Annotated in this window: 141 protein-coding genes, 3 tRNA genes, 1 other RNA gene and 2 pseudogenes (1 of these 147 only partly in view); 51 read left to right on the forward strand and 96 right to left on the reverse strand. The window is 62.1% G+C overall.

All coding sequences use genetic code 11. The annotated features are described in order from the left end of the window. The 16 genes from JMV54_RS01590 to prmC all read right to left on the reverse strand — a co-directional run. Nucleotides 1-1,259, reverse strand: partial view of an FtsK/SpoIIIE domain-containing protein gene (locus tag JMV54_RS01590; RefSeq protein ID WP_201517114.1) — the 5' end (the start) only. It extends 1,690 nt beyond the left edge of the window; the window shows 1,259 of its 2,949 coding nt (coding positions 1-1,259); it begins with the start codon at nt 1,257-1,259; its stop codon lies beyond the left edge, outside the window. After that, nucleotides 1,256-2,458 carry a DUF4192 family protein gene (locus JMV54_RS01595; RefSeq protein ID WP_201517115.1) on the reverse strand — a complete coding sequence of 401 codons (1,203 nt, stop codon included), beginning with the start codon at nt 2,456-2,458 and terminating at the stop codon, nt 1,256-1,258. The genes JMV54_RS01590 and JMV54_RS01595 overlap by 4 nt, the downstream gene beginning before the upstream one ends. A 142-nt stretch (nt 2,459-2,600) precedes the next feature. Continuing rightward, entirely contained in the window at nt 2,601-3,314 is a 714-nt protein-coding gene (locus JMV54_RS01600) for a DUF5684 domain-containing protein (RefSeq protein WP_201517116.1), read from the reverse strand. 157 nt (nt 3,315-3,471) lie between these two features. Continuing rightward, on the reverse strand, nt 3,472-4,239 hold the full coding sequence (locus JMV54_RS01605) for a YaaA family protein (RefSeq protein ID WP_201517117.1): 768 nt from the start codon (nt 4,237-4,239) through the stop codon (nt 3,472-3,474). After that, nucleotides 4,236-4,511, reverse strand: a complete 276-nt coding sequence (locus JMV54_RS01610; protein ID WP_201517118.1) for a F0F1 ATP synthase subunit epsilon — start codon at nt 4,509-4,511, stop codon at nt 4,236-4,238. The genes JMV54_RS01605 and JMV54_RS01610 overlap by 4 nt, the downstream gene beginning before the upstream one ends. Before the next feature lie 3 nt (nt 4,512-4,514). Continuing rightward, on the reverse strand, nt 4,515-5,981 hold the full coding sequence (atpD, locus tag JMV54_RS01615) for a F0F1 ATP synthase subunit beta (RefSeq protein WP_201517119.1): 1,467 nt from the start codon (nt 5,979-5,981) through the stop codon (nt 4,515-4,517). 32 nt (nt 5,982-6,013) lie between these two features. Beyond that, nucleotides 6,014-6,910, reverse strand: coding sequence for a F0F1 ATP synthase subunit gamma (locus JMV54_RS01620; protein WP_201517120.1), 897 nt, complete (start codon nt 6,908-6,910; stop codon nt 6,014-6,016). Nucleotides 6,911-6,944: 34 nt separating this feature from the next. After that, nucleotides 6,945-8,588, reverse strand: coding sequence for a F0F1 ATP synthase subunit alpha (gene atpA, locus JMV54_RS01625; RefSeq protein WP_201517121.1), 1,644 nt, complete (start codon nt 8,586-8,588; stop codon nt 6,945-6,947). A gap of 80 nt (nt 8,589-8,668) precedes the next feature. After that, nucleotides 8,669-9,457, reverse strand: coding sequence for an ATP synthase F1 subunit delta (atpH, locus tag JMV54_RS01630; RefSeq protein ID WP_201517122.1), 789 nt, complete (start codon nt 9,455-9,457; stop codon nt 8,669-8,671). Further along, the gene (locus JMV54_RS01635) at nt 9,457-10,020 is read right to left on the reverse strand and encodes a F0F1 ATP synthase subunit B (RefSeq protein ID WP_201517279.1); all 564 of its coding nucleotides are present in this window, start codon (nt 10,018-10,020) and stop codon (nt 9,457-9,459) included. The genes atpH and JMV54_RS01635 overlap by 1 nt, the downstream gene beginning before the upstream one ends. Before the next feature lie 21 nt (nt 10,021-10,041). Further along, nucleotides 10,042-10,275: an ATP synthase F0 subunit C gene (gene atpE / locus JMV54_RS01640; RefSeq protein ID WP_201517123.1), complete on the reverse strand. Its 234-nt coding sequence runs from the start codon at nt 10,273-10,275 to the stop codon at nt 10,042-10,044. Between the two features lie 93 nt (nt 10,276-10,368). Next, the gene (atpB, locus tag JMV54_RS01645; protein ID WP_332106859.1) at nt 10,369-11,202 is read right to left on the reverse strand and encodes a F0F1 ATP synthase subunit A; all 834 of its coding nucleotides are present in this window, start codon (nt 11,200-11,202) and stop codon (nt 10,369-10,371) included. Nucleotides 11,203-11,377: 175 nt separating this feature from the next. Then, nucleotides 11,378-11,812, reverse strand: coding sequence for a Cg1360 family ATP-synthase-associated protein (locus tag JMV54_RS01650; protein ID WP_201517124.1), 435 nt, complete (start codon nt 11,810-11,812; stop codon nt 11,378-11,380). Further along, nucleotides 11,809-13,185, reverse strand: coding sequence for an MraY family glycosyltransferase (locus JMV54_RS01655; RefSeq protein WP_201517125.1), 1,377 nt, complete (start codon nt 13,183-13,185; stop codon nt 11,809-11,811). Before JMV54_RS01655 ends, JMV54_RS01650 begins: the two co-directional genes overlap by 4 nt. Nucleotides 13,186-13,197: 12 nt before the next feature. Next, complete coding sequence (locus tag JMV54_RS01660; RefSeq protein WP_201517126.1) at nt 13,198-13,944, reverse strand: L-threonylcarbamoyladenylate synthase; 747 nt, start codon at nt 13,942-13,944, stop codon at nt 13,198-13,200. A 7-nt stretch (nt 13,945-13,951) separates the two neighbouring features. Then, nucleotides 13,952-14,827 carry a peptide chain release factor N(5)-glutamine methyltransferase gene (gene prmC, locus JMV54_RS01665; protein WP_201517127.1) on the reverse strand — a complete coding sequence of 292 codons (876 nt, stop codon included), beginning with the start codon at nt 14,825-14,827 and terminating at the stop codon, nt 13,952-13,954. Between the two features lie 121 nt (nt 14,828-14,948). On the opposite strand from prmC, the gene cysK reads away from it, so the two are divergent. Further along, entirely contained in the window at nt 14,949-15,893 is a 945-nt protein-coding gene (gene cysK, locus JMV54_RS01670; RefSeq protein WP_201517128.1) for a cysteine synthase A, read from the forward strand. Nucleotides 15,894-15,895: 2 nt separating this feature from the next. Continuing rightward, on the forward strand, nt 15,896-16,525 hold the full coding sequence (epsC, locus tag JMV54_RS01675; protein WP_420842072.1) for a serine O-acetyltransferase EpsC: 630 nt from the start codon (nt 15,896-15,898) through the stop codon (nt 16,523-16,525). An 86-nt stretch (nt 16,526-16,611) separates the two neighbouring features. Here epsC and prfA read toward each other — a convergent pair whose 3' ends face one another. The 8 genes from prfA to argS form a co-directional block, all read right to left on the reverse strand. Then, nucleotides 16,612-17,715 (reverse strand): peptide chain release factor 1, encoded by a 1,104-nt coding sequence (gene prfA, locus JMV54_RS01680; RefSeq protein WP_201517129.1) that lies wholly within the window; start codon nt 17,713-17,715, stop codon nt 16,612-16,614. Next, complete coding sequence (rho, locus tag JMV54_RS01685) at nt 17,712-19,628, reverse strand: transcription termination factor Rho (RefSeq protein ID WP_201517130.1); 1,917 nt, start codon at nt 19,626-19,628, stop codon at nt 17,712-17,714. Before rho ends, prfA begins: the two co-directional genes overlap by 4 nt. A gap of 154 nt (nt 19,629-19,782) precedes the next feature. Then, the gene (gene thrB / locus JMV54_RS01690; protein WP_201517131.1) at nt 19,783-20,739 is read right to left on the reverse strand and encodes a homoserine kinase; all 957 of its coding nucleotides are present in this window, start codon (nt 20,737-20,739) and stop codon (nt 19,783-19,785) included. Next, nucleotides 20,736-21,809 (reverse strand): threonine synthase, encoded by a 1,074-nt coding sequence (gene thrC / locus JMV54_RS01695; RefSeq protein ID WP_201517132.1) that lies wholly within the window; start codon nt 21,807-21,809, stop codon nt 20,736-20,738. Before thrC ends, thrB begins: the two co-directional genes overlap by 4 nt. A 70-nt stretch (nt 21,810-21,879) precedes the next feature. Next, nucleotides 21,880-23,187: a homoserine dehydrogenase gene (locus tag JMV54_RS01700; protein ID WP_201517133.1), complete on the reverse strand. Its 1,308-nt coding sequence runs from the start codon at nt 23,185-23,187 to the stop codon at nt 21,880-21,882. Continuing rightward, a complete protein-coding gene (lysA, locus tag JMV54_RS01705) occupies nt 23,184-24,611 on the reverse strand; it encodes a diaminopimelate decarboxylase (protein WP_230972757.1) in 1,428 nt (475 codons plus the stop codon). Before lysA ends, JMV54_RS01700 begins: the two co-directional genes overlap by 4 nt. A gap of 162 nt (nt 24,612-24,773) precedes the next feature. Further along, nucleotides 24,774-25,541 (reverse strand): LmeA family phospholipid-binding protein, encoded by a 768-nt coding sequence (locus JMV54_RS01710; protein WP_201517134.1) that lies wholly within the window; start codon nt 25,539-25,541, stop codon nt 24,774-24,776. Nucleotide 25,542: 1 nt separating this feature from the next. Further along, nucleotides 25,543-27,210, reverse strand: a complete 1,668-nt coding sequence (argS, locus tag JMV54_RS01715; protein WP_201517135.1) for an arginine--tRNA ligase — start codon at nt 27,208-27,210, stop codon at nt 25,543-25,545. Between the two features lie 56 nt (nt 27,211-27,266). On the opposite strand from argS, the gene JMV54_RS01720 reads away from it, so the two are divergent. Further along, nucleotides 27,267-27,342 (forward strand) — tRNA-Arg (locus JMV54_RS01720). Between the two features lie 72 nt (nt 27,343-27,414). Here JMV54_RS01720 and JMV54_RS01725 read toward each other — a convergent pair. Both JMV54_RS01725 and JMV54_RS01730 read right to left on the reverse strand, forming a co-directional pair. Continuing rightward, the gene (locus JMV54_RS01725; protein ID WP_201517136.1) at nt 27,415-28,137 is read right to left on the reverse strand and encodes a gamma-glutamyl-gamma-aminobutyrate hydrolase family protein; all 723 of its coding nucleotides are present in this window, start codon (nt 28,135-28,137) and stop codon (nt 27,415-27,417) included. Between the two features lie 148 nt (nt 28,138-28,285). Continuing rightward, nucleotides 28,286-28,570, reverse strand: a complete 285-nt coding sequence (locus tag JMV54_RS01730) for a DivIVA domain-containing protein (protein WP_201517283.1) — start codon at nt 28,568-28,570, stop codon at nt 28,286-28,288. Nucleotides 28,571-28,710: 140 nt separating this feature from the next. Here JMV54_RS01730 and JMV54_RS01735 point away from each other — a divergent pair, with 140 nt between their 5' ends. Continuing rightward, nucleotides 28,711-29,097, forward strand: coding sequence for a Fe-S oxidoreductase (locus JMV54_RS01735; RefSeq protein WP_201517137.1), 387 nt, complete (start codon nt 28,711-28,713; stop codon nt 29,095-29,097). 22 nt (nt 29,098-29,119) lie between these two features. Here JMV54_RS01735 and JMV54_RS01740 read toward each other — a convergent pair whose 3' ends face one another. From JMV54_RS01740 to JMV54_RS01750, 3 genes are all read right to left on the reverse strand, one after another. Beyond that, nucleotides 29,120-30,619: an amidase gene (locus tag JMV54_RS01740; protein ID WP_201517138.1), complete on the reverse strand. Its 1,500-nt coding sequence runs from the start codon at nt 30,617-30,619 to the stop codon at nt 29,120-29,122. Nucleotides 30,620-30,993: 374 nt separating this feature from the next. Further along, nucleotides 30,994-31,719 carry a uracil-DNA glycosylase gene (locus tag JMV54_RS01745; protein WP_201517139.1) on the reverse strand — a complete coding sequence of 242 codons (726 nt, stop codon included), beginning with the start codon at nt 31,717-31,719 and terminating at the stop codon, nt 30,994-30,996. Further along, a complete protein-coding gene (locus JMV54_RS01750; RefSeq protein ID WP_201517140.1) occupies nt 31,716-32,408 on the reverse strand; it encodes a type 1 glutamine amidotransferase family protein in 693 nt (230 codons plus the stop codon). Before JMV54_RS01750 ends, JMV54_RS01745 begins: the two co-directional genes overlap by 4 nt. Nucleotides 32,409-32,667: 259 nt before the next feature. On the opposite strand from JMV54_RS01750, the gene JMV54_RS01755 reads away from it, so the two are divergent. Both JMV54_RS01755 and metX read left to right on the forward strand, forming a co-directional pair. Beyond that, the gene (locus JMV54_RS01755; RefSeq protein WP_201517141.1) at nt 32,668-33,960 is read left to right on the forward strand and encodes a bifunctional o-acetylhomoserine/o-acetylserine sulfhydrylase; all 1,293 of its coding nucleotides are present in this window, start codon (nt 32,668-32,670) and stop codon (nt 33,958-33,960) included. Between the two features lie 81 nt (nt 33,961-34,041). Next, the gene (gene metX, locus JMV54_RS01760) at nt 34,042-35,241 is read left to right on the forward strand and encodes a homoserine O-acetyltransferase MetX (protein ID WP_201517142.1); all 1,200 of its coding nucleotides are present in this window, start codon (nt 34,042-34,044) and stop codon (nt 35,239-35,241) included. A gap of 77 nt (nt 35,242-35,318) precedes the next feature. Here metX and JMV54_RS01765 read toward each other — a convergent pair whose 3' ends face one another. The 5 genes from JMV54_RS01765 to guaB1 all read right to left on the reverse strand — a co-directional run bounded on the left by JMV54_RS01765 (nt 35,319) and on the right by guaB1 (nt 41,573). Further along, complete coding sequence (locus JMV54_RS01765; RefSeq protein ID WP_201517143.1) at nt 35,319-36,617, reverse strand: DUF2029 domain-containing protein; 1,299 nt, start codon at nt 36,615-36,617, stop codon at nt 35,319-35,321. Beyond that, nucleotides 36,614-37,627 (reverse strand): ADP-dependent NAD(P)H-hydrate dehydratase, encoded by a 1,014-nt coding sequence (locus JMV54_RS01770; RefSeq protein ID WP_230972649.1) that lies wholly within the window; start codon nt 37,625-37,627, stop codon nt 36,614-36,616. The genes JMV54_RS01765 and JMV54_RS01770 overlap by 4 nt, the downstream gene beginning before the upstream one ends. 61 nt (nt 37,628-37,688) lie before the next feature. Next, nucleotides 37,689-38,732: a hemolysin family protein gene (locus tag JMV54_RS01775; RefSeq protein WP_201517144.1), complete on the reverse strand. Its 1,044-nt coding sequence runs from the start codon at nt 38,730-38,732 to the stop codon at nt 37,689-37,691. Beyond that, nucleotides 38,729-40,087: a hemolysin family protein gene (locus tag JMV54_RS01780; protein ID WP_201517145.1), complete on the reverse strand. Its 1,359-nt coding sequence runs from the start codon at nt 40,085-40,087 to the stop codon at nt 38,729-38,731. The genes JMV54_RS01775 and JMV54_RS01780 overlap by 4 nt, the downstream gene beginning before the upstream one ends. Before the next feature lie 49 nt (nt 40,088-40,136). Then, on the reverse strand, nt 40,137-41,573 hold the full coding sequence (gene guaB1 / locus JMV54_RS01785; protein WP_201517146.1) for a GMP reductase: 1,437 nt from the start codon (nt 41,571-41,573) through the stop codon (nt 40,137-40,139). A gap of 230 nt (nt 41,574-41,803) precedes the next feature. Here guaB1 and JMV54_RS01790 point away from each other — a divergent pair, with 230 nt between their 5' ends. Next, nucleotides 41,804-45,457 (forward strand): multifunctional oxoglutarate decarboxylase/oxoglutarate dehydrogenase thiamine pyrophosphate-binding subunit/dihydrolipoyllysine-residue succinyltransferase subunit, encoded by a 3,654-nt coding sequence (locus JMV54_RS01790; protein WP_201517147.1) that lies wholly within the window; start codon nt 41,804-41,806, stop codon nt 45,455-45,457. Between the two features lie 237 nt (nt 45,458-45,694). On the opposite strand, the gene JMV54_RS01795 is transcribed toward JMV54_RS01790, so the two are convergent. The 3 genes from JMV54_RS01795 to JMV54_RS01805 form a co-directional block, all read right to left on the reverse strand. After that, the gene (locus JMV54_RS01795; protein ID WP_201517148.1) at nt 45,695-50,623 is read right to left on the reverse strand and encodes a G5 domain-containing protein; all 4,929 of its coding nucleotides are present in this window, start codon (nt 50,621-50,623) and stop codon (nt 45,695-45,697) included. A gap of 150 nt (nt 50,624-50,773) precedes the next feature. Continuing rightward, the gene (locus JMV54_RS01800; protein WP_230972758.1) at nt 50,774-50,971 is read right to left on the reverse strand and encodes an alpha-ketoglutarate decarboxylase; all 198 of its coding nucleotides are present in this window, start codon (nt 50,969-50,971) and stop codon (nt 50,774-50,776) included. Nucleotides 50,972-51,009: 38 nt separating this feature from the next. Beyond that, entirely contained in the window at nt 51,010-51,684 is a 675-nt protein-coding gene (locus JMV54_RS01805) for a sigma-70 family RNA polymerase sigma factor (protein ID WP_201517150.1), read from the reverse strand. An 80-nt stretch (nt 51,685-51,764) separates the two neighbouring features. On the opposite strand from JMV54_RS01805, the gene aroA reads away from it, so the two are divergent. From aroA to JMV54_RS01825, 4 genes are all read left to right on the forward strand, one after another. After that, nucleotides 51,765-53,192 (forward strand): 3-phosphoshikimate 1-carboxyvinyltransferase, encoded by a 1,428-nt coding sequence (aroA, locus tag JMV54_RS01810; RefSeq protein ID WP_201517151.1) that lies wholly within the window; start codon nt 51,765-51,767, stop codon nt 53,190-53,192. 17 nt (nt 53,193-53,209) lie between these two features. Further along, complete coding sequence (gene rsgA / locus JMV54_RS01815) at nt 53,210-54,244, forward strand: ribosome small subunit-dependent GTPase A (RefSeq protein ID WP_201517152.1); 1,035 nt, start codon at nt 53,210-53,212, stop codon at nt 54,242-54,244. Between the two features lie 139 nt (nt 54,245-54,383). Further along, nucleotides 54,384-55,199 (forward strand): inositol monophosphatase family protein, encoded by an 816-nt coding sequence (locus tag JMV54_RS01820; protein ID WP_201517153.1) that lies wholly within the window; start codon nt 54,384-54,386, stop codon nt 55,197-55,199. Between the two features lie 2 nt (nt 55,200-55,201). Further along, a complete protein-coding gene (locus JMV54_RS01825) occupies nt 55,202-56,245 on the forward strand; it encodes a hypothetical protein (protein WP_201517154.1) in 1,044 nt (347 codons plus the stop codon). A 377-nt stretch (nt 56,246-56,622) separates the two neighbouring features. On the opposite strand, the gene JMV54_RS01830 is transcribed toward JMV54_RS01825, so the two are convergent. The 8 genes from JMV54_RS01830 to JMV54_RS01865 all read right to left on the reverse strand — a co-directional run bounded on the left by JMV54_RS01830 (nt 56,623) and on the right by JMV54_RS01865 (nt 68,184). Then, nucleotides 56,623-57,627 carry a zeta toxin family protein gene (locus JMV54_RS01830; protein ID WP_201517155.1) on the reverse strand — a complete coding sequence of 335 codons (1,005 nt, stop codon included), beginning with the start codon at nt 57,625-57,627 and terminating at the stop codon, nt 56,623-56,625. Beyond that, nucleotides 57,624-57,890 carry a hypothetical protein gene (locus JMV54_RS01835; RefSeq protein ID WP_201517156.1) on the reverse strand — a complete coding sequence of 89 codons (267 nt, stop codon included), beginning with the start codon at nt 57,888-57,890 and terminating at the stop codon, nt 57,624-57,626. The genes JMV54_RS01830 and JMV54_RS01835 overlap by 4 nt, the downstream gene beginning before the upstream one ends. 270 nt (nt 57,891-58,160) lie before the next feature. After that, the gene (locus tag JMV54_RS01840) at nt 58,161-58,457 is read right to left on the reverse strand and encodes a PH domain-containing protein (RefSeq protein ID WP_201517157.1); all 297 of its coding nucleotides are present in this window, start codon (nt 58,455-58,457) and stop codon (nt 58,161-58,163) included. Nucleotides 58,458-58,536: 79 nt separating this feature from the next. Then, nucleotides 58,537-60,642 (reverse strand): bifunctional metallophosphatase/5'-nucleotidase, encoded by a 2,106-nt coding sequence (locus JMV54_RS01845; protein WP_201517158.1) that lies wholly within the window; start codon nt 60,640-60,642, stop codon nt 58,537-58,539. 202 nt (nt 60,643-60,844) lie between these two features. Beyond that, nucleotides 60,845-63,457 carry a choice-of-anchor M domain-containing protein gene (locus tag JMV54_RS01850; protein WP_201517159.1) on the reverse strand — a complete coding sequence of 871 codons (2,613 nt, stop codon included), beginning with the start codon at nt 63,455-63,457 and terminating at the stop codon, nt 60,845-60,847. Nucleotides 63,458-63,726: 269 nt separating this feature from the next. After that, nucleotides 63,727-65,229 (reverse strand): MFS transporter, encoded by a 1,503-nt coding sequence (locus JMV54_RS01855; protein WP_201517160.1) that lies wholly within the window; start codon nt 65,227-65,229, stop codon nt 63,727-63,729. An 88-nt stretch (nt 65,230-65,317) separates the two neighbouring features. Further along, entirely contained in the window at nt 65,318-65,779 is a 462-nt protein-coding gene (aroQ, locus tag JMV54_RS01860; protein ID WP_201517161.1) for a type II 3-dehydroquinate dehydratase, read from the reverse strand. Between the two features lie 92 nt (nt 65,780-65,871). Further along, the gene (locus tag JMV54_RS01865) at nt 65,872-68,184 is read right to left on the reverse strand and encodes a hypothetical protein (RefSeq protein ID WP_201517162.1); all 2,313 of its coding nucleotides are present in this window, start codon (nt 68,182-68,184) and stop codon (nt 65,872-65,874) included. A 190-nt stretch (nt 68,185-68,374) separates the two neighbouring features. On the opposite strand from JMV54_RS01865, the gene ssrA reads away from it, so the two are divergent. Both ssrA and JMV54_RS01875 read left to right on the forward strand, forming a co-directional pair. Further along, nucleotides 68,375-68,745, forward strand: a transfer-messenger RNA (tmRNA) gene (gene ssrA / locus JMV54_RS01870). Nucleotides 68,746-69,323: 578 nt separating this feature from the next. Further along, on the forward strand, nt 69,324-70,127 hold the full coding sequence (locus JMV54_RS01875) for an SDR family NAD(P)-dependent oxidoreductase (protein WP_201517163.1): 804 nt from the start codon (nt 69,324-69,326) through the stop codon (nt 70,125-70,127). A gap of 127 nt (nt 70,128-70,254) precedes the next feature. Here the strand turns inward: JMV54_RS01875 and JMV54_RS01880 are convergent, their stop codons facing one another. From JMV54_RS01880 to JMV54_RS01945, 14 genes are all read right to left on the reverse strand, one after another. Continuing rightward, entirely contained in the window at nt 70,255-70,650 is a 396-nt protein-coding gene (locus JMV54_RS01880; protein WP_201517164.1) for a thiol-disulfide oxidoreductase DCC family protein, read from the reverse strand. A gap of 9 nt (nt 70,651-70,659) precedes the next feature. Then, nucleotides 70,660-71,145 carry an SsrA-binding protein SmpB gene (gene smpB, locus JMV54_RS01885; protein WP_201517165.1) on the reverse strand — a complete coding sequence of 162 codons (486 nt, stop codon included), beginning with the start codon at nt 71,143-71,145 and terminating at the stop codon, nt 70,660-70,662. Nucleotides 71,146-71,155: 10 nt separating this feature from the next. Then, on the reverse strand, nt 71,156-72,073 hold the full coding sequence (gene ftsX, locus JMV54_RS01890; protein WP_201517285.1) for a permease-like cell division protein FtsX: 918 nt from the start codon (nt 72,071-72,073) through the stop codon (nt 71,156-71,158). Continuing rightward, the gene (gene ftsE / locus JMV54_RS01895) at nt 72,070-72,981 is read right to left on the reverse strand and encodes a cell division ATP-binding protein FtsE (RefSeq protein WP_201517166.1); all 912 of its coding nucleotides are present in this window, start codon (nt 72,979-72,981) and stop codon (nt 72,070-72,072) included. Before ftsE ends, ftsX begins: the two co-directional genes overlap by 4 nt. A 130-nt stretch (nt 72,982-73,111) precedes the next feature. Next, nucleotides 73,112-73,222, reverse strand: coding sequence for a methionine/alanine import family NSS transporter small subunit (locus JMV54_RS01900; protein ID WP_201517167.1), 111 nt, complete (start codon nt 73,220-73,222; stop codon nt 73,112-73,114). Nucleotides 73,223-73,235: 13 nt separating this feature from the next. Continuing rightward, nucleotides 73,236-74,939 (reverse strand): sodium-dependent transporter, encoded by a 1,704-nt coding sequence (locus tag JMV54_RS01905; protein ID WP_201517168.1) that lies wholly within the window; start codon nt 74,937-74,939, stop codon nt 73,236-73,238. Nucleotides 74,940-75,113: 174 nt separating this feature from the next. Further along, nucleotides 75,114-76,235 (reverse strand): peptide chain release factor 2, encoded by a 1,122-nt coding sequence (gene prfB, locus JMV54_RS01910; protein ID WP_201517169.1) that lies wholly within the window; start codon nt 76,233-76,235, stop codon nt 75,114-75,116. 70 nt (nt 76,236-76,305) lie between these two features. Continuing rightward, entirely contained in the window at nt 76,306-76,752 is a 447-nt protein-coding gene (locus tag JMV54_RS01915) for a hypothetical protein (RefSeq protein WP_201517170.1), read from the reverse strand. Continuing rightward, entirely contained in the window at nt 76,752-77,255 is a 504-nt protein-coding gene (locus tag JMV54_RS01920) for a pilus assembly protein (RefSeq protein ID WP_201517171.1), read from the reverse strand. The genes JMV54_RS01915 and JMV54_RS01920 overlap by 1 nt, the downstream gene beginning before the upstream one ends. A gap of 13 nt (nt 77,256-77,268) precedes the next feature. Continuing rightward, entirely contained in the window at nt 77,269-77,676 is a 408-nt protein-coding gene (locus tag JMV54_RS01925) for a TadE/TadG family type IV pilus assembly protein (protein ID WP_230972759.1), read from the reverse strand. A 76-nt stretch (nt 77,677-77,752) separates the two neighbouring features. Further along, nucleotides 77,753-77,995 (reverse strand): hypothetical protein, encoded by a 243-nt coding sequence (locus JMV54_RS01930; protein ID WP_201517294.1) that lies wholly within the window; start codon nt 77,993-77,995, stop codon nt 77,753-77,755. A gap of 27 nt (nt 77,996-78,022) precedes the next feature. After that, nucleotides 78,023-78,970: a type II secretion system F family protein gene (locus tag JMV54_RS01935; protein WP_201517173.1), complete on the reverse strand. Its 948-nt coding sequence runs from the start codon at nt 78,968-78,970 to the stop codon at nt 78,023-78,025. Then, a complete protein-coding gene (locus JMV54_RS01940) occupies nt 78,958-79,824 on the reverse strand; it encodes a type II secretion system F family protein (protein ID WP_201517174.1) in 867 nt (288 codons plus the stop codon). Before JMV54_RS01940 ends, JMV54_RS01935 begins: the two co-directional genes overlap by 13 nt. After that, nucleotides 79,821-81,131, reverse strand: a complete 1,311-nt coding sequence (locus JMV54_RS01945; RefSeq protein WP_201517175.1) for a TadA family conjugal transfer-associated ATPase — start codon at nt 81,129-81,131, stop codon at nt 79,821-79,823. The genes JMV54_RS01940 and JMV54_RS01945 overlap by 4 nt, the downstream gene beginning before the upstream one ends. Before the next feature lie 183 nt (nt 81,132-81,314). On the opposite strand from JMV54_RS01945, the gene JMV54_RS01950 reads away from it, so the two are divergent. Next, entirely contained in the window at nt 81,315-82,055 is a 741-nt protein-coding gene (locus tag JMV54_RS01950; protein WP_201517176.1) for a VIT1/CCC1 transporter family protein, read from the forward strand. Between the two features lie 244 nt (nt 82,056-82,299). Beyond that, a tRNA-Leu gene (locus JMV54_RS01955) sits at nt 82,300-82,380 on the forward strand. Between the two features lie 42 nt (nt 82,381-82,422). On the opposite strand, the gene rdgB is transcribed toward JMV54_RS01955, so the two are convergent. Genes rdgB through murI form a run of 3 tightly spaced genes read right to left on the reverse strand, consistent with a single transcriptional unit; the run spans nt 82,423 to nt 84,652 of the window. Beyond that, the gene (gene rdgB / locus JMV54_RS01960; RefSeq protein ID WP_201517177.1) at nt 82,423-83,043 is read right to left on the reverse strand and encodes an RdgB/HAM1 family non-canonical purine NTP pyrophosphatase; all 621 of its coding nucleotides are present in this window, start codon (nt 83,041-83,043) and stop codon (nt 82,423-82,425) included. After that, entirely contained in the window at nt 83,040-83,771 is a 732-nt protein-coding gene (gene rph / locus JMV54_RS01965; protein ID WP_201517178.1) for a ribonuclease PH, read from the reverse strand. The genes rdgB and rph overlap by 4 nt, the downstream gene beginning before the upstream one ends. Continuing rightward, nucleotides 83,768-84,652 (reverse strand): glutamate racemase, encoded by an 885-nt coding sequence (gene murI / locus JMV54_RS01970; protein ID WP_201517179.1) that lies wholly within the window; start codon nt 84,650-84,652, stop codon nt 83,768-83,770. Before murI ends, rph begins: the two co-directional genes overlap by 4 nt. Nucleotides 84,653-84,823: 171 nt before the next feature. Here murI and JMV54_RS01975 point away from each other — a divergent pair, with 171 nt between their 5' ends. After that, complete coding sequence (locus JMV54_RS01975) at nt 84,824-86,107, forward strand: nicotinate phosphoribosyltransferase (RefSeq protein ID WP_420842074.1); 1,284 nt, start codon at nt 84,824-84,826, stop codon at nt 86,105-86,107. 71 nt (nt 86,108-86,178) lie between these two features. On the opposite strand, the gene JMV54_RS01980 is transcribed toward JMV54_RS01975, so the two are convergent. From JMV54_RS01980 to JMV54_RS01995, 4 genes are all read right to left on the reverse strand, one after another. Next, entirely contained in the window at nt 86,179-86,454 is a 276-nt protein-coding gene (locus JMV54_RS01980) for a DUF3039 domain-containing protein (RefSeq protein ID WP_201517181.1), read from the reverse strand. A gap of 53 nt (nt 86,455-86,507) precedes the next feature. Further along, nucleotides 86,508-88,052 carry a hypothetical protein gene (locus JMV54_RS01985; RefSeq protein ID WP_201517182.1) on the reverse strand — a complete coding sequence of 515 codons (1,545 nt, stop codon included), beginning with the start codon at nt 88,050-88,052 and terminating at the stop codon, nt 86,508-86,510. After that, complete coding sequence (locus JMV54_RS01990; RefSeq protein WP_230972760.1) at nt 88,052-89,242, reverse strand: ABC transporter ATP-binding protein; 1,191 nt, start codon at nt 89,240-89,242, stop codon at nt 88,052-88,054. The genes JMV54_RS01985 and JMV54_RS01990 overlap by 1 nt, the downstream gene beginning before the upstream one ends. Before the next feature lie 111 nt (nt 89,243-89,353). Then, nucleotides 89,354-90,172 (reverse strand): carbon-nitrogen hydrolase family protein, encoded by an 819-nt coding sequence (locus JMV54_RS01995; protein ID WP_201517183.1) that lies wholly within the window; start codon nt 90,170-90,172, stop codon nt 89,354-89,356. Nucleotides 90,173-90,307: 135 nt separating this feature from the next. Between JMV54_RS01995 and JMV54_RS02000 the strand changes: the two genes are divergently transcribed. After that, nucleotides 90,308-90,649: a hypothetical protein gene (locus tag JMV54_RS02000; protein WP_201517184.1), complete on the forward strand. Its 342-nt coding sequence runs from the start codon at nt 90,308-90,310 to the stop codon at nt 90,647-90,649. Between the two features lie 166 nt (nt 90,650-90,815). Here JMV54_RS02000 and JMV54_RS02005 read toward each other — a convergent pair whose 3' ends face one another. The 3 genes from JMV54_RS02005 to JMV54_RS02015 all read right to left on the reverse strand — a co-directional run bounded on the left by JMV54_RS02005 (nt 90,816) and on the right by JMV54_RS02015 (nt 93,659). Further along, nucleotides 90,816-91,607, reverse strand: a complete 792-nt coding sequence (locus JMV54_RS02005) for an ABC transporter ATP-binding protein (protein WP_201517185.1) — start codon at nt 91,605-91,607, stop codon at nt 90,816-90,818. Nucleotides 91,608-91,610: 3 nt separating this feature from the next. Beyond that, entirely contained in the window at nt 91,611-92,564 is a 954-nt protein-coding gene (locus JMV54_RS02010) for an ABC transporter permease (protein WP_201517186.1), read from the reverse strand. Between the two features lie 87 nt (nt 92,565-92,651). Continuing rightward, nucleotides 92,652-93,659, reverse strand: a complete 1,008-nt coding sequence (locus JMV54_RS02015; protein WP_201517187.1) for an ABC transporter substrate-binding protein — start codon at nt 93,657-93,659, stop codon at nt 92,652-92,654. A gap of 167 nt (nt 93,660-93,826) precedes the next feature. On the opposite strand from JMV54_RS02015, the gene JMV54_RS02020 reads away from it, so the two are divergent. Next, a complete protein-coding gene (locus JMV54_RS02020; protein ID WP_201517188.1) occupies nt 93,827-94,330 on the forward strand; it encodes an Lrp/AsnC family transcriptional regulator in 504 nt (167 codons plus the stop codon). A gap of 40 nt (nt 94,331-94,370) precedes the next feature. Continuing rightward, nucleotides 94,371-94,892 (forward strand): MarR family winged helix-turn-helix transcriptional regulator, encoded by a 522-nt coding sequence (locus JMV54_RS02025; RefSeq protein ID WP_201517189.1) that lies wholly within the window; start codon nt 94,371-94,373, stop codon nt 94,890-94,892. Between the two features lie 20 nt (nt 94,893-94,912). Here the strand turns inward: JMV54_RS02025 and JMV54_RS02030 are convergent, their stop codons facing one another. Beyond that, entirely contained in the window at nt 94,913-95,182 is a 270-nt protein-coding gene (locus tag JMV54_RS02030; RefSeq protein WP_201517190.1) for a metal-sensitive transcriptional regulator, read from the reverse strand. Between the two features lie 491 nt (nt 95,183-95,673). Here JMV54_RS02030 and JMV54_RS02035 point away from each other — a divergent pair, with 491 nt between their 5' ends. From JMV54_RS02035 to JMV54_RS02055, 5 genes are all read left to right on the forward strand, one after another. Next, the gene (locus tag JMV54_RS02035) at nt 95,674-97,362 is read left to right on the forward strand and encodes a thiamine pyrophosphate-dependent enzyme (RefSeq protein ID WP_201517287.1); all 1,689 of its coding nucleotides are present in this window, start codon (nt 95,674-95,676) and stop codon (nt 97,360-97,362) included. 243 nt (nt 97,363-97,605) lie between these two features. Continuing rightward, a complete protein-coding gene (locus JMV54_RS02040) occupies nt 97,606-98,820 on the forward strand; it encodes a hypothetical protein (RefSeq protein ID WP_201517191.1) in 1,215 nt (404 codons plus the stop codon). Then, nucleotides 98,817-100,430 carry a vWA domain-containing protein gene (locus JMV54_RS02045; RefSeq protein WP_201517192.1) on the forward strand — a complete coding sequence of 538 codons (1,614 nt, stop codon included), beginning with the start codon at nt 98,817-98,819 and terminating at the stop codon, nt 100,428-100,430. The genes JMV54_RS02040 and JMV54_RS02045 overlap by 4 nt, the downstream gene beginning before the upstream one ends. A 15-nt stretch (nt 100,431-100,445) precedes the next feature. Further along, the gene (locus tag JMV54_RS02050) at nt 100,446-101,162 is read left to right on the forward strand and encodes a hypothetical protein (RefSeq protein WP_201517193.1); all 717 of its coding nucleotides are present in this window, start codon (nt 100,446-100,448) and stop codon (nt 101,160-101,162) included. 32 nt (nt 101,163-101,194) lie between these two features. Beyond that, nucleotides 101,195-102,442 carry a toxic anion resistance protein gene (locus JMV54_RS02055; RefSeq protein ID WP_230972762.1) on the forward strand — a complete coding sequence of 416 codons (1,248 nt, stop codon included), beginning with the start codon at nt 101,195-101,197 and terminating at the stop codon, nt 102,440-102,442. Between the two features lie 74 nt (nt 102,443-102,516). On the opposite strand, the gene JMV54_RS02060 is transcribed toward JMV54_RS02055, so the two are convergent. Next, nucleotides 102,517-103,125: an MBL fold metallo-hydrolase gene (locus JMV54_RS02060; RefSeq protein ID WP_201517194.1), complete on the reverse strand. Its 609-nt coding sequence runs from the start codon at nt 103,123-103,125 to the stop codon at nt 102,517-102,519. 83 nt (nt 103,126-103,208) lie between these two features. Continuing rightward, nucleotides 103,209-103,649 (reverse strand): hypothetical protein, encoded by a 441-nt coding sequence (locus JMV54_RS02065; protein WP_201517195.1) that lies wholly within the window; start codon nt 103,647-103,649, stop codon nt 103,209-103,211. Between the two features lie 225 nt (nt 103,650-103,874). Between JMV54_RS02065 and JMV54_RS02070 the strand changes: the two genes are divergently transcribed. Continuing rightward, the gene (locus tag JMV54_RS02070) at nt 103,875-104,348 is read left to right on the forward strand and encodes a DUF4234 domain-containing protein (RefSeq protein ID WP_201517196.1); all 474 of its coding nucleotides are present in this window, start codon (nt 103,875-103,877) and stop codon (nt 104,346-104,348) included. A gap of 117 nt (nt 104,349-104,465) precedes the next feature. On the opposite strand, the gene JMV54_RS02075 is transcribed toward JMV54_RS02070, so the two are convergent. Further along, nucleotides 104,466-104,657, reverse strand: a complete 192-nt coding sequence (locus tag JMV54_RS02075) for a CsbD family protein (RefSeq protein WP_201517197.1) — start codon at nt 104,655-104,657, stop codon at nt 104,466-104,468. A 314-nt stretch (nt 104,658-104,971) separates the two neighbouring features. On the opposite strand from JMV54_RS02075, the gene JMV54_RS02080 reads away from it, so the two are divergent. Beyond that, the gene (locus JMV54_RS02080; RefSeq protein WP_201517198.1) at nt 104,972-105,988 is read left to right on the forward strand and encodes a hypothetical protein; all 1,017 of its coding nucleotides are present in this window, start codon (nt 104,972-104,974) and stop codon (nt 105,986-105,988) included. A 587-nt stretch (nt 105,989-106,575) separates the two neighbouring features. Here the strand turns inward: JMV54_RS02080 and JMV54_RS02085 are convergent. Beyond that, nucleotides 106,576-106,977: a hypothetical protein gene (locus tag JMV54_RS02085; protein ID WP_201517199.1), complete on the reverse strand. Its 402-nt coding sequence runs from the start codon at nt 106,975-106,977 to the stop codon at nt 106,576-106,578. 287 nt (nt 106,978-107,264) lie between these two features. Between JMV54_RS02085 and JMV54_RS10810 the strand changes: the two are divergent. The 4 genes and pseudogenes from JMV54_RS10810 to JMV54_RS02100 all read left to right on the forward strand — a co-directional run. After that, nucleotides 107,265-107,609, forward strand: a pseudogene (locus JMV54_RS10810) (M23 family metallopeptidase); the annotation flags it as partial. Between the two features lie 66 nt (nt 107,610-107,675). Continuing rightward, nucleotides 107,676-109,568, forward strand: coding sequence for a GH25 family lysozyme (locus JMV54_RS02090; protein WP_230972763.1), 1,893 nt, complete (start codon nt 107,676-107,678; stop codon nt 109,566-109,568). Nucleotides 109,569-109,807: 239 nt separating this feature from the next. Continuing rightward, the gene (locus JMV54_RS02095) at nt 109,808-110,497 is read left to right on the forward strand and encodes a Fic family protein (RefSeq protein WP_201517201.1); all 690 of its coding nucleotides are present in this window, start codon (nt 109,808-109,810) and stop codon (nt 110,495-110,497) included. Nucleotides 110,498-110,674: 177 nt separating this feature from the next. Beyond that, complete coding sequence (locus tag JMV54_RS02100; RefSeq protein WP_201517202.1) at nt 110,675-110,986, forward strand: hypothetical protein; 312 nt, start codon at nt 110,675-110,677, stop codon at nt 110,984-110,986. Between the two features lie 252 nt (nt 110,987-111,238). Here the strand turns inward: JMV54_RS02100 and JMV54_RS02105 are convergent, their stop codons facing one another. Beyond that, nucleotides 111,239-111,508, reverse strand: a complete 270-nt coding sequence (locus tag JMV54_RS02105) for a hypothetical protein (protein WP_201517203.1) — start codon at nt 111,506-111,508, stop codon at nt 111,239-111,241. 309 nt (nt 111,509-111,817) lie between these two features. On the opposite strand from JMV54_RS02105, the gene JMV54_RS02110 reads away from it, so the two are divergent. The 3 genes from JMV54_RS02110 (at nt 111,818) to JMV54_RS02120 (ending at nt 114,770) form a co-directional block, all read left to right on the forward strand. Continuing rightward, the gene (locus JMV54_RS02110) at nt 111,818-112,189 is read left to right on the forward strand and encodes a transcriptional regulator (protein WP_201517204.1); all 372 of its coding nucleotides are present in this window, start codon (nt 111,818-111,820) and stop codon (nt 112,187-112,189) included. Nucleotides 112,190-112,618: 429 nt separating this feature from the next. Beyond that, a complete protein-coding gene (locus tag JMV54_RS02115) occupies nt 112,619-113,020 on the forward strand; it encodes a hypothetical protein (RefSeq protein ID WP_201517205.1) in 402 nt (133 codons plus the stop codon). Between the two features lie 544 nt (nt 113,021-113,564). Beyond that, the gene (locus tag JMV54_RS02120) at nt 113,565-114,770 is read left to right on the forward strand and encodes a Fic family protein (protein ID WP_201517206.1); all 1,206 of its coding nucleotides are present in this window, start codon (nt 113,565-113,567) and stop codon (nt 114,768-114,770) included. A gap of 284 nt (nt 114,771-115,054) precedes the next feature. On the opposite strand, the gene JMV54_RS02125 is transcribed toward JMV54_RS02120, so the two are convergent. The 4 genes from JMV54_RS02125 to JMV54_RS02140 form a co-directional block, all read right to left on the reverse strand. Next, a tRNA-Met gene (locus JMV54_RS02125) sits at nt 115,055-115,131 on the reverse strand. A gap of 88 nt (nt 115,132-115,219) precedes the next feature. Further along, nucleotides 115,220-116,506, reverse strand: coding sequence for an MFS transporter (locus JMV54_RS02130; protein ID WP_201517207.1), 1,287 nt, complete (start codon nt 116,504-116,506; stop codon nt 115,220-115,222). Between the two features lie 101 nt (nt 116,507-116,607). Beyond that, complete coding sequence (locus JMV54_RS02135; protein WP_230972764.1) at nt 116,608-119,595, reverse strand: UPF0182 family membrane protein; 2,988 nt, start codon at nt 119,593-119,595, stop codon at nt 116,608-116,610. A gap of 47 nt (nt 119,596-119,642) precedes the next feature. Beyond that, a complete protein-coding gene (locus JMV54_RS02140) occupies nt 119,643-120,800 on the reverse strand; it encodes a YlbL family protein (protein WP_230972765.1) in 1,158 nt (385 codons plus the stop codon). Nucleotides 120,801-120,882: 82 nt separating this feature from the next. Here JMV54_RS02140 and JMV54_RS02145 point away from each other — a divergent pair, with 82 nt between their 5' ends. Next, the gene (locus tag JMV54_RS02145; RefSeq protein ID WP_201517209.1) at nt 120,883-122,271 is read left to right on the forward strand and encodes a zinc-dependent metalloprotease; all 1,389 of its coding nucleotides are present in this window, start codon (nt 120,883-120,885) and stop codon (nt 122,269-122,271) included. An 835-nt stretch (nt 122,272-123,106) separates the two neighbouring features. On the opposite strand, the gene JMV54_RS02150 is transcribed toward JMV54_RS02145, so the two are convergent. Continuing rightward, nucleotides 123,107-124,891: an ATP-dependent helicase gene (locus JMV54_RS02150; protein WP_230972766.1), complete on the reverse strand. Its 1,785-nt coding sequence runs from the start codon at nt 124,889-124,891 to the stop codon at nt 123,107-123,109. Beyond that, nucleotides 124,872-125,849: an NAD(+) diphosphatase gene (gene nudC / locus JMV54_RS02155; protein WP_201517210.1), complete on the reverse strand. Its 978-nt coding sequence runs from the start codon at nt 125,847-125,849 to the stop codon at nt 124,872-124,874. Before nudC ends, JMV54_RS02150 begins: the two co-directional genes overlap by 20 nt. Nucleotides 125,850-125,938: 89 nt before the next feature. On the opposite strand from nudC, the gene JMV54_RS02160 reads away from it, so the two are divergent. Next, entirely contained in the window at nt 125,939-127,054 is a 1,116-nt protein-coding gene (locus JMV54_RS02160) for a phosphotransferase (protein ID WP_201517211.1), read from the forward strand. A gap of 42 nt (nt 127,055-127,096) precedes the next feature. Here the strand turns inward: JMV54_RS02160 and JMV54_RS02165 are convergent, their stop codons facing one another. Together JMV54_RS02165 and JMV54_RS02170 are read right to left on the reverse strand one after the other, a co-directional pair. Next, entirely contained in the window at nt 127,097-130,552 is a 3,456-nt protein-coding gene (locus tag JMV54_RS02165) for an ATP-dependent helicase (protein ID WP_201517212.1), read from the reverse strand. Continuing rightward, on the reverse strand, nt 130,549-133,953 hold the full coding sequence (locus tag JMV54_RS02170) for a UrvD/REP family ATP-dependent DNA helicase (RefSeq protein WP_201517213.1): 3,405 nt from the start codon (nt 133,951-133,953) through the stop codon (nt 130,549-130,551). Before JMV54_RS02170 ends, JMV54_RS02165 begins: the two co-directional genes overlap by 4 nt. 88 nt (nt 133,954-134,041) lie before the next feature. Between JMV54_RS02170 and JMV54_RS02175 the strand changes: the two genes are divergently transcribed. Together JMV54_RS02175 and JMV54_RS02180 are read left to right on the forward strand one after the other, a co-directional pair. Further along, nucleotides 134,042-134,254 (forward strand): DUF3107 domain-containing protein, encoded by a 213-nt coding sequence (locus JMV54_RS02175; protein ID WP_201517214.1) that lies wholly within the window; start codon nt 134,042-134,044, stop codon nt 134,252-134,254. Then, the gene (locus JMV54_RS02180; protein ID WP_201517215.1) at nt 134,254-134,616 is read left to right on the forward strand and encodes a hypothetical protein; all 363 of its coding nucleotides are present in this window, start codon (nt 134,254-134,256) and stop codon (nt 134,614-134,616) included. Before JMV54_RS02175 ends, JMV54_RS02180 begins: the two co-directional genes overlap by 1 nt. Nucleotides 134,617-134,683: 67 nt before the next feature. Here the strand turns inward: JMV54_RS02180 and JMV54_RS02185 are convergent, their stop codons facing one another. Next, nucleotides 134,684-135,946, reverse strand: coding sequence for a glutamyl-tRNA reductase (locus JMV54_RS02185; RefSeq protein WP_201517216.1), 1,263 nt, complete (start codon nt 135,944-135,946; stop codon nt 134,684-134,686). Between the two features lie 92 nt (nt 135,947-136,038). On the opposite strand from JMV54_RS02185, the gene hemE reads away from it, so the two are divergent. From hemE to hemL, 6 genes and pseudogenes are all read left to right on the forward strand, one after another. Continuing rightward, nucleotides 136,039-137,046 carry a uroporphyrinogen decarboxylase gene (gene hemE / locus JMV54_RS10665; RefSeq protein ID WP_230972767.1) on the forward strand — a complete coding sequence of 336 codons (1,008 nt, stop codon included), beginning with the start codon at nt 136,039-136,041 and terminating at the stop codon, nt 137,044-137,046. After that, a complete protein-coding gene (locus JMV54_RS02190; RefSeq protein ID WP_276529517.1) occupies nt 137,043-138,380 on the forward strand; it encodes a protoporphyrinogen/coproporphyrinogen oxidase in 1,338 nt (445 codons plus the stop codon). Before hemE ends, JMV54_RS02190 begins: the two co-directional genes overlap by 4 nt. Beyond that, nucleotides 138,377-139,249: pseudogene (gene hemC, locus JMV54_RS10670) on the forward strand (hydroxymethylbilane synthase); the annotation flags it as partial. The gene JMV54_RS02190 and the pseudogene hemC, both read left to right, overlap by 4 nt. 69 nt (nt 139,250-139,318) lie before the next feature. Further along, complete coding sequence (locus tag JMV54_RS10675) at nt 139,319-140,017, forward strand: uroporphyrinogen-III synthase (protein ID WP_230972779.1); 699 nt, start codon at nt 139,319-139,321, stop codon at nt 140,015-140,017. Then, entirely contained in the window at nt 140,014-140,979 is a 966-nt protein-coding gene (hemB, locus tag JMV54_RS02200) for a porphobilinogen synthase (RefSeq protein ID WP_201517219.1), read from the forward strand. Before JMV54_RS10675 ends, hemB begins: the two co-directional genes overlap by 4 nt. After that, nucleotides 140,967-142,250: a glutamate-1-semialdehyde 2,1-aminomutase gene (gene hemL / locus JMV54_RS02205; RefSeq protein WP_201517220.1), complete on the forward strand. Its 1,284-nt coding sequence runs from the start codon at nt 140,967-140,969 to the stop codon at nt 142,248-142,250. Before hemB ends, hemL begins: the two co-directional genes overlap by 13 nt. A 63-nt stretch (nt 142,251-142,313) precedes the next feature. Here the strand turns inward: hemL and JMV54_RS02210 are convergent, their stop codons facing one another. Next, nucleotides 142,314-142,952: a hypothetical protein gene (locus JMV54_RS02210; protein ID WP_201517221.1), complete on the reverse strand. Its 639-nt coding sequence runs from the start codon at nt 142,950-142,952 to the stop codon at nt 142,314-142,316. Between the two features lie 208 nt (nt 142,953-143,160). Between JMV54_RS02210 and JMV54_RS02215 the strand changes: the two genes are divergently transcribed. Continuing rightward, the gene (locus JMV54_RS02215) at nt 143,161-144,576 is read left to right on the forward strand and encodes a DEAD/DEAH box helicase (RefSeq protein ID WP_201517222.1); all 1,416 of its coding nucleotides are present in this window, start codon (nt 143,161-143,163) and stop codon (nt 144,574-144,576) included. Here the strand turns inward: JMV54_RS02215 and JMV54_RS02220 are convergent. Then, entirely contained in the window at nt 144,540-145,436 is an 897-nt protein-coding gene (locus tag JMV54_RS02220; protein WP_201517223.1) for a PHP domain-containing protein, read from the reverse strand. The genes JMV54_RS02215 and JMV54_RS02220 overlap by 37 nt on opposite strands. Before the next feature lie 76 nt (nt 145,437-145,512). Here JMV54_RS02220 and JMV54_RS02225 point away from each other — a divergent pair, with 76 nt between their 5' ends. Further along, nucleotides 145,513-146,571 carry an endonuclease/exonuclease/phosphatase family protein gene (locus JMV54_RS02225; protein ID WP_201517224.1) on the forward strand — a complete coding sequence of 353 codons (1,059 nt, stop codon included), beginning with the start codon at nt 145,513-145,515 and terminating at the stop codon, nt 146,569-146,571. Between the two features lie 49 nt (nt 146,572-146,620). Continuing rightward, nucleotides 146,621-148,057, forward strand: coding sequence for an aminopeptidase P family protein (locus JMV54_RS02230; RefSeq protein ID WP_201517225.1), 1,437 nt, complete (start codon nt 146,621-146,623; stop codon nt 148,055-148,057). Nucleotides 148,058-148,177: 120 nt separating this feature from the next. Here the strand turns inward: JMV54_RS02230 and JMV54_RS02235 are convergent, their stop codons facing one another. The 3 genes from JMV54_RS02235 to JMV54_RS02245 all read right to left on the reverse strand — a co-directional run bounded on the left by JMV54_RS02235 (nt 148,178) and on the right by JMV54_RS02245 (nt 150,716). Beyond that, nucleotides 148,178-149,197, reverse strand: coding sequence for a permease prefix domain 1-containing protein (locus JMV54_RS02235; protein WP_201517226.1), 1,020 nt, complete (start codon nt 149,195-149,197; stop codon nt 148,178-148,180). Continuing rightward, nucleotides 149,197-149,529, reverse strand: a complete 333-nt coding sequence (locus JMV54_RS02240; RefSeq protein ID WP_201517227.1) for a PadR family transcriptional regulator — start codon at nt 149,527-149,529, stop codon at nt 149,197-149,199. Before JMV54_RS02240 ends, JMV54_RS02235 begins: the two co-directional genes overlap by 1 nt. Nucleotides 149,530-149,807: 278 nt before the next feature. Next, a complete protein-coding gene (locus tag JMV54_RS02245) occupies nt 149,808-150,716 on the reverse strand; it encodes a YflT domain-containing protein (protein ID WP_201517228.1) in 909 nt (302 codons plus the stop codon). Between the two features lie 118 nt (nt 150,717-150,834). On the opposite strand from JMV54_RS02245, the gene JMV54_RS02250 reads away from it, so the two are divergent. From JMV54_RS02250 to JMV54_RS02260, 3 genes are read left to right on the forward strand one after another with little or no spacing between them, the layout of a single operon-like run. Continuing rightward, nucleotides 150,835-152,160 (forward strand): magnesium transporter MgtE N-terminal domain-containing protein, encoded by a 1,326-nt coding sequence (locus tag JMV54_RS02250; protein WP_201517229.1) that lies wholly within the window; start codon nt 150,835-150,837, stop codon nt 152,158-152,160. A 5-nt stretch (nt 152,161-152,165) separates the two neighbouring features. After that, entirely contained in the window at nt 152,166-152,720 is a 555-nt protein-coding gene (locus tag JMV54_RS02255; protein ID WP_201517230.1) for a DUF1003 domain-containing protein, read from the forward strand. A gap of 3 nt (nt 152,721-152,723) precedes the next feature. After that, complete coding sequence (locus tag JMV54_RS02260; protein WP_201517231.1) at nt 152,724-153,821, forward strand: Mrp/NBP35 family ATP-binding protein; 1,098 nt, start codon at nt 152,724-152,726, stop codon at nt 153,819-153,821. A gap of 23 nt (nt 153,822-153,844) precedes the next feature. Here the strand turns inward: JMV54_RS02260 and JMV54_RS02265 are convergent, their stop codons facing one another. Then, nucleotides 153,845-154,279, reverse strand: coding sequence for a twin-arginine translocase TatA/TatE family subunit (locus JMV54_RS02265; RefSeq protein ID WP_230972768.1), 435 nt, complete (start codon nt 154,277-154,279; stop codon nt 153,845-153,847). A 36-nt stretch (nt 154,280-154,315) separates the two neighbouring features. On the opposite strand from JMV54_RS02265, the gene JMV54_RS02270 reads away from it, so the two are divergent. Further along, complete coding sequence (locus tag JMV54_RS02270) at nt 154,316-154,948, forward strand: O-methyltransferase (RefSeq protein WP_201517232.1); 633 nt, start codon at nt 154,316-154,318, stop codon at nt 154,946-154,948. 132 nt (nt 154,949-155,080) lie between these two features. Here the strand turns inward: JMV54_RS02270 and JMV54_RS02275 are convergent, their stop codons facing one another. Next, the gene (locus JMV54_RS02275) at nt 155,081-155,251 is read right to left on the reverse strand and encodes a DUF3117 domain-containing protein (RefSeq protein ID WP_201517233.1); all 171 of its coding nucleotides are present in this window, start codon (nt 155,249-155,251) and stop codon (nt 155,081-155,083) included. Nucleotides 155,252-155,558: 307 nt separating this feature from the next. On the opposite strand from JMV54_RS02275, the gene JMV54_RS02280 reads away from it, so the two are divergent. Continuing rightward, entirely contained in the window at nt 155,559-156,158 is a 600-nt protein-coding gene (locus tag JMV54_RS02280) for a superoxide dismutase (RefSeq protein ID WP_201517234.1), read from the forward strand. Nucleotides 156,159-156,325: 167 nt separating this feature from the next. Here JMV54_RS02280 and JMV54_RS02285 read toward each other — a convergent pair whose 3' ends face one another. From JMV54_RS02285 to typA, 5 genes are all read right to left on the reverse strand, one after another. Beyond that, on the reverse strand, nt 156,326-157,618 hold the full coding sequence (locus JMV54_RS02285; RefSeq protein WP_201517235.1) for a hypothetical protein: 1,293 nt from the start codon (nt 157,616-157,618) through the stop codon (nt 156,326-156,328). Between the two features lie 72 nt (nt 157,619-157,690). Continuing rightward, on the reverse strand, nt 157,691-159,019 hold the full coding sequence (locus tag JMV54_RS02290; RefSeq protein WP_414146388.1) for a citrate synthase: 1,329 nt from the start codon (nt 159,017-159,019) through the stop codon (nt 157,691-157,693). Nucleotides 159,020-159,265: 246 nt separating this feature from the next. Further along, a complete protein-coding gene (gene fdxA / locus JMV54_RS02295) occupies nt 159,266-159,589 on the reverse strand; it encodes a ferredoxin (RefSeq protein ID WP_201517236.1) in 324 nt (107 codons plus the stop codon). Then, nucleotides 159,586-160,032, reverse strand: coding sequence for a hypothetical protein (locus tag JMV54_RS02300; RefSeq protein ID WP_201517237.1), 447 nt, complete (start codon nt 160,030-160,032; stop codon nt 159,586-159,588). Before JMV54_RS02300 ends, fdxA begins: the two co-directional genes overlap by 4 nt. Nucleotides 160,033-160,070: 38 nt before the next feature. After that, nucleotides 160,071-161,984 carry a translational GTPase TypA gene (gene typA / locus JMV54_RS02305; RefSeq protein ID WP_201517238.1) on the reverse strand — a complete coding sequence of 638 codons (1,914 nt, stop codon included), beginning with the start codon at nt 161,982-161,984 and terminating at the stop codon, nt 160,071-160,073. Nucleotides 161,985-162,191 lie beyond the last annotated feature (207 nt).

Raw genomic sequence — 162,191 nt, forward strand, 5'->3', positions numbered from 1 at the left:
CAAAGAAACTGGCAGGATTCGGCGCTGTAGCGATCGGCAAGCGCGGTGACCCAGGCCACCAGCAGCTCGCTTTTCCCCGAACCGGTGGTACCGCCGATAACCGCGTGGGGTCCGTCACGCACCAGGTCAATTACCAGCGGCCCGGATGCTGCTATCGCAAATTGCGCCGCGAGTTCAGTGGCGCTCGATCCCGCTCCGCTGCCACACAGCATCGGGTTTAGTTCGCAGCTGTCGGGGATCGCTGCCTGACGTTCATCCGCCTGGCGCTGCGCCGGCACCACAACCCGCTGCAGCCACTGGCGAAGTTCGAGCACCCCGATTGTTTCGGCGCGAGCAGCCACCCGTTTGCCGTCGGGCCACTGCACCACGGCGCTGCCATCGGTGCGCACCATCAGGCTCACCGCATCCGGTAACGGGCCGCTGGCGGCAATCAAAAACGGTTCGGATGCATCCGGTCGATAGTGCCGCTGCCACTTCACCCGCACTCCCCAGCTGCGCAATTGCCGCGCCAGTGGATCGAACGCCTCACCCGCGAGGTTGATCGTTTTTCCAGGGGCGTGATGAGCCCGCTGCACGATAAGTGCATATGCGGCGCCGTACATGACCGATTCGGCACCGGTCACCGCAATGGCGGCTGCGGTCACCGCGAGTGGTGCCCCCGTAAGTTGCTGAGCTGCGCGCCGCACCCGTTCGCAATCGGGGTCGTCCTGACCGCTACCTTCGATTCGCAGCTCGCTCGGCACGGTCGTGGTTCCCACAACCACAGCGCCTTCGGTGTTCGGCAGCAGCTCGCAGGTCAGTAGATCGCGGGCAAGTGGATGCGCAGCACGGGCTCGGGCGCGAAGCCGTTGGTGTGCAGCAACCACTTCTGTCTCGACACGCTCAAGCTCGGCTTCGAACTCGGCGCGTTTGCGCCGCATCCGGCGCCGACCACCGATTTTTCGGTCAAATGTCTGGGCCAGCATTAGCACCGGCCCGAAAAGCATGAACATGAGCAAATACGGGCTGCCGATGACGAAAAATAGCGTGAGCCCAAGCACCATCGGCGCGATCATCGCGATTGCGGGAAGCTGCTGCGGTTCAGGAGGTACCGGTGCACTCGGAAGCCGGATGGGTGGTTCCACCGCGGCCGCCGGTGTTTCGGCAACCATACCTTCGGCTGGCTGCTCGTGGTGGTGACGCAGCACCAGTTCGCTCGTGGACTGTTCGAACTCGGCTGTGGCCGGATGCACTCGGGTAGCTGCTGCGGGCACGGTCACGTCAGCGGGTCGTTGGCGATCAGATCGTGCAGGTCAGCATCGCGCACTCCGCCGGCGCATCCGGTGCTGCCGATCCAACCCGGCAGCACCGCCCGCGCACACAGGTCATCAATTTCGATGGCGAGCGGGTGCGTCTGATCGCTGCGCAGCACCTGCTGTGCGTAATAGTCGGCGGCGGTGAGGTTTCCGCTTGCCCAGTGTGTCCAGGCGAGCACTGACAGCACATCAGCGCGTCGGTCATTTTCGAGATGCGCGGCCAGCTGTCGCAAAAGTCGCGTTGCCCGTTCACAGCGGTCGAGATCAACCGCTTCAATAGCCACCCGGTCGATGGCTGCCTGCAAAAAGTCGCTGGCGGCTGACCACTCCGAGGCTTCGTCGGTGTGTGGCGCATCCTCTTCGCGGCCGCACTGGAACCCCTGTGTCCACCACCCCTCGAGCGCTGCGTCTCCGGGCTGGCCCCGCTGTGCCCTCGAGTGCAGCAGGTAGACCGCGAGCAGCTCGTTCACCGCCTCTGCGCCGTATCCGATGTGGTGCAAGAGCAGACCGGTGAGCGCGACCGAGCGCAGCCCGCTGACGACCACCGCCAATCGCAGCACATATTCGTCGAGTTCTTCAACCGCCGCGGCCAGCTCGAGTTCATCCCAGGTTTCGAGCAGCTCAAACGGATGCAGGCGCGGCATCACCTCGTCAACCATGTGCAGCAGTTGAGCAAGTTCGTCACGTGCTTCGACAGCCGCGGGTTGAATTTGCAGTCGCGCTGTTGGCGATTGTGCCAGCAAATCGTGGTCGTGTTGCAGGCTTTCGATCGTGCCGCTTCGCGAGCCACCATATTCACACCAGCCATCGGATGCGTGCACCAATACGGTTGCCACTTCGATAGCCGTCACATCACAGACCGCGATCAGCGCCGCAATCAGCTTTTCGTAGGGTGTTTCATCGAGCCCGAGCGGGCGGTGCGTATAAATCGCGATTGCGACCTGGGTAATGTCGTGGAAGCGGGTGAGATTTGCGGCGACCGCGGCCGCATACATTTCAAATTCGTGTTCGAATGCGGGCAGGTCGATACGCATCACGGCACCACCGTATTTTTCGCTAAACGGCAGTACGACGAGCGATTCGACGGGCATGAACCCGCACAGTTCGGGGATTGTGGTCAGGACTTCAACGGGGTTGCGGAGGGTTCGCGTGTTGCTGTTCATGGCAGCAAAGCTAGGTGCCCGCACAGATGCGTGCCCGCGAAAAAGAGGTCTCTGGGGATAGTTGCGTGCGCAGCCACCTGTGGAAACTCAGTAGCGGGACCGGCCGAAACCGATCCCGCTACTGCGCATCAATCACTGCGAGCTAGTTGCTCGGCTGGTCGCCCTGCTGCGCACCGGGCTGCTGTCCCGGAGCTTGCGGCGATTGACCGTAGGGGGTTGAGGATGCCTGCTGGCCCGGCGCCTGGGTAGGCTGACCGCCATACTGCGGTTGGCCGGGCTGCTGCCCGTATGCCTGAGCCCCATAGGACTGGCTGCCGTAAGGCTGCTGGGGCTGAGCGCCCGGTTGCTGGCCGTAACCGCCAGCTTGGCCGTAACCGGGTTGGCCGGCATATGCATAAGCGCCGGCCTGCATCCCGCGGTTCGCCGCAGCCGCGCTGGGGCCGCTCATGAGGCCACCGGGCAGGCCGCGCCACTGGCTGCTGTCGAACGCAATGATGGCGTACCAGACAATTGGCAAGAAGATGAACAGCACGATCCAGGCGCCATCTTTTCCGAATCCCTCACCGATGCGGTAGGCCGCCATGACGATGAACACAACCGCGACGATGTTTGCAAACGGTACAAAGGTCAGCAGTGACAGCCAGCCCGGATATGCACCCGCTTCAAGGAATACCCACATGTTGTAGATGGGCACCCAGGCTTTCCAGCCCTCGATCCCCATTTTCGCGTAGATTTTCATCAGCAGCAGCGATGAAATCACATAGACGATAACGCCGAAAATGAGGATGAACGCGAACATCGAGGCGATGAGCGCGAAAAACCCACCTCCATACATGGCATCCAGATCAGTTCTCATTACGATTCTCCTTGCTCAGTCGAAGCAGTCGTTCAAAAGCTTAGAGATCGAGACTCCATCCCGGGTTAACTCGGAAGATTTTTTGCGAATATCCATCGCTCGGACTATGTCGATGCTTCCGGTCATCGACCAACCAGCCGACACACGAGGGCCGCGCTCAGTTCGGACGCACCACCACACGCACTTGCTGTTGGCCGATGTGTTCCACAACAAACTCGGGCTCGAGCGCTTCACGCAGCTCTTCGAGACTGGTGATGCGGTCATGGCGCTCAGCGAGTTTACGCACGAGCAAACCCTTCGCGCGCTTATTGAAGTGGTTGAGCGACCGGAACTCGCCGTTCGGCAGCGCCTCAACAACATCGGCCCAGACGGCATCGTCTCGGTCTGTGGGTAGCGGGCCGAGCGTCACGTACCCTTTTGACCGCAGATCGAGAATCGGGCCCTGATGTTCGGACAGATAGGCCGTTACGGCTTCGGACCAGCGTTCTCGCAGGGATGCGCCGGGCAGTTTGGAGTTATACGACAGCCGGTATGCCGCAATTGCTGATCCGGCGGAGACGGGCCCGTATAGCGCCGATTGAATCAGCACGTGACTGTCGAGCCACTGCCTGGCAGCGTCATCCAGCGAACCGGCATCAAGCGCGTCATAGAGCACTCCCGTGTACCGCTGCGCGGCCGGTTTCACTTCAGCGTTGAGAAGTTGGCGGTTTCTCGCGAGCTCTTTTTCGGCTTGACGAGCAGAAATTTTCAACGCTTTTGCGGCAAGCTCGGCATCACCCGAGCTCAATTCGATGAGATCGTCGCGCACCTTCTCACCGATGGCGCGCAGCTGAGGGTCGTCGGGCTGAATGTTTGTGGAAACGCGGCTACCGCCGTCCGATTTTGTTTCGGACGGCGGTAGCAGCAGGAGCAGTTGCGAGGTCACTCTGAAACGAGCGCCTCACCGGCGATGACCGTGACCTGGTCGCCAGCAACCGACAGGAACCCGTCGTCTGCCTGCGCCGTAATCTCGGTGCCGTCAACTGCTTTCACCCGCACCTCACCCTTCGCGAGGGCGGCGAGCACGGGGCTGTGACCGGGAAGAATACCGATCGACCCCTCGGTGGTGAAGGCCGAAACCATGGTGGCTTCGCCTTCCCACACCTGCTCGGTGGCGTTGGTGACGTTGACGTGCAGCGTGTTCGGTGCGGTCGCCATAAACTAGCCCAGTTCTTTCTGCAGTTCGGCGTACTTTTCGAGCACGTCCTCGATCGGCCCCACGTTGTAGAAGCACTGTTCGGGGATGTGGTCGAAGTCGCCGCGGCAGATCGCGTCGAATGCCTCGATCGTGTCCTTGACAGGCACGGTCGAACCCTCAACACCGGTGAACTGAATCGCGGTGTAGGTGTTCTGCGACAGGTACTGCTGGATACGGCGTGCGCGGGCCACAGTAATCTTGTCTTCTTCCGAGAGCTCGTCAACACCGAGGATGGCGATGATCTCCTGAAGCTCCTTGTTCTTCTGGAGGATCTTCTTCACCGTCGTGGCGACGCGGTAGTGCTCTTCACCCACGTACTGCGGGTCGAGGATGCGGCTGGTCGAGGCCAGCGGGTCGACCGCGGGGTACAGACCACGCGAAGCAATCGCACGCGAGAGCTCGGTGGTGGCGTCGAGGTGGGCGAAGGTGGTTGCCGGAGCCGGGTCGGTGTAGTCGTCGGCGGGCACGTAAATGGCCTGCATCGAGGTGATGGCGTGACCGCGCGTCGAGGTGATGCGCTCCTGGAGAATACCCATCTCGTCGGCCAGGTTGGGCTGGTAACCCACAGCCGAAGGCATACGGCCCAGCAGGGTCGACACCTCCGAACCTGCCTGGGTGAAACGGAAGATGTTGTCGATGAACAGCAGCACGTCCTGCTGCTGAACGTCACGGAAGTATTCCGCCATGGTCAGACCGGTCAGCGCGATGCGCAGACGCGTCCCCGGCGGCTCATCCATCTGGCCGAACACCAGGGCGGTCTTGTCGAGCACCCCGGCTTCTTCCATCTCGAAAATCAGGTCGTTACCCTCACGGGTACGCTCACCAACACCGGCGAACACCGACACACCACCGTGGTCGCGTGCCACACGGGTGATCATTTCCTGGATCAGAACGGTCTTACCGACACCGGCACCACCGAACAGACCGATCTTTCCACCCTGCACGTAGGGGGTGAGCAGGTCGATGACCTTAATACCGGTCTCGAACATTTCGGTCTTCGACTCAAGCTGGTCGAATGCCGGCGGGTCGCGGTGGATGGGCCAACGCTCGGTGATCTCGTAGGGCTCGGTGATCATCGAGTCGTTGAGCACGTCACCGGTAACGTTGAACACCTTGCCCTTGGTGACGTCACCAACGGGCACCGAGATGGGTGCGCCGGTGTCAACAACTTCCTGACCGCGAACGAGGCCGTCAGTCGGCTTCATCGCGATGGCACGAACCATGTCGTCGCCGAGGTGCTGTGCCACCTCGAGTGTGAGCTTGAAGGATTCCTCCCCCATGCTCACCTCGGTGGTGAGGGCGTTGTAGATGCCGGGCATCGCGTCGTGCGGGAACTCGATGTCGACCACCGGGCCCGTAACGCGAGCGATGCGGCCGACGCCGGCAGGCTTGGTACCTGCCTGCTGCTCGTACGTCGCATTCGTCGTCATGTGCATTCCTTTTTCTTCGTGGTTGGCGCGGGTTACGAAGCGAGCGCGTCCGCGCCGCTCACGATCTCAGTAATCTGCTGCGTAATTTCGGCCTGGCGCGCGTTGTTTGCCAGACGCGTGTAGTCACGCACCAGTTCTTTAGCGTTGTCCGATGCCGACTTCATTGCCCGCTGACGTGCGGCCTGCTCTGAGGCGGCCGAGTGCAGCATGGCATTGAACAGTCGCGCTTGGATGTAGACGGGCAGCAGCGCATCCAGCACTGCCTCCGGCGTGGGTTCGAACTCGTAAAGCGGGTAGAGCTCATCGTTCTGAGGCTCCTCGCCACCCTCTACAACCTCGAGGGGCAGCAGACGAACCACGGTGGGTTCCTGGCGCACCATGTTGATGAAGCGGTTGTAGATGAAGTGAATCTCCTCTACGCCGCCATCTTCATACGAGGTTGTAAACCGGTCCACCAGCTCTTCGCCGATTTCTTTGGCGGTGGTGAACTCTGGCTTTTCGGTCGAGCCGGTCCAGTCACGGTCGAAGCTGCGCTCACGGAAGGTGAAATATCCGACAGCCTTGCGGCCGACGAGATAGTAGACAACTTCCTTGCCCTGCTCGCGGAGCAGGGTCGTGAGCTCTTCGGCTTCCTTCAGCACGTTGTGCGAGAAGGCGCCGTTGAGGCCGCGATCGCTGGTGAAGAGCACGATCGCCGCACGGCGAACCTGCTCGGGCTCGGTGAGCAGCACGTGGTCGATGTCGTCGGCGTAGGTAGCCGCCGCCGACACTGCCTGCGTAACTGCACGGGTGTACGGGTTCGAAGCTTCCATGCGGGCGCGCGCCTTGTTGATGCGCGAGGTCGCGATGAGCTCCATAGCGCTCGTGACCTTTTGCATCGTCTGGGCGGATTTAATCTTCGCCCGATATTCGCGAAGCTGTGCTCCCATGGTTCTCCTGGTCTCTCAGTAACCCGGGTGGCGCCTAGCGGCGCTTCCCGGTAACGATCTGCTCCTGATTGACGTCTTCCTCGTCGGTTGCGTCAAATTCTTCGGTTCCGACCGAGAACAGCGGCTTACCGTCCGACTTCTGGAAGGTCTTCGAGAACTCGTCGATGGCTGATTCCATCGCCGACTTGGTTTCGTCCTCGAGCTTGCCGCTGTTGCGCAGGTCGTCGAGCACCGAGGTGTTGCGCTTGAGGTAGTCGAGCATCTCGGCTTCAAAACGCAGCACGTCCTCTACCGGCACTTCATCGAGCTTGCCGTTGGTACCGGCCCAGATCGAAACGACCTGTTCTTCGATGGGGTACGGCGAGTACTGCGGCTGGCGCAGCAGCTCGGTGAGGCGGGCACCGCGCTCAAGCTGACGTTTGGTTGCAGCGTCGAGGTCGGATGCGAACATCGAGAAGGCCGCGAGGTCGCGGTACTGGGCCAGCTCGAGCTTGAGCGTACCCGAGACCTTCTTGATGTGCTTGCGCTGTGCGGCACCACCAACACGCGACACCGAAATACCCACGTCAACAGCCGGGCGCTGGTTGGCAAGGAAGAGGTCAGACTGCAGGAAGATCTGACCGTCGGTGATCGAAATCACGTTGGTGGGGATGTATGCCGAAACGTCGTTTGCCTTGGTCTCGATGATCGGCAGACCGGTCATCGAACCCGCGCCGCGCTCATCCGAGAGCTTCGCGCAACGCTCGAGCAGACGCGAGTGGAGGTAGAACACGTCACCGGGGTAGGCTTCACGGCCCGGCGGACGACGCAGCAGCAGCGAAACTGCACGGTAGGCTTCAGCCTGCTTCGACAGGTCGTCAAACACGATGAGCACGTGCTTGCCGTTGTACATCCAGTGCTGACCGATTGCCGAACCGGTGTAGGCCGAAAGGTACTTGAAGCCGGCGGGGTCGGATGCGGGCGAAGCCACGATGGTGGTGTACTCGAGGGCGCCTGCCTCTTCGAGCGCACCGCGCACGGCGGCGATGGTCGAGCCCTTCTGACCGATGGCGACGTAGATGCAGCGAACCTGCTTGGTCGGGTCGCCCGACTCCCAGTTCGCCTTCTGGTTGATGATCGCGTCGATGGCGATAGCGGTCTTACCGGTCTGGCGGTCACCGATGATCAGCTGACGCTGACCGCGCCCAACGGGGATCATCGCGTCGATGGCCTTGATACCGGTCTCGAGCGGCTCGTGCACCGACTTGCGGTCCATAACGCCGGGGGCCTGGAGCTCGAGGGCACGGCGGCCTTCGATACCGGTGATTTCACCGAGGCCGTCGATCGGCTGGCCCAGCGGGTCGACCACGCGGCCGAGGTACCCCTCGCCCACCGGCACCGAGAGCACCTCGCCGGTGCGGGTAACTTCCATACCTTCGACGATGCCGCCGAAGGGGCCGAGCACGATGGCGCCGATTACGTCTTCTTCGAGGTTCTGCGCGAGACCGAGCGTACCGTCGGCGAAGCGAATGAGCTCGTTCGCCATTACCGAGGGCAGGCCCTCGATACGCGCGATACCGTCAGCAGCGCTGATCACCGTGCCGACTTCGGTCGCCGTCGCACCCTGCGGACGGTACGAGTTCGCGAATTCGCTGAGCGCGACGCGGATCTCGTCCGGATTGATCGTAAGTTCTGACATTTTCTTCCCTTGTCGTCGGGGCTAAGCCCCTAGGTTCTTCCCATGTTGTGGGGGCCGAGCCCCTCGGTCGTAACCGTTCGCTACGCGAGCTGAAGGCGGAGGTCGTGGATTCGCGCTGCGGCGGTGTCGTCGATGACCTCGTCACCGAGTTCCACACGCACCCCACCGATTACCGAGGGGTCGATGACCTGGTTGATAGCAACCGTGCGACCGAAGCGGGCAGACAGACCAGCTTCAAGGCGCTCAAGCTGCGACGCTCCAAGCGGGCGAGCAGTGGTCACCGTTGCTACCTGGCGGTTTGCCTGGTCAGCAACAGCGGCAATTGCTCGCTGCACAAAACGACGCGGACGGTGACCGCCGGGGTTACGCACGAGCGAACGCAGGATGCGTAGCGAGTCTTCGCCGAGTCGGCTGCCGAACAGTCGCTCAACCAGCTGAACTTTGGCTTCGGAGCTACCCAGGCGTGACCCGATTGTGAGTTCGAGTTCACCGTTGGAGGTGACCGTGTCGCTGAAGCTGTTCAGTTCGCTGACGAGCTGGGCGTGGTTCGAAGTGGCCTGCGCAACGGCGCGGATCGCGGCCTCTTGCACCGCTGCGGTGAATTCATCAGCACTTTCCCAGCGCTGCGCAACCGCGGTGTCGAGCACACGCTTGGCGCCTGCCTCAAGACCGGGGAACGCACGCTGAACGAGCGCCGACTTGTTTGCCGCATCCACGCCTCGAGCTGCGAGGTCGCCGGCCAGCTCACGGATGTTCGCGAGCGAATCGGCCACGTCGAACAGCTGCCGAGAGGCAGCTACATCACCGGGGCCAAAGCCGTCGACCTCGCGCTTGATGGCGACGAGGGCCTGATTGCTGGTCGTAGCCATTAGTTGGTCGTTCCCGCCTTCTGGTCGAGGTCGCTGAGGAACCGGTCGACGTAGGCGCTCGAACGCTGGTCGTCGGAGAGGTTCTCGCCAACCACGCCCGAAGCGAGGTCGAGGGCGAGCGCGCCGACTTCCTGACGCAGCGAGACCACTGCGGCCTGACGTTCGGCCTCAATCTGGTCCTTTGCCGATTTCGTCATGCGGTCGAGCTCAACCTGGGTCTCCTGCTTCTTCTCGGCCTTAATGGCCTCGCCCTCGGCACGTGCCTTTTCGCGGATTTCAGCCGCTTCGGTACGCGCTTCGGCCAGGAGCTGTTCGTACTCATCCTTGCGAGCATCGGCTTCGGCCTGCACGGCCGCTGCCTTTTCGATACCGCCTTCGATCTTGGCGGCACGCTCGTCGAGAGCCGAGTTCAGCTTGGGAAGGACGAACTTCCAGAAGAAAAGCAGGAGCACCACGAGCACGACAAGCGACCAGAAGATGTCGTATGCCGCCGGGATCAGCAGGTCCGGCTGCCAGCCGAACTTCTCGCCGTTCTCGGCTGCGAGAATGATGTCGTAGTTCATGATGCTCACTCCGGAATCGTCTTACGCGCCGAAGATGAAGGGGGTGGCGATACCGATGAATGCGAGCACCTCGGCGAATGCAATACCGAGGAACATCGTGGTCTGCAGGCGGCCGGCCATCTCGGGCTGACGAGCCATCGCCTCAACGGTCTTACCAGCGATGATGCCGATACCGACGCCGGGGCCGATGGTTGCGAGGCCGTAGCCGACGGTAGCGATGTTGCCGTTGATCTCGGCGAGAGTGGTGGTGTCCACTAGGGGTTTCCTTCCGGTTGGGCGAGGAGGCCGGTTGGCCTCGACGTCTTACTGGTGATTAGGGGATCAGGGGTTTTTATTCGTTCGCGAACGCTAGTGCGATTTCGCGACCGAAAGCTGGATGTAGCTGGTGGTCAGCAGCGCGAACACATAGGCCTGCAGTACCGAGACCAGCAGCTCCATGAGGGTCATGATGAACGAGCCGGCGAGGGTGAACACACCCATCACGCTCCACATGTTCATCAGACCGACAAAGAACGCGGTGGCTGAGAAGGTGATGACCAGCAGCAGGTGACCAACCATCAGGTTGAGCATGAGTCGCAGGGCGAGCGATACCGGGCGCACCAGGAAGGTGTTCACCAGCTCAATCGGGGTGAGCAGGATGTAGAGCGGCCAGGGCACACCTGCCGGGAACAGCGCGTTGCGCAGGAAGGTCAGACCGCCAGCCTCGCGGAAGCCTGCGTAGATAAAGACCACATAGGTGGTGAGCGCCAGTACGAGCGGCATACCGAACAGACCGTTACCCGAAATATTGAGGAACGGAATCGCGGTGGTCAGGTTCATGAAGAGGATGCCGAAGAACAGCGTGAGGATGTACGGCAGGTACTTTTTACCGATGCGTTCGCCGAGCATGTCGTAAACGATCTCGTCGCGAACGTAACCGACAGCTAGCTCAATGATCGATTGGCCGCGCGAGGGAACCACCTTCGGTTTCCGCAGCGCGAGCCAGAACAGGAGCATGAGCACGACAACGGCAATCAGCCGCACCATAATGACGCGGTTGATTTCGAAGATCGTGCCGTCAAACAGCAGTGCCGGTGGGAAGAATTCTTCCTGAACGGTCGGTGCACAGTACTCGCCTTCGGGGCAGTTTGCTGATGCAGCGAAGATGCCGGTCAGATTCAGGGCAGTCGGGAACAGCGCGATCTCCTGTCACTGGGCGCGAACCGATCGGGCTCGCGAAGTCTGGCAAGGCGGTGTCGAATTTTGCGCTTGGCGCGATTCACACCGACTGTCCAACTCTATCAGGAAATACTCCGGTTCGAAGTGCAGTGGTGTGTCCGTGTTGGTGAACGATTGGCGAAACATTTGCCGGTTTTAACTACTCACCGGGCAGTTTGATATCGCTCATTGCACCGAGACGGCTGCTTGCAACCACGAGCAGGTCAATAGTCAGGTGGCCGATGATGGCGACAACCATGCACGACCACAGCATCCAGTCGTGGGTGAAATCGAGCTGCTTGACGATTGCGAGCACGCCGAGGAACACCAGCAGCTTCAAAATCCAGGCGCCGAGGATGATGCCCATAAACATCACCGCATCAAACCGAGCCGCGAGGATCACCGAGACCACCGTCACACCGGTGAACAGCATCGCCAGGAGCGCGGCGACGACTGCCGACCACACCCCGGCCCATCCGGCGACAAACCAACCGACAATGCCGCCCACCACCGCGATTGCCGCGGTGAGCACCAGCGACCAGCGCAGCACGCGCTTCATCACCGGCACGCTGGCGGGTTGATTCGTTGAGGTCATGAGTCATTCTCCTTGGTTTCTGCGGCAGTGACAATTTCGGTGACAGCTGAGCCGTCGGATTCGACATCACCGGGTTCAGGTTCGGCGACCGGTTTGTTTGTCGGTGCCGAAACATCCGATTTAGATTCTTCGTCGAGCAGCTTTCGAATTCGATTTCGCAGCGCAAGCGGCGCGGCTTGCGCGCGGCGAACACGGTCTGATTCCGACTCACCCAGCGCATCCAGTGGATCAAATTCGTCATCATCATCGCCATACGGTGATAGCTGGGCCATTTTTTCGAGCCGTTTGCGACGGCTGGCAATTGGCGAGACTGTCACCGCGACGCACAGCGTCAACCCCACGACGAGGAACGTTCCCCAGGCCCAAACACTTGGTGCGACGAACGCGATCAGCGCGGTCACTGCGATCACACTTGCCCAGGCATAAAACACCAGCACCGCCCGGCGCTGGGTGTGCCCCATGTCGAGCAGTCGGTGGTGCAGGTGTTTGCGATCGGCGCTGAACGGTGATTTACCAGCGGCGAGTCGACGGATGACCGCCATCGTGAAATCGACAATGGGCACAATCAGCACAGCGAAGGGGAAGATCAGCGGCATGAAGGCCGGGAAAAGCTCGTTACGGTTGATCGCCACGGGGTCGACCTCGCCGGTGACCGCAATAGTTGAGGACGCCATCAGCAGACCCACCAGAAGTGCTCCGCCATCCCCCATAAACATTTTGGAGGGGTTCCAGTTCCACGGCAAAAATCCCAAACACGCACCCACCAAAATTGCCGAGAGCAGCGCCCCCAAACCGAAGCGGCTGGTTTGCAGCTCTTCAGTGAGCAGATAGGCATAGATCAAAAACACACCGTTCGCGATGATCGTAACCCCGGCTACTAGCCCGTCGAGCCCGTCAATGAAGTTCACCGCGTTCATCACCAGCACGACCGCCAGCACCGACACCAGCACCGACAGCCACTGCGAGGGCACGAGCACTCCCCCGACCGGCAGGGTGGTGATCGCCACACCCGAGAAGGCCAGCACCACACCACCGATCATCTGCACGCCGAGTTTCAGCATCCAGTCGAGATCAACAAAGTCGTCGATCACGCCCATCACCACGATGATGGTGGCGGCACCGATGATGCCCCACATCCGATCGGGTGCAGCGTAGACAATGTCGAACCAGCTGATTTGCGAGGCAATCGCGAGTGATACCAGAACGGCAATGAACATGCCGATACCACCCAGCCGGGGTTTTGGTTTGCTATGCACATCGCGTGACCGCACCGGTGGATACCAGCGGTGCCGCATCGCGAGTCGATATACCCCGCCACAGGCGAGAAACGACACCGCGGCGGTAATGACGATGATCAGTGCATAAAAACGCACGCTGGCTGGGCCCTATGCTTCGATGGCCGGAGACACTGTTTCCGACGGTTCGGTGGCTGACGGTGACGCGGCCCTATCGGCCGCTTCGGCGGTGGTCTCGTCGGGCGCCAGCAGATCGCCGAGCTGTTCGGCGAGTAGTTCCCGCGATAGCGCTCCCTGGCGCACGATGCGCGCGGGCCGAGGTGGTGTTTCGCACAGCGCGGTGGCGTCGAGAATGGTCGAGGCGACTCCCCCAACCTCACCTGCATCGAGAAAAATATTCACCGCGTCCGAAAGCTGCTCCACCGCAGCTTCCGCGGTGGCGGGTGCGGGCTTACCGTGCTTATTGGCGCTCGACACCGCCAACGGACCGGTTTCGCGCAGCAGTTCGAGTGCCAGCGGATGGTTTGGGATGCGCAGCGCGACCGTGCCGCGAGTGTCGCCTAGATCCCATTGCAAGCTCGATTGGGCCGGCAAAATCACCGTGAGCGGCCCCGGCGCGAACTGATCAAACAGTTCAATCACCGGCTGCGGGATCTGCTCGGCAAGTGCTTGCAGGGTGGCCACTGAGGCTGCCAGCACCGGCGGTGGCGCTTGCCGGGTGCGTTCTTTTGCCGCCAAAAGCGCCGCTACCGCATCGGGGTTGAATGCATCGGCGGCGATGCCGTACACCGTATCGGTGGGCAGGACAATCACTTCGCCGCGACCAAGCGCCATGCGGGCCTCGCGCATCCCCGAAAGCAGTTGTTCGGGCTGCGACAGGTCAAATACTTGCGACATGATGACGCTAGTCTAACCGTGACTTTGCCGAGGTGATGCGCTCTCGACCCGTTAGGTCGGGGTAAGTTTGTGCCTGCTGCAGGCCGGCCGCGACAAATAGCTCGCGGATGAGCTCCCCCTGCTGCTCGGTGTGTTCCACAAGAATGCTGCCACCCAGCCGCAGCAGGCGGGCCGCGTCCGCAGCCAATTGACGAATATCATCAAGCCCATCGCTGCCGGAATACAGCGCGGTTTCGGGGTCAAACAGGCGCACCTCGGGATCCCGCGGAATTTCACGATCGGGCACATAGGGCGGGTTCGATACCAGGACATCGACCGAGCGACTCGGCAGCCCGGCGAGCAACCGGTGCCAATCACCAAAGTGTGCGCGCACCTGCGGCGCGATCCGCTTCAGGTTTTGTCGCAGCCAGGGCCAGGCGTACGGTGACGATTCGACCGCGGTGACTCGCGCTTCCGGTAGCTCGACCGCAATCGAGGCGGCAATCGCACCCGTTCCCGATCCGAGATCGTAAATCACGGGTGCATCCCCGCAGTCACGTGCCGATTTAATCGCGAGCGTCACGAGCGTCTCGGTTTCTGGACGCGGAATAAACACTCCCGACCCCACCTCAAATTCGTGCCCGTAAAACCCGGCCGTGCCGGTGAGATATTGCAGCGGGATGCGGCGAGCACGCTGCGCGGTAAAGCTGCGGATGCGCTGCACCTGCACCGGTGTGGGCCGGCGGCCGAGCAGTCGGGCTAGTTCGAGATCGCCACGGCTGCGTTCGAGGGCTGCGGCGATGGTGATTTCGGCTTCATTGGGTGCGAGCCCGGCGGGCACCAGTATTTGCCGCGCCTCAGCGACGAGTTCGTCAAGTGTCGGGACGGGATCGGATACAGGCATGGCCATATTTTCGCAGGCCGAATCGCTGCACCGTTCGGCAACGTGACTCTGCGTGACATTTCGAACGCAAAAAACAGTTCTGTTTGCAACTATATGGGGACACAAAAGAAAGGTGACCCCCATGGCAGCGCTTTATCGCGACATTACCGAGACCATCGGCGATACTCCGCTGGTACGACTCAACCGCGTCAACGAGACCGACGCCAATATTCTGGCCAAGCTCGAGTTTTTTAATCCCGCTTCGAGTGTGAAAGACCGTCTCGCCTGGGGCATCATCCGGGCCGCGGAGCGCTCGGGGCAGCTTCAGCCCGGCGGCACCATCATTGAGGGCACCTCGGGTAATACCGGTATCGCCCTGGCCGCGATTGGCGCGGCCCGCGGCTACCGCGTAATTATTGCCATGCCCGAGACCATGTCGGTCGAGCGTCGCCAGATTATGCGCGCGCTCGGTGCTGAACTCGTGCTCACTCCCGGCAGTGAGGGGATGCGCGGCGCGGTCGCGAAGGCACAGCAGCTGCGCGACGAGATCGAGGGGTCGATCCTCGCCAACCAGTTTGAAAACGAGGCCAACACCGAAATCCACCGCGAAACCACCGCCGAGGAAATCTGGAATGACACCGACGGTGAGGTTGATGTGGTGGTCGCCGGTGTGGGTACCGGTGGCACCATCACCGGTGTGGCGCAGGTGTTGAAACAGCGCAACCCCGAGGTGCGCATCGTCGCGGTCGAGCCGGTCGATTCGCCGCTTTTGAGCGAGGGTAAGGCGGGCCCGCACAAAATCCAGGGCATCGGCGCGAACTTCGTGCCCGAGGTGCTCGAGCGCGACCTGATTGACGAGGTCATCCCCGCATCACTGGATGACTCGGTGCGTGTCTCTCGTGATGTGGCCGCTCGCGAGGGTATTTTTGCGGGTATTTCTGCCGGTGCAAACCTTTGGGCTGCGCTGCAGGTGGCAGCTCGCCCCGAGTATGCTGGCAAAAACATTGTGGTGATCGTGCCCGACACCGGCGAGCGCTACCTGTCGAGTGTGTTGTTCGACGATCTTCGCGCCTCGAACGAAAGCTAAGTATGCTTGCTTCTCCCCGCCGCCCGCACTCCGCGATGCCCCGCCGTTCGCGCGCTGATGAGTTTTTTCGACGCGTGCGCGAGGACATTTTTGCGGTGCAGCGGGGAGATCCCGCAGCGCGCAGCAAGCTGTCGATTGTGATTAATTATTCGGGCTTGCACGCGCTGTGGCTGCATCGGGCCGCCCACGCACTGTGGCAGCGCCCCGGTGGCAAGCTACCGGCACGAATGCTCTCGCAGTTTTCGCGCTTTTTGACCGGGATTGAAATTCATCCGGCCGCCCGCATCGGCCGCCGGTTGTTCATCGATCACGGGATGGGCGTGGTGATTGGTGAAACCGCGGAGATTGGTGACGATTGCGTCATCTATCACGGCGTCACCCTCGGGGGCGTATCGACCAAGCAGGTAAAACGCCACCCGACCATCGGCGACCGGGTATTGATCGGCGCCGGTGCGAAATTGCTCGGCCCGATCACGATCGGTGACGATTGCCGAGTGGGCGCCAATGCGGTGGTGAATAAGGATGCACCGGCAAACTCGCTCGTGGTGGGCATCCCTGCAAAACCGCGCCCTCTCAGGCCTCGCGCGCACAGCGAACACCGTCCGATCGTTCCCGATTCGTGGGTCATCTAGCGACCAGCAACCCAACCGACAGCAAAGTGGCCACGGTTCCGAATGGTTCCGTGGCCACTTTTGTGTTGCGCTTGGCGGATGCGCGACTAGGCGTCTTCCTGCCCCGAAAGGGCCGCCAGGCGGGCTTCTTCATCGGCCTGCACAGCCGAGTCAATTACCGGCCCGAGCGCCCCGTCCATCACCTGGTCAAGGTTGTAGGCCTTGTATCCGGTGCGGTGATCGGCGATGCGGTTTTCGGGGAAATTATAGGTGCGGATGCGCTCCGAACGGTCCATCGAACGAATCTGTGAGGCACGCATCCCCGCTTCGGCTTCGGCGAGCTCCTCTTGCTGTTTGGCAAGCAGTCGCGCCTGCAGAACGCGCATGGCGGCGGCCCGGTTTTGGATCTGCGATTTTTCGTTCTGCATCGAAACCACAATACCGGTGGGCAGGTGCGTAATGCGCACGGCCGAGTCGGTGGTGTTCACCGACTGACCACCGGGACCCGACGACCGATAAACGTCAATTTTGAGGTCGTTCGGGTCGATGTTGATTTCCTCGGGCTCATCAACTTCGGGGAACACCAGCACACCGGTGGTGGAGGTGTGAATGCGGCCCTGTGATTCGGTTGCCGGAACGCGCTGCACGCGGTGCACGCCACCCTCATATTTGAGTGAGGCCCACACGCCATCAGCCGGTTCGTTTGAAGTCGACTTAATGGCCACCTGCACCGATTTGTAACCGCCGAGGTCTGACTCGGCCTTGTCGAGCAGTTCGACCTTCCAGCCGCGGCTTTCGGCATAGTGCGTGTACATGCGCAGCAGGTCGGCAGCGAACAGCGCCGACTCTTCGCCACCTTCGCCGCCCTTGATTTCCATGATCACGTCGCGGCCGTCATCCGGGTCGCGCGGGATGAGCAGACGGCGTAGTTTTTCGTGCTGTTCTTCAAGTTTTTGCTCGATCGCCTCGGCCTCGTCCGCGAACATTTCGTCTTCGCGGGCGAGTTCATTGGCGGCTTCGAGGTCGTCCTGCAGCGCGGAGAGTTTGTCGTCGGCCGCGAGAATCTGCGACAGCTCGGCGTAGCGCCGGTTTACTTTTTTGGCGCGGGCCGGGTTGGTGTGCAGTTCTGGGTCGGCAAGCTGTTCTTGCAGCTCGGCATGTTCTTCGCGCAGCAGGCCTACCGACTCGGCAAATTCGTTCGGTGTGCTCATGCGCGCACCGCCAGATTTGCTTCGCGGCTCACCGCGGCGACGAATTCTTCGTTCGTGGCGGTGGACGAGAGCCGTTCGAGCACCGATTCGAGCGACACCTGGGTGTCATCGCCGAGCGCGCGGCGAATCTTCCAGGTGGCAGCGAGTTCGGTTTCGCTCAGCAGGTCTTCTTCGTGCAGCGTTGACGACTGCTGAATGTCAACGGCCGGGAAGATTCGCTTATCAGCCATCGCGCGTGAGAGTCGCAGCTCCATATTGGCGGTGCCAGCGAACTCCTCGAGAATAACCTCGTCGGTGCGCGAACCGGTTTCGACCATCGCGGTGGCGAGGATCGTCAGCGAACCGCCGTTTTCAATATTGCGTGCGGCACCGAAGAAGGTTTTCGGCAGGTGCAGCGCCGAAGCATCCACGCCACCGTCGATGATGCGGCCCGAGCCGGGCGCCGCGATGTTGTAGGCGCGGCAAAGCTGGGTCAGCGAGTCGAGCAGCACCACCACATCGAGACCGAGCTCGACCAGTCGCTTGGCACGCTCGATAGCGAGCTCAGCGATGGTGGTGTGGTTTTCGGCCGGCATATCGAAAGTTGACGACACGACCTCACCGTTAATCATGCGCTGCAGACGGGTGACCTCTTCGGGCCGCTCCCCCACGAGCACGAGCATCAGGTGCGCATCCGGTTCGTTCTGGGTTACCGCGCTGGCAACCCGCTCGAGCATGATCGATTTGCCCGACTTCGGCGGGGCCACCACAATGCCGCGGGTGCCCTTACCGATCGGAGCAAAAAGATCAACCATCCGCTGTGCGGCGTGGCCACCTGCGGTTTCGAGTCGCAGCCGGTCGACCGGGTACAGCGGAGTGAGCGAGTCGAACTCGGGGCGCTTGGCGATCTGTTCGGGAGTCTGACCGTTAATGGTGTCGATCTTGGCGAGTGCGTTGTACTTCTGGCGACCACCCTGGTGCTCGCCCTCGCGCGGCTGACGAATCGCGCCAACGATTGCGTCGCCCTTGCGCAGCCCGTACTTTTTCACCTGACCGAGGGAGACGTACACGTCGTTTGCTCCGGGGAGGTATCCAGAGGTGCGCACGAACGCGTAGTTGTCAAGCACGTCGAGGATGCCCGCAATCGGCAGCAGCACATCGTCGGGCGCGATCTCGGGGTCGGCATCATCGCGCCGGTTGCGACCACGCTGACGCTGCTGGTTCTGGTTCGAGTCGTCGTTGCGATTGCGGCTGCGGCTGCGGCTGCGTTTGCGACCGTTACCCGAGTGCTCCTGCTGCTTATCGTCGTCGGCGTCTTCCGCTTCACCGCTCGAGTCGTCGTCACGGGCCGGCGGCAAAACAATGTCATCGAGCGTCTTCGGGCTCGACGACTCGTTGCCCTTGGCTGCGTCATCATCGCTGTTGTCGTTCTGTTTGCGCTTTTTTGACTTGTTTGACTTCGACTTCTTGCGCGGCTGATCGCCGCCGTCAGCGCTCTTGGCACCGCTATCGGTCGGTTTGCCTGAGTCTTTTTCAGTCGACTTCGCGTCAGCGGCGGGCTGCTCAGCTTTGCCGGGCTCGTTCTGTTTACCGCGGCGGCGGTCAGCGTCGTCACTGTCAGGTTTTTCGGATGCAGCCTCGGGAGCAACAGTCACGCGGCGGCGCGGCTGCCGAGCCGAGGTCGGTTTGTTATCAGACGCTGATTGTTCGGCTCCGCGCTGCTCGGTGTTTTTGTCATCGGCAGCGGCCTTGTTCTCAGCGGCCGCAGCTGCCTTCGAGCTGCCTTCACCGCGGGCCTGCTCGATGACTTCGATCAGCTGGCTCTTGCGCAGTCGCGCGCTGCCCTTAATACCCATTTCGGCGGCAAGCGCCTGCAAATCAGCAACTCGCATTGAGTTGAGCGGGCGTGCCTGAGTTTCGTTTTGTTCAGTCATGTGTTGGTGTTCTCGTCCTGTTATGAGGAAATGCGAGTCGGTACTCGAATGGAACGCGTCAACGCGCCACCGGACAGATCGTCCGCAAGAACTGCGGTATCCGCCTCGCGATCAGATGTTTCGATATTCGTAACCGGTGCCGCAAGCGGCGAGGTCACGCATCCATCGACGATGTCGACAGTTCCGAAACTACCTCCACTGTAGCACCCAGTGTGTCTACGGCGGTCATAATTGCCTGCCAACGAGTGTCGGTGCGCTCGCTAGCAATACGCTCCGCAACCAGCCGGTCGGCCGGGTCGCTGCACATCACCAGCACGCTCGGGCCCGCGCCCGAAACCACCGCTGGCAGCTTCGCGGCCCGCAGTTCATCAATCAAAAGCTTCGTTTTTGGCATCGCTGACGCGCGGTAGCTCTGGTGCAGGCGATCTTCGGTGGCGTCGAACAACACCTCGGGGCTCTGGGTGAGCGCCGCCACCAGCAGCGCCGACCGCGACAGGTTAAAAATGGCGTCGGCGTGCGGCACCTGGTCGGGCTGCAGCGAACGCGCGACGGCGGTTGACATGGTCTCTTCGGGGACCAGCACCACCAGCGAAACCCCGCGGTCGACCGCAAGCTGTTTCGACCGCGGCTCGCCCTCGGCATCCATCCACGCGATCGTGAGACCACCGAATAGGCAGGGAGCAACATTATCGGGATGCCCCTCCAGCTCGGTCGCAATATTGAGCAGCTGGTTCTCGGTAACGGCCACCTGGTCGGATACGAGGCCTGCCGCGGCACACACTCCGGCAACAATTGCTGCGCCGGATGATCCCAGCCCTCGGCCGTGCGGGATCGTGTTGTGTGCCCGCAAGCGCAGACCGGGGCTGGCAAAGCCAAGGCGGTCGAGCGCCGTGTAGATCGAACGCACCACCAGGTGTCGTTCATCCAGTGGCACCTCGCCCTCACCGACACCGGCAACCTGAATGTCAATTTCGCCGGCGGGCAGTGCCTGCACCTCAATTTCGTCGTAGCGAGCCAGCGCCAGGCCGAGCGTGTCAAAACCGGGGCCAAGATTCGCACTGGTGGCTGGCACGCGCACCGCTACTGTGCGCCCCTGCGTAACCTGGTTCATGCGCGCATACCGAGCACTTCGGCAACCACGCTGGTGTCGGCGTCAACAACCGTGGGAGTTACGTCGTTGCCGTTTTCGTCGCGCAGCGCCCACTGCGGGTCTTTCAAACCGTGACCGGTGACGGTGAGCACACAACGCGAGCCCACGGGGATATTCCCCTTGTCGGCTTCCGAGAGCAGACCAGCCACCGAGATCGCCGAAGCCGGTTCGACAAACACACCGGTTTCAGCGGCGAGGATGCGCTGGGCTGCGAGAATTTCGATGTCATCAAACATGCCGAAAAAGCCGTCGGTTTCGTCGCGCGCCTCGAGCGCCAGGCGCCACGAGGCGGGGTTACCGATGCGGATAGCCGAGGCGATCGTCTCGGGAGCGGTGACAACCTCACCGCGCACGATCGGCGCGGCACCCGAGGCCTGGAAACCAAACATCCGCGGCAGTTTGGTCGATTTACCGGCTTCACGGTATTCGCGGTAGCCGCGCGTGTAGGCGGTGTAGTTACCGGCATTACCAACCGGGATGAAGTGGAAGTCGGGGGCGTCGCCGAGCACGTCGATGATTTCGAACGAGGCGGTCTTCTGCCCCTCGATACGGTCATTGTTGACCGAGTTCACCAAGTGTACCGGGTAGTTTTCGTCCAGCTCGCGAGCGATGCGCAGGCAGTCGTCAAAGTTGCCGCGCACCTGCAGCAGCTCGGCGCCGTGGATGATTGCCTGCGAAAGCTTGCCCATTGCGATCTTGCCCTCGGGCACCAGCACTGCCGATTTAATACCGGCATATCCCGCATAGGCTGCGGCCGAGGCGGAAGTGTTACCGGTGGATGCACACACGACCACCTTCGCGCCGTGCTCGACGGCCTTCGAAACCGCCATAGTCATCCCGCGGTCTTTGAACGAACCGGTGGGGTTCATCCCCTCAAATTTCACGTACACATCCGCGCCGGTACGACGCGACAGCGACGGCGACGGGATGAGCGGGGTGCCGCCCTCTCCGAGCGTGATGATCGGCGTGGCTTCGGTCACGTCGAGGTACTCGGCGTATTCGCGGATAACTCCCTGCCATTGCTTGGCCATGTCTTTTCCTCACCGCGCTATTCAGTAGCGCTCATCTGAACTTGCAGTTCACTGCGATTGGGCGGGGCTGTTAGTCGCCCTCAACCCGAAGTACGCCGGATACCCGGTCGACGGTCGGCATTTGCTCGAGCGATTCGACCAGTGCGCCCAGAGCGCCTTCGGGCGCACGGTGCGTACCGATTACCAGGGTAGCGCTCGCATCGTCATCCTCGCCCGGCTGCTGGGTGAGCGTCGCCACCGACACACCGTGTTCGCTGAAGCACTGGGCGATTTCGGCGAGCACACCCCGCTCGTCATTCACCTGTAGTGAGATCTGGTACGAGGTTTCGATCGCGCTGATGTCGATCACCGGCAGGTTGGCGGCCATCGACTCGCCGAGCCCGGGGCCACCCATCAGATGACGGCGCGCCGCCGAAATCAGGTCGCCGAGCACCGCCGATGCGGTCTCCACTCCCCCGGCTCCGGCGCCGTAGAACATCAGCGGGCCGGCTGCGGCAGCCTCAACAAAAATCGCGTTATTACCGCCGTGCACGCTTGCCAGGGGATGCTGTTTTGGAACGAGTGCGGGATACACGCGGGCTGAAACACGCTCGGTTTCGCCGTCGACGATCCGCTCACAGATCGCCAGCAGCTTCACCACATAGCCGGCAGCGTCGGCGTCAGCAATCTGCTTTGCGGTGACCTCGGTGATGCCCTCGCGATAAACCTCATCAACCGGAACCTGCGTGTGGAAACCGATGGATGCGAGAATCGCGGCCTTCTGCTGCGCGTCGTAACCGCCAATATCGGCGGTGGGGTCGGCCTCAGCATAACCGAGCTCAGTGGCGATTTCGAGCGACCGCTCAAAGCTGTCGCCGCTGGTGTGCATCCGGTCGAGGATGAAGTTGGTGGTGCCATTAACGATGCCGAGAATACGGTCAATCCGGTCACCGGCGAGGTTTTCGCGCAGCGGACGGATGATCGGAATCGCGCCACCGACAGCGGCCTCATAGTAGAGCTGCGCGCCAACTCGCTCAGCGAGGGCGAACAGTTCGTTACCGTGGTGCGCGAGCAGTGCCTTGTTGGCGGTGATGACATCAGCACCCGATTCGAGCGCCAGCTTGATGAGTTCACGGGCGGGTTCGATACCGCCCATGAGCTCCACCACAATTTCGGATTGCAGGATGAGCTCACGCGGGTTGTCGGTGAAAAGTTCTTTTGGCAGATCGGTATCGCGCGGTGCATCCACATTGCGAACCGCGATACCCACCAATTCGAGCTGCGCGCCACCGGTGCGCTGGGCAAATTCTTCGCGCTGTTCGAGCAGCAGGCGTGCCACCTGGCTACCTACCGAGCCGGCGCCGAGCAGGGCAACTTTGACGGTGCGGTTGCTAATCATGGGTGTTCCTCCGGGGTCGATGCGGTGTCGGCCGTGAGCAGGTCTTGGATGGTGATGCGACGCACCAGGGTGCGTGATTGGCCATCCCGTACCGCCACCATGGCGGGGCGATCAAAGTAGTTGTAGTGACTTGCCATAGCAAAGCAGTAGGCGCCGGTGGCGGGCACGGCGAGAATATCGCCATAGTTCACGTCATCGGGCAAATAGTCGGCATAAACGACGATATCTCCCGACTCGCAGTGGCTGCCAACCACTCGCACAAGCTGCAGCGGCGCATCCGATTCACGATTCGCAAGCCGCACGCAATAGTCGGCCCGGTACATGGCCGGGCGAGCGTTATCGCTCATACCGCCGTCCACCGATACATAGCGGCGCACGGCCGGGGTGCCGTGCTCGTCGCTGACCGTCACATCCTTGGTGACGCCCACGCGATAGAGGGTCACACCGGCCGGCCCCGCAATTGAGCGGCCCGGTTCGAAGGTGACAAGCGGTAGGTCGGTGCCGGTTTCTGCGCAGGCCCGCGCAACTTCCGCGGCGATTCCACGGGCAAGTTCGTCGAGCGGCAGCGGCCGATCGCTTGGCAGATAGGCAATCCCAAAGCCACCGCCGAGATTTACCTCGGGCACGGGGCCGCCCTTCAGCAGCTCGGCGCGCAAGCGCATGAGCCGGTCGGCCGCGGCACCGAACCCATCAGCCGAGTAGATCGAAGAGCCAATATGCGAGTGCAGGCCCCGGAACTCAAGCGCTTCGTAACCGCGAATTTTGGCGACCGCCTCGGCGGCACTTGCCAACGTGATGCCGAACTTCTGGTCTTCGTGGCTGGTGGCGAGATACGAATGGGTGTCGGCGTGAATACCCGAGTTGATGCGCAGTAGCACCGGCTGCCGTTTACCGAGCTCGGCTGCCACTGCGGCGAGCCGGTCGATCTCGGTGAGCGAGTCGATAATCACCGTGCCGACACCCACCTCGGCCGCGCGGGCGAGCAGCGCATCCGATTTGTTATTGCCGTGCAGCCCAATAGTTTCGGGGTCGATTCCGGCAGCCAGTGCCACCTCAAGCTCACCCGCCGACGCGACATCCAGCCCCACGCCGGCCTGCTGCATCCAGCGGGCAATATCGATGCTCAGCAGCGCTTTCGAGGCGTAATGCAGCTGCACCTGCGCGCCGATAGCATTGAAGGCCTCGGTGAATGCGGCCAGCGCCGATGCTGCCCGTTCGCGCATATCGTGCTCGTCAATGACGTAGAGGGGTGAACCATACCGTTCGAGCAGCTCAGTGGCACGCACGCCACCAATGGTGAGCTCACCTGCTGCATCGCGGATTGCCGTCGTCGGCCACACACCCGAGTTGAGCTGGCGAGCGTCCGCCGGGTTTAGCCACTGTGGAGCGAGTGGGTTTACCGCGTTTGACTCTGAAAAAATCACGCCACAATCCTATCCAGAGCCGAGCGCGACCTCGCCCGCTGTGACCGATTAAGTAATCTGACCGCGGGCGATAGTGAGTACGGCGGAACATTTCACGTTCAGGATGCGCCACGAGACACTCTGTGCGCCGATTCTTCCGCTGAACTCACTGGCGTTGGGAACCTAGCGGCGGCAGCTACCAAGCTCGGTGAAAGATTCCTCAGCCGCCGTAAAACTGTGCCGGGTTCGCACACCGACCGTGAGCCCCGCATCCGAAACATCCACATTCGTGATTTGCAGCAGTTCGGGAATGTACTCGGCAACGCAGGCATCAAAGCTCACCAGCCGTTCCTGAGTGTCGATCTGGCTGCTGAAATCGCCTGCTTTAAAGCGCAGGTCGGTTGCCTCGATGCGAATATAGCCACCGGCACGAATCCGCACCCGCGCATCCACCAGCACCGCAATCTGCCGCCCGAACACGTCAATCTCGGTGCCGTAGCTCAGCGTGCCGTTCGAAAATTTCAGGTCGTTGATCGTGATTCCCGCAGCTTGCGCCGCATCCTGTAACAACCGGTTGACCTCGGCGGCACTCAGTCGAATCTCGCCTTCGAGCGAATCGATCTGCACCGGGTCACCGAGCTGAATACCGGCGGCGTCCGCGTTCACCTCGCCACGCACATCCCCCACCGTGAGATCGGAAGTTGACAGGTGCAGTTTCGAAAGCCGCAGGGTCGCAAGCTCGCACAGCACGCAGGCGCCCTTGGGTGCCGCGTTAATGTGCGCGCTCACGCCCTGCGGCAGAGCTTCGGCAATCTTGTCGGCGGCGATGCGTCCAACGAGCACGCGAGCTACCAGCTCAGCGATAATCAGCAGCACCGCCAGGGATGCTGCCACGATCACCAGCGCACGGCGCCGGCGCTTAGCCCGTTTAACGGTGATGGATGCGGTCACGCTACATCCGCTCGGGAGCAGTCACTCCCAGCATCTCGAGACCGTTCGCCAGCACCTGTCGCGCTGCCAGGTTGAGCATCAGACGGCTGGCATGCACCGGTTCAACCGGTGCATCACCCTGCGGAATCACGCGGCAGTTGTCATACCAGCGGTTATAGGCGGCAGCGAGATCTTCCAGGTAGCGGCTGACGCGGTGCGGTTCGCGCTCGGCCGCGGCGAAAGCCACCAGGCGCGGGAACTCACGCAGCTGACCGAGCAGCTCGTTTTCGGTGGCGTGGCTGAGCGCTGCCGGATCGAATGCTGCCGTGGTAATTCCCGCATCTGCGGCGTTACGGGCCACCGCGCAGGTGCGCGCGTGGGCGTATTGCACGTAATACACCGGGTTGTCGTTCGAACGCGACACCAGCAGGTCGAGATCGATATCAATCGATGAATTGGTGGATGAACGCACCAGCGAGTAACGCGCCGCGTCAACACCCACCGCATCCACCAGGTCGTCGAGGGTGACGATCGTGCCGGCGCGCTTCGACATCCGCACCGGTTCGCCGTCACGCACCAGGTTCACCATCTGGCCGATGAGAATCTGCATGTTGACATTGGGGGTGTCGCCAAATGCCTGGGCCATGGCCATCATGCGGCCGACATAGCCGTGGTGGTCGGCTCCGAGCATGTAGATACATTCGTCAAAGCCGCGATCGCGCTTGTTGAGGTAGTAGCCAATATCACCGGCAAAATAGGTAGGTTCGCCGTTGGAGCGCACCACCACGCGGTCTTTATCGTCACCAAAATCGGTGGAGCGCAGCCACACCGCGCCCTCCTGCTCGAAGATGTTGCCGAGCTCGCGCAGTTTGGCGACGGCACGGTCGACCGAGCCGTCTTCGTGCACCGAGTCTTCGTGGAAAAACACGTCGAATTCGACTCGGAACTCGTGCAGCTTCTGTTTGATTTCGTCAAACATGAGCGCCACGCCGTGCTCGCGGAAAACTTCCTGTTCGGCGTCGCGGTCGGCAGCTGCTGCCAGCTCGTCGGCGTGTTCAGCTGCAACCTGCGCGGCGATTTCAGCAATGTAGGCGCCGCCGTAACCGTCTTCGGGGGTCGGCTCGCCGTGGTGTGCGGCCAGCAGCGACTTGGCAAAGCGGTCGATCTGGGCACCGTGGTCGTTGAAATAGTATTCGCGGGTCACATCCGCACCGGCCGCGATCATCACGCGAGCCAGCGAGTCGCCCACTGCTGCCCAGCGGGCACCACCGAGGTGGATGGGGCCGGTTGGGTTGGCTGAGACAAACTCGAGGTTGATCTTGTGCCCGGCAAGGCCGCTGCTGGTGCCATAGCCCGCACCGGCCTCGACAATTTGCGCCGCAAGCGCACCGGCGGCAGCCTCATCAAGGGTGATGTTAATAAAACCGGGGCCGGCCACAGCCACTGATTTCACTGCCGGATTTGATTCGAGCGCCGCGGCGATTTCTTGCGCAAATTCGCGCGGATTCGATCCGACTCGCTTCGCGAACCGCATGGCGATGTTCGAGGCCCAGTCACCGTGTTCACGGTTGCGGGGGCGTTCAAGTTTGAGGTCGTCAGCGGTGAGTTCGAGTTCGCGGCCGGCTTCGCGGCGGTCGAGCGCGGTGCGCGCGGCTGCGGCGAGGGCTTCGCTCAGGGTCAGATCGGTCATGGTTATCTATCGTAGGCCCGACTCGTGACACTTGCTGGTATGCTTACCCCTTGTCCGCCTCCGTAGCTCAGTGGATAGAGCGCCGGTTTCCGGTACCGTAGGTCGCAGGTTCGACTCCTGTCGGGGGCACCAACAGTTTGGGCTCGAGTCATCACTCCGATGACCCGAGCCCACGCTTTTTGTACAGCCGCTTTGCGCAACCGCTTACGCGCGCAGTGCCACGAGTGCCCGCAGCAGTTTCGGTAGTTCATCCGCATCCGAATTTGGTGCCTCGGGATGCCATTGCACGCCGAATTGCGGCAGCGTTTCGTGCTCGATCGCCTCGACCACACCGTCGTCGGCACGGCCAACCACCCGCAGCCCCTCACCTGGCTCGGCAACGGCCTGGTGGTGTGACGACTCGATGGCCGCAACCCGCGTGCCGAGTGCGCGCCCGGCCACTGAATCAGCATCGAGATCAACCGGATGCGGCAAAAACTCATCCCAGCGCGGGCCCGGCGGAAAACGGTGGTCGCCCGAGTTGTCGAGGTGCTGGATGAGGGTGCCGCCATGCGCCACATTGAGCAGCTGTAGCCCCCGGCAAATACCAAAAACCGGTTTTGTGTCGTTCGCAGCCCGACCGATCAACGCAACCGTGCGTTCATCCGCCAGTGTCACGTGGTGACCGCACTCGGGATAATCAGCGGCGCCCCCATAGAGCGCAGGGTCAACATCATCACCGCCCATGATCACAATCACGTCAGCCGCGCGATATGCCGCGTCAATTGCTTCCTCGCTGACATCGGCAATTGGCAGCCGCTGCGGCTCGTATCCCATTTCGGATGCGCTCACCACCACTTGCTGGGTGAGCGTTTCGAGTGCCGCTGTGAACTTTTTATCGGGGCGGAGCATCGTCGCTTCCACCACCAAAACGTGAACCGGTTGCATGAGCACGGTTCTATCATGCCGCGTTCGGCGCCGCCAATCCGGCGTTTCAGCGGTGTCAGAAACGGCCGTGCGCCCCGGTAATTGGCCGGGGCGCACAGTTTTTAAGGTTGTAATGCGAACGGTTCAAGCAACCGACGCGGGCGAATCATCATTGATTCGCGTGATCCCGCTCGTACTGCGCAAATGCGGCAGCCAGTCGGTCCAAAAACTCATCGACTTCACGCAGGTCATAGCCCGCTTTGAATCGGGTTGATTCAAATTTCACATCCTCAACCTGTGATGCGGTTAGCGAGTGCGCCGCAGCTTCACCGGTCTCGTAGCGGTAAAGCGCTTCTGCGGCGCGGTCAAGGAAGTTGTCGACCTCGAACTGGTCGTAGCCGAAAACGTATTTGGTTGCACGGAACTGTTCGTTGATCACATCTTCACTTCGCATGAGGTTGCTCCTGCTCTGAAATTGTGGACGAGAAATTCCGCCGACATCGTATCGAACATTTGGCTGGATGCCCGGATTTTGTTCCATGTCGGGGCCGGTAGGATGCCAGCGCCACCCCGCATCCGATCCGAGGACCCGCCATGCTGCGCCTGATTGCCCGAGCGCTCGAGCCCGTGTTCATCCACTCACCGCTCTCGCGTTTGGGCTGTGCCTTCGCAACGGTGGTCGGGCTACTGTGGGCCGCTCCCCTCTCAACCGGCGCGATCATCCGACACGGCGATCTCATCGTGTGCCAGGGACTGCCGAAGTGGGCGTTTCGCCGCGGTGGCGTCTGCGTCGGGCGCGTGTATATCACTCGCAACACGGTCTCGCCGGCGGTGCTTCGACACGAACTCGTGCACGTCGAGCAGTGGCGCAAATACGGGCTGCTCTTCCCGCTGCTCTACGCGCTTGCCGGGAGCGATCCGCTGCGCAATCGTTTTGAGATCGAAGCCGGGCTCGCTGACGGCGGCTATCTGCGCCGGTAGCCGGCGTTACTGCGCGGTTTCGTTACAACATCGCGGCCGGTGGCACCCGCAGCTGCCACTGCAATTCGTTCTCGAGCTGCTGACCAAATTGCAGCAGCGTGCGTTCATCCCCCGGCCGGCCGATCGCCTGCACACCGAACGGCAGCTCGACCGCATCCCCGCCGCTGAGCACCGACGCGCTCGCGGCCGCGCGACTGCTGTGCACCGGCAGGCTGATCGCCGGCAGCCCGCAGGCGTTGAGATATGACGTGAATGGCGTGTACTGGCACTGCTGCTCGAAGTTGCGTTCGCCGTCGCTCTGGTCGTACCAGCCCAGCGGCCGCGGTGCCATCGCCATCGCCGGGGTGAGCACGAGATCGTAGGGCGCATAGTCGGCAATGATTTGCTGTTCAAACCGAGCCAGTGCATCCAGTGCCCACACCAATTGCGCGGCGCTCACCTCTTGGCTGCGTTCATACAGCCAGCGGGTGAGCGGTTCGACCTGGCCGCTTTCGATGACTGCAGCTGGCACCTGGGATGCACCGGCCTGCCAGATCGTGCGGAACGCCGCGAAATACTCGGGGAATGGCCGCGGTTCAACCGGTTCGACGCGGTGTCCGAGCCGTTCGGCGAGCCGGATTGTTTGTTCGAGCGCGATCGCGGCTTCATCTTCGACTTCGATGCGGTAGTCGGTTGCCCACGGCGACCAGCTGTTAAACCCGATGCGCAGCGGTTTGATTGGCGCATCCAAGATGTCGAGGTAGGCGGCTTCGCCGCGTGGCGCGACGGTGGTGAACGGATGCGGTGCGTGCCCGCGCATCCCGTCAAAAAGAAGCGCCGCATCCGCAACCGAACGCGCTATCGGCCCCGAAACGACCAGCCCGGCGAGCGACTCTTGACCGGCACCGGCCGGAACGCGTCCGCGCGATGGTTTCAGCCCCACAAGCCCGCAGGCTGCGGCCGGGATGCGCACCGAGCCGCCGCCGTCGCTGCCGGGAGCAAACGGCAGCATCCGGGCCGCAACCGCTACTGCCGCGCCGCCGCTGGAGCCGCCGGGGCCGAGGTCGGTTTGCCAGGGGTTGCGGGCCACCTTGGATGCATCCGATTCGTCGTCAACGAACAGCTGGTTTTCGGTGTACGAGGGGAAACCGAATTCGGGGGTGTTGGTTTTTCCGAGTGACACTCCTCCGGCTGCATCCATAGTTTCGACGAGTGGATGCGATGCGGTGGCAACATTTTGGCGGAGCGCTTGCGAGCCGAAGGTGGTGACCACTCCGGCGCGGTCGACCAGGTCTTTATCGGCATAGGGCAGGCCCCATAGCGGCAGTTCGTGGCTGCGGGTGGCGCCACGGTTTTGGTCGTCGTCGAGCGCTGCGGCGCGTTCGCGTGCGGTGTCGGCAGTGACTGTTGTGAACGCGCGGAGTTTCGGGTTGAGCGCTTCGATGCGCGCGAGGTAGTGATCGGTGAGTTCAAGGCAGCTGAGTTCGCCGCGAGCAATCAGCTGGCGCTGCTCGGTTGCGGCGAGTTCGTGAAGTTCGCTCATGCCGCCACCCTATAAGCGCCGGATGCAAGCATCCTGCCCCCGCCGCATCCTGCCCTGCGCATCCAGCCCCTGCCGAGCCCGCCGCCACCGCCGCATCCTGCCCCTGCGGATTTTTGTTTCCTGACTGCATCCCCGAACAGAGATTTGTTTCCTGGCTGCATCCTGTTTCGGAGATTTGTTTCCTGGCTGCAAAAAGCGTGGTTTCCGGGCAAATGGCACCGAAAACTGCCGATTTGCAGCCAGGAAACAAAAAGCAGGAAACAAAAATCTGAGGCCAGGAAACAAAAATCTGCAGGGGCGCGAGCTGGGCAGGCAGGGGCCGGCAAAAAGCAGAGGCAGGCAGAGAAGGCGCAGGCAGGGCAAAAAGCGGGCGGCTAGGCGCGGGATGCGGGCGGCAGGGGCTGCGACGCGTCGACGCGCCAGTCGATGGGCAGCGCTCCTTGCTGAACCAGCAGCTCGTTGGCGCGCGAAAACGGCCGCGATCCGAAAAAGCCACGGGATGCAGACAGCGGGGATGGATGCACCGACTCGATCGCGGGCACATCCGGCATGAATTGCCGGCAGCGTCGCGCATCATTGCCCCACAGAATCGCCACCAGCGGGCCGCCGCGCTCAGCAAGCGCCCGGATCGCGCACTCGGTCACCGCTTCCCAGCCTCGTCCCCGATGCGAAGCCGGCTTCCCCGGCTGCACCGTCAGCGAGCGGTTGAGCAGCATCACCCCCTGCTGCGCCCAGCGCGACAGATCCCCGTGTTCGCACGCGGGTATGCCGAGATCATCCTCAAGCTCGCGATAAATGTTTTGCAGCGAACGTGGCAGCGGCCGCACCTCGCGATCGACCGCAAAACTCAACCCGATCGCATGCCCCGGCGTGGGATACGGGTCTTGCCCCACGATGAGCACGCGAACACTCGCAAGCGGTTGCTGAAACGCCCGCAACACCCGATCGCCCGCTGGAAAATATCCCCGATTTGCAGCATTTTCGGCGCGCAAAAAGTCGCCCATTGCGGCAATATTTTGCGCCACTGGGGCTAGCGCCGCCACCCAATCGGATGCAATCAGGCCGCGCTCAGCGAGTTCATCCAGCCGCATCCCGCTCATGCAGATTCCGAAGCTCGCAGCGAGGTGAGCGTCACCCGTTCATCGATGACTTCGAACTGCCACACCGACCCGCTGCCGTATAGCGAAAGCTCCCCCGGTTTTGCCACGAGGGCCGTACCCGCGTCGATCGCCACCGCGCGATCGACGATGCCAGCTTCAACGGCTGCCGCAGCAAGCCCCACGCGGCCGGCACCAACCGCATCCGGGATCACCGTAATGTCGATCAGCCCGATCCCCTCGGCAAAATCAAGCTCCGCCGTTTCGAGGGCGGGAGCAACCGGCACCCCGCCGATTGCGTTTCCGCCAGCCCAGGCGATATCGCTCGCAATCGCCGCACCGGCATCGATACCGAAATAGGCCGCACCCTCGTGCGCCAGGCGACGCAAATCCACGACGCGGTGTTCCAGTGCCGTCAGCAGCACGGCCGGGTTATCGCCCGACACCACGATCGTGTCGCAGGTGAGCAGTTCGCCGCCGTCAACGGGTTCCGCCGAGTTTGTCGCGTCGAGCGCGAGTTCGCAGCCGAGCGTGAACCGCGACTGCAGCCGCTCACGCAACTCGGCGTGAGGAATACCGCCGGCGGTGATGAGCGCGAGTCGACTGTGACCGCCATCGGCCTCCCGCGTGAAGCGATCAATCAGGGGGTCAATTTCAGCGAGCGTGCCGCCGCCACAAACAAAAATTGTCACTCCACCACCCTAGTTTGCTGACTCCGACGGCAACAGGATGCGCGGCAAAACAACAGGATGCGCGGCAAAACAGACAAAACAACTACAGGACCCGCAGCCAACCAATTCATTAACCGCCACTTTTCGACACTTTGTGACACACAACTCGCAAACGCGCATCCGCTCATCAACACTGGTGGCAACCCATCAGCTCCCCAGCAATGAATCGCTCGCGAGCCACTCAGCCCCCGCGGCAGCCAACTTGAAAGCGAGAAGGCCAATGACTCAACGTTTTGAAACTCTGCAGATCCACGCCGGCACCCAGGTGGATCCGACAACCAACTCGGTGGTGACGCCGATCTATCAGACCACTGCCTACCAGTTCAATGACGCCGACCACGCTGCCGGGGTGTTCGCGCTCACCGAACCGGGGAACATCTACACCCGCATCACGAACCCCACCACCGCTGTGCTTGAAGAGCGGGTTGCCGCACTCGAGGGCGGTACCGGTGCGCTTGCTGTCGCTTCGGGGCAGGCTGCCGAGCTGTTCGCCATCCTGAACATTGCTCGCGCCGGTGACCATATCGTGTCGTCCACCACCATCTACGGCGGCACCTACAACCTGTTTAAGTACACGCTCGCCAAGCAGGGCATCGAGGTGACCTTCGTGCTCGACCAAAACAATCCTGACGAGTGGCGCGCGGCAACTCGCCCGAACACCAAGGCCTACTACGCCGAATCGATCGGCAACCCCTCGGTGAACTATCTCGACATTGAACTCATTGCGAGCACGGCGCACGAGCAAGGGCTGCCACTGATCGTCGACAACACTGTGGCCACGCCCTACCTGATCCGCCCGTTTGAGCACGGTGCCGATATCGTGCTGCACTCGGCGACCAAGTACCTTGGCGGGCACGGCTCGGTGCTCGGCGGTGTACTCGTTGATGGCGGCAGCTTTAAGTGGTCGGAAAACGCCGAGCGTTTCCCCGAACTCACCGAGCCCGACCCGTCGTACCACGGCATTAGCTACACAGGTGCAGTGGGTGATGAGCTCGCCTACATCACCAAGGCTCGCACCCAGCTGCTGCGCGATATCGGTGCCTCCATCGCACCCGCGTCGGCATGGCAGATCATCCAGGGCATTGAAACGCTTTCGCTGCGCGTGGAACGTCACACGCAGAACGCGCAGGCGGTCGCCGAGTGGCTGAACGAGCACCCGCAGGTAATTGGCGTGAACTACGCAGGCCTGCCTGACAGCCCGTGGCACGAGCTCGCACTGAAATATGCGCCGCTGGGCGCCGGGGCGCTGCTCTCGTTTGAGCTCGCCGGTGGCCGCGACGCTGGCCGTCGCCTGGTCGAGTCGACCAAGCTGTTCAAGCACGTGGTGAACATCGGGGATGTGCGTTCGATCATCACTCACCCGGCTTCGACCACGCACAGCCAGCTCACTCCCGAGCAGCAGCTCGAAAGCGGCATCGCGCCGGGACTCGTGCGCCTGTCGATCGGTATCGAGCACGTGGACGACCTGATTGCCGACCTCGATCAGGCCATCAACATCGCCACTCAGGCGTAAGCGCAACACCCGTGCGTTACCGGGGTGCCGGCCCGCAACGGGTCGGCACCCTTTGGTATTTGAGGGGCTAGGCTGACTTAAGTGCAGTGGAATGACGTGGATGTGCAGCCGATTCGCCAGGGTGCGAATCGGCCCGATGTGATTCGTCCACCGGCTACTGGCGCGTGGCGCGAGGGTGATCATCCCGGTGAGCGGAAGTTTGCACCGCTGGGCACCTTTGATTTTGAGCACGGCGGCAGCGTGCAATTGCGCATGGCCTACGAGACCTGGGGCGAGCTCAACGAGGCCCGCGATAACGCGATCTTGGTGCTGCATGCGCTCACCGGCGACTCGCACATCGACGGTGCCCGCGGCCCCGGACATGCCACTGCGGGATGGTGGCCGGGCCTGGTCGGTGAGGGCGCCACGATCGACACTGATCGCTGGTTTGTGCTCGCCCCGAATATGCTCGGCAGCTGTCAGGGCACCACGGGTCCGGCCGCTATTGGCCCCGACGGCCGTGAGTATGCGGCTCGCTTCCCGATGACGACGGTGCGTGACCAGGTTCGGGCGGCGGGGATGCTGGCCGATCACCTTGGTATTGAGCGTTTCGCTGCCGTTATTGGCGGCTCAATGGGCGGGATGCAGGCAATCGAATGGGGTGTCAGCTTTCCTGAGCGGGTGGCTCGGTTGGCGGTGCTTTCGGCGCCGGCTGCCATCGATGCCACGGCAATTGCGCTCAACCGGTTGCAAATTGATTCGATTCAGCTTGATCCTGCCTGGCGGGGAGGCGACTATTACGATGCTGAACCGGGCGAGGGCGCCTGGCGCGGCCTGGCGTTGGCGCGCCGGCTCGCGATGCTGAGCTATCGATCGGCGAACGAGCTCGATGACCGGTTCGGGCGTTCGTGGCAGTCTTCACTTTCGCCGACCGATGATGGCGGTCGCTATTCGGTCGAGTCGTATCTCGATTTTCACGGCAACCGGTTTACGCGCCGATTTGATGCCAATAGTTACATCACGCTCGCGAATGCGATGAATTCGCACGATATTGGCCGTGGCCGCGGCGGTGTCGAGGCGGCACTGCAGCGGGCCACGATGCCGACGCTCGTGGTGGCAATTTCAACCGACGCGCTCTTTGTGCCGGCCACTCAGCATCGGATTGCTGCCGGGCTACCGAACTCAATTACCGGCAGCCGGGCGCTGGAAATCGATTCGCCCTACGGGCACGACGGTTTTTTGCTTGAAATTAATGCCGTAGGCCGCGCGCTGCGCGAACTCATCAACACGCCCGCCAGCTAGGCACCAACACCCGCCACGCTCGTGGCCGCGCTGGCGCCCTTGCACGCAGCGCCGCCCTGGCACCTGCGTCGCTGACCCTACCGGCTGCGTTTCGAGAATGCCCCGCGTGCCAGATGCACGAGCGACCACACCATCAATCCGGCGACCAGCAGGTTTCGCGCCAGCAGCGTGAACGCGCCCGCCTTCATCCCGTCAACGATTTGCCAGTAGTACCAGGGGTACACAAGCTGCGTGAGTAGCGAAATCGATAGCGCCACGATCGCCAGCGGCAGGAAGCGGCGGCCGTCCCACACGAGCCCGAAAATGATTACCGGTGCCAGCCAGGTGATGAACTGTGGCGAGCCCACCTTGTTGACCACGATGAATGTGGCGACCGCACCCAGGGTGAGTGCGGGCAGCCGGGTGGCGATACCCATCCCCTGTTTTTTGGCGAGCACCGCGAGCCCCATCAGCACCAGCATCATCACGAACATCAAGGGGGTCAGCAGGTCACCGACGAGCTGGGTTCCCGGACCCTCGATTTCTTGGGTGAGGATCTCCTGCGAAAACTCGTTCTTGTAGTACACCAGGCCCAGCGCGTGCAGCATCAAAAAGAAGCTCGCCGCGGTCGATTCCACCTGCAGCCCGCGGTCTCCCTGACCGCTCACGAAGCTCAGCGCGTGCGGGATCGCGTCGAATCCGCCGATTGCGACGACGCCCACCATTACGCTGACGCACACCACAATCGCGCCGAGCACGAGCATCCAGCGGCGCCGAATGGCCACGAAAGCCGAAGCAAAAAGCGCTGCCGGCCACACTTTGGTCCAGGCCCCCAGGGTCATGAGCGCGCCCGCAACCGCAGGCCGAGTCATGACCAGACTCAGGGCAATAATTGCAATCGGCACGGTGATCGCGTCAATTCGGCCGAACGCAATTGTGCCCAGTAGCAGCAGGAAGATCGTCCACCACCAGGCGGCGAGACGTCGCGGCCCGGCGAGCGCCCCGTGCGGGTTGCGGGTGAGCCACCACAGAGCGAGCGAGTCGAGCGCGATAACGATGCCCATCCACGCGTACATATAGCCGCCGCGGCCGCCGAATACATCGGCCAGCCACATGGGGATGAGCGACACGACCGGATAAACATAGTCGCTGTGGATTCCGGGAATGTCTCCGGCAACGGCCTGGTCGATCCAGCCGCGGTAGACGATGGTGACGTCGTTGAAGGGGCCGGATGGATGCCAGGTCGCCTGCCACGCGTAGAACACATGGGTGGCGAGAAATACGACCCACATGACGCTGAGTTCGACGCGTCGCGTCCACCAGCGCGGCCGGGGAAATCTCCGCAGCCCGTTCGAATAGCGCTTGTGTTTGGGCTTGGATGCGATGACGGTGTTCACTTGGCCAGCACCGCCGCCACCACGTTGGGAATCGCGCCAGCCACATCCGAGGCGAGAATCGGGCCGCCGAGCGGGCCATGGTCGAGCATAAGTGCGGGTGCGTGCACGCTCGCGGGTGGGGTTTCGAGCCCGGCCGCGCGTTGGGATGCGAGCCAGCCAGCACGGGCATGCAGCCAGGCTGCGGCTGCAACCACCTGGGGATGCTTGGGGGCGAGCCGGTGCGCGTGGCGGGTTGCCAGCAGTGTGCCGATCACACCGGCGAGCACGTCGCCGGTGCCGGCGGTTGCCAGCCACGAGTTCGGGGTGCGCACCCGCAGGCGCTCGTCACCGCTAACGATATAGGTGTGCCGGCCCTTGAGCAGCACGGTGCAGCCGAGCAGTTCGGATGCGAGCACGGCGGCTTCGCCCTCAGATTCGGCGATTTCATCGGCACTCATTTTGGCCAGGTCGAGTCGTTTGAGCAGCTCTGACAGTTCGCGGGCGTGCGGGGTGACCACCAGGTTTTTGTGTCCGGGCTCTACCAGGGTGAGCGCACCCGCATCAACGACGATGGGCGTGCCTGCGGCCAGCGCCGATCGGTAGAGCGCAGCGCGTTCGTCTTCGCGCGCATCCGGGATGCCCGACCCGATTACCAGCGCACCGAAATTGCCGAGGCCGTGCACCACTTCGGGGCGCACCGCGAGCACCGCGGCAGCCACTGAGGCCGGTCCCGAGTAGCGCACCAGGCCCGCGCCGGTGCGGCAGGCGGCCTGCGCGCTGAGCACAGCCGCGCCGGGATATGTGACCGACCCGGTTGCCAGCAGCACCACGCCACGCGAATATTTGTTGTCTTGTTCGGTGGGTTCGTGCAGGCAGGCGCGCACTTCACCGGCAGTTACCGAGTGCCAGCGTTCGGGTTCGCTATCTGCGTGTTCGGTCATGGCTTGGCCAACACTCTTGCCAGTGTCGGTGTCGAGCGCCGGATGGTCGCCTGATGCACCGGCAGAGAAGTCGTTGAAGTCATGATTCACGCGCGCAAGTTTACCTGTTCATCCACGTGTTTCTGCGTGACTTCCCGCCTGCCGGTGTGGGTTAGGGGTGCCGAGCGGTGGCATCACGCACTTCACCAACGAGTTCTTCGATGATGTCTTCGAGGAAGAGCACGCCCGTGATGGTGCCGTCTTTTTCAACAACACGCACGAGGTGTTTACCGGTGCGACGCATTGAGGCCAGGGCATCTTCGAGCTCGGTGCCGGTGTACACCGACACCAGGGGACGCAGCACTTTTTCGGGGGTGGGTTGTTCGTAGGCGGCGTCGGTGGCGAGTTCGAGCACGTCTTTCAGGTGCACGTAGGCAACCGGGCGGCCTTTTGCGTCGGCGACAACATAGCGCGAATAGCCGTATTCGGCCACCGCCTGCTGCAATTGGTGCGGGGTGAAGCCCGGCGGCAAAAGCACCATTTTGTCGAGCGGCACAGCCACCTCACCAACCTGTTTGGTGGTGAATTCGAACATGTTTGCCAGTGTGCCGGCGTCGTCGAGCAGCACGCCCTCGCGGGTTGATTGCTCAACGATTCCGGCCACCTGGTCGAAGGTGAACGCGCTGGTGGCCTCGGCCTTGGGGGTGACTCCGAACATTCGCAGCACGAGGTTGGCGATCTCGTTGAGCAACCAGATCACGGGTTTGAACATTCGCGCGAAAAACACCAGCGGCGGTGCCAATATGAGCACGGCCCGGTCGGGAATCGAAAACGAGAGGTTTTTCGGCACCATCTCGCCGAACACGACGTGCAGGTAGGTCACCAGCAGCAGCACGATCACGAAGGCCACGGTGTTGACCACTTCGGGTGACATACCGGTGGCGGCCATCGGCACCGCGAGCATGTGGTGCAGTGCCGGTTCTGACACGTTCAAAATCAGCAGCGAACACACGGTGATACCCAGCTGCGAGGTGGCGAGCATGAGGGTTGCGTGTTCCATCGCCCACAGCGCGGTCTGGGCTGCTTTCGAGCCCTGTTCGGCGCGCGGCTCGATCTGCGAGCGCCGCGCGGTAATGACCGCGAATTCGGCGCCGACAAAAAACGCGTTGCACACCAGCAGCACAACCAGCCAGACAATACCCATGAAGTCGCTCATCGCTTTTCACCGCCCTCGTGGTCTGCCGAGCGTTCGCGGCGTAGCCGGTCTTCGTTTGATTCGTAGCTGTCATTGGGCACGAACCGCACCCGGTCGACGCGCCGGCCCTCGAGCTGTTCAACGATCAGTGTGCCCACCGGTATTTCTACCCGGTCACCGATTTCGGGGATGCGGCCGAGTGCCGACATGATGAACCCGCCGACAGTCTCGTAGGGCCCATCTTCGTCGATTTCAATATTGAGCCGGTCACGCAGCTCGTCGGGTCGCAGCAGACCGTCGAAGAGGATGCGGTCGCGGCGGCGGATGATATCGGCGCGTCGAACATCGTGTTCGTCAACGAGGTCGCCAACGATTTCTTCGACCAGGTCTTCGAGCGTGGCGATGCCGGCCGTGCCGCCGTATTCATCCAGCACGATTCCCATCTGATAGCCGTCGGTGCGCAGTTCCGAAAGCAGCTGGTCAAGCGAAATCGATTCTGGCACCATTGGCACGTCAACCTTGATCGCCCCGACCGGCACCGATTCACGTCGCTCGCGAGGCACGGCCATCGCATATTTCACGTGTGCCACCCCGACAACATCGTCGATATCTTCGCCGATGACCGGGAAGCGCGAGTGCCCGGTTTCGATGGCGAGCGCGATGAGTTCCGACACCGGTGCATCCGCACCGATCACAGTGAGTCGCGGGCGCGGAGTCATGACATCGGATGCGGTGTGCTCGCTGAAGCGCAGGGTGCGATTGAGCAGCGTCGCCTTGTCGGTGTCGAGCACGCCCACGAGGGCACTGCGGCGCACAAGGCTCGAAAGCTCTTCGGCGGTGCGGGCGCCCGAGAGCTCTTCTTTTGGTTCCACACCAAACGAACGAATGATTGCGTTCGCCGAGTTGTTAAGCAGCGCCACAAACGGCCGAAACACGGTGGTGAACGCCAGTTGCAGCGGCACGACGATTTTTGCCAGCTGCAGCGGCAGTGCCAGCGCAAAGTTTTTTGGTACCAGCTCACCGATCACCATCGATAGCACGGTGGCGACGACCATGGCGATGATGGTGCCGACACTGCTCACCCATTCAGGAGAGAGCCCGAGCCCTAGCAGCCCGTCAGCCAGCAGCGAGCTGATGGCCGGTTCCATCGTGTAGCCGGTGAGTAGCGTGGTGAGCGTGATCCCCAGCTGGGCGCTCGAAAGGTGAGTTGAGGTTTCTCGGAGCGCCGAAATAATCGGCTGCAATCGCCGTTCGCCAGCCGCCTGCCGGTTTTCGAGTTCGTGCCGGTCGAGATTTACCAGCGTAAATTCGGTGGCAACAAAAACACCGGTACCCGTACAGAGCAGCAGGCCAACGGCCAGCAATAACCATTCCATTTGGCGAAAAGTTTACCCGGCTCAGCTGAGGATCGAACGCTGCGCGCGCCTACCAGCTCACCGGCAGGGCTTTGCCTTCTTCGTAGCCGGCGGCCGATTGGATGCCCACCTTGGCTCGTTCATGAAACTCCGGCAGGGTGCGGGCGCCGGCATAGGTACAGCTTGAGCGCACTCCGGTGGTGATCATGTCAACGAGATCATCGATGCTGGAGCGCTCAGGGTCGATGAGGATTTTTGAGTGCGAAATCCCCTCGGCAAACAACCGCTTTCGGGCGCGCTCATAGGAAGGAAGGTCGGCGAAGCGGCCGTCGACCGCGCGGGTTGAGGCCATCCCGAACGATTCTTTGTAGCGCGCACCGTTCGCATCCGTGAGCACTTTGCCCGGCGCTTCGATGGTGCCGGCAAACCATGAGCCGATCATTACCGCGCTCGCACCGGCAGCGAGGGCGAGCGCCACATCGCGCGGGTAACGCACTCCCCCGTCGGCCCACACGTGTGCGCCGTGCTGTGCCGCCACCTCGGCGCATTCGAGCACCGCCGAAAACTGAGGGCGTCCGACCGCGGTCATCATTCGGGTGGTGCACATGGCCCCCGGCCCCACCCCGACCTTCACGCTATTGGCGCCGGCGCGCACAAGATCGCGGGCGCCGGCACCCGAGACGACGTTTCCAGCCACCAGTGGCACCCCAATTTCGGCTTCGCGCACCTTTTCGAGCGCCTGCAACATGCTGCCCTGGTGCCCGTGTGCGGTGTCGAGCACGAGCACATCGGCGCCGGCTTCGCGCAGCGTCCGGGCACGACCGACCACGTCTCCGCGCAACCCCAGGGCTGCCGCAACCCGCAACCGGCCGGTGTCGTCAACCGCCGGCGGGTAGATCGTGGTGCGCAGCGCATCCGTTTGCGAGAGTCCACCGACCAGTTCGCCGTCGCGACGCACCGCCACGAAGTCGTGCCCGGCGCGTTCGAAAAGTTCAAATCCTTCACGGGGGTCGGCGAGCTCGGCCGCATCTACTTCGGGAGCGGCGAGATGTTCGAGATCGCCCACGCGCGCATCCTCGGGCATGGGTGCAAATGCCGCAGCATCGACAATCGCGACAATTTCACCGCCGCGCATAATCCCCACCGGTGTGCCCGCAACCGGCGGCACGGTTGACAGCAGTTCGGCAACGGTTGCATCCGCTGCAATTTCAAATGGCGCCGCCCAACCGGTGGGCTGCCGCTTCACCCAGCGCAATTGTTCGGCTACGGCGTCTTCGGCGAGGTCCTGCGGCAGCACCGCGAGTCCCCCGCGCCTGGCGAGTGCCGCGGCGAGCCGCTTGCCGGTGACCGCGTTCATATTGCTTGCCACCAGCGGGATGCGCATCCCGGTGCCGTCAACCGTGCTGAGATCCACCCCCAGTCGCGACCCGACATCGCTACGCGAGGGGACCAAGAACACATCCGAATAGGTCAGGTCGTATTGGGGTTGAGCGCCATAGAACTGCATGTCTCCAATGGTATGAGCGAAGTCTTTAGTGATAGTCAAAGCAACCACGGCCAACGATTCGATTCACCTGCAAGGAAGCTGTACTTCGACGTCAAGAAGACCCGTTAGGCTTGCCCAATGAACAGGGGCCGACGGCGGCTTACCGACGTTGGCGCTTCACCATCCACGAGTGCAGAAAAGGCGGCGATTTTCGCGTGTCGACTCCCACCTCTGGCTCCGCAGGCCAGCCCATGAACAACTTCGGTGTCAACGACTGGCTCGTTGCTGAGATGTACGCCAAGTTCAAGGACAACCGAAATAGTGTGGATGAGGCCTGGTGGCCCACGCTCGAACGCTACGCCCAGTCGTTGCAGGGGCAGCAGGCTGCGCCGGCAAAACCTGCCAAACCGGCCGCCAAGGTTGAAACTGCCGATAAGCCGGCGCCAGCTGCTGTCGCAAAGTCGCCCAGCAGCAAGTCGGGCGCGAAGACCACCGGCCGCCCGGCGCAGAGCCGCAAGGTGCCAGCCGACGCGCCCAAGGGTGTTAAAGATGCTGAGCCCGAGCGCGAGCCGACCGTTGAGCCGCTGAAGGGCATGTCAAAGGCGATCGCCAAGAACATGGACGTGTCGCTCGAGATTCCCACCGCTACGAGCTACCGCGAAATTCCCGCGAAGCTGATGATCGACAACCGCATCGTCATCAACAACCACCTGCGCCGCACCCGCGGTGGCAAGGTGTCATTCACGCATCTGCTTGGTTTTGCACTCGTGCAGGCGCTCAAAAAATTCCCGTCGCAGAACGTTTACTACGACATCGTTGACGGTAAGCCATCAGTGGTTACACCGGCGCACATCAATCTCGGTATTGCTATTGACGTTGAAAACCGTGACGGCAGCCGTGGCCTGGTGGTGCCGAGCATCAAGCAGGCCGAGCGGATGAACTTCCGCGAGTTCCTTGAGGCTTACGAGATGCTCATCAAGCGCGGCCGTGAGGGGAAGCTCACCGCCGCCGATCACGCCGGCGCCACCATTTCGCTCACGAACCCCGGTGGTATCGGTACGGTGCAGTCGTCGCCACGACTCACCAAGGGGCAGGGATGCATCATTGGTGCCGGCGCGCTCGACTATCCCGCCGCGTTCCAGGGCATGGCGCAGGAGACACTCAACGACCTGGCCATTTCCAAGCGCATCACGGTTTCGTCGACGTACGATCACCGGGTCATCCAGGGCGCCGGTTCGGGTGAGTTTTTGAAGATCGTTGCCGAGCATCTCACCGGCGGCCACAACTTCTATGAGGATGTGTTTTCGGCGCTGCGCATCCCCTACCGACCGATTCAGTGGTCGAAGGATGTGCACGTCGATCTGGCTGCAAACATCAACAAGACGGCCCGCGTGCAGCAGGTCATCAATATGTACCGGGTGCGCGGTCACCTCATGGCCGAAATCGACCCGCTCGAGTACGTGCAGCGTTCGCACCCCGATCTCGAGATCGAGTCGCACGGCCTGACGTTCTGGGACCTCGAGCGCGAGTTCGTGACCGCCGGGTTTGGTTCGAAGCGCACGATGAAACTGCGCGATATTCTCGGCATCCTGCGCGACACCTACTGCCGCACCACGGGCATCGAGTACATGCACATCGATGACCCCGAACAGCGACAGTGGTTCCAAGACAAACTCGAGCACCCCTATATTCCGCCCACGCACGACGAGCAGCTGCGCATCCTCACGAAGCTCAATCAGGCTGAGGCGTTCGAAACGTTTTTGCAGACGAAGTACGTGGGTCAAAAGCGGTTCTCGCTCGAGGGCTCCGAGTCGGTGATTGCGCTGCTTGACCAGATTGCATCCGATTCGATCGACGACGATATTCGCGAGCTTGCGATCGGTATGGCCCACCGTGGCCGCCTCAACGTGCTCACGAATATTGCCGGTAAAACCTACGACCAGATGTTCCGCGAGTTTGAGGGCTCGGTTCCGGGGAAGGTTGCCGGTACTGGTGATGTGAAGTATCACCTCGGCATCGAGGGCACCTACACCTCCCCCGAGGGTAAAGAACTGCCGGTGTATCTTGCCGCCAACCCGTCTCACCTCGAGGCCGTGAACGGTGTGCTCGAGGGTATTGTGCGCGGTAAACAAGACCGCGATCCGGACGGTGTTTATCCGGTGCTGCCGGTGCTCATTCACGGTGATGCGGCCATGTCTGGTCAGGGCATTGTGTATGAGACCCTGCAGATGTCGAAGCTGCGGGCATACCGCACCGGCGGCACGGTGCACATCATCATCAACAACCAGGTTGGTTTCACCACTACCGCGCAGGATGGCCGCAGTTCGCGGTATGCATCCGATGTTGCCAAGTCGATTGATGCTCCGGTGCTGCACGTTAACGGTGACGACCCCGAGGCTGTGGTGCGGGTGGCGCAGCTGGCGTTCCAGTACCGTCAAAAGTTCAACAGCGATGTGGTGATCGACCTGGTGTCGTACCGTCGCCGTGGTCACAACGAGGGTGATGACCCGTCGATGACGCAGCCGCTGATGTACGACCTGATTGAGAAGAAGCGTTCGGTGCGAAAAATTTACGCCGACAATCTCATGGGTCGTGGTGATATCACGCAGGAAGAGTACGATCACGCCCAGGCCGAGTTCCACGCCGAACTCGAGCGTGCCTTTGCTGAAACGCACAATGTGCACACCGAGGCGATTACGGCCAGCGAACTCGCCACGGTTGGTTCGCGTGAGGAGCGTCAGCATTCGGTGCCGGTGAGCACTGCAATTCCGGGCGACGTGATTGCCAGCATCGGTGACGCTCACCAGAATGTGCCTGAAGGGTTCACGGTGCACCGCAAGCTGCAGCGGGTGCTTGATAGTCGCTACAAGATGTCGCGTGAGGGTGGCATCGACTGGGCGTTTGGTGAGCTGTTGGCGCTTGGTTCGCTGCTGATGGAGGGTACTCCGGTGCGGATGAGCGGCCAGGATTCACGCCGCGGCACGTTTGCGCAGCGGCACGCGCTGCTGCACGACCGGGTAACCGACCGCAACTGGATGCCGCTGCAAAACCTCGGTGATGATCAGGCCCGATTCTCGGTGTACGACTCGCTGCTTTCGGAATATGCGGTGATGGGCTTCGAATATGGCTATTCGGTGGAACGGCCCGATTCGCTCGTGCTGTGGGAGGGCCAGTTTGGTGATTTTGCCAATGGTGCCCAGACTGTGATTGACGAGTTCATTGCTGCCGGTGAGCAGAAGTGGGAGCAGCGTTCGAGCGTTGTGCTGCTGCTGCCGCATGGCTATGAGGGCCAGGGGCCGGACCACTCGTCGGGTCGTATCGAGCGCTTTTTGACGCTGTGTGCCCAGGACAATATGACGGTGGCGCAGCCTTCGACTCCGGCGAACTACGCTCATCTGCTGCGCCTGCAGGCGTATCAGCGTCCGCGTAAGCCATTGATTGTGTTTACGCCGAAGTCGATGCTGCGGCTGCGCGGTGCCACGTCGTCGCTTGAGGAGTTCACGAAGGGGCACTTTAAGCCGGTGCTCGACGACTCGCGTCAGCTGGATGGTGCGGCGGTGAAGCGCATTGTGCTGCACTCGGGCAAGCTGCATTATGAGCTTGAGCAGCAGTTGACCAAGCGTGAGGATGATTCAATCGCGCTGGTGCGGCTAGAGCGCTACTACCCGCTGCCGTTTGAGGAGCTGCAGGAGGTTATCGCGAAGTACCCGAATGCTGAGCTCGTGTGGGCGCAGGATGAACCGGCGAACCAGGGTGCGTGGCCGTTCTTGCAGCGGGTGCTGTTCCCGAAGCTCGATCGTGAGGTGCGCCTGGTTTCGCGGCCGCCGGCGTCGGCTCCTTCGGTGGGCACGATGAAGCTGCACACTGAGCAGCAGGCCGAGTTGCTGTCGCAGGCGCTCGACTAGTTACTCTGGCTCTGTTTTAGTCGGGGCCGGGTCGTTCAGCAGCTGCTGGATCGACCCGGCCCCGACTTTTTGGTTGTGCGTGCAGTGGTTTGTTGTCGTTTGTGTCGCTGGTTGCTGGGGTTGTTTGAGCCAGCTGGATGAGCTGGGCGGTACGCAAGATGGCGGAGCCACATTTGTGGCTCCGCCATTTTTAGGCCGAGTTAGCGACGCAGCTCAGCGGCGTTGTCGCTGCTCGGTTTAGCGTTCCGAGTAGCGCCTGCGGATGGTGAGCAGGACTGCACCTGCCAGCATCAGCAGTGTGGCGGTTGCGAACGCGGTGGTTGCGCCGCTGGCACCGGTGCTGGCCAGGCCACCACCCGAGTTGTGGGCACCGTCAGTTCCTGCCGGCTTGCCGGTGTCGCCCGGAGTGCCCGGCTTGCCAGGCTGGCTCGGGGTTTCGCCCGGGGTGTTGTCTGCAGTCTCGGTCGGAGTGTCCGTTGGGTCGGTCGGGTCAGTCGGATCGGTCGGCTCAGTCGGGTCCGTCGGCTCGGTCGGCTCGGTCGGATCGGTCGGCTCAGTCGGATCGGTCGGCTCAGTCGGATCGGTCGGATCGGTCGGATCGGTCGGGTCAGTCGGATCGGTCGGATCGGTCGGCTCAGTCGGGTCCGTGGTCGGCTCATCGGTCGGTTCGTCAGTCGGGTCCGGTGCCGGGGTCTCGCAGTTGCACTTGGTACCGACCTTGATGATGTGATCGACCGGTTCGACGCGAACTTCGGTCGTGCCGTCGGTCTTGTGGACGCGCTCACCAGGCTTACCCTGCTGAACGGTCTCGACCTTACCGGCCTCGAGCTCAGGATCCTCGACAACCTTGACGTCGAACGCGATCTCTTCGGTCCACTCGACACCCTCGGCTGGCTTGGTGCCAACACGGACGATCCTCTCAACAGGCTCCTTGATGGTCTTCACTTCTGGCTGACCATCCTTGACGGTTACCTCAAGGATGCCGTTTTCGCCTTCCTGATCCACGACCTCCTGGCCTGGTTCGAGGTTCTTGTCGTAGACGATCTTGGTGGTGTACGGCAGCTCAACCTGCTTCGGCTCCACAGACGGTGCCGGGTCGTAGGTGCCCACGCGGATGATGCGCTTGGTTGGTTCCTTGGTGCGCTCAGTTGTCACGATCGGATCGCCATCCAGCTTGCCGTCCTTGATCTTCTGAGTCGAGGTCACAACCTCGGTACCAAGCTCACCTTCCTGGTCAACAACCTGCTTGCCCTTTTCCAGGGTGTCGTCGAAGACGATCTCAGTCTCGAACGGAACAGGCTTCTCAACCTTGGTCACCACTTCGGTGTCCTCAGCGGCCGGACCGTACTCGATGATCTCGTCGACCGGGTCCTTGGTCTGCTTCTCTTCAGGGGTGACCGTTGCCTGGTCGCCCTTGGCAGTAAAGTCAGCGGTGTAGGTCTTCTCGCCAGGAACGCCCTTCTGGACGACCTTGATCTCACCCGGCTTCAGCTCCGGGTTCGGGCGGGTAATAACCTCGAACGGAACCTGGGCGGTCCAGGTGACCGTCGAAGAAGCCTCGGACGGTTTGGTGCCGACCTTGATGACCTGGTCAACCGGCTGCTTGGTGATTTCCTCGGTGATCTGAGGGTCGCCAGGCTTGGAGTTGACGATGTCGCGTGTGATCGTCACCGTCTTCTCACCAGGAACACCCTCGGTCACAACCTCAGACGTACCGGCAGGCATGTTCGGATCGAATTCGATCTTCACACCGAACGGAACCTCAGACTTAACCGTCTCAGTGGTGGTGCCGGTGGTCTTGGTGCCGACGCGGATGATCTGCTCGGTTGGTTCCTTGGTGCGCTCAGAGGTTACGACCGGGTCGCCCGAAGGCTTGCCGTCCACGAGCTTCTGAGTCGAGGTCTCAACCTCGGTACCGACTTCACCCTTCTGGTCAACAACCTGCTTGCCGGCTTCGAGGGTGTCGTCGAAGACAACCTTGGTGTCGAACGGAATCGGCTTCTCGGTCTTGGTCACGAGTTCGCTCGGAGCAATGCCAGGGCCGTACTCGACGATGCGTTTGACAGGCTCCTTGGTGGTTTCTTCCTCGACGACCTCAGCCTGATCGCCCGAAGCAGTGAACTTAGCGGTGTAGGTCTTCTCACCGTTCTCACCTTCCTGAACAACCCGGGTTTCACCCGGCTTCAGGTCCGGGTTCTCGCGAACCTCGGTCGGGTACGGGATCGGAACCGTCCATGTGACTTCCTTGGCGCTCTTGGCAGGCTTGGTGCCGATGACGACGACCTCGTTGACAGGCTCCTTGGTGCGTTCCCACGTGCCGTCCTTCTTCATCTTTTCCGCGCCCGGCTCACCTTTGGTTTCAGTGCGGTACTCGCCGGCAGGGATGGAGTCGTCGTACTTGTACTCGACCTCGAACGGAACCTCGCGCGTCGGAACGTCAATAACGTTCACAACAGCGTAAGCGGTATCCGTAGAGCCGTCCTCGTAAGTCACGCTAACCGGAATCTTGACCTGGTCACCTGGCTTCGCATCCGCAGGTGCGGTTGCGGTGACCTGGCCATTGTCGTCAATGCTGACAGTCCAGCCGGCAGGAACATCACCCAACTTGTATGGGTTTTCCTTAGCGACATTGACGTTGTCCGGCTTCTCGAGAGCGACCGGCAGCGTAGCGGTCTCGCCCGGGTAGACCGTTTCTACCGGGTAGGACGGCTCGGCTTCCCAGCTGTTGGTCAGCTTCACCACGGTGGTGACAGGCACCAGCGGGGTGGAGCCGTCCGTAGTCGTCACAGTGACGTTGATGGTCTTACTGTCACCCGGCTTGGCGTCAGCCGGCGGGGTGGAAGACACGACACCGGTGTTCGGGTCAACCGTGTACTTCCAACCGTCAACTTCCTGCTCAGTGATCGGCGCGTCGTTCTCATCCTTGCCGAAGGAGAACTTCGAACCCTTAGGGGCGTCCTGGACGTTGTGGTTCACAGCCTGGTTCGGGCCAGTGGTCTCCACGGAGTAGGTCGGAGAGATGTCGCTCTTGAGAACAACGACGGTGCCCTTGACCTCTTGCGGCTTGTCAGCGTTGTCGTAGTGGGCAAGAACTGGGACATCCAGGATGTAGCCCTCAGGTGCGGTCTTCGGAATGGTCGTGGTGATTTCACCAGTGTTCTCGTCGATCTTGACGGTCCACGTGCCGCTGTCATCCGTGACGGTCATCTCGGTCGAGCCGTCCTTGAAGGTGTAGCGCTTCGGAGCCTCGTCGGTCGTGTTGCCGCTCAGGCCGCGCTCCGGAATCTCAGGCTTGAGGGTGACCTTGGCAGTCGGCTTATTGGTCACCGTGTCGTAGTTCGGGATCTTGATGTCGACGATCGCCTGGAACTGGGTCTCGATCTCGTCCGTGGTCTGGTCCGGGTAGGTCGCCTTCACCTTCGGGGTGATGATGGTGCCCGGCGCCACGGTGTCGTCCGCCTTTGCAGTGACCTTGCCGGTTTCATCGACGGTGACGGTCCAACCTTCAGGCACAGTGGACGGGTCGATCTCAAACTTAGCCGGGTGGACCGGCTTGTGGCCCTTCATGATTGACTTTGTACCCACCTGGGCGGTGAGGTCGTCACCGATGTTGCCCTTAGTCAGGCCCGGGCGCACGAGGTCGGTGACCTGGGTGTTGTTCGGGTCGACAACCACGAGCAGCTCGAGCTTGTCTGTGGAGCCGTTGGAGTATTCCACTGTTACAACAGGGCGAGCGAAGGTGCCCGGCTTCGGGTTTTCCGGGGCGGTGACGGTGACGTTGTAGTCCTCGTCCATCTCGACGGTCCAGCCCTCGTAGACGTACTTCTCGTCGAGGGTGACCTTAGCTTCAAAGCCGCCGTCGCCCTTCTTCTTCGCCAATTCCTTGATCAGGTCTGGGGTCTGGGTGAAGGTGACCTTCTGAGGCTCGGTAGCGATCGGACCGGTAGCACTATCGACGCCCGAAATAATCGAAGCGTCTGTCTTGTCGTACTTCGGGTCGTGGTACTCGGTGTCGTCCAGCGAGAACGCCTTGGAGTCGATGACGTTCGCCGTGTTGTAACGCGTCAGCGAGTTGGAGCTGTCGAAGGCCTTGCCTTCTTCGCCGATGTTGTTTTCAGCGGCAGCCTGGAGCTGGTCAACGGTACGTGGCTTCGCCAGAACGGAGAAGTTGACGTTCTTGTCGGTCGCCAGATCGGTACCACGGTATTCAGGCCAGGTGAAGTAGATGTCGCCAGTCTTTTCGTCGATACGCAGGAGCTGCTCACCACCGGAGACAGATGGGTCAGTGGTGCCGATGAACTTGCCGTTGCCGTCGTAAGCTTCCACGACCATGCGGGACATCGAGTCGTCCGTACCGCCGTTCTGCACAGCAGGAACGTTGATCGTGCCGACCTTGGTTTCATCACCTGCGACGATCACGTGCTTCTCGAAAGACTCCCACGAGACCGTGATCGGGTTACATTCGATGTTCTCGCTGGGCCACGGGTTTACAGTAGCGCCAAACGACGCGCTGTTCCCCCGGGTGGCATACGGGGCGGCAGTTTTCTCTTGCTTGTAGTTGCCCTGCCAGGCGTAGCGCACGGGATTGTCGGCAGTGGCCGAAGCGAACTGCTTAACCTCCTCATCAGTGAGTTCTGCGTAGAGATTCAAGTTTCGTTGAACGCGAAAACCATCAATGACGATGCTTTCGTCCGCCTTGTGGGTGACGTTTTTATCAATAAAGGTCTGGCCGGCCTCCATGGAAGGCACCTCGCCGGTATCCAAGACTGCGCCAAGATTACCCGTATTGCTGAAGTACCAATCGGCGAATGTGCGGTCCTTCGAGTTATCAAAGGAGACGCTCAGACCCCACAGGGTTTTCGAGGGGCTGGTCGCACTCGGCTCCAGGGTGTTCCAGCTGAAACCAGCCTGGCTGTGGTTAGGGGTGTCGAACTCTTCGACAACACACGAACCGGCAGGGAGGTCCGAGGCCATCTGCGCATCCTTCTCGACCGCGCCCGACTTGTCGCGGATGCCGCCGGAGAATTCAGCCGCGACTGCCGACTCAACCGTGGCGAAGTTCGAGACGGCAACAAGCGCGCCGCCCGTCAAAGCCAAAACTGATAGTGCAGCAATACCCGAGCGCGATATGCGCCTCAAAGCTGCCTCATTGCGTGAAATATGCATCCTCATTCCCTAAATGGAGTGTTGCAGTGTCTTATTGCCCCATGCCAATTGTACGGTCACCAACAGATCCGCACTAGTACTGAAAAGTAGCATTCAACCAGGCTTCCTTCGGAGAATGCTTTGCCACGCTGCCCGCACGGGCACCCGGCACTAGCCGCGCTCGAGTGCCGACTGGATACGCTCGCGCAGCTGCTCAGGCGCGATCTGCTCACAGCAGGCCCGGCGCACCACCTCGGTAATCGTCAACTGAACCTGCGCCTCGTCCGAGCAGTCGACACAGTGACACAGGTGTTCGCGAATCGCCGCGGCATCGCACTCGTTGAACTCGCGGCGAAGAAACTCTTCCATCGACTCGCGCGCCTTCTCACAGCCACAATCGCCCACTGTTACTCCCCCTCCTCAAGTCCAATTCCGTATTCGGCGGCATACTCGCGCAGCCGTTCCCGCAGCATCCGCCGTCCCCGATGCAACCGGCTCATGACCGTGCCCACGGGCGTATCCATCACCTCGGCGATTTCGCGATACGTAAATCCCTCCACATCGGCCAGCAGCACCACGCTGCGGTAGTTGTCGGGAAGGTCTGCCAGCGCATCCGTCACCGCGCTCGCCGGCAAATTGTCGAGCGCTTCGGCCTCAGCCGAACGCGAAGACTGCTGCGGAGCCGTATACGACTCGGCACCCGAAAGCTGCCAGTCTTCGAGCTCTTCAAGCGGATTCGCATACGGCGTGCGCTTCGCCTGCCGGTACTGATTGATGTACAGATTCGTTTGGATGCGGTACAGCCAGGCGCGAATATTCGACCCCGGCTTAAACGTGTCGAACGCGGCGTAGGCCTTCGTGAACGTTTCTTGCACGAGGTCTTGCGCATCGGCAGGATTGCGGGTCATCCGCATGGCGTGACCGTACAGCTGATCAAGCAGCGGCAGCGCCTCGGCTTGAAAGCGCGCGTGCAGCTCGGCATCGCGGCCACTCGTGCTCGACACGTCAGCGCCCGCGGGCTCGGCAGCGGGCCTAACCTGTTCGGCCGGCTGGGTCGACTCATTGGGGGCAGGGTGTGTCATCACCCCCGAGTCTACGAGCACCCGCGAATCCACGCGCCCTCCCCCACTTTTTGAACACTTGTCGGTACTCTCAATAACTGATGGAGATCTTCAAATATTCCGGACCCACCTTTGACCTGTACGGCGAAGAATGGAGCGACTCGCTCATCCTCGACGATGGGCCGTGGCCCGCGCCCACCGCATCCGGCCCACTCGACGCGAGCGTGACCGTGCCCGGTTCAAAATCGATCACGAACCGAGAACTCGTGCTGGCGGCGCTCGCCGACGAGCCATCACTGCTGCGCCGGCCACTGCACGCACGCGACACCTCACTCATGGTGGATGCGCTGCGGGCGCTCGGCACCGACATCGAAGAAGTACCGCACCCCGAAAACCAGTTCGGCCCCGATCTGCACATCACCCCCGCCGAAGAGCTCGAGGGCGGCGTATCGATCGAGTGTGGCCTCGCCGGCACCGTAATGCGTTTTGTGCCGCCGGTCGCGGCGCTGGCGCTCGGTCCGGTGAACTTTGACGGCGACGAAGCCGCACATAAACGCCCCATGTCGGGCGTGATTGAGGGGCTCGAAAAACTCGGTGTTGAAGTGCGCGATGATGGCAAGCGTCGCCTGCCATTTTCGATCTATGGTGCCGGCAAGGTCAGCGGTGGCGATCTCGACATCGATGCCAGCGCATCCAGCCAGTTTGTTTCGGGGCTGCTGCTCGCGGCGCCTCGGTTCACGAACGGCCTCACCCTGCGCCACACCGGCGAACAGGTGCCGTCACTCCCCCACATTGAAATGACCCTCGACGCGCTGCGGGCGCGCGGGGTGGATGCATCCAGCCCCGAACCGAATGTGTGGCGCGTGGCCCCCGGCCCGATTGCCGGTCGCGAGCTGACCATCGAACCCGATCTGTCGAACGCGGCGCCGTTTTTGCTCGCAACGATTGTCACCGGCGGCGCGGTGTGCGTGCCCGATTGGCCCGACACATCGACACAGCTTGGCGATCTGCTGATTGCGGTGCTGCGCCAGCTCGGAGCCGAGGTAGAACTGCGCGACGGCACCCTGTATTGCAGCGCCGAAGTGTCGCGCCGGCCCGAGTCGTTTGAATTTGATTTTTCGGATGCTGGCGGCGAGCTGGCACCGAACATTGCGGCGATCTGTGCGCTGCTACCGGGCACCTCGCGGCTGCGCAGCATCGGGCATCTGCGCGGGCACGAAACCGACCGAGTGGCAGCACTGGCCGCCGAGCTGCAGCGGGTGGGTGCGACCGTGGTCGAACACGATGACCGGTTGGAGATCACCGGCGGTGAACTGCACGGCGCCACCTGGGGCTGCTATGAAGATCACCGCATGGCCACCACCGGTGCGCTGATCGGGCTTGTTACCGAGGGAATCGAGCTTGATGATGTGCGGTGCACCTCAAAAACCCTGCCGCAATTTGTGGCGATGTGGAACGCGATGCTCGCCGGAACCACACCGGGGCCCGAAGAAGAGCCGCCGACATCGTTCATCTCGCTGTCGCTGTAGCCGAGGAGTAGCACGCAATGGCAGGTTGGCAGCGTACCGACGCCTACGACAAATACGGCCGCTATAGCGAAGAGGATGTGCGCATCCGCGCCGACCGTCGCGGTGCCCGGCCGCGCACCAAACAGCGCCCCGCGCATGAAGATGCCGTAGAGGGGTTCGTATTTGCGGTGGATCGCGGGCGGTACAGCTGCCTAGTAGACGCCGGCCAGCGCGGCGAACGCGAAGTGATTGCAGCGCGGGCGCGTGAGCTTGGCCGCAAAGCCATCGTCGTTGGCGACCGGGTGGCACTCGTGGGTGATGTGTCGGGTGATGCCGGCACGCTGGCGCGGATTGTGCGAGTCAATGAGCGTTCGACGCTGCTGCGGCGCTCGGCGGATGACAGTGACGAGGTTGAACGCGTGATCGTCGCGAACGCCGACCAAATGTGCATCGTGGTGGCAGCGGCGCAGCCCGAACCGCGCCCGCGGCTGATCGACCGCTATCTCGTGGCCGCTTATGACGCGGGGGTTTCGCCGCTGCTGGTGATCACCAAAACGGACCTTGCCCCGGCGGATGAGTTGCGTGCACTCGTTGAGCCGCTTGAGGTGCCGGTGTTTGAATCGCGGCCCGGCGATGAGACAGTGCTCGAGCAGCTTGAAGCAGCGTTCGACGGGCACACGACGGTGCTCGTTGGACATTCGGGGGTTGGGAAGTCGACGCTCGTGAACGCGCTCGTGCCGCACGCAAACCGCGCCACCGGACACGTGAATGCGGTGACCGGACGGGGACGGCACACATCGTCGTCGTCAGTGGCGATGCGCATCGGTGGCGGCTGGGTGATTGATACGCCGGGTGTGCGTTCGTTTGGGCTGGGGCATGTGCGCGATGACGCGGTGTTTCGTGCGTTTCCGCGGCTGGCCGACGTTGTGGCCGAGTGTCCGCGCGGCTGCACGCATCTGGATGATGCGCCCGATTGTGAGCTCGATGCGGCGATGGCCGATGGCCGGTTGGATGCTGTGGGTTGCCGCCGGGTGGCGTCGCTGCGGCGGCTGCTGGTGTCGATGTCGGCGTAGGGCTGGCGGCCCGCGCGTGAGTTCAGCGGAAGATTTTGCGCCCAGGATGCTTCCTGACGCATCGTAGGCCGGGATTATTCCGTTGAACTCACGGCCTACGCTGGCGGCCTACCTGCGGAGCGTGGGCGATACTGGTGCTATGGCCTACGAATTGCTCCACCCGATCACTGCCGATCTGCGTCTTGCCCGCCAGTTGGCGGATTTCGCCGACGAGGTTTCGATGCGGTTTTTCAACTCGCGCGATTTGGGCGTGTATTTGAAAGAAGACCGCACGCATGTCACCGATGGTGACCGCGAGGTGGAGCGCGTGATTCGTGAGAAGCTCGCGGATGCGCGGCCCTCGGATGCGTTCTATGGCGAAGAGAGCGGCCGCGATGGTAATTCGCGGCGCCAGTGGGTGATTGACCCGATTGATGGCACCGCGAACTTCATGCGCGGGGTGCCGATTTGGGCGACGCTGATTGCGCTGGTGGTGGATGGGCACCCGCAGGTTGGTGTGGTGTCGGCGCCGGCGCTGAACCGCCGCTGGTGGGGTGCGACCGGGCTCGGCGCGTATTTGGATGATGACCTGAGTGATTCGGATACCGCGACCGATCGGCGCATCGAGGTGTCGGGCATCACAAAACTTTCGGAGGGTCAGATTAACTATGGCTCGCTGAAGTACTGGCAGGAGATTAATCGGGTTGAGCCGATTTTGCACCTGAACGAGCGGGCCTGGCGCTCGCGCACGATCGGTGATTTTTGGCCGTACATGCTGGTGGCTGAGGGCGCGTTTGAGGCGTCGTGCGAGGTGGATCTCGCGCCATACGATATGGCGGCGCTGATCCCGATCATCGAAGAAGCCGGCGGCACCTTCACCTCGGTTGATGGCGAGCCGGGATGCTGGGGCAGCTCGGCGGTTGCCACCAACGGCCTCGTGCATGACGAGGTGCTGCGGGTGCTGCAGGGGCGGTAGTTGTGGGTTCGCGGCTCGGTGTGTTCGTCCGTTCGGGCAGCAGATGGGACATCTATTACGACCATTGGAGCGCTTATCGCATCGGTATGGATATTGCCGTCGATGGTTTTGAAAAGACGATGCGTCGCTTCCGTTGGTTGAAGCCGTGGGATGTGTCGGGGCCGGAAGACTGGGACACTGCGACGTGGCTTGAGGGTTCTCTCGTCATCGATACGGTCGCACGAGTCGTGGTGTGGGCTGGGGAGGCTCAGGGACTGTATCTACCGAGACTGATCAATTACCTCACTGAATATTCATGGCCGGGATGGACCGCGATTTGGTCACCGGAAGATATTTACGGCACGCTTCGTGCTGTCGGGGTAAACCCGACAGCTATGCTCGAGCCGAGTGACGAGGATCGCGAGCCGTGGGGAATCGATGATTCTCTATATCCATCGGCATACGAGCGCCGGTATGAGGTGCTCACTGTACGGTTAGCCTCGGGCGAATTAATTTCGTGGCCATCTGATTTTGAACTTGAACGAATCGCTCACTATGGGCCGCTTGTAATTGAGAAAGTTGCTCAGGACGTGTTTCGATGTTTTACCGAGGGCAGGCTCTCAAACCAAGAAATGGAACTACCTACGGAGCCTGAGTCGGGGGTGGTCGTCGACTACACGACGAAACATCTGCGCTGGTGGTCGCTGTATAACGACCGGTTTCAAGTCATTCCATTCGATTTACATTGGCCCGGCTGGAAGGTCGAAACGCGCGGTGATGACTTTGCGTGGCAAGAGCAGCTGGTCGGCTCCCCTCTGCGTAACTGGCAAAGTGATCTCGCGAATCTTCGCCGAGAAATTGACAAGACCTTTGAGGAGGCGAATCGAGCCGATCCCGATCCGCTCGGGGACCTCCGCGCCAGCGACCGGCAGATCGCCGATTCGATGCCGACGCGCGACCTATCCCGGGCGGCATTCCACCGTCTGATTGATCGCATCGAGGATACCCCGGTACCGGCTGCGCGGTTCATCGACCGGTTCGGGGTCATCCGGACACCGTCCGAGTGAACGATCACTCTGGATCAGGATTTCGAAACACGGCCGACAGTTCCTTGTGATTCGAGGAGATTGAGTAGATCTTCGAGCGGCGTCGCTGGTTTCAGAGTTATCGGCAAGCTCCCTGCTTTATCACCCAAAAGAGATCCAGCCCACTCGCGACAGAAGTCGCGGCAGGCTGAACCATTCGTCACAGAATAGCACGTGTAGCGTTGTGCAGCTAACTATGTCGTGTCTAAGGACTTTTTGGACAGGATGTCTAATGGCTTTTGGACGTCGGCGGCGGTGGAATATCCGGATGGCTATTCCATTGCACAAGCACAGTAAAGTCGCAGATTCGGTCCCGTTCGTAACGGTGTTCGCGCTTCACACAGGGCAAGCGGGCGAGTCTATTCCCGGCATGGTCGCGCATCGAAACGATCGCCTAGAGTGACCTTCGCGGCCTCCGAAAGGTCGGCCAGCGCCTTGTTCTGGGCTGCCTTGTCGCCGGGGAAGGCCAGCGGCACAACGGCACGAGCGTCCACTGCCGCGAGGCGCTTGGACACCTTCACAAGATCGACATCGTTGTGTCCGCGCCGGGCGTGCTCGCTCAACGTCTGATCGTTGCCGATCCGGTAGCGTTCATGCAGCGCGTCGGCCGTCGTCACAATCCAGCTCTGTGCTTGCGCCGGACTAAGGTTACGCACGTCGCGCGCCTCGTCCACCGCCTGCAGGGCCGCCGCCGCGCGCTCGACTCCCGCGGCCCCGCGAGAGTCGTAGAACACGCGGCCATCACGGTTCTGCACCGCAACGCGATCCACGGCATCGGATGCTGCCAGCTCCCGAACCGTCTCACGAACGTTCGCGGCCGCCTCATCATGCGCCCTGCTCGGCGTCCAACGCCCCTCACCGAAGTCCCTGACCTGTTCGACGTACCGCGAAACAGTGGCCGCCCGCGAAACCTCCAGCGGCACAGCGACAACACGTAGCTCCGTCTCATACCCGGCCGCCTTGAACGCCTCGAACTCGCGGCGCAACATCCCCGCGTCGCGCAACGTTGTCTCAACGACGGCGCTACTCCCCTGTTCGCGCAGATACTCGTTTGCTTTGCCGACCCACTGCCCCGACGCCTGACTCGTGACATTGGGCATGAGCAACGGGTCTTCCCTCATCAGCACTTCATAGTCTGGATGAAACTGGCGCAGTTCGTCACCGTTAATGACAACCGCGCCGGGAATCTGCCGCTGGATATCAGCCACCACGCCACCCTTGCCCGCTCCCGGCTGTCCACCGACCGAGACGAAACGTGGCGGTGCCGAGACTCCGGCACCGCCACGTTGGGGTTCGATGTAGTCGGGAACGACCCGCTGCTCAAACCGGGCCTTCAACTCGTGCGGGCTGAGCCGTTCGCTCATGCAGCGAGCTCGGGAGCGTGAACCGGCATAGTCGCCCACAGCTCGCGCAGCTCCGCGCGCTTCGCCTCCACAGCGCTCTGACTGTGGGAGTCCACCGCGCGCACCTGACGGCGCAGCTCGATCCCGGCATTGCGCCAGTGCGCAGCACTAGCCGACTGGCCCGCCTCATCCGCCCAAGCGTTGTACCGGCCCCCGATCCTCGTCGCTAGCTCAAGCATGGCGTCGTAACTCATGGGATTGAAAACCTGTTCGGTAAGAGTCATCTTGCGCCTCCGATCCTGTACAGCCGGTGCGGCCACCGCGACCATCCTACCGCGGCGGCCAAAACGGTAAAGAGCAAGTTTTGGCCGCCGCGAGGTTTCGGCCCGAGTTATGATCGGTCGAGCGTCGGTGTGTCTCGCTCGCACGGTCGCTTCAACAGCTCGGAGACCTCCGCGCACCGTCCGAGTGAACAATCACCCTGGATGAGGATTCCGAAACACGGTCGACAGTTCCTCGATCAGCGCCTTCGTGTTCGGCGCGACCGCACGAATCTAACCGCCCAGCACGCAGTGCGCAATGAGGTGGTCGAGGCGACGCACATCGGTGCCCTTGCCCAGTTTGATCTTGATGTGGCCGGCGCGCGTCCACAGCTCAACCTCCGAATTAAAGTCAAGCCGGCCAGCGTTTTCGGTCGACCACATATTGATCGCCGTATAGGGAAGCGAATAGATTTCGACCTTCTTCCCGGTCATCCCCTGCGCATCTCGCACGATCAGCCGCTTATTGGTAAAAATCGCCGAGTCACGCATGGTTGCGTAGGCGGCGTACGGCTGCTCGCCTTCGACCATCAACGCACCAAACAACGCACAGAGCCCGCCTCAACTCAGCAGTCGAGACGGGCTCTGCCCGGTCAATCAGCGCGCGGCGCTACTGCATTTCGCGGCGCTTCGCGGCAACCAGCGCAGCGCCGGCAGCCAGCAACAGCACGGCCATCATCGCCACGAGGCTCTGGTCAGCGGCACCGGTGGTGGCGAGCTGGCCGCCAGCAGCATCCTTGCCCTTGCCCTGCCCATCGGCAGTCGGTGCGGGGCTACCGGGTGCGGCAGGCGCATCGGTGCCCGGCTCCGCAGTTGGGCCCGGCTCTTCAGTCTCGCCCGCATCCGAACCAACAACCTCAATCGTCAGCGGATACTCGGTCTCCCCCGCCTTGATCACAAACACATGCTCGCCAGGCGCCAGGTCGGTCGGCACCGTGAAGGTCACGGCGGCCCGACCGGTCTCGGGCAGCTGCGGCACAATCGTGTTGTCGACATCCGCGGTGCCGAGCACTGTGCCATCCGCAAGCGAAATCGAAGCGGTCGCAGGCTTTTCTTCATCCGCGGTCATCGACAGCGACGACAGGTTGATTGTCACCTCGGCGCCCTGCTTGAACTCGGGCAGCGCGCCCACGCCAATCGAACGCTGCGAGTTGCTCACCTTCCATCCCGGCTTAGCCTTCAAAAACTCGACCGTCGCGGCCAGGTCTTTGTACCCAAGGTTTTTGAAATTCGCGCCCTCGGCAAGCGCGGTGAACCCGTCGCCACCGGCCAGCAGGAACGTACCCGCAATCACCCGGTAGGTGCGGCTCTCGTCATTTCGGTCGAGCAGCTCACCGTGGATGCGCACGCTCGTCACCTTCGAGCCAATCGGCGCCTCGGGGTCATAGGTATACGCGATTGTGTCAGACAATCCCAGCTGCAGCACCGGACGCGAGGCTTCCTCGCCCTTCCACTGCTGCTCGAGCAGCTCATACACCTGCTTGGCGGTCAAATCCACCGTGCCCATATCGCCATCGAACGGCTGCGTCGACTGCGCCTCGCCGCGGGTAATCACGCCATCACCATCAGCATCCAGATCGGCACGCACACCGCCCGAGTTGATCAACCCAAAATCGGCGCCAAAGCCGTTCAGCTGCGAAAACTCGTAGAAGCTCTGCGCGATCAGGTTGCCCGCCGACGACTCGGTTCCGCGGTTTTCATTACCCTGCTCGTTCGAGTCAAAACCGAAGTTCGTGGCGCGACGTGCCTTGCCCTCGATCGAACCCACCGGTTCCTTACCAAGCTCATCCGCCTGCGCCTGGTACTCCTCATACATGCTCTTGAACGGCTCAGCCGCACAATCAGCATCCGCAACCTTCTTCACCGAAAGCATCGAAGTCGCAGCCGAAACCACCTTGCCATCAGCATCAATATCGAGATCAATCTGACCGATCAGATTGCCAAAATAACCCGGCTGCACCACCGGAGCACCCGACGCCGTTTCGCCGCTGTACTCGACGTGCGAGTGCCCGGCCACAACCACATCCACATCAGCGCCAACCCCGGCGGCGATCTTGTAGTCGTCGTGGATCAGCGCCACCACCACATCGGCCTCACCATTGGCATCGTCGCCGTCTTTGAGCTCGGCGGCAACCTTGTCGACCGCGGCAACCGGGTCGGTGATGCTCAGCCCCGCAATCCCGTTGGGGTCAACGAGGGTGGGAAGGTCTTCGGGCGCGGCACCAACAAACGCCACATCCACACCGTTATCGGTGCGCTTGATCACATACGGCGGCACGATCGCCGGGTCGAGGCCCTCAATATTGGCCGCCACATACGGGAAATCTGATTTGTCTTGCAACCGGCCGGTGAGATCTGCCGTACCGCGATCGAGTTCGTGGTTACCGACGCTCGTCACGTCAAGCTGCATGGCGTTGAGCATCTCGAGCGTCGGCAGGTCGTCATTCACGGCCGAAATATAGGCGCTACCGCCCACATTGTCGCCATTGGATGCGAGCAGCACGTTGCCGGGGTTCGCATCCCGGATGCTGTTCACCTGACACATCATGTTCGGCACCTGCCCCAGGTAGCCGTGGAAGTCGGTCATGGTGAGCACCGTCACCTTCGACTGCGGAGCGTCCGCGTTTTCTTGTGCGATCGCCGGGGATGCAATCCCGGCAAAAGCGAGCGAAACGCCGACGATCGCGGTGATCGGGCGCGCGATGAAACCCTTCATGAGGCACAGAACCTTTCAGGCAATAGCCATGCAAAACCGAGCGGGAACAGCACGCAAGCTACCGCCCCGAAGTTACCGGCCAGCAAATAGCGGGTTGCCCACTACCCCGGCGCTTCGCTCGCGGCAAGCCGATCTATAACGCGCCGTTCGAAAACTCCCTGGCCACGCAAGAACCGGAACGGCGAAACCGCCTCCGGACGCCTCAGGCTCGGCGGCGGCGACTCACCATCAACAACCCCATACCCGCCACAACAGTCACGGCCGCAAGCGCGGCGGTGGGCACAACCTCTGCACCCGTGCGCGCCAGTGCTCCCCCAGCGTCCGATGGGGTGCTTGCGTTATCGGTGCCGCCGGCGTTGTCGGTGCCGTCCGGTTGCGTCGGGTCGACTGGCGCGTCCGTTGGATGTTCCGGTGCTGCTTCGTCGGTCGGCTGGCCGGTTGGCGAGTCGCTCGGCTGTTCGGTTGGCTCGGCCGGATCCTCGGTTGGGCGCTCGGTCGGATCCTCCGGAGTTGGTTCTTCCGTCGGTTCCTCGCTCGGTTCCTCCACTGGAGGTTCTGTGTCGCCTGGCTCTTCGGTGGCCGACTTCTTCTCGACCACAAACGTCAGCCGCTGAGTCTCAGCGGTAGCCTCCCCGCCATCGTGATTCGAGCCGGCGCTGCGGGCGCCCTGCTCGCCGCCACTGGACTGCTTGGCGCGGGCCGTCACATCGATCGTGTAGGTGCCCGGCTTAGTGAACGCCCACGCGGTGTGCATGTGCGTGCCCGGAGGAAGCGGCACGTCGGAAGCCTTCTCGCTCGAAGCATACATCCGGTCGATAGCGCCCAGGTTCTCGGTGTACGCGAACCACTTACCGCCCTCAGGGGCGCTCACCGGGGTGAGCGTCATGGTTGCACCCTCGGGGTACTTGACACGGTCCAGAGCCTCGCTCGAGAAGCCCGGCCACACACGCCCAGGCTGCTGACCCTGCGGCAAAACATACAGCTCGCTGCCCTTCGGGCCGAGCACGTCATAGCTCTCATCGGCCAGCACGTTGCCCTCACGCTTGACCTTCGCGAGCTTGGTGACTTCCAGCGTCGTCGAGTTGATGGTTCGGAGTACCGACTCCTTGGCGTGCTGACGCGAATCATCACCCAACGCCACCGAGAACTTCCCGTCCACCTCCATGGCGCGCAAATCTACGTGGCCGTTGTTGATCGTCACAGGCGTGTCCAGGATCGCGCCGTCGGAGCCTTCGTTCCCGTCGTCGCCCGGCGCTGGCTCACCCGGCGCCGGCGCGTTGCTTTCGCCGACGCCGGAGAACTGCGTCTCAACCGTCTTACCGGCGCCGCTCACCTGGCCGAGGTCGATCACGTCCGTGTTGCCGATCGCAGCGCGCGGTTGCGGCTCCAACGTGAGGCGCAGCGAATAGCCATCGCCTTTGCAGTATTCGCGGTCCGCCACGATGGCGCGGCGGCCTGGGCCGCTCACGCCTTCAACGGAGCAGGTCGGCTCGTCGTAGCCTTCCTCATAGAAGCCACCCGTGACGTTATAGATCAGCGAATCATCCGCAGGCTTGGTGTCGATGGTGATGAGGTCGCTCTTGTCTTGCGGCCGCGCGGTGACGGACACATCGCGCGAACCGACCGTGACCTCACCCTCCGAGAACTCGCCGGCCGGCACATCGGGGGTTTCATCCGGGAACTCGCCCGCATCCTGAGTGGATACGGCTTTCTGCCCCGTGGCGGCGCTCAGCGGCGCGCTAATCCAGCGGGCGGCACCCTTGGCAGGCACGAACACGGCCTGGAAATTCGAGGTCTGCGAGCCGATCATCTCGCTCCACGTCGCAGTGCCGTTCTTCACCGGAACCTCGGCGAGGTGGTAGCCATCGATGTAGAACACCACCGTGCCCTCAGCCGCTTCAGTACCGGCGTTGAAAGTGAGGTCGGTGAGGTTCTTGTCGCCGTCGCGTTCGCTTCCTGTGTGTGGGGCGATCGTGAACGTCGACTTGGAAGCAGCGGTGCCTTCCGCCGCGCTACCGTCCACCGCATCGGCCGCTTCGTTGTACGCGGCGCGCACGTCGCCGAGCTTCTCATCAGTAGGGTTGGTGCCTCCTACCCGCCACACCAGCGTCGTGGGCTTGGAAGAGATGAAGCTGCCGTCGGTTGTGCGAGCGGTGGCGTCAAACGTGACTTCGTAGCGGCCTGGCTTGGTGAATGTTGTGATGTTGTGGGTGTGCGTTCCGGGGTCCAGCCAGACGGTGCGGGACACCTTGTCATGCGAAGAGAACAGGCGCGTCACCGGCAGGTTCCCGTACGTCGAGTGGTTGAACATCTCCATCCGGCCGGGGCCGTTGAAGCCGACCATTTCCAGCGCGAAGTTGCCGTCTTGGAACTGTTCGATGGGCACCGCGGTGTCCGCTCCGAAGCCCGACCAGATGGGGCTGTTGCCCGGCCCCGGAACTTGCGGCGCCATGTAGAGCAGCTGACCGTCCTCGCCAAGGAAGTCCAGGCGCGGGTCCGAGGTGATGGGGAACGTGTAGTTCTGGCTGCCGTCGTCGTTGTAGCCGCGGCCCACCCAGTTGGCGGTGGTTTCGAGTGGAACGGTTTTCCCGTTGGCCTGCGAGTTAATCGCGAACGTGCCAGCTTGTTTGTTCCAGAAAACCTTAGGGGCGTCGATGTGGGCTTTCGTCTCCACACTGCGGTCGTTGTCTGGCCCGGCGTAGGCAGGGGCCGCGCCGAGCGTCAGTGTTGCGGTGATGCTCAATGCGGTGGCGACAGTGGTTGCCGCGATGGCCGCTGCGGCGAGGGAGGCACGGGTTGCCCGGAGGACGCGCATGAACCGCTCCTTAGCTGGTGAAGACTCTGTTGCGAATGATGCGATTGCTGATGATTTTCGTATTGCTAATCATTCTCATTTGCAATCGTTGGTGGGACAACATTAGCGGATGCGTGGACCCTGCGCCACATGAGCAGCCGCTCATGCGCGGCTGGCATACCCGTCGCCCAGCCCGAGTGCCCGGTTTCGCTACCGACCCGCAATGGCTGCCCGACGGCTGGGGCACCCTCGGTCTGCGGGGTGCCGGCCAGCAAATAGCAGGTTGCCCACTACCCCAGCGCCTCGCCAGCGGCACGCTCGCGCGCATCCACCCGATAGTCAAACCACGAAAACACCAGCGCCACCACGCTCAGCGCCACCAGCACCACCATGCCCCACACATAGGCGTGCCGGTACGCATCCTCACCCCCGGCGGCAGCGTCGACAGGGCCATCTGGCGTCATCCCCGCGGCCGCCAACACCGCATAAAACACCGATGTTGCCACCGCGATGCCCATCGCGTTACCAAGCCGCTGCCCCACCTGCATGAACGAACCGCCCACACCGGCCGCAGCCGGCGGCACATGTTTCATAGTGCGCATCTGGTTCGCCGACATCACCAAGCCCGGCCCAACACCGCCCACCGCGAGCATCGCGGTAAACAGCCACGGCGTGTACGCCACCGGAGCGAACGCCCCGACCAACAACATCCCCAGCAACATCGCCACATAGATCAGCACGCCATAGAACACCATCCGCGCCGCCCAGGTAAACGTGTAGCGGCCAGCCCAGGCCGCAACCACTGCCGAAATCAACGCGTACGGAATCGAAAACGCACCCACGTTCACGGCCGCAAAGCCCAGCCCCTGCTGCGCATACAGCGTCATCAGCAAAAACATCGGCGGCATCACCGCAAACCACAGCGTCGAAATGATCACACCATTGCGATACGACGCCCACCGAAACAGCCCAAAGTCAATTACCGGATTGCGGCCAAGCGCCAAATATCGGCGCTCCCACCACACAAAACCGGCGCCAACGACTGCCGCCGCCAGCAACAACCACCAGCGCTGCGGTGAATCAGCATCGGTACCGGTGGTCAACACGAACGGCAACATCACCAGCAGCACCGTCGCCGCCATCAGTAGCACCCCGACCAGGTCGAGATCGCGGCTGGCTGCACCCTTCGGATGCGCCTGCCGGCCCGGCAGCAACCACACCGCAAACGGCAAAATAATCAGCGCGATCGGCACGTTCATCCCAAACGTCCAACGCCAGCCGAGCTCCTCACCCAGCATGCCAATGAACAGCCCACCGATAGTGGGGCCAAATGCGGTACCGAGCCCAATCGAGGCACCAAAAATACCGAACGCCTTACCGCGCTCGCGCCCCTGAAAAAGGTTCTGGATCAGGCCGATCACCTGCGGCATGAGCATCCCGGCTGCAACACCCTGCACGAGGCGCGCCACCACCAGCGCGGTCGCATCCCACGCCAAAGCACACAGCAGGCTCGCGACCGTGAACGTCCCCAGCCCGATCACAAACATCGCCTTGCGATTCCACAGGTCACCGAGCCGGCCCGAAGGCACCAGCAAAATACCGAACGCGAGCACATATCCGGCCACAATCAGCTGCGCCTGCGAGCTAGTCGCCCCGAGGGTGTGCTCAATCGGGGTCAGTGTGACGTTGACCTTCACCAGGTCGAGAATGATCGCGATAGCTACCGCGACGCACACCGCAAACGCGGGCCAATTATTCGCGGCGGCAGGGGTATCAGTAGGTTTGGGATGCACTGCGCCAGCCTACTCCCTCGCGCAGTAGTGGGGCGCCGGCGTTTGTTTCAGTGTTACCGGCCCACCGACCTACACCTCACGCCCGACGCTAAACCTCGCGCGCGACGCGGCCGCAGCGATCAGCAACCCACTCGAGCGCGAGCTCATAGCCGAGCGTGCCAGCGCCGGCAATCACCGCATCCGCAACCCCCGACACAAACGAGTGGTGCCGAAATTCCTCGCGCCGATGAATGTTTGAAATATGCACCTCGACCGTGGGCAGTTCAGCAAATTCGAGCGCATCCCGAATCGCCACCGAAGTGTGCGTATAGGCCGCCGGATTAATCACAATCGCAGCCATCGACTCGCGCGCCTGCTGAATCGCCTCAACTAGCTCGCCCTCGTGGTTCGACTGCGCAAACGTCAGTTGCAGCCCCAGCAGCTCGGCGCGGCGACGGCAACGGGCTTCAACATCCGCCAGCGTTTCGGCGCCATAGATCTCGGGCTGCCGTTTACCGAGCGTATTGAGATTTGGTCCGTTCAGCACCAGCACACGCGCGTTGTCAGTCATGCTTCGATGCTAGTCGCCGCTGCCCCGGTGTTGCGGTAACCGGGGCAGCGGCGACTGAATTATGAATGCTGGCGCTTATGGATGCTGGCTGGCTACTTACCGTCGCCCACCGCGGCGGCAAGCTCACGTACCTTTTCTTGTTTCGCCTGGTAGTAAGCCTCAATCGATGCCGGGGTGTCACCCATCGAAGCCGGCGGGTTGTCGCCATCCTTCGCACGCCACGCGTTCACGAGCGCTTCCTCGGCTGCATACTGCGCACCGGATGCTTCCTTGAGCAGTTTTTCTTCATCCGGATACATCGGCTTACCAACCTCGGCAACCGGCTCGGTTTTGCGCAGATAGTCGGTGTAGGCCTTCGACTTTTTCGCAGCCTCGCGGAACGGCTCCACAGATTCGCTACACACCTGCGCAAAATCATCCGCGAAGCACTGCTTTTCAAACAGATCCGCGAGCGTGCTGTAGTAGTCGGTGTACATCGAGTCGATCACATCCGCGTACTTGGTGCGGGTGTCCTTGTGGTAGAGGTCGCGGCAGCCCTCAGGCGCGGTGCACTTCCACTCAACCTTGCCGTCATCCGACACGATCGTGCCACCGTTTTCTACCGTGATGGTCTTCGGCAGATCCTTATCGCCGATATCGCGCAGCTTCTGGTTGGCGTCGAGGTAGGGGCCGAGGTTGCCACACAGCGACTCCATCGAGCTGAGCAAATTGTCGCTCTCGTCGAGGAACTCGGTGGCCTTCGCGCGCTCCTTGCCGCTGAGATCAGCCGACTTCTTTTCGGCCTTCTTATACGCCTCGGATGCACGCGCACCCTCGTCCTTCGGCAGCTCGGGGGCCTTGGTGTCAGCGAGCTTCTGGCGCGCATCCTTCGAGGCCTGCACATCAGCGCACATGGATTCAAACTGCTTCTTCTGGTCGGCGCTCATGACAAAAATCGAATCGCGCTTGCCGCCGGCCACCTTCGCAAAATCTTCTGGGCCGGATGCAGCCGCCAGCGCATCCTCGCCCCACGACTGCTCGTAGGCTTTGACCTTTTCGTTGAACGCCTGTGCGAGTTCATCGCCACGCTGCTGGTTTTGCAGGTGCAGGTAAAGCGGCACGAGCACCGCCGCAGCGATGGCGAGCACCGCGATAATCGCGATCGTGACGATCAGCCCCGTGCGGCGCTTCTTCTTGCCGCCGGCCGCTGCCGTTGCGGCGTCAGCCTGATGCGATTTTGATTTGCGGCGACGGCGCTTTTTGTCGCCCGGTTCGCTGTGGTGCGGTTCTTGTTCGTCACCAGAATGCATCGGCACCGGCCCGGCGTTCTGGAACGGCGCCGGGGCGCCGCCCGCGAGATACGGAGCCTGCTGGTAGTCACTCTGCTGGCCGTATTGCTGGTTGTAGGGCTGCTGCTCTTGAGGTGCCTCGCCGTAGGGCTGCTGTGTGAACGCGGCCTGGGTGAACTCGGGCCCGTCTTGGTTTTCGGGCTGCGAGCTGTAGGGCTGGCTGTACTGGTCTGTGCCGCCGTAAGTTTGGGCACCGTATGACTGCGCGCCATAAGTTTGGTTGCCGTCCGGGTGGATGCCGTCTGCTTGGGCGTCATTCGGGTGAGGACCTACCACCTGTTCGCTACCGAACTCATCACGCTGGAAGACCTCGGTGGGCTGGTCATTGGCGGATTTGTCTGCATTCTGCTGCTCGGATGCTGATGCAAACGCGTCGCTTTGGAACGCCTGCGTGTCATAGGCACGGGTAGCGTTTTCGTCGGATTCGCTGCCGAATTTCACGACCGGATCCGCTGCCGCCTCGGGCTCGTCGGGAGTGTTGTGCTGCTCGTGTGTTTCCGGCTGAGCTGCTGCATCCTGCTGCTGCGCCTGTGCTGGAACGTCGCCGAACTGGAAGTTCGGTTCTGGCTGGTCGCTTTGCTCGGCCTGCTGGCCTTCCTCAGGCTGAAGTGGCTGCTCGCCTTGCTGCTGCTCTGGCTGCTCAGGATGCACGACTTCTTGGTCCCGCAGCTCTGGTTGTTCGGGCTGCTGGCTTTCCTCTGCGAGCTCTTGCTGGTTTTCCTGCTCCGGCTGGTGACCTTCCTCAGGCAGCTCTTGTTGCTCGAGCTGGTCTTGCTGCTCCGGCTGGTGGGACGGCTCAACCGAGGCGTTTTTTTCGCCCGCAGCTGCCGCATCCTCGCGACCTGCCGCCGCAAAGCCGGCACCAAAAGCACCCAGATCAGGTAGCGACGGCATCTGGCCAGATGCTGCGTCGTTGCCATTCGCAGCGAAATCGGGCCCCGGGTTGCCAGCGGGCGAGCCAGTCGCAGCCTGGTCATCCTGCCACTGAACCGCACCCCAGGTCGAGCCGAGCTGCTCGGGTTGCTGCGGGTCATCGGGGCGACCACCGCCGCCATTAAAGCCATCGTTCGCACTCATGCTCTCAAGAGTAGTAGTTGTGCCGCTCTCGGCCATGTTCAGCGCAAAATCTCACTCGCCAAGATGACCCGCTGCACGCATCCAGGTTGACCATGATCTGTCGACACCGCACGCAAATCGCGCTACAATTGGGCAGTTCAGAGCAATCTGAACCACAACTCAATAGCGTTGATGCTGTCAGCGCAGCCGCGGGGATGATCGGTTTCGACATTGCTTGCGAAACTGCGTGAAGCGGGTCGAGGACGCGGGGTTATCTCGTTAACGCCCCTCGCAACCAATAAGTGCCAATAACAAGCGCACTGACTTCGCCCTCGCTGCCTAGAGCGCGAGCCCGAGTCCGTCAGCCTAGACTTTGCGTTCGGTCTAGTTCCTGGCGTCGTTGAGAACGCTTGCCGCGAAGCTGCGTCGCAGGGTTTCGTGGGACTTTAACTGTGACTGGGTTTGTCAGCCAGGCCGTTCGTCGCTAGGGCTGGAACCGAGTAACACGTCAGGCGAACTGCACCCGGAGAAGCCGCAGGCTCACAGCGATGGACGGGGGTTCAATTCCCCCCATCTCCACGAACGGCCCCCTGGGTTGCCGACTTCCGCTTGTTTATGCGGTTTTCGGTTTCCCAGGGGGCCGCTTTATGTATCAACCAATGTATTACTTTTTCCCGGTGTTTTTAGCTGCCCGGCAGGCGTCGCATCCCAATCTGAGAACTGGCACGCGCCACTCACTCATGCCTCCAGTGTCGTGGAACGCACCATCTCACCCCACCTCCACACCAAGTGACCCTGTCCCTCACCCCACCTCCACACCAAGTGACCCTGTTATCGGCGAAGTCATCGGGAAATGACCCTGTTACCGGCAAATGACCCTGCAGTAGGAGGGTCATTTCGCAGTTAGAGGGTCATTTGCCGAAAGGTGTGCAACCAGCGGCCGCGTTTTGACAAGGCTCGGGCCACTGTCTACACGGCCGCGGCACCCGGCCGCTGTTCCGCATCCCCGTGCGCCAGCCGCACGCATCCAAGCAGCAAACTCCCCCGCACAAACGACGCGAATTCGCCCGAAAAATCCAGTGTCGGCACGGGAAAATATAGGTGGCGGCTGAACACCACAAATGCGACCGCCACCATCCAAAGGAAGAAGGGCAGATCACATGTCACGCACCTACGTCATCACCGGTTCGGCCTCGGGCATTGGCGCCGCAACCGCACAGATCCTCCGCGACCGCGGCAACAAGGTCATCGGAGTCGACCTCCAGAACGCTGATATCAACGCTGACCTTTCAACCGTCAAGGGTCGTCACGATGCCGCTGCACAAGCCACCGAACTCGCCGGCGGCACTATCGACGCTGTCATCGCTTGCGCCGGCATCTCGGCACCGATCCCCAAGACCGTATCGGTCAACTACTTCGGGGTCGTCGAATTCGTCGAGGCACTGCTGCCCGCGCTCAAGACCTCGGCCGCACCGCGCGTCGCCGTCGTCTCGTCGATGGCCTCGCTGCAGCAGAACGACCCCGACATGGTCGAAGCGATGCTCGCCGGCGACGAAGCCAAGGCTCTCGAAATCGCCGCAAGCCACGTCACCGACGACCCGATGACCGGTTACGTGTCGTACCCGTCATCGAAGCGTGCGCTCTCTCGCTGGGTGCGTCGAGTGTCGATCAGCGACGAGTGGGCCGGCGCCGGTATCCCCGTCAACGCGGTCGCACCCGGCACCGTGCTCACCCCGATGACCGAGCAGCTGCTGTCAACCCCCGAGCAGACCGCCTTCGTTGACAGCCAGGTACCCATGCCGCTCAACTACCACCAGCCGCCTGAGTCGGTTGCCAACGCCCTCATCTGGATGACCAGCGTCGAAAACACCCACATGGCTGGCCAGGTCGTCTACGTCGACGGGGGTGCTGAAGCGACGCTGCGTGGCGAAGATGTCTGGGCCTGGAACGACGCCAACCTCTAACCACCAGCTACATCGCAACCGCGCAAACACGCAGCAATTGCACCGCAAAACCACGGTGGGGTGTGTGTCCGCAACGGGCACGCACCCCACCGGTGTTTTCCTAAGCCGGCAGCCAAACGCCTACCGGCTACTCAACAACCCGGCAATTATCACCACAATCAGAGCTACCAAATAAACCACCGGCCCGCAGCCGCATCCGGTTCGCCGCCACCCACGCATAGCCGCGATCAGCCAGCCCACGCGCCGGCGCCCACGAATACAGTCGCGACCCCCACCGCCAGCCGCACACCGCATCCAGCGCACACAGCACCGCGCCAGCACCACCGACGAGCACGCCCGAAGGATGCCGCAGCCACACGCGAGCCTGCGCCTGCGCAGCCGTCAGACCGCACGCATCCAGCACACCCGGTGTCTCGCTCGAAACACAGCGCACCCAGCCGCGTCTGTCAATCCGCCGCAACCGGCGCACCATCGCCACACAAAACGGGCACCGGCCATCGTAAATGAGCTCCGGCCCGACCATCAGCGCCGCCTACTCGCCAATGTAGCGGCGCGCCGACATGGCCCGCTGCGCCTCACGCTTATCTTGTTTTTCGCGCAGCGCCTGCCGCTTGTCGTACTCGCGCTTACCCTTCGCAACACCGATCTCGACCTTTGCGCGACCGGCCTCATTGAAGTAGAGCTGCAGCGGCACAACCGTGTAACCGCCCTCTCGGGTCTTCGCCGCAATCTTGGTGATCTCGTGCGCGTTCAGCAGCAGCTTCCGCCGCCTGCGGGTGGCATGGTTGTTCCACGAGCCCTGAAAATACTCGGGAATGTGCACGTTTTCGAGCCACACCTCACCGCGGTCGACCATTGCGAATCCGTCGACGAGCGACGCACGCCCCTGCCGCAGGGCTTTCACTTCGGTGCCGTGCAGCACCATGCCTGCCTCGTAGGTGTCTTCAATCGTGTAGTCGTGGCGGGCCTTCCGGTTTGTGGCCACTACCAGGCGACCGTCCTTCTTTGCCTTCGCCATTCAACCAACTTTACACGCGCAGATAGCGTCGAATCGAGATGCTCGATGCCAGCGCGGCCAACCCAACGCCCAGCACGATCAGCACGCCGCACACGATCACCGCATCCGGCCACACGGTCACCAGCTGCAGCGCCGGCATCCGCGGTGACAGGTAGCCCTGAACAAAATAATGCGTACCGGCCAGCACCGCACCCGAAGCCAGCAGCGATCCGATCAGCCCAGAGAACACGCCCTCGAGAATGAACGGCGTTTGAATAAACCCATTGGATGCACCAACCAGGCGCATAATCCGCAGCTCGCGACGGCGCGAAAACGCCGACAGTCGAATCGTTGTCGACACCAGCAGCACGGCCGCCACCAGCATCACAATTGCTACCGAGAGCGCGGTAAACGAGGCCGCATTCAACACCGCAAAAATCGAGTCGAGGAATTGCCGCTGGTCGGTGACCGACTCAACACCGGGCATCCCCGTGATGGTCTGGATGATCACATCCGAATCTTGCGGGTCGACCAGGTTCACCCAATAGGCCTCGTTGAGCTGCTCGGGACGCACGAACGACACCATCGGGTCATCAGCAAACTGCTCAACGAACCGGTCGTAGGCCTCCTGCTGCGACTCAAAATAGTACTGCTGCACATAGGGGGCTAGCGCTCCCCCGCTCAGTTCGGCGGCCACCGCATCGATCTGCTCGGTGGTGGCTTTACCGGCCGCACAGTCGGGCGATGCCGACACCTCGGTACAAAAATCGATCGCCACCTGGGCGCGGTCGTACCAGTAGGTTTTCATCGACTGGATCTGCATCTGGATGAGCCCTGCCGCACCCACGAAGGTGAGCGACACGAACGTCACGAGCACCACCGAGATCACCATTGAGGTGTTGCGACGCAGCCCCTGCCACATCTCATTCATGACAAAGCCGAACATCAGCGCGCCTCCTTTTCGTCGGCGGCTGCCCAGTCGTCAGCCTCTTCTTCGTGTTCGGGCAGTCGCGTTGTGGGCGAGTCGATATCGCCGGGGCGCGCGTCGTTCGGTTTGGCACGCGCGGCGCTGTCTGTGCCGGCAACTCGCTCGGCCATGACCTCGGCGATGGTCGGACGTGCCGGTGCGGCTTCGACCACCTCGGGTGATTCGGGCTCTTCGTAGAGCACAATCTCGGGGGTGTACACGCCGCCGGTTTCGTCACGCACCAGGCGACCTTCGAGCAGTTCAAGCACGCGCTGTTTGGCCTCATCCACGATCGAAACATCGTGTGTGGCCATGATGACGGCGGTGCCATTGCGGTTGATGCGGCGCAGCACGCGCATAATTTCGCGCGAGGTAGCCGGGTCGAGGTTACCGGTGGGCTCGTCGGCAAGCAGAATGGCGGGCTTGTTCACCACGGCGCGGGCGATGGCAACACGCTGCTGCTCACCACCCGACAGCTCGTGCGGGAAGCGGTTTTCTTTGCCGTCGAGGCCGACAGTTTCGAGCACTTCGTTAACGGCCTGCCGAATATGACCGCGACGCTTGCCGATCACTTTTTGGGCGTAGGCAACGTTTTCGTACACGGTTTTGTTGGCCAGCAGCCGAAAGTCTTGGAACACCATGCCGACATTGCGGCGATAGAACGGCACCTTTCGCGACGAAATTTTGCGCAGGTCCTGTCCGAGCACGTGCACGGCTCCCTCGGTAGGAAGATCTTCGAGCAGGATGTGGCGGAGCACGGTTGATTTACCCGAACCTGATGGACCGACGAGAAACACAAACTCGCCGCGGAGGATCTCGAAAGTAACGTCATCGAGTGCCGGGGCGCTCGAGCCCCGGTAGACCTTGGATACCTGGTCGAATCTGATCATGACCTTCCCCAACTTACGCCGGTCTAGTCACGCACACCGCGTGACTCGCGCAAGATTACGGGATGCATAAAAGAATCCGGCAGCGGCCCGCCGGAGTTGCGGAACCGCTGCCGGATTCAATAACGATGATTTAGTGTTCGCGGTCGGAGCTGCGCAGGCGCAGGTTGACGATCGCCGCGACTAGCCCGCCCCACACGGTGAGGATGGCGACCGACATCATGATGATGGCTTCTGCGGTCATGATTCAGAACCTCCTAGTTCGTTTCAGTGTCGGTGGATGCGGGCTGGCCGGCGGCGTGCTTGCCCGGCACGTGACCAGGCGGCACCTTGGTGTCATCAAAGCCGTCGCCGTCCACATCGTCGAGATCGAATTTGCCGGCGAATGCGTCGTCGAAGTCGCGGGTGAGTTCATCCTCGGCGACCTTGATGGCAACGTTGCGGTTCCAAGGCAGCATCGCCAGCACAATGGCGAGCACCACCAGTGCGCCAGCCATACCCCAGCCAAGCACGGCGACCAGCTCAGGCGGGTAGCCGCCATAGACCTCACCCATCTTGACGATGAAGTCGTCAATGAGCACATAGGTGAGGATGAGCGGAACGATCGCGGCGACTGCAACGATCCACCAGGCTCCCGCGCGCACCGACGAGACGCGGGTGAGGTGGGCACTGAGCGTACGCGATTTGCGCGCCACCCACACGACACCAATTACCGACACCAGCGCAGCGGCGAGGATGCCGTACTTGTTGACAAATTCATCCATGATGTCGAGCGCATAGAGACCCGTGGTGGTTGGGAACAGCAGCACCGACATGATCGCCAGCGGCACCACCACGACGATGGTTGACACCGGGCGCGAAAGGTTAAGTTTGTCGCGCACGGCAGCCACGACCACCTCGACAATCGAGATGAGTGATGTGAGCCCGGCAAATAGGAGTGAGCCGAAGAACAGCACACCGATCAGCTGCCCCGCTGGGGCTTCGGAGATGATTGTCGGGAACGCGACGAAGGCGAGCCCGATACCGGCCTGTGCCACCTCATCCACCGCAATGTTCTGCGCGTGCGCCATGAATCCGAGCGCCGAGAACACACCGATACCGGCGAGCAGCTCAAAGCCCGAGTTCGAGAAGGCGACGACCATACCCGAGCCGCTGAGGTCGCTGCGGTGCTTGAGGTAGGAGGCGTAGGTGATCATGATGCCGAAGCCCACCGAAAGCGAGAAGAAGATCTGGCCCACGGCTGCGGCCCACACCTGCGGGCGACCAAGCGCACTCCAGTCGGGGGTGAACAGCGTGTTGAGGCCGTCGGTGGCCCCCGGCAGCAGCAGCGCCTGCACTACCAGCGCGAGGAACATCAGCAGCAGCAGCGGCATGAAGATCAGGTTGGCGCCAGCAATACCGCGTTTGACACCCAGGATGATGATGACCAACACCGCCGCCCACACCAGCAGGTGCGGAACGAGCACGCTGGGTACGAAGTCGAGCCCGATTCCCGGTGCGTCGGCGAGCTGCAGGAAGGTGTCCTCGAAGAAGCCGCCGGCACCGTCGGGGTTTTGTTCCCATGCCTTGGTTGCCGAAAAAATCATGTACATGGCGGCCCAGGCGACAATTACCGCGTAGTAGATGGCGATGATGACGCACACCAGCACCTGCCACCAGCCGATGGTTTCAAGCCACCGCTGGATGCGCGCGAACGACAGCGGCGCCGAGCCGCGGTAGCGGTGGCCGATGGCGTAGTCGAACAGCAGCAGTGGAATACCGGTGACCAGTAGCGCCACGAGATAGGGAATGATGAACGCGCCGCCGCCGTTGTCATAGGCGGTGTACGGGAAGCGCCAAATGTTTCCCAGCCCCACCGCCGAGCCGATGGCCGCGAGAATGAAAAAATTCCGCGATGCGAAAAACTCAGTGCGCCCACCGGAACCGGTGCGCGGACGAGCTGCCTGCTGCTGTGCAGTCATGTTGACTCCTGTGTCGTGCGTAAGCCACGAGTTCACGGGGATGTTCTCGCTCACGGGCCTGCCGCTACACGCGACCGACCCTGGTTCGTGGTAGGCACAGCGTAGCACTTCCTGAGCGTTTGCTGAACGTTTCTTAACGCTCGCGGTGCTGCCTGCGGAGCCCGCTAGCGGCTGCTATTCGGCGGCGGTGTCCTGCTGGCTCGTTTTGCGCCAGCGAATGCCCGCGTTGATGAAGCCGTCAATGTCGCCGTCAAACACCCGATCGGGGTTGGAAGTTTCGAATCCGGAGCGCAGATCTTTCACCATTTTGTAGGGCGCGAGCACGTAGCTGCGCATCTGATCGCCCCAGGACGCGGTGATATTGCCCGCAAGTTCTTTTTTCTTGGCTTCTTCTTCTTCGCGTCGCTGCAGCAGCAGGCGCGATTGCAGCACGCGCATCGCCGCGGCTCGGTTCTGGATCTGTGATTTTTCGTTCTGGCAGCTCACGACGATGCCGGTGGGAAGGTGCGTGATGCGCACCGCCGAGTCGGTGGTGTTCACCGACTGGCCACCGGGCCCGGATGAGCGGTATACATCCACACGGATGTCGTTGTCGGGAATTTCGATGTGCTCGGTCTGTTCGATCAGTGGCACCACTTCAACCGCAGCGAAGCTCGTCTCACGGCTGCCGGCCGAGTTGAACGGGCTCATGCGCACGAGTCGGTGCGTGCCAGCCTCGATCGACAGCGTGCCAAAGGCGTACGGGTGGTCGACCTCGATAGTTGCCGATTTCACTCCGGCCTGTTCGGCGTAGCTCGTGTCGAGCACATTGACGCGGTAGTCGTGCTGCTCGGCCCAGCGGGTATACATGCGCAAGAGCATCTCGGCGAAATCGGCAGCATCCACACCACCAGCGCCCGCGCGGATCGTCATTACGGCCGGGCGCTCATCGAATTCGCCGTCGAGCAGAGTTTGCACTTCGAGGTCACCAATGAGTTTGGTGATGTTTTTCAGTTCGCGTTCTGCCTCGGCTGCAGTTTCGGCATCATTGGCTTCGTTCGCGAGTTCGACCAGCACTTCGAGATCGTCGAGGCGCTGCTCGGTTTGTTCCAGTCGTTTGAGATCGGCCTGGGCGTGCGAGAGCTTGCTTGTGACAAGCTGCGCGTTTTCGGGGTCGTCCCACAGGTCGGGTGCGGCCGCCTGCTGTTCGAGCTCGGCTATCTGGCGTTCGAGCTCGGCGGGATCGAGCACATCGCGAATCTGCCCGAATGTGGTGCGCAGCTGACCGAGTTCGGCCGAAAAATCCAGGTTGATCATGATCGCTCCAGCCTACCGGTATCCGCTTTGGTGGCACCGGTATGCGCGTTCAGTGCCACGCTCTACACCATTAGCCGCCGTCAACCCGGTCGAGCACGGCCCGCGAGGTCACCGTCACCTGCAGCTGCTGTTTCGGGGTTACGAACTGCCCGGTGAAAGGGTTCGTCCACTCGGTGCGGACAGTAACTGTCACCCGATCGCCGTCGACGCGCAGATCAACGAGCTGGTATGCATCCCCGAAATGAGTGAGTTGCGTCTGCGCCGCCTGCCTCGCTGGATGCTGCGCAATGGTGAGCTGTGGGGTCGCGACTGCGGCGGCTGGCGGTGCCACTTCGGCGGTGCCGCTGGCCGCGAGCGCGGCCGCATCCGCCACCGAGTAGAGCCGTTTGTTGGCGAGGTACAGGTCGGCGGCGCTTGCGACGATGAGGGTGGCGACGAGTGCGATCAGAACGTACACCGCGGTGAGGGCGCTGATCGAGCCGCGTTCGGCGGCGAGTTTGTGGGCGTCCGGATGCATTAGGGGCCTTCCGGTGCCGGCGTCTCGGATGCCTGCGGTGCGGTGGCGGCCGGTGCCGTTTGTCCCGTTGCTCCTACCGGCTGTGGCCCGGTGCCTGCCTGCGGGTAGGTGGCGCTTGCCTCCACAGGGATGCCGAGCGCGCCTGCTCCCCCGGGTAAGCCCGGCAGCGGCACCTGTATGCGCACCGTCACGGTGATCGATTGGCCGGCGGTGACCTTCTCGGCGACACAGTTGGGGTTTGGGTGGCAGCGGGTTTCGATGGTGGCCTCGGCGGGATCGATACCGTGGTCGGTGAAGGCGTGGTGCAGATGCGCCTGTGCGAGTGCCTCATTGGCGGCGGCGTTGGCGGCGAGCACTCGCGCGCTGTTGCGGGCGGCGATTTCGCTGGCGAGGGTTGCCTGTTCGAGCCCGACCAGTGTGAGGGTGCCGTAGCTGATCGGTACGAGTAGCAGCACTCCCAGGCCGAGAAATTCGAGGGTTGCCGAACCCCGTTCGTCGCGCATCCGGGCTAGCAAACTATTCCACCGGGGCATGTGCGCTCACCTCGATACCGTTGGGGATACCGACGAGTCCCAGTAGCGGCAGCGGGCTTCGCACCGTGACGGTGACGATGTGGTCGGTGCGGGTGACTTCGATGTGGTCGGCGTACTGGTCACTGAGGGCCGTGTGGATGAGTTCGCTGGTGCGGATGCGGCCATCGGTGTTGCTGGCACCCGAAAGCCCCGCAGCGCGGGCTCCTTCGGCGGCGGCATCCACGAGGGTGGTGCGCACGTGCATCGCGAACGACACCTGTAGCACCGCGAGCAGCAGCAGGGTGAGTAGTGCCGCAACGAGGGTCCATTCAGCAACTGCCGAGCCCCGATCCGTTCCGAGCTGTCGGGCAGCGCCGCGCAGCCGAGTTCGCCGCGCGACCGGCTGCTGCACAGGCGGGTTCACTCGCCGGGCGCGCGCAGGCACGCGCCGGAGCAACCGACGCCGAGCATCCCAGCCCACGCGCACGTTAAAAGTTGCCGGTGACTCGCGACATGGCATCTTCAAACACCTGCGTGAGCAGCGGCCCGGCCAGGGTCCACAGCACGATCACAAGCCCCGCCGACATGAGCGCCACCAGCACCCATCCGGGCACATCGCCCTGTTCGGCGATCAGGCGGCGGTGGATGCACTGGTACAGGCGTGTCTGCCAGCTGCGGCCAGCTGGCTCGATGCGCGATAGCGGTTCGAGTGTGGCTGGTGTGTGGTTCATCGGGTGTCCTTTCGAATGGATGGCGCGTTAGAAGGTGGTGGTGAGAACGAAATAGGAGGGGTAGATGGCGAAGAGCACCGTGACCGGCAAGACGAGCAGCACCAGCGGCACCATCATGGTGATTTCTTTTCGTCCGGCCTGTTCGAGCAGGTCGCGTTTGGCGATCTCTCGCGCATCCTGGGCTTGGGCACGCAGAACCTCAACCAGCGGGGCGCCGCGTTCGAGCGCGGTGACGATGTGGTCGCAGCTGCGTTCCCATGGCCGGTAGCCGAGTTCTCGCGCCACCGTGGTGAGTGCCGAGGCGGTGCTTTCACCTGATTGCACCCGCACTACCGCGCGGGAGATTTCACCAGCGAGCTCGCCGCGACCCGTTCGGCTCACTCGCTGCATGGCCGCGAATATGCCCTCTCCTGCTGAGAGCGAAAGCGACAAAAACTCGAGCACTGTCGGATATTCGTCGGCAATGCGTCGCAGTCGCCGCGTGACACGCACGCGCAGCAGCAGGTCTCGACACGCTGCCCCGACGGCCGCCAGTAGCGGTGGCAGCATGATCGCTGCGGGCAGGTTGCGGCTGCTTTGTTGCAGCAGCGCCGCAGCCAGTAGCCCTCCCAGCGCGAATCCGACCACCGCTGCCGTCGCCTGTTCGGTGCGATAGCGCTCAATGCTCAAGCTGCCACCGGCGCGGCGCAAGCGCTGGGTGAGTTTGTGGTCACTACCGGTGATCGCGGCAATAGCACGCTTTGTGGCGCGCAACACGGGGCTGAACAGCCACCAAATAGCTGGCAGCGTCTCGAGCCGTTTTCGTGCCACATCGTGACGCGCCGCTTCAGAAACATCCACCAGCTGTGGCGCAATGCGCTCGGCAAGCCGCGGTTTGGTCATGGCCGGCAGCATCGAGGCGAGCGTCCACAGGCCGATGCCGAGCATTGCGCCCAGCAGCAGCGCTAGGCCGAGCTGCTCTGTTAGGCGAACCATCGGCCCTCCTCACGGAAGCGGCCGATGCGGGTCATCAGGCGGTAGGTCAGCACCGTGACCGTGAGTCCGCTCAAAATAACGACGGCACCAGCGGGTGTGTTGTAGGCGGCTGCGGCTTCGGGGCGGCTCGCGAGCATGACCAGTACCAGCCACGGTGCGACCACTGCCAAGCGGGCGGCGTTCATCACCCACCCCTGTCGGGCTTCGGCTTCGTGACGCACCGCCTGTTCTTCTCGCAAAAACGTGCCGAGTGAACGCAGCACCACAACCAGCTCGGTACCGCCTACTCGCCGAGCCATCCGCAGTGTTTCAAAGATGCGGTCAGCGGTGGGATCTGCCAGCCGGTCTTTGATCTCGTTCACGGCGTGATCGAATGACCCCGTGGCCCGATACGAACGCGAAAAATAGGCAAAATCATCCCGCAATAGTTCCGGGCCAACCTTTGCCAGCTGCGCGATCGATTCGCCGAGCCCGAGGCCCGACCGCACCGCCGCAATCAGGTGATCGATTGCATCCGGCCACACACCGCGGTGCGCGCGCCGACGCTGCCGCGCCCGCCACTGAATGATCGCCACCGGAATCCAGCCACCGAATACGCCCGCCAATAGCGCCAGCACCGCAATACCGGTTGTGGCCAGCGCTGCAGCCGCGCAAACAATGGCGATGAGCGCGATCGCCACCATAAACGCGACCGGCGGCACCCGCTCGATACCGGCGCGCACGAGCACATCCTCGAAGCGGCGCGCCAGTGAACGCGAAGCGGCTGCCTCGCGCGTGGCGGGATAGCGCAGTGCAACCAGGATGAGCGCCACCCCCGCCCCCATCAAAAGTGTTGGTACCAGCACCTCGTTCATGCCCGCACCCCGCTATAGCCGTAGTTCATCGGTGCGAATGTGCCGCCCTCACCGCTCCACCGAGCCGGTTGCGCGGCAGCCGCGTGCGAGGCGGGCGCCCGCGTCAGTTCATCGGAATCAACCAGCGATACCCGTCCCGGCCGCGGTGCCGGCGCACCGGTGGCGGCAAGCTCACCACCGCTGCGGTCAAATAGCACCACCGCTTCGACCACACCGGCATGCACGGCACCGGTGGGTGCAATGATCTCCCGCACCCGACGCTTGCCCTGCGGCGTCATCTCGAGATGCACCACCAGGTCGATAGTGTTCGCGACAGTGGGTACCACAAAGGATGCGTCAATATTGCGCCCCGCCAAAAGTGGCAGCGTCGATAGCTTCACCAGTGCATCCCGGGCTGAGTTCGCGTGAATCGTGCACATCCCCGGCACGCCCGAGTTGAGCGCAATAATCAGCTCAAGTGCCTCGGCCTCACGCACCTCGCCGACCACGAGCCGATCCGGACGCATCCGTAGCGCCTCTTTCACGAGCCGCCGCAGCGTAATTTCACCGGTTCCTTCCAGTGACGGCTGTCGGCACTGCAGCGCGACCACATCGCGCGCCACCACATCCAGCTCGAAGGTTTCCTCTACTGTGACGATGCGTTCGCGCGCCCCAACCGCCGCCAATAGCGCCGTCACCATAGTTGTTTTCCCGGTATGGGTGGCCCCCGACACCAGCACATTCGCACCGGCAACCACCGCTGACCGCAGCATCGCAGCCGCCTCGGGCGTGAGCGAACCGGCATCCACGAGCGCGTTCAAATCACGCACGCGCCTGCCAAACTTCCGAATATTTATGGATGGATACCGGCGCGCGATTTCGGGAATGACCACGTGCAGTCGCGAACCATCCGGCAGGGATGCATCCACAAACGGGCTCGAAACATCCACCCGCCGCCCGGTTGACTGCAGCATCCGGTCGATGAGGTCACGCAGCTCGTCAGCGGGAATCACCGTGGAGGTCAACTCAGCAACACCGTTGCGGGCAACAAACACCCGGGTTGGTGCGTTCACCCAGATTTCTTCGACCTCGGGGTCGTCGAGATACGGCTGCAGCGCACCGTACCCGGTGATCTGCGCGAGTACCGCCTCAATAACTGCGTGCTCATCGGCAATAATCGGCCCGGTATTCGCAAGGGTGTGCTCCACATAGCCGCGCACCTGTGTGGCCACGAGCTCGCGAGCGTCGGCGCCGCGTCCGAGTTCAATTCCTTCTCGACGCACGCGTTCGCGGACAAGCTGCGTAATTTCTGCAACGGCGGTGTTCACGGGCGCTATCTTGAACGAATTTTGCAACGAGTGCAGAAGTTATCCACAGGCTGGGCCCCAGGCACCACACCAATCCGTTCGCGTACACCGCAAATGCTCAGAGACACCGCTATAGCGGTGTACCCCGGAATTTGCGGTGTACGAGAGAAAGCGCGCAGCCCAGTTCAGTGCTGGAATTGGTACATGAACGCAAACAATGTCCGCCCTGCCGAACCACAGCATCCCGCCGCTGATGCCCACTCGGGCGACCACTCGCAACGGCTGAACTGGTTGCGAGCCGGCGTGCTCGGCGCCAACGACGGCGTGGTCTCAACCGCCGCGCTGGTGGTCGGTGTGGCTGCGGCAACACCCGAGTTCACTCCCCTGCTGATTGCCGGTGTTTCGGCATTGCTGGCCGGCGCGATGTCGATGGCTGTCGGTGAGTACGTCTCGGTATCGACGCAGCGCGACACCGAAAAGGCGCTGATCGCAAAAGAAAGGTGGGAGCTCGAGCAGATGCCCGAGCAGGAGCTTGAAGAGCTCACCCAGCTGTACCAGGCCAAGGGGCTGCAGCGTGAAACCGCGGAGCAGGTTGCCCGCGAACTGCACGAACACGATGCTCTTGCCGCACATCTCGAAACCGAATTGCACATGGGCGGCGAAGATGAACTCACCAATCCCTGGGTCGCTGCTGGCGCATCCGCTCTCGCCTTCACGCTTGGCGCGATCCTGCCGCTTTTGGCAGTGCTGTTCGTGCCCGGCGCAGCAAAAATTCCGGTGACTTTCGCGGTGGTGCTGGTCGCGCTCGGTATCACCGGCTGGCTGTCGGCAAAGCTTGGTCAGGCGCCCGTTCGGCCCGCGGTGCTGCGCGTAATCGGCGGTGGTGCGCTCGCCCTGCTCATCACCTTCGCGATTGGCTCACTGCTGGGCACTTCGGTCGCCTAAGGGATGCGCTGACCGCGGCAGCCGGGCCACCGGCACCACACCCGACCGCTCGGGTACACCGCAAATACTCAGAGACACCGCTATAGCGGTGTACCCCAGCATTTGCGGTGTACCCGAGAAAAAGCGCGCGAGAGAAACTGCGAGCGTTACGCAGCGCGCGAGCAGCGCGCACAGCGGCAGCGGGGGCTCGCTGTTCGTAAGTTCTGCCGCGACCCGCTAAACTGAACTGTCCCTTGAGGGATTCGCGGGCGTGGTGGAATTGGTAGACACGCAGGATTTAGGTTCCTGTGCCTTGCGCGTGGGGGTTCAAGTCCCCCCGCCCGCACACTTGATTCAAACCTCGGCGCACTGCAAAAACGCCCGAGCACTACCCCGCAAACACGCGACGCAACTGCGCCGCGAGCGCCACAAACGCCCGGGACCGATGGCTCACAGCGTTTTTCTCTTCGGCGCTGAGTTCGGCCGCCGCGCGCGTCTCGCCCTCGGGCAGGAAGATCGGGTCGTATCCAAACCCACCGGTTCCGTGGCGTTCGCGCAGCACCGATCCGGGCCATTCCCCGCGCACCGCGATCTCTTCCGCATTCGGCACCACGAGCGCCGCGGCGCACACGAACTTGGCGGCGCGCGCTTCGTCGGGGATATCGGCGAGCTGCCACAGCAGCAGGTCGACATTGTCGGCATCGTCCCGCCCCGGCCCCGACCAGCGCGCCGAAAGAATGCCCGGCGAGCCGCCCATCGCATCCACGCACAGGCCTGAGTCGTCAGCGATTGCGGGCAGTCCGGTGCGGTCGGCCGCATCCCGCGCTTTAATCAGCGCGTTTGCCTCGAATGTCAGGCCGTTTTCGACGGGGCCAGCACCGGTATCGCCGATCAGTTCCAGCCCGAGTTCGTCGAGCACCGGGGCCAGGATGCGTCGCAGCTCGGCAAGCTTGTGGGCATTACGCGACGCAAACACAATTTGCCGAGGCTCGGCCACCTCGCCGTTCATCGGGCGAGCACTTCCTGCTGGATGCGCACGAGCTCTTTGTTGCCGTGCAGTGCCAGGTCGAGCAGCGCATCCAGCTCGCCGCGGTCAAACGGCACACCCTCGGCGGTGCCCTGCACCTCAACAAATTTTCCGCTGCCGGTCATCACCACGTTCATATCGGTTTCGGCGCGCACATCCTCTTCATAGGGCAGATCGAGCATCGGCGTCCCGTCGATAATGCCCACTGAGATCGCGGCAACCGTGTCGGTGAGAACCTCAGCTTTGCGGCCAATGAGTTTTTTACGGCGAGCCCACTCGATCGAGTCGGCCAGAGCCACGAACGCGCCGGTGATGGCGGCAGTGCGAGTGCCACCATCGGCCTGCAGCACATCGCAGTCGACCACGATGGTGTTGTCGCCCAGCGCCTCGGTGTCGATCGCGGCGCGCAGCGAACGGCCGATCAGCCGCGAAATCTCATGCGTGCGGCCACCGATTTTGCCCTTCACCGACTCGCGCTGACTGCGTTCGTTGGTGGCTCGCGGCAGCATGGCATATTCGGCGGTCACCCAGCCGCGGCCCTGCCCGGTGAGCCACTTCGGTACACCGGCGGTGAAGGATGCGGTGCACAGCACGCGGGTGCGGCCAAACGAAATCAGCGCCGATCCCTCAGCCTGCTCGCTCCAGCCTCGCTCGATCGTGATTGGGCGCAGTTCGTTGGCGGCACGCCCATCGGCACGCTTTTTTGTCATTGCGCAGTTTCCTCTCCATCGGTTTTGGTGACCACAGCAGCGGCACCGTGCAGGTTTTCGGTCGGTTCCGGCAGTGTGATTGCGCCGGTGCGGAGTAATTCGACGTGTTCAACACTGGCGCCCAAAAATCGGTTTGCCAGGGTTCGGAAGGCGGCAGTGTTCGCTCCGGTGGCGCGATAGTTATATTTCGGCACCGTACTCGTGTCGTTTAACAGCTGGTGCTCGACCAGCGTCCGGTACACATCCTTGGCAGTTTCGACGTCGCTTGACACCAGCTGTACCTCGGGCCCGAGCACATAGCCGAGCACTCCTTTGAGATAGGGATAGTGGGTGCAGCCGAGCACGACGGTGTCGACTTCGGCCTCCTGCAGCGGCGCGAGATATTCGGTGGCCACGCGCACGACTTCAGCCGAGGTGGTGTCGCCGCGCTCCACAAAATCAACGAAGGCCGGGCAGGCCCGTGCGCTCAGTTGCAGATCGACCGCGGCCGCGAACGCATCCTGGTAGGCACCGGATGCGATGGTTGCTTCGGTGCCGATCACACCCACACGCCCCGAGCGGGTGGCACGCACCGCTGCACGCACAGCCGGTGCGATCACCTCGATTACGGGTATGTCGTAACGTTCGCGGGCGTCGCGCAGCACCGCTGCCGAGGCGGTATTGCAGGCGATAACGAGCATTTTGGCGCCCTCATTGGCGAGCTCGTCGAGAATTTCGAGCGACCAGCGCCGCACATCCGCAATTGATTTTGATCCATAGGGTGTGTGCAGGGTGTCGCCCACATAGGTGATTGATTCGTGAGGCAGCTGCGCCCGGATCTCTCGTGCCACCGTCAATCCGCCGACGCCCGAGTCAAAAATTCCAATGGGTGCGCTACTCACAGCCGACCATCTTACGTCGCATGTCCGATTATCGGCTGCTCGTTCGGCGGCAGGCGCTAGGGTTTTGATATGTCGCAGGCTAATTCGCACACTCCCCTATCCGGCCCGGTTCCAGCGTCAGGCCCGGTTCCAGCATCCACCGCGCTATTAACCGACCACTACGAACTCACCATGGTCGATGCCGCGCTGCAGGATGGCACCGCTGATCGCGAGTGTGTGTTCGAGCTGTTTGCCCGCAAGCTGCCGAACGATCGCCGATACGGCGTTGTCGCTGGCGTCGGGCGGGCGCTCGAGCAGCTCGCGCACTTCCGTTTTGACGATGCCGAGCTCGAATTTTTGCGTGCGCAGCGAGTGGTTTCGGATGCGACCCTCGACTGGCTCGCGAACTACCGGTTTTCGGGTTCGATTCGCGGCTACCGCGAGGGCGAGGTGTATTTTCCGCAATCGCCGCTGCTGGAGGTGCGTTCGAGCTTCGCCGAGGGCGTGGTTCTCGAGACGCTGCTGCTGAGCATCTACAACTACGACTCAGCGGTGGCGTCAGCGGCCGCCCGCATGGTGGGTGCCGCAGATGGCCGCCCGCTTGCCGAGATGGGGTCGCGCCGCACCGGTGAGCGGTCAGCGGTTGCTGCCGCGCGAGCCGCCTATATTGCGGGTTTTGCGGCCACCTCAAATCTCGAGGCGGGCCGCAGCTACGGTGTTCCGACGATGGGCACCGCGGCGCACTCGTGGACGCTGCTGCACGATAGTGAACGGGATGCGTTCGCTGCGCAGATCGCGGCGCTCGGCACCGACACCACCCTGCTGATTGACACCTATGACGTAGCGTCCGCGGTACGCACCGCGATCGAGGTGGCCGGCCCCGAACTTGGCGGCGTGCGGCTCGATTCGGGTGATCTTCCGGTGCTGGTGCGCGAGGTGCGTGAACAGCTGGATGATCTGGGCGCGACCGGCACCAAAATCACCGTGACCAACGACCTGGATGAATTTGCCATCGCAGCGCTGGCGGCCTCGCCCGTCGACTCGTATGGCGTGGGAACGAGCGTGGTCACCGGCTCGGGCGCGGTTGCCTCGGGCATGGTGTACAAGCTGGTTGCCCGCCGCGATGATGCCGGTGAGTGGGTGCCGGTTGCGAAGGCCTCGCCGGGCAAGCGCTCGATTGGCGGAATGAAATATGCGGTGCGGCGGCGCGATGAGCGCGGCGTTGCCACCGGTGAACTGATTTCGGTCGGTGGGCTACCGGTTGGGGATGCGGACGATCGGCCACTGTTTGTTGACCTGGTCACCGACGGTGAGATTGCCACCGAATATACCGGCGCCGAGGGTGTGCAGGCTGCCCGCGAACACTGCGCTGCGGTCTTGCGTGAGCTTCCCCGCACGGCCAGGCGTTTGGGGAATGGCGACCCGGCCATTAACACCTATTTTGTGCATCCCGATGGCACGATGGAGCGCGCCTAGGGCTGGGCTGCAAATAGGCAGCGGCGGCGTGGAAGTTTCACCACGCCGCCGCCGCTATAAAGCCGATTAAGCTACTCGTCGCGCATCATTTCGTAGATGCGTTTGCAATCGGGGCAGATTGGGAAGCGGTCGGGGTTAGCGTTTGGCTTCCATTTTTTGCCGCACAGTGCGCGCACGGCCTTGCCCGTAACCGCTGATTCAACGATCTTTTCTTTGCGAACGTAGTGCGCGAACTTATCGTGATCGCCATCGTCATACTGCTGGTCTTCGAGCAGCTCCTCCAGCTCGCGATCGAGCACGGCTGTGCCGCCGGCGGGTGCATCAGTTTCGAGAGGGGCGTTTGTCATGGTGCCATTCTAGGCGCGACACACTCGGCGTGGCGGTGGGTTCGGATGCGCGGCTAGTTTTGTTGCGCAAAGTGCAGCAGCTGCACGGCCCGACGTTCGTAGAGTTTGCCGCCGATGGCGACTCCACCCCACAGACATACGGCACCGATACCGACTGCCAGCGCGCTGGCCATGCCCACATACGCCCATGATGATTCGTTGATCGCGCGAATTGCCGCCAGGATCACCGGCAGGCACAGGGCGGCCTCGATGAGGCCGGCAACCGGATGCGCAAAAACGGCCGCGCCCCACGAACGAATCGGCTGGCTCAGCGGCGGGTCATCCGGTCGAGCCACCGCGTATGGCACCACCACCGACATGATCGAAGATCCTCCGAGCGACACCAGCAGCAGCGCCAATGCAACCGCGCCCGTGGCAAACGCCTGTGGCCAGCCGTTCACAAACAGCCCCAAAAATGCCACGCCACCGACCACCGCCACGATGCCAATGATGAGCGACGGCAGTGCCCGACCGAAACGGTCGGCGCTCCCCCGCATCCCCGAAGTGAAATGCAGCCACGATGCCGAAGAATCAAACGCTAAATCGTTGTGAATGGCCCAGCCCAAAAGGAAGGTTGCTAGCGGCAGCGGTAGTAACGCCATCCAGCCGCGATCGGCACCACCGATCAACAGCGGAATCACGATCAGCACCGGCAGGATGATCACGGTCACCATCACCGTGACGTAGCGGTGATCGCGCAGCCAGGCCATCCCAATTCGCCACGCAATTGCCCGCGATGCGCCACCGGCGGCTGCTCCCATGAGCCCGAACCGACTCGCGCCACCATCAGAGCGCGTAACCAGCAACCGGCGCCCGGTGCGAACGCCGAATGCAAACAGCACCACCAGCAACACCAATAGCGGCGCTGCTGCAACGGCGAGCGTACGGGATGCGATTGCGGGGTCATCGAGCGAATTCGCGAGCATCGCGCCCGAAAGCGGCAGCCACAGGGCGGTTTCGGCATAGGCCGCGTCGAATTGCGCGATCGCTGCTTGCCAGGGCAGCAATAGCAGCGTGTATCCCGCGACCCCCACAGCCCCGGTAATGACATATCCCCCGATGGCTCGCGCCTCGCGTGCCACGCCATACTCCACCAGTCCGCGAGCGCTCACCACACCGGCGCGATCAATGAGCGTCAAGCACAGGCCCACCAGCCCTCCGGCCAGCAGCGTGCCGCCGTGCAACGAACTCATGGCGGTTAGCAGGCCGCCAAGTAGCCACACCACACCCCGTGGCGAGCACAGTGCCGCAATTAGTGCGCTGAACGCAGCGGTCGCCGGGCGCTGCCCGGCCTGCACCAGTGCCCGCTCATCGAGCGGATCTTCGGCGTGGGCAAACATTCCCACCAAAAACGCGAGCGCACCGGTCAGCAGACTCAGATTCGCACGCCAAAAACGATCGGTTTCGCTTGGATCATCGAGCTGCCAGCTCAGCCCGACGAACACGCACACCGCAACAATTGCCAGCGCGAGTGCTGCCACCTGTCGGCCGCGCGCGGGCGCATCCCGTCGTAGCGATTGCCGCAGGGATGTCCAGCTAAGTCGAACTACCGCACCCATTAGCCGAACGAAATTTCTAGCCAGTCGAGCCCGGTGCTCTGTTCGGGGCCCCGCACCAGGCTGCGGAAGCGTTCCTCGAGCGTGATACCGTCACGCACCTCATCCACAGTGCCCTCGGCGAGCACCTCACCGCCGGCGATGACCACGACGTGGTCACAGGTGCGCTGCACGAGGTCCATCGAGTGGCTCGACAGCAGCACGGTGCCGCCGCGGTCGGCGTAGTCGATGAGCACGTCGATGAGCACACCGGCCGAAACCGGGTCGATGGTTTCAAACGGCTCGTCGAGCACCAGCAGCTGCGGCGAATGAATGAGCGTGGCTGCCAGCGCGAGCTTTTTGCGCATCCCCGCCGAATAGTCGGTCACCAACCGGTTGGCGCTGGAACGCAACTCAAACTGTTCGATGAGCGCGTCGGTGCGCTCAAGTGTTTGCGCGCGGTTAAGCCCGCGAATCGAACCAACATAGGCGAGATATTGGGCACCGGTGAGGTGTTCAAACATGCGCAGTCGATCGGGCAGCACACCGATACGCCCTGCGGCTTCGCGTCGCGATTTCCACACGTCGACACCGGCAACCGTCACCGTACCCTTCGACGGCGGCAACAGTCCCGAGATGATGTTGAGCAGGGTGGTTTTACCGGCGCCGTTTGGACCAACAAGGCCCGAAAAAGAGCCCTGCCGAACGCCGTAGCTCACTTCGCTGAGTGCTCGTTTCGCGCCGAACGACTTACTGACGTCGTTAATCTGCAGGATGGTGTCACCGTAGTCACGTTCGGCCGCCGCGGTTTGCATCGCCACCGGGGTCATCGTGGCGAGCCCCTCGGCGGTTTGTTTGCCCAAACGCAGATCGCGTGGCTGAGCGGAAGGCGCTCCGGCGCTGTTGTTCGGTTCGTTTTCCGCAGCCGCCTGGTTCACACCGAGCGAACCAGTTTCGCGGGGCGACTCGGCCTCGACGGTGTCTACTTGGGCGGGTTCAACCCAGTTGACCACGGTCCACTCAGACTCTTGTCCGACCGCATCGAACTCGGCTGTTTCAAGCGTTACTGCCGGGTCGGGCCGCGAAGTGTTTGCGTCATCGCCCACAGTTATGGCCGCCACCAGGTTGAACGGGGCACTACCAGCCGGCGCGGCAGCTGTTTCAGCGTCACCGCGCGATGTATCTTCGGCTGCGTTTTCGTTCTCAGTGGTCACCCAACCCAGGCTAGCAAGAGACAGTGGCTGAATGAGCACAGTCGGCTAACTGTGCATCAGTATGCTCGACTATCTCGGGCGCAAATTAGCGCGCTGGGCTTGGGATCCGTTTCACTTGGCGGTATCAAGCGCGGTGACCGCATATTTGCGCAGGCTCAGGGCCGGATTTGTTCGACGCACCTCGTCGATCTCATCGGGCTCGATCCAGCCCACCGCAACACCCTGCTCAACACCGACCTTGGCGGTCACCACACCCCTCGCGTCGATGATGCACGAGTGACCAACGGCGACCGGTGGAGCGTGGTCGGCAGCCGCCACTGCCACCGTGTTTTCGATGGCGCGCGCCCGCAGCAGCGTCTGCCAGTGATGTTCTTTCAACGGACCACGCACCCACTCGGCCGGAATCACCAGCACCTGCGCCCCCGCATCCACAAGCCGCCGGCTCACCTCCGGGAATCGCAGGTCGTAGCAGGTCTGCAAGCCAAATCGCATCCCATCAATTTCAAAAGTGGCCGGTGCATCAAGTGGGTCGCCCGCCTGCAGCCAGTCGCTCTCGGTGGTGCCGAAAGCGTCATACAGGTGCAGTTTGCGGCTCTTGGCGAGCATCCGCCCCTCACCCACCGCGACCACCGCGTTGTACGGCTTTTCGGCATCGGTGGTGCGCTCGAGCATCCCGGCCACAATCACGATGCCGAGATCGTTGGCGATTTCGGTGAGCGCACTCACAAAACTGCCGTCGTCGGGTTCAGCAACCTCCCCCATCCAGGCACCAAGCTGAGCCGTGAACGCCTGTGAATATTCCGGAAACACCACCACGCGCGCGCCTCGCTGGGCTGCCAGCGCCGCATACGAACTCATTGTTTCGAGGTTCGCCTCGCGGTCGAGCGAGGGGTTGAACTGGACAACTGCAACGGCGATTGGAGAAAGCATGTCGCCATGCTACGGCTCGCTTCCTCCGACACTCCAGAATGTTGTGCCCGGTTCAGTGGCGTCGGGCTCGTGAACGGGGTAGTTTCGAGATAATTAGTGAGCAGCGAGCACACTACCAACCAAGGAGCAACCGAGATGCCAAAGTACGCGGTGATGATGCGATACGAGGTCGTATCGGCACTGATCGTTGACGCCGACTCTGAAGACGAAGCCGAGCAGATCGCGACCGATTTCGAGGCTGCTGTTCACGATGCCGCCAATGATGACGGCCCGGTAACCCTCGAGGCCCGCATCTGGGGCAACGGCGATGTCGATATCGAAGCCGCCGACGACGAAGACGACGCCCAAGAGCGCATCGACTCGTGGATCGACACTATCGACTGGGATGAAGACGACGACTACGACGACTACGACGAAGACGAAGATGATGACGACTACGACGACTTCGACGAGGATGACGAAGACGACGAAGACTAGTTGGATGCGCGCGGACCACTAATGCACTCGCGCGCAAAACTACCGGTGGCCGCCAAACTCGTTTGAGTGGGCGGCCACCGGCGCTTTGTCTGCGATGCAGTGCCCCTACAAAAGCCTGCGATGCAGTGCACCTAAGCGGGCAGTGCGCTACAAAAGCAGGGTGCGCCTACGAGAGCATGGTCTTGTCGTCGACCACCGCCCCCTTGATCGAGGCAAAGCGTTCGAGCAGATCCTCGACGGTGGTCTTGGCCTTTTGCTCCTCATCAACTTCGTAGATGATCTGGCCCTCGTGCATCATGATCAGCCGGTTGCCGAGTTCGAGCGCCTGCGACATATTGTGCGTGACCATGAGCGTCGTGAGCTTCTCACTCTCGACGACTTTCTGGGTGAGTTTGGTCACATGCTCGGCGCGCGCGGGGTCGAGCGCTGCAGTGTGCTCATCCAGTAGCAGGATCGCCGGCTGCGTGAACCCGGCCATGAGCAGCGACAGGGCCTGCCGCTGACCGCCCGACAGCAACCCGACTTTGCTGGTCAGCCGGTCTTCAAGGCCGAGGTCAAGCTGCGCGAGCTCTTCGCGGAACCGCTCCCGACGCACGTGGTTAACCCCCAGCGCCAGCCCGCGAGACTTACCACGCAAAAGCGCCAGCGACAGGTTCTGCTCAATGGTGAGATCAGGGGCGGTTCCAGCCATCGGGTCTTGGAACACCCGACCGATGTATTTTGCGCGGCGGTAGTCGGGCATCCGACGCACCGATTTACCGTCGATGAGAATATCGCCGCTGTCCATCGGCAACCGGCCCGAAACCGCGTTGAGCAGGGTCGATTTACCGGCGCCGTTCGAGCCAATCACCGTTACGAAATCACCGTCTTTGAGATGGAGGCTGAGGTTTCGCAGGGCTCGTTTTTCGTTGACCGTGCCGGGGAAGAAGGTTTTTGAAATGGATTGCACGTTCAGCATGTCCTAGGCCTCCTTTGTGACGGGTTCGGCGGCTGCGACAGCGTCGGGTTTGGTGGTTTTACCCCCGGATGAGAACACCGATCGCAGCTGTTTGCCGATACCAAACCTCGGCATCAATAGGGCGAGAACCACAATGATTGCGCTCACGATCTTGGTGTCGTTGGGGTTCAGTCCCGACTGCAGGGCCAGGAAGATGATGAAGCGATACAGGATCGCACCGACGATCACACCGAGCGTGGCCTGCCACACCCAGCGGCTGCCGACGACCACCTGGCCAAGGATGACCGAGGCAAGACCGATGAGAATCAGACCGACACCGGCCTGGATATCGGCGAAGCCGTTGTACTGCGCCACGAGCGCGCCACCGACGGCGACGATGCCGTTTGAAAGCGCCAGACCAAGAATTTTGGTGTGGTAGGTGTTAACGCCAAATGCGCGAATCATCTGTTCGTTATTACCGGTTGCGCGCAGCGACAGACCGAGATCGGTTGCCAAGAACCAGTCGATCAACAGCTTCACCACGATCACGCCGGCAAGCAAAATGGGGATGCTCATCCAGGTGCCGAGGATGCCTGCTTCCCGCAGCGGGGTGAACATACTTTCGCTGCGCAACAGACCGAGGTTGGCGGTACCGGGCGAACCGGTTGCCAAGCCCATGATCCGCAGGTTGACCGACCACAGCGCGATCATGGTGAGAATACCGGCAAGCAGGCCGTCGATACCGCCGTAGGTGTGAAGTAGCCCGGTGATAGTCCCGGCGAGCATCCCGGCAATGAAGGCCGCTGCGGTGGCGAGAATCGGGTTGACTTCGAGAGTGACGAGCATCCCGGCAACAGCGGCACCGGTTGTGAAGCTGCCGTCTACCGTGAGGTCGGGGAAGTTCAGCACTCGGAAGGTGAGGTACACCCCGAGTGCAACGATGGCGTAGATGATGCCGAGTTCTAGCGCACCAATCATGTTGCTCGTTAGTCCTTTCGCATACTGGCCGGGCCGAATTCCGGCCCGGCCAGTACTGAGCGGGGTCGCAAGCGGTCCCGACGGGGATTATTCGACGACCGTCGCGGCCCGGTCGAGCACCGCCTGCGGCAGCTCGAGGCCGACGTCGGCGGCGCCCTTCTTGTTGACCACGAGCTCGAACTCGGTGAGCTGCTCAACCGGCATCGACTCGGGCTTTTCGCCGTCGCGCAGGATGCGGATGGCCATCTGGCCGGTCTGGTAACCAAGCTTCTCATAGTCGAGGCCGAGCGTTGCTACCGCGCCGCTTTCTTCCACCGGACCGGTGTCACCCGAGAACACGGGGATCTGTTTGCTGGTCGAGTACTGCATCACCGAGTCGATACCCGACACAATCAGGTTGTCGGTGGGCACGTAGATGGCGTCAACCTGGCCGAGCGCTTCGAGTGCGGTGGGCACCTCGCCCACCTGGGTGACGCTCTGTTCCTTGATGGTGAGGCCGTTCTTGTCGGCGGCTTCCTTGGCGAGTTTTACCTGCACTTCGGAGTTCACCTCACCCGACGAGTAGACGATGCCGACGGTCTTGGCTTCGGGCACAATCTCCTTGATCAGCGCGATCTGGTCGGCAACCGGGTTGAGGTCGTTAGTGCCGGTGACGTTGCCACCGGGCGCTTCAGCGCTGTCAACGAGGTCGGCAGCCACCGGGTCGGTCACCGCGGTGAACAGCACCGGGCGATCGGGGATCGCGGTGGCGGCAGCCTGCGCGGCCGGGGTGGCGATCGCGAGCACGAGATCGATGCTCGAGTCGCTGGCAAAGCCCTGCGCAATGGTCACCGCAGTGGGCTGCTCACCGTTTGCGTTCTGCTCAACCCATTCAACGTTGATGCCCTCGTCTTCAAAGGCTTTTTTGAAACCGGTGGCGGCTGCGTCGAGGGCCGGGTGCTGCACGAGCTGCGAGATACCGATGCGATAGCTCTCGCCTTCGCCTCCCGCGGCGTCGGTTCCACCGTCGCTGCCAGCTCCACCCGCACAGCCGCTGAGCGCGAGCACCGCCGCACCCACCGCGGCAATGGGTGCCATGAACTTACGAATACGCATGAGTGACTCCTTCGTCTACTCGACTGAAATTGCGAACTACCCGTTTTCACTACTGCTCACTCAACATGTGAATGATGTTCGTGCCAAAAACTTATCACTCTGTTGAGGAAAGTCGAAGTTTGCGAGTAAATTTGTTCACTAATTTCGACAGGCAGGTGCAAGGACGCATGGACCGACTCGATTATCAGATTGTTGAGCTGCTCGACCGCAAGCCGGGAACGAGCGTGGTGCAGATTGCCCGCGAGCTCGGTGTGGCCCGGCCCACCGTGCAGTCGCGGCTCACGCGCATGCGCAAAGACGGCGTACTGATTGATATTTTGCCACGACTTGACACCACCGCGCTCGGTTTTCCGGTGACGGCGCTCACCACACTGCAAATTGATCAGCGCGTTGGCATCGAGCATTTGGATCGCGAGTTGCTGCAGGTTCCCGAGGTCATTGATGCCGTTACGGTGGCCGGTGATTGGGATGTGTTGGTGCGTGTGGTTGCGCGCTCAAACGCCGACCTGCAGCGAGTGATCGACCGCATCGCGAGTATCGAGGCGGTGACGCGCACCTCGACCTCAGTGCAGATGCAGCGCATTGCCCACGATCGCATCCTGCCGCTTTTTGAGGCGGCCACCGCCGAGACATCTGATACCGCACCCCGTTTGAAGGCGGTTGACTGCTAAACGCCCGTGACCGGCGCCGAGCTGTGGCAAAGTTGGGAGCATGGTTGCTGTTCCCGAACCGCGCTGGCTCTCCCGTGAAGAACGCGGAGCCTGGATGCGCCTGCAGGCAGTCTTGCAGCTGCTGCCCGCAGCACTTGACTCGCAGCTGCGCCACGATGCCCAGTTCACCCATGTCGAGTACTACGCACTCGCCATGCTTTCGGATGCACCCGATCAGCAATTGCAGATGAAAGAGCTGGCCGGGCACACCAACTCGTCACTCCCCCGACTTTCGCGAGTGATTAGCGGCCTCGAAAGCGAAGGCTACGTCGAACGCATCCCCAATAGCCGGGATGCTCGAGCAACCGATGTGCAACTCACGCCGAAAGGTCGGGAGGCGCTCACGCTGGCCGCACCCGGCCACGTCAACAAGGTGCGCGAAACTGTTTTTGATCCGATTTCGGCCGGCGATGTGGCCTCGCTGGTGCGCATCTGCGATGCCTGGCTGGACGTGCTTGACCCCAACCAAACCATGAGCCGCGACCCCGACCACTTGCCGGGGCATCCCCGCGACCACGATTAGCCGCCCAGCTCGGCCGGCGGTTATGCGAGCGACAAAAAAAGTTTTTCGAGCTCTTCGGCGGTGAGCTCGGTCTCGCCTTCACCTGCCACGCATTCGCGCATCGAATTGGCAATAATCACGTATCCGGCCCGGTCGATGGCTTTTGACACTGCGGCCAGCTGAGTCACAACGTCCCGACAGCTCTCGCCGCGCTCAACCGCAGCAGTGACAGCGGCGAGCTGCCCCTGCGCGCGACGCAACCGGTTCACCACTTTGCGCCGCGCCGCTTCCTGCGCCTGCACATCAGTCATCTCGTCCCCCTATCGAATACCAGAGGATGCAAACACTAGCGTCCGAAAAGTCGCGCAAAAAACCCCGGGCGCTCTTGGCGGGCGGCAGCGCGTTCAGCATCGCTGTGCTCGCCCGAGCACCAGTTGCCGGCGGGAACTGCAGCTCGCACCATTTCAACGTGCTGACCACAGCCAGCCCAGGTGGTTTTGCCGCACACCCTACAGGTCACCGGTCGACACATCACATTTCCTTTTCATCGCATCCAAAACGTCTCGCAATAATACCCCACGGGGTATCTGGATGCAATTCAGCCAGTTCGCGTCGCGCACCCAGTAGTCGACCCAGCTGCGAATGACACATCCGCACGATCGGATCCAATAAATGAATGCTGATCAATTTCACTCCGTGTAAATAGCACTGCAGAAACGTGCAAAAATAAAAGGATTCTGATTCCACCTTCCACGTACAGCGAGGTACTGTCCCGATGAGCAGCTACGAGACCATGCAGCCAATGACGGGAGCAATTCCCACAGTTGAGGCGGTCACCGCGGCCAAGCACCAAACAACCACCCGAATGTCTGCCGGACACGTCATTGTGAAGTCGCTCGAAGCACACGGCGTGCGGCGCGTACATATTGTTCCGGGTGAGAGCTTCCTCGACGTACTCGACGGCCTGCATGACTCGTCGATCGAAACTATTGTTTGCCGCCACGAGGGCGGCGCCGCCTATATGGCCGAAGCCGACGGCAAGCTGCAGCCACTACCCGGCGTTGCCATGGTCACTCGCGGCCCGGGAGCTGCCAATGCGCATGTTGGGCTCCACACTGCCTGGCAAGACTCCACCGCAGTGGTGCTTTTTGTGGGTCTCATCCCGTTTGAACACCGCGAAAAAGAAGCCTTCCAAGAGTTCGACCCGAAGCAGTGGTTTTCGTCGGGGGCAAAGCGCGTGATGGTGCTCGACCGCCCCGCCCGCGCCAGCGAAGTCGTCGCCGAAGCCATGTTCGCCGCCGCAGCCGGCCGCCCCGGCCCGGTAGTGGTGGGCCTACCCGAAGACATCATCCGTGAACAAATCGAGGGCACCATCCACCCCTATATTCCGGTGGCGTCAGGCGGCATGACCGTCGAAGACTGGAAATCGCTGCGCCGCGCGCTGCTCGAATCCGAGCGCCCGCTATTCGTGTTTGGCGGCAATGACTGGACCCACGCTGGCGCCCGCGAATTCACCCGCTGGCTCGAAGAACATGAACTGCCAGCCGCGGCGGAATGGCGCTGCGAGGGCACTGTGCCATTCGACTCGCCAAGCTACGTCGGCCCGCTCGGATACGGACGTCCAAATTTTTCGAACCGATTGCTCTCTGACACCGACCTCATCGTCTTCGTGGGCACCGTGCCGGGCGATGTCATCACCTCGGGGTTCACCAGCCGACAAAACTGGGACCAGCGCAACTTCATCGTCACCATCGACCCCGACTTGCGCGGCCGTTCGGGCCCGCTCTCACACCAGATCGTCGCCAAACCGGATGTGTTTGTGCGCGACCTCGTGCGCATGGACCTCGAAATTAAAGACTCGTGGCGCGCGTGGACCCGCGAACTGCGCACCTACCAAGAGAACTTCAGCCGCCTGCCGAACCCGGAACCAAGCACCGGCCCGGCCCAGATGGACACGCTCATGGCGAACCTCGTCCCGCAGCTGCCCTATGACGCTATGGTCACCTTCGGCGCCGGCGAGCACACCAACTGGGCCCACCGCTACTTCCCCACCCGCGGCTACGCCGCCATGATTTCAGCGCGCAACGGCTCGATGGGATATTCCATCCCCGCGGCGGTAGCGGCCTCACTGCAGTACCCCGGCCGCATGGTGGTTTCAATTGCCGGTGACGGTGAGTTTTTGATGAACGGACAAGAGCTCGCCACCGCGACCCAGTACGGCGTCACACCGCTGGTGATCGTGATGGACAACCAGGAGTACGGCACCATCCGCACCCACCAAGAGCACAGTTATCCGGATCGGGTTTCTGGCACCCAATTGCGCAACCCCGACTTCGCCAAACTCGCCGAAGCCTACGGCGGCATCGGCATACGTGTCGAAACCGACGCCGAAGTGCCCGGGGCCGTGGCCGAAGCACTCAGGGTGGTCGAGCACGGTAAACAGTTCGCGCTCATCCACTTGATCACCGAACAGCGCAAAAAAGCGTTCTAGTTCAGCGCTGCCGGTGGGTCGCTGCCGGTGGGTCGCTGCCGGTGGGTGGTGACTGGTGATACCACTACCCACCGGCTTTTGCGACGCATCCCAATCAGTCAGGTGGCGGCAGATTTCAGCCATTTCATCTACCGGCTACCTAGCTCTGCAAAACTCTAGCCAACCACCGGTTTTGCGAGCCAGACAACGGTTTACCCGAGCGACAGCCGTCGACAACCGCGAGACTGGAAAGGAAGGACAGCTATGAAACTGCGCACCCCGCACATCATCGGTATCGTGCTGCTGGTTGTTGGCATCGTCACCGTGCTGGTCATCCAACTCACCGGCATCGGCCGCGACGGTACCGGCTCGATTGGCGGCAAACACACCGTGGTTGAGGGCGTGGTCGGATCTGAGAAGGTCGCATTTTTCCAAGACCCCGAAGTGCAGCGGGTATTTGCCGAACATGGCTACGAGGTGCGCGTATCAAAATCGGGTTCCTGGCGCATGGCCGAGCTTGACGGGCTCACCAACTACGATTTCGCGTTCCCGGCTTCCGAAATCGCGGCCACGCACATTTCCACCATTCATAAGGATGCGGTGCTCAGCACCCACAAACCATTCTTCTCACCGATGGCGATCGCCACCTTCAAGCCGATCGTTGAGCTGCTCAGTGCCGCCGATGTCGCATCCCAGGACGCGAACGGTCGCTGGCAAATCGATATCGAGGCCTACCTCAAGCTCGTCGAATCCGACACCCGCTGGCGCGATCTGCCCGGCGCCAATAAGCTCTACAACTCGCCGCGCACGGTGATGATCACCTCCACCGATATCCGCACCTCAAACTCGGCCGGCATGTACCTGGCACTCGCCTCATACGTGCTCAACGATCAGAACGTGGTTACCAACCGCACCCAGGCCGATGCCCACCTGGCGCTATTGACCAAGCTGTTTGTTGGCCAGGGATACTCGGGTTCATCGTCGACCGCCCCGTTCGATGACTATCTTTCGCAGGGCATGGGCGCCGTGCCGATGGTGATGGTGTACGAGGGGCAATTCCTTGAGGAGCAGCTGCGAGACAACTCGCGCATCAACGACCAGATGGTGCTCGCCTATCCCTCACCCACCATCTTCTCGGTGCACACCGGAGTTGCGTTCAGCGAAGACGGCCAGGCCGTTATGCAGCTGCTCGAAACCGACCCCGAGCTGGCGAAGCTACTCGCCGCCCACGGGTTCCGTCCCCAGGGTGCCAACGCCGGCACTTTCGACAGTTTCTTGAACGACAACAATCTCGCCGACACCTACCCCAGCAGCTCATCCTTCGTAAACCTCGCCGTCGAACCGAGCTACGAAATACTCGACTACCTGCTCGGCAAAATCGGCGAGTCGTACAGCGTTTCGGGAGCCCCGCCGGTGGAGCCCGAAGAAACCGAACTCACATCCGTGCCCGCGCCAAACCACCCTGGAGAGACCCCATGATCGCGCAACTCGCTCAGCAGCTCAAGGCATCTTGGCAGCGGCTGCTGGCCGTCCTCGCCTGCCTGCTGGTGTTGCCCGGAGCGCTCACCTCATGTGCTCTCCTCGGTGGCGGTGACACGCTCCACGTCCTCGCCGGTAGCGAGGTGAAAGACCTCGAACCGATCCTCGACGATATGGCCCGCGAAACCGGTGTCACAATCGAGTTCGAATACGTCGGCACGCTCGACGGCACCGAGATGCTGCTCAATACGCCCGACAACGAATGGGATGCGATCTGGTTTCCCTCAAACCGCTACCTGTCGCTCTTCCCCAAGGGGGGTGACGTGATCGCCTCGAGCGAGTCGATTATGCGGTCGCCGGTGGTACTCGGGGTGCGCCAGGATGTTGCCAAGCGGCTCGGCTGGAGTGACGAATCCCAGCCCAGCTGGGGCGACGTTGTCGATGCCGTCGACCGCGGCGATCTCACCTACGGTATGACCAGCCCCATCTCATCCAACTCGGGATTCACCACCCTGGTACAGCTGGCCACCGCGATCTCCGGCACCGGCACAGTGCTCGAGCCGGGTGACGTCGACCGAGTCATCCCCGACCTCAAGAAGTTCGCCGCCGGCCAGCAACTGGCTTCGGGCTCGTCGGGTTGGCTGGTCGAAAAGTACCTCGAAGACCCGCAGGCAGTAGACGGCATCTTTAACTATGAATCGGTGCTGCGCGGAGTCAAGGTAGACAACAAGCCGCTGCACATCGTGCATCCCTCTGATGGCGTGATCACCAGCGACTATCCGCTGGCCCTCCTCAAGGGTGCCGATGAGGCCACCCGTGAAAAGTACAACAAGGTCGTTGCGTACCTGCTCAGCGATGACGTGCAGCAGCGCATCGCCGAGCAGACCAACCGCTACACCTCGTACACGCCCGAGGGTCAGTCACCAGCCGCCGTGTATGAGCTGCCGTTCCCCAACCAGCTCGGCACCGTGCAGGATCTGCTTGCCGGTTGGCTGAGCGAGGCGAAAAAACCCTCGAACATGGTGTTTGCTATCGACACTTCGGGTTCGATGAACGGCGGCGACCGGATGGCCGAGCTGCGGCAAGCGCTCGATGTGCTGTCGGGCCCCGACAGCGAAGCCGGTTCGTCGGCAAGTTTTTTGCGGCTGCAGTCACGCGAGACCATCACCTATCTCGAGTTTTCGCACGAAATCAAGAGTGAGCTGACCGTGACGATCCCCGAGGACGATGCCGGTCGCCAAGCGAAACTCGACGAGATTCGCTCGCACACCAGTCATTTCCAAGCCTACGGTGGCACCGCCATGTATAACGCGGTGCTGCGGGCCTATGAGGATATGGACTACAGCAATAGCGACCAGCTCAACTCGATTGTGCTGTTCACGGATGGCGAGAATGTCGACGGCTTGCGGGCTCGCGACTTCAAAATGTGGTACGAATCCTTCATCGCAATGCATCCCGAGGCGAAAAACGTGCCGGTGTTCACCGTGCACTTCGGCGACTCGAACCGTGAAGAACTCGAATCGCTGTCACAGCTCACCGGCGGTAAAACCTTCGACGGCACCGGCGACTCGCTGGCCACGGCGTTCCGCGAGATTCGCGGATACCTCTAATCTGAAACCGTCACGATGAAGAAATCCAAGCAGGCAAAATCTCAGCAGTGGGTTGCACCGGCCGCAGTGGGCGGTGTGGTCGGCGTTGGTTCGGCGCTGGCAACGATGCTGTTGCTCTCGTTCGCGGCCCCGGTGAGCGTTGCCATTGGGCTCGCCCTCGGTGCCGGTTCGGCGCTGATGTTTACGCCACTGGCGCCAAAACCGATCGAGATCGCGGGCCGCGTCGCACCAACAACCGTTGAAGAGTCGCTCAGTGAGGTTGCGCGCTCAACCGACCAGCTCGATCTGGCGCTATCGCGGCTTGAGAGCCGACCCCTGTGGCATAACTCGGTGCTCGATGAAAAACTGCACCGCCTCGTCGACGGCACGCGTTCACTGGCACGGATGCCGGAGCTGCGCGATCGTGCCGTCATGGATGGCGCCATCCAGATGCTCTATACGCTCGCCACCGACTATTTGCCCACCATCGTGAACCTCGCGATTGAAAACGATCGGATGCACAGCACTTTTTCGGGTCAAAAATCACGCCAGCAGGTCGAGCAAAATATTGCTGAGCTCGAACCGCAGGCTGATGTGCTCGGCGAGGTGCTCGACCGTATTGAAACCGATATTGTGCGCGGTACCACCCACTCGGTCCACGAGCACGCCGAGTTCCTGAAAGCACGGTTCCAGGAGGTCGGTACCGAATCGGTGCTCAATTTGAACAACCCCATGACGCCGGGCACAGAATAGCTGTCCGCTATCCCACCAGTTGAGGAGACCAGGTGAACGACAAACTCACTCCCCCGAGCCCCGAAGAACTCGCCCCCATCGAGGCTGCGCCCGCAGTCGAACCGGTTGCTGCTGACGCCGCCGGCGGGATGCTGCCCGATATTGATCCCGAAACCGCGCTCGACCTGCGCAACCGGGCGAACACCTGGGTGAACAATATTTCGTCACTCAAGCCCAAAACCCCCGAGTACACCGAGCAGGTGCGCGCCATTCAGGAGGTTGCCCGCACTGAAATTCGCACCTCTGCGGATGCTTCGCAGCGCTTCCTCGACAAGTCGCTAGCGCAGTCGAAATCTGCCGGTGGCGACGGCCACGCCGTTGAGGTGTCGCGCTCGCTGGTAGACCTGCGCAACACCGTTGAAGAGCTCGCGCCCGACGACCGCAAGTTCGGTTCGCGCTTTTTGCGGATGCTGCCGGGCGGTAAACAGGTGCAGCGGTACTTCCGCCAGTACGAAAGCAACCAGGAGCAGCTCAACACGATTCTGCTCGCCCTCGACCGCGGCCAAGACACCCTGCGCAAAGACAATGCCGCGCTCGGTGTCGAACGTAAAGCGCTGTGGGAGTCGATGCTGCAGCTGAAAAAGCTTTCGGGCTTGCTCACCGAGCTCGATAACTCGGTGGTTGAGAAAATCGCTACCCTGCAAGCTTCCGGTGAGGCCGAGGCCGCGACCGCGCTGCAGAATGACGTGCTCTTTGCGATCCGTCAGCGCCACACGGATGTGCAAACCCAGCTCGCGGTGAGCGTGCAGTCGTACCTGTCGATGGACCTCATCCAAGACAACAATCTCAAGCTCATCGACGGTGTTGAGCGTGCGAAGACCACCACGATGACTGCCCTGCGTACTGCTGTTGTGGTGGCCCAGGCACTTGAAAACCAGAAGATCGTGCTCGACCAGATCGACGCGGTGAACAACACCACCAACGACATGATCGACCGCACCTCGCAGATGCTGCGCGACAACACCGCGCGCATCCAGGAGCAGGCCGTTAATTCGGGTGTTTCGCTCGAGACGCTGCAGCGCGCCTACGACAATGTGTTCGCCACAATCGACCAGGTCGAAGCTTTCCGTGCTGCCGCGAACAACCACTTCGCGCAGACCATCGCCAACCTCGAGCAGCAGGTCGAGCGGGCGAATCCATACCTCGAGCGCTCGCGTGAAAACCAGCTCGCTCGAGAGGGCGACGGTTCGGCACAGCGACAGCTGAACGCCGGTAATCTGCCACCCGAGCTGACGATCTAACCAGCTGAGCAAAACGCAAGCGGGCCCGCATCCCTAGCAATTGGAATGCGGGCCCGCCGCTTTTTTGTCAATCGTTATGACTGTTCGGCACGCTGGTTGGCGATCGTACAGTCTTCGCCGCGCCCGGGTTTGATGACTGCGTCGTCCCCGAGTGGGAATAGCCGCTTGCGCACCGAATATTCCATGGTCGAGTAGTCGCTGCCGCCTTCGGGTGAGGCGTAGGGCCCGCTGGCGAGCAGGGTGTCACCGGTGAACGCGGCACGCAGTTCCGGCGCCCAGAGGCAAACGGTGCCGGGCGCATGACCGGGTGTTTCGAGCACCTCGAGCGTCGCATCCCCCACCTGGAATTGCTGGCCGTCAGCGAGCTCGCCTTCGGGATCGATACGGGGATGCACTTCGCGCCACTGGTCGAGCGCGTCGGGATGCAAATAAACGGTTGCGTTGGTGCGTAGCGACAGCTCCGGTACCGCCGATGTGTGGTCGTGATGCGCGTGGGTGCAAATAATGGCCAGGGTTTCACGTCGACCAACCAGGTCAAGCACCGTGTCCGGATCCGCACCAGCGTCAATGATGATGCACTCTTCGTCATCACCGATAATCCAGCTATTGCATGGCAGCGCCGGGGCTGATTCGTGGTGATGGGATGCGCCGGTGGTTTGGATGCGGTCGATGCGGACGGTCATATGGCCTCCGGTGTAGACAAAACTGAGCACCGGCACGTTACCAAAACAAGGCGAGTGATGGGCAACTTGCCTGACGGGTGTAGCTATGTCGGTTGCTGTTCAGGCTCGCCGGGCTGCTGCTGGCTGCGCTCCTCAACGGTTACTATGGCGGCCACAACCACGAGTGGTATCCAGACTCCGAATATCGAAGCGAGTAGGCCCAGCGTCAGCACTTGGCCATCAAGGTAGTCGGGCAGGCTCAAGAGGTTAAACACCGCTGGCACTATGATGCCCACAACCAGTGAGGATCGCCAAAGGGCACTGATTCGCGGTAAGACGCCGAGCGCGAATCTGAATGTCCCATAGAACACGACGGCGGTGACGGCGGCAACCCCCAACATCATCCAGCCAATGACAATCAACCAGCCAAGTTCGCCGCGGGACTCAACGACAAACGCCATGAACATGACGAATAGTGAGCTAGCAAAAACACCCCAGGTGGTGCCACCAGCACGAAGCTGGCTACGTTCTTCCCGCTTCTCCATGAGCCAGAGCATAGCGAAGCCTACCTGGGGATGCAGCACTCGGCCTTTTTGTTTCTGATTCTCAGTTTCACTGGAAATAAAAATACCAAATTAAATGGCACTATATAAATAGGCGACCAGCAGAATTCGATTAATCGCCTACTTTATTAGCCGCCGCTTATAAAAAGGCCGACGCAGAACGTTCTGCAACGGCCGGCTCATCAGCTAGTGAATTAGGAGATTCTCATGAGCAGCATCAGCCCTCTTCAACAGTCCCCGCAAGAGCCGCAGCTTCAGTACGTGCAAGCCGCACCGGTTCACCGGGCAAACTTCCCCACGAACCGTTCGCTCACCAAGTTCATCCTGCTTGGCATCATCACGCTGGGCATTTACCAGATTTATGTTATTGCCCGTGCGGGTGAAGACCTGAACACGATCGCCAGCCGCTATGACAACAAACGCACCATGAACTACTGGCTCGTGGCGCTGCTGCTCGGCTGGCTTACGCTCGGCATCATGCAGTTCGTTTGGCGGCACGGCACATCGAACAGAATCGGCAATGAGCAGGCTCGCCGAGGCCAAGCGCGCACAATTAGCAGTGCTGATTTTTGGCTGTGGTGTGTGCTCGGCTCACTCATCATTGTTGGCCCGTTCGTATTCATGTACAAGTGGCTCCACGCCATGAACGGTCTGTGCGCCGACTTTAATGAGCGTGGCTAACCGAAAAGTTCACGGATAACGCGTATCAAATACAATAACGGCACCCCGCTATTTGGGGTGCCGTTATATATTTTCGGTTCAACGGCGAAGATGCGCCGGTGAACAGTTCACTAAAAATTACTTGTCGCCATTGAGCAGGTTGTTAACGCCGTCCTTGACGTTTTCAACCCCCTGCTTCACCTTCGACGAGAGCTGGTCGGCCTGGCCTTCGTGCTTGAGGTCCTGGTTGTCGGTCGCCTCGCCAGCCTTCTCCTTGCCCTTGCCAACGAGCTCTTCGGCCTTGTTCTTTGCATCATCAATGAAACCCATAGTGCGCCTCCTCAATAGAGTTTGTGCTGCGGTTGCAGTGGTTCCACCCAAACAAACCACCCTGGGTGTGGCACTCAGACTCCACCCTCATCCAGCCCAAATGTGATGTTGATAGAGCTACGATCGGCTTAAGCGCGCGGCAGACGGCACTTGCTGACCATCTGCTCAACGCCGACGGCTGACGAGGTGGTACGTGCCGAGTGCAATCGATGCCAGTGGTTGTGCTAGTAGCGACATCCCTGCGGTGCGTATTAGCGTTGAGCGTTCAGGCATCGCCCGGCCCCGCCGATGCTGTGCCCCATTGAAAGGACTCGATGACTCCCCTTGCATCCGAACCCGTTTCGCAACCCCCAGCTGGCGGTACCGTACTGCTGCCCGTTGTCGAAAATTATCTCGATACCACTGCCACGGCTGCCGACAACGACGACGCTGAGCAGCTCAGCGGATTTGCTCGCCAAATTGACCGCGCGCTGGCGGTGCAGCGGCCCCTAGCGATTGCATTCGTGCGCCGTTGGCGCCGCAAATATCCGGAGGCAACTCCGGCCGATCTGCTGCCGGTTGCGGAACGCTGGTTTCGTCGCTCAGCAATGGGCACGGGCGGCGGCGTTGGTGCCGTTGCGATTGTGCCCGGTGTGGGTACGGCTACCGGCATCGCGATCGCCGCAGCCGAAGTGTTGAGCTTTGTCGAACTGACGGCGCTATTTGCCATGACCGTGGCCGAGATGCACGGTGATGCCACCGATGACCCGCGCCGAGCCCGCACGATGGTAATGGCGCTATTGCTCGGCGACAAGGGCAAGCGCATCATTCGCGAGGTTGCGGCTGGGCAGGATGCGCGGGGGCTATTTAAGAGTGCCGTTTGGGGCGAACTTGTCACGCGGACGCTGCCCGATACAGCAGTGAATGAAATCGGCCGCAGGCTTCGGGAAGCATTTTTCAAGCGCCTTGGTCAGCGTCAAATTGGCGGGATTGTTGGCAAGGTGCTGCCCTTCGGCGTGGGGGCAACCGTTGGCGCGCTCGGGAATCGTGCGCTCGCCAACGAGGTGATCAGCAACGCTAAAACTGCGTTCGGCGCTCCCCCGGCAAAATTTGTGGGGCCGGTGAACGACGAGGTGTTGCGGGCAGTGCAGGCCGAGCGCGACGAGCGCCTGCTCGAACGGGCCACTCGGCGCGCCGAGCGGCGTGCTGTTGCGGCTCGGCGGCTGGCTGAAAAACGAGCGCGTCGTGACAAAAAACGCGTCGAATCCGACGGGCGGAAAATTTCGCTCTCACTGCGCCGTCGATCGGAGCGGAAGACTCAAGCCCCAGTTCCGCCAGCTGACGACGAGTAGCGCGGTCCGCTACCTGCAGCAGCTGCTCGACCGCATCCGGCACCTGGAACTGGGCGATCATACGACTAGGGATAGCTGTCCTGTCAATCCCGCTAAAAAACACGTCATTTGTCGGCGCCAGTACGACGATTGCGGCGAATAAGCCAGACGACAAGCCCAACAACGAGAAGCGGCATCGCAACAAGAGCGGCGGTCCAGACAACATCCACTACTACCGGGTTCATTCTGACATCTCCTTTGACATCTCTCGGTCGAATTCAAAAGTAGCGAGGAGTTCAACGGAACAAAACGCGCCCAGGAGTGCTGTGGCTGCATCCTGCACTCGAAATCTTCCGTTGAACTCACGGGCACCGACCGCAAACAACCCGGAAAAGGTCTCGGCCCCGACCAGACTTGCTGGTCAGGGCCTGAAATGGCTGCGGGGGCAGGATTTGAACCTACGACCTCCGGGTTATGTGCATCAATAACCCCGATTTCAGCAGCGCCGAGCTGGCAACACTCCAACCGAAAAAGCGATCACCGCGAATCCCAGTCAGCCACGCACGCACATAGACGCCTACGCAACCGGCCGACAAACAATCCAGCAGCTACGCTCCGGCATGAATGTCATAGCCCTCGAACACTGCCGGAAGCTCGGACGGGTCAATCGTCGTCTGGATTCCAAGTTCATACCAGACCGGGTCGTTGACTGGACCTTCGATGTAACAAATGAGCATATAGTCACGCTGTCCTGACACCCAGGTATCACCTACGGTGCCGTAGATTGCCACACCAAAAATGCCATCCTCGCGTTGATAAATAACCGATTCCGACTCCGGGGCAAGCTTGTCACGCGAATACCCGCCTGGAACCCCACTCGGCCCATGACTCTTGGTCTCAACCATGTGCAGACACACCTCGTACGCGTTTTCAGCGTTGACCACATCCCCAGAATCAGCGTCCGGCGCAGTCGGTTCCACCCGACCACCAGGCTCCGATTCAAACGGCACCTCAGTATCAGACTGGACCCCGGTAGGTGAAGGGCTCGCAACCACCGACTGCGCCCCAGTCTCGGGCGCCGGCGAAGAAACAGCACATCCAGTCAACGACACCACCGACACCCCGGCCAGGAACACCGTAAACGCCCGTAGCTGAACACGAGACCCAGCAAACGTTGCCATCATGACCCTCCCCCACGAGTCCCACGAGATTCGCAGGAACCCTGTCTACCTTGCTTTCCAATCCATCCTATCGACCATGACAGCGCGGTCATGGCCGGCGCGAAAGGAAACCTCCAATGGCTGTCCCTACAAATGTTCGTTCGTTCTATAACTCATCCCACGTCTCCGACTATTTCGGGGATCGCCCAGAATGGGATTTCCACCACGGAGTCGACTTCGCCCACGGCGCCGGCACACCCGTCCCAGCACTCCGTAGCGGAACCGTAGCTTTGAGAGACACCCATCCCGACCTTGGCAACTACGTCGTTGTCCAGTCGGGACCCAATGACTACAACGGATACTGCCACCTCCGAGGCGTCCCTCTAGAACTTGGGCAGTCTGTCACCCAAGGGCAAACTATTGGGTACCTCGCCGGGTACGACGATTTCCACGGCAGCGCCTGGGACGGCCCTCACCTGCACTTCACCTGGAAAGCCCTACGCGACGCGCACCTTGGGAACGCGGACAGCAAGGACCCCTGGCCACTCGTGCAGTCAGTACTCAATGGCGGTAGCCCGGGATCACCCGGCGGCTTTTCATTCACCACCGAACAGGGCAAAACCCTCCAACGGGTCGCCCAAAAGAATGGCTATAGCGGACCAATCGACGGCGATCCGGGCGTGAACACTTGGAAGGCGGTGCAAGGACTACTCAACCGATACGGCTTCTATAGCGGCCCAGTCGATGGCGTGCCGGGAACCAACACTTGGCGAGGCGTGCAGAAGCTCGCGCAACTCGGCGGCTACGCCGGCCCAATCGACGGCATCCCCGGCGATAAAACCTTTGCTGGGCTCAAGGCATGGTTGGCTGCCGGTGCCAACGTGCCTGCGCCAAGCACGTTCAAGGGTGTCTATGGCGTAGACATCAGTAAGTATCAGGCAGGAATCAGCGGCAAAACTCTTCGATCACGCGGCTTCCAGTTCTGCATCGTCAAACTCGGCGGTTCCAACATCTCGCCCCGATATGTCGACGGCTGGTATCAACGTAACATCGACAGTGCTCGACAGGCTGGCCTCATCGTCGGCCACTATTGGCTCGTCGGTGCTGCCACACCCGAGCAAGATGCCGACTACTTCATGAACCATCTCTATGACTACCGCAAAGGCGACATCCTCGCAGTCGATAACGAAAAAATCGACAATGGACAATCATGGAATGACGACCAGGTTGCCCGGTTCATCAACCGAGTGAAAGCGCGACTTAGCGTCACTCCATTCATGTACATCAGCTCAAACCTGTTGAAAAGCCAGCAATGGTCCAAGACGAAGGCAACAGGTGCAAAACTCTGGGTCGCGCACCACACAGAACAACCAGGAAACCCGAGCATCGGCACTGCGTATCCGACGTGGCATATCCACCAGTACTCCGACACGGGATTCGTTGATGGCCGAGCAATTGACCTTGACGTTGCCAAGTTGTCCGCTTTCACAGGTCTGACACAACCACCCGATGGCGAAACCGCACAGCCAACAGGAGCAATCCCATCAAGCCCAGACCCCGACAGCAACTACCCGCTCGACCGAGCGGAAGGTAAGACAATCCAACGCCTTGCTCAGCTTGGCGGCTACGAGGGACCAGTAGACGGTGAGCCGGGTAACGCCACCTGGACAGGCGTACAACGCTATTTGAGCAACAGCGGCTACTATTCCGGGCCAATCGACGGCATACCTGGTGTCAACACGTTCAAGGGCATCCAGGAACTTGCAGTGCTCGGTGGCTACACAGGACCAGTTGACGGGGCACTCGGACCCCACACGCTCGTCGGCCTGAAGCACTGGTTAGACCAGCTCAACACGACCGACTACTCATCCTCACAACAACGAATCTTGCAGCTTCTGGCGCGCGGCGGCGGATACACCGGACCAATCGACGGTGCAATCGGACGCAACGGCTGGACTGGTGTGCAACGGCTCGTTACCGGATACGGCTACAACGGCCCCATCGACGGGGCGCCTGGACAAAATACATGGATGGGCTTCCAACGAATCGCCCGACTCAGAGGCTACAGCGGACCCATCGATGGTGAGATCGGACCCAATTCGTGGGCGGGCATGCAGACGTTTCTCCAGTACTTCGGCTACACAGGTCCGCTCGATGGCGAACCCGGTGCCGTGACATACGCGGCCCTCCAACGGTTGGCCCGCCTCGGCGGATATGCAGGACCCATTGACGGCGATCCCGGACCCTACACCTGGCTCGGGTTTCAGCGGGTCATCGCAGGCTGTAGCTATACCGGCCCAATCGACGGCGACCCGGGACTCAACACCTTCAAAGGTATCCAAGTCTGTGCTCAGCGAGGCGGATACACCGGCCCAGTCGATGGGATCCCCGGAACCTACACATTTGGTGCTCTCGCCAACCTGGTCCGCGATCTGACCTAAACAAGAAAGCGGCCACACCGTTCGACCGCCCAACAGTGGCGGTCGGGCGGCGTGGTCGTTCGAGACGAAACGCGAACAAAAAGTCAGTCCGTTCTGGTTTATTGCGGAGGAAGAACTTAACCCTGCATTCCCAGGCTTCGCACATCACTCAGTCCCACTCACCACAGCCCCACGCTGGCGACCGACAGCGGATCGTAGAATCGGAGTCGCCCTGGCATTGAATGAACTGGAGTCAGCTGATGAACTCGCACGAACAGCTAGAGGTCGCTGACCTTGCCGGCCTCATTTATTCGTCAGGGAAGGTGTTTAATGGCCTCAGCACCAACCGTCTCGACACTGAAGAGTTCCTCCGCACCGGCGACACCAGCAAAGTTCATTCACGCGCCGATCTCGAACTCCTCAATGACCTCCGCGACGCAGCCCAGTTCATCCTCGACCACCCAAACCCAAACATCGACGCCCACTTCGTATGCAACGTCAATGCACGACTCACCCGAAGCGCGGCACTCGAACCCGGAAAGCTCCGCCGCACAGACCAGCGCATCGGTGTTGATACCGCATTTGGGCGCCACGAACCTCCTGCAATTTCCCTTCACGAGCTCGATCAAGCCCTTGCAGCAGCACAGACTCCAACAGACCCTCGCGAACAAGCGATGAACCTCTTCATCGAAATTGCCAAAGCACAACCGTTCGGTGACGGCAACAAACGCACCGCGCTATTCGTCGCCAACAGCGCCGTCCTCTGGCAGCCAACTCCGTTGATGCTCACCGCCCCCGTCAACGACAATGGCCCTCAGCTCGCAGCTCGACTCAACCAAGCAATCGCGCGAGCCTACATCCACAACGACCACCGTGACGTGAAGGCGCTCCTCTCCTCAGCGGGATTTAAGTGCCTTCCCACCAACGCAGACTCATTCCGCCACCATTAAGTGACCTCCCCGAACAGTACAGCTAGGTGTCCAGCCGATCCACCGTGGCACGGGCACTTGACGCAGGCTGACGGTGACATTGGTGTTGTCAGCGGTGGCGCGGTTATCCACAGCGTGCCACCCGTGCCACACGATGTCATCTATCACGTGTCACACTCACCCGGAAAATGCCATGACATGGAAGGTGACACGATGTTTGCCGAATACTTCGCCAGCCAGGACCCCCTACCTGAGCCACCCGTTATCGACCGCCTCGAAACGGAAGGCCAGCTCCGAACGGACTTGGCCACCGTCTATGCCGCCGGCGGTGCCAACGCAGCTGCGGATTGGCTACGGCAAGCCCAATGCGACAGCGACCGCATTCGTTCGGCAAACGGCTGGCCAGCCATCACTATTGACCAAATGCTGGAGTACCTCGAATCCATCGCCGCGCGTGATCTGTGCGATAACGAACTGAAGGCCGTTCGTGCCGCGTACCTCGACCACTAGGGCTAAACGATCGCGCATGCATTGGGGTGATGCCCTCGGATATCACCCCAATGACGATTCCCCCCTCCAACCACCTCACACTGATCCCGAACACAAGCGACTAACCAACGGATCAGCATACCGGGGACAAGCAAACAAGACGACGATGAGGTGCCCCAGGTTTTGTTCCGTTTGAGTAGATGGGAGAATCTGGGACACCCCATTCCGATTAGGGTTCAACGATCAGCGCTTGACTGGTCGGCACTAGGGCCGCTACCACGAGATGAGGCGCACCTCCTGCACGTGTCGAATCGGGTTTCGAGACTTGGACACCTCGACGTACTTCCCGAGAAGGGGATGGTTTGTGATCAGTGCCCCTTCAATAGACTGCCGCTCGTCGTGCTTGATCACCCCGGTTATCTCAGCAACCGCCAGCACTAACCCGTCAGGTGAAAGAATTGCCACTTCATCTTCCTCCAGTACGCGGGTGGCCTTCAATTTCCACACACCACGGCCAGCAGCCCACGCATCCTGCATAGTCATCCCCGGCCGATACCCCACCTCGCTGCGCCCGAGGGGGTCTTGGGCTGGATTTATTGCACGCCAGTCCCCAAGTCATATCTGGATCATTGTTGTCTCCTAGAAAAGCTCGATTCTTTAACTTGTGAACTAGTAAATATGTTTCCATGTTTCGCTCAAGCGCCGTCAGTAACGGTCGCTTCTGCACGCTCCCAGAACCTCGTGAAAACTAGCGAGTTTCTCACGTTGCAGCGGTGGCAAGGCTCAGGTGCACAACTTGGCTTGCGCAGACACGACACCGTATCCTCATTGCACGAAGCGATAGGAGCACCAGTGACGCAGCACCTGACGATTCGCCATTTCAAGCCAATCAACGTCCCCGCATCACTGAGCAAACTTCACGGCCCGGCGGCTGGCACGGTATCGCTCCCGCACCACCTTGTCTGGGCCCCAGGCACCAACGAATACGACCTCGGTGACCTCGGAGCAGCAGCTGTCGTCTACCAAGCAGTGCTTACTGAAGGCACCACCGCGGAGATCTGCAAATACCTCAACGCCGATCGGCTCATCCAACTGTGGCCGAGGCTGAGTCTGGACCGGTTCATCATTGACGCCTGGGAGTCACGGTTTCCCGAGTTGAAAGGACGCGGATGGGCACCTCCACTCGTGACGATTTCCAACGAAACGTTACTCGCATCGCATTAGCAGCAACCCACCAATACGGGTTCGCATTGGCCGGCTCAGGCGCGATTCGGGAACATCAGCTCACTAATCGCCCAGCTGAAGACATCAATCTTTTCACAGCAGTCAGCCACCAGTTTCACGCCTCCACGACCGTGTCGATAACGTCATGACCCACTACAGCTAGGACACAAGATGAAGTCCAAGAGACTCCCAAAGCAATCAGCCCCGCGAACGGGTCGTGTTCAATCAGGCTCTGAGCACGATCCGCTTTCGGATCCGGGACAGCGGAGCACCGGTGATTTGATATCAGCGGTCTTGGATAGGGGCGCACCCTATTTTTCCGTCGCCTCGCTGGTTATAGCAGTGTTCTCCTTGTGTGTAGCCTGCGACAGTGCATTAACCGCCAAGGAGGCACACCAAGACACGCAGCCAAACATTCAACTCATTGTGGTGGCCGACCTCGTAGCGAAGCCCTTGGGCACCGATGCGCCGGTGGTGACCGGAACAAGCTTCGTATTTACGAACACCGGCCAGACCGCCCAGTCGATCATTGGCATCGACACTGATGGTAATGGAGAGGGGGAACAAGTCGAACTCGGCAGCCTGAACGACGATAACTTCCTCACTAAGGGACTGTGCCCGGGCAATCTTCCCCTAGAGGTCGGCCCCGGCGGAAGTGCCACCATTCGAGTCCTCGGCGTATCAACTGACGACCTGCCCGAAAGCATCCAAGTCATGCTCGCAACCGGTGAGAAACGCGAGTTCGAGGTACCAACCCCAACTGAGCTTGAAGAAAAATCAGACCTCTATGCGACACAAAGCTACATTCTTGCGGACAATTGCCAATTCTAATGCTCCGTACAAGATCCCCAGTTGACCTGTCATATGCCCAGGAGAGAGCGGCCTGTCGATAGCTCCAAAAACGCCTCATTTGTCGCCGGAGTTACGGCGATTGCGGCGAATAAGCCAGACAGCAAGCCCAACAACAAGAAGCGGCGTCGCAACAAGAGCAGCGGTCCAGACAACATCCACTACTACCGGGTTCATTCTGACATCTCCTTTGACATCTCCCGTTCGATTTCAAAAGTAGCAGGGAACTCAACGGAACAAAACGCGCCCAGGAGTGCTGTGGCTGCATCCTGCACCCGAAATCTTCCGCTGAACTCACGGGCACCGACCAAAACAGCCCGGAAAAGGTCTCGGCCCTGACCAGACTTGCGGGTCAGGGCCTTACATGGTTGCGGGGGCAGGATTTGAACTGACGACCTCCGGGTTACGTGCATCAATAACCCCAATTTCAGCGGCCCCAAGCTGGCAACACACCAACCGAAAAGCTAAGAACGAACGAGGTGCAGTATTATTATCTGGCCAATAGTTGAGAATCGAGGTGGTCTGGTTGGCCTCCCAAAACGTATCGATCCCGCCGATTACGTGGTCCGAACAAGTGTGGCGGCCGCAGGCCGGCCGTTATACCGATACGACGATGATCCCCGATTACGGGCGTACCTACCTCGCCCTGGTTCCACCGCGAATCGCTGACCTCCAGGTGCGAGTTCCAACTGTGCTCGCACAAGAACTTGACGATGCTGAAGCGGCGCTCCGCAACTTTGACACCCAACATGGCATCGATATCGCACACTTTGCCGCATTGCTATTGCGCAGCGAAGCACTATCGTCGTCGCAGATCGAACAGGTGGACGCCGGTGCACGGCAAGTGCTTGCCGCCGAGATTGGTGAGTCATCTCGCACAAATGCGTTGCTGATCACTTCGGCTAGCCGCGCCATGCAAACTGCCTTAAGCGACAACGCCCCCGTCGATGCGGCGCTGGCCCAGAGAATCCACCTCGCGCTATTGCACGACTATCCGCGCGCCCATCCAGGTGAGTACCGGACCGAACCAATTTGGGTCGGCGGGCAAGAAGCGACTTCACCGCTGACTGCCGAGTTTGTTGCCCCACCCGAAAACCTTGTACCCGAGCTCATGGACGATTGGGGGGCATATGCTGCTCGTCGCGATATCCCACCGCTTATTCAAGCAATGATCGCGCACGCACAGTTCGAAACGATCCACCCGTTCAACGATGGCAATGGCCGCACTGGGCGAGCGCTGCTCCAGGCAATGCTGCAACGTCGCCACGTTGCCACCCGAGCCGTTGTTCCTATTTCAAGCGGATTGCTCGCAGATACGAACAAATATTTTGACGCACTCTCCGCATATCGAAATCAAGACGCCGCACCCATCCTCTCCGCTGCAGTCGAAGCCACCCACCGCAGCATCGCGAATGCTCGGCAGCTGGTTGCCGAGGTCCAAACGATTCAGGCACGCCATGTTGAAGCGGCCCAGGCACGACGCGGGTCGAGAACAGCACAGCTCATCAGCTTTGCAGCGAAACAGCCAGTGTTCACGCCACGGTTAGCAAGTGAACAGCTAGGAGTTCGCCCCAGTAATTTGCAACGCGACCTCGACCGACTCGTTGCTGCCGGCATCCTACGAAAGTCGGCAAGTGAGCACCGAGGCGGCGGCAAAGTGTATCGCGCTGACGACTATCTTGCCGCACTCGATCGGTTCACGGCTCGAGCGCGTCGCTCGCCGGCGAGGTGATCGAGTGACCCCAACGGCCCTCGTGCTCGGAGGCGGCCAGTTTTTTGCGCAACCGTCAAACTAAAACGAACCAATACAACAGCGACTGCCCTGCCATCGATCTCCCGGGCCAGCAACAGTAGCCGGTTTCGCAAGTAGCGAGGAGTTCAACGGAACAAAACGCGCCCAGGAGTGCTGTGGATGCATCCTGCACCCGAAATCTTCCGCTGAACTCACGGGCACCGACCGCAATCGCCTCGGAAAAGGTCTCGGCCCTGACCAGACTTGCTGGTCAGGGCCTGAATTGGTTGCGGGGGCAGGATTTGAACCTACGACCTCCGGGTTATGAGCCCGGCGAGCTACCGAACTGCTCCACCCCGCGGCACATCAATCGACTATACCGGATGGTTACGGGAAAGTCCAATGCCGTTCATATTGCGGCCCGGCTACGCAGCTCAACACCAGAAAAATCAGTCTTCCCGCACATCCTGCAACCGGCCGCGCCACAGCGCCCACAGCACCACTGGCACAGCGAGCAGCCCCGCAACTCCACCAATCACGCTGAGCGTCGCAAAGCTGGCGCCCGCCATGATGAGACCCGACACTCCCCCGCCAGCAGCTCCCGCCAGCGAAATCGCCACCTCGATCGTGCCCTGTGTTTTTGGCCGCGTGGCGGGCGTGGTTGCATCCACCACCAGCGCGGTGCCCGCAATCAGCGTGAAATTCCAGCCCACGCCAAGCAGCACCAGCGCGGTAATGAGCAGCCCCAGCGAATCGCCCGGCGACATCGCCGCCACAACACCCGAGGTAAGCAGCACGAGCCCGCCAAGCACCGCCATAAGCACGCGACCGAATCGGTCGACCATCCTGCCGGCCACAAGCGAGGGCAGGTACATCGCACCGATATGCAGGCCGATCACCAGCCCCACATGCTCATAGCCGTGCCCGTGGTGCCCCATATGCACCGGTGTCATGGTCATGATCGCCACCATGCTGATCTGTGAACACACCATCACCGCCGCACCAACATAGGCACCGGCGCCAACACCGGTTACAGGCCCACCCGCCGCCGGTGCAGCCACAACCGGCGCATCCGTATCCGCAGCAATCTGCTTCGCCACCAAAAACGGGTCGGGGCGCAGCAACACCAGCAACACCACACCGGCACTCAAAAACGCCACCGCCGCCAGCAAGAAGGGCCCCGAGTGCCGCGGAAGACCCAATTGCAACGACAAATCCCCCAGCGGAGCAACCAGGTTCGGGCCCAGCACCGCTCCAAGTGTCGTGGCGACCATCGCCACACTCACCGCTGTGGCACGCTGCGCGGGCGCGGCCAGATCAGTGCCGGCATACCGTGCCTGCAGGTTTGTTGACGTGCCGGCACCGTAAACAAAAAGGGATGCAAAAAGTGCCCAAATATTTCCGGATGCGGCCGAGAGCACCACAGCGATGGCACCAATTCCACCAGCTGCAAACCCCAGCCCCAGGCCCACACGGCGACCAAGCCGCTGCGTCATGCGCCCCACCAAAAATGCCGAAAGCGCAGCCCCCAGCGTAAACAGCAGCGTCGGTAACCCGCCGAAGCGTTCAGAACCGAGCATCTCGGTGGCAAGCAGTGCACCAACGGTAATACCGGCGGCAAGACCGAGGCCGCCGAGCACCTGACTTATGACCACAATGATGAGGGTGCGGCGCTGCAGCCGCTCGCGCGCCACCGGGTCGGTGACTGCCGCCGCAGCTAGCTGTTGTGCATCCATGTAGTTCTCCCGTCGACGGTGCCCGCGCCCCCTTCGCACAGTGCATCCAAAAACAAGTTTGGCGGCAGAACCGAACAAGTTCTGCCGCCAAACTCACACCGCTATGGTTTGATGCGTTTTTCTGCCTCGGCTGCACGCTCAAGCGCATCGGTCATACGCTTGTCAGCCTCAGCAGCACCCACCAGGTCGTTGTTTTCGTAGGCCTTGGTGCGGTCTTCAAACGCCTTACTGGCGTCATTCAGCGCCTGTTCGAGATCGGCACGGGCATCACCACTGGGTGCGCTCGGTTTCTCAGTCGCCTCCGGCGTTTCTGGCTTGTCACCCTCGGGGTCGGCAGGCACATCGTCACCGGTTTCGGGCACCTCGACATCGGGGTTATCGGCCTGATTTTGCGCGTTTGAGTCGCCCGCCGTGGTACCCGAGTCGCCGCCAAACAGCTTGTCGAGCGCTTCATCAAGCGTCGATTCGAAGGCGATATTGTCACCGAAGGCCACCAGCACGCGCCGCAGCAGCGGATAGCTGGTTTCACCGGTCGACTCGACGTACACCGGCTGCACGTACAAGAACCCGTCACCCATCGGCAGCGTCAGCAGGTTACCGCGACGCACCCGCGTCTGGCCGCCGCGCTCAAGCAGGTTCAGTTCGGTGGCCACCTCGTTATTCGAGTTGAAGATGTTTTGCACCTGACCGGGGCCATTAACCGAGTCGTTCTGGATGTTCAGCAGCGTGAGTCGACCATAGTCTTCACTCACCTTGCCGTCGGTCGACCCGGCGTCGGCGTTGGCCGACAGATACCCGGTGAGCACGTTCCGCGACTGCTGCCCCTGACGCACATACGGGATGTAGGTCGAGTACAGCGAGAATGCGGGGTCGTGACCCGGCATTCGCATGGTCATGTAGTACGGGGGCTGCTTGGGACGCTCACCCTCACGCTGCCAGGTCGGTTCACTCGGCAGCTGCCAGGCGTTGTTCTGGTTGTAGTACTGGTTCGCATCGGTCACGTGGTAGGTCGCGAGCACCGAACGCTGCACCTTAAACAGGTCTTCCGGGTAGCGAACGTGGCTGAGCAGATCACCCGACATTTCGCTCACCGGCTTCACCGTGGCCGGATACACCTTCTGCCAGGTCTGCAAAATCGGGTCGTTTTCATCCCAGGCGTAGAGAGTCACCGAACCGTCATAGGCGTCCACCGTCGCCTTAATCGAGTTGCGCATGTAGTTCACCGTCTCGCCACCGAACTGCTGCGGAGTGTTGGTGTCGGCAATGGCCTGTGCAACCGAAGTCTCAGACGAATATGGATAGTTGTTCGTGGTGGTGTAACCATCAACGATCCAGACGATGCGGCCATCCACCACCGACGCATACACATTGCTGTCGAGCGTGAGGTACGGTGCGGCTGCCTGCACCCGCTGGGCGGGGTTACGGTCGTAGAGAATCTGCGACTGCTCGTTCACCGCATCCGAAAGCAAGATCTGTTCCGAACGGAATTTCACCGCGTAGACAATCCGGTTGAACCAGTTGCCGAGGCTGGGGCCACCCTCACCGCGGAAGGTGGTGTAGGTCTGCGCAGCACCGTCGTCACCGGCAACGTGGTCAAACTCGCGGTGATCGCTACCCTCGGGCGCACCCACGACCGAATATTCGGGTGAGTTTTCGCCGAAATACACGCGCGGTTCAAACTCTCGCAGCTGACCCTGCTGCGGCATACCGGATGCAAAAAACAGCGGCTGACCGTCGGGGCCGCGCTGGTTACCATAACCGGCCACAAGACCGTAACCGTGGGTGTACACCGTCGCGCGGTTCACCCACGATTGGGCGTCGGCGCCGAGGCCATCAATGTTGATTTCACGCACCGACATGACCGCGTCCTGGGTCTTACCGTCGATCGTGTAGCGGTCAACATCGAGCTGCTTCGGGAAGGCGTAGTAGGCCTTTTCTTGCTCGAACTGGGCGTAGGTCGGCGACACCAGGGCCGGGTCGAGGATGCGGATATTTGCGGCGGTTGCGGCATCCTGACGCAGCTGCCCGGGCTCGGCCGTGGTCACACCCGCGTAGGGCACCACCTCAACATCGTCCACGCCATAGGCAGTGCGAGTGGCGTCAATGTTGTGCTGAATGTACTCGGTTTCGAGCTGCTGCTCGTTGGGGCCCACCTGCAGCTGCTGCACACCCCACGGGTAAGCGAGCGTTACCACTAGCCCCACCACGACGAGCGAACCAACACCGATTGCCGGCAGCCGCCAGCTGCCCGCAATCGCGGCGAAGAAGAACAGCAGCGCAACCACCACGGCAGCACCGGCGAGGATCGTCAAACCGGGAATGTTCGCGTGCACATCGGTGTAGAGGGCACCCGCCCAGCGGCCCTGATCCTGGGTCAGCCGGTCATAGCGGTCGAGCCAGAAGTTCACACCCTGCAGCAGCACAAACAGACCCGCCACCACGGCGACCAGGATGCGGGTGGCCTTCGAGATGATCAACTGGTTGCCGGTGATGCGGATGCCGCCATACAGATACGAAACCGCAACCGCCAGCACCAGCGATACCAGCAGCGCTGCCGAGGCAAACATGGCGACACCGCGCCAGAATGGCAGCTGGAAAACGTAGAACGACACATCCAGGCCAAACAATGGATCGGTCTGACCGAACGGTGTCGAATTCAAAAACGCGAGCACGGTGGGCCAGGCATTGGCTGCTGCCATACCCGCGAGCACACCCGGGATGATCGGCACGATCAAAAACACGGCACGACGCACCGGTTCGAGCATCTTCTGATACTCGTTGAGCTGCTGCGAAAGCTTCGCGTAGACCGGGCGGGTGCGGTAAGCAATCTGCGTGACCAGGTAGAGCGGCACCGCCATCGCCACGAACCCGATTACGAACATCACTGCGCTGGCGATCCAGCGAGTGAGTAGCACCCCTTGGAAACCGAGCTGGTCGTACCAGAGGTAGTCGGCGTAGTAGTTCGTGAACCAAAAAAACACCACTACCAGGGCAATCACCACGGCGATGGTGATCACCAGCGGAGTGAATCGCTTCGTGGTATCGCTATTTGATGCGGCAGCCGGGTTGGGTACCTGAGGAGAGCTCACTTTTGTCCCGTCGTCGATTGTCGTTCAATCGCTCAATACTACCGGGGCTATTGCACCTGCTGCACCCCGTCGGCGAGGGCATCGGCGCAGGTGCGCAGCCCCTCGGTGTCGCCGGCGGCGTTACCCTTCAACACGTCCACGGCCTCGCTCAGATCGGCTACCGCGTACACGGTCATATTGCGCGGAGCCGAGCCGCCGCTGAGCGCCTCGCCGCAATTTGCCTCGGGGGCAATGAAATAGTCGGCGCCGTTGTCGCTAGCGGCATAGATTTTTTGTCGCACCCCACCGATGGGGGTCACCGTGCCATCGGGCGCGATTGCGCCGGTGACCGCCACCGACTTACCGCCGGTGAGGCTTCCCGGTTCAAGTTTGTCGATGGTCGCCAGGGCGAACACCAGGCCGGCGCTGGGCCCACCAACATCGGCGAGACTGATGTGCACATCGATCGGGAAATCGTGTTTTTCTTGCACGAGGATGCCCAGCAGCGGTCGCCGGTTTCCCTGCCCGTCTTCAGCGGGTTTCGGAGTGACTGACACCACTTTTTCTTCACCATCGCGGCGGATGCGCACCGCAACCGGCTCGGTGGTCAGCTCCACCTGCTGCACGTCGGCAAGCGATTGGATCGGTTTGTCGTCGTAGGCGAGCACCACATCCCCCACCATGAGTTTGTCGGTGGCGGGGCTTCCCTCCGGCACCTGCGCCACGACCACCTGGGTTTTGACGTCATAACCGAGATAGCTGAGAGCCGCCGCCACCGAGGTGTCTTGTGAGCTGGTCATCATCGCCGCGGTCTCTTCGTCGCGCTGCTCTTTCGACACGCCAATCGGGTAGTACAGCTCCATCGGCAGCACATCACTGGTTGGGTTAAACCAGGCGCCGGCAAGCTCTAACCAGTTGAGCTGATACTCGGGGTTCCCCACAACCGACACGGTCATCACTGTCAACTCGCCCGCATCCTCGGGATAGGTTTTTGCGCCCGAGATGCTGATGACCTCCTGCTCCTCGCCCACGGGGCCGGCCGTGCCGAGCGCATTCGCGACCGGTCCCGGTTCGCGAATCACATACGGCGAGGGGGTCAGTGCCAGCACCAGCAGTAACACCAGCCCGGCAACTATGGCCACCACCCCCGGATGGATGCGGCGACGTTTCGGTGCTGCCGCAGCATCGGGTGCGGGTTTCGCGGAGGGCGCAATAGATTCGGTCACAGATGGCAACTTTCCTAGGTTTTGATGCGGAAACGCTTCGCACACCGTCGATACTGTAGAACGAAGCGCTGAGAGGAATGACATGAGCGATCACACAGAACGCAACGGTGCCAATAATGAGCGCCCGGAGGACGAGCTGCGCAGGCTGCTCGAACAGCTGCTGGGGGGCGGTTCAGCGATGCCCGACGGGATTGACATGTCACAGCTTGCCGCCGCTGCGGGTCTGCCCACCGACCAGGGCTCGCTCACACAGTTCCTCTCACAGCTGCAGCAGTCGATGCATGCCTCGACCGAGGGCATCGATTGGAATCTCGTGCGCGATGCCGCCAAGCGCGCGGCCGTTGGCAATAGCGAGGTGGATGCATCCCAGCGGCAGGAATTTGACCAAGCCTTTACGCTCGCGCAGCTGTGGCTCGGCGAGGTGACCTCGGTGGGTGATCTCACTGAAACCGGTCGCACCCTCACCCGCCACGAATGGATTGTGCAAACGCTGCCGGCCTGGCAGGAGATGTGCGATCCGGTTGGGCGTCGCATCTCAGACGCGCTGGTGAACACCCTCACCGAGCAAACCCCCGAACAGCTGCGCGATATGGTCTCACGCTCAAGCGGCATGGTTCGGTCGATGGGGCACTCAATGTTCGCGATGCAGATGGGGCAGACCATCGGCAAACTCGCCGAAGTGGTGCTCGCCGGTGGCGATATTGGCATGCCCGTGCTCCCCCACGGCCGCGCCGCACTCGTACCGCAAAACGTGATTGCCTGGGCCGAGGGCCTGGAGGTTCCACAGCAGGAGGTGGTGCTGTGGTGCGCCATCCGGGAAGTCGCTCACGCCCAGCTTTTCCAGCACGCCAAATGGCTGCGACTCCACCTCGAAACGAGCATCGCCGAGTTCGCCGCCGGCATCTCAATCGACACCGACAGGATCGAGCAGACCGTACGCGACCTCGATATTTCCGACCCCACCGAGATCCGCCAGGTGCTCGCCTCGGGCGAGCTGATTCCGCCGCGCACTGCCGAGCAGCAGGACGCACTCGATCGGCTCGAAACGATGGTCGCGCTCATCGAGGGCTGGGTGGATGTGGTGACCTCTGAGGCAACCCGTCGTCTCCCCCACGCCGAGGCAATCGCCGAAATGATGCGCCGCCGTCGCGCCACCGGCTCACCCGCTGAGCGGGCATTTGGTGCGCTGGTGGGGCTTGAAATCCGCCCGCGCCGGCTGCGTGAAGCCGCCGCGATGTGGCGCACCGTCTCAGAACGGCTCGGTGCCGATGTGCGTGATTCGCTGTGGGATCACCGCGATGCGCTGCCGGATGCAAACGATATCGACAGCCCCGACGCGCTTGTCGACCGCCTGGCCGGTGCCGAACACGAGCGGCCCATGGACGAGCTCGATAGCGATCTGCAGCGACTGCTCGATGACCCGGACGCGTTTGGGGATGCACCCAGCGACGGCGGCCTGCCGCGCGACTGACCCGCATCGAGACGCCCACGCCTGTGGATAGCCGCAGCGGACGCGGCCGGTTTTTGTCACGCTGTGCGCATGCGCTATCGACTCGACCCCGGACTGCCGGTCACGCTCTGCTCGTCCACACAGCTGCGCATCGGTGATTCAGATGCCCGGCTCACCCTGCCCGATACGCCGCTCGTGCGCACGCTCATCGAGCTGGCGCAGCTGGGCACCACCCGCGCCGAGCTGCTCACCGACGCCCAAAAGTGGGCGTTGCAGCGCCGACAGCCCACTGATCAACTAGCTGAGCTGGTCGATCTGCTGCTTGGGGTATGCGAACCGATTGCGCTGCGTGACCCGACGAACCGGCAGCTGCTCATCCGCACCACCGCCGCATCCAGACCGCTCGCCGAACTCATCGCGGGATCGGTCAATCTTCAGGGCCACCGAGTCGCGATAGGTGACGAGCACACCAACCCCGCCGATCTCGATCCGCTGCCGGATGTGGTGGTTGACATTGCCGAACGCATGCTCGCGCCGCGCCGGTATCTGCACATGGCGTCGCTGCAAATTCCGCAGCTGGCGATCGTGCGCGAAACCGCTCGCGACCTGATCGGGCCGCTCAGCCTGCCGCCGGTCACGCCCTGCCCGAACTGTGACGAGCTGCACCGTGTCGCATCCGAGCTTGGCTGGTTTGCCGTGGCCACGCAGCTGGCTGCCTCACCACCGCCGACCGATAGCGACACCCGCCGCTGGTGCACCGCCCTGGTGGCTGCCGAGCACCTGTGTGATCTACTGGCGCAACCGGTCACCGAACAGCGCGTTGCGGCGCATCCGCTCGCCAACCAAACCCTGATGCTCAGCCCGAGGTTTCAGTCAGTCCGGCAGCGCCAAAACTGCCACGACGAATGCGGTTGCCAAGCTCAGCTACAAACCGACTCGTGGTCGATGACTCTCCCGGACGGCTCGTCCGCGCGTAGCTCAGCTGCAATTGCTGGCGGGCTCGAGTTAGCGCCACATACAGCAGTCGACGCTCCTCATCCAGCAGCTGCGGTGTCGTAGCCTGCGGCACCGGCAGCAGCCGCTCGGCGAGCCCCGCCACAAACACGTGGTCCCACTCCAGCCCCTTCGCGGCGTGCATAGTGGTGATCGTCACAGCATCGATATCGGGTTCGTGCTGCCACTGCGCCCGAAGCTGCAGCTGCGCCGAAAACTCGGCGATCGAAGTGTTTGGCGCGGCGCGATCAGCCAATTGTGCCAGCGCATCCAGCGAGGCCCACACCCGCTCAAGCTCGCGATTGCCGCTGGGCCGATGCACCGACCAGCCGCGATCACGGAGCACATCCGAGACCACCTGAAACAGCGGCCTGTCATCACCGGCAACGGCCGCTGCGCGAAAACCGGTGAGCGCGGCCCGCACCTCGGGGCGACGAAAAAATGGTTCGCTGCCGGGCTGATGGTGCGCAATACCGGCCTGTTGGAACGCGCGCACAAAAAGCTCGGTTTGCGCGTTGGTTCGCACCAGCACAGCGATCTGCGAGGCAGCGGTTCCCCCATCAATAAGATGCCGGATGCGCGCGGCAATCGAGGCCGCTTCGGTGTCGCTATCGGGATAGTCGATCAACACCGGAACAGTGCCCGTTTCAGCCTCGGCGTCGGCGCTCACGAGCGTGACTGCGTGGGAAATCTGCCCGGCAAGTGCGTTCGCGGTGCTGAGAATCGCGGGGGTAGAACGATAGTTTTCGTCCAGTTCGACCGTGTTGGCATCTGGAAATTCGCGATCAAAATCGGTGAGGTAGTGCGAGCTGGCGCCGGCGAACGAAAAAATTGTCTGTGCCGCATCCCCCACCACGCACAGTTCGCGGCGGTTACCGAGCCACAGCCGCAAAAGTTTGTGCTGCAGCGGCGAAACGTCCTGGTATTCATCCACCACAAAAAATCGGTACTGTTCACGCACCTGCTGCGTCACCCAGGTTTCGGTTTCGAGCATCCCCGCCGTGGCAAGCAGCACATCCTCGAAGTCGATCATTCGCTGCTCATCTTTGAGCCGCTCATACATTTCGCTGAGCGCCACGAGCTGTTCGGCGCTCAGCCCCGCCGGTAGTGGCTGGGTGCCCGCAGCGAGTGCCTCAGCGAACTGCTCATGGGTGAGTTCGCGAACCTTTCGCCACTCGATCTGTTCGCCGATGGCGCGCACCTGGGCCGGGTCGACTCGGATATCCAGCCGGCCGGCCGCATCGGCGATGGTTTTTGATTTGGACGGCACAATTTGCGGCAGCTGACCGCCAACGACGTGCGGCCAAAAATAGCTGAGCTGTCGCAGTGCCGCCGAGTGAAAGGTACGCGCCGACACAGTGGGCACCTGCAATTGCGCCAGCCGCCCACGAAGTTCGCCAGCGGCACGCGCGGTGAAGGTGAGGGCCAGCACTCGATTGGGGTCGTATACGCCCGCACGAACTCCGTAGGCGATGCGATGCGTAATCGTACGGGTTTTACCGGTGCCGGGCCCGGCCAGGATGCGTACCGGGCCCACCAGCGAAAGCGCTGCCTGTCGCTGCCCAGGGTTGAGCGGGGCAAGTAGCTCTGCACCGCTCACAACTCTGGGCGGCTGCGGCAATGCCTGTTCACGCAATTGGTCGGCCATACCACTGCTCAATCATGGCCCGAGCAATCGAGCTGCGGCCGGGCAAAAGTTCGGGATGCGCACCAATTTCAGCGCGCGTAAACCAGCGCACCTCCGCCAGCTCGAGTTCATCAGCGCGAACCGTGGCCGGGTCTTGGTTCGGGTCGAGTTTGGCGGTGAAGCCGACCATCAGGCTCGCGGGAAACGGCCACGGCTGCGAACCCACATAGTTGAGATCGACAATATTTGCGGATGCTTCTTCCAGCACTTCGCGCGCGGCAGCTTGCTCAAACGATTCACCCGGCTCGACAAAGCCTGCCAACAGCGAATAAAACCGCGGCGACCAGTTGCGGTTGGCGCCCAAGAGGATGCGATCATCCGCGTCGGTAACAAGCACGATCACCGCGGTATCGGTACGGGGAAACACCGCGCCGCCGTCGCAATCGCGAAGCACCCAGCCGCCCTCGGTGACGGTGAGTGGTTTACCGGTGCGCGGTGAATAGCGGTGACTGGTGTGGAAGTTGCGCAGCGCCAGCGCCTCGGTAAAAAGCCCCACATCCAGGTCGTTCAGCTCGAGTGCCACTTCGGTGAGTTGTTCCCAGCGACGCTGGTTGGGCTCGATTTGTTGCGCGTGAAAATCATCAACCTCAATGGCGATAACCGCTGTGCCCACCGGATCGATTCGACCGTCGATGTTGGTGCGCTCGTACAGTGTTTTACCGAGATAGAGCGGGTTGGGCGCGGTAGCCGCGGTCATTGGCTGCAGCTGTGTGAATTCACGCAGGTCGAGTGCGAGGCCGCCTTCGGGCAGTGCACCCACGAGCACGGTGTCGCGATTTTGTAGCAGCACGCGGGTGTTGGGATGCACGAGCAGGTGCTCAATCAGCTGTGGATCTTGACGGCCGTTGCTGTCACGGTCGACGCCAGCTCGGGCCAGTGGCAGCGCGCTCCCGAGCGGTGAGTTCAGCTGTGCATCCATGCTGAAAAAGTGTAGTGCTGGCCGGTCAATGCCTTGGTTAACGGCGCGGCAGCGCGCTGTGCCACTGCCGATCGTTTTAGGGTGTCGGCATGGAATACCTGAAGCTCGCCGGTTTGGCGTCGGCCGCTGTGCCCGATCTGGATGTCGTGGCTGCGGCGCCGTATTCCACCGGCACCACCGGTGACTACGATGCGGCGCTGCTGCGCACCGCCGACGGGCCGACGGTGATTGTGCGACAGCCTCGCTTTGCCGCCGCGGCTGCCGAGCAACTGGCTCAGGGAAGGGCGCTGGCGGCGCTCACCGAGGGGCTGCGATCACGGTTGCCGTTCACGGTACCCACCATGCTCGGCCAGTGGCGCAGCCGCGAAACGCAGCTGGCGGTGTTCAGTTTTATCCCCGGCCAAGACTGCGCCCAGGTCGAGTTGACTCACGATTCGCTACTGGTGGCTGAGATGGGGCGGTCGATCGCTGCGATCCACGCGCTACCCAAGTCGTTTGTTGGTGAGGCTGGGCTGCCGGTATTCGATGTGGCGGCGGTGCGCGATTCGGTTGAGCAGCTCATTGACCGCGCCGACACCACGGGCCGGTTGCCGAATGCGCTGGCAACCCGCTGGGGTGCGGCGCTTGATGACCCGTCGCTGTGGGAGTTTTCACCCTCGGTGATTCACGGCTCACTGGAACGCTCGTCGTTTATTACCAATGGCGCGAGTGTGGTGGGTGTGCTGGGTTGGAGCGATCTGCGCATTGGCGACCCGGCGCAGGATATGCGCTGGGCGCAGACGCTCGACGGCGCGACCGAGCGAGTGCTTTTTGACGAGTATGTGGATGCCCGCGGCGCAACTGTTGACCGGCAGTTGCGTCAGCGCGCGGTGCTATACGCCGAGCTCGAGTTGGCCCGCTGGCTGCTGCACGGTGTTGAGGCGCAGGATGCCACGGTGATTGCGGATGCGGAACAGCTTTTGGATGGACTGGTTACGCGGGTGCGCAGCCTCGAGTCGACCGAGCTGCGGCACGAGACGCTGCCGGTGCTCGACCTGGCCGGGGTGCAGGAGCTTTTGGCTGAGGCCGGTATGAAGGCTCGTCACCACGAGGCCAATCTGCCAAAGCGCACCCAGGCATCCGACATCGGTTCGGAGGAGCGTCCGGAGACCGACGCGGAGCGTGGCCCGGCTCGCGACGCGGCTCGCTACACAGACGACGACTAGCGTCTACGTCACTTCCGCGCCGGCGTGCTCTCGCGGGCGCGGCTAGTGCAGTGCCTTAGTCGCGCGCGCCTCGGCTGCTCGCAATAGCTCGAGCAACTCTTGCCGCGGCAGGATTCGGTCGATGCGTAGCTCCTCGTCGGCGGCGAGATAGTAGAGCGTCGCGCTGACGCGATCGAGCGGCACGCGATAGCTCTCGGCATAGGCGTGCGCGTAGAGCATGAGCTGCAGTTCTCTCGAGCGCCGCTGTTCGGCCCTGCGAGGTGGTACTCCGGTTTTCCAGTCGACGATTTCGACTGTGCCGTCGGGGTGCTCGTAGACGGCGTCAATTTTGCCGCGCACTGTCCGGCCACCCAGCGGTGCGTCGATCGGCAATTCGACGTGCGTCGGTCGAATTTTTGTGGGCGAGAATCGGCTGTTCATGAACGTGGTTTTGAACGTCTCCAACCGGTCGCGGTCGGCGCTGCTGGCGCGAGCGAGCCCGGCATCGCCGCCCTCGTCAATATCGGGTTCGAGCCCATCGAGAAAACGTGCTCCGGCACTCTGATCGGTAAACATCGATTCGACCCAGGCGTGGAAGAGATTACCCACGAGGGATGCGGCGGTGGGCCGCTGCGGCATCGGGCGGGCGTAGTCAAGCGCGGATTGTTCGGGATGCTCAATGAGCTCGTGAAAATACGAGGCACCAAATTGTTCGGGCAGATCGAACGACCGCGGCTGCTGTTTGGCAAGCTGTTCGGCAAGCAACAGGTCGATGAGCAGGTCGTAGCGGCCCGATTCGGGTTCGGACGCGCCATCGATCATTTGCCGCAATTGTTGTGCCTGCTGACGCCGGCGTGCCAGGGGCTCTGCAGCCATCGGGGGCCGCGGCCAGAGTTCGACATCGCGATCGGCAAGCACCGGTGATTCTGGCAGTGCAGCTCTCCGCTCGGTTTGTTCGTATGTGCCCGACTCGCCGAGCACATATGTGGCATGTTTTGTCACAACCAGCTGCGGGGTCTGATCCTTGTTGTCTGGTTCCGGAACCATGGCGAGCGCCTCGCCGGGTTCATCCAAAGGTGTCGCAAATAGCGCCTCGTCAAAGGTGACGGCAGTGGTGAAGCGCGGCGTTTTGCTGTCGTCAGTGTGAAGTGCGCTGAGCGCCTCGTGCAGGAAGGGTGACGGGTAGGCAGCGGTCGAATTGCGTCCCACCCACCGGCTAGAGCTCAGCCACAGGTCGCTACGTGCGCGAGTGATCGCCACATACGCGAGCCGGCGATCTTCCTCTACACGCCGCTGCCAGTTCTGTGCCACGAATGAATCGGGTTCGCCTTTATCAAACTCCTGTTTGATGTCGTAGAGCGTGTGATACGAGGCACGCAGCGCCACCGGATCGCGAAAATCGAGCCCCGCAAAACGCGGTAGATCATCACGGTCTTGCCGCAGCGGATAGGGCAGCTGGTTCTGGTTAAACCAGCCTTTTCCGGAGTCGTTTGTCGGTATCTTGCCGTCGTTGAGCAGCGGAATCGCCACCGCATCCCATTCGAGCCCCTTGGCTGAATGCATCGTTGTGATTTGCACTATGCCCTTGTCTTCGGGAACATCATCAACCTCGGCGTGCTGGTCGTCGGCTTCGGCCGCCTCGAGCCATTCGAAAAACTCGTTAATATCGGCCCCGGGGCTGGTGGCGGTGTAGGCGCGCACCGCATCCAAATAGGCGTCGAGATTTGCGGCACCAACCGCCTTATTGGGGTTCGCCGTCGTTTCGATTTCGAGGCGGCTGCGGCGAATCGTGCTATCGACCAGCTCTACCAGTGGCAGCGTGAGATCGTGTCGTACCTGGCGTAGCAATTCGGCAGCCTCGCAGAGGCGTTCGTATCCGGCATCACTCAGGCCTAGCTGCTCGCGCTCATCGGCACTGAGTGTGGGCACCAAATCGAGCGCCTCCGACAGCGAGTCAGATTCTTGCTGCGCGTGGTGGCTGCCGCGCAACTGTCGCGATTGACCGGCCTTTCGTGCCAGCCGCGACAGCGCCTCAATATCGGCCAGGCCCAGCTCGAAGCGAGCACCCATCAGCAGCCGTAGCAGTTCGTTACCGGCCGATTCGTCGCTGGCTGCCCGCAACAGACAGTTCAGATCAACCACCTCGGGAGTACCGAGCAATCCGCCAAGCCCAATCACCCGGTGGGGCACGCCCCGCGCAGCGAGCGCCTCGGCAATGGACTGCATCTGGTTGCGGGCCCGCACCAACACCGCGCCGGTTTTTTCAGACCACTGCGCCTGGTTTTCGACAAAACGCTCGGCAAACCAGTCGGCAATTGCCGCAGACTCTTGGGCCTGGGTGAAAAAATAACCGGCGCAGACAGTGCCTGCTTTCGAGTCATCGCGAGCGGCGAGCGTGACCCCTTCACGGCTTTCGGGCAGTGGCTCGGCCACCCGGTTGGCGGCGTCGAGGATGCTTCGGTCATTGCGCCACGAGGTTGAGAGCGTGTACTCGTTTCGGGGCTGATCGACTTTCGTGAAGTCACGGTGAAAACGGCGCATATTGCCTGCCGAGGCACCGCGCCAGGCGTAGATCGACTGCTTCGGATCACCCACTGCCATCACGCCGTGACCGCGGAAGAGCGCCGAGAACAGCGCCGTTTGCCCCACCGAAGTGTCCTGATATTCATCGAGGATCACGAGCTTGGTTTGGGCACGGATTTCGTCACCGATGGCGGGGTCCTGGGCAAGAATTTCGGCGGCCGTGGCCACCTGGTCGCTGAACTCGATCACGCTGAGTTGCCGTTTACGGGCCTGGTATTCATCCGCCAACCGCGCCAACACCGGCAATCGCTCAACGTTGGCAACGAGCTTGCGGACGGTTTCAAGTTTCGGTCCAACTCTGCCGCTGAGTGTTTCGCCGCGTTCGCGAGACTCGAGCCATTTGGTGAACGTTGACACGAAGTCTTCGACGTCGGTGCCGGTGCGGCCATTGTCACGCAACGCGTTCGCGAGCTTAAGTGCCTGTGACGCGAGCTGACCGGGGCTCGACCACTGGCCGAGCATCAGTTCGACATCGCTGGTGTCGATGGCAACCTGCCGCATGAGTGCGAATGCACCGGGCTGATCGAGCAGCATCGCGTCGGGTTCCCGACCAACCAGCAGGGCGTACTGCCGATAAATTGTGCTCGCATACGAGTTGTAGGTGCTGATTTCTGGCACCTCGAACTCGTCAAACTCGACAATCCCGTGCTGCCGCAGCGCACGCATCCCGGCCTCGAGTCGCGTGCGAAGCTCGCCGGTGGCCTTGCGCGTAAAGGTGAGCCCCAGCACCTCACTGGGACGCACCTGCTTTGTGGCTATCAGCCACAGGATGCGCAGCACCATGGTGTGGGTCTTGCCGCTACCGGCGCCCGCCACCACCAGCGCAGGTTCAATCGGTGCCTCAATAATCTGGCGCTGCTCATCGGTGGGGAGGTAAACGGGTTTGCCGGGTGGAGTGAGTGCCCGCGCAATTTTGAGGTGTAGCTGGTCGCTCATTCGGTTACCTCCGGAAGGATGTGCAACGCGCAGGCTGCGGATGTGCCCCAGCTGCTGGTGCAGTGGGTGCCGAGCTCGGCAATGAATTGTGGCGCCGCGGCCGTTGCGCCCATGACTGGGTTATCGGGGTCTGCATCCTCTGCGGGCAGTACGCCGTGTTGCTGCAGCGCTATTCGAGCAAAGGTCTGACGAACTACCGCCAGCTCGGCCTCATCGAGAGGGAGATGCTCTATCAGCTCAAAATGGGGCGGCTTAACGACGTCCTTTTCAAATACCAGCCGCCCGGCACGAAACTGTTTTGACTCACCCTCGCGCTCAATCACCTGCGCAAGCTGTTCGTCGAGCGCGCCCAGTTCATAGCCAATCTGGTAGGCCCAAAGCTGCGGGAGGTATTCCACCTGTTCGGCTTTCGCCGGACGCCGGCCAGTTTTAAAATCAACGATGCGCACACCGTGTTCGTCGGTTTCAATGCGGTCGATCTGTCCGGAAATATGCAGGGTGACGTCGACCTCGCCCGCTTCTGTAACGAGGTGCTCGTCAAACGAGCAGTGCATGGTTGTTTCATAGCCGATTGCTCGCTGTGAGCCCGGCCATTCCAAATATTCCCAGAGCCGCAGGGCCTTTCCTTCGGCTTTGCCGCGCTGCACTTCACCTGCCCAATCGGCCTCAAAGTCGAGCAATTGCAGCCGGTCATGCACCCACTGTTGGAACTCAACGACCGAATTGAATTTTGCTTCTTGTTCGAGCGCTTCGTGGATGATGTTCCCCACCGTCTGGGCCGACGAAGGGCTTCCGAAGGCGTGCTGTTCAATAAACCAGTTGAGCGGGCACGCCAAAAATCCCTTAATGGACGAGGGACGCAGCCGTAGCTCGGTGCGTGCGTTAGTCACGGTCACGAGCGGCGCCTCGGTGCTGCGGCCACGGGCCGCGAACCACTCGGCCGGGTCGGCTCCGGGCACTCGCGCACGTGCCAGCCGGGTAAGCGCCAGGGCGGCATCGCGGTCGCCAGTGTTCGCAAGCTCACGGCGCAGGTGCCCGGTGAGTGCGCCCACACCCAGTAGGCGATAGTCGACTGCCAGTTCGTTGCTCAGCACCAGCTGCGGGTCAAGAAGTGGCAGCTGCAATTGCCGCAGATACGGCGAAGGCTGCACCTCGTCGCTATTGATCGCGGTGAGCAGCAAATAGTCGCTTGCCCGGCTCATTGCCGCCAGCAGCATCCGCGACTCGTCATAGAGCACCTGCCGACGCCGATCGATGATGTTCGCAGCGGCGTCATCTTGCAGCGCTTCAAGCAGCCTCCCCGCACCCAGCAGCGTGTCGCGCACGCGCAGGTTCGGCCAAGCGCCCTCGTTCACGCCGACCACTGCGACACCCCGCCAGGCGTATCCCACTGCCGAAGCCGGTGTGGTGAGGGTTACCGCATCTGTTCGCCGCGCCCCGCCGAGCGAGTCGTCGACCACACTGTTGTTGTGCCATTCGGCAAGAAACGCCTCGAGCGAGGCATCGGGGTTACGCTCAACAAATCGCTTTGCTCGATCAAAAAGCGCAACCACCGCGTCAAGCCGTCGGTTAATTGCGACCGCTTCGGGGGTGTCGCCCAGCGCAGTGCGTTGCCACCGAGCATTGCGTTCGGGGTCGTCCCAGGCCACAAACAAAACGGTGTCAAGCGGCGCATGCGCTGCGAGCTGGCGCCGCATCCCGCGCAAAATCGTCACCAGCTGTCGCACCGCGCGGGCAAGCTGTTCGCTGGTGCGGTCCCCCTGTTCGAGCGCATCAAGCACATCCGAACCGATCGAGTGGCGTTCGTCAGCAATCTCAGCCGCGATCGTGGCGATCACAAGATCACTGCCCGACGAACACGCACCGGGTAGCACCGGCCACGGCTTCGCGGCGGCCTCGCTGTCACCCGCGCTAGCGCGCTGCGATGCGGCAATATCTGCCACCACCATTGCGCGCCGAATCCGGCGGAATTTCAACGCATCCACACCAAAAAGCTCCGAGGCAAGCACCCGCTGAATATCGGCCAGCGACCACACTTTGGGGTCACACTGCGCGAGTTTCGCGAGCGTCAAAATTGCGCGCACCACCGAATCATCGGCGGCTCTTACCGGTGCATTCGTCGTGGTTGGAATACCCGCCCGGTTGAGGGTGCGCTCAATCGTGGTGAGCGTGGCACTGCTGCGGGCAATCACCGCCAATTGCGACCACGGCACCGACTCGAGCAGGTGCAGCCGGCGCAAATACCCGGCAACCAGCGTGGCCTCCTCGTGGATGCTGCCGACCTCAGCCATCGCGGCCTCGGGAAGCGACCGGACGGCATCGCTTTTGTGCTCGGCTGCTTTTCCGCCCACAGCGGCACGATGCTGCCAGGCGTCGTCGGCCACACCGATGCGAGCGGCGAAGTCGGCGAACATTGTGCTGATAGCCGGTGTGTGCCGGAACCTGGTGTCAAGCACTTCGACCGGCGGCGCGGTTTCGCCTGCTGCCCGCCAGCTGCGGGCATACTCGGCAACACCGCCGTGGTAGGGGCCGGTGGCGACATCGGGATCCCCAAAACTGATGATCCGGGCGCCGCGCGCCTCAAATGCCGCAATCAGCTGGCGGGCCGATTCGGTGAGCTCTTGCGCATCGTCAATTACCACCAATTTGATTTCGGCATCGGCAGCCGGCAGCACCCCCGCTGCCACAAGATTCGCCGCAAGCGCGGTCATATTCGCAACGTCGTAGCTCGCATCGTAAGCCGAACCGAGCACATATTGGTAGTCGTTTGACAGCCGCGACACAGCCCGCCAGAGCGCCCGGTGCCGCTGGCGCTTGGCCACCGCGTCGCTGTACGGCAAGCTCAGCTCGGCTAGTTGTTCGGGACTCACACCGTATGTAGCCATCGCTGCAAAAAGTTCACGCAGCTCGGCACGGAATCCAGCCAGCTGCGGAGTTTCGGGTGAGAAGTTTTCGGGCCAGGGCAGTTCACTGCGATACCGCGATGGCGCAGCGTCGGGGTCGGTGGCACCGGCGATGACATCGCGCAAAATGGCGTCCTGCTGCGAACCGGTCAGCAGCCGCGGCGGAGTCTGACCATTGCGGGCGCGATCTATAGCCACTATTTCGTGCGAAATCGAAGCGACCGTGCGCCCCAGTCCCCCGCCACGCACCGCGGTTTGCAGCCGGGCCGCAATGCGCTCCCGCAGTTCGGCTGCCTGTTTACGATTGGCCGCCAGCGCGAGCACCTGTTCGGGCTGGCGGCCGGCAGTGACATGCGCCGCAACCATTTCAATGAGCAGCGTGGTTTTACCACTGCCGGGAGCCCCCAGCACGGCAAAAGACTCGTCGTGGCTGCGGGCCAGAATCTCCCGCTGCCGATCACTCAGCGGAATCGACGCGCTGGCTGCTTGTTCGCTCATGGCATTCACCGTACTTGCTGCCTCCGACACTTTTCGCCGACTAGGCTGTCGAACCGTAAGCACCCGCCAAATAGCGAAAGGTTTCTCCGTGGAACTGCGTATCGGTATCCTGCACTCGCCCCGTGAACTCAGCTTTGAGACCAACGCCAGCTCGGCAGAGGTTGAGCAGCTCGTGACCGGCGGCGACTCGATCATTCGTTTCGAGGATGACCGCCAGCGCGTCTATCTCGTGAACCGCGAGCAAATCGCCTACGTAGAAATCGGCGAAGAGGCCGCCCGCCGCGTTGGGTTTGTCGCCTAATGTCGGCTCTCATCGCACTGGCGATTGGTGTGGTCTGCGGCGTTGTCGCCCACACCATTGCCACGCCCAAGGGGCTGGTGCATCCGCTGCTGCTGCCGGGAATCGGTGCGGCTGTGGCAGCCTGTACCTGGGCGGCACTCATTTGGCTCGGCCGGCTGCTGAGCTGGCCGGCGCTTGAGCCCACCGCGGTCGCGCCGTGGGTGGTGCTCGTGATTGTCGTTACGGTGACCGTGTTTCTCAGCGCCACCGGCATGGCGAAACGTCGTCAGGCCGATGACAAAGACCTCTTTGACCGACTCAGCCACGTCGGTCGCGTGAACATTCAACCCGGCGAAGTCGACGAGGCCGCGCCCACACAGTAACTGTCGGCGATGAGCTACCGGTGCTCAGCTGCTGGCGATCAGTCACTAGCCAACGCGGCAGCGCGGCTCAGGAGTGTTCGAGGTCAGACACGCCCAGGTGTGTCACCGGGCAAACATCTTGTTCGAGCGTGTCAGCGTCAATACCAGACTGCTCACCGATTCCGTACAGGTGCTCCATAGCTCGCAGGTATTCGGCGGTGCGGCCCTGTTCGGCGGCAAGCCGGGCACGGGTTGATGGCACGTGCAACAGTCGGGTCGCCAGCCGCCGCAGCGATCGTGCGGCGTCTTCGTGCGTCAGTTCGCGCTGCGGCAACCGGGCGACTTCGTCATCCACCAGCGCCATCACCGATTCGCGCAGCCCAACCACCGCCGGGTCGACCGCGCGCACGCGCAGCTTGGTCAGGGTTTCGGCGATGCCCTCATTCACAATCGCACCGGCCCGGCGCGTGTCCTCATCAATCCCGCTACCGAGTGCCTCCTGGATGCGGGCCAGATCGATCAGCTGCGTTTCTTCGCGCTGGCCCACTTCGGGGTCAACATCGCGCGCGAGCGACAGGTCAAGAAAAATCTTTGGCCCCGCCACCTCCGACAGCAGCTGCGGAGTGATCACGTGTCCGCCGCGGCCACGGCAGGTAACAATGAGGTCTGCTATGGCAATACCGGCTTCCAGATCAGGCTGGTCTGCCACATCGTGACTGGCAGCAAAACGCTCGCCGCGGCCGCTGGCCGAGTGCACGGCAATATTTGCCACACCGCGGCGGCGCAGCGCAGCAAGCACGGCACCGGCATAGGCGCCCGTGCCGACGATCAGCACCGACAGTTTCGCCCAGTCAGCCACCTCAAGAAGATCGAGCCCCTCGCTCACTACCGAGCGACCGGCGCCCTCAAGCGTGGTTTCGTGTGAGACACGGCGCGAGGTGCGCAGTGCATCGTCAATCGCAATATTGAGCATATGCGTCGATTCGCCGGCTTCACGAGCATCGGTGAGCGCGCGTTTGAGCTGCCCGGCAATTTCGCGCTCGCCAACCACCATCGATTCGAGCCCGGCAGCGACGCGGAAAAGATGCCCGAGTGCCGCCTCGCCGAGGTAGAGGTCCCAGGCGGGCGGCGTATCAAATTGCGCGTTCAGCACCGTTCGCAGGTCGGCCGCACCGGGTTCATCGGTGTCGAGCAGCACCTCAACCCGGTTGCACGTGCTCAAGACCACCGAGCCGGCAACCGCCGATGACTTCCGAAGCTGGGTTACGGCTTCGTCGATGCCACTGGCGATTCGCTCAACTTCCGAGAGCCCCTGACGATCATGCTGAAGAGAAAAAACATGCAGAGTCACAGTGCTCTCTATTCAACCACTTTCTGCGCGATAAGGCTCCGCCGACCCGCCCGCCCCGACTGCCTGCAGCTGTGGCAAGATTGAGAGTTACTATGAGTGCTCTTCTTTCTGCGCTGCAGGGCAAGCGGCCAGACCGTCTTCCGGTGTGGTTCATGCGCCAGGCAGGTCGTTCACTTCCCGAATATCGCAAGGCTCGCGAGGGCACCACAATCCTCGAAGCCTGCTTGCTTCCCGAACTTGCGGCCGAGATCACGCTGCAACCGGTGCGTCGTCACGGCGTGGATGCGGCAATCTTTTTTTCAGACATCATGACGCCGCTGGTGTTGGCCGGTGTTGATGTTGACATTGTTTCGGGTGTTGGCCCGGTGGTCGAAAACCCGGTGCGCACCCGCGCGGATGTTGACCGCATCGTCGAACACGAAATCACCGACAGCAGCGCCATCACCGAAGCGGTATCGATCATCGTCCGTGAACTCGGGGATGCGACCCCGCTGATTGGCTTTGCCGGCGCCCCGTTCACCCTCGCGGCCTACCTGGTTGAGGGTCGCGGCACTCGCGACCACCTGCGGGCACGCAGCATGATGCACGCCGATCCCGAGGCCTGGGGCCGGTTGCTCGACTGGGCCGCGAAACTTTCGGGACAGTTTTTGGATGCGCAGATCGCCGCGGGCGCTCGGGCCGTGCAGCTATTCGATTCGTGGGCCGGTTCGCTCAGCCGGGCCGACTACCTCGAATATGTCCAGCCGCACTCGGCCACCGCGCTTGCACCGATCGCCGGACGGGTGCCGCGCATCCACTTTGGCGTGGGGACCCGCCACCTGCTGCCCGATATGGCAGCCATCGGTGTTGAGGCGCTCGGTGTCGACTACCGCACGCCGCTCGATGAGGCGGCGCAGCTGGTGCCCGACCTGCCACTACAGGGCAATATCGACCCGGCACTTTTGGCAGCCGGTTGGCCCGCCCTCGAGGCACACGCGCGCGATGTGGTGCGGCGCGGGCAGGTGGCTCCCGCCCACATCGTGAATCTCGGCCACGGAGTTCCGCCAACTACCGACCCGCAGGTGCTGACCGACCTGGTAGCACTCATCCACGAACTGTGACCCAGGTCGTTGTTGTCGGCGGCGGTATCGCCGGGCTATTGACGGCCGTGCGGCTGAGTGAGCGCGGCCACAGCGTCACGCTGCTCGAGGCACAGCCGCAGCTCGGTGGCATGATCACCTCGATCACGGTTGGGGATGCGCTCGTGGATGCGGGTGCCGAGGCATACGCGGTTCGCGGCGGCACGGTGCGTGCCCTGTGCGATGAACTCGGCCTTGCGGTAGCGCCACCGCGCGGCACCTCGCAGCTGTGGTGGCAGCACGGTAGCAACCCGATGGCCACCGGCGTGTTGGGTATCCCCAGCTCGCTCGATGACCCCGCCCTCGGTGCGCTCAGCTCCGACGAGTACCAGCTCGCGGCCGCCGAACCGCAGCTTGACCGCGCGGTGGGCGCCGATTCGACCACCCTCGCCGAACTTGTGCGCCTGCGCCTGGGCGAGGCGGTGTTGACGAAGCTGGTGGCGCCGGTGACTCGCGGTGTTTATGCGCTTTCGCCCGAGCAAATGCCGCTCGCCGAATTTGCGCCGCAGCTGCTGCCAAAAATCGCCCAGACCGGCTCGTTGATCGCCGCGGTGGCACAGCTTCGCGGCCCTGGAAGCGCCGCGGTAGAGCAGCCGGTGGGCGGTATGTTCCGGCTCATCGAGGCGCTCCGCGAGCGCTTTATTGCCGCGGGTGGCACGCTCCGCACCGATACGGCTGCCACCAGACTCGAACCAGGTGCGTCTGGGATCACCGTGTGCGCCGCCGACGATCTCAGATTCAATGCCGACCAACTGGTGCTCGCCACCGCGGCACAGCCGGCTGCATGGCTGCTGGCCACGCTGGGAGTTGAACTTACGCCGCCGCCGGTGCGCACCATCCGGTCGGTCATTCTCACCGCCAAAAAGCCCGAGTTTGCCGCGCATCCGATTGGTTCGGGAGCCGTGGTGGCCGAACCCGACGGTGTCGGCGCCAAAGCAATCACGCACTATTCGGCAAAATGGTCGTGGGCACCCGAACACGTGTTTCGGATGACCTATCCCCCACATGCCCGCCCCACCCTTGAGGGCGCGGTGGGCGACCTCGCGCGTCTCACCGGGGTGCCGATAACAGCAGCGGACATCACCGGTTTTGCCTCGCTGGCGTGGGAATCGGTGCCCACCCGCATCAGCCCCGCTGAACGCACCGCAATTCGCGAACAAGCAAGCGCCGCCGGCGTTGCACTTGTAGGTGCATGGCTCGACGGTAACGGCATTGCACCGGCAATCGCCGGCGTGGCGCAATTGCTCGAACACGATTGGGTTAATAGCGCGCCCGCTTCGGCTGGCGATATGACTCACACAGGGAGTGATTCGTGAAACTCAAGCTCGGTACCCGAGGCTCAGCCCTCGCCGTCTCGCAATCGGAGCAGGTTGCCGATGCGCTGCGAGCCCGCGGCCACGAGGTTGAACTCGTGCGCATCCGCACCGGCGGTGATGTGGCCCGCGGTTCGCTCACCCAGCTCGGTGGCGTGGGCGTATTTGCCGCCGAACTGCGCATCGCACTGCTCAACGGCGAATGCGATTTTGCCGTGCACTCGCTCAAAGACCTGCCCACGCAGCCGGTTGAGGGGCTGACCATCGCCGCCGTCCCAGCTCGCGTCGATCACCGCGACGCGCTGTGCGCTCGTGACGGCCTCACGCTCGCCCAGCTTCCCACCGGCGCTACCGTCGGCACCGGATCGCCCCGACGGGTCGCGCAGCTGCGCCAGCTCCGCCCGGATCTGCGCTATGTGGATGTGCGTGGCAATGTCGGCACTCGACTCGCGCGAGTATCGGCCGCCGACCTCGACGCCGTTGTGCTGGCGGCGGCGGGCCTCGAGCGGCTCGGCATGACCGAACACATCACCGACTATCTCGAGCTGCTGCCCTCTCCCGGGCAGGGCGCGCTCGCGCTTGAATGCCGCACCGACAACACCGAGGTGATGGCTGCGCTCGCCGCCCTCGATCATCCCGAAACGGCTCGTGCGGTGCATGCCGAGCGCCAGATGCTCGCTGAACTCGGCGGTGGCTGCGCCGCGCCAATCGGCGCCCTCGGCCGCGGCGGCACCCTCGAAGCCGGGGTGTTTGCGCTCGACGGCAGCGCTGCGGTAACCCACTCGATGCCGCTAGCGGAGAACGCCGGTGCGCTCGCGGCGCAGCAGCTGCTGCGGCAGGGCGCGGCCGATATTGCCGAGCTGGATGCATCCCGACCGTCACGCCTGGCTGAGCTCCACGACGACTCGTCGCTGTGGCGCGGCGCGAACGTGCTTGCGGGGATGCACGTGTTTTTCCCCCGCGCCGATGAGGGTGACCTGCTGGCGGCGCTGCGGGCATCCGGTGCCGAGGTGACTGCCGAACCGGTGCAGCGACGGGTGCCGCTCGCCACCGACCGCACGTTCGAAGGCGCCGACTGGATCGCGGTGACCTCGCCGGCAACGTTCACGGTGCTCGAACAGCTGAGTTTGCGCATCCCCGAATCAGCCAGACTCGCAGTGGTCGGCCTGGGCACCGCAACTGCAGCGCGCGAACACGGCTACCGTGTCGATCTGCTGCCGGTGGGCGGCGAATCGAGCGCGGCGTCGCTCGCTGAAGCCTGGCCGGTCGGGTCGGGCCGCGTGCTCATCCCCGGTTCGGCACTGTCATCACCGGTGCTCGCGGCCGGGCTGCGCAAAAAAGGGTATGCGGTTGAAACGCTGCCGGTGTACACGATGGAACCGGTCGAGTCCCTCCCCCGGCGCCTCGTCAGCGACTATCGCAGCGGACATTTTGATGCCGTCGTGGTGTTATCGGGTTCGATGGGCACCGCGATCGAGCAGCTGCTCGGTTGGCATCCCGAAACCGCAGTCGTGGCATTCGGCCCGCCCTCGGCAGCATCCCTGCACCACCGCTCGGTACCCGTGGCCGCCCAGGCAGCCACACAGGATGCCGACGGCCTTATCCAAGCACTCGCAACCATCAGAAAGCACAGCGCATGATTCAGCATCGTCCCCGTCGACTCCGTTCCACCCCCGCAATGCGTCGCCTCGTGCGCGAAACGCAGGTGCGCCCCGACCAGCTGGTGCTCCCAATGTTCGTTGCCGATGAGCCCGGCGAAATCGTTTCGATGCCCGGTGTGCACCGCCACTCGCTCGCCGACCTGCCCGCCGCAGCCGAGCGTGCGGTTGCCGCCGGTGTTGGCGGCCTGATGCTTTTCGGTGTGCCCGAAGAAGCCGCGAAGGATGAGCGTGGCAGCGCAGCCTGGCATGAAGAGGGCATCCTGCAGCTCGGCCTGGCAGCAGTGCGGGATGCGGTTGGTGACGAAACCGTCGTCATGGCCGACACCTGCCTGGACGAGTTCACCAGCCACGGTCACTGCGGCTTTGTGACCAGCACGGGCGAGGTCGACAATGACGCGACGCTCGAAGCCTATGGTGCGATGGCGGTGGCCCAGGCTCGCGCCGGAGCGCACGTGGTTTCGCCCTCTGGCATGATGGACGGCCAGGTCGGATATATCCGGGACGCGCTCGATGATGCCGGTTTTCACAACGTCGCCATCCTCGCCTATTCGGCGAAATATGCATCCGCGTTTTATGGCCCCTTCCGCGATGCGGTTTCATCAACCCTCGAGGGCGACCGCCGCACCTACCAGCAAGACCCGGCAAACCGTCGCGAGGGGATGCACGAGACCGAACTCGATCTCGCCGAGGGTGCCGATATGGTGATGGTGAAGCCGGCCGGTTACTACCTCGATGTGCTCGCCGATGTGGCCGCTGCTTCGCCGGTGCCGGTTGCCGCCTACCAGGTGTCGGGCGAGTACGCGATGATTGAAGCGGCCGCGCGCCACAACTGGATTGATCGCCAGGCCGCGATTTCCGAATCGGTGACCGCGATCGTTCGCGCCGGCGCCGACATCGTGTTGACCTACTGGGCTGAGGAGCTTGCATCATGGCTGAAATAAATCTGTTTGATCGCGCAAAAAACATCATTCCCGGCGGTGTCTCGTCACCGGTGCGCGCGTTTGGTTCGGTTGGCGGCGACCCGGTGTTCATCGCCTCGGCGCACGGCCCCTATGTGGTGGATGTGGACGGCAACGAGTACGTCGACCTGGTGTGTTCGTGGGGTCCGGCGCTGCTCGGCCACGCCCACCCCGAGGTTGTAGCTGCCGTGCAACAGGCGGCCGGTCGCGGACTGTCGTTCGGGGCGGCCACCGTCACCGAGGTAGAGCTTGCCGAGGCGGTGCGTGACCGGGTACCGCTTGCCGAACAGGTGCGTTTTGTGTCGACCGGCACCGAGGCAACCATGACCGCTATCCGGCTCGCGCGCGGCGCCACCGGACGCGATGTGATCGTCAAGTTCGCCGGCTGCTATCACGGTCATTCGGATGCGCTGCTCGCCGCGGCCGGTTCTGGTCTGGCGACTCAGGGGCTGCCGGGTTCGGCGGGTGTGCCAGCTTCTGCCACCGCCGACACCGTGGTGGTCGAATACAACAACGAGGCCGCTATTCGCGAGGTGTTCGCTGAAATGGGCGACCGCATCGCAGCGGTTATTACCGAGGCATCGCCCGCGAATATGGGTATTGTCACCCCGAATGCCGGATTCAATAACACCCTTCGTGAGCTCACCCGCGAACACGGTGCGCTGTTCATCCTGGATGAGGTGCTCACCGGTTTCCGGGTTGGTCCCGCCGGCTGGTGGGGCTTCGAGGGCGGTTATGAGCCCGACCTGTTCACCTTCGGCAAGGTGATCGGTGGCGGGATGCCGCTGGCAGCCATCGGCGGCCGCCGCGAGATTATGCAGCATCTGGCCCCCGTGGGTGCCGTGTATCAGGCCGGTACGCTGTCGGGTAACCCGCTGGCGACCATCGCCGGGCTCGAAACGCTGCGCCTGGCCGACGATGAGGTGTACGCAACCGTTGACCGCCGCTCGCTCGAACTGCAGCGCGCGGTGGGCGAGGCGCTCACGGCCGCTGCGGTACCGCACACAATCCAGACCGCCGGCAACCTCTTCTCGGTGTTTTTCCGTGACGAACCAGTGCGTAACTACGAGGATGCGAAGGCACAGGACACAGCCGCGTTCGGCCGGTTTTTCCACGCCATGCTCGAAGCCGGCGTGGCGCTACCCCCGTCGGCATTCGAGGCCTGGTTCCTCTCGTCCGCTCACGATGACGCGGCCATGAACCGCATCTTTGACGCACTGCCCGCCGCCGCTCGCGCGGCCGCCCAGCAGTAGTCATCCCAAAACAATCGGGACCGGTGCGAGCACCGGTCCCGATTTCGTTTTGGCTCAGCCGTTCTAAGCGGCGAGTTTGAGTTTGTTCATCCGGCGCGAGTGCTCCGAGAAGCAGTGCGATACCAACCATTCGACGGTGTCGTCAGCCTCGGGATTTGATTCATCACTCTCGAGCCCCAAAAGCGTCCGCGCCCACACCGCGCAATCACCCGCAACCCGGCGACCCCACATGGCCAGGCGGTCATCGAGCAGGGTGTCATCGGCAAACAGCGCATCGAAAGCCGCCACGAGCGATTCCTGCGCCGAAGCAACGCGCTCGGCCGCGGTAGGTTCCGCCTCCGTTCCGTTCAGCTCGGCGTGGGCACCCAGAAGTAGTGTCACCGCATCCGCTGCAAAGCCCAGTGCGATGTGCAGCGAAAGCAATTCTTCCTGTTTGTCGTGACCCGCAACTGCTGTGCGCAGCGCATCCACACTCGCATCAGCGGTACGAATATCGCCCGCCTCGGTTTTTGTATCCACCTCGGCCGCTGCCGCAGCAAATTCATCCCGTGCCGCCGCGATCAACTCGCAGGCGCCGCTGTCGACAAAATCACCGGCGAGTTTTGCCGCCTCTTGTTCGCCGCGCGAAAATATCGCCGCCTCAAGTGCCCGCAGGCGTGCGATTGACGGAATGAACTGGGGATTCACACTGCTCGTTGCCACGTGGTCAGCGTAGCCGGTTCGACACGAGAATTCCGCGAGTTTTGGTTGCCAGCTATCGCTGGACGCCCGGAAGCACTGCGACCCGGGCAGCAAAACACCGGCCCTGAACCCGTCCACGGTAGGCTAGTGGCGGTGCAGTAGACAGCACCCGCGCCCTTAGTATTCCCGGGCGCCAGAATTTTCCGACGCGATAAGGGCGTATTTTTTCGTGAACTTTGCCGATCTAGGAATCGAATCAGACATCGTAACGGTGCTCGCCGAACACGGCATCACCACCCCCTTCCCCATTCAAGAGCAGACCATTCCGCTCGCGCTCAAGGGGCAAGACATTATTGGCCAGGCAAAAACCGGCACCGGAAAGACGCTCGGTTTCGGTCTGCCTCTGCTGCAGCGACTGGGCGAAAACCCCGAGCCGGGAGTGCAGGCCGTGGTGGTCACCCCCACCCGCGAGCTCGCGATGCAGGTGTACGAGGATCTTGTAATTGCGGCGTCGCGCCGCGGTACCTCACTGGTGGCAATCTATGGCGGTAAGGCCTACGACGAGCAGATCGATCAGCTCAAGGCCGGAGCCCAGGTGGTCGTGGGCACCCCGGGCCGAATTATTGACCTCATGAACCAGCGGGTGCTGTCGCTGTCAAATGTGCGCGAAATTGTGCTCGACGAGGCCGACAAGATGCTCGATCTCGGCTTCCTGCCCGATATCGAAAAGATTTTTTCGCGCGTGCCGGCGGTGCGGCACACCATGCTGTTTTCGGCGACGATGCCCGGCCCGATTCTCACACTGGCGCGGCGTTTCATGAGCGCACCGGTACACATCCGGGTGACCGACCCTGATGAGGGCGTGCTACAAAAAAACATTCGGCACCTCGTTTACCGTGCGCATCCGCTCGACAAGGATGAACTCATTGCGCGGGCGCTGCAGGCAACCGGGCGTGGCAAGACCGTCATCTTCATGCGCACCAAGCGCGCCGCCGCCAAACTGCTCGACGAACTGCGCGAACGCGGATTTTCGGCCTGTGCCGTGCACGGTGATATGAACCAAGACCAGCGCGAACGCTCGATGGAGCAGTTCCGCTCGGGTAAGCGTGATGTGCTGATCGCAACCGATGTGGCCGCCCGAGGTATCGATGTTGACGATGTCACCCACGTCATCAACCACACGATTCCCGAGGATGAAAAAACCTATTTGCACCGCGTGGGCCGCACCGGCCGCGCCGGCAACACGGGCATCGCAATCACCCTGGTCGACTGGGAAGACCTTCCCCGCTGGGCGATCATTTCGCGCGCGCTCGAACTCGACGCTGAAGATCCGGCCGAAACCTATTCGTCGTCGCCGCATCTGTTCAGTGATCTCGACATCCCCGAAGGCACCAAGGGCCGCATTAAGCAGCCTGCCGCACAGCCAGGGTCGCGCTCACGCACGCGCAGCCGTCGGCGCACCGGCGGCAGTAAGCAGGGGGCCGGCGCAGCAGGTGGAAAGCAGCAGTCCGGTGGTGATGGTGCGGCAACCGGCGAGAGCGCCGCACCCCGTCGTCGTCGCCGTCGCCGCCGCACCAACAGCCAGAGCACAGCGGCACAGCAGCGCGATCAGGCTCCGAAGGCGGATGGTGCCGCTGGCGCATAGTGGGGCGCGCATCCCGTAGCAGCGTCGATGATTCGCTGCAGCTGATCCGGCTCGGTGGTGTTTTCACCGAGCCGGTTCGGTTTTCCGGTGCCGTGATAGTCGCTTGAGCCGGTGACGATGAGGTCATTGGTGCGGGCCGCGTAGCGCAACAGGCCGCGATTAATGTCGTCATTTTCGCGATGCCCGATTTCGACGCCCAGCAGCCCCGCGGCAATGAGCTCTGCCAAATTACCGTCGCGCATTGCCGGTCGGCCCCGGCTGCCTGGATGCGCCAGCACCGGTACTCCCCCGGCCTGACGCACCAGCTTGATCGCGGTGGTCGGATGCGGGGCGTGATGCGGCTGGTAGTACCCTCCGCGCCAGTGCAAGATCGTGTCGAACGCTGCCGAGCGGTCGGGCACGATGCCCTTTGCCGCGAGCGCATCGGCAATATGTGGACGGCCGATAGTCGCGCCGGGCTCTGCCTGAGCCAGCACATCATCCCAGCTGAGCGGGTAGTCGGCACCGATGCGGGCGACCATTTTTTCGGCACGTCCCAGACGGCTTTCGCGAACGGCAGCCAGCTCGTCACGCAGCGGTTCGTAGTTCGGGTCGACCAGGTAGCCGAGTAGATGCACCGAGGCGCGGCCGATCTGCGTGGATATTTCTACTCCCGGAATCAGCGTCACCCCGGTTTCGGCGACAGCGCCGGCAGCCTGTTCCCACCCGTCGAAGCTGTCGTGGTCGGTGAGCGCGATAGTGCCCAGCCCAGCGGTAGCGGCAGCCCGCATGACGGCGGCGGGCGATTCGGTGCCATCCGAAATATTTGAATGGGTGTGCAGGTCGATCGGCCGCTCGGCGTCAAAGTGATAAACGGGCATATCGAGATGCTACTTGGCGCCGACTTCCGCGCCGGTGCAGCACAACTCCAGCATCCGGGTTTAGAGTTGCTGGGCTATGTCGAACACTCGCCGCTCCAAACGTGTGCATCCGGGCTGGTATTTCGGCGGCTTCGTGCTTGCCGTGCCGGCTGCGGCTGCATTAACGGTGCTGCTGTGGCCCCAACTATTCGGGCTGCAGCGAGTGTTTCCGTTTGCCCAGGCGGTTTCGTTCCGGATAGTTGCGACCCTTTCGCTGGTGTTCGCGCTGGTGATACTGGGCCTGCTGCTGGTGCCATCGCGGCGGATGCGCGGCCTGCTGGCAGCAAGCACCGCGGTGGTCGCGGTGGCGACGATCGCTTCGGGTGCAGTGGTGCTGTCTCGCGGCGTGAATGCCGTGCTCGAGCCCACAGGTGCGGATGGTTCGGTGAGGGTGCTCGCCTGGAACACGCTGGGTAACGAGCCTGGATCGCCAACTATTGCCGATCTCGCCCTGGAGTATCGCGCCGATGTGGTGATGCTGCCCGAAACAACCCAGGACATGGGGCTGGAGATTGCCGGGCTCATGAAGGCCGAGGGGCGCCCGATGTGGGTGCTGTCAAACACCGGCGCACCGGGATATCGAGCCGCCGAGACCACACTGCTGGTTTCGGTTGAGCTTGGCGAGTATGAACTCAATAAGTCGCTCGGCGACACCGAAAAACTTGCCACCGTAATTGCCGAACCGGTTTCGGGTGATGGACCGACGCTGATTGCCACGCATCCAATCGCACCGGTACACCGAGAGATGGCCGTCTGGAACCGCGACCTCGAGTGGCTGTCGACGGTGTGCCGCGGCGACACCATCATCGCCGGTGATTTCAACGCCACGCTCGACCATCTTGCCGGGCTTGCGGATGCCGATGTGCCGGGTGCGCAACTGGGTGCCTGTCGAGATGCGGCATTGGATGCGGGAGCGGCCTCGGTGGGAACCTGGCCGAGCGGTCGGGCGCCACTGGTGGGCACACCGATTGATCACGTGATGTACACCTCGCAGTGGGAGGTCACCGGTTTTGAGGTAATTGCCCGCGGTGAACTTGACGGTTCGGATCACCGACCGGTGTTTGCCGAGCTCTCGCTCACCACAGATCCCGAGTAGCGGCGGCGGCCTGACGCCGGTTCTCAGCTGGAACGGCCACAATGGAGGGATGACTGACCAACAAACCTCCACTGTCAAAGACACCGCCGAGGGGTCGACCACGCCCGCTACCGCAGACGCGGTCGAGCTGAACTCCAATCGCAGCACCACCCCCGACTCAACTGGCTTCCAGCAGTTCATTTCATCGGGCTGGGCCGAGCGCGTCGACACGCTACCCGAGCCGCGTGCCGCAGCCGCATTCACGGCCGCGCGCCGCGAACGCCTCTCGGCAGCGCATCCCGGCGAACGGCTGGTAATCGCCGCGGGCGACCCGAAGGTGCGCTCGAACGACACCGATTACCCATACCGCGCGCACACCGCGTTCACCTATCTCACCGGCTGGGGATCCGACACGGTTCCCGGCGCGCAGCTGGTGTTCGACCCGATCACTGACGGCCACGAGGTGACGCTCTACTTCCGTGAGAGCGCGGGCCGCGACACCAGCGAGTTTTACGCAAACCCTGCCATCGGTGAGTTTTGGACCGGCCCGCGGCCGTCGCTGGCGCAGGTTGCGGCCGATCTCGGCATCGAAACCCGTTCGCTGAGCGAATTTGAGTCTCGACACGGTGATGTCACACTCGACACCCCGCAGCTCGCGCAGGAGCTCAGCGAGGCGCGCCTGGTGAAAGACGAATACGAAATCGCCGAATTGCGCGGTGCAGTAGACGCCACCGAGCGCGGATTTGATGACATCATCCGCGAACTCGACCGGGCCGTTGGCCACCGTCGTGGCGAGCGCGTCATCGAGGGCGTGTTTGCGGCTCGCGCCCGCCTCGAGGGTAACGATGTGGGATACGGCACCATCGCTGCCGCCGGCGCGCACGCGTGCATCCTGCACTGGACTGATAACGATGGTGAGGTGCGCCCCGGCGAACTCGTCCTGGTGGATGCGGGTGTCGAGGCCGACTCGTACTACACCGCCGATATCACCCGCACGCTACCAATCGACGGCCGGTTCACCCCCGTGCAGCGGCGCGTGTACGAGGCGGTGCTGAAGGCCGCCGATGCCGCCTTTGCGATCGTGAAGCCCGGTATCACCTTCCGCCAGGTGCACGAAACCGCACTGCGTTCGATTGCTGAAACGCTTTCGGAGTGGGGCATCCTGCCGATGCCGCTCGAGCAGGCGCTGCTGCCCGAGAACCAGCCGCATCGCCGCTATATGGTGCACGGCACCAGCCACCACCTCGGTCTCGACGTGCACGACTGCGCGCAGGCACGCCGCGAAATGTATCTTGACGGTGTGGTCGAAGCGGGCATGGTATTCACCATCGAGCCGGGCCTGTACTTCCAGCCGGATGACCTGACCGTGCCGGAAGAACTGCGCGGCATCGGTGTGCGAATTGAGGACGACATCCTGGTTACCGAAAACGGGGCCGAAAACCTTTCGGCCGCAATTCCGCGCACCGCCGACGAGGTCGAAGCCTGGATGGCCCGCATCCGCGGCTAGTTCGTTGCCGTCAAAGAACATGGGCGCCACTCCGATGAGTTGGAGTGGCGCCCATGTTTTTGGCTGAGCCGTGTTGGCTGAGCCGTGTTGGCTGAGCCGTGCCGGTTGGACGCGCTCGGCCTAGCGCTTGCCCTCGTCGCGTTCACGCGCCGCCTGCACCGATTGGGTGGTGACCGCGATTAGACCGAAGAGCACACCGCCAATTGGCCAGACAATCCACGAGGTGCCCCAGCTGTTGCCGATGAAACTCCAGGCCATATAGATGACGACCATGAGCATCCAATAGGGACCGGCAATCAGTTCAAGCAGGCGATTTGATTTTTGCTCGCGCTCGCGCCGCGCCGGATCATATTCACCCTCCTGCGCCAGCATCCCGAGAGTGGTGCGGCGCATCCCCGCGAGCACCAGCAGATAGACGCCCACGCCCACGAGCACCAGCAACACGGTCACGGTGATGTGGGCCGCGGCCTCGTTTTCGCCGGTGAGAATATCGACGATCGGGACGGCGGCCAGACCGAGCAAAATCACCCCGATGCCGACAGCAAGCTGCAACGCAAAGCGGCCGGTTTCGGCCTCACGCATCCGACCGTAGTCTTGCCGGGTACCCAGCGGTACGTCCACACCGCGTTCGGCCGCCTCGAACCTCGAAAGCGACACCCCCGCGAAAACGAACATGCCCACCGCGATTGCCAAACAGAGAAACATGATGCCGAAGCCGACGGCGGTGAACACATTGGCGTGTTCCGGGCTAAACAGGTAGGTCTCGGTGGCATCGTCGGGCGACAAAAGCACCAGGGCAGCGACACCGACGAGGGCCACCAAGACTCCCCCGCCGATGAGGTGCGCGGCACGCTGCCGCACACTGACGAAGCGCCCGGCCTGCTGCTCGTCGAGCCTGAGGCCATCTTCATGCACGCGATCGAGTTCGGCGCGGATGCCGAGCTCGTCGGCGAGTTCTTCGAGGTTGCCGAACTGCGAGATCACCCGGCCGACCGCCTCATTTTCAGACACTCCCTCGGCAATGAGTTCGTGATAGCGGTCCTCGGCCATCTGCCCGAGCTCGGCGCGCGCACGCTGCAGTTCGGGGGTTGCAGGAAGACCCTGGAACATGTGATTGAGATAGGTGGTGATTGCTTCCATCACTCGACTCCCTGTCGTACAAATTTGCTGATCAATTCGTTGGTGGCACGCCATTCGGCGCACTTCGACCGGTAGTGTTCCCGACCGACGTCGGTGATTCGGTAGTAGGTTCGCGCCCGCCCCTGGGTCTGTTCGCCACGAAACGACTCGAGTGCGCCAAGCTGTTCGAGGCGACGCATGGCCGAGTAGAGCGTGGTTTCTTTCAGGGAATATCGCCCCGCCGCTCGTTCCTCAATGCGCTTCGAGATGGCGTACCCGTATGAGGGCGCCTCCCAAACCGAGTCGAGCACGAGCAAATCCACCGAACCACGGATGAGATCGCTGCTAATCACGGCCCCTCCGTTCCTATTGCGTACTACATTGTCTGCCGTACTATGTCTATCGCAGTACTTTTACTGTACCTCGCGTACTACGACAGATCAAGTACTTTTTATCGGATCCGGTTCAGGTGTGAGGTATTGGGAAGATTTTGGGGTCAGGATGCTCGCACGGCCATCCTGACCCCAAAATTTTCCGCTGAACTCACCGCCACCATAGAAAAAAGGGGCGCGCACTCAAGGGCACCCCTCATCCAGCTCTCGCGACCACCGAAACGCGGCGCGCTCGATGGCTAGCTATTCTCGCTGTCGCTAGCACCGCGCTCAGCCGCAGCATCCTCGCCAGTCTGCGAGTAACTGCCAGCCTGCTGATCACTGCCAGTCTGCTTATCGCTGCCGGCAGCGTCAGCCTGCCCCGCCCGCTCTGACGCCTCGCGCTCCTGGCGGCGACGCTCATCCAGCATCTCACCGTAGGTGCGCGGCGGTGTTGCCGCAGACTCGGGTTGGGCGCTCGCGGCATCAGGCTGCCCCGCGACTGGCTGTCCCTGTTGGCCATACTGCAACTGGCCATAACCCTGCGGGCCATAACCCTGTTGGCCATAACCGGGCTGGCCGTGCTGCGACTGTGGTGCGCCAAACCCCACCGGCGGCACACCGTAACCACCCGGCTGCTGCCCCGCAGGGTCACCATAAACACCCGGGGCCGACGCCGGCTGCGCCGCCGCGGTGCCAAGAATTTGCCGCGCCTCGGCAGCGAGCCCGTGCGGCACAATCACGTCGTACTTGGTCGCGGTCAGCTGCATCATCGAGGCAAACTCGCGCTTATTTGGCGAGATCGCATACACGATCATGCCCCACACCGCACCAAACACGGTGGCCAGCAGCAGCACTCCGAGCAGCGTCACCAACAAGACATCGGGCATAAACAGCATCATCGTGGCGCCGAAAAACATTCCCAAAAAGAGCCCCGATAGCGCACCGTTGAGCGCCGCCTTGCCGGTGTTCATCCGCCCGGTAACCCGCTCAACCGATTTCAGGTCGCTGCCGACGATCGAAATCGACTTCACCGAAAACCCCTCGTTGCGAGCCAGGCGATCGACGCTCTCCTGGGCGCGCTCATACGACGAATACGAAGCGACCACCTCTCCCTCGGGAAGGGTCGGGAATCGACTCTGTTGCTGCATCTGCTGAGAGCTACTCATAACCCCATTTAAGTCGCTCAGCCTGGGTGTCCGCCGCCGTGTTCGCCAAGGGCTGCATCCGAGCGCCCGAACGGCACGGTGAGCATCCCGCCAGCACTCGCCCGACTAACATCGAAGGGTGAGCATCTCGAAAGTCTTTGTTGCGCGCCTCGCAAATACACCAGCGTTCGACCAGAACGGTGACCGCGTGGGCCGCGTTCGCGATGTCATCATTAACTATCGCTCATCGCAATCACCGCGCGTCAACGGCATCCTGATCGAACTCGCCGGAGCATCCCGCCGCGTGATTTTCGCCGCCATGAACGAAATCACATCCATCGGCAGCTCACAGCTCATCGTCGACTGGGAACGCGTCGACCGTCACTCATTCGAGCAGCGCGGTGAAGAGGTGCGCGTATTCAGCGACCTGCTCGACCGCTCAGCCATCGTATTGGCCAGCGGCACTCGCGGCGTGGTCGAAGATGTGGCCATTCAGCAGGCCGATGACGGCACCTGGTCGGTTGAGCAGCTCTTTTTGCGGATGCCGCGCACCACGATGCATATGTTCGGTCGTCAGCCGAGCAAATACGTAACCTGGGATGAGGTCGAACTCGACCTCGACCCGACCGTCGACACCCCCGCCACCCAGTTCCTCACCGCCCACAGCGAAATGGGCCCCTCCGACTTTGCGGATGCGCTACTTGAGCTTCCCGAAGAGCGCCGCCTCGAAGTCGTCGAAGAGATGCCGGATGAACGCATCGCGGCCGTGCTCGAAGAAATGTACGAGGACGATCAGGTCGTCATCATCGACCACCTCGGCGATGAACGCGCCGCCGATGTGCTCGACCAGATGCAACCCGACGACGCCGCCGACCTCGTGGGCCGACTCGACGACGAAAAATCAGAGGCATTGCTCGCGCTCATGGAGCCTGAAGAGGCCGAAGACGTGCGTATGCTGCTCGAATTCGAGCCCAACACCGCCGGTGGTCTAATGACGACCGACCCGATCATCGTCTCGGCCGACACCACCGTCGCGGAAGCGCTAGTGCTCATCCGCCGGCAAGAAATCCCGCCCGCGCTGGCAACCACCGTGTTTGTCACCGCATCCCCCTACGAGACCCCCACCGGTCGCTATCTTGGCCTGGTGCATTTCCAGCGATTGCTGCGCTACCCGCCACACGAGCGCGTCGGTTCGATCCTCGACAGCGACACCCAACCAGTGCCCACCACCGCGACCGATATCGATGTGGTGCGGTCACTGGCCCGATACGACCTCGTGGTGCTGCCAGTGGTCGATGACGACAACTGCCTCGTCGGTGCGATCTCGGTGGATGACGTACTTGACCACATCCTGCCCAATGACTGGCGTTCGGTACCGCGCGAAGTAACCCTCGACACGCAGGCCCTCACCCTGCCACGCAAACCGCTCATTGGCCAGCTCGACCACCAGCAGAATCGGGGGTGACCAACATGTCGCACGAAGACGACGAACTACTCGCCACGCCGAAATCAGAGCGTCCACCGCGCAAACGGCGCCGCAAAGACGACGCCCCCAAAAAGCGTGACCGTGACGGCGACATGCTCGGCCGGGTGATGGAAGTTATTGCCCGCGCATCGGGCACACCGGGCTTCCTCATCGTGCTGAGCGTATTTGTTGCGGTCTGGCTGACCTGGAATTCACTCGCGCCCGAAAAGTGGCGCTTTGACTCGGCCGCGCTCGGGTTCACGGTGCTCACCCTGGCCCTTTCACTGCAGGCCTCCTACGCCGCACCAATGATTCTGCTAGCACAAAACCGGCAGGACGACCGCGACCGCGTGCAAATCGAACAAGACCGGCAGCGAGCCGAACGCAACACCGCCGATCTTGAGTACCTGATGCGCGAAATTGTCGCGCTGCGACTGGCCATGCAGGATGTGGCCACAAAAGATTTCATCCGCGCCGAATTGCGCTCGCTGCTCGAAGATATCGACCAGCTCGATGATGACGACGAATCCCCCAATACCGATCCAGCTCCCAACCGATAGTTCATGAACCGCCGCGAAGCCATCCACGCCGAGCTCTCCCGTGTCAACGACCCGGAACTGCGCCGGCCACTCACCGACCTCGGGATGATCGCCAAAATTGACGATGACCCGGTGCAGGTCGAACTGCTGCTCACCATTGTCGGCTGTCCCGCCGCGAAGCAGATCGAGTCGGAAGTGCGCGCCGCGATTGAGCGGGCGATCGGTGACGAGCACTACACGCTCACGGTCGGTGTCATGACGAGCGAGCAGCGCAGTGAGCTCGTGCAAAAAGTGCGCGGTTCACGGCCCGCCCACAATCCGTTTGGCCCAGATTCGCTCACCCGCGTGATTGCGGTGACCAGCGGCAAGGGCGGGGTTGGGAAATCCACGGTCACCGTGAACCTGGCCGCCGCGATGGCTGCCGAAGGCTTGGCAGTCGGGGTCGTGGATGCGGATGTCTACGGTTTTTCGGTGCCCGGTCTACTCGGTCTCGCGCCCGGCACCCAGCCGACGCGCGTGGGCGAACTCATGCTGCCGCCGGTGGCGCACGGGGTATCGGCCATCTCGATCGGCATGTTCCTCGCATCCCCCGACGATGTCGTGGCCTGGCGGGGCCCGATGCTGCACCGCACCCTGCAGCAATTTCTGACCGATGTACACTTTGGCGACCTCGATGTGCTGCTGCTCGATCTCCCACCCGGCACCGGCGACATTGCGATCTCACTCGGACAGCTACTCCCCGGAAGCGAGGCGGTGGTGGTCACTACACCGCAGCAGGCGGCCGCGGATGTGGCGTGGCGATCGGGTTCGGTGGCGCGCAAGACCGGACAAAAACTGCTGGGAGTAATCGAGACCCTGTCGCCGGCGATCGGTGCGGATGGTAGCGAGTTCGCGCTTTTCGGCTCGGGCGGTGGCGCCACTGTTGCCGAGCGCCTGGGCGTTGAGCTGCTGGCTCAGGTGCCAATTTCGGGGATGCTGCGAGAATGTGGCGATGCTGGCACACCGCTCGTGATCGCGCATCCCGACGATCCTGCCGCGCTCGCGCTGCGTGATGCGGCCAAACGGTTGATGCAGCAGCCTCGCGGGCTCAGCGGACGTTCGCTGCCGCTGTCGGTCAGTTAGGTGGCTTCGTCTAGGTGGCGTCTCTAGGTCGCCTCATCATCAAACGGTGCGGCACCGGGCACATAGCGTTCGCCGGGCACAGCCGCGGTCAGCGCCGCCCACGAGGGACGTGAACTGCTCCCCACGCTTCCTGCCTCACTCGCGGCTGCGGCGCCCACGGCAGCCGCTGCAGCCGAGCTGCGGGCTCCCGACGGTGCCGGTGCATCCACCTCATTCCAGGCGTCGCGCACAATTCGCCGCGGGTCATACTGCCGCGGGTCAAGTTTGCGCCAGTCATCAATCGAAAACTCCTCGCCGAGTTCATCCTCGGCGCGATCTTTCATTTCATTGCTCCACGACTTCACCCGACGGATGAGGTGCGCCAGCTGTTCAGCCAGTCCCGGTAGTTTGTCGGGCCCAAAAATGAGCATGACAATGATGCCGATGATGATCAGCTTGTCAAAGGTCAGTGAGCCCACGCCTCCACCCTACTGGCCGTAACCTATTCTTGAAGAATGAGCGAACTCGAGTTGAACCGGCGTTTTGTAAACGAGCAAGCGCACGAGACTCGTGAGCAGCAGATTGCCCGCCACTACGCACTCGAGGCAGGACTGCCCGAGATCACGCCGGGGCTTGGTGCCCACCTGGCGTTCATCGCCGCTGCCACCAACGCCCAGCAAATCATTGAAATTGGTTCCAGCGGCGGGGTGAGTTCTGCCTGGCTGCACCGCGGCGCCCCGGAAGCGACGATGACCTGCCTGGATGCCGAGGCCGAATATCTTGCCGACGCCCGGCAAACCCTGATCGCGGCCGGGCACGCACCCGCACGCATCCGCTGCATCGGCGGTGACCCGATCCAGGTGCTGCCCCGCATGAGCGATGCCAGCTACGACCTGGTCCTCATCCAAGACGACCCCGCGCTCGCAGCCGCATATTTGCGCCACGCGCTGCGTATCACCCGCCCGGGCGGCACCATCCTGCTGCTCCACGCGCTCAATCACGGTCGGGTTGCCGACCCCGCGCGCCGGGATGCGGTCACAGATTCACTGCGGGCCATCATCCGCGAGTTCTATCGGCAGCCCGACACGGCCTGCGCCGTGTTGCCGATTGGCAGTGGGCTACTGCAAATTTCCACGGCCAACCGGTAACGCCACTCGCGCTCGCAAGTTTTGAGCGCCCGCGAGCTTCTCGGAGCCCGCTACGCTTGCAGCCTCGGAAACAACAGTGCGGCGGAGCTCGCACCATCGGTGTGGCTCCGCCGCACTGCAGTCAAAATCAGACTACGACTCGAGCGCCGAACCGAGCGCTGTCGCAAGTTCCTTCGCCTCGTCGTCGTTCACCGACACGACCAGTCGACCGCCGCCTTCCAGCGGAACTCGAACAATGATCAGTCGACCCTCGCGAACAGCCTCCATCGGGCCGTCACCGGTGCGCGGCTTCATCGCAGCCATATCGTTGCCTCCTGTTTGGTCTTCTTCCACCAACCATTCTACCGGGCGATTCCCAACGGATTATCCGATGTGACCACTTCGCACATGCTGCACCTGTTCGCACATGCTGCACCTGGCGAACCGAACAAATCCTTCCCGGTCAGCACTGCCCACCACGGTCACGTTTTACGGGCGAGCTTCGGCACCGGAATAGCACCGGTGCCGTTCGGGTTGTACACATTCGAGCCGGCTAGATTGGCTCGTATGCCCGGCGCCGTTTTGAGTGCTGGGATGAATGAGGCAGACGCCCCATGTGAAAGGAATGACGATGGCAGAATTTACGCTCCCCGACCTCCCCTACGACTACTCGGCACTCGAGCCGCACATCTCGGCAAAGATCATGGAGCTGCACCACTCCAAGCACCACGCAACCTATGTCAAGGGCGCGAACACCGCACTCGAGCAGCTCGCTGAGGCTCGCGACAAGGGCGACTTTGCCAACATCAACCGCCTCGAAAAAGACCTCGCGTTCAACGTCGGCGGTGTGAACAACCACTCGATCTTCTGGACCAACCTCACCCCGAACTACGAGGCGCCCACCGGTTCGATCAAAGACCTGCTCGACAACGAGTTCGGCGGTCTCGAAAAATTCCAGGCGCAGTTCACCGCTGCCGCACTCGGCATCCAGGGTTCGGGATGGGCAGTGCTCGGTCGCGACAATGCAACCGGCAACGTCTCGACCTTCCAGCTGTTCGACCAGCAGGGCAACGTGCCTTTCGGCATCACCCCGCTGCTGATGCTCGACATGTGGGAGCACGCTTTTTACCTCGACTACCAGAACGTCAAGCCCGACTACGTGAAGGCCTTCTGGAACATCGTCAACTGGCAGAACGTGGCTGAGCGCCTCGACGCAGCCGTCGCGGCCTAGTTACAGCAAACACACGAAACGGTGTGTCTCGGCAATAGCGCCGAGACACACCGTTTTTGTTTCAGCAGCCGACGCGGTATTTTCGGCTGTCGGCGCCCGGCTCGCCTGCCGCGGCCGCAGGTCCGTCACCGCTGTTCCTTAGGGTGCCGGTGCGCCACCGCTGTTGCTTAGGGGGCCGACCAGTCCCCCGGCTCAACAAACCACATGAACCGCAGCCACAGCAGCTGCGCAACTATCGCCCCGGCAAACACCAGCACCCGATACAGCGGTGATTGCGGCAGCGCCATCGGCCCAGCCGCCGCTGGGAACATTGGGAACAGCATCCGGAACGTCGACGATTGCGGGAAAAATACCGCCAGAATGTACGAAAAATAGGCGATGCCCCAGGCCGTGATCTCGGCCCCAAACCGCTGCATCATCGGCGCCCCGAGCCCCACGATTATCGCGGTCACCCCGAGGATCATCACCGCCACAATGAGCGTTCCGTGGGGCTGGTCGAGCCAAAATTTACCGGCGTGGAACCACGGCGTAAACGGCGGCGTATCCGCACCACCGGTGTAGTGATTGCGCCAGGCGTGTTCAGTGTCGAGATAGCCCAGCGGGCGCCCAGTGACGATACCGCACAAAATAAGCCAGGCAAGACCCATGACGCCCGAAAACACCGCGGCAATCCACGCGTGCAGCTGCTCTTGGCGATCGAAGCGTTCGATCCGGCGCACATGCTGGCTGTAGTAGCGGTTGAGAATCACCAACAGCATCGTGAACGCCCAAGCCAGCCCCGTGGGCCGAGTCAGCGAAGCCACGGCAATCAGCGGCATCATTTGCAGCCAACGACGCTCCCGCAGCTCAATGAGCAGCTGACAGAGCATCCAAAAGTGCAGCGCCTCGGCATACCCCACCTGAAACAGCGGCGAAATCGGCCCAAACAACACCAGCCCCACCGCAACCAGCGCCGCCCGAGGGCCCAAAAAATAGCGCATCAGGCGATGAAAAGCGAAGGTCGTCGCCAAACCCGCCACCAGCGACACCAGCACCGAGGCCACCTCGAACGGCAGCAACGTCACCGCGCTGACACCGCGCACCAAAAAGGGATACACCGGCATGAACGCCCAGGCGTTTTCGGTGACCGCGCCCCACTCATTTACGGGAAGCGTGCCGGGATATCCGTAAGTCGCGATGCGCTGATACCAGGCCGCATCCCAAATATTTGCAAATGAAAAATAGTCGGGCTGGGCCGAAATTTGCCAGGACTCAGGTTGTTTATTCGCAAACCACAGCATGAACACCGTGGTGACGATTCGCGACAACACATAGAGAATCGTGAGTTGAACCCACACCGGAAGGCGGAACAGGGCCCGCCCGATCGGGTTCGAACGGGCCGAAATCGGATAGTCGGTCGGGTTAATAGCGGGATGCAAAATACGCGCCGGCAGCGTCGGTATAGAGGCGCGTACGCTCATCCGTTTGTTCCTCTCGTCATCGACGCCGCCACCCCGGGAGCAGCGGCGTCGACATCCTACGGTGCGATCGAACTAGCTATGCGTCGAAAAGTGGCGGCCTTCCGGATAGTCGCGCTTAGGCGACCCCGTGTAGAGCTGCTGCGGACGGCCAATCTTCGACTTCGGGTCGATGTTTTGCTCGCGCCACTGTGCGATCCAACCGGGAAGCCGGCCGATGGCAAATAGCGGCGTAAACATTCTTGTCGGGAAGCCCATCGCCTTGTAGATGATGCCGGTGTAAAAATCGACGTTCGGGTAGAGCCGTCGCGACTGGAAATACTCGTCGTTCAACGCCACCTGCTCGAGCTCAACCGCCACTTCCAGCAGCGGGTCGTGGACGCCAAGCGCCTCGAGCACCTCATCGGCAGACTGCTTCACCAGTTTCGCGCGTGGGTCGTAGCTCTTATAGACGCGGTGGCCGAAGCCCATCAGCCGCACACCGTCTTCTTTGTTCTTTACGCGCTCCACAAAACGTCCGACGCCCTGACCCGACTCGACAATGTCGGCGAGCATGTTCAGCACCGCCTCGTTGGCGCCACCGTGCAGTGGACCAAATAGCGCTGAAATACCGGCCGAGACCGAGGCATACAGGTTCGCCTCGGTCGAACCCACCAGCCGCACTGTTGAGGTCGAAGCGTTCTGTTCGTGGTCGGCATGCAGGATGAGCAGTCGGTCGAGTGCCTTCGACAAGACCGGATTGACCACATATTCCTCGGCATAGTTACCGAAGTTGAGCTTCAGGAAGTTATCAACAAACGACAGCGAGTTGTCGGGATACAAAAACGCCTGCCCGACCGACTTTTTGTGCGCGTAAGCAGCAATTACCGGCAACTTCGCCAGCAGCCGCACCGTGTTCAGATCAACATGCTCGGGATCGTGCACATCGAGCGTGTCTTCGTAGTACGTCGCAAGCGCGGCCACCGCACTCGAAAGCACCGACATCGGATGCGCCGAGTACGGCAGCGCGTCAAACAGCTTTTTGACGTCCTCGTGCAGCAGCGTGTGCCGCGAGATGCGAGTGGTGAAGTCTTCATATTCAGTCTCGGAAGGCAGTTCACCGTAGATGAGCAAATAGGCGACCTCGAGGAATGTCGAGTGCTCAGCCAGCTGCTCAATCGGGTACCCCCGGTAGCGCAGGATGCCCTGGTCACCATCAATGTAGGTGATTTCGCTGCGCGTTGACGAAGTGTTGACGAAGCCATAGTCCAGACCGGTCAGCCCGGTCTGCTTGGTGAACGTGGACATATCCACCGCATCACGGCCATCAACTGCCCGGATGATCGGCAACTCTGCCGAGCCACCGGGGAAGGTGAAAGTCGCGACCTGCTGCGCGTTCTGCACCGAATCTTGCTGATCGCTCACGGATCCTCCTCATGGATTTGTCGTGCTGCGGGGCCGCTACGGCATTCTCTGCGCGGCAGCCACACCCCTACCCTAACCGGCAACTATGAGCATTGCGTGCGCCCACAACACATCGAGGTGAGTGATTGCCGTTCACTACAACTCGAATGCGAAACTCGCACAAAAGTTGCAGCCGTGACGCCATAAACGCCGTGGGCGCGGCCCATTTAGCCACGCCCACTCACATCACCCGAACTTCAGCAGCAGCTAGTCGTTGATGCCGGCGGGAAGACCTGCGATCATCTTGTCGTCAAAATTCTGCGGACCGAGCTTGGCAGCGCCACCGGGCGAGCCGATCTCGGCAAAAAAGTCGACATTCGCACGGTAGTAGTCCGACCACTCCTCCGGCAGATCATCCTCGTAGTAGATCGCCTCAACGGGGCAAACCGGCTCGCAGGCGCCACAGTCGACGCACTCATCCGGGTGAATGTACAGCATCCGCTCACCCTCGTAGATGCAGTCGACCGGACACTCGTCTACGCAGGCACGGTCCTTGATGTCAACACACGGAAGTGCAATTACGTAGGTCACGATGCAGACTCCTTCTCAACTACGGATGCGTTCTCAACCATACCTGCACGGCTCGGTTCCTCGCGTGCAGCCGAGCTCTGGCGGCGTATCTTCGGCATCATCAACGGCAGCCCAGCCGCAACGGCCGAGCCATACAGCCACCACACCGCAGGACCGCTCAACTCGCCCGCCGGGAAAATCACCGACCTGCCCGGCCCCGGTGTGGAATACAAAAACACCGTCAACACCACGCCCAAAAAGAACACCAGCGACGGCGTCCACTCATCCAAGTACCAGCGCAAACCAAGCGCAATGAGCAGCACCGCGGTTAACGCACCAATACAGCCAATCCACACCGGAAACTCGCCCACAAAAACCCGAGTGCGATGAGCAAAGGTGCCGATCGTCGCTGCTGTTGCCCCAAAAAGCAAATACGCCAGCGAGGTCAGCACTGTCTCCAACACTGACTTCCAGCGGAGCGTCCCGGCAGGTTGCCGCACCACTAACCCTCGCGCTTTGCTCGCGCCGCAGCACGAGCGCGAGCGGTGCCGTCAAGCACCACCTTGCGGATGCGCACCTTCTCGGGGGTCACCTCGACGCACTCATCCTCACGAGCAAATTCAAGCGATTCCTCGAGGGTCAGGTGGCGCGGCGGCGTGAGCTTTTCGAACTCGTCAGCGGTAGCCGAACGCATATTCGTGAGCTTCTTCTCTTTGGTGATGTTCACATCCATGTCATCAGCACGGGTGTTTTCACCAATCACCATGCCCTCGTACACCTCATCAGTCGGATCGATGAAGAACGACATGCGCTCCTGCAGCCCGATCATCGCAAACGGTGTGGCGACGCCAGCCCGGTCGGCCACAATCGAACCGTTCACGCGCGACTGAATCTGCCCAGCCCACGGGCGGTACCCAGCCGCAATCGAGTTGGCAATACCGGTTCCCTTCGTGAGCGTCATGAACTCGCTCCGGAAACCAATCAGGCCACGCGAGGGCACCAAAAACTCCATCCGCACCCAGCCGGTACCGTGGTTCTCCATGCTCTCGAGCTGCCCCTTACGCGCCGCCATGAGCTGCGTGATCGCGCCGAGGAACTCCTCCGGCACATCAATCGTCGTCTGCTCGAACGGCTCGTGTTTCTTGCCGTCGATCTCCTTCGTCACCACCTGTGGCTTGCCCGCAGTGAGCTCGAAACCCTCACGACGCATGTTTTCAATCAAAATCGACAGCGCCAGCTCACCGCGGCCCTGCACTTCCCACGCATCCGGACGGCCAATGTCCAGCACTCGCAACGACACGTTACCGATCAGTTCGCGGTCGAGGCGCTCTTTCACCATGCGGGCGGTGAGTTTGTGGCCCTTCACCTTGCCAACCAGGGGCGAAGTGTTGGTGCCGATCGTCATCGAAATTGCCGGTTCATCCACCGTGATCGTCGGCAGCGGACGCACGTCCTCGGGATCGGCGATCGTGTCGCCAATCATGATGTCCTCAATACCGGCAATCGCAATGATGTCGCCGGGGCCCGCCTCCTGGGTGGGGACGCGCTCAAGACCGATCGTCTCCATCATCTCGGTGATACGCACGTTCTGAGTCTGACCGTCGTGCACCCAGGCAACCGTCTCGCCCTTGCGCAGCGTGCCGTTGTGAATACGCAGCAGTGCGATACGCCCCAAGAACGGCGACGAGTCGAGGTTCGTGACATGCGCCTGCAGCGGCGCATCAGCATCATAGGTGGGAGCCGGGATGTGCTCGAGAATGGCGTTGAACAGCGGTTCGAGATTGTCGTTGTCGGGCAGTTCACCGTTTGCCGGCTCGTTGGTCGAAGCTACGCCGGCACGGCCCGAAGCGTAGAGCACGGGCAGCTCCAGCAGCGCATCGATGTCGAGATCGGGCACCGTGTCGCTCAGGTCGCCGGCGATACCGAGCAGCAGATCCTGCGCCTCGCCCACAACCTCGGGGATGCGAGCATCCGGCCGGTCGGTTTTGTTCACCAGCAAAATAACCGGCAGTTTCGCCTCGAGCGCCTTGCGCAGCACAAATCGAGTCTGCGGCATCGGACCCTCAGCCGAGTCGACAAGCAGCACCACGCCATCAACCATCGACAGCGCGCGCTCAACTTCGCCGCCGAAGTCGGCGTGACCGGGAGTGTCGACGACGTTGATGATGATTTCTTCGCCATCCGAGTGTTCGCCCTTGTAGCGGATCGCGGTGTTTTTCGCGAGGATCGTGATGCCCTTTTCGCGCTCGAGATCACCCGAGTCCATCACCCGATCGTCGTTTTCGTGTGACGAGTGCTCACCAAAAGTGTGGGTCTGCTTCAGCATTGCATCCACGAGCGTGGTTTTGCCGTGGTCAACGTGAGCGACGATGGCGACGTTACGAATGTCGTTGCGGTGAGCGAGGGTTGAGGTCATATGAGCAGTGCCTTTGCAATAGATATCGGCGGAATCTCAATTGTACGACCAATGGCTATCACGCCCGTACGACCGATGGCTACCGCGCCGGCGCAGGCGCGTTCCCTCTGGCCCGGTCACACAGCCCCGCGCCCCGCTCCCTCTCACCCCGGCACAGCCCTGTTCCATCTCACCCCGGCCCGCACAGCCCCGCTTGGCCTGACGCCC

Source organism: Gulosibacter hominis, assembly GCF_904842695.1.
GTDB classification, from domain to species: domain Bacteria; phylum Actinomycetota; class Actinomycetes; order Actinomycetales; family Microbacteriaceae; genus Gulosibacter; species Gulosibacter hominis.

Bases quoted from the DNA above. Each gene is read 5' to 3' on its own strand.
- JMV54_RS01595 (WP_201517115.1), bottom strand. From the start codon at position 2,458: ATGAACAGCAACACGCGAACCCTCCGCAACCCCGTTGAAGTCCTGACC.
- JMV54_RS01600 (WP_201517116.1), bottom strand. From the start codon at position 3,314: ATGAGAACTGATCTGGATGCCATGTATGGAGGTGGGTTTTTCGCGCTC.
- JMV54_RS01610 (WP_201517118.1), bottom strand. From the start codon at position 4,511: ATGGCGACCGCACCGAACACGCTGCACGTCAACGTCACCAACGCCACC.
- atpD (WP_201517119.1), bottom strand. From the start codon at position 5,981: ATGACGACGAATGCGACGTACGAGCAGCAGGCAGGTACCAAGCCTGCC.
- JMV54_RS01620 (WP_201517120.1), bottom strand. From the start codon at position 6,910: ATGGGAGCACAGCTTCGCGAATATCGGGCGAAGATTAAATCCGCCCAG.
- atpA (WP_201517121.1), bottom strand. From the start codon at position 8,588: ATGTCAGAACTTACGATCAATCCGGACGAGATCCGCGTCGCGCTCAGC.
- atpH (WP_201517122.1), bottom strand. From the start codon at position 9,457: ATGGCTACGACCAGCAATCAGGCCCTCGTCGCCATCAAGCGCGAGGTC.
- JMV54_RS01635 (WP_201517279.1), bottom strand. From the start codon at position 10,020: ATGAACTACGACATCATTCTCGCAGCCGAGAACGGCGAGAAGTTCGGC.
- JMV54_RS01650 (WP_201517124.1), bottom strand. From the start codon at position 11,812: ATGACCTCAACGAATCAACCCGCCAGCGTGCCGGTGATGAAGCGCGTG.
- JMV54_RS01660 (WP_201517126.1), bottom strand. From the start codon at position 13,944: ATGTCGCAAGTATTTGACCTGTCGCAGCCCGAACAACTGCTTTCGGGG.
- prmC (WP_201517127.1), bottom strand. From the start codon at position 14,827: ATGCCTGTATCCGATCCCGTCCCGACACTTGACGAACTCGTCGCTGAG.
- cysK (WP_201517128.1), top strand. From the start codon at position 14,949: ATGGCAGCGCTTTATCGCGACATTACCGAGACCATCGGCGATACTCCG.
- epsC (WP_420842072.1), top strand. From the start codon at position 15,896: ATGCTTGCTTCTCCCCGCCGCCCGCACTCCGCGATGCCCCGCCGTTCG.
- prfA (WP_201517129.1), bottom strand. From the start codon at position 17,715: ATGAGCACACCGAACGAATTTGCCGAGTCGGTAGGCCTGCTGCGCGAA.
- rho (WP_201517130.1), bottom strand. From the start codon at position 19,628: ATGACTGAACAAAACGAAACTCAGGCACGCCCGCTCAACTCAATGCGA.
- thrB (WP_201517131.1), bottom strand. From the start codon at position 20,739: ATGAACCAGGTTACGCAGGGGCGCACAGTAGCGGTGCGCGTGCCAGCC.
- thrC (WP_201517132.1), bottom strand. From the start codon at position 21,809: ATGGCCAAGCAATGGCAGGGAGTTATCCGCGAATACGCCGAGTACCTC.
- JMV54_RS01700 (WP_201517133.1), bottom strand. From the start codon at position 23,187: ATGATTAGCAACCGCACCGTCAAAGTTGCCCTGCTCGGCGCCGGCTCG.
- argS (WP_201517135.1), bottom strand. From the start codon at position 27,210: ATGACCGATCTGACCCTGAGCGAAGCCCTCGCCGCAGCCGCGCGCACC.
- JMV54_RS01725 (WP_201517136.1), bottom strand. From the start codon at position 28,137: ATGCAACCGGTTCACGTTTTGGTGGTGGAAGCGACGATGCTCCGCCCC.
- JMV54_RS01730 (WP_201517283.1), bottom strand. From the start codon at position 28,570: ATGCGAAGTGAAGATGTGATCAACGAACAGTTCCGTGCAACCAAATAC.
- JMV54_RS01735 (WP_201517137.1), top strand. From the start codon at position 28,711: ATGCTGCGCCTGATTGCCCGAGCGCTCGAGCCCGTGTTCATCCACTCA.
- JMV54_RS01740 (WP_201517138.1), bottom strand. From the start codon at position 30,619: ATGAGCGAACTTCACGAACTCGCCGCAACCGAGCAGCGCCAGCTGATT.
- JMV54_RS01745 (WP_201517139.1), bottom strand. From the start codon at position 31,719: ATGAGCGGGATGCGGCTGGATGAACTCGCTGAGCGCGGCCTGATTGCA.
- JMV54_RS01755 (WP_201517141.1), top strand. From the start codon at position 32,668: ATGACTCAACGTTTTGAAACTCTGCAGATCCACGCCGGCACCCAGGTG.
- JMV54_RS01775 (WP_201517144.1), bottom strand. From the start codon at position 38,732: ATGAGCGACTTCATGGGTATTGTCTGGCTGGTTGTGCTGCTGGTGTGC.
- JMV54_RS01780 (WP_201517145.1), bottom strand. From the start codon at position 40,087: ATGGAATGGTTATTGCTGGCCGTTGGCCTGCTGCTCTGTACGGGTACC.
- guaB1 (WP_201517146.1), bottom strand. From the start codon at position 41,573: ATGCAGTTCTATGGCGCTCAACCCCAATACGACCTGACCTATTCGGAT.
- JMV54_RS01790 (WP_201517147.1), top strand. From the start codon at position 41,804: ATGAACAACTTCGGTGTCAACGACTGGCTCGTTGCTGAGATGTACGCC.
- JMV54_RS01795 (WP_201517148.1), bottom strand. From the start codon at position 50,623: ATGCATATTTCACGCAATGAGGCAGCTTTGAGGCGCATATCGCGCTCG.
- JMV54_RS01800 (WP_230972758.1), bottom strand. From the start codon at position 50,971: ATGGAAGAGTTTCTTCGCCGCGAGTTCAACGAGTGCGATGCCGCGGCG.
- JMV54_RS01805 (WP_201517150.1), bottom strand. From the start codon at position 51,684: ATGACACACCCTGCCCCCAATGAGTCGACCCAGCCGGCCGAACAGGTT.
- aroA (WP_201517151.1), top strand. From the start codon at position 51,765: ATGGAGATCTTCAAATATTCCGGACCCACCTTTGACCTGTACGGCGAA.
- rsgA (WP_201517152.1), top strand. From the start codon at position 53,210: ATGGCAGGTTGGCAGCGTACCGACGCCTACGACAAATACGGCCGCTAT.
- JMV54_RS01820 (WP_201517153.1), top strand. From the start codon at position 54,384: ATGGCCTACGAATTGCTCCACCCGATCACTGCCGATCTGCGTCTTGCC.
- JMV54_RS01830 (WP_201517155.1), bottom strand. From the start codon at position 57,627: ATGAGCGAACGGCTCAGCCCGCACGAGTTGAAGGCCCGGTTTGAGCAG.
- JMV54_RS01835 (WP_201517156.1), bottom strand. From the start codon at position 57,890: ATGACTCTTACCGAACAGGTTTTCAATCCCATGAGTTACGACGCCATG.
- JMV54_RS01840 (WP_201517157.1), bottom strand. From the start codon at position 58,457: ATGGTCGAAGGCGAGCAGCCGTACGCCGCCTACGCAACCATGCGTGAC.
- JMV54_RS01845 (WP_201517158.1), bottom strand. From the start codon at position 60,642: ATGAAGGGTTTCATCGCGCGCCCGATCACCGCGATCGTCGGCGTTTCG.
- JMV54_RS01850 (WP_201517159.1), bottom strand. From the start codon at position 63,457: ATGCGCGTCCTCCGGGCAACCCGTGCCTCCCTCGCCGCAGCGGCCATC.
- aroQ (WP_201517161.1), bottom strand. From the start codon at position 65,779: ATGACTGACAACGCGCGTGTGCTGGTGCTGAACGGACCAAATCTCAAT.
- JMV54_RS01865 (WP_201517162.1), bottom strand. From the start codon at position 68,184: ATGAGTGCGAACGATGGCTTTAATGGCGGCGGTGGTCGCCCCGATGAC.
- JMV54_RS01875 (WP_201517163.1), top strand. From the start codon at position 69,324: ATGTCACGCACCTACGTCATCACCGGTTCGGCCTCGGGCATTGGCGCC.
- JMV54_RS01880 (WP_201517164.1), bottom strand. From the start codon at position 70,650: ATGGTCGGGCCGGAGCTCATTTACGATGGCCGGTGCCCGTTTTGTGTG.
- smpB (WP_201517165.1), bottom strand. From the start codon at position 71,145: ATGGCGAAGGCAAAGAAGGACGGTCGCCTGGTAGTGGCCACAAACCGG.
- ftsE (WP_201517166.1), bottom strand. From the start codon at position 72,981: ATGATCAGATTCGACCAGGTATCCAAGGTCTACCGGGGCTCGAGCGCC.
- JMV54_RS01900 (WP_201517167.1), bottom strand. From the start codon at position 73,222: ATGACCGCAGAAGCCATCATCATGATGTCGGTCGCCATCCTCACCGTG.
- JMV54_RS01905 (WP_201517168.1), bottom strand. From the start codon at position 74,939: ATGACTGCACAGCAGCAGGCAGCTCGTCCGCGCACCGGTTCCGGTGGG.
- prfB (WP_201517169.1), bottom strand. From the start codon at position 76,235: ATGATCAACCTGGATTTTTCGGCCGAACTCGGTCAGCTGCGCACCACA.
- JMV54_RS01915 (WP_201517170.1), bottom strand. From the start codon at position 76,752: ATGCATCCGGACGCCCACAAACTCGCCGCCGAACGCGGCTCGATCAGC.
- JMV54_RS01920 (WP_201517171.1), bottom strand. From the start codon at position 77,255: ATGCGCGACGAACGGGGTTCGGCAACCCTCGAATTTCTCGGCCTGGGA.
- JMV54_RS01930 (WP_201517294.1), bottom strand. From the start codon at position 77,995: ATGAACCACACACCAGCCACACTCGAACCGCTATCGCGCATCGAGCCA.
- JMV54_RS01935 (WP_201517173.1), bottom strand. From the start codon at position 78,970: ATGGTTCGCCTAACAGAGCAGCTCGGCCTAGCGCTGCTGCTGGGCGCA.
- JMV54_RS01940 (WP_201517174.1), bottom strand. From the start codon at position 79,824: ATGAACGAGGTGCTGGTACCAACACTTTTGATGGGGGCGGGGGTGGCG.
- JMV54_RS01950 (WP_201517176.1), top strand. From the start codon at position 81,315: ATGAACGCAAACAATGTCCGCCCTGCCGAACCACAGCATCCCGCCGCT.
- rdgB (WP_201517177.1), bottom strand. From the start codon at position 83,043: ATGAACGGCGAGGTGGCCGAGCCTCGGCAAATTGTGTTTGCGTCGCGT.
- rph (WP_201517178.1), bottom strand. From the start codon at position 83,771: ATGACAAAAAAGCGTGCCGATGGGCGTGCCGCCAACGAACTGCGCCCA.
- JMV54_RS01975 (WP_420842074.1), top strand. From the start codon at position 84,824: ATGGTCGATGCCGCGCTGCAGGATGGCACCGCTGATCGCGAGTGTGTG.
- JMV54_RS01980 (WP_201517181.1), bottom strand. From the start codon at position 86,454: ATGACAAACGCCCCTCTCGAAACTGATGCACCCGCCGGCGGCACAGCC.
- JMV54_RS01985 (WP_201517182.1), bottom strand. From the start codon at position 88,052: ATGGGTGCGGTAGTTCGACTTAGCTGGACATCCCTGCGGCAATCGCTA.
- JMV54_RS01995 (WP_201517183.1), bottom strand. From the start codon at position 90,172: ATGCTTTCTCCAATCGCCGTTGCAGTTGTCCAGTTCAACCCCTCGCTC.
- JMV54_RS02000 (WP_201517184.1), top strand. From the start codon at position 90,308: ATGCCAAAGTACGCGGTGATGATGCGATACGAGGTCGTATCGGCACTG.
- JMV54_RS02005 (WP_201517185.1), bottom strand. From the start codon at position 91,607: ATGCTGAACGTGCAATCCATTTCAAAAACCTTCTTCCCCGGCACGGTC.
- JMV54_RS02010 (WP_201517186.1), bottom strand. From the start codon at position 92,564: ATGATTGGTGCGCTAGAACTCGGCATCATCTACGCCATCGTTGCACTC.
- JMV54_RS02015 (WP_201517187.1), bottom strand. From the start codon at position 93,659: ATGCGTATTCGTAAGTTCATGGCACCCATTGCCGCGGTGGGTGCGGCG.
- JMV54_RS02020 (WP_201517188.1), top strand. From the start codon at position 93,827: ATGGACCGACTCGATTATCAGATTGTTGAGCTGCTCGACCGCAAGCCG.
- JMV54_RS02025 (WP_201517189.1), top strand. From the start codon at position 94,371: ATGGTTGCTGTTCCCGAACCGCGCTGGCTCTCCCGTGAAGAACGCGGA.
- JMV54_RS02030 (WP_201517190.1), bottom strand. From the start codon at position 95,182: ATGACTGATGTGCAGGCGCAGGAAGCGGCGCGGCGCAAAGTGGTGAAC.
- JMV54_RS02035 (WP_201517287.1), top strand. From the start codon at position 95,674: ATGACGGGAGCAATTCCCACAGTTGAGGCGGTCACCGCGGCCAAGCAC.
- JMV54_RS02040 (WP_201517191.1), top strand. From the start codon at position 97,606: ATGAAACTGCGCACCCCGCACATCATCGGTATCGTGCTGCTGGTTGTT.
- JMV54_RS02045 (WP_201517192.1), top strand. From the start codon at position 98,817: ATGATCGCGCAACTCGCTCAGCAGCTCAAGGCATCTTGGCAGCGGCTG.
- JMV54_RS02050 (WP_201517193.1), top strand. From the start codon at position 100,446: ATGAAGAAATCCAAGCAGGCAAAATCTCAGCAGTGGGTTGCACCGGCC.
- JMV54_RS02060 (WP_201517194.1), bottom strand. From the start codon at position 103,125: ATGACCGTCCGCATCGACCGCATCCAAACCACCGGCGCATCCCATCAC.
- JMV54_RS02065 (WP_201517195.1), bottom strand. From the start codon at position 103,649: ATGGAGAAGCGGGAAGAACGTAGCCAGCTTCGTGCTGGTGGCACCACC.
- JMV54_RS02070 (WP_201517196.1), top strand. From the start codon at position 103,875: ATGAGCAGCATCAGCCCTCTTCAACAGTCCCCGCAAGAGCCGCAGCTT.
- JMV54_RS02075 (WP_201517197.1), bottom strand. From the start codon at position 104,657: ATGGGTTTCATTGATGATGCAAAGAACAAGGCCGAAGAGCTCGTTGGC.
- JMV54_RS02080 (WP_201517198.1), top strand. From the start codon at position 104,972: ATGACTCCCCTTGCATCCGAACCCGTTTCGCAACCCCCAGCTGGCGGT.
- JMV54_RS02095 (WP_201517201.1), top strand. From the start codon at position 109,808: ATGAACTCGCACGAACAGCTAGAGGTCGCTGACCTTGCCGGCCTCATT.
- JMV54_RS02100 (WP_201517202.1), top strand. From the start codon at position 110,675: ATGGAAGGTGACACGATGTTTGCCGAATACTTCGCCAGCCAGGACCCC.
- JMV54_RS02105 (WP_201517203.1), bottom strand. From the start codon at position 111,508: ATGACTATGCAGGATGCGTGGGCTGCTGGCCGTGGTGTGTGGAAATTG.
- JMV54_RS02130 (WP_201517207.1), bottom strand. From the start codon at position 116,506: ATGGATGCACAACAGCTAGCTGCGGCGGCAGTCACCGACCCGGTGGCG.
- JMV54_RS02145 (WP_201517209.1), top strand. From the start codon at position 120,883: ATGAGCGATCACACAGAACGCAACGGTGCCAATAATGAGCGCCCGGAG.
- JMV54_RS02150 (WP_230972766.1), bottom strand. From the start codon at position 124,891: ATGGCCGACCAATTGCGTGAACAGGCATTGCCGCAGCCGCCCAGAGTT.
- nudC (WP_201517210.1), bottom strand. From the start codon at position 125,849: ATGGATGCACAGCTGAACTCACCGCTCGGGAGCGCGCTGCCACTGGCC.
- JMV54_RS02160 (WP_201517211.1), top strand. From the start codon at position 125,939: ATGGAATACCTGAAGCTCGCCGGTTTGGCGTCGGCCGCTGTGCCCGAT.
- JMV54_RS02165 (WP_201517212.1), bottom strand. From the start codon at position 130,552: ATGAGCGACCAGCTACACCTCAAAATTGCGCGGGCACTCACTCCACCC.
- JMV54_RS02170 (WP_201517213.1), bottom strand. From the start codon at position 133,953: ATGAGCGAACAAGCAGCCAGCGCGTCGATTCCGCTGAGTGATCGGCAG.
- JMV54_RS02180 (WP_201517215.1), top strand. From the start codon at position 134,254: ATGTCGGCTCTCATCGCACTGGCGATTGGTGTGGTCTGCGGCGTTGTC.
- hemE (WP_230972767.1), top strand. From the start codon at position 136,039: ATGAGTGCTCTTCTTTCTGCGCTGCAGGGCAAGCGGCCAGACCGTCTT.
- JMV54_RS10675 (WP_230972779.1), top strand. From the start codon at position 139,319: ATGCACGTGTTTTTCCCCCGCGCCGATGAGGGTGACCTGCTGGCGGCG.
- hemB (WP_201517219.1), top strand. From the start codon at position 140,014: ATGATTCAGCATCGTCCCCGTCGACTCCGTTCCACCCCCGCAATGCGT.
- hemL (WP_201517220.1), top strand. From the start codon at position 140,967: ATGGCTGAAATAAATCTGTTTGATCGCGCAAAAAACATCATTCCCGGC.
- JMV54_RS02220 (WP_201517223.1), bottom strand. From the start codon at position 145,436: ATGCCCGTTTATCACTTTGACGCCGAGCGGCCGATCGACCTGCACACC.
- JMV54_RS02225 (WP_201517224.1), top strand. From the start codon at position 145,513: ATGTCGAACACTCGCCGCTCCAAACGTGTGCATCCGGGCTGGTATTTC.
- JMV54_RS02230 (WP_201517225.1), top strand. From the start codon at position 146,621: ATGACTGACCAACAAACCTCCACTGTCAAAGACACCGCCGAGGGGTCG.
- JMV54_RS02235 (WP_201517226.1), bottom strand. From the start codon at position 149,197: ATGGAAGCAATCACCACCTATCTCAATCACATGTTCCAGGGTCTTCCT.
- JMV54_RS02245 (WP_201517228.1), bottom strand. From the start codon at position 150,716: ATGAGTAGCTCTCAGCAGATGCAGCAACAGAGTCGATTCCCGACCCTT.
- JMV54_RS02255 (WP_201517230.1), top strand. From the start codon at position 152,166: ATGTCGCACGAAGACGACGAACTACTCGCCACGCCGAAATCAGAGCGT.
- JMV54_RS02260 (WP_201517231.1), top strand. From the start codon at position 152,724: ATGAACCGCCGCGAAGCCATCCACGCCGAGCTCTCCCGTGTCAACGAC.
- JMV54_RS02270 (WP_201517232.1), top strand. From the start codon at position 154,316: ATGAGCGAACTCGAGTTGAACCGGCGTTTTGTAAACGAGCAAGCGCAC.
- JMV54_RS02275 (WP_201517233.1), bottom strand. From the start codon at position 155,251: ATGGCTGCGATGAAGCCGCGCACCGGTGACGGCCCGATGGAGGCTGTT.
- JMV54_RS02280 (WP_201517234.1), top strand. From the start codon at position 155,559: ATGGCAGAATTTACGCTCCCCGACCTCCCCTACGACTACTCGGCACTC.
- JMV54_RS02285 (WP_201517235.1), bottom strand. From the start codon at position 157,618: ATGAGCGTACGCGCCTCTATACCGACGCTGCCGGCGCGTATTTTGCAT.
- typA (WP_201517238.1), bottom strand. From the start codon at position 161,984: ATGACCTCAACCCTCGCTCACCGCAACGACATTCGTAACGTCGCCATC.